186 protein-coding genes and 5 tRNA genes (1 of these 191 running past the window's edge) are annotated in these 230,686 nt (G+C 61.7%); 132 read left to right on the top strand and 59 right to left on the bottom strand.

Annotation, left to right across the window (positions count from 1 at the left end):
- Window positions 1–88: 88 nt before the first annotated feature.
- Together AC1RTP_RS03930 and AC1RTP_RS03935 are read right to left on the bottom strand one after the other, a co-directional pair.
- Window positions 89–1,027, bottom strand: a complete 939-nt coding sequence (locus AC1RTP_RS03930) for a hypothetical protein (RefSeq protein ID WP_498604933.1) — start codon at window positions 1,025–1,027, stop codon at window positions 89–91.
- A gap of 307 nt (window positions 1,028–1,334) precedes the next feature.
- On the bottom strand, window positions 1,335–1,832 hold the full coding sequence (locus AC1RTP_RS03935; protein ID WP_498604934.1) for a putative metalloprotease CJM1_0395 family protein: 498 nt from the start codon (window positions 1,830–1,832) through the stop codon (window positions 1,335–1,337).
- A gap of 93 nt (window positions 1,833–1,925) precedes the next feature.
- Between AC1RTP_RS03935 and AC1RTP_RS03940 the strand changes: the two genes are divergently transcribed.
- Window positions 1,926–2,090, top strand: coding sequence for a hypothetical protein (locus AC1RTP_RS03940; RefSeq protein ID WP_498604936.1), 165 nt, complete (start codon window positions 1,926–1,928; stop codon window positions 2,088–2,090).
- Here AC1RTP_RS03940 and AC1RTP_RS03945 read toward each other — a convergent pair.
- The 3 genes from AC1RTP_RS03945 to AC1RTP_RS03955 form a co-directional block, all read right to left on the bottom strand.
- Window positions 2,079–5,822 (bottom strand): AAA family ATPase, encoded by a 3,744-nt coding sequence (locus AC1RTP_RS03945; RefSeq protein ID WP_498604937.1) that lies wholly within the window; start codon window positions 5,820–5,822, stop codon window positions 2,079–2,081. The two genes, AC1RTP_RS03940 and AC1RTP_RS03945, sit on opposite strands and share 12 nt — an antisense overlap.
- Window positions 5,819–7,132, bottom strand: coding sequence for an exonuclease SbcCD subunit D C-terminal domain-containing protein (locus tag AC1RTP_RS03950; protein ID WP_498604938.1), 1,314 nt, complete (start codon window positions 7,130–7,132; stop codon window positions 5,819–5,821). The genes AC1RTP_RS03945 and AC1RTP_RS03950 overlap by 4 nt, the downstream gene beginning before the upstream one ends.
- A 67-nt stretch (window positions 7,133–7,199) precedes the next feature.
- Window positions 7,200–9,845, bottom strand: coding sequence for a sensor domain-containing diguanylate cyclase (locus AC1RTP_RS03955; RefSeq protein ID WP_498604940.1), 2,646 nt, complete (start codon window positions 9,843–9,845; stop codon window positions 7,200–7,202).
- A 144-nt stretch (window positions 9,846–9,989) separates the two neighbouring features.
- Between AC1RTP_RS03955 and AC1RTP_RS03960 the strand changes: the two genes are divergently transcribed.
- The 8 genes from AC1RTP_RS03960 to AC1RTP_RS03995 all read left to right on the top strand — a co-directional run bounded on the left by AC1RTP_RS03960 (window position 9,990) and on the right by AC1RTP_RS03995 (window position 21,669).
- On the top strand, window positions 9,990–11,222 hold the full coding sequence (locus tag AC1RTP_RS03960; protein WP_498604942.1) for a winged helix-turn-helix domain-containing protein: 1,233 nt from the start codon (window positions 9,990–9,992) through the stop codon (window positions 11,220–11,222).
- The gene (locus tag AC1RTP_RS03965) at window positions 11,219–12,211 is read left to right on the top strand and encodes a DUF2804 domain-containing protein (protein WP_498604943.1); all 993 of its coding nucleotides are present in this window, start codon (window positions 11,219–11,221) and stop codon (window positions 12,209–12,211) included. Before AC1RTP_RS03960 ends, AC1RTP_RS03965 begins: the two co-directional genes overlap by 4 nt.
- A 12-nt stretch (window positions 12,212–12,223) precedes the next feature.
- Window positions 12,224–14,587 (top strand): bifunctional acetate--CoA ligase family protein/GNAT family N-acetyltransferase, encoded by a 2,364-nt coding sequence (locus tag AC1RTP_RS03970; RefSeq protein ID WP_498604944.1) that lies wholly within the window; start codon window positions 12,224–12,226, stop codon window positions 14,585–14,587.
- Between the two features lie 103 nt (window positions 14,588–14,690).
- Complete coding sequence (locus tag AC1RTP_RS03975; RefSeq protein ID WP_498604946.1) at window positions 14,691–15,359, top strand: hemerythrin domain-containing protein; 669 nt, start codon at window positions 14,691–14,693, stop codon at window positions 15,357–15,359.
- Window positions 15,360–15,439: 80 nt separating this feature from the next.
- Complete coding sequence (locus tag AC1RTP_RS03980; RefSeq protein ID WP_498604948.1) at window positions 15,440–17,992, top strand: DUF349 domain-containing protein; 2,553 nt, start codon at window positions 15,440–15,442, stop codon at window positions 17,990–17,992.
- Entirely contained in the window at window positions 17,989–18,441 is a 453-nt protein-coding gene (gene moaE / locus AC1RTP_RS03985) for a molybdopterin synthase catalytic subunit MoaE (protein ID WP_498604950.1), read from the top strand. The genes AC1RTP_RS03980 and moaE overlap by 4 nt, the downstream gene beginning before the upstream one ends.
- A gap of 53 nt (window positions 18,442–18,494) precedes the next feature.
- Window positions 18,495–21,077 (top strand): ATP-dependent chaperone ClpB, encoded by a 2,583-nt coding sequence (gene clpB, locus AC1RTP_RS03990; protein ID WP_498604952.1) that lies wholly within the window; start codon window positions 18,495–18,497, stop codon window positions 21,075–21,077.
- Complete coding sequence (locus tag AC1RTP_RS03995; RefSeq protein ID WP_498604953.1) at window positions 21,058–21,669, top strand: HD domain-containing protein; 612 nt, start codon at window positions 21,058–21,060, stop codon at window positions 21,667–21,669. Before clpB ends, AC1RTP_RS03995 begins: the two co-directional genes overlap by 20 nt.
- Here AC1RTP_RS03995 and AC1RTP_RS04000 read toward each other — a convergent pair.
- Window positions 21,653–22,447, bottom strand: coding sequence for a helix-turn-helix domain-containing protein (locus AC1RTP_RS04000; RefSeq protein ID WP_498604955.1), 795 nt, complete (start codon window positions 22,445–22,447; stop codon window positions 21,653–21,655). The two genes, AC1RTP_RS03995 and AC1RTP_RS04000, sit on opposite strands and share 17 nt — an antisense overlap.
- Before the next feature lie 74 nt (window positions 22,448–22,521).
- Between AC1RTP_RS04000 and AC1RTP_RS04005 the strand changes: the two genes are divergently transcribed.
- A complete protein-coding gene (locus tag AC1RTP_RS04005) occupies window positions 22,522–23,733 on the top strand; it encodes an MFS transporter (protein ID WP_498604957.1) in 1,212 nt (403 codons plus the stop codon).
- Here the strand turns inward: AC1RTP_RS04005 and AC1RTP_RS04010 are convergent.
- On the bottom strand, window positions 23,723–24,151 hold the full coding sequence (locus AC1RTP_RS04010; RefSeq protein ID WP_498604959.1) for a DsrE family protein: 429 nt from the start codon (window positions 24,149–24,151) through the stop codon (window positions 23,723–23,725). The two genes, AC1RTP_RS04005 and AC1RTP_RS04010, sit on opposite strands and share 11 nt — an antisense overlap.
- A 95-nt stretch (window positions 24,152–24,246) precedes the next feature.
- Here AC1RTP_RS04010 and rraA point away from each other — a divergent pair, with 95 nt between their 5' ends.
- From rraA to AC1RTP_RS04030, 4 genes are all read left to right on the top strand, one after another.
- Complete coding sequence (rraA, locus tag AC1RTP_RS04015; RefSeq protein WP_498604961.1) at window positions 24,247–24,747, top strand: ribonuclease E activity regulator RraA; 501 nt, start codon at window positions 24,247–24,249, stop codon at window positions 24,745–24,747.
- A gap of 217 nt (window positions 24,748–24,964) precedes the next feature.
- Window positions 24,965–26,263, top strand: a complete 1,299-nt coding sequence (gene aceA / locus AC1RTP_RS04020; protein WP_498604962.1) for an isocitrate lyase — start codon at window positions 24,965–24,967, stop codon at window positions 26,261–26,263.
- Window positions 26,264–26,312: 49 nt separating this feature from the next.
- The gene (locus AC1RTP_RS04025; protein ID WP_498604963.1) at window positions 26,313–27,233 is read left to right on the top strand and encodes a 23S rRNA (adenine(2030)-N(6))-methyltransferase RlmJ; all 921 of its coding nucleotides are present in this window, start codon (window positions 26,313–26,315) and stop codon (window positions 27,231–27,233) included.
- Between the two features lie 68 nt (window positions 27,234–27,301).
- Window positions 27,302–28,570: an EAL and HDOD domain-containing protein gene (locus AC1RTP_RS04030; protein ID WP_498604965.1), complete on the top strand. Its 1,269-nt coding sequence runs from the start codon at window positions 27,302–27,304 to the stop codon at window positions 28,568–28,570.
- 1 nt (window position 28,571) lies between these two features.
- On the opposite strand, the gene AC1RTP_RS04035 is transcribed toward AC1RTP_RS04030, so the two are convergent.
- Window positions 28,572–29,297, bottom strand: a complete 726-nt coding sequence (locus AC1RTP_RS04035) for an SAM-dependent methyltransferase (RefSeq protein ID WP_498604967.1) — start codon at window positions 29,295–29,297, stop codon at window positions 28,572–28,574.
- Window positions 29,298–29,375: 78 nt separating this feature from the next.
- Window positions 29,376–30,020, bottom strand: a complete 645-nt coding sequence (locus AC1RTP_RS04040) for a Maf-like protein (protein WP_498604969.1) — start codon at window positions 30,018–30,020, stop codon at window positions 29,376–29,378.
- A 117-nt stretch (window positions 30,021–30,137) separates the two neighbouring features.
- Between AC1RTP_RS04040 and AC1RTP_RS04045 the strand changes: the two genes are divergently transcribed.
- From AC1RTP_RS04045 to AC1RTP_RS04190, 30 genes are all read left to right on the top strand, one after another.
- Complete coding sequence (locus AC1RTP_RS04045) at window positions 30,138–30,635, top strand: YceD family protein (RefSeq protein ID WP_498604971.1); 498 nt, start codon at window positions 30,138–30,140, stop codon at window positions 30,633–30,635.
- A 153-nt stretch (window positions 30,636–30,788) separates the two neighbouring features.
- A complete protein-coding gene (rpmF, locus tag AC1RTP_RS04050) occupies window positions 30,789–30,971 on the top strand; it encodes a 50S ribosomal protein L32 (RefSeq protein WP_055936259.1) in 183 nt (60 codons plus the stop codon).
- Between the two features lie 85 nt (window positions 30,972–31,056).
- A complete protein-coding gene (gene plsX, locus AC1RTP_RS04055) occupies window positions 31,057–32,157 on the top strand; it encodes a phosphate acyltransferase PlsX (protein ID WP_498604973.1) in 1,101 nt (366 codons plus the stop codon).
- The gene (locus AC1RTP_RS04060; RefSeq protein WP_498604975.1) at window positions 32,111–33,097 is read left to right on the top strand and encodes a beta-ketoacyl-ACP synthase III; all 987 of its coding nucleotides are present in this window, start codon (window positions 32,111–32,113) and stop codon (window positions 33,095–33,097) included. Before plsX ends, AC1RTP_RS04060 begins: the two co-directional genes overlap by 47 nt.
- Before the next feature lie 44 nt (window positions 33,098–33,141).
- Window positions 33,142–34,083 (top strand): ACP S-malonyltransferase, encoded by a 942-nt coding sequence (fabD, locus tag AC1RTP_RS04065; RefSeq protein WP_498604977.1) that lies wholly within the window; start codon window positions 33,142–33,144, stop codon window positions 34,081–34,083.
- A gap of 13 nt (window positions 34,084–34,096) precedes the next feature.
- Window positions 34,097–34,843: a 3-oxoacyl-ACP reductase FabG gene (gene fabG, locus AC1RTP_RS04070; RefSeq protein WP_498604980.1), complete on the top strand. Its 747-nt coding sequence runs from the start codon at window positions 34,097–34,099 to the stop codon at window positions 34,841–34,843.
- A gap of 143 nt (window positions 34,844–34,986) precedes the next feature.
- On the top strand, window positions 34,987–35,226 hold the full coding sequence (gene acpP / locus AC1RTP_RS04075) for an acyl carrier protein (RefSeq protein ID WP_055936274.1): 240 nt from the start codon (window positions 34,987–34,989) through the stop codon (window positions 35,224–35,226).
- Window positions 35,227–35,265: 39 nt separating this feature from the next.
- Window positions 35,266–36,510 carry a beta-ketoacyl-ACP synthase II gene (gene fabF, locus AC1RTP_RS04080; protein WP_498604983.1) on the top strand — a complete coding sequence of 415 codons (1,245 nt, stop codon included), beginning with the start codon at window positions 35,266–35,268 and terminating at the stop codon, window positions 36,508–36,510.
- Window positions 36,511–36,591: 81 nt separating this feature from the next.
- Window positions 36,592–36,975: a protein YgfX gene (locus AC1RTP_RS04085; protein ID WP_498604985.1), complete on the top strand. Its 384-nt coding sequence runs from the start codon at window positions 36,592–36,594 to the stop codon at window positions 36,973–36,975.
- A 24-nt stretch (window positions 36,976–36,999) separates the two neighbouring features.
- Window positions 37,000–37,578: a sigma-70 family RNA polymerase sigma factor gene (locus AC1RTP_RS04090; RefSeq protein WP_498604986.1), complete on the top strand. Its 579-nt coding sequence runs from the start codon at window positions 37,000–37,002 to the stop codon at window positions 37,576–37,578.
- A 9-nt stretch (window positions 37,579–37,587) separates the two neighbouring features.
- Window positions 37,588–37,830 carry a hypothetical protein gene (locus AC1RTP_RS04095; RefSeq protein WP_498604987.1) on the top strand — a complete coding sequence of 81 codons (243 nt, stop codon included), beginning with the start codon at window positions 37,588–37,590 and terminating at the stop codon, window positions 37,828–37,830.
- Window positions 37,831–37,948: 118 nt separating this feature from the next.
- Window positions 37,949–39,421 carry a Do family serine endopeptidase gene (locus tag AC1RTP_RS04100; RefSeq protein WP_498604988.1) on the top strand — a complete coding sequence of 491 codons (1,473 nt, stop codon included), beginning with the start codon at window positions 37,949–37,951 and terminating at the stop codon, window positions 39,419–39,421.
- 101 nt (window positions 39,422–39,522) lie between these two features.
- Window positions 39,523–39,912 carry a hypothetical protein gene (locus AC1RTP_RS04105; RefSeq protein ID WP_498604990.1) on the top strand — a complete coding sequence of 130 codons (390 nt, stop codon included), beginning with the start codon at window positions 39,523–39,525 and terminating at the stop codon, window positions 39,910–39,912.
- On the top strand, window positions 39,913–40,155 hold the full coding sequence (locus AC1RTP_RS04110; protein WP_498604992.1) for a glutaredoxin family protein: 243 nt from the start codon (window positions 39,913–39,915) through the stop codon (window positions 40,153–40,155).
- A 159-nt stretch (window positions 40,156–40,314) separates the two neighbouring features.
- Window positions 40,315–42,108, top strand: coding sequence for a translation elongation factor 4 (gene lepA / locus AC1RTP_RS04115; protein WP_498604993.1), 1,794 nt, complete (start codon window positions 40,315–40,317; stop codon window positions 42,106–42,108).
- Window positions 42,105–43,031 (top strand): signal peptidase I, encoded by a 927-nt coding sequence (gene lepB, locus AC1RTP_RS04120; RefSeq protein ID WP_498604995.1) that lies wholly within the window; start codon window positions 42,105–42,107, stop codon window positions 43,029–43,031. Before lepA ends, lepB begins: the two co-directional genes overlap by 4 nt.
- A gap of 22 nt (window positions 43,032–43,053) precedes the next feature.
- Complete coding sequence (locus AC1RTP_RS04125) at window positions 43,054–43,434, top strand: DUF4845 domain-containing protein (protein ID WP_498604996.1); 381 nt, start codon at window positions 43,054–43,056, stop codon at window positions 43,432–43,434.
- Between the two features lie 3 nt (window positions 43,435–43,437).
- Window positions 43,438–44,226: a ribonuclease III gene (gene rnc, locus AC1RTP_RS04130; RefSeq protein ID WP_498604997.1), complete on the top strand. Its 789-nt coding sequence runs from the start codon at window positions 43,438–43,440 to the stop codon at window positions 44,224–44,226.
- Between the two features lie 17 nt (window positions 44,227–44,243).
- Window positions 44,244–45,146 (top strand): GTPase Era, encoded by a 903-nt coding sequence (gene era / locus AC1RTP_RS04135; RefSeq protein WP_498604999.1) that lies wholly within the window; start codon window positions 44,244–44,246, stop codon window positions 45,144–45,146.
- A 53-nt stretch (window positions 45,147–45,199) separates the two neighbouring features.
- Window positions 45,200–45,994 carry a DNA repair protein RecO gene (gene recO, locus AC1RTP_RS04140; protein WP_498605825.1) on the top strand — a complete coding sequence of 265 codons (795 nt, stop codon included), beginning with the start codon at window positions 45,200–45,202 and terminating at the stop codon, window positions 45,992–45,994.
- An 8-nt stretch (window positions 45,995–46,002) separates the two neighbouring features.
- Complete coding sequence (pdxJ, locus tag AC1RTP_RS04145) at window positions 46,003–46,761, top strand: pyridoxine 5'-phosphate synthase (RefSeq protein WP_498605001.1); 759 nt, start codon at window positions 46,003–46,005, stop codon at window positions 46,759–46,761.
- Window positions 46,758–47,156 (top strand): holo-ACP synthase, encoded by a 399-nt coding sequence (gene acpS, locus AC1RTP_RS04150; protein WP_498605002.1) that lies wholly within the window; start codon window positions 46,758–46,760, stop codon window positions 47,154–47,156. The genes pdxJ and acpS overlap by 4 nt, the downstream gene beginning before the upstream one ends.
- Entirely contained in the window at window positions 47,149–49,002 is a 1,854-nt protein-coding gene (gene uvrC, locus AC1RTP_RS04155; RefSeq protein WP_498605004.1) for an excinuclease ABC subunit UvrC, read from the top strand. The genes acpS and uvrC overlap by 8 nt, the downstream gene beginning before the upstream one ends.
- Before the next feature lie 141 nt (window positions 49,003–49,143).
- Entirely contained in the window at window positions 49,144–49,728 is a 585-nt protein-coding gene (pgsA, locus tag AC1RTP_RS04160) for a CDP-diacylglycerol--glycerol-3-phosphate 3-phosphatidyltransferase (RefSeq protein WP_498605005.1), read from the top strand.
- Window positions 49,729–49,813: 85 nt separating this feature from the next.
- Window positions 49,814–49,889 (top strand) — tRNA-Gly (locus AC1RTP_RS04165).
- Window positions 49,890–49,977: 88 nt separating this feature from the next.
- A tRNA-Gly gene (locus AC1RTP_RS04170) sits at window positions 49,978–50,053 on the top strand.
- A 47-nt stretch (window positions 50,054–50,100) separates the two neighbouring features.
- Window positions 50,101–50,176 (top strand) — tRNA-Gly (locus tag AC1RTP_RS04175).
- 17 nt (window positions 50,177–50,193) lie between these two features.
- Window positions 50,194–50,269, top strand: a tRNA-Gly gene (locus tag AC1RTP_RS04180).
- Window positions 50,270–50,314: 45 nt separating this feature from the next.
- A tRNA-Cys gene (locus AC1RTP_RS04185) sits at window positions 50,315–50,388 on the top strand.
- Window positions 50,359–50,724, top strand: a complete 366-nt coding sequence (locus tag AC1RTP_RS04190; protein ID WP_498605006.1) for a hypothetical protein — start codon at window positions 50,359–50,361, stop codon at window positions 50,722–50,724. The genes AC1RTP_RS04185 and AC1RTP_RS04190 overlap by 30 nt, the downstream gene beginning before the upstream one ends.
- A gap of 11 nt (window positions 50,725–50,735) precedes the next feature.
- Here the strand turns inward: AC1RTP_RS04190 and AC1RTP_RS04195 are convergent, their stop codons facing one another.
- Window positions 50,736–51,641 carry an alpha/beta fold hydrolase gene (locus AC1RTP_RS04195; RefSeq protein ID WP_498605008.1) on the bottom strand — a complete coding sequence of 302 codons (906 nt, stop codon included), beginning with the start codon at window positions 51,639–51,641 and terminating at the stop codon, window positions 50,736–50,738.
- Between the two features lie 138 nt (window positions 51,642–51,779).
- Between AC1RTP_RS04195 and AC1RTP_RS04200 the strand changes: the two genes are divergently transcribed.
- Genes AC1RTP_RS04200 through AC1RTP_RS04210 form a run of 3 tightly spaced genes read left to right on the top strand, consistent with a single transcriptional unit; the run spans window position 51,780 to window position 56,215 of the window.
- Window positions 51,780–54,716, top strand: coding sequence for a sensor histidine kinase (locus AC1RTP_RS04200; RefSeq protein ID WP_498605010.1), 2,937 nt, complete (start codon window positions 51,780–51,782; stop codon window positions 54,714–54,716).
- Window positions 54,717–54,775: 59 nt separating this feature from the next.
- Window positions 54,776–55,411 (top strand): response regulator, encoded by a 636-nt coding sequence (locus tag AC1RTP_RS04205; RefSeq protein WP_498605012.1) that lies wholly within the window; start codon window positions 54,776–54,778, stop codon window positions 55,409–55,411.
- Between the two features lie 12 nt (window positions 55,412–55,423).
- Complete coding sequence (locus AC1RTP_RS04210) at window positions 55,424–56,215, top strand: SDR family NAD(P)-dependent oxidoreductase (protein WP_498605014.1); 792 nt, start codon at window positions 55,424–55,426, stop codon at window positions 56,213–56,215.
- Window positions 56,216–56,243: 28 nt separating this feature from the next.
- On the opposite strand, the gene AC1RTP_RS04215 is transcribed toward AC1RTP_RS04210, so the two are convergent.
- Window positions 56,244–56,711, bottom strand: coding sequence for an Lrp/AsnC family transcriptional regulator (locus AC1RTP_RS04215; protein WP_498605016.1), 468 nt, complete (start codon window positions 56,709–56,711; stop codon window positions 56,244–56,246).
- A gap of 155 nt (window positions 56,712–56,866) precedes the next feature.
- Between AC1RTP_RS04215 and AC1RTP_RS04220 the strand changes: the two genes are divergently transcribed.
- Window positions 56,867–60,400: an indolepyruvate ferredoxin oxidoreductase family protein gene (locus AC1RTP_RS04220; RefSeq protein ID WP_498605826.1), complete on the top strand. Its 3,534-nt coding sequence runs from the start codon at window positions 56,867–56,869 to the stop codon at window positions 60,398–60,400.
- A 43-nt stretch (window positions 60,401–60,443) separates the two neighbouring features.
- On the opposite strand, the gene AC1RTP_RS04225 is transcribed toward AC1RTP_RS04220, so the two are convergent.
- Window positions 60,444–61,661 (bottom strand): alginate lyase family protein, encoded by a 1,218-nt coding sequence (locus AC1RTP_RS04225; RefSeq protein WP_498605018.1) that lies wholly within the window; start codon window positions 61,659–61,661, stop codon window positions 60,444–60,446.
- Between the two features lie 261 nt (window positions 61,662–61,922).
- Between AC1RTP_RS04225 and AC1RTP_RS04230 the strand changes: the two genes are divergently transcribed.
- On the top strand, window positions 61,923–64,697 hold the full coding sequence (locus AC1RTP_RS04230) for a heparinase II/III domain-containing protein (RefSeq protein ID WP_498605020.1): 2,775 nt from the start codon (window positions 61,923–61,925) through the stop codon (window positions 64,695–64,697).
- Window positions 64,698–64,788: 91 nt separating this feature from the next.
- On the top strand, window positions 64,789–65,838 hold the full coding sequence (locus AC1RTP_RS04235) for a LacI family DNA-binding transcriptional regulator (RefSeq protein WP_498605022.1): 1,050 nt from the start codon (window positions 64,789–64,791) through the stop codon (window positions 65,836–65,838).
- A gap of 4 nt (window positions 65,839–65,842) precedes the next feature.
- On the opposite strand, the gene AC1RTP_RS04240 is transcribed toward AC1RTP_RS04235, so the two are convergent.
- Genes AC1RTP_RS04240 through kduI form a run of 11 tightly spaced genes read right to left on the bottom strand, consistent with a single transcriptional unit; the run spans window position 65,843 to window position 78,404 of the window.
- Window positions 65,843–67,333 (bottom strand): glycosyl hydrolase family 28 protein, encoded by a 1,491-nt coding sequence (locus AC1RTP_RS04240; RefSeq protein WP_498605024.1) that lies wholly within the window; start codon window positions 67,331–67,333, stop codon window positions 65,843–65,845.
- Between the two features lie 34 nt (window positions 67,334–67,367).
- A complete protein-coding gene (locus AC1RTP_RS04245; protein WP_498605026.1) occupies window positions 67,368–68,186 on the bottom strand; it encodes an NHL repeat-containing protein in 819 nt (272 codons plus the stop codon).
- An 11-nt stretch (window positions 68,187–68,197) separates the two neighbouring features.
- Complete coding sequence (locus AC1RTP_RS04250) at window positions 68,198–69,388, bottom strand: glycoside hydrolase family 88 protein (RefSeq protein ID WP_498605027.1); 1,191 nt, start codon at window positions 69,386–69,388, stop codon at window positions 68,198–68,200.
- 22 nt (window positions 69,389–69,410) lie between these two features.
- The gene (locus AC1RTP_RS04255; protein WP_498605029.1) at window positions 69,411–70,688 is read right to left on the bottom strand and encodes an oligosaccharide MFS transporter; all 1,278 of its coding nucleotides are present in this window, start codon (window positions 70,686–70,688) and stop codon (window positions 69,411–69,413) included.
- Between the two features lie 10 nt (window positions 70,689–70,698).
- A complete protein-coding gene (locus AC1RTP_RS04260; protein ID WP_498605030.1) occupies window positions 70,699–72,597 on the bottom strand; it encodes a glycoside hydrolase family 97 protein in 1,899 nt (632 codons plus the stop codon).
- A 15-nt stretch (window positions 72,598–72,612) separates the two neighbouring features.
- The gene (locus AC1RTP_RS04265) at window positions 72,613–73,515 is read right to left on the bottom strand and encodes a carbohydrate kinase family protein (protein ID WP_498605031.1); all 903 of its coding nucleotides are present in this window, start codon (window positions 73,513–73,515) and stop codon (window positions 72,613–72,615) included.
- The gene (locus tag AC1RTP_RS04270; protein ID WP_498605033.1) at window positions 73,512–74,723 is read right to left on the bottom strand and encodes an AGE family epimerase/isomerase; all 1,212 of its coding nucleotides are present in this window, start codon (window positions 74,721–74,723) and stop codon (window positions 73,512–73,514) included. The genes AC1RTP_RS04265 and AC1RTP_RS04270 overlap by 4 nt, the downstream gene beginning before the upstream one ends.
- Before the next feature lie 21 nt (window positions 74,724–74,744).
- Entirely contained in the window at window positions 74,745–75,776 is a 1,032-nt protein-coding gene (locus AC1RTP_RS04275; protein WP_498605034.1) for a hypothetical protein, read from the bottom strand.
- Window positions 75,763–76,794 carry a sugar kinase gene (locus tag AC1RTP_RS04280; protein ID WP_498605036.1) on the bottom strand — a complete coding sequence of 344 codons (1,032 nt, stop codon included), beginning with the start codon at window positions 76,792–76,794 and terminating at the stop codon, window positions 75,763–75,765. Before AC1RTP_RS04280 ends, AC1RTP_RS04275 begins: the two co-directional genes overlap by 14 nt.
- Window positions 76,791–77,546, bottom strand: coding sequence for a 2-dehydro-3-deoxy-D-gluconate 5-dehydrogenase KduD (gene kduD, locus AC1RTP_RS04285; protein ID WP_498605037.1), 756 nt, complete (start codon window positions 77,544–77,546; stop codon window positions 76,791–76,793). Before kduD ends, AC1RTP_RS04280 begins: the two co-directional genes overlap by 4 nt.
- A 9-nt stretch (window positions 77,547–77,555) precedes the next feature.
- Window positions 77,556–78,404 carry a 5-dehydro-4-deoxy-D-glucuronate isomerase gene (gene kduI, locus AC1RTP_RS04290; protein WP_498605039.1) on the bottom strand — a complete coding sequence of 283 codons (849 nt, stop codon included), beginning with the start codon at window positions 78,402–78,404 and terminating at the stop codon, window positions 77,556–77,558.
- 141 nt (window positions 78,405–78,545) lie between these two features.
- Between kduI and AC1RTP_RS04295 the strand changes: the two genes are divergently transcribed.
- Genes AC1RTP_RS04295 through AC1RTP_RS04305 form a run of 3 tightly spaced genes read left to right on the top strand, consistent with a single transcriptional unit; the run spans window position 78,546 to window position 82,506 of the window.
- Window positions 78,546–79,361, top strand: a complete 816-nt coding sequence (locus AC1RTP_RS04295; RefSeq protein WP_498605041.1) for an NAD-dependent epimerase/dehydratase family protein — start codon at window positions 78,546–78,548, stop codon at window positions 79,359–79,361.
- 14 nt (window positions 79,362–79,375) lie between these two features.
- On the top strand, window positions 79,376–81,031 hold the full coding sequence (locus AC1RTP_RS04300) for a glycoside hydrolase family 43 protein (RefSeq protein ID WP_498605042.1): 1,656 nt from the start codon (window positions 79,376–79,378) through the stop codon (window positions 81,029–81,031).
- Window positions 81,032–81,045: 14 nt separating this feature from the next.
- Entirely contained in the window at window positions 81,046–82,506 is a 1,461-nt protein-coding gene (locus AC1RTP_RS04305) for a glycoside hydrolase family protein (protein ID WP_498605044.1), read from the top strand.
- Here the strand turns inward: AC1RTP_RS04305 and AC1RTP_RS04310 are convergent.
- The 5 genes from AC1RTP_RS04310 to AC1RTP_RS04330 all read right to left on the bottom strand — a co-directional run bounded on the left by AC1RTP_RS04310 (window position 82,503) and on the right by AC1RTP_RS04330 (window position 92,758).
- On the bottom strand, window positions 82,503–83,471 hold the full coding sequence (locus AC1RTP_RS04310) for a LysR substrate-binding domain-containing protein (protein WP_498605046.1): 969 nt from the start codon (window positions 83,469–83,471) through the stop codon (window positions 82,503–82,505). The two genes, AC1RTP_RS04305 and AC1RTP_RS04310, sit on opposite strands and share 4 nt — an antisense overlap.
- Before the next feature lie 145 nt (window positions 83,472–83,616).
- Entirely contained in the window at window positions 83,617–83,958 is a 342-nt protein-coding gene (locus AC1RTP_RS04315; RefSeq protein WP_498605048.1) for an energy transducer TonB, read from the bottom strand.
- 140 nt (window positions 83,959–84,098) lie between these two features.
- Window positions 84,099–85,370: an ABC transporter substrate-binding protein gene (locus AC1RTP_RS04320; RefSeq protein ID WP_498605050.1), complete on the bottom strand. Its 1,272-nt coding sequence runs from the start codon at window positions 85,368–85,370 to the stop codon at window positions 84,099–84,101.
- Window positions 85,371–85,490: 120 nt separating this feature from the next.
- On the bottom strand, window positions 85,491–91,490 hold the full coding sequence (locus AC1RTP_RS04325) for an OmpL47-type beta-barrel domain-containing protein (protein WP_498605052.1): 6,000 nt from the start codon (window positions 91,488–91,490) through the stop codon (window positions 85,491–85,493).
- 128 nt (window positions 91,491–91,618) lie between these two features.
- Window positions 91,619–92,758, bottom strand: a complete 1,140-nt coding sequence (locus AC1RTP_RS04330; protein ID WP_498605053.1) for an SLC13 family permease — start codon at window positions 92,756–92,758, stop codon at window positions 91,619–91,621.
- A gap of 180 nt (window positions 92,759–92,938) precedes the next feature.
- On the opposite strand from AC1RTP_RS04330, the gene AC1RTP_RS04335 reads away from it, so the two are divergent.
- The 14 genes from AC1RTP_RS04335 (at window position 92,939) to AC1RTP_RS04400 (ending at window position 108,226) form a co-directional block, all read left to right on the top strand.
- Window positions 92,939–94,306: an alpha-L-fucosidase gene (locus AC1RTP_RS04335; RefSeq protein ID WP_498605055.1), complete on the top strand. Its 1,368-nt coding sequence runs from the start codon at window positions 92,939–92,941 to the stop codon at window positions 94,304–94,306.
- Between the two features lie 109 nt (window positions 94,307–94,415).
- The gene (locus AC1RTP_RS04340; protein ID WP_498605057.1) at window positions 94,416–94,745 is read left to right on the top strand and encodes an L-rhamnose mutarotase; all 330 of its coding nucleotides are present in this window, start codon (window positions 94,416–94,418) and stop codon (window positions 94,743–94,745) included.
- Window positions 94,746–94,757: 12 nt separating this feature from the next.
- Entirely contained in the window at window positions 94,758–95,093 is a 336-nt protein-coding gene (locus AC1RTP_RS04345) for a UxaA family hydrolase (RefSeq protein WP_498605059.1), read from the top strand.
- 2 nt (window positions 95,094–95,095) lie between these two features.
- Window positions 95,096–96,313, top strand: coding sequence for a UxaA family hydrolase (locus AC1RTP_RS04350; RefSeq protein WP_498605061.1), 1,218 nt, complete (start codon window positions 95,096–95,098; stop codon window positions 96,311–96,313).
- 1 nt (window position 96,314) lies between these two features.
- Entirely contained in the window at window positions 96,315–97,331 is a 1,017-nt protein-coding gene (locus AC1RTP_RS04355) for an aldo/keto reductase (RefSeq protein WP_498605062.1), read from the top strand.
- Window positions 97,332–97,371: 40 nt separating this feature from the next.
- A complete protein-coding gene (locus AC1RTP_RS04360; protein WP_498605063.1) occupies window positions 97,372–98,238 on the top strand; it encodes a fumarylacetoacetate hydrolase family protein in 867 nt (288 codons plus the stop codon).
- Between the two features lie 34 nt (window positions 98,239–98,272).
- On the top strand, window positions 98,273–99,574 hold the full coding sequence (gene fucP / locus AC1RTP_RS04365; RefSeq protein ID WP_498605065.1) for an L-fucose:H+ symporter permease: 1,302 nt from the start codon (window positions 98,273–98,275) through the stop codon (window positions 99,572–99,574).
- Window positions 99,567–100,331, top strand: a complete 765-nt coding sequence (locus AC1RTP_RS04370) for an SDR family NAD(P)-dependent oxidoreductase (RefSeq protein ID WP_498605067.1) — start codon at window positions 99,567–99,569, stop codon at window positions 100,329–100,331. The genes fucP and AC1RTP_RS04370 overlap by 8 nt, the downstream gene beginning before the upstream one ends.
- Window positions 100,332–100,339: 8 nt before the next feature.
- The gene (locus AC1RTP_RS04375; RefSeq protein ID WP_498605069.1) at window positions 100,340–102,253 is read left to right on the top strand and encodes a glycoside hydrolase family 97 protein; all 1,914 of its coding nucleotides are present in this window, start codon (window positions 100,340–100,342) and stop codon (window positions 102,251–102,253) included.
- A gap of 10 nt (window positions 102,254–102,263) precedes the next feature.
- The gene (locus AC1RTP_RS04380; protein ID WP_498605070.1) at window positions 102,264–103,274 is read left to right on the top strand and encodes a zinc-binding alcohol dehydrogenase family protein; all 1,011 of its coding nucleotides are present in this window, start codon (window positions 102,264–102,266) and stop codon (window positions 103,272–103,274) included.
- Window positions 103,275–104,396, top strand: coding sequence for a mannitol dehydrogenase family protein (locus AC1RTP_RS04385; protein WP_498605071.1), 1,122 nt, complete (start codon window positions 103,275–103,277; stop codon window positions 104,394–104,396).
- Entirely contained in the window at window positions 104,393–105,247 is an 855-nt protein-coding gene (locus AC1RTP_RS04390) for an amidohydrolase family protein (RefSeq protein ID WP_498605073.1), read from the top strand. Before AC1RTP_RS04385 ends, AC1RTP_RS04390 begins: the two co-directional genes overlap by 4 nt.
- 22 nt (window positions 105,248–105,269) lie before the next feature.
- Complete coding sequence (locus tag AC1RTP_RS04395) at window positions 105,270–105,923, top strand: FadR/GntR family transcriptional regulator (RefSeq protein WP_498605074.1); 654 nt, start codon at window positions 105,270–105,272, stop codon at window positions 105,921–105,923.
- 158 nt (window positions 105,924–106,081) lie between these two features.
- Window positions 106,082–108,226, top strand: a complete 2,145-nt coding sequence (locus AC1RTP_RS04400; protein ID WP_498605076.1) for an exo-alpha-sialidase — start codon at window positions 106,082–106,084, stop codon at window positions 108,224–108,226.
- A gap of 278 nt (window positions 108,227–108,504) precedes the next feature.
- On the opposite strand, the gene AC1RTP_RS04405 is transcribed toward AC1RTP_RS04400, so the two are convergent.
- The 3 genes from AC1RTP_RS04405 to AC1RTP_RS04415 all read right to left on the bottom strand — a co-directional run bounded on the left by AC1RTP_RS04405 (window position 108,505) and on the right by AC1RTP_RS04415 (window position 114,098).
- Window positions 108,505–111,609 carry a TonB-dependent receptor gene (locus tag AC1RTP_RS04405; protein WP_498605077.1) on the bottom strand — a complete coding sequence of 1,035 codons (3,105 nt, stop codon included), beginning with the start codon at window positions 111,607–111,609 and terminating at the stop codon, window positions 108,505–108,507.
- A 40-nt stretch (window positions 111,610–111,649) separates the two neighbouring features.
- Window positions 111,650–112,942, bottom strand: a complete 1,293-nt coding sequence (locus AC1RTP_RS04410; protein WP_498605079.1) for a hypothetical protein — start codon at window positions 112,940–112,942, stop codon at window positions 111,650–111,652.
- A gap of 151 nt (window positions 112,943–113,093) precedes the next feature.
- Window positions 113,094–114,098: a sugar kinase gene (locus AC1RTP_RS04415; RefSeq protein WP_498605081.1), complete on the bottom strand. Its 1,005-nt coding sequence runs from the start codon at window positions 114,096–114,098 to the stop codon at window positions 113,094–113,096.
- A gap of 205 nt (window positions 114,099–114,303) precedes the next feature.
- Between AC1RTP_RS04415 and AC1RTP_RS04420 the strand changes: the two genes are divergently transcribed.
- Window positions 114,304–115,251, top strand: coding sequence for an alpha/beta hydrolase (locus tag AC1RTP_RS04420; protein ID WP_498605082.1), 948 nt, complete (start codon window positions 114,304–114,306; stop codon window positions 115,249–115,251).
- A 95-nt stretch (window positions 115,252–115,346) separates the two neighbouring features.
- Here AC1RTP_RS04420 and AC1RTP_RS04425 read toward each other — a convergent pair whose 3' ends face one another.
- Window positions 115,347–117,482: a beta-galactosidase gene (locus tag AC1RTP_RS04425; protein WP_498605084.1), complete on the bottom strand. Its 2,136-nt coding sequence runs from the start codon at window positions 117,480–117,482 to the stop codon at window positions 115,347–115,349.
- Between the two features lie 100 nt (window positions 117,483–117,582).
- Entirely contained in the window at window positions 117,583–118,077 is a 495-nt protein-coding gene (locus AC1RTP_RS04430) for a hypothetical protein (RefSeq protein ID WP_498605085.1), read from the bottom strand.
- Window positions 118,078–118,253: 176 nt separating this feature from the next.
- Here AC1RTP_RS04430 and AC1RTP_RS04435 point away from each other — a divergent pair, with 176 nt between their 5' ends.
- From AC1RTP_RS04435 to AC1RTP_RS04465, 7 genes are all read left to right on the top strand, one after another.
- The gene (locus tag AC1RTP_RS04435) at window positions 118,254–119,513 is read left to right on the top strand and encodes a GDSL-type esterase/lipase family protein (protein WP_498605087.1); all 1,260 of its coding nucleotides are present in this window, start codon (window positions 118,254–118,256) and stop codon (window positions 119,511–119,513) included.
- A 2-nt stretch (window positions 119,514–119,515) separates the two neighbouring features.
- Window positions 119,516–120,232: a GDSL-type esterase/lipase family protein gene (locus tag AC1RTP_RS04440; RefSeq protein ID WP_498605089.1), complete on the top strand. Its 717-nt coding sequence runs from the start codon at window positions 119,516–119,518 to the stop codon at window positions 120,230–120,232.
- Between the two features lie 100 nt (window positions 120,233–120,332).
- Window positions 120,333–121,457: a glycoside hydrolase family 5 protein gene (locus AC1RTP_RS04445; RefSeq protein ID WP_498605827.1), complete on the top strand. Its 1,125-nt coding sequence runs from the start codon at window positions 120,333–120,335 to the stop codon at window positions 121,455–121,457.
- The gene (locus AC1RTP_RS04450) at window positions 121,454–122,557 is read left to right on the top strand and encodes an acyltransferase family protein (protein ID WP_498605090.1); all 1,104 of its coding nucleotides are present in this window, start codon (window positions 121,454–121,456) and stop codon (window positions 122,555–122,557) included. Before AC1RTP_RS04445 ends, AC1RTP_RS04450 begins: the two co-directional genes overlap by 4 nt.
- A gap of 71 nt (window positions 122,558–122,628) precedes the next feature.
- Complete coding sequence (locus AC1RTP_RS04455; protein WP_498605092.1) at window positions 122,629–124,869, top strand: glycoside hydrolase family 3 C-terminal domain-containing protein; 2,241 nt, start codon at window positions 122,629–122,631, stop codon at window positions 124,867–124,869.
- Window positions 124,870–125,022: 153 nt separating this feature from the next.
- On the top strand, window positions 125,023–126,177 hold the full coding sequence (locus tag AC1RTP_RS04460) for a helix-turn-helix domain-containing protein (RefSeq protein ID WP_498605094.1): 1,155 nt from the start codon (window positions 125,023–125,025) through the stop codon (window positions 126,175–126,177).
- 314 nt (window positions 126,178–126,491) lie between these two features.
- The gene (locus tag AC1RTP_RS04465; protein WP_498605096.1) at window positions 126,492–127,676 is read left to right on the top strand and encodes a XylR family transcriptional regulator; all 1,185 of its coding nucleotides are present in this window, start codon (window positions 126,492–126,494) and stop codon (window positions 127,674–127,676) included.
- Window positions 127,677–127,843: 167 nt separating this feature from the next.
- Here AC1RTP_RS04465 and AC1RTP_RS04470 read toward each other — a convergent pair whose 3' ends face one another.
- Window positions 127,844–129,520, bottom strand: coding sequence for a sodium:solute symporter family transporter (locus AC1RTP_RS04470; protein WP_498605098.1), 1,677 nt, complete (start codon window positions 129,518–129,520; stop codon window positions 127,844–127,846).
- A 240-nt stretch (window positions 129,521–129,760) separates the two neighbouring features.
- Here AC1RTP_RS04470 and AC1RTP_RS04475 point away from each other — a divergent pair, with 240 nt between their 5' ends.
- The gene (locus AC1RTP_RS04475) at window positions 129,761–130,594 is read left to right on the top strand and encodes an aldose epimerase family protein (RefSeq protein WP_498605099.1); all 834 of its coding nucleotides are present in this window, start codon (window positions 129,761–129,763) and stop codon (window positions 130,592–130,594) included.
- Between the two features lie 47 nt (window positions 130,595–130,641).
- On the opposite strand, the gene AC1RTP_RS04480 is transcribed toward AC1RTP_RS04475, so the two are convergent.
- The 4 genes from AC1RTP_RS04480 to AC1RTP_RS04495 all read right to left on the bottom strand — a co-directional run bounded on the left by AC1RTP_RS04480 (window position 130,642) and on the right by AC1RTP_RS04495 (window position 138,321).
- Entirely contained in the window at window positions 130,642–132,267 is a 1,626-nt protein-coding gene (locus AC1RTP_RS04480) for a family 43 glycosylhydrolase (RefSeq protein WP_498605100.1), read from the bottom strand.
- Complete coding sequence (locus AC1RTP_RS04485) at window positions 132,264–134,612, bottom strand: glycoside hydrolase family 31 protein (RefSeq protein WP_498605101.1); 2,349 nt, start codon at window positions 134,610–134,612, stop codon at window positions 132,264–132,266. The genes AC1RTP_RS04480 and AC1RTP_RS04485 overlap by 4 nt, the downstream gene beginning before the upstream one ends.
- Window positions 134,613–134,633: 21 nt before the next feature.
- Entirely contained in the window at window positions 134,634–135,533 is a 900-nt protein-coding gene (locus AC1RTP_RS04490; RefSeq protein ID WP_498605103.1) for an alpha/beta hydrolase, read from the bottom strand.
- Window positions 135,534–135,660: 127 nt separating this feature from the next.
- Window positions 135,661–138,321 carry a polysaccharide deacetylase family protein gene (locus tag AC1RTP_RS04495; RefSeq protein WP_498605104.1) on the bottom strand — a complete coding sequence of 887 codons (2,661 nt, stop codon included), beginning with the start codon at window positions 138,319–138,321 and terminating at the stop codon, window positions 135,661–135,663.
- Window positions 138,322–138,479: 158 nt separating this feature from the next.
- On the opposite strand from AC1RTP_RS04495, the gene AC1RTP_RS04500 reads away from it, so the two are divergent.
- The 8 genes from AC1RTP_RS04500 to AC1RTP_RS04535 all read left to right on the top strand — a co-directional run bounded on the left by AC1RTP_RS04500 (window position 138,480) and on the right by AC1RTP_RS04535 (window position 152,122).
- Window positions 138,480–139,964, top strand: a complete 1,485-nt coding sequence (locus AC1RTP_RS04500) for a tryptophan halogenase family protein (RefSeq protein ID WP_498605106.1) — start codon at window positions 138,480–138,482, stop codon at window positions 139,962–139,964.
- A gap of 26 nt (window positions 139,965–139,990) precedes the next feature.
- On the top strand, window positions 139,991–141,652 hold the full coding sequence (locus AC1RTP_RS04505; protein WP_498605107.1) for an alpha-L-fucosidase: 1,662 nt from the start codon (window positions 139,991–139,993) through the stop codon (window positions 141,650–141,652).
- A 334-nt stretch (window positions 141,653–141,986) separates the two neighbouring features.
- Window positions 141,987–145,043 carry a TonB-dependent receptor gene (locus AC1RTP_RS04510; protein ID WP_498605108.1) on the top strand — a complete coding sequence of 1,019 codons (3,057 nt, stop codon included), beginning with the start codon at window positions 141,987–141,989 and terminating at the stop codon, window positions 145,041–145,043.
- Window positions 145,044–145,097: 54 nt separating this feature from the next.
- Complete coding sequence (locus AC1RTP_RS04515) at window positions 145,098–146,747, top strand: GH35 family beta-galactosidase (RefSeq protein WP_498605110.1); 1,650 nt, start codon at window positions 145,098–145,100, stop codon at window positions 146,745–146,747.
- Between the two features lie 14 nt (window positions 146,748–146,761).
- Window positions 146,762–148,267, top strand: coding sequence for a tryptophan halogenase family protein (locus tag AC1RTP_RS04520; RefSeq protein WP_498605111.1), 1,506 nt, complete (start codon window positions 146,762–146,764; stop codon window positions 148,265–148,267).
- A 102-nt stretch (window positions 148,268–148,369) separates the two neighbouring features.
- A complete protein-coding gene (locus tag AC1RTP_RS04525; protein WP_498605112.1) occupies window positions 148,370–149,536 on the top strand; it encodes a fumarylacetoacetate hydrolase family protein in 1,167 nt (388 codons plus the stop codon).
- A 17-nt stretch (window positions 149,537–149,553) separates the two neighbouring features.
- Window positions 149,554–150,321, top strand: a complete 768-nt coding sequence (gene xylB / locus AC1RTP_RS04530) for a D-xylose 1-dehydrogenase (protein ID WP_498605828.1) — start codon at window positions 149,554–149,556, stop codon at window positions 150,319–150,321.
- A gap of 31 nt (window positions 150,322–150,352) precedes the next feature.
- Window positions 150,353–152,122, top strand: coding sequence for an IlvD/Edd family dehydratase (locus AC1RTP_RS04535; RefSeq protein ID WP_498605114.1), 1,770 nt, complete (start codon window positions 150,353–150,355; stop codon window positions 152,120–152,122).
- Window positions 152,123–152,139: 17 nt separating this feature from the next.
- Here the strand turns inward: AC1RTP_RS04535 and AC1RTP_RS04540 are convergent, their stop codons facing one another.
- Complete coding sequence (locus AC1RTP_RS04540) at window positions 152,140–152,949, bottom strand: pre-peptidase C-terminal domain-containing protein (protein ID WP_498605116.1); 810 nt, start codon at window positions 152,947–152,949, stop codon at window positions 152,140–152,142.
- Window positions 152,950–153,078: 129 nt separating this feature from the next.
- Here AC1RTP_RS04540 and AC1RTP_RS04545 point away from each other — a divergent pair, with 129 nt between their 5' ends.
- The 3 genes from AC1RTP_RS04545 to AC1RTP_RS04555 all read left to right on the top strand — a co-directional run bounded on the left by AC1RTP_RS04545 (window position 153,079) and on the right by AC1RTP_RS04555 (window position 154,450).
- Window positions 153,079–153,189 carry a TetR/AcrR family transcriptional regulator gene (locus tag AC1RTP_RS04545; RefSeq protein WP_498605829.1) on the top strand — a complete coding sequence of 37 codons (111 nt, stop codon included), beginning with the start codon at window positions 153,079–153,081 and terminating at the stop codon, window positions 153,187–153,189.
- Between the two features lie 77 nt (window positions 153,190–153,266).
- Window positions 153,267–154,136 carry an acyl-CoA desaturase gene (locus AC1RTP_RS04550; RefSeq protein ID WP_498605118.1) on the top strand — a complete coding sequence of 290 codons (870 nt, stop codon included), beginning with the start codon at window positions 153,267–153,269 and terminating at the stop codon, window positions 154,134–154,136.
- 89 nt (window positions 154,137–154,225) lie between these two features.
- On the top strand, window positions 154,226–154,450 hold the full coding sequence (locus tag AC1RTP_RS04555; protein ID WP_498605119.1) for a hypothetical protein: 225 nt from the start codon (window positions 154,226–154,228) through the stop codon (window positions 154,448–154,450).
- Window positions 154,451–154,452: 2 nt separating this feature from the next.
- On the opposite strand, the gene AC1RTP_RS04560 is transcribed toward AC1RTP_RS04555, so the two are convergent.
- The 6 genes from AC1RTP_RS04560 to AC1RTP_RS04585 all read right to left on the bottom strand — a co-directional run bounded on the left by AC1RTP_RS04560 (window position 154,453) and on the right by AC1RTP_RS04585 (window position 161,951).
- Entirely contained in the window at window positions 154,453–155,037 is a 585-nt protein-coding gene (locus tag AC1RTP_RS04560; protein WP_498605121.1) for a PqiC family protein, read from the bottom strand.
- On the bottom strand, window positions 155,037–156,689 hold the full coding sequence (locus AC1RTP_RS04565; RefSeq protein WP_498605122.1) for a PqiB family protein: 1,653 nt from the start codon (window positions 156,687–156,689) through the stop codon (window positions 155,037–155,039). Before AC1RTP_RS04565 ends, AC1RTP_RS04560 begins: the two co-directional genes overlap by 1 nt.
- Window positions 156,667–157,911, bottom strand: coding sequence for a paraquat-inducible protein A (locus tag AC1RTP_RS04570; protein ID WP_498605124.1), 1,245 nt, complete (start codon window positions 157,909–157,911; stop codon window positions 156,667–156,669). Before AC1RTP_RS04570 ends, AC1RTP_RS04565 begins: the two co-directional genes overlap by 23 nt.
- Before the next feature lie 58 nt (window positions 157,912–157,969).
- Entirely contained in the window at window positions 157,970–160,432 is a 2,463-nt protein-coding gene (locus AC1RTP_RS04575; protein WP_498605126.1) for a family 20 glycosylhydrolase, read from the bottom strand.
- Window positions 160,433–160,507: 75 nt separating this feature from the next.
- Window positions 160,508–161,008 carry an arsenate reductase ArsC gene (locus AC1RTP_RS04580; RefSeq protein ID WP_498605127.1) on the bottom strand — a complete coding sequence of 167 codons (501 nt, stop codon included), beginning with the start codon at window positions 161,006–161,008 and terminating at the stop codon, window positions 160,508–160,510.
- A gap of 61 nt (window positions 161,009–161,069) precedes the next feature.
- Window positions 161,070–161,951, bottom strand: a complete 882-nt coding sequence (locus tag AC1RTP_RS04585) for a LysR family transcriptional regulator (RefSeq protein WP_498605128.1) — start codon at window positions 161,949–161,951, stop codon at window positions 161,070–161,072.
- A 78-nt stretch (window positions 161,952–162,029) separates the two neighbouring features.
- On the opposite strand from AC1RTP_RS04585, the gene AC1RTP_RS04590 reads away from it, so the two are divergent.
- On the top strand, window positions 162,030–162,419 hold the full coding sequence (locus tag AC1RTP_RS04590; RefSeq protein ID WP_498605130.1) for a DoxX family protein: 390 nt from the start codon (window positions 162,030–162,032) through the stop codon (window positions 162,417–162,419).
- Here the strand turns inward: AC1RTP_RS04590 and AC1RTP_RS04595 are convergent.
- Window positions 162,416–163,249, bottom strand: a complete 834-nt coding sequence (locus AC1RTP_RS04595) for a universal stress protein (protein WP_498605131.1) — start codon at window positions 163,247–163,249, stop codon at window positions 162,416–162,418. The two genes, AC1RTP_RS04590 and AC1RTP_RS04595, sit on opposite strands and share 4 nt — an antisense overlap.
- A gap of 201 nt (window positions 163,250–163,450) precedes the next feature.
- On the opposite strand from AC1RTP_RS04595, the gene AC1RTP_RS04600 reads away from it, so the two are divergent.
- The 17 genes from AC1RTP_RS04600 (at window position 163,451) to AC1RTP_RS04680 (ending at window position 185,278) form a co-directional block, all read left to right on the top strand.
- Window positions 163,451–164,440 carry a LacI family DNA-binding transcriptional regulator gene (locus tag AC1RTP_RS04600; protein ID WP_498605133.1) on the top strand — a complete coding sequence of 330 codons (990 nt, stop codon included), beginning with the start codon at window positions 163,451–163,453 and terminating at the stop codon, window positions 164,438–164,440.
- A 28-nt stretch (window positions 164,441–164,468) separates the two neighbouring features.
- Window positions 164,469–165,683: an AGE family epimerase/isomerase gene (locus AC1RTP_RS04605; RefSeq protein WP_498605135.1), complete on the top strand. Its 1,215-nt coding sequence runs from the start codon at window positions 164,469–164,471 to the stop codon at window positions 165,681–165,683.
- Entirely contained in the window at window positions 165,676–166,599 is a 924-nt protein-coding gene (locus AC1RTP_RS04610; protein ID WP_498605136.1) for a carbohydrate kinase family protein, read from the top strand. Before AC1RTP_RS04605 ends, AC1RTP_RS04610 begins: the two co-directional genes overlap by 8 nt.
- A complete protein-coding gene (locus tag AC1RTP_RS04615) occupies window positions 166,596–169,010 on the top strand; it encodes a GH92 family glycosyl hydrolase (protein WP_498605138.1) in 2,415 nt (804 codons plus the stop codon). Before AC1RTP_RS04610 ends, AC1RTP_RS04615 begins: the two co-directional genes overlap by 4 nt.
- Window positions 169,011–169,028: 18 nt before the next feature.
- On the top strand, window positions 169,029–170,294 hold the full coding sequence (locus AC1RTP_RS04620; protein WP_498605140.1) for a sugar MFS transporter: 1,266 nt from the start codon (window positions 169,029–169,031) through the stop codon (window positions 170,292–170,294).
- Window positions 170,281–172,650 (top strand): glycoside hydrolase family 31 protein, encoded by a 2,370-nt coding sequence (locus AC1RTP_RS04625; protein WP_498605142.1) that lies wholly within the window; start codon window positions 170,281–170,283, stop codon window positions 172,648–172,650. The genes AC1RTP_RS04620 and AC1RTP_RS04625 overlap by 14 nt, the downstream gene beginning before the upstream one ends.
- Window positions 172,651–172,720: 70 nt before the next feature.
- Window positions 172,721–175,114: a polysaccharide lyase 8 family protein gene (locus AC1RTP_RS04630; RefSeq protein ID WP_498605144.1), complete on the top strand. Its 2,394-nt coding sequence runs from the start codon at window positions 172,721–172,723 to the stop codon at window positions 175,112–175,114.
- Between the two features lie 85 nt (window positions 175,115–175,199).
- On the top strand, window positions 175,200–175,874 hold the full coding sequence (locus AC1RTP_RS04635) for a PEP-CTERM sorting domain-containing protein (RefSeq protein ID WP_498605146.1): 675 nt from the start codon (window positions 175,200–175,202) through the stop codon (window positions 175,872–175,874).
- 68 nt (window positions 175,875–175,942) lie between these two features.
- Entirely contained in the window at window positions 175,943–176,998 is a 1,056-nt protein-coding gene (locus AC1RTP_RS04640) for a LacI family DNA-binding transcriptional regulator (RefSeq protein ID WP_498605148.1), read from the top strand.
- A 176-nt stretch (window positions 176,999–177,174) separates the two neighbouring features.
- Entirely contained in the window at window positions 177,175–179,613 is a 2,439-nt protein-coding gene (locus AC1RTP_RS04645) for a TonB-dependent receptor (RefSeq protein WP_498605149.1), read from the top strand.
- An 80-nt stretch (window positions 179,614–179,693) separates the two neighbouring features.
- Window positions 179,694–181,130: a glycoside hydrolase family 88/105 protein gene (locus AC1RTP_RS04650; protein WP_498605151.1), complete on the top strand. Its 1,437-nt coding sequence runs from the start codon at window positions 179,694–179,696 to the stop codon at window positions 181,128–181,130.
- A 90-nt stretch (window positions 181,131–181,220) separates the two neighbouring features.
- Entirely contained in the window at window positions 181,221–182,933 is a 1,713-nt protein-coding gene (locus tag AC1RTP_RS04655) for a M1 family metallopeptidase (protein ID WP_498605153.1), read from the top strand.
- Between the two features lie 109 nt (window positions 182,934–183,042).
- Window positions 183,043–183,537 (top strand): hypothetical protein, encoded by a 495-nt coding sequence (locus AC1RTP_RS04660; RefSeq protein ID WP_498605155.1) that lies wholly within the window; start codon window positions 183,043–183,045, stop codon window positions 183,535–183,537.
- 86 nt (window positions 183,538–183,623) lie between these two features.
- Window positions 183,624–183,986 carry a DUF2750 domain-containing protein gene (locus tag AC1RTP_RS04665; RefSeq protein ID WP_498605156.1) on the top strand — a complete coding sequence of 121 codons (363 nt, stop codon included), beginning with the start codon at window positions 183,624–183,626 and terminating at the stop codon, window positions 183,984–183,986.
- The gene (locus tag AC1RTP_RS04670) at window positions 183,943–184,458 is read left to right on the top strand and encodes a hypothetical protein (RefSeq protein ID WP_498605158.1); all 516 of its coding nucleotides are present in this window, start codon (window positions 183,943–183,945) and stop codon (window positions 184,456–184,458) included. The genes AC1RTP_RS04665 and AC1RTP_RS04670 overlap by 44 nt, the downstream gene beginning before the upstream one ends.
- 61 nt (window positions 184,459–184,519) lie before the next feature.
- A complete protein-coding gene (locus tag AC1RTP_RS04675) occupies window positions 184,520–184,843 on the top strand; it encodes a hypothetical protein (RefSeq protein WP_498605160.1) in 324 nt (107 codons plus the stop codon).
- A gap of 45 nt (window positions 184,844–184,888) precedes the next feature.
- Window positions 184,889–185,278 (top strand): hypothetical protein, encoded by a 390-nt coding sequence (locus tag AC1RTP_RS04680; RefSeq protein WP_498605161.1) that lies wholly within the window; start codon window positions 184,889–184,891, stop codon window positions 185,276–185,278.
- 138 nt (window positions 185,279–185,416) lie between these two features.
- Here the strand turns inward: AC1RTP_RS04680 and AC1RTP_RS04685 are convergent, their stop codons facing one another.
- The 6 genes from AC1RTP_RS04685 to AC1RTP_RS04710 are packed head-to-tail and all read right to left on the bottom strand — an operon-like array spanning window position 185,417 to window position 192,390.
- On the bottom strand, window positions 185,417–187,144 hold the full coding sequence (locus AC1RTP_RS04685; protein WP_498605163.1) for an MFS transporter: 1,728 nt from the start codon (window positions 187,142–187,144) through the stop codon (window positions 185,417–185,419).
- Window positions 187,125–188,255, bottom strand: a complete 1,131-nt coding sequence (locus AC1RTP_RS04690; RefSeq protein ID WP_498605164.1) for an N-acetylglucosamine-6-phosphate deacetylase — start codon at window positions 188,253–188,255, stop codon at window positions 187,125–187,127. Before AC1RTP_RS04690 ends, AC1RTP_RS04685 begins: the two co-directional genes overlap by 20 nt.
- Window positions 188,255–189,028 (bottom strand): transcriptional repressor AgaR, encoded by a 774-nt coding sequence (gene agaR, locus AC1RTP_RS04695; RefSeq protein WP_498605166.1) that lies wholly within the window; start codon window positions 189,026–189,028, stop codon window positions 188,255–188,257. Before agaR ends, AC1RTP_RS04690 begins: the two co-directional genes overlap by 1 nt.
- The gene (locus tag AC1RTP_RS04700) at window positions 189,022–190,317 is read right to left on the bottom strand and encodes a D-tagatose-bisphosphate aldolase, class II, non-catalytic subunit (RefSeq protein ID WP_498605830.1); all 1,296 of its coding nucleotides are present in this window, start codon (window positions 190,315–190,317) and stop codon (window positions 189,022–189,024) included. Before AC1RTP_RS04700 ends, agaR begins: the two co-directional genes overlap by 7 nt.
- Window positions 190,317–191,264 (bottom strand): ROK family protein, encoded by a 948-nt coding sequence (locus tag AC1RTP_RS04705; protein WP_498605167.1) that lies wholly within the window; start codon window positions 191,262–191,264, stop codon window positions 190,317–190,319. The genes AC1RTP_RS04700 and AC1RTP_RS04705 overlap by 1 nt, the downstream gene beginning before the upstream one ends.
- Complete coding sequence (locus AC1RTP_RS04710; protein ID WP_498605168.1) at window positions 191,251–192,390, bottom strand: SIS domain-containing protein; 1,140 nt, start codon at window positions 192,388–192,390, stop codon at window positions 191,251–191,253. Before AC1RTP_RS04710 ends, AC1RTP_RS04705 begins: the two co-directional genes overlap by 14 nt.
- 177 nt (window positions 192,391–192,567) lie before the next feature.
- Here AC1RTP_RS04710 and AC1RTP_RS04715 point away from each other — a divergent pair, with 177 nt between their 5' ends.
- A complete protein-coding gene (locus tag AC1RTP_RS04715; RefSeq protein WP_498605169.1) occupies window positions 192,568–193,032 on the top strand; it encodes a hypothetical protein in 465 nt (154 codons plus the stop codon).
- 52 nt (window positions 193,033–193,084) lie between these two features.
- Window positions 193,085–194,425, top strand: coding sequence for an MFS transporter (locus AC1RTP_RS04720; protein WP_498605171.1), 1,341 nt, complete (start codon window positions 193,085–193,087; stop codon window positions 194,423–194,425).
- Here the strand turns inward: AC1RTP_RS04720 and AC1RTP_RS04725 are convergent.
- Window positions 194,413–195,570 carry a glycoside hydrolase family 88 protein gene (locus tag AC1RTP_RS04725; protein ID WP_498605172.1) on the bottom strand — a complete coding sequence of 386 codons (1,158 nt, stop codon included), beginning with the start codon at window positions 195,568–195,570 and terminating at the stop codon, window positions 194,413–194,415. The genes AC1RTP_RS04720 and AC1RTP_RS04725 overlap by 13 nt on opposite strands.
- 130 nt (window positions 195,571–195,700) lie before the next feature.
- Between AC1RTP_RS04725 and AC1RTP_RS04730 the strand changes: the two genes are divergently transcribed.
- The 3 genes from AC1RTP_RS04730 to AC1RTP_RS04740 are packed head-to-tail and all read left to right on the top strand — an operon-like array spanning window position 195,701 to window position 201,474.
- Window positions 195,701–197,896 carry a glycoside hydrolase family 88 protein gene (locus AC1RTP_RS04730; protein WP_498605174.1) on the top strand — a complete coding sequence of 732 codons (2,196 nt, stop codon included), beginning with the start codon at window positions 195,701–195,703 and terminating at the stop codon, window positions 197,894–197,896.
- Window positions 197,897–197,911: 15 nt separating this feature from the next.
- Entirely contained in the window at window positions 197,912–200,323 is a 2,412-nt protein-coding gene (locus AC1RTP_RS04735; RefSeq protein WP_498605176.1) for a polysaccharide lyase 8 family protein, read from the top strand.
- A complete protein-coding gene (locus AC1RTP_RS04740) occupies window positions 200,320–201,474 on the top strand; it encodes a glycoside hydrolase family 88/105 protein (RefSeq protein ID WP_498605178.1) in 1,155 nt (384 codons plus the stop codon). Before AC1RTP_RS04735 ends, AC1RTP_RS04740 begins: the two co-directional genes overlap by 4 nt.
- A 43-nt stretch (window positions 201,475–201,517) precedes the next feature.
- Here AC1RTP_RS04740 and AC1RTP_RS04745 read toward each other — a convergent pair whose 3' ends face one another.
- Complete coding sequence (locus tag AC1RTP_RS04745) at window positions 201,518–203,050, bottom strand: sulfatase family protein (RefSeq protein ID WP_498605180.1); 1,533 nt, start codon at window positions 203,048–203,050, stop codon at window positions 201,518–201,520.
- Window positions 203,051–203,069: 19 nt separating this feature from the next.
- The gene (locus tag AC1RTP_RS04750; protein ID WP_498605182.1) at window positions 203,070–203,882 is read right to left on the bottom strand and encodes an NAD-dependent epimerase/dehydratase family protein; all 813 of its coding nucleotides are present in this window, start codon (window positions 203,880–203,882) and stop codon (window positions 203,070–203,072) included.
- A gap of 86 nt (window positions 203,883–203,968) precedes the next feature.
- Here AC1RTP_RS04750 and dgoD point away from each other — a divergent pair, with 86 nt between their 5' ends.
- The 12 genes from dgoD to AC1RTP_RS04810 all read left to right on the top strand — a co-directional run bounded on the left by dgoD (window position 203,969) and on the right by AC1RTP_RS04810 (window position 217,530).
- The gene (dgoD, locus tag AC1RTP_RS04755) at window positions 203,969–205,117 is read left to right on the top strand and encodes a galactonate dehydratase (protein ID WP_498605183.1); all 1,149 of its coding nucleotides are present in this window, start codon (window positions 203,969–203,971) and stop codon (window positions 205,115–205,117) included.
- A gap of 5 nt (window positions 205,118–205,122) precedes the next feature.
- A complete protein-coding gene (locus AC1RTP_RS04760) occupies window positions 205,123–206,013 on the top strand; it encodes a 2-dehydro-3-deoxygalactonokinase (protein ID WP_498605185.1) in 891 nt (296 codons plus the stop codon).
- Complete coding sequence (locus AC1RTP_RS04765; RefSeq protein ID WP_498605187.1) at window positions 206,003–206,617, top strand: 2-dehydro-3-deoxy-6-phosphogalactonate aldolase; 615 nt, start codon at window positions 206,003–206,005, stop codon at window positions 206,615–206,617. Before AC1RTP_RS04760 ends, AC1RTP_RS04765 begins: the two co-directional genes overlap by 11 nt.
- Window positions 206,614–207,477 carry an SMP-30/gluconolactonase/LRE family protein gene (locus AC1RTP_RS04770; protein WP_498605189.1) on the top strand — a complete coding sequence of 288 codons (864 nt, stop codon included), beginning with the start codon at window positions 206,614–206,616 and terminating at the stop codon, window positions 207,475–207,477. The genes AC1RTP_RS04765 and AC1RTP_RS04770 overlap by 4 nt, the downstream gene beginning before the upstream one ends.
- A gap of 11 nt (window positions 207,478–207,488) precedes the next feature.
- Window positions 207,489–208,253: an SDR family NAD(P)-dependent oxidoreductase gene (locus AC1RTP_RS04775; protein ID WP_498605190.1), complete on the top strand. Its 765-nt coding sequence runs from the start codon at window positions 207,489–207,491 to the stop codon at window positions 208,251–208,253.
- 39 nt (window positions 208,254–208,292) lie between these two features.
- Window positions 208,293–209,966, top strand: coding sequence for a sodium:solute symporter family transporter (locus tag AC1RTP_RS04780; protein WP_498605191.1), 1,674 nt, complete (start codon window positions 208,293–208,295; stop codon window positions 209,964–209,966).
- Between the two features lie 141 nt (window positions 209,967–210,107).
- Window positions 210,108–210,764, top strand: a complete 657-nt coding sequence (locus AC1RTP_RS04785) for a DUF3108 domain-containing protein (protein ID WP_498605193.1) — start codon at window positions 210,108–210,110, stop codon at window positions 210,762–210,764.
- A gap of 113 nt (window positions 210,765–210,877) precedes the next feature.
- Complete coding sequence (locus AC1RTP_RS04790) at window positions 210,878–211,252, top strand: hypothetical protein (RefSeq protein WP_498605195.1); 375 nt, start codon at window positions 210,878–210,880, stop codon at window positions 211,250–211,252.
- A 77-nt stretch (window positions 211,253–211,329) separates the two neighbouring features.
- Entirely contained in the window at window positions 211,330–212,595 is a 1,266-nt protein-coding gene (locus tag AC1RTP_RS04795) for a TolC family protein (protein WP_498605197.1), read from the top strand.
- A complete protein-coding gene (locus AC1RTP_RS04800) occupies window positions 212,592–214,058 on the top strand; it encodes an efflux RND transporter periplasmic adaptor subunit (protein ID WP_498605198.1) in 1,467 nt (488 codons plus the stop codon). The genes AC1RTP_RS04795 and AC1RTP_RS04800 overlap by 4 nt, the downstream gene beginning before the upstream one ends.
- Window positions 214,055–217,192 (top strand): efflux RND transporter permease subunit, encoded by a 3,138-nt coding sequence (locus AC1RTP_RS04805; protein WP_498605200.1) that lies wholly within the window; start codon window positions 214,055–214,057, stop codon window positions 217,190–217,192. The genes AC1RTP_RS04800 and AC1RTP_RS04805 overlap by 4 nt, the downstream gene beginning before the upstream one ends.
- Complete coding sequence (locus AC1RTP_RS04810) at window positions 217,189–217,530, top strand: copper-binding protein (RefSeq protein WP_498605201.1); 342 nt, start codon at window positions 217,189–217,191, stop codon at window positions 217,528–217,530. Before AC1RTP_RS04805 ends, AC1RTP_RS04810 begins: the two co-directional genes overlap by 4 nt.
- Before the next feature lies 1 nt (window position 217,531).
- On the opposite strand, the gene AC1RTP_RS04815 is transcribed toward AC1RTP_RS04810, so the two are convergent.
- Window positions 217,532–218,050, bottom strand: a complete 519-nt coding sequence (locus AC1RTP_RS04815; protein WP_498605203.1) for an Lrp/AsnC family transcriptional regulator — start codon at window positions 218,048–218,050, stop codon at window positions 217,532–217,534.
- A 122-nt stretch (window positions 218,051–218,172) separates the two neighbouring features.
- Between AC1RTP_RS04815 and hppD the strand changes: the two genes are divergently transcribed.
- Window positions 218,173–219,240, top strand: coding sequence for a 4-hydroxyphenylpyruvate dioxygenase (gene hppD, locus AC1RTP_RS04820; RefSeq protein ID WP_498605204.1), 1,068 nt, complete (start codon window positions 218,173–218,175; stop codon window positions 219,238–219,240).
- Here hppD and AC1RTP_RS04825 read toward each other — a convergent pair.
- Complete coding sequence (locus tag AC1RTP_RS04825; protein ID WP_498605206.1) at window positions 219,237–220,070, bottom strand: universal stress protein; 834 nt, start codon at window positions 220,068–220,070, stop codon at window positions 219,237–219,239. The genes hppD and AC1RTP_RS04825 overlap by 4 nt on opposite strands.
- A 57-nt stretch (window positions 220,071–220,127) precedes the next feature.
- Here AC1RTP_RS04825 and AC1RTP_RS04830 point away from each other — a divergent pair, with 57 nt between their 5' ends.
- Genes AC1RTP_RS04830 through AC1RTP_RS04850 form a run of 5 tightly spaced genes read left to right on the top strand, consistent with a single transcriptional unit; the run spans window position 220,128 to window position 226,830 of the window.
- The gene (locus tag AC1RTP_RS04830) at window positions 220,128–220,898 is read left to right on the top strand and encodes a substrate-binding periplasmic protein (RefSeq protein WP_498605207.1); all 771 of its coding nucleotides are present in this window, start codon (window positions 220,128–220,130) and stop codon (window positions 220,896–220,898) included.
- The gene (locus AC1RTP_RS04835) at window positions 220,895–221,215 is read left to right on the top strand and encodes a hypothetical protein (protein ID WP_498605209.1); all 321 of its coding nucleotides are present in this window, start codon (window positions 220,895–220,897) and stop codon (window positions 221,213–221,215) included. The genes AC1RTP_RS04830 and AC1RTP_RS04835 overlap by 4 nt, the downstream gene beginning before the upstream one ends.
- A gap of 54 nt (window positions 221,216–221,269) precedes the next feature.
- Window positions 221,270–222,496 (top strand): TolC family protein, encoded by a 1,227-nt coding sequence (locus AC1RTP_RS04840; protein ID WP_498605211.1) that lies wholly within the window; start codon window positions 221,270–221,272, stop codon window positions 222,494–222,496.
- Entirely contained in the window at window positions 222,493–223,653 is a 1,161-nt protein-coding gene (locus AC1RTP_RS04845; protein ID WP_498605213.1) for an efflux RND transporter periplasmic adaptor subunit, read from the top strand. The genes AC1RTP_RS04840 and AC1RTP_RS04845 overlap by 4 nt, the downstream gene beginning before the upstream one ends.
- A gap of 9 nt (window positions 223,654–223,662) precedes the next feature.
- Window positions 223,663–226,830, top strand: coding sequence for an efflux RND transporter permease subunit (locus tag AC1RTP_RS04850; protein WP_498605215.1), 3,168 nt, complete (start codon window positions 223,663–223,665; stop codon window positions 226,828–226,830).
- Here the strand turns inward: AC1RTP_RS04850 and AC1RTP_RS04855 are convergent.
- A complete protein-coding gene (locus tag AC1RTP_RS04855) occupies window positions 226,790–227,668 on the bottom strand; it encodes a LysR family transcriptional regulator (protein WP_498605216.1) in 879 nt (292 codons plus the stop codon). The two genes, AC1RTP_RS04850 and AC1RTP_RS04855, sit on opposite strands and share 41 nt — an antisense overlap.
- 105 nt (window positions 227,669–227,773) lie before the next feature.
- On the opposite strand from AC1RTP_RS04855, the gene AC1RTP_RS04860 reads away from it, so the two are divergent.
- The 4 genes from AC1RTP_RS04860 to AC1RTP_RS04875 all read left to right on the top strand — a co-directional run bounded on the left by AC1RTP_RS04860 (window position 227,774) and on the right by AC1RTP_RS04875 (window position 230,432).
- Complete coding sequence (locus AC1RTP_RS04860) at window positions 227,774–228,832, top strand: alkene reductase (protein WP_498605218.1); 1,059 nt, start codon at window positions 227,774–227,776, stop codon at window positions 228,830–228,832.
- 26 nt (window positions 228,833–228,858) lie between these two features.
- Window positions 228,859–229,455, top strand: a complete 597-nt coding sequence (locus AC1RTP_RS04865; protein WP_498605219.1) for a DUF4124 domain-containing protein — start codon at window positions 228,859–228,861, stop codon at window positions 229,453–229,455.
- A gap of 72 nt (window positions 229,456–229,527) precedes the next feature.
- Window positions 229,528–229,875 carry a hypothetical protein gene (locus tag AC1RTP_RS04870; protein ID WP_498605221.1) on the top strand — a complete coding sequence of 116 codons (348 nt, stop codon included), beginning with the start codon at window positions 229,528–229,530 and terminating at the stop codon, window positions 229,873–229,875.
- Between the two features lie 32 nt (window positions 229,876–229,907).
- Window positions 229,908–230,432, top strand: a complete 525-nt coding sequence (locus AC1RTP_RS04875; protein ID WP_498605223.1) for a hypothetical protein — start codon at window positions 229,908–229,910, stop codon at window positions 230,430–230,432.
- Window positions 230,433–230,538: 106 nt separating this feature from the next.
- On the opposite strand, the gene AC1RTP_RS04880 is transcribed toward AC1RTP_RS04875, so the two are convergent.
- Window positions 230,539–230,686, bottom strand: the 3' end of a protein-coding gene (locus AC1RTP_RS04880; protein WP_498605224.1) for a hypothetical protein. The gene runs 182 nt beyond the window's last position; only the last 148 of its 330 coding nucleotides appear in the window; its start codon lies off the right edge, out of view; it ends in the stop codon at window positions 230,539–230,541.

The following is a 230,686-nucleotide window of genomic DNA, read 5'->3' on the forward strand; positions in this document are numbered from 1 at the left end:
GGGTTAGGGTGAACAAGGGGGCCTTTTTTGTCCATTTGCTCGACCTGACCCCGACTTTCAAGTAAGGAGACTGCAATTATACGCGGGCTTATGCTGCCGGCGGGTCGATCGGTGCGGTCTCTGCCTTAGGTGGATCGATTGGCGACTTATCGGCCTCGATCGGTGCGATTTCGGTGGAGGGCGGATCGATCGGGCCGTTGCGGGCGGCGTCGCGGGCGTCTTTGGCGGCGTGCGCGAGGTCGGCGGCTTGGCCAGGCTGGGCCTGCTGCAGGCCGTAGGCTTTCGCTTTTTCGCTGGCGTTTGCCGGCAGGTAGTTGTCCAGCGAAGTGGCGGAGTCGACCAGCTTGAGCAGGCGCATGCTGAGGTTGCCGGCATCGCTTTCCTTGCCCTGATCGTCTTGCTGTTTAACTGTGGCGTTGACGGTTTTGTCCATCAGGCGGAACAGGTCGGCCAGGCTGCCCGGGAAGTCGATATCCGGGAAATCGACTTTCGGCAGCGGCATGGCCGGGTTCTGGTCGGCCAGTTCCTTACGCCGCGACGGCACACTGCTGGCGGCGCCGGCAGAGGCGCTGGCTTCGTACTTGATTTCTACTTCAAAGTTCAGCGTACGGCCGTCGGCAGTGGTGATCGTGCCTTTGCCGAGGAAGTGGGAGTCTTCGCTCAGGCTGAAACCCAGGGCGTCGGTGACGCCATCGCTTCCCTCGGCGTGCAGGGCGCCGGCGGCGAAGCTGGCGTTCGATTCCAGTTCCACCGAGTCGAACGCGATCTTGGCGCCCTTGGCGTTGTCGCCGAGCAAGCTTTTTGCGAAGCTGCCGATCAGGTTCTGTGCCATATCGACAGTCCGGTTGCCCAGTTGTTCGACGCGCTTTTGCAGGTCGACAGCGTTGCTCGACAGCGATACGGCGCTGCCGGAGTTCACGTCATGCACCGCGTTGGCAGGCGTAGACTTGCCATCCTGCTGGGTTGCTGCAGGAGTCAATGCGGTGTTCTGGTAGTGGCGTGGGCCAATGGAGTTCAAGGGGTTCATGATCGGAAACCTTTTAGGGCACTTCCCCCTGCTACGGCAAGTTTCAGGATTTCTTGAGCCAAATCAATGATGATGAGTCCACAAACCGTTCGATTCGAGGTAGGACCTCACCGCTTCCGGGGCGCCAGTGGCATGCAACTTCACTTCGCCGCAGCTGCAGACACCATAGTACGGCGTAATGTGGGAGCATGCAGAAGTTTTCTGCAAAGTAACCTTTACTGCTTTTGCGCATTTTGCGCATTTGAAAGTCAGGTTGCGTGGGGCTTTCAGGAACATGGCCAGGACTCCGGGCAAAAGGACGATTTTATCAGGCAAATATATCGACCGTTACTTGCTTTTCGGAATGCCCATAGGTGGAGGCGAGCTGTTGTTGCTTTGCTGAAATTTCAGCCTGGGCTTTCTGTGCCATTTGCGCGGCGCTGGACGCTACGCTGCGGTCCTGGCCCGAGGGATCGGCCGGGGCCAGGGCGGCTGCCTGGATCTGGCGCGCTTTGTTGATCGTTTCTTCGGGCGTGCGGCCGGGCGAGGTGTCGATATTGACTTCGCCGCCGACGGCATAGTTCACGCCATTCGGACCGCGCTGATAAGTATAAGTGGCGCCGGAAGTGGCGAGTCCACCGGCTACGGCGAGGTGGGCCTGCTCGTGCTGGCGCACCTGGAGGTCGCGTGCCTTGAGCTTGTCGATCTTGGCCTGGTCTTCGGCGGAATATTGCTGCTGGGCTGAGTCGGTACGCGCGGCCTTCCTCGCAGGCGCGCTGGCCTGCTGCGCGGCGGTGCTTGACGAGGATATGGCGTCGATTCCCATTTACACATGATAACAAATTGGGCGACGCGATCCGTCAACTGGCGGTCGCTTCCAGCGTTGAATGTGTGACCGTCACGCCGATGGAGGTTTACGATGGACCAGACCAAGCAGCCCACCAAGGAAGCAGTGCGCAACTGGATGCAATTGCGCCAGGAGGAGCGTCGCCCCTTGCCCGACGCACAGCAAATCCGCCGCGAGCTGGGTTGGGAAATGGTGCGCGATGAGCAGGAGCAGCGCAGCTGGCGTTTAGCTGACTGACACTGCACTGCGGCCGTTGGCGGCGGGTTGTACCACGATCCTGGTGGCGATCCGCTCGGTCATTTCCTGAACGTGGGAGATCACTCCGACTTTCCTTCCCATTGACTGCAAACCGTCCAGCGCGTCCATCGCGACGCGCAGGGTTTCCGCATCCAGGCTGCCAAAGCCTTCGTCGATAAACAGGGATTCCACGCGCACGCGGTTGGAGGACAGTGAGGCCAGGCCGAGCGCCATTGCCAGCGAGACCAGGAAGGATTCGCCGCCTGATAGCGAGTGCACGGAACGTTTTTCATCGCCCATGTGCAGGTCGCGTACCAGCAGGCCCAGCGAAGGCTGGGCGGGATTGTCGATGCGTTCCAGCTGGTAGCGCGGCGCCAGCTGCGCCAGGTGGGCGTTGGCGTAGCCGAGTAAAACGTCCAGTGTGAATTGCTGCGCGTAGTTGCGGAATTTTTTGCCGTCTTGCGAGCCAATCAGGTCGTACATTGTGGCCCAGCGTTGTTCGACTTCCTGCTGGTGGGCGATGTCGGCCAGCATGGCTTCGGCGGCCTTGCGGCGGGCGTCGTCCTGCGCCAATTGCAGCTTGAGGGCCGCGGACTGGTCGTGGGCTTGCTTGCGTTCTTCTTGAAGCGTCGCCAAGGCCTGTTCGAGCTCGGTCGCGCTGGTTTGCTCGCCTTTGGATGCGTTTTCCAGGTGGGCGGTGTGTTGGGCTTCGCGTTCGGCTTGCACGGCTTTGGCGGAGGCGAGTGCGTGGTCGATCGCTTGCAGCGCAGTGCGTTCGTCGCGGATGCTTTGCTGGGAGTGGGCGAGCAGGGTGCGCAATGCTTCCACGCTGTGGATGCCGGCGGCGTGGTTGTCGGTGAGCCAGGCTTGCAGGCGCGTGGCTGCGCCTTCCGCTTCGGCGTCTCGTTCTTTCAGGCGTTGGATAGCCTGGGCGTGGGCTTCGTCGGCGCGGGTGCGCTGTTGCGCGGCTTGCTGGGCGGATTCCTGGCGCGCTTGCAGCTTGGCGCGGGCGCTGTCGATGGCTGCGCGCAGTTCGGCTTCTACTTCGCGGACGGGGCGGCCTTGCCAGAGGGCTTGGCGTTCGGTGCTGGCCTCGGCCAGTGCGGCTTGCGCGGCGTCAGCTAGTGCTTGGGCGGCGCTGGCGTCGGCGCTGCTGCGTTCTTGGGCGGTGCGCAGGCCTTGAAGCTCGACTGCCAGCGCAGCGATTGCGGCGGCTCGTTCGTCGGCCATCTGGCGCTGCGCTTGCCATTGCTTGCTTTCGCGCGTGCGCTGCTCGTGGAAGCGTGCAGGACTTTCTTTCCATTCGTCCTGCCAGCCGACGTGTGACTGCGGGGCGTCCAACTGGTCGAGCAAGGTGGCGATTTGCAGGGCGGTGTCGATGCGTTGCTCGTCGAGCGCTTTTTGCTGGGTCTCGGATTGCACCAATGCTGCCTGCGCGGCGGCCAGGGAATGCTGCTGGCGATTGCATTCGGCGGCGGCTTGCTCGCAGGCGGTTTGCGCGACTTCGCGCGTGCGGCTGGCCTGGCGGTGGGATTGCTCCTGGCTTTCAAGGGAGCGCAATGCGTTTTGAACGCTGGCGCTGTGCGATGCGAGCCAGCCTGGCACTTCGTCTCGTTCAGCCGCCGCCAGGCTTTCGACGTGGCCAGCGAGGGCCGCACTGGCGGACTGCCAGCGGGGCTGGGCTGCTGCCAGTGCGTTGCTGATGTTGTGCGCTTCGGCGTTGAGGGCGGCGAGTTGTTCGACGCTTCCTTGGAGGCGGGCCTGCTGCTCGGCCTCGTGTTTCATATTGCGTTGCAGCTTGTCGCGGCAGTCGCGCACTTCGCCCAGGAGCTGCGCCAGCATGGCGTGCAGCGGGCCGTCTTCGTGGCGGTATGGGTGTTCGTGCGAGCCGCAGACCGGGCAGGCAGTGTCGTCCTGCAGCGTTGCCCGCAGCTTTTCGACGCTTTCTCCGGTGGCCGCTTCCGCCAGTTTCAGCGAGCGTTCGGCCTGGGTGGAGGCGGCAAACAAGGCTGTATTCAATTCGCGTGCGGCGGCGACTTCGGCCTGGGCGTTGTCGCGGGCGGCTAGCAGTGAGGCGCTGCGTGTGCTTGATTCTTGCTGGCGCTGCGTAAGTTGCGCCAGGTGTTGCCAGGCCGCGCTGGCGTCGACCAGCAGCGTGCGGTGCTGGTCGATGTGCTGGCGCTGCTGCGCGAGTTGGTCGGGGTTGAAGCTGGCCAGTGTCTTTACGGCCTGCTCGCGCTGGGCTTCGGCCTGGCGCAGACGTTCGGTGGCGCCTTCGAGGCTGATGCGGGCGTGCGCTTCATCCTGGCGCTGGCGGCTTGCGGCCTGCTGGACCGTCGCCAGGGATTGCGATTGCTGCTCGGCGCGGTCGGCTTGCAACCTGGCTTGCGAGAACAGCACGTCCCAGCGTGCCCAGTCTCGCGCCAGCGCGGCCCAGTGTTCATGTGCTGCCAGCCACTGCTCGCATGTTTGCTGTTCGTTGGCGAGCGACTGTTGTTTGGTTTCGCGAGCCTGCAATGCGGACAGGGCGGCGGCATCGGCCTGCATGGCGGCTTCGCGCGTGCTGGCGGCTTGCGTAAAAGCGGCTTGCAGCGGGGCCAGGCGAGTATCGAGGGCCTTCGCCTGGTCCAGCATTGGCGCGGCGGCTTGTTGCGCGCTTTCGGCGGCGGTGACGGCGGCGCTGGCCTGCTGGGCGTCGCCGGTCAGTACTTCCAACGCGAGGCGTGTGCGTTCGGCTTCCTGTTCGGCGAGCGAGATGGCAGCTTGTGTCGCGGCGCGTTCGGCGGCCAGGCGCACAACGTCGTCATCCAGCGCGCGGGCCGGCTGCACGGCGTCAAGTTGCGCAAGCATGGCGCGGCGGGGGGCTGCCGCTTCGGATTCGTTTTGACGCTGTTGGCAATGTTCGCGCGCGTGCTGCACGGCGCTCGCCAGGTTTTCGGCCTGGTGATGCCAGCGCAGGTCGGCTTCCAGGGCCGTAACGCGCTGCGCGCTGGCTTGCAGTGCTGCTTCGGCGGCTTCGGATTCGGCGAAGATCTCGGCGCGCTTTTCGGGCGCCAGGGGTTGCTGGGTTGCCAAGCCGGCGCTGAGGGTCTTCAGCTTCAGCTCTTCGGCGCGCCAGCGTTCGAAGGCGCGTTTGGATATATCGCTGTAGATGCCGCTTCCGGTCAGCGTTTCGAGCAGGGTGCCGCGCTCGTCGTCCCGGGCTTTAAGGAAGGCGGAGAATTCGTTTTGCGCCAGCAGCACGGCGCGTGTGAACTGTTCGAAGCTCAGGCCAATGCGCTGGACGATTTCGGCCATCACCTCGGTCTTTGTATGGCCAAGAGGCTGGAGTCCCGGCAGCTTTTGCAGCGACATGGCGCTTGGCTGAAGCGCACCGGCTGCCTTGCTGCGGGCGCGCCAGACTTTCCAGCGGGCGCGGTAAGCGGCGCCGTCGTTGCCGACGAAGTCGACTTCGGCCCAGCCTTCGGCGGCGCCTCGGCGCAGAAGGGTGCGCGGGTCTTGCGAGGACACGGGGTCGCCGACGTCGGGCGTTTTGCCTTCTGCTTTGTGCAGGCGGGGCGTGTCGTCGTACAGGGCCAGGCACAGGGCGTCGAGCAGGGTGCTTTTGCCGGCGCCGGTCGGCCCGCTGATGGCAAACAGGCCGGCCTCGGACAAGGGCTGGGACGTGAAGTCGACTGCGAATTCATCGGCCAGGGAGGCAAGGTTCTTGCCGGCGATGCGCAGGACTCTCATGGCTGCACCAGTTCAGCAAAGGCGGCCAGTTGCTCGGGCGGGGCTTCGCTGCCAAAGCGCTGGCGATAAAGGCGCTTGAAAATATCGTCCGGCTGCAGGGTCGCCAATTGGTCGAGCGAGAGCGCTGCTTCTTCGAAAGATGCGCGGGTGGCGCTGGAGGTTTCGATTTTCGCCAGGCGGACCGGTTTGCCTTGCAGCGCTTCTTCGATGGCCGTGCGCAGGCCCGGCTCGGGGGCATTGAGCAGGATGCGCACTTCGAGCAGCGGCTGCTGTTCGAGCGGTGCGTCGGGCAGGTCGAGGGCGGCCAGCGCTGCTTTGACTTCTTCCAGTGGGGCTGGTTTGTCGGGAATGCGCAGCAGCTGTACGGCTCTCGGGATCGGGAGCGCGGTGATCTTGCCTACATTGGCGCCAGCGAGGTCGATGCGCAGGACCTGGTGCTTATAGCCGGTTTCTGCGAACGAGAGCGGGATCGGGCTGCCGCAGTAGCGGATATGTTCGTGCGGTCCGACTTGCTGGGCAAGGTGGAGGTGGCCCAGCGCGGCGTAGGCAATTGGCGGAGGGAAGATGCCGCTTGGGAGCATCTCAGTCCCGCCGATGACAATGCGGCGCTCGGAATCGGCGGACATGGTGCCATTGACCATGTGGCAGTGGCCCATGGCGACGATTGCTTGTCCCTCGCCGGCGCGGGCGGCAGCCAATTCAAGTGCCTGGCGGTACAGCTCCGCGATGCCGGCAAGGTAAGGATCCGGCTGCGGCGCCGCGGGGGCGTCGTCGAGGGCGGCGCCCGCGGCGGCTTGCTCGGGCACCGTCGGCGCTTCGGCTGCATTGGCTGGGGCGGTGGCGTCGGCGGTTGGCGGCCGCGGGACGTCGCCGTGGCGCAGGAAGGGCACCGCCAGGACCCAGGCGGCGATGGCGCCATCTTTGCCGGTCAGCGGCACCAGCATGCGTTCCATGGCGATGTTGCCGTCCGTGTCGCGGTGCGGGTAGCCGATGACGGTGGTGCCGTGCGCCTCCAGCAGCGGGCCGGGCGCCTCAATGCGTCCCGGCGAGTCATGGTTGCCTGCAATGACGACAATATCCAGCTGCGGCGCTCGGGCACGCGCTTGCTGCAGGAAGGTGTACAGCTGCCGCTGCGAGGCCGCCGACGGATTGGCGTTGTCGAAAATATCGCCCGCCACCAGCAGGGCATCGGCCTGTTCGGACACGATGGTATCGAGCAGCCAGTCCAGGAAGCGTTGGTGCTCGTAGTGGCGTTCAAAATTATGCAGCGACTGGCCAAGATGCCAATCGGAGGTGTGCAGCAGGCGCATGAAATGTAAAGCGAGGCGTGGGAAGCGCAAATATAGCGCAAACGACAGCCGGATGTCTTGATCCTTGTCAGGCTGCGTTCGGCGAACGCACTTCCGACAAGGCGCCGCTGCTGCGATAGGTGCTGCGGCCGGCCTGTTTGGCTTCATACAGTAGCGAATCGGCCCGTTTCAGCAATTCGGCCGGGCTGACATCTTCGTCGCGGTAATAAGTGAGGCCGATACTGGTGGAGACGTGGGCCAGGATGCCATCCAGTTCAAAGGTCTGCTGCATGGCATGCACAATCTTGGAGGCGGTGCTGGTCGCATCGTCCGGTTTGGAAATGCGGTCCATGATGATGGTGAATTCGTCGCCGCCCAGCCGCGCCACCGTATCGCTGGCGCGCACAGTATTGGACAAACGTGCCGAGAAAGCCTTCAACAGCGCATCGCCTACTGCATGGCCGTAGGTGTCGTTGACCGGCTTGAAGCGGTCGATATCCAGGTACATCACCGCCATCAAACCGCCGCTTTCGCGGCAAGCGGTCATGGTTTCGCTGAGTTTTTGCAGGAAGCCGGCGCGGTTGGTCAGCCCGGTCAGCGCATCGACTTGGGACAGGCGCAGCAGCCGCTGTTTTTCACGTTTTTGCGCCGTCACGTCCTGCCGCATCACGTGGAAGCCGACCACGGTGATGCCATCCTCGTCCAGCTGGGGAATGTAGACCACGTCGTAAGTGCGCGGGAAATCGCCGCTGTCGTCTTCTTCCTCGAAGGTTAGCGTCTCCCCGCGCAGGGCGCGTGCAATAAACGGCTGCAGCACGCCATAGCGTTTTTCGCCCACGGTTTCGAGGATGGTACGCCCGGTGACGTGCAGTCCGCTCTTGCTGAATTCGCGCTCGTAGGCCAGGTTGTGGAAACGGTAGATTTCCTCGAAATCGATATATGCGATCATGGCCGGCAGGGTATCGGCGATGGTGCGCAGGCGCGATTCGCTCTCGCGCAGGGCCATGACGGATTTGCGTACCAGGGTGATGTCGTCCAGCGTGCCGACATAGCCGGCGATGGCTTTGTCGATCACGATCGGCGCTACTTTGATCGAGGTCCAGACTACTTTGCCGTCCGGGTGCACGCAGCGCAGCGTTTCCTGGAAGGCTTGCTGGGTCTGGGTCAGGTGGCGCAGCGAGGCGCGCAGCATCTCCCGATCGTTTGGATGCACAGCATTGAACCAGCCATCGCCAAGTGCGGTTTCACGCGGCATGCCGGTAATCGCTTCGAAAGTGCGGTTGACATAAGTGCATTTTCCATCCTGGTCGGCACGCACCAGGCCAAGCGGGGAGGCGTCGTTGACTGCCTGGAGCTCCGCCTGGTTCTGCCGCACCGCCAGCTCGGAGCGTTTGCGTTCGGTGATGTTGCGGGCGGTGACGGCCACACCATCTTCAATAGCGACGATCTGATGCCGCAGCCAAAGCGGCTCGCCGAATACAGTCGATTCGATTTCCTCTTCCAGCGGCTCGCCGGTTTGCAGCACGCCCAGGCATTTGTCGAAGAAACCTTCGCTATGCCAGCGCGGCAGCATCTCGCCCATGCGCTTGCCCAGCGCCTGCTCCGGGTCGTGGCCCAGGATGCGGGCGCCGCGCTCATTCACGTCAACCAGGATGAAGTCCATGATCGCGCCGCCTGTGCCGCCGCTGCGGCAAGCCTTCATCAGGAACAGGGTATCGAGGCTGGCATCGACGGCGGCATGCAGCTTTTCGCGGGCCTCGGTCGACTCCCGCATGCTTTCACGCAGGCGCCGCGCCTGCCGCGTGAGCAGGAGGCTGAACACCAGTACCACAATGGAAACCAGGGCGGTGAGTACGAAGTACAGGCGCCGCTGGCTATTGTATTTGGCCAGCGCGTGTTCGGTCGTATCGCCTACGACGGCCGTCAAAGCAAAGCGCGGCATGTCGCGGAAGGCATAGATGCGCTCCGTTTTGTCGACCGGCGTTTTCAGTATCAGTTCTTCCGGCATGCTGATCGGGTCGGCGGGAGCCACGAAATCAATGGTATCCGTGATGAAGAGCTTTTCGTCGACGCGGCCAATGGCCAGGCCGGTGTCGCGGCTGATCAGCATTACCAGGCCGCCTTCGTCCACATGCATGCGGTCATAGTCTTCCACGAAAAATGCCGGGTCGACCATCAGTACGATCACGCCGGCGAACTTGCCGGCCTTGTCGTCCAGCCGGCGGGCGATCTGTATTTGCCACTTTTTGGTGAGAGGTTCCACCATCGGGTTTGTGAACAAAGCCGAATCGTCGCCTGATGTGGACAAGGTCTTGAAGAAGGCCTGGTTGGCCGAATTGGGTGGAAATACGCCATGCATGCTGTCCACCAGCTTGCCGTTGGCATCGATCAGGGCGATCGGCAGTTCGAGCCGCGCCGGCATGACGGAATCCAGCAATCCACCGCGTCTGCTGAATTCGGGCAGGCGCAGGGCGCCGTTGGTTTCCTCGAATTTGAGCTTGAATAACTGGGTGGCATGGTCCGCCTGCCGCAAAATATGGCTGGAGCTTTCGGACAAGGTGCGCGCCAGCGAGTGGCTATGCTGCACAGCGTCGTAGTGGGCGCTTTCGGCGTCAGATCGCAATTGGTAGAAAACGTCGGCCCACAACAGCACCAGCAAAACCAGCGTGAAGGAGGGCAGCAGTATCATGCGATACAGCTTGTGAATGACTTGGCGGACGGTTGATTTTGGCACGGCTATATTCTGCGCCGAAAGCCCGGCAGCGGGGCAAAAAAAGCGGGAGATTGCTGCCTGGCGGCCACCATCCTTCGCAAAATGCCAAGAAATACTGTCAAATCACTATTAGAATAGGCGTTCACCTCTCTTAGGAACTGAGACTTGACCGAACTGAATCTCACCTTGTCCGCAGCGCGTGCCTTGCACCTGGCGGCCCAGGGATTGCTGCAGCCGCGCCGGCGCAAGGCGCAGAAAGCCGATGTACTGGACACCATCCGCAATATGGGGGTGCTGCAGATCGACACTATCCACGTGGTGGCGCGCAGCCCTTACCTGGTGTTGTGGAGCCGTCTGGGCGATTATCCCCAGCCCTGGCTGGAAGAGCATCTTGCCGAAGGCGCGCTGTTCGAGTACTGGGCGCACGAGGCCTGCTTCGTTCCGATCGAGGATTACCGTTTGCTGCGCCATCGCATGGTCGATCCGGCCTCGATGGGATGGAAATATTCAGCTAACTGGATGCGCGAGCGGCGTGCCGACGTCGAGCGCGTGCTGGAGCATATCCGCAGCAACGGGCCGGCGCGTTCGGCCGATTTTGAACGCACCGATGGCAAGGGCGGCGGCTGGTGGGAGTGGAAGCCTGAAAAGCGCTCGCTGGAAGTGCTGTTCACTGCCGGTGAGCTGATGATCGCGCGCCGTCACAACTTCCAACGCGTGTACGACCTGGCCGAGCGCGTGCTGCCCGGTTGGGACGACAGCCAGATGCCGGATATGGATGAAACGCGGCGCGAACTGGCGTTGAAGACCGTGCGTGCCCTGGGCCTGGCCCGCAGCGCCTGGGTGGCCGACTACTACCGCACCAAGCCGCCGCGCATGGACCTGGAAGCGCTGGCCGACGAAGGTTTGCTGCTGCGCGCCCGCGTCGATGGCTGGAAGGACACCGTCTACATCCACCACGAACTGGCCGACCTCGCGCGAGCTGCCGCCGACGGCGCATTGTCGCCGACGCTCACCACCATCCTGTCGCCTTTCGATCCAGTGGTGTGGGACCGCCGCCGCGCAGTCGACCTGTTCGGCTTTGACTACCGTTTGGAATGCTATACGCCGGCGGAAAAGCGCCGTTACGGCTATTTCACGCTGCCCATCCTGCGCCGCGGTGCGCTGGTCGGCCGTATCGACGCCAAGGCGCACCGCCGCGGCGGCACCTTCGAACTGAAAAACCTGGCGTTGGAAGAGGCCGTGCGCGTGACCGACCGCTTCGTGCGCGACGTGGCGGGCGCGGTGCAGCGCCTGGCAAACTGGCACGGTTGCCCGCATGTGCAGGTGCAGGCTAGCGAACCGCCGGTTTTCGCAGCTACGCTCCAGGCGGAACTGGATGCACAAGGAGTCGAACAATGAAGTTGGCCGCAGCCCCTCAACACGTGGTCGGCGCCGACGGCAAGCCGGTTTTGGGCCGTTTCTTCGGTACCGCAGAATCCTTCAACTGGCATTTGCTGGCCGGCGAACATGCACGCAGCAGCCTATGGCGCCGTTTCCACCACAAGAAGTGGCACTACGTTTCGCTGGTTTCTGAGCAGGTGATGGCGGCCGTCGCCATCGTCGACCTGGGCTGGACCAGTACCTGCTTCGCCTACGTTTTCGATCGCAACGACAGCGATATGATGGCCAATTACTCGCAGGATGGCCTGCCGGGCCGCATGTCGGTCAGCGTCGGGGAACACGCGGGCGCCGCCAGCTGGTTCCGCACGCGCGCGACGCAAATCAATATCGAACCGCTGACTGGTGGGCGAGTCCAGCTTACGCTGCGCTGCCCCTATATGGAAATCGACGCCGAATTCGGCCCGCCGGTCGCGCCCTTGCTGCTGGCCGCCGGGCCGGTGCAGGGCGGGGCGCTGCACGGCACGCAGAAGTCGCCCGGCATGCCGCTGAAGGGCGAAGTGCGCACCTTCCGCGACGAATACAAGCTCGATGGCGGCGTCGCCAGCTTCGATTATTCGAACGGCTTGCTGGCGCGCGAAACCTCGTGGCGCTGGGCTTCCGCACACAATCTGGAAATGGGCTTCAACTTGCAATCCGGCTATTTCGGCGGCAATGAGAACGCGCTATGGATCGACGGCGAGGTCGTGCCGCTGGCGCCGGCGCATTTCATCTTCGACCCGCAAGACCCGATGCAGCGCTGGCATATCTTCACCGAAGACGACCAGTTGGAACTGTTCTTCACGCCGGACGGCGCGCGCCGCCAGGACCGCAACCTGATCGTGGCAGCGAGCCGCTACATCCAGCCGGTAGGCCACTTCAGCGGCTGGGTGCGCAGTGAGCCGGAAGGGCCAAAACGCATCGTCACCCAGCTCGCTGGCGTGACGGAGGATCATTACTCGCGCTGGTAAAGGAAAGCCGCCATGAGCATCAGGAATATGGACAGCCTGTTCGAGCCCGGCTCGGTGGCCATCTTCGGCGCCTCGCTGCGGCCGGACCGCATGGGCACCCAGGTGATGAACAATATGGCGGAAAGCGGTTTTGCCGGCGCCATCTGGCCGGTCAACCCAAAATACGAGCAGCTGCTCGGCATTCCGTGCTACCCGCGCCTGTCGGCGCTGCCGCGCGCGCCGGACCTGGCCATCATCTGCACCCCCCCGGACACGGTGCCCGGCCTGATCGCCGACCTGGGCGCACGTGGTACGCGCGGCGCCATCATCCTGACGCCGGTCAGCGACACCATCCGCCAACAGATCATGAAGGCGGCGCGGCCCCACCTGCTGCGCATCCTGGGCCCCGGCGGCATCGGCCTGGTCGCCCCGCTGGCTGGCCTGAATGCCAGTGCTGCCCACGCCGGCGCCAAGCCGGGCAAGATCGCCTTCATCTCGCAATCATCGACTGTGATGACGGCGGTGCTGGATTGGGCTCGGCAGCATGGCATCGGTTTTTCGCGCATTGTGTCGCTGGTGGAAGGCGGCGATATCGACCTTGGCGATATGCTCGACTTCCTGGCTGCGGACGACGACACAGCCGCCATCATCATGCACATCGAATCGGTCACATGCGCACGCAAATTCATCTCGGCGGCCCGGCTGGCGGCGCGCGGCAAGCCCGTGGTGGTGCTGAAGGCCGGCCGCAGCAGCGACGACAAGGTGTACGACGCCGTGATCCGACGCGCCGGCATGTTGCGTGTGTATTCCTCGGCCGACCTGTTCGACGCGGTGGAGACGGTGGCGCGGGCGCGGCCCGGGCGCGGCACTCGCCTGGCCATCATGAGCAACGGCAGCGGCACCGGTCAATTGGCGGCCGATGCGCTGCAATACGTGCACGGTAAGCTGGCCCAGTTTTCAGCGGAAACAGGAAAGCGCCTGAGTAAGGAGCTACCGGCCGGGCTGTCGCTGGCGAATCCGATCGACATCGGCGGTGAAGCAAGCGCCGAACGCCATGCCGCCGTGGCAGGTGCGCTGTTGGCCGACCAGAACGCCGACGCGCTGCTGATGGTGCACGCGCCGTCTTCCGCCACCGCCAGCACCGGCGTGGCGCAAGCCCTGGTGCCGCTCGTGCAGCAAAGCAGCCGCTGCGTGCTGTCCTGCTGGCTGGGAGGGGAATCGGTGGCAGGCGCGCGGCAGGTCTTTGCCGACGCCGGCCTGCCAAGCTACGACACGCCTGAAAAAGCCGTGCGCGCCTTCAGCCAGGTCGTGCAGTACTCGCGTAACCAGGCCTTGCTGATTGAAGTGCCGGGCCAGGTGCCGGCCCATTCGGTGCCGGAGCGCCAAGCGGCGCGCCAACTGGTGGAAGCTGCCCGCGCCGCCGGCAATGCCGAATTGTCGCAGGCCGACCTGGCTGCCGTGCTGGCCGCATACGGCTTGCCGCTGGCGCCAAACGTCGCCTGTGGGGACGCGCAACGACTTCGCATCGGCATGCAGCACGACCCGGTGTTCGGCCCCGCCATCAGCGTTGGCCTGGGCGGCAGCGCCGGCCGCGTGGTGGATGACCGCGCCGTCGGCCTGCCGCCGCTGAACACGGTGCTGGCGCGCGACATGCTGCGCCGCACCGGCGTTGGACGAACCCTGGTGGAAGAGCGCGAAATCCTGTGCCGCGCCCTGGTGCATGTGGCTGAACTGGTGGCCGACATCGGCGAAATCGCCGTATTGGAAATCGATCCCGTTACGGTGCAGGACGGTGTGCTGCACGTGCATGGCGCGCGCGCCACGCTCGGCCTGCGCAGACCTGAAAGCAGTATGGCGATCCGCCCCTACCCGCAGGAGCTGGAGCAGGAAATCGCATGGCAGGGGGCACCTTTGCTGCTGCGCCCGATCCGGCCGGAAGATGCGCCGGCGCATGTGCGCTTCTTCAGCCAGCTTGCTCCCGACGACGTGCGCCTGCGCTTCTTCTCGGCAATGAAAGAATTGCCGCCGACCCAGCTCGCGCGCCTGACCCAGATCGACTACGACCGCGCCATGGCTTTCATCGCGACGCGCACCGGCGTTGACGGCCTGCCGGAAACGCTGGGCGTGGTACGGGCGGTTGCCGATCCGGATAACCAAAAAGCAGAATTTGCCATCATCGTGCGTTCCGATTTGAAAGGTAAAGGCCTGGGAAATATCCTGTTCCAGAAATTGCTTGACTATTTCAGCAGCCGCGGCACGCGAGAAATTACAGGCGAAGCGTTGTCCGAGAATATCGGAATGCAACAACTGATGCGAAGATTTGGCGGAACCGTGACGCCGTCGCAAGAAGCTGGTATGGTTGATCTTCGCCTTGCGCTGCATTTGAAAACCTCCTAAATTAGGAGGGCGCTGTGACGTTACATTGATGAATGTCAAAGCGAATCTGTCGGTCTTATTTACACTTGTACTTCCGTTTCCGTAGCGATATTTGGGAGCAAGAATGTTAACGGCCACATATACATTAGTTGCGCTATCCGTTGAACAGGCTAACGTGCGCCTTAGCCTGCTGTCGTTTCAAAAATACGTGCAATCGACGCTGTTGCGGCAACAGCGTTTGACCCTGTCCCAGCTTGAATATGCTTGCGAAACCCTGGAGCGCCTGTACCAGGCCTGCCATTGGCGCAAGATCGAGCTGTACCTGATTCCGGCGTTGCAGAACGCAACGGAGCAGGCTAACCAATTGCTTGATGAATTGAGCCGCCTGAATAATGCAGCCTTGTCCGTGATCCGGCGCCTGCAGACTGAGCTCGATACAGCAAGCGAGCACACTGAACGCCAGGTGGCGGAGATCTGCGAATCGATCGAGACTTTCTGCACGCTGTTATTACAGCGCCTGGAGAAAGAGGAAAAGGAATTGTTCTCCATTGCGAGGTCCGCGATTGGTGGCGAAGCGTGGTTTGACATCGCGAACAAGTTCCTGGCCCATGACGCTCAAGTGGTGGAAGCGCGCCGCGTGCCGTGTTCCGCCGAAAAAGACAGGAAGGCTTTGACCGAGGCCAAGCAGGTGCGTGCATCCCTGCGGCAAGAAGAGCAAGCCGAGATTCCTGTGCCGAAGCTGCGCTACCACCGGCGCAGCCGTTTGGCCCATCGCGCTGCGGATACGGTCTGAACACGCCGTGCCTGCATTCGCCGCCCTTGCCGGGCGGCGCTGCGCTATGATGGTGGTTTTGATCCATTCATAGCACAACTATGTTTGAGTTCCTATTCAAGCAGCAGGCCAGCCAGGCCAGCGTTGCCGGCCAGTCCAGCGCCGGCGGTCCGCAGGCGCCCCTGGGTTCTCCAGCAGAACGCCGCGCGGCGCAAGCTGAGCTTGCCCGCAATATGGCGGGTGATGAGGCTGCTGCGGTCGAGCTCATCCTTAATAGCGAATTTGCCGACGTGCGGCTGGCTGCGGCCGAGCATGTGATGTCGCAGGCTGCGCTGGAGAAAGTGCAGCACGCGGTGCGCAATTCCGACCGGCGTGTAGCCAAGCTGATGCAGGGGCGGCTCGATGCGATCCGCCACGTGCAGGCAGAGCAGAAACAGGCGCAGGCGTGTATTGCTCTTGCGCAGCGTTTGTTGGCCGATGAAAAGCTCACACCCAATCTGGTCGCCGATCTCGACCGGCAATGGAAAGTTGTCGATGCAGCGCCGGAAACTGCTGCTGAGTTCGCCCATGTGCGCGAGTCGCTGGCCGAGCGCCTGGAAGCCCAGGTATCGCTGCAGCGTTCCATGATCGATGCGCTGGCCGCTGTGCGCAAGCATCCGGATGCCGTCGAGCTTGAACGACTTAGCAGCGAGCATACTGGCCATTTGGCTTCGCCCGAGCGCGCCTCGCTGCCGCGCCACCTCCTGAATGACTTCGACGCCGCGTTGACGGCCGAACGCGGCGCCCGGGCGCCCGCTGCGCCTGTCGCAACCAGCGTAAACGGAGAGGTTACTGCCGGCGCGCACGCGCTCGCCGCGGATGCCCAACCCGACGGCGCAGCCGACGGGGCAAGCGCCGGCCCCGCCGGGAATGGCGAAACGCCGCCGCCGGCATCTGCCGCAGCAGCTCATCCCGCGCGTCCACCAAAGCACAAGGCCACTCCCGCCGAGCAGGAAGCCAACCGCCACTTCATGGACCTGGTGGAAGCGATGGAGGCCGCACTGGCGCAAGGCCAGCTCCACATCGCCGCCGAACACGATAAAACGCTCAAGGACAGCAAGACAGGCCGACTGACCCCGGCGCAGGCCGAGCGCCTGGCCCACGTGCGGGCCGACCTGAAACGCCTGGGCGACTGGGCTCGCTGGGGGGGCAATGTCTCGCGTGAAGAACTGGTGCACGCGGTCGAAAGCCTGCCGGCGGAAGGTCTCGGCATGAGCGAGCTGGCGAAAAAAGTCGGCAGCATGCGCGAGCGCTGGAAGTCGCTCGACGGCGTCTCCGGCGCCGCCCCCAAGTCGCTGTGGGAAAAATTCGACGCCGCCTGCACCGCCGCCTACGCCCCAGCCGCCGCCCATTTCAAGCAGCTTGCCGACGAACGCCACTCCAATGCGGCAAAGGCGCAACAGCTGGTGGACGAAGCAAATGCGCTGATCGCCAAGGATGCTGCCCAGTTGGAAGCTGCCGGCGGCGCCCAGGTCGACCGCGAAGAATCCGCCTCCGGCAACTTGCCGCACACGCACGACTGGCGCGCGCTCGCATCGACCACCCAGCGACTGCGCCAGGCCTGGAGCCGTCTCGGCACCATCGACCGCAAGGACAAAAAACGCCTCGACGCCGCTTTCAGCAAGGCCATGGACGCCTTGATGGAACCCCTCGACTCCCAACGCCGGATCGAAGTCGCCCGCCGCGAGCAGTTGATTGAAGAAGTAGGCAAGCTCAATCCGCTGGATCGCCACACCATTGACACCCTGCGCCGCCTGCAGGAGTCCTGGCAGGGCCACGCCCGCGCCTTGCCGCTCGAACGCAAGACCGAGCAAGCCTTATGGCAGAAATTCCGCGGCGCCTGCGACCAGATTTTCGCCAAGCGCAAAGAGCACGCCCACGCCGCGGACCATGAACGCAAGGCCCACCTGCATGCTCGCGAGGCAATTTGCGCTGGCCTGGAGTCGGCCACTTTCGAAGGCGACGACAAGGCCGTGCTGGGCGCCATCGGCAAAACCCTGAAAGATACTGCGGTCGCCTGGCATGCGTCGGGCGTGGTGCCGCGTTCGAGCGAACAGAAAATCGACCAGCGTTACCGGGCTGCGGTCGGCGCCCTGCAATCGCAGGCCGACGGCATCCGCAAACGGGCCGGCGCCGCGCAGGCAAATGCATTGCGTGAGAAACTACGCCTGGTGCAGGCGCTGGAAAGCGCGCTGGCCGAAGCCGGCGACGTCGATGGCGCGGATTGGAACAGCCGTTGGCAAACCTTGCCAGCGCTGCCGACGGAACAGGAGCGCACCTTGCGCGCCCGCTTCGACGCCGCATTGAAAGCCGCCGGGGAGGGCGCTGCAGCGCGAGCCGCCTACGCCGGCCAACTGGAAAACAACCGTCAACGCCTGCTGTCCGAAGTGCTGCGCCTGGAAATCGTGGCCGGCATCGACAGCGGGGCGGAATTTGCGAAAGACCGATTGAAAATGCAGGTAGAAGTATTGCAGTCCTCCCTCAAATCCGGCCAGAAGCCGGCCAGCCACGCCGCCCAGTTTCTTGCCCTGTGCGCCATGCCCGCCCTGGCGGATGCACGCACGTCCAGCCGCATAGAGCAGCTGTTCCGCAAGATTGGTGCGGAGGGCAAATGAACGACGTTCGCATTCAAACGGAAGACTTCGACCTTTCCCACGAAATGGCGCAACTGCGCGCCGGAAACGCCAAGGTCGGCGCTATAGTCAATTTCGTCGGCACGGTGCGCGACCTGAATGAAGGCGCTTCCGTTGCGGAGATGGAGCTTGAACATTACCCGGGCATGACCGAGCAGTCGATCCAGGCCATCATCGACCAGGCCAAGCAACGTTGGCCGATCTATCATGCGCTGGTGATCCACCGGGTCGGGCCGCTCAAGCCCATGGACCAGATCGTGCTCGTGGCCGTCACGTCACCGCATCGGGGCGAGGCTTTCTCGGCTTGCGAATTTATCATCGATTACCTGAAAACCGAGGCGCCGTTCTGGAAGAAGGAGCAGACGCCGGAAGGAGCACGCTGGGTTGACGCCCGCACAAGCGACGACGATGCGTTAAGAAAGTGGTCTTGAAAATTGTTAACGCATCCTCATGTTGTCCTTGACAATTCATCAGGAGCGTTCAAATGCGCCAAGACAAACTTACAACAAAACTTCAAGAAGCACTCGCCGATGCCCAGAGCCTGGCCGTTGGCAACGACAACCAATACATCGAACCCGCGCACCTGCTGCTCGCCCTGCTGAACCAGGAAGACGGCGGTGCGCGTTCGCTGCTGCAGCGCGCCGGCGTCAATGTCGGCGGGCTGGCACAAGCACTCAAGCACGCCATGGAACGCATGCCCAAGGTATCGGGCGGCGACGTCACGGTCAGCCGTGAGTTCGTCAATATGCTGAACCAGGCCGACCGCGAAACGCAGAAGCGCGGCGACCAGTTCGTCTCCAGCGAGATGGTGCTGCTGGCGATCGCAGAAGATAAGGGCGATGCCGGCAAGCTGGCGCGCGAGAATGGCTTGCAGCGCAAGGCGCTGGAAACCGCCATCGATGCGGTGCGCGGCGGCGCCAAGGTCGATTCGCAGGAAGCGGAAGGCCAGCGCGAGGCCCTGAAAAAATACACCCTCGACCTGACCGAGCGCGCCCGCATGGGCAAGCTGGATCCTGTGATCGGCCGCGACGACGAGATCCGCCGCGCCATCCAGGTGCTGCAGCGCCGTACCAAGAACAATCCGGTGCTGATCGGCGAACCAGGTGTCGGCAAGACCGCCATCGTGGAAGGACTGGCGCAGCGCATCGTCAACAACGAAGTGCCGGATTCCCTGCGCGGCAAGCGCGTGCTGTCGCTCGACATGGCGGCACTGCTGGCGGGCGCCAAATATCGCGGCGAATTCGAAGAACGCCTGAAGTCCGTGCTGAAAGAGCTGGCACAGGACGAAGGCCAGACCATTGTCTTTATCGACGAGCTGCACACCATGGTGGGCGCCGGCAAGGCCGAAGGCGCCATGGACGCCGGCAATATGCTGAAGCCTGCGCTGGCGCGCGGCGAGCTGCATTGCCTTGGCGCGACCACGCTCGACGAATACCGCAAATACATCGAGAAGGATGCCGCTCTGGAGCGCCGCTTCCAGAAAATCCTGGTCGACGAGCCAAGCGTGGAGGCGACCATCGCCATCCTGCGCGGCCTGCAGGATAAGTACGAGCTGCACCACAAGGTGGAAATCACCGACGCTGCGATCATCGCGGCGGCGGAGCTGTCGCATCGCTACATTACCGACCGTTTCCTGCCCGATAAGGCGATCGACCTGATCGACGAAGCCGCGTCCAAGATCAAGATCGAGATCGACTCCAAGCCGGAGGTGATGGATAAACTCGAACGCCGCCTGATCCAGCTCAAGATCGAGAAGGAAGCCGTCAAGCGTGAAAAGGACGAAGCATCGAAAGCGCGCCTGCAACTGCTTGACGACGAAATCGCCAAGCTGCAGCGCGAGTACAACGACTATGAGGAAGTGCTGAAGGCGGAAAAAGCCAATGTACAGGGCACCACCCACATTAAGGAAGAAATCGAACGTATCAAGCAGCAGATGGAAGAGGCAACGCGCGCTTCCAACTGGCAGCGCGTGTCCGAACTCCAGTACGGAAAGCTGCCGGAGCTGGAAGCGCAGCTCAAGCACGCCGAAGCCGCAGGTGCCGCCGAACAGGCAGGCGACAAGCCCAAGCTGCTGCGGACCCAGGTTGGCGCGGAGGAAATCGCCGAAGTGGTGTCGCGCGCGACCGGCATCCCGGTCTCGCGCATGATGCAGGGTGAACGCGACAAGCTGCTGCACATCGAAGAGAAGCTGCACGAACGCGTGGTGGGGCAGGACGAGGCGATCAGCGCTGTGGCCGATGCCATCCGCCGCTCGCGCGCCGGGCTGTCGGACCCGAATCGTCCATACGGTTCCTTCATGTTCCTCGGCCCGACCGGTGTCGGCAAGACGGAGCTGACCAAGGCGCTGGCGAACTTCCTGTTCGACTCGGAGGAATCGCTGATCCGCATCGACATGAGTGAATTCATGGAGAAGCACTCGGTGGCCCGCCTGATCGGCGCACCTCCGGGCTATGTGGGCTACGATGAAGGCGGCTACCTGACGGAAGCCGTGCGCCGTAAACCGTACAGCGTGATCCTGCTCGACGAAATCGAGAAGGCGCACCCGGACGTGTTCAACGTGCTGCTGCAAGTGCTGGACGATGGCCGCATGACGGACGGACAGGGCCGCACCGTGGACTTCAAGAATACGGTGGTGATCATGACGTCGAACCTGGGTTCGCAGAAGATCCAGTCGCTGGATGAATCCGATCCGGCGGTGGTGAAGCTGGCGGTGATGGCCGAGGTGCGCGGTCACTTCCGTCCGGAGTTCATCAACCGGATTGACGAGATCGTGGTGTTCCACGGTCTGGACGACAAGCATATCGGTTCGATCGCCCGCATCCAGTTGCAGATCCTGGAGCAGCGCCTGAAGCGCATGGACATGGGCATGGAAGTGACCGAAGCGGCGTTGCAAAAGATCGCCGAGGCGGGCTACGACCCGGTGTATGGCGCTCGTCCGCTGAAACGCGCGGTGCAGCAGCAGATTGAGAATCCGCTGTCGAAGCTGATCCTGGAAGGCCGCTTTGGCCCGAAAGACACGATCCTCATCGACGCACAGGGCAACGACCTTGTCTTCCGTAAGACTTGACCCAGTCCTGTTGGCCGGCCGCCTCGCGTTTCTGCGCGAGGCGGAGCGGCTGAAAATCGTCCTGCGCAGCGGGTTCACTTCTTCCGGCCGTCCTGAAAGTACCGCCGAACATAGCTGGCGGCTGGCATTGATGGCGCTGGTGTTTGCAGACGAGTTGCCAGGCCTGGACATCGCGCGGGTGCTGAAACTGTGCGTTGTGCACGACCTCGGCGAAGCAATCCATGGCGACGTCCCCGCGATCCATCAGCACGCCCATCCAGACAAATCGGCGCAAGAGCGCGCGGACTTGCATACTTTGACGCGCGACCTGGACCCGCCATTGCGGGCCGAAATCATCGCGTTATGGGACGAGTACGAAGCCGCCGCCACGCCAGAAGCCCAGGCCGTGAAAGCGTTGGATAAACTGGAAACCATCCTCCAGCACAATCAGGGCGCCAATCCGCCCGATTTCGATTACGCCTTCAACCTCGGATACGGCCGCAAGCACACAGCCACTGCGCCACTATTCGTCACCTTGCGGGAAATACTTGACGCAGAGACCAGGCAGCGCGGACGACCTGCTGATGATCGCGACCTCAGTTGCGAGTATTGAAAAACTCGGTGGGCGGGCAGCCGAAGGTTTTGCGGAACATGGCGGTGAATGCCGACTGGCTGGAGTAGCCGAGTGCGTCGGCCACTTGCGACAGGGGCATGCCACTTGTGATCATTGGCGCAGCATGCGCGAGGCGGGCTTGCTGGCGCCATTGGCCGAAGCTCATGCCCAGTTCTTTTTCGAACAGGCGCGCCAAGGTGCGTTCCGATGCGCCGGCTTTGCTCGCCCATTCCTCCAGCGTTTGCGTGGTGCCTGGATCCGACAGCAAAGCATCGCACAGGCTTTTCAGGCGCTTATCGCGCGGCATGGGGACGCGAATCGGGCGCGTAGCCAGGTGCGGCAGTTCGTCCAGGATCAGGCTGCAGATCAAATTCGAGCGGTGGCTTGGCGCTTCCGGATCTTCCTGTTCGAGCGCCATGACCAGTTCGCGCAGCAGCGGCGATACTTCGAGCACCTTGCATGGCTCGCCAGGAAAGGGATCATAAGAAGCGACGAAGTAGACAGGGCGTAAGCGCGCCGTCTCGATCACGCTCAGCGAGTGTTCGACATTGGCCGCCGTCCATATCGCGCGTTGCGGCGGCACGATCCAGCTACTGTCCATGGCGTTTACCCGGACCACGCCTTCCAGGGCCAGGGTCAATTGGGCGCAATCATGCGAATGGGTTTGCAGGGCGCCCTGGCAAACAAGGTCACGCGCGATCATGGTGACCGGTTGGACGTCGGTCGGCTCGCGGCGGCTTTCGTGCGGCCCGGTGTGAGTGACGATCTTGATCGGCATGGGATGGCAGTTTTGCGATAAATGATGTCATCCTAGCTCAAAACGGACGCGCGCTGTGTTACTAAAATGACTGCATGGACAATCAAACTTTACGCAATGACGCGCGCGTCATCGGCCTGGTGGGCCTGGCGCATGGCGTATCCCACTTCTACCACCTGATCCTGGCGGCGCTGTTCCCATGGCTGAAGACAGCCTTCGGCTTGAGCTATTCACAGCTTGCCTTGCTGATGACGGTGTTCTTCGTGGTATCCGGCATCGGGCAGGCGCTGGCTGGCTTCGTGGTGGACCGCGTGGGCGCGCGGCGCGTGCTGTTCTCCGGCATGGCGATGCTCGGTGTATCGGCGCTGGTGCTGTCGAATGCGCAGAACTACCTGGGCCTGGTGGCCGGCGCGCTGCTGGCCGGCATGGGTAACAGCATCTTCCATCCTGCGGACTATACGATCCTCAACCAGCGCGTCTCGCGCGAACGCCTGGCGCATGGCTTCTCGGTGCACGGCATCAGCGGCAGCATCGGCTGGGCCGCCGCTCCGCTGTTCCTGACCGGCGTCGCCAGCGCCACCGACTGGCGCACGGCCTTGCTGTCGGCGGCCGCGCTGCCGGCCACGGTGCTGGTGATCCTGTGGTGGAACCGCGAAGCGCTGCGCCCCGATCCGATCGTGCCGGTTACCGCCAGTGCGCACCAGGAAGGCTCCTTCGGCTTCCTGCGCCTGCCGTCGGTGTGGATGTGCTTCGTTTTCTTCTTCCTGACCGCACTGGCGCTGGGCGGCATCCAGAGCTTTGCCTCGACGGGCCTGATCAAGTTGTATGGCATGTCGCTGGCGATGGCGACCAGCGCGTTCACCGCCTACATGCTGGCCAGTGCGGCTGGCATGATGCTGGGCGGCTTCCTCGGCGCAGGCCGCAAGAACCATGACCGCACGATTGCCGCAGCTTTCGCCATCGCCGCAGTGCTGGCGCTGACTATTGGCCTGGTGATCGTTCCCGCCTGGGGCGCGCTGGCGTTGATGGCGCTGGTGGGATTTTTCTCCGGCATTGCCGGCCCTTCACGCGACCTGATGATCCGCGCCGCAGCGCCGAAGAACGCCACCGGCCGCGTGTACGGCGTGGTGTACTCGGGCCTGGACAGCGGCCTCGCAGTCGGCCCGCTGCTATTCGGTCTGATGATGGATGCGGGCAAACCGCAGATGGTGTTTGCCACGATCGCGTTCTTCCTGATGCTTGCAATTGCAACGGCCACCGGTGTCGGCAGCCGCACCCGCGCTGCGAGCAATGAGGTCAGGGCTTGAGGTAGGCGTAGCCTTCCTGCCATTGCAGGCGACTGACTTCGGCGATGCCGGATGGTACAACGGTGGCCTCCGGCAGTACCTTGTCCTTGCCGATGCCGCGGCCCATCAGCGTGTTATTACAGATGCGGAACTGCACCTTGCGGTCAACCAGCTCCCGCACGATGGCGTCGTAGCGGTTGCCGTCCTTATCTTTTTCGCCTTGCAGCAGAAAGTCGATGCCGCCGCCGAGCGCCACCACCACGATCTGCGCATTGGGGCTGGCGTTCAGGTGGTTACGGATATTGCGCAAGCCGAGCATGATGGTGTTGCTGTCGCTGAAGTGATAAACCACCTTTTCGACACGTGGCGCTTCGGCTTGCGCTGCGCTCGCGCCGCACAGCAGGATCAATGGGAGCAGCAGGGTACGGAAGAATTTCATTTGTCGGCCTCCTTGCCAGATTTTGAGAAGCGCATGGTAGCAGTTCCGGTACCGCGATAGAATCGGTGGCATCTCTTACCACTGAAAGCCATGCCATGAATTTTGCGACGACCGATCTTTGTGATGACAATCCCGCGCTGCTGGAGGACGGCAGCCTGCAGGTGCTGCCGCCTGTGTTCCGTCACTTCGGCAAGAAGACGAAGTTTGCCGGGCCGGCCGCGACGCTGAAGGTGCATGAAGATAATGCGCTGGTGCGTGCGACGCTGGAAACCCCGGGCGAGGGCAGGGTGCTGGTGGTTGATGGCGGCGGCAGTTTGCGCCGTGCGTTGGTCGGTGGCCAGCTTGGCCTGCTGGCGCAGAATAATGGCTGGGCCGGGGTGCTTGTCGATGGCTGCGTGCGTGATAGCGTGGAGCTGGCGGAGTGCGATGTCGGCATCATTGCGTTGGCTACGCATCCCCAGCGCAGCGCGCGTGATGGCATGGGCAAACGTGACGTGAACGTGCAGATCGCGGGTGTCGCCGTGCGTCCTGGCGATTGGATCTATGTCGATGTGGACGGAGTACTGGTGGCTAACCAGGTGCTTTCCGCAATGTGAAATCATCATTTCATGCGATGAAAAGCGCACCATTCTGGCCAATGCTGTTTCTCTCGAAATGAGAAATAGCATTGCGCATCATGGAATTTTGAATTTAACCAATTGATTTTGCTGGAATAAAAAGTGCTCATGTGTCTTATATAAGACAATGTTGCGCTGAACAATTGAGCCTAAGATATCTCTAACAGTTTTCGTTTTTAAGCTTAGGAGATTCATCATGGCTACGCGCGCCGAACAAATCGCAGCACTGCAACACGATTGGGACAACAATCCGCGCTGGGAGGGCGTTACGCGCTCTTACAGTGCGGAGGATGTGGTGCGGTTGCGCGGTTCGCTGGCTATCGAGCACACCATCGCCAAGCGCGGTGCGGAAAAACTGTGGAAGCTGGTGAACGATGAGCCCTTCGTCAATGCGCTCGGTGCGCTGACCGGCAACCAGGCGATGCAGCAGGTGAAGGCTGGCCTGAAGGCGATCTACCTGTCCGGCTGGCAGGTGGCGGGCGACGCCAACCTGGCCGGCGAGATGTATCCGGACCAGTCGCTGTATCCGGCCAATTCGGTGCCGATGGTGGTGCGCCGCATTAACAATACCTTCCAGCGCGCTGACCAGATCCAGTGGTCGGAGGGGAGGGACGATATCGATTTCTTCGCGCCTATCGTGGCCGATGCGGAAGCGGGTTTCGGCGGTGTGCTGAATGCGTTTGAGCTGATGAAGGCCATGATCGAGGCGGGCGCTTCGGGAGTGCACTTTGAGGACCAATTGGCTTCCGTGAAGAAGTGCGGCCATATGGGCGGCAAGGTGCTGGTGCCGACACGCGAGGCGATCGAAAAGCTGACCGCAGCTCGCCTGGCGGCGGACGTGATGGGCACTTCAACCCTGGTAATTGCGCGTACCGATGCAGAGGCAGCGGATCTGTTGACCTCTGATGTGGACGATAACGACAAGCCTTTCTGCACCGGCGAGCGTACGGTGGAGGGTTTCTATAAGGTTCGCAATGGTTTGGAGCAGTCGATCTCACGCGCGCTGGCGTATGCGCCTTATGCAGACCTGGTGTGGTGCGAGACCGGTAAGCCTGATTTGGCGTTTGCCAAGGCTTTCGCCGAGGCCGTGCACGCTCAGTTCCCGGGCAAAATGCTGGCGTATAACTGTTCGCCGTCGTTCAATTGGAAGAAGAACCTGGATGATGCGACCATTGCCAGGTTCCAGAAGGAACTGGGGGCGATGGGGTACAAGTTCCAGTTTATTACGCTGGCGGGCTTCCATTCGCTGAATTACGGCATGTTTAATTTGGCGCATGGATACGCGCGCCGGCAGATGTCGGCGTTTGTGGAATTGCAGGAGGCGGAGTTCGCGGCGGCGGAGCGCGGCTTTACGGCGGTGAAGCACCAGCGCGAGGTGGGTACGGGTTACTTTGATGCGGTGACCCAGGCTATCCAACAGGGGCAGTCTTCGACCACGGCACTGCATGGATCGACCGAGGACGAGCAGTTCTTTGATTCCAAGAAGGTCGCCTGAGCGCTGCGCATGAGATAATGGCAGATTGATTCAATCACCTGCCTTATTCATGTTCAGTTACCGCCACGCATTCCATGCCGGCAATCATGCCGACGTCCTCAAGCACTTTGTTCTGGTCCAGGTCCTCGAATACCTGAACCAGAAGGACGTCGCCTACACCTATATCGATACCCACGCCGGCGCTGGCGTCTATTCTTTGGACAGCGCCCAAGCCACCAAGACCGCCGAATTCGAAACCGGCATCGGTCCGCTGTGGGACCGCGACGACCTGCCGGAACCGCTGGCCGAGTACGTCAAGCTGATTAAAGATATGAACCCGAGCGGCAAGCTGCGCTTCTATCCGGGTTCGCCATATTGCGCCGAAATCGTGGCGCGCGAAGAAGATCGCTTGCGTTTGTTTGAGCTGCATCCCGCCGACGCTAAAATCCTGGCCGACAATTTCCACAAGCTGGAGCAGCACCAGGCCGCCAATGGCCGCCGTCCATCCGGTCGCGGCAAGCGCGTCATCGTCAACAGGGCCGACGGCTTCCTTGGCGTGAAAGCGCTGCTGCCGCCGCCATCGCGCCGCGGCGTCGTGCTGTGCGACCCGCCCTACGAAGACAAGCAGGACTACAAAAAGGTTAGCGACATGCTGGGCGATGCGCTGAAGCGATTTCCGACCGGTACTTACGCCGTCTGGTATCCGGTGTTGCAGCGTATCGAGGCGCGCAATTTCGCTGAGCGCCTGAAACACCTGCCAGCCAAGAGCTGGCTGAACGTGACCTTGTGCATCAGCACGCCGACTCCGGACGGTATTGCGCTGCACACCAGCGGCATGTTCCTGCTGAATCCGCCTTACACACTGGAGCCGATGCTGCGCCGGGTGATGCCTTACCTGGTGCAGGTTTTGGGCCGCGATTCCGGTGCCCAGTTCACGCTCGAGAGTGGCGAGGCGACCACAGCGAAAAAAGGTGGGACACGCACCGCATAAAAAATGTTGCCAAGACAGCACTGAAAGGTATAGTCTTGTAACCATGAGTCTTAGCAATGGGGAAACCCATGACAGCCGTGGTTGAAAGTGAAGTCCAACTCCCTATGCCTTATGCCAATCAATTTTTCTTGGCAAGGCAACCTATCCTTAATCGCAGCCAGCGGCTTGTCGCCTACGAGCTGCTCTATCGAAATGCCGAAGTCCACGAAGCCCGTGTGACCGATGGCACCCATGCCACTGCTTCCGTGATTGCCCATGCTTCCGAGCTGGGCATGGAGCAGGTGGTGGGCGACCAGCTAGCCTTCGTGAACGTCGATACGAAGGGGTTGATGAGCGATTTCATTCATTTCCTGCCGAACGATAAAGTCATCCTCGAGGTTCTGGAATCGGTGGAGCCAACGCCGGATGTGCTTCAGCGCCTGCATGAATTAAAGCAGGCCGGCTACAAGTTTGCGCTGGACGATGTGGCGGGCGAAAGCGAGGCGGTGACTGCGCTGCGGCCGTTGATGGATGTGATCAAGGTCGACATCAAGCAGATTGAGCGTGACCGCTTGCCAGCGCTGGCGCGCAACCTGCGCAATCCTAACCAGAAGCTGCTGGCCGAAAAAGTCGAGACGGTCGAAGAATTCCGCGAGTGCATGGACCTGGGCTTTGAATACTTCCAGGGCTATTATTTTGCACGGCCGGTGATCTTGAGCGGCAAAAAGATTGCGCCGTCACAGATGGCGATCATGCGCTTGCTCGATTTGCTGAACCGCGATGCGGACCAGCGGGAAGTGGAGCGCAGCGTCAAACATGACCCCCTGATTTCGCTGAACCTGCTGCGGCTGGTGAATACGCCTGCGGTGGGGGCGCGCTTCCGTATCAATTCGGTCGGCCACGCGCTGATCGTGCTGGGACGGCGGCAGTTGCAGCGTTGGCTGCAGATCCTGTTGTATGTGAAGGGCTCTGAATTTGATTCTCCGCTGCTGCAGATGGCGACCACGCGCGGCAAGACCATGGAGCTGGTGATGGGCCATGTGCGGCCATCCGAGAAAGTGGCGGCGGATATCGGCTTCACCGTGGGCATCATGTCGCTGATGGATGCGCTGTTCTCGGTCCGCATGGGTGAAATCCTCGATAGCGTGAATGTGCTGGACGAAGTGCGTGATGCGTTGCTGCACCGCGAAGGGGACTATGGCGATGTCTTGCACTTGATCGAACTGATCGAGCGTGCGCAGGAGGGGCCGGAGCTGACCAGCATCCTGCACAAGCTGGATCTGTCGCCGTCGGCGCTGTATGCCTTACAGCGCGAGGCGTTTGAGTGGGTGAATGAGTACGCCCACGGGGTTCAGTAGCTTATTGGGCCAAGAGCAGGAAGACGGTTGGCTTCTTGTGGAAGTCCGGCGCCTTGCCGGAGTCGAGCAGTCCTTTCCATTGCGTGCCCGTTCGGGTGCGAATCGTTTCCGTTGGCAGGCTGATGTCGGTGGCTACGCAAATCAGCGTGGCGCCGTTGCATGCGCTGACCAGGGCTTCCAGCATGGCGGCGTTGCGGTAGGGCGTTTCGATGAACAGCTGCGTTTGCTTTTCCTGGCGCGAGCGGGTTTCCAGTTCCTTCAGGCGCTTGGCGCGCTGGGCGGCGTCGGTCGGCAGGTAGCCGTTGAAGGCGAAGCTTTGGCCGTTCAGGCCGCTGGCCATCACGGACATCAGGATGGAGGAGGGGCCGACCAAGGGGCGCACCGGGATATCGTTGGCGTGCGCGAGGCGGACCAGGTCGGCGCCGGGGTCGGCTACTGCGGGGACGCCGGCTTCCGATAGCAGGCCGACGTCGTGGCCGGCTTTTAAAGGTTCGAGCAGGGCCTGCAGTGCTTGTGCGGGCGTGTTGATGTTCAGCTCGCTGATCGCGATTTCCTGGATGGGCTTGGCGGTGCCGACCTGTTTAAGGAAGGCGCGGGCGGTTTTGGCGTTTTCGGCGACGAAGTGGGTGAGCTGGCTGGTCAGTTGCTGCACGTGCTGGGGGATGACCTGGTCTAGTTGTTCGGTCGGGCCGAGGGTGTTGGGGATGAGGTAGAGGGTGCCGTTCATTTTGGTTTTAAACCGGTAAACCGGTGTCTGACCCGCAGGGTCAGACACCTTCATCTGATCAAAGTTTGCCGGTGCTAATTATGTTGACTGGTGAGTTGAGGGTGTCTGACCCTGCGGGTCAGACACCGGTGTACCGGTTTGGAAAAAGCTGACGCCCGCGGCCCGCAACATCCCGGTCAGGGCGATCAGCGGCAAGCCGGTGAGGGCCGTCGGATCGCTGGAATCAATCCGTTCCAGGATTGCAATCCCCAGTGCCTCATTTTTGGCGCTTCCAGCACAATCATATGGCTGCTCGATGCGCAAATAAGCATCCAGCTCCTCATCCGCCAAATCGCGGAACTTGACCACGGTCTGGATATCGTCAAGCTGGTGCGTATTGTTGCGCCCATCCCACAAGCAGAGCGCGGTGTGAAAAACGACTTCGCGGCCGCGCATTTTCTGCAGCTGGGCCAGCGCATTGGCATGATTGCCAGGTTTGCCAATCTGCTCATCGTCCAGCGTGGCAACTTGGTCGGAGCCAATCACCAGCGCACCCGGGTGGCGGGCAGCAACGGCAGCAGCCTTTTCGCGGGCCAAACGCAAGGCGGTGGCGGAAGGGGTTTCGCCCGGCATCGGGCTTTCATCAATATCCGGCACGTCGACCGAAAACGGCAATTGAAGCCGCGACAATAGTTCCCGGCGATACGCCGAGCTCGAAGCGAGAATAATCTTGGTTGTTTTCATCAGGGAAATGTTATATGCTCTCTGCGCCGTCGAAAAAGAGCGAAAAGTCTCGCAAGTCTTTGACGCGGCGTGGAAAATCCTGTTATTATCGCAGGTTTTCGAGGGAAATTTTAGCCAATGAATGCTTTTGAGATCGACGCTTTTGAATTTTGTCGGACCAACAGCAGCAAGGAAGGGGTAACTCCCGTCGCTGAAATGACCCGGCTTAGCAAGGAATGCGCTAACAATTCCGGTGAGCTTACCTGGAAGGTTGAAGGCGGTTCCAGCAAACAGGGTTACCCGCAGATGCGCCTGACCGTTGCCGGCAAAGTGCAACTGGTGTGCCAGCGCTGCCTGACTCCGTTTGAATACGAAATCGATTCGTCCACTTCCCTGCTGCTCGGCAAAGACGACGCTGATGCGGATGAGATCGAAGAAATCATTGATGATGAAAGCATCGACGTCATCGTCGGTGCGCGTTCCATGAATCTCATGGACCTGGTGGAAGACGAGGCCCTGCTGGCTTTGCCGCAGTCGCCGAAGCACGAGGTGTGTCCTGATGCCTCGCTGGTCGACTCTGCGAAGAGTGAGAAGCCATCGCCGTTTGCGAGCCTCAAGGGGCTCAAGGCAAACTAAGGCAAATTAAACGAATTAAACAATTTGTAGTAGCAAAGAACGTGTCAAAACGCGTGCAGTAATCGAGTTTGGCATGGCAGTAGAAAGCTCGATTCGCATGTTTTTGCGCATCGGATGTGTTAAAATCTTAGAACTTTAGTATTAGGAGTCATCATGGCTGTTCAACAGAACAAGAAATCCCCGTCGAAGCGCGGCATGCACCGTTCGCACGATTTTCTGGTAGCACCGAACCTGGCCGTTGAGCCAGTCACCGGTGAAACCCACCTGCGTCACCACATTTCGCCTAACGGCTTCTATCGTGGTCGCAAAGTGCTGAAGACCAAGAACGACGAGTAATCGACGTTTTTTGCCTTTGGCCACAAGACAAAGCGGTGCTACGCAGGTTCTCTGACGTCGCGCCGCTTTTTCTTTGAGTTATACGATGACAATCAAAATCTCTATCGACTGCATGGGTGGCGATCACGGCCCCTCAGTCACGATTCCCGCTGCACTCTCATTCCTCAAGCACGAACCGAACGCCGAGCTGATCCTTGTTGGCCTGGAAGACGTTTTGCGTGCTGAGCTGAAGAAGCACCACGCCGAGGCCGAGTCGCGCCTGACCATCCTTCACGCTTCCGAGCAGGTCACCATGGATGACCCGCTTGAGGTCGCATTGCGCCGCAAAAAGGATTCGTCGATGCGCGTGGCGATCGAACAAGTCAAGGGTGGCAATGCCTCCGCTTGCGTTTCCGCCGGTAATACCGCCGCCCTGATGGCTGTCTCGCGCTATGTGCTGAAGACCATGCCTGGCGTCGACCGTCCTGCCATCTGCAGCATCTTGCCAAACATGAAGGGCGGCCCCACCTATGTTCTGGATCTGGGCGCCAACGTTGACTGCGAGCCGCACCACCTGCACCAGTTCGCCATCATGGGTTCGGTGCTGTGCCAGGCCTCGGAAGGCATCGAACGCCCGACCATCGGCCTGCTGAACGTCGGTACCGAGGACATCAAGGGCAATGAGGTGGTGAAGGCTACTTCTGAGCTGCTGAAGGCCGACCATGAGCATGGCAAGCTGAACTTCCACGGCAACGTAGAGGGCAACGATATTTTCAAAGGCACCACCGACGTCGTCGTTTGCGACGGCTTTGTCGGCAACGTGACGCTGAAGGCCATTGAAGGCATGGCGCGTTTCGTGAAGATGGTGCTGGAGACCGAATTCAAGCGCAACCCGCTGACCATGCTGGGTGCATTGATCGCACGCGGCGCCCTGAAGATGATCGCGCAGCGCCTGAACCCGGCTCGCTACAATGGCGCCGGCTTGCTTGGCCTGCGCGGCCTGGTGTTCAAGAGCCATGGCGGCGCCAAGGTGGAGGCCTTTGAATGGGCTATCCGCCGCGCATTTGACGCAGCAAAGAACGACGTACAAGAGCATCTGTCGGCATTGATTGCCGAACTCATGCCGAAAGAAGAGCCGACAACCGAACCGAGAGACACGCATGACCCTGTACAGCAAGATCGTAGGCACGGGCAGCTACCTGCCTGAAAAACGCGTCACTAACGAAGAACTGGCTGCCCAGCTGGCAGCCAAGGGCATCGAGACTTCCGACGAGTGGATTGTGTCGCGCAGCGGCATCTCCGCCCGTCACTACGCGGAACCTGAGCAGTCGTCGTCCGACCTGGGCGTGATCGCTGCCAAACGCGCGCTGGAAATGGCCGGCATGCAGCCGGACGATATCGACCTGATCATCGTGGCGAGCTCCACGCCTGACTTCTACGGTAGCTTCCCGAGCACCGCCTGCATCGTGCAGAAGAAGCTGGGCATGACCAATAACTGCGCGGCAGTGGACGTGCAAGCCGTATGTTCCGGCTTCGTCTACGCTGTGTCGACCGCGGACAGCTTCATCAAATCCGGCATGCACAAGAACGTGCTGGTGATTGGTGCGGAAGTGTTCTCGCGCATCCTGAATTTCGAAGACCGCACCACCTGCGTGCTGTTCGGCGACGGCGCTGGCGCCATCGTGATGAGCGCGTCGCAAGAGCCAGGCGTCCTGGCGTGCAAGCTGCATGCGGATGGCCGCCACTCCGATGTGCTGCGCGTGCCGGGTACCGTGAACAACGGCGCGATTGCCGGTAGCGCCTTCCTGTACATGGATGGCCAGGCTGTGTTCAAGCTGGCAGTGTCCGTGTTGGAAAAGGTAGCCTACGAGGCGCTGGACGCTGCAGGCATGACTTCCGACCAGATCGACTGGCTGATCCCGCACCAGGCCAATATCCGCATCATGAACGGCACCGCCAAGAAGCTGGGCATGAACCCGGAGAAGATGGTTGTGACCGTCGACCAGCATGGCAATACTTCCGCTGCTTCGATCCCGCTGGCGCTGGACGTCGCTGTGCGCGATGGCCGCGTGAAGAAGGGCGATGTCGTGATGATGGAAGGTGTAGGCGGTGGCTTCACATGGGGTGCCGTGCTGGCGCGGATGTAATAAAATGCAGTCCTTTTTAGAATAAGAAGTCTAAAGGTTGAAAGATGAATAAATTCGCATTCGTATTCCCTGGCCAGGGTTCCCAGGCCGTGGGCATGATGGAAGGCTTTGCCGGCAACCCAGTGGTCGCGCAGACCCTTGCCGAAGCTTCCGACGCATTGCAGTTCGACCTGGCCAAGCTGATCGCTGAAGGCCCGAAAGAAGAACTCGACCTGACTACCAACACCCAGCCGGTCATGCTGACCGCAGCCGTGGCTGCTTACCGTGCCTGGATCGCCGCTGGCGGCCCGGTGCCGTCCGTGGTTGCCGGCCACTCGCTGGGCGAGTACTCGGCCCTGGTTGCGGCAGGCGTGATTTCCTTCAAGGATGCCGTGCCGCTGGTGCGCTTCCGCGCGCAAGCCATGCAGGAAGCCGTGCCGGTAGGGCAGGGTACCATGGCTGTGATGCTGGGCCTGTCCGATGAAGACGTGCGTGCTGCCTGCGCTGAAGCGGCCGCCGCCGTTCCAGGCGAAGTGGTGGAAGCCGTTAACTACAACGCTCCAGCGCAAGTCGTGGTCGCCGGCCATACCGCAGCCGTTGAAAAAGCCTGCGAAATCGCCAAGGCTAAAGGCGCCAAGCGCGCCATGCGCCTGCCGGTTTCCGCGCCGTTCCACAGCACGCTGCTGAAACCTGCTTCGGATCGCCTGCGTGACTACATGGCATCGATCCATTTCAATGCGCCGCAAATCCCATTGATCAACAACGTCGATGTGGCCGTGCTGAACGACCCTGCATCCATCAAGGACGCCCTGGTGCGCCAGGCTGCATCCCCAGTGCGCTGGGTGGAAACCATGCAGAAGGTTGCTGAAGAAGGCATCACCAATGTGGTGGAATGCGGTCCGGGCAAGGTCCTGATGGGTCTGGCCAAGCGTATCGACGCTCGCCTGGTAGGCGAAGCGGTCTACGACCAGGCGACCCTTGAGCGCATGCTGGAAACCCTGAAATAAAAAAAGGATAACAATGACTCTCGCTAATCAAGTAGCTCTGGTGACCGGCGCCTCGCGCGGTATCGGCAAAGCAATCGCACAAGAACTGGCCCGCCAGGGCGCCAAGGTGATCGGCACCGCCACCACCGAAGCCGGCGCGGAAGCCATTTCGGCCTACCTGGCTGAGATCGGCGCGGAAGCAGGCAAGGGCATGGTGCTGAACGTCACCAACGCCGAGCAATGCGCTGCCATCATCGACGATATCTCGAAAACCTACGGCGCAGTTGGCATCCTGGTCAACAACGCCGGCATCACCCAGGACAACCTGGCCATGCGCATGAAGGATGAGGAATGGGATAGCGTGATCGCTACCAACCTGTCTTCGGTGGGCCGCCTGTCCCGCGCAGTCCTGCGTGGCATGATGAAAGCAAAGACTGGGCGTATCATTAACATCACCTCCGTGGTGGCGTCGTCCGGCAATCCAGGCCAGATGAACTACGCTGCCGCCAAGGCGGGTGTCGAGGGCATGACCCGCGCCCTGGCCCGTGAAATCGGCAGCCGCAACATTACCGTCAACAGCGTCGCACCTGGCTTTATCGATACCGATATGACCAAGGCGCTGGGCGAAGACCAGCATTCCGCCCTGCTGACCCAGATTCCCCTGGGGCGTTTGGGCAAGCCGGAAGATATTGCTGCGGCGGTCGCTTTCCTGGCTTCGTCAGCAGCTGCATATATTACTGGTACCACCCTTCACGTTAATGGTGGTATGTATATGAATTGATACGGTTCTGCGGCATAATGCTGCACGATCGCATCATTTAATAGTGATTTCAACGTAGATCAAATCAAACGTCGAAATTAGTTTATAGGCGCGCAAACCTGCTAAAATGCGCGCTTTCCGTAACAACATATTGGAGCCATAACATGTCGGATATCGAACAACGCGTAAAGAAAATCGTCGCTGAACAACTGGGCGTCGCTGAAGCAGACATCAAGACCGAATCCTCTTTCGTTGATGACCTGGGCGCCGATTCCCTGGACACCGTTGAGCTGGTAATGGCACTGGAAGACGAGTTCGAAATGGAAATCCCAGACGAACAAGCTGAAAAGATCACCACCGTGCAGCAAGCGATCGACTACGCAACTGCACACGTCAAGGCCTAATAAGAGCCCTGACTCTCCGATCCACTCCGGGAGACTCGCTTGAGTTCTAAAAACCGTCGTGTAGTGGTCACCGGCCTTGGTGTCATTTCCCCCGTCGGCAACAGCGTTGCCGACGCGTGGAAAGCAATCACCGAGGGTAAATCCGGGATCGCTAACATTACTAGTTTTGACGCGTCGGCCTTTTCCACCCGTTTCGCGGGTGAAGTGAAGGGCTTCAACGTTGAGGAATACCTCGACGTTAAAGAAGCGCGTCACATGGATAAATTCATCCATTTCGGCATGGCAGCTGGCATCCAGGCTATCCAGGATTCCGGTATTACCGTGACCGAAGAGAATGCCGATCGCATCGGCGTGATCATTGGTTCCGGCATCGGCGGCTTGCCGATGATCGAAGCACAGAAGGAAGACTACGACAAGCGCGGTCCGCGCCGTATCTCCCCGTTCTTCGTGCCGGCCTCGATCATCAATATGATTTCCGGCAACCTGTCGATCAAGTACGGCATGCGCGGTCCAAACCTGTCCATCGTGACGGCTTGCACCACCGGCCTGCACTCGATTGGCGCGGCTGCTCGCCTGATTGAATACGGCGATGCGGATGTCATGGTCGCCGGCGGCGCGGAATCCACCGTGTCGCCACTGGGCCTGGGCGGTTTCGCTTCGGCTCGCGCACTGTCGGCTCGCAACGATGACCCAGCTACCGCGTCCCGTCCATGGGATAAGGATCGCGACGGTTTCGTGCTGGGCGAAGGCGCTGGCGTCATGGTTCTGGAAGAGTACGAACACGCGAAAGCACGCGGCGCGAAGATCTATGCAGAATTGCTGGGCTTTGGCATGAGCGCCGATGCGTATCACATGACCTCGCCTCTGGAAGACGGCGCTGGTGGCAGCAAGTCGGCGCAGAACGCGCTGAAAAATGCTGGCATCAACCCTGACCAGGTGAACTATGTGAACGCGCACGGTACCTCGACCCCGCTGGGCGACGTGGCGGAAGTCCAGGGTGTCAAGCGCACCTTCGGCGACCACGCCAAGAAGCTGGTTGTCAGCTCCACCAAGTCGGCCACCGGCCACCTGTTGGGCGGCGCTGGCGGCCTGGAGTCTGTGTTCACCGTACTGGCGATCCACAACCAGGTGATCCCACCGACCATCAACCTGTTCAACCAGGATCCGGCTTGTGATCTGGACTTCTGCGCCAATACCGCGCGCAATGCCACGATCAACTATGCGCTGAAGAACTCCTTCGGCTTCGGCGGTACCAACGGCAGCCTGCTGTTCGGTAAAGTCTAAACGGAACTTCCAAGCCTCGCCCCGGTCTTAGGACTGGGGCGAGCGCTTCTGCTGTACCCCCCACACAATTCATTTATTTCTATGTCGATCGCGGCATCTGTCGCTGTTCGTCCGTCGCCATGCCTGCGCGTTTTGCGGGCAGGGATTGTTGCGTCTGTGCTGGTCGTGGGCGCCTGGAGCGGGCAGCCCTTGCTGGCGGCCGCCGTGCTGGCTGGCCTGAGGCGTGAAGCCATTTGCAGCCGTATTGATATTTCCGGTGTCGGAGAAATCCGCCTGACGGTATACCAGAAACAGAGCCGGGCTCGCTTACTGGACGGCTGCACCGTCTGGCCGGGCGCCATGCTGCTGCACGCCGAACTGGATGATGGGCAGCGCCTGTGGCTGGCCTTGCTGTCCGACTCGGTCGCGACCGGCCAGTGGCGCTGCCTGCAGGCCGCCATCCGGGCGCAGCTGCAAAAAATGTGAACCAATCTTCGCGGGGCTGATCTGATGAAGGTGGACCCAGATCGTGAGCTGGTGGAGCGGGCCCGGGCTGGGGAGCTGGAGGCGTTCGACCTGCTGGTGGCGCGTTACCAGCGGCGGTTGCTGCGCCTGGTGCTGCGGCTGCTGCGCGACCCGGCCGAGGCCGAGGATGTGGTGCAGGAGACTTTCCTCAAGGCTTACCGCGCCTTGCCGCGCTTTCGGGGGGATGCGGCGTTTTATACCTGGCTGTACCGGATTGCCCTGAACGGCGCGCGCAATGCGATTTTGCGGCGGCGGCAGCGCGGTGCGCCACATGGCGTGGCGCCGTCCCAGCTGCCAGTGCAGCCGCCGGAGATCGGTACGCCGGAGTCGATGCTGCTTAGCAAACAGGTGATGCTGGCGATCGATGCGGCGATGGAGGCTTTGCCGCTGGAATTGCGCACCGCCATCGTGCTCCGGGAAATTGAGGGCTTGAGTTATGAGGAGATTGGGCAAATCATGGAGTGTCCGCTGGGAACCGTGCGCAGCAGGATTTTTCGTGCGCGCGAGGCCATTGCGCGGAGGCTGCGGCCTTTGCTGGATTTGCCTGTTGATAAGCGTTGGTGAGGAGGGGCAATGATTGTGCTGCCGGATGATGATGAATTGCCCGTAGCTGCCCAGGTCAACGGCTTGATCGGGGATGCGCTGCGGCAGAGCGTGGCCGATGCGGAGCTCAGTCCGGGCTTCGCGGCACGACTGGCCACGGCGCTCGCGCAGGCAAGATCGCAGGTGGCACAGGACGGAGCGGGCGCGGCAGTGGGCGAGGGTGTGCCGGGTGCGGCGGGGCAGGGTTCGGAGGCGGCTGAAGCTGCCTCTTGAAACATGGTGGAGGTGTCCGCAACATATCGACACAATATCCGGCTCCCGTTTAACACGAAGCTGATTTATATTGCTCTTACCTCATTGACTTTCATCATTCGCAACCATGAAAAAAACCATGATTTCTGCGCTGGTGCTCAGTGCAGCTTCCCTTGGCCTGCCGGCCGTTGCCGGTTTCGCTCCCGCCTATGCAGCCGCCCCCGCCGTAGCCGGCTTACCGGACTTTGCCGACCTGGTCGAGCGCGTCGGCCCGGCGGTCGTGAATATCCGGACCACCGAACGCATTTCACAGAAGGATGTCGACGCGGCCGGCCAGGCCGATGAAATGCAGGAATTCCTGCGCCGCTTCTTTGGCGGCCAGATGCCGCGAGGCCAGGGCCAGTCGCCGCGCCGCCGCAGCCTGCCGACGCCTGGCCAGGAAATCCAGCGTGGCATCGGTTCTGGTTTCGTGGTGTCCGCTGATGGCTATGTGCTGACCAATGCCCACGTGGTCGATGGCGCCGACGAGGTCTACGTGACTTTGACCGACAAGCGCGAATTCAAGGCCAAGGTGCTGGGCGCCGATTCGCGTGCCGATGTGGCCGTGTTGAAGATCGATGGCAGCAAGCTGCCTTACCTGACCATCGGCGATCCAAACAAGGCGCGCGTAGGCGAGTGGGTGATCGCGATCGGCTCGCCATTCAACCTGGAGAATACTGTGACCTCCGGCATCATCTCGGCCAAGGCGCGCGATACCGGCGACCTGCTGCCGCTGATCCAGAGTGATGTCGCGGTCAACCCGGGCAACTCGGGCGGCCCGCTGATCAACCTGAGGGGCGAGGTAATCGGCATCAATTCGCAGATCGCCACGCTGTCGGGCGGCTATAACGGCATCTCCTTCGCGATCCCGATCGATGAAGCGATGCGTGTGGCCGACCAGCTGAAGAAATCCGGCAAGGTGACCCGTGGCCGCCTGGGCGTGCAGATCGGCGAACTCAATAAGGATGTGGCGGAGTCGCTGGGCCTGAAGAATAACAAGGGCGCGGAAGTGACCCAGGTTGAATCGGGCAGTCCGGCGGACAAAGCCGGTGTGCGCGTGGGCGACATCGTCATCAAGTACAACGGCAAGGATATCGACCGCTTCGCCGACCTGACCCGCATGGTGCTGGGCACGACGCCGGGCACCAAGACTACTCTGACCGTGTGGCGGAAAGGCGCGCCATCGGACCTGCACGTGACCGTGGGGGAGGCCGATGCCGACAACAAGGTAGCTGGCAAGTCCGGCGGCAAGAAGGGCGAGAAGAAGGGCGAAGAGCCTGCTTCGGGCGCCAATGCCCTGGGCTTTGTGGTCAGCGACCTGACTGCGGCGCAAAAGCGTGAGCTGGGCGTAACTGGCGGTGTGATTGTCGAAGACACCGACGGCCCGGCCGAAGCTGCTGGCCTGCGCCAGGGCGACATCCTGCTGATGCTGAACAACCAGGACATTGTGGACGCCAAACAGTTCAATGCTGCCGTCGCCAAGCTCGATGCCAAGAAAGCCGCGGCCGTGCTGGTTCGCCGAGGCAGCCAGGCACAGCACTTCTCGTTGCGTCCGGCGCCAGCCTCCAAGTAATCATCAGCAACCAACGCCGCCGCGCGTTTGTCGCCCCTCAAGGCGGCAAGCCCGCGGCGGCGTTACATTTGGCGTATCCCGTTTTGCGTACAGAGCAAGCCATGCCGCATGAGTTTGACAACTACGATGCGCACGCCGAAGATGAAGCTATTCGCACAAGGGTGACCATTGTGGAGCGGGATTCACAAGCTATTTTGACGCGTCTCGACAGGGAAATGGCGACCAAGGCCGACCTCGAACGGGCGGTTGCGACCATTGTTAAATGGACAGTTGGCGCACTGCTCGGATTTACAACTATGTCGATCATGGTCATGACATTTGTGCTGAACTATGCGCCGCCTCCGCAGGGGCGGTTTGCAAAGCTGGCGCCGGAACAGGTGGCTGCGCCGGCGCCGGCCCAGCCGCCTGCGATCATTATCAACATCCCGCCGGGCGCGCTACAATGGCAGCCCGCGCCCGAGGGGGCGCAGCCTAGTCCACGCAAGCCCTGAATGCACTTCACCCTGTACTCCCGCTCCTACTGCCACCTGTGCGATGACATGCTGGTAGCCCTGAATGCCCTGCAAACCCCGGGAAAGCCCTTCACCGTCGAAGTGATCGACGTCGATGCCGACGAGGCGCTGGTAGCGAAGTTCGATGAGCTGGTGCCGGTGCTGTTCGCCGATCTGAACCAGCCGGAGCTCTGCCATTACTTCCTGGATGAAGCCAAAGTCCGCGCCATGTTGTCAAAATGACTGCCGAATCATTGCCTAATTAGCAGTATTTCACAGCCTCCCCTCTAGAAATCCGGCTTTCCCCTCTGAAATCCGGTAAAATGCCGGGGGTTACCCTTGCAACGAATTCCATAAAAAGGCGCATGAGCGCCTTTTTGTTATAGCTCGCTTCGATTTTTAATGAACAACATTCGCAATTTTTCCATCATCGCCCACATTGACCACGGCAAGTCCACGCTGGCGGATCGCATCATCCAGCTGTGCGGCGGCCTTTCCGACCGCGAGATGGAAGCGCAGGTCCTGGACTCCATGGACCTGGAACGTGAACGCGGCATCACCATCAAAGCCCAGACCGCAGCCCTGCGGTACAAGGCGCGCAACGGCGAAATCTACAACCTGAACCTGATCGACACCCCAGGCCACGTCGACTTCTCCTATGAAGTCAGCCGTTCCCTGTCCGCCTGCGAAGGCGCGCTGCTGGTGGTGGACGCGTCGCAGGGCGTGGAAGCGCAGACCGTGGCCAACTGCTACACCGCGCTCGACCTGGGCGTGGAAGTGGTGCCGGTGCTGAACAAGATCGACTTGCCGAACGCCGACCCGCCAACCGCCATTGCGGAAATCGAAGACGTGATCGGCATTGAGGCCGGCGACGCCGTGCACTGCTCGGCCAAGACCGGCCTGGGCGTGGAAGACGTACTGGAATCGATCATCGCCAAAGTGCCGCCGCCAAAGGGCGACCCGGAAGCGCCGCTGCAAGCCCTGATCATCGACTCCTGGTACGACTCCTACGTGGGCGTGGTGATGCTGGTGCGCGTGGTGAACGGCACCCTGCGTCCAAAAGAAAAGATCCGCCTGATGGCGACCGACTCGGTGCAGCTGGTGGAAGACATCGGTATCTTCTCGCCGCGTTCCGTGTCGCTGCCGCAGCTGAGCGCAGGCCAGGTAGGCTTTGTGATCGCAGGCATCAAGGAACTGAAAGCCGCACGCGTGGGCGATACCATCACCACCGTGACCAAGCCGGCCACCGCGCCTCTGCCGGGCTTCAAGGAAGTGCAGCCGCAGGTGTTCGCCGGCCTGTTCCCGGTCGAGGCCAACCAGTACGATGCGCTGCGCGACTCGCTGGAAAAACTGAAGCTGAACGACGCTGCGCTGATGTATGAGCCGGAAGTGTCGCAAGCGCTGGGCTTCGGCTTCCGCTGCGGCTTCCTCGGCCTGCTGCACATGGAAATCGTGCAGGAACGCCTGGAGCGCGAATTCGACATGGACCTGATCACCACGGCGCCGACCGTAGTGTATGAGGTGGAAATGCGAGACGGTACCGTGCTGCACGTCGACAATCCGTCGCGCATGCCCGACCCGAGCCACATCAACGAAGTGCGCGAGCCGATCGTCACCGTCAACCTGTACATGCCGCAAGAGTATGTCGGTTCCGTGATTACCCTATGTATCGGCAAGCGCGGTATCCAGATGGACATGGCTTACCACGGCCGCCAGGTGAAGCTGGTGTACGAAATGCCGATGGCCGAGATCGTGCTGGACTTCTTCGACAAGCTGAAGTCGACTTCGCGCGGCTATGCCTCGATGGACTACGAGTTCAAGGAAAATCGCGCCGCCGACGTGGTCAAGGTCGACATGCTGATCAACAGCGAGAAGGTCGACGCGCTGGCCATCATCGTGCACCGCGCCAATGCGCCATACCGCGGCCGTGCCGTGGCGGCCAAGATGCGCGAACTGATCCCGCGCCAGATGTTCGACGTGGCGATCCAGGCCGCGATCGGCTCCAACATCATCTCGCGTGAAAACGTGAAAGCGATGCGCAAGAACGTGCTGGCCAAGTGCTATGGCGGCGACATCAGCCGTAAGAAGAAACTGCTGGAGAAGCAGAAAGCTGGTAAGCGACGCATGAAACAAGTGGGCTCCGTGGAGATCCCGCAAGAGGCATTCCTGGCAATCCTTCAAGTGGACGAGAAATGACACTGCAATCCATCCTGGGCAATTTCGCTTTAATCCTGTTCGTCTTGATGGTGGTGACGGGGATCATCTGGGTCCTCGACCTGGTGGTGTTCTCCAAGCAGCGCCGCGCTGCCGCCAATAAGGCCCTGGTCGAATACGACGAACGCATGGCACGCTCCGCCGCCAACGGCATTCGCATGGACGAGCAGGGCAATGCCCGCTCCAAGCTGGAATCGGACATCCTGCGCCAGCCGACCTGGATCGAATACTCGGGCAGCTTCTTCCCGGTGATTGCGCTGGTATTCTTCCTGCGCTCCTTCCTGTGGGAACCGTTCAAGATCCCATCGTCCTCGATGGTGCCGACCCTGCTGATTGGCGACCTGATCCTGGTGAACAAATACACCTACGGCATTCGCCTGCCGATCATCAACAAGAAGGTGGTGCAGCTCAACGACCCCCAGCGTGGCGACGTGATGGTGTTCAAATATCCGAAGGACATGAGCCAGGATTACATCAAGCGGGTGATCGGCGTGCCGGGTGATAAAATTGTTTATCAAAACAAGCGCTTAACGGTGAACGGCCAAGTGGTCAGCTATGCTGGTATGGAAGACTACCTGGAAGAGGGTACCCTTACTTACCAGAAGCAATTTAGTGAGCAACTGGTCAATGTACAGCACCGCATCCTGAACGACGAAACGAAACCGCCTATTAACCTGGGCCAGGTGGAAGATTTTCCGGGTCGTGAGGCGTGTACTTTCAACTACGAAGGTTTCTCGTGTGTAGTGCCTGAAGGAAATTACTTTATGATGGGCGACAATCGGGACAATAGTGCCGATAGCCGTTACTGGGGTTTCGTACCAGACAAGAATATCGTGGGTAAAGCATTCTTCGTCTGGATGAACCTGGGTAATTTCAATATTGACCGGCTTGGCGGCATTCGCTAAGCCCACAGGGAGAGAAGATCAAATGCGCATTCAGCGTGAACGTGGTATCAGCCTGGTAGGCTTGATCATTATTATCGCCATCCTCGGCGGGGTTGGCCTGCTCGCGATGCAGGTCATTCCGACGTACATCGAATATCGCGCCATCATGGGTGCGATCGACCGCGCCAAGCGCGATGGCGGCGAGAACGTCAAGGCGATCCAGGACTCGTTCAACAAGAGCGCGGAAGTGGGCTATATCTCCGCTATCCAGGGCCGCGACCTGCAAATTACCCGCGACGGCGGCGAGTTTGAAATCAGCTTCGCCTACGAGAAGAAGATCCCGCTGGCCGGTCCGGCCAGTCTGCTGATGGAATACGAGGGCACGACGGCCAAGGCCGCGACGAAGAAGAAAGCTGCAGAATAAGTGATGAAATTACAGTTATTGCAAACCAGGTTAGGCTACACGTTCCAGGATGCTGGATTGCTCCAGCAGGCCCTGACGCACCGTAGCCACAGCAGTTTGCATAACGAGCGGCTGGAATTCCTTGGCGACTCCATCCTTAACTGCGTGGTCGCCTCCATCCTGTACGAACGTTTCAATTCCCTCGACGAGGGCGACCTTTCGCGCGTACGTGCGAACCTGGTCAAGCAGCAATCGCTGTTCGAAATCGCCCAGAAGCTGGAGCTGTCGCAGTTCCTGCGCCTGGGCGAGGGCGAACTGAAGTCGGGCGGCTTCCGCCGTCCGTCGATCCTGGCCGATACGCTGGAAGCGCTGCTGGGCGCCATTTTCCTGGACGGCGGTTTCGACCAGGCGGCGGGCGTCATCCGCGCCTTCTACATCCCGATCCTGGATACCGTCGACCCGCAGACCCTCGGCAAGGACGCCAAGACCCTGCTGCAGGAATTCCTGCAATCGAAAAAGATCTCGCTGCCGCTGTACAACGTCGTCGCCACTCACGGCGCCGCGCACAGCCAGGAATTCGAGATCGAGTGCCTGGTGCCCAAATTAGGGATCCAGGTGTTTGGGCGTGGCGGCAGCCGCCGCGCCGGCGAGCAAGCCGCCGCCAAGCTGGCGCTGGAAGTTGCTGAAGAAGCGCTGAAAAAAGCGCCGGCGGCCAGCCGCAAGCCGCGCCAGCGTTCGCCCCAGCTCAAGCTGGCCGGCATCGCAACGGTACAGGGCGACGAAGCTGCCGACAAAAAGCTCGCCAAACAATAATTGAATTGAGTTTGACCATGACTACCGCACCTACTCCCGCCGGCTTCCGCTGCGGTTACATCGCCATTGTCGGCCGCCCGAACGTGGGCAAGTCGACCCTGATGAACACCCTGATCGGCGCCAAGGTCAGCATCACCTCGCGCAAGGCGCAGACCACGCGCCACCGCATCACCGGCATCCAGACCGTCAGCGATGCGCAGTTCATCTACGTCGACACGCCGGGCTTCCAGACCCGCCACTCGAATGCGCTGAACAAGACGCTGAACAAGACCGTCACCAATACGCTGGAATCGTCGGACCTGATCCTTTTCATCGTGGAAGCGGGCACCTTTGGCCAAGCGGACCAGCAAGTGATGGACCTGCTGCCAAAGAACGTGCCGGTGATCCTGGTGATCAACAAGTCCGACCGCGTGAAAGACAAGGCTGTGCTGATGCCGTTCGCGCAGCAGATCGCCGAGAAGTTCCAGTTCACCGCGATTGTCCCGGTCAGCGCCAAGCTGCGCTTCCAGCTGGACGGCCTGCAAAACGAGATCAAGAAGTACCTGCCTGAAAACGAACCGGTCTTCGGCGAAGACGACATCACCGACCGCAGCGAGAAATTCCTGGCGTCGGAAATCGTACGCGAAAAACTGTTCCGCTTTGTCGGCGACGAACTGCCATACACCAGCACCGTACTGATCGAGAAATTCGAGCAGGAAGGCAACCTGCGCCGCATCTTCGCCGCCATCCTGGTGGAGCGCGACGGCCACAAGTCCATGATCATCGGTAACAAAGGCGCCCGCCTGAAAGAAGTCAGCACCCAAGCCCGCCTGGACATGGAAAAACTGTTCGGCGGCCCGGTCTACCTCGAGATCTGGGTGAAAGTGAAATCCGGCTGGGCCGACAACGAAGCCGGCCTGCGCGCATACGGCTACGAATAATGTCCACCTTGGGGTCAGGAACAAAGGTGGACATTTTGACCGTGGCTGAAAAAATGTCCACTTCCGTTCCTGACCCCAAGGCGGACATTTCGGTGCCGGCGCAGAAGCGTCGGGCGCCGGGGCAGCAGCGTACGGTGGGTACGCGCGTCACTGGGCAGCCGGCATTTGTGCTGCATTCCTATCCTTATAAAGAGACATCGCTCATCGTCGAGCTGTTCACGCGCGACTACGGGCGGGTGGCGTTGATCGCGAAGGGCGCCAAGCGTCCACATTCGCAGCTGCGCGGCGTGCTGCAAACCTTTCAGCCGCTGACTACCGGCTGGACCGGTAAGAACGAATTGCGCACGCTGACCGATGCCGATTGGGTCGGCGGCATGCTGCCCCTCGAAAAGACTGCGCTGCTTTGCGGCTTCTACCTGAACGAACTGCTGGTCAAGCTGACTGCGCGCGACGATGCGCATGCCAAGCTGTTCGATCATTACGTCTCCACCCTCAACCAGCTGGCCCATAACGAGCCCGCGCCCATCGTGCTGCGCAAGTTCGAAATGGCGCTGTTGAAGCAGACCGGCGTGGCGGCGGACCTGACCCGCTGCACCGTCACGCGCACAAAAGTCCAGCCCGATGTACATTACGTGGTGGACCCTGAGCGCGGCCCGCGTCCCGAGCGCGCTGACGATAGCGCGCCGCGCGTCGCCGGCAAGACCCTGCTGGACATGGAGCGCGAAGATTACATCGACCCGGCCACGCAGGCGCAAAGCAAGCAGCTGATGCGCTATCTGCTGTCCTGGCACCTTGGCGGCGCGCCATTGAACACGCGCCAGATACTGATCGATTTGCTGCAACTTTAAGAAAAAATATGAGCTTCCTGTCTCCCTCCGGCACTATCATCGACCTCGGCGTGAACATCGACCACGTCGCCACGCTGCGCAATGCGCGCGGAACCGTGTATCCGGACCCGATCCGCGCTGCGTTGCTGGCCGAGCAGGCCGGCGCCGATTGCATCACCCTGCACCTGCGCGAAGACCGCCGCCACATCAAGGATGCCGACGTGATCGCGCTGGCGCCGCAGCTGGTCACCCGCATGAACCTGGAAGCGGCCGTAACCCAGGAAATGATCGACTTCGCCTGCCGCATCAAGCCGGCCGACGTTTGCCTGGTGCCGGAAAAACGCACCGAGATCACTACTGAGGGCGGCCTGGACGTGGTGCGCTTCTACAAGGAAGTGGAAGCGGCCGTAAAGCAGCTGCAAGGGGAGGGTATCCGCGTGTCCCTGTTCATCGACGCCGATGAACAGCAGATCAAGGCCGCAGCCGCCGTTGGCGCGCCAGTCATCGAGCTGCATACCGGCGCCTATGCCGATGCCGAGGGCGAAGCGCAGGCGCGCGAACTGGCCCGCGTCAAGGATGGCGTGCGCTGGGGCGTGCAGAATGGCCTGAAGGTCAATGCCGGCCACGGCCTGCACTACACCAATGTGCAGGCGATTGCCGCCATTCCCGAAATCGCGGAACTGAATATCGGCCACGCCATCGTCGCCCACTCCATCTTCGCCGGCTGGGAAAATGCCGTGCGCGAAATGAAGGCCATCATGGTGTCGACCCGCCTGGGCGCGAAATGATCTACGGGATCGGGACGGACGTCAGCAAAGTACCCCGCATCGCCGCCGCGCTGGAACGCAGCGGTGAGCGTTTTGCACGCAAGATCCTCGGTCCCGACGAATTCCTGGTCTACCAGGAGCGCTGCGCCCGCAGCCCGGTGCGCGGCGTACGCTATGCCGCCACCCGCTTCGCCGCCAAGGAAGCCTTTTCCAAGGCGCTGGGCCTGGGCCTGCGCCCACCGATGACCTGGCACACGGCGCAATTGCTCAATGATGATTTGGGCAAGCCATACATGGCCTGCAGCGGCGCGCTGGGCGATTTCATGTTGCAGAATGGGCTGGTCGCCCATATCTCCGTGAGCGATGAAGAGGATTACGCGGTCGCCTATGCGATCGTCGAGCGATCGAATGACTGAAGAGACTTTAGACCCACGCGAACAGGTGCTGGCCACCGTTGCCAAGCTGCCAAACCTGCCCGGCGTGTACCGCTACTTTGACGCCGAAGACAAGGTGCTTTACGTGGGCAAGGCGCGCGACCTGAAAAAGCGCGTGTCGAGCTACTTCCAGAAGAATTTATCGAGCCCGCGCATTGCGCTGATGGTCGAGCGCATCGCGCGCCTTGAGACCACGGTCACGCGCAGCGAGGCCGAAGCCCTGATCCTGGAAAATAACCTGATCAAGGCCCTTCAGCCGCGCTACAACATCCTGTTCCGCGACGATAAGAGCTATCCCTACCTGAAGATCACGGGCGACGAGATCCCGCGCATGGTGTACTACCGTGGCGCCGTCGACCGCAAACACCAGTATTTCGGCCCGTTCCCGTCGTCGTGGGCGGTGCGCGAGTCGATGCAGATCCTGCAGAAGGTATTCATGCTGCGCACCTGCGAGGACAGCGTGTACATGAACCGCACGCGCCCATGCCTGCTGCATCAGATCGGCCGCTGCAGCGGTCCTTGCGTGGGCCTGATCGCGCCCGAGGCATACCGCGAAGACGTCAACAACGCGGCGCGCTTCCTGCGCGGCCGCCAGTCGGAGGTGATGGAGGAGCTGGAGCAGAAGATGCTCGCCTACGCCACCGAGCTTAAATTCGAGCAGGCGGCGGCGGTGCGCAACCAGATCCAGTCCCTGTCGAAAGTGCTGCACCAGCAGTCGATGGAGACCACCGGCGACCAGGACGTCGATATCCTGGCCGTGGTGGTGCAGGGCGGACGCGCCTGCGTCAACCTGGCGATGGTGCGCGGCGGCCGTCACCTTGGCGACCGCGCCTACTTCCCGACCCATGTGATGGATGCCGAAGTCGTGGCCGAGCGCCCGATCGAGGAGGAGGTGCTGGCCGCCTTCCTGGTACAGCATTACCCGGAAAAATCGATCCCCGGCACCCTGATCCTGAATATTGAATTCGACCAGCCGGAGCTGATCCTGGCGCTGCAGGAGCAGTGCGGGCACCGCATCCACCTGGTGTTCCAGCCGCAAGGCCAGCGCCGCCAATGGCAGGAGCTGGCGCAGAAGGGCGCCGAGATCTCGCTGGCGCGCCTGCTTTCCGAGCAAGGCTCGCAGCAAGCCCGCACCCGCGCCCTGGCCGAAGTGCTGGGGCTGGAGAACGAAGACCTCGACACCCTGCGCGTGGAATGCTTCGATATTTCGCACACGGCGGGCGAAGCGACCCAGGCTTCCTGCGTGGTGTTCCATCACCACCAGATGCAGAACGGCGAATACCGTCGCTACAACATCAACGACATCACTCCGGGCGACGATTACGCCGCCATGCGCCAGGTGCTGACGCGCCGCTACGAGAAAGTGGCGGGCGGCGATGGCGTGATGCCGGACGTGGTGCTGATCGACGGTGGCAAAGGCCAGGTCGAAATGGCGCGCCAGGTCTTCGTTGAACTGGGCCTGGACATCGGCCTGATCGTCGGCGTGGCGAAAGGCGAGGGCAGGCGCGTTGGCCTGGAGACGCTGGTGTTCGTCGATGGCCGCGAACCGCAGGAACTGGGCAAGGAGTCCGCAGCGCTGATGCTGGTGGCCATGATCCGCGACGAGGCGCACCGCTTTGCGATCACCGGCATGCGTGCCAAACGCGCCAAGGCCCGCCAGACTTCGCGGCTGGAAGAGATCGAGGGCATCGGCGCAAAACGCCGCCAAAAGCTGCTCTCGCGCTTCGGCGGGCTGAAAGGCGTGATGAACGCCAGCATCGAGGATTTGAAGTCTGTCGAAGGCATTTCCGATACCCTGGCGGAAGAGATTTACCGGCAGCTCCACTAAAACCGGTACGCGGCCGCCGCAGGCTAGGTGTCTGACCCTGAGGGTCAGACACCGGTTTACCGGTTTTCACAGCGAAATTGGCTTTGAACGCGCCGCCGTTATACACTAGCGGCGCGTCATTACAATTCTTATACACCGCATATGCCTTTCAACATCCCGATCCTGCTGACCTGGTTGCGCGTAGCGCTGATTCCCCTGGTCGTAGGCGTGTTCTACCTCCCCGAAACCTGGCTCACCGTTCACGAACACAATCTCGCCGCGACGCTGATCTTCATCGTGGCCGCGGTAACCGACTGGTTTGACGGCTTCCTGGCCCGCCGCTGGAACCAGACTTCGGCCTTCGGCGCCTTCCTCGACCCGGTAGCGGACAAGCTGATGGTGGCGGCAGCCCTGCTGGTGATCGTCAACCTCCGGCTCGACCCTTGGCACCCGATCCTGGCCCTGATCATCATCGGCCGCGAAATCACGATTTCGGCCCTGCGCGAGTGGATGGCGCAAATCGGCGCCTCCAAATCGGTCGCAGTGCACCAGATCGGCAAGATCAAGACGGCAGCGCAAATGACCGCCATTCCCCTGCTGCTGTACCAGGACGTGCTGTTCGGCGCCATCGATACCCGCGTGGTCGGGCATATGCTGCTGTGGATCGCCAGCGTGCTGACTGTGTGGTCCATGTTCTACTACCTCAAGAAGGCATGGCCGATGATCAAGGAACGCGGGGCAGCTTGAGCTAAATAGCAATATTGCCCCTTGACAGCGCCTATAGATCATCTATAATGCTGGCCTGCTGTTGATGACAGCGCAGTAATGCGAAGCGGGAGTAGCTCAGTTGGTAGAGCGCAACCTTGCCAAGGTTGAGGTCGAGAGTTCGAGACTCTTCTCCCGCTCCAAAAGTCATCGGCGACATAGCGGTAACTAAGCAGTAACAATCGCTGGAAATATGAGAATGTTTCTGCGATAATGCGGTTCCTCTGAAATGCGGGAGTAGCTCAGTTGGTAGAGCGCAACCTTGCCAAGGTTGAGGTCGAGAGTTCGAGACTCTTCTCCCGCTCCAGTTCACTGGAGCAGCAGTAAAGTAGCAAAAGTTGAAATTCACTCCAAGCGGGAGTAGCTCAGTTGGTAGAGCGCAACCTTGCCAAGGTTGAGGTCGAGAGTTCGAGACTCTTCTCCCGCTCCAGGTATTTCAAACCCAATGCGGGAATAGCTCAGTTGGTAGAGCGCAACCTTGCCAAGGTTGAGGTCGAGAGTTCGAGACTCTTTTCCCGCTCCAGAATTCCAGGAGATCGCGATCTGCCGCGGCTCTGAAAACCCCTTCGGCGGGGTAGCAAAATGGTTATGCAGCGGCCTGCAAAGCCGTCTATGCCGGTTCGATTCCGGCCCTCGCCTCCAAAAGATGAAAAATCCTCGCTTCGGCGGGGATTTTTCATTTCCGGCTTCGATTTTTGCGAAATTCGCACCGTTGGTGAAATAGTCATGGAAAAGCCCGTCAAGACTCCCCAGGAAGCGCTCAAATTGCTCATCGCCACCTGGCGCCGTGCCGCTCCCTTTTTCGCGAGCATTGAAGTCTGGCTGATGGTGGCGGTGGCGGCGGCCATTGTCGGCGGCATCTTCCTGGCCGCGTTGGGCGATGCGCGCTGCTTGTTGGCCATTGGCTTCTCAGTCGGCTACCTGGTGCTGCGCCCGGTGCTGCACGCCAAAGGCATTCTTCGTTGGCCATTCCTCTAAGTCCTGCGGGCCTACTTGAGGAACTGTATCAGCCTGGGTAGAACTTCAGGCGTTGCTTCTTCCATCAGCCAGTGCCCGCTGTTCTTGATGACGACGCCCTCAACGTTGTTGTCGACCAGGCGGGCCTGCTGGATCAGGAATTCACCCGATGCTTTCTCACCTGTGAGCACCAGCATGGGCATGGTCAACGGCGTCTTCATGTAATTCGCGAACTCTTCCGCGTCCTTGGCAAAGGCGCGGAAGACTTCGAAACCTGCGCGCATATGGCCCGGCTGCGCATACTCGGCCGCGTAGAATTTGCGGTCCGCTTCGCTTAGCGATTTCGTTTTATCGGCAGCGAAGTCGTTCCAGAAGTGTTCGAAGTAAACGCGTTCGCGTCCTTTGACCAAGGCGAGCGGCGTCTCTCCATAGAAATGGAAGTGCCACAAGTCGCGCAGCAGCCAGACATCTTTCCAATTTCCGACGCCAGGCAGGAAGGCATCCATCAGCGCGATCTTGCTGACTTCCTGTGGATATTGGGCGGCATACGCGTATGCGACCATCAGCCCAATGTCGTGCCCCACAACCTTGGACGACTTGATCCCGAGGCTGACCGCCAGCGCGTGCACGTCCTGCGCCATCACTGATTTGGTGTAAGGCCCCTCGGGCAGGCCGGATTTTCCAAATCCCCGCAGGTCTGGCGCAATCACCAGGTGGTCTTTCGAGAGTTGGCTGATCAGAGGAAGCCACATATGGCTCGACTCGGTGTAGCCGTGCAGCAGGATGACCGGATCGCCTTTGCCTGCGGCCAGGTAATGAATCCGCACGCCATTTACTTCCGCAAAATTACTCCTGGGTGCCTGTGCATTCGCAGGCCCGATGTAGACGCATAGCGCCAGCACGCCCATGGAAAGCATTTTGGTAATAGTCCGCAGCATGATGATCTCCTGTTGTTGAAGCAACAGGATATACAAGCGGTCACAAGCGACATACACACTATCGGGTGGTTTCTTTCTATACAATAAACTGCGTTACGAGCGTTTTAAAGCCACATTCAACAGCCGGTCACGAATCCCATGAAGAGTGCATCGCTTTTTTTCAGAATGACTTCTTTCGTGTTGGCAATGTTCGCTTGCAGCTTGTCCGCTCAGGCTGCCTCGATTGATTTGCACCACACCAGTTGGACAGCGCGCGATGGCGCCCCAACCATGATTTTGTCCATGGCCCAGACCAGGGATGGCTGGCTGTGGTTGGGTGGTCCGACCGGCCTGTACCGATTTGACGGGATGCAGTTTGAGCGCTTCGTACCGTCCAACGAGGCCCTGTTAACGAGGAATGTCAGTGTGGTCAATGCCTTTACCGATGGCGCCTTGTGGGTTGGATTTCGCACCGGTGGCGCTGCCCGGCTCGAGGGTGGACGCATCCGCAACTACGGCGAGCGCGATGGATTGCCCAGCCGTGCGGTATGGGGAGTGGAACAGGACGGCGACGGCCGAACGTGGGCGGCGACGGCACAGGGGATGTACTACCTTGAAAACGACCGCTGGCAAGCCGCTGCAAGCGCGTGGCAGGTGCCTGCCGCCTGGTTCAAGACATTGATGCGTGACCGTGAAGGCGTGCTGTGGGCGCAAGGCGATACCGGAGTTTATTTCCTGCGTCCGGGTTCCACGCAGTTCGCCAAAGCGCCGGTCAGCAGCGGCACCGGGGTTCTCTTTAATCTGCCAGGCGGCGTGGTGAGCTGGGATGCGGCGCGCGCCCGGTTCAATCGGGTGGCAGGCTTCATGCAGGGCGACAATCCGGTCCAGTGGGAGCGGCTCGGCGACCCCACAAGCCTGCTGTTCGACCGCCAAGGCAATCTCTGGGTCGGGCGCAAAGAGGGAATTGAATACCGTACCGCGAATGCGTCCTTCCGTACCGCTCCGCAGCAGGGTTTAAGCGGCCCTTCGGTAGGGGCGATATTCGAGGACAGGGAAGGCAATATCTGGGCCGCCACATCCAATGGGATCGATCGGTTTCGAGGACGGCGTTTGGCCCGGATCGAAGTTCCGGAATCGGCGATAGGCGGGGCCATTATGGCCGACGATAAGGGCGGGGCCTGGATAGGCGGGTTCCACGTGGCTCCCGGCGATGCCGGTGCGGCAAAGATCACGCCGCTATGGCCGGCGGGCCGCGAGGGTTGGGGGAACCTGTTGACCAGTTTTACCAGGACCAGCGATGGCACCATATGGGGTTCTTCCTTTGGCGCACTGCACCGCATCCAGGGGCAGGGCAGCCGCAGGATTGCGCTGCCCGGCAGCATCGGCAACATGATCGTCACAAGTGTGCTGGCGGACAGTAACGACGAGCTGCTGGCGGCGGTTCAACAATTAGGCCTGTACCGCAGGAAATCCAGCGGCGACTGGGAAAAGGACGGGGATGGCGGGGAAGTCAATGTGATGGCGCGCTCGCGGGAGTCGGGCCTGTGGCTAGGTTATTTCCCCGGGCGCGTTGTCCATGCCGAGGGTGGGCAAAAGCGTAGTTATGGCCCGGCTGAGGGCCTCACGATTGGCCTGGTGATGGCGCTGCATCCGCATGGCCGCCATGTCTGGGCTGGCGGCGACAATGGACTTGCCCTGTTTCAGGCGGGCCGCTTCAGGCAGCTCACTGGCGTCGACGGCCAGGCCTTTGATGGCATCTCCGGAATCGTCGAAATGGATAACGGCGACCTTTGGCTGAATGCAACGGCTGGACTATTCCATGTCGAGGGCGAGGAAATTGCACGATTCAAACGGGAGCCGGATTACCGGGTCCAGTACGAAAAACTGGACCAGCTCGATGGGCTGGAGGGCAGTGCGCCGCGCGTTTCACCATCGCCTTCGCTGGTGCTTTCGTCCGACATGCACTTATGGATTGTCAGGTCGACCGGCGTGTTCCGGCTTGATCCGCGCGAGCAACTGCCGCCGGCGCCTGCGCAGCCGGCCATCATTAAAACGATCGGGCCGCCCGGCGAGGGCAAGGCCCTGCAGGACGGCATGCGGCTGGCTCCAGGCGTCACCGCATTACAGGTCGATTTCACCGCTCCTTTGCTGGCGATGCCGGAGCGGGTGCGCTTTCGTTTCCGGCTCGACGGAGCCGATGCGGAATGGCAGGACGCCGGTACCCGCCGCAGTGCGTACTTCAGCGGCCTTCCGCCTGGCGACTATCGCTTTCACGTTGCAGCTTCCGATTACAGCGGCAAATGGAGCGACCTGCAAACCACGGTGGGTTTCACGGTCGTGCCGACCATGACCCAGACCTGGTGGTTCAGGATGTTGTGCGGGGTGTTGCTGTTGTCAGCCGCCTACCTGGCTTACCGCTGGCACATCGGGCGCCTGGCAAGGCGCCTGGCCTATCAGCTGCAGGAGCGCGTTCACGAACGTGAACGCATTGCCAGGGAGTTGCATGACACGCTGCTGCAATCGGTACAGAGCTTGATCCTGCACATCCATGCCGCCGTGTTGAAACTGCCGGCAAGAGATGCCATGCGAATACAGCTCGAATCCGCGTTGCAACAGGCTGACGATGTTGTCGATGAAGGCCGCGGCCGCATCCGGGAGCTACGGGGCGAAGACGATAGCAATCTGAGTTTTCCTGATGCGGTAATGGCCGCGGCGAGCCGTTTGCAGCCTGGCGAGGTTAGCGCTATCCAGTTGACGGTCAAGGGCACGGTACGCCAGCTTGAGCACACGATCCACCGGGAAGCCCTGGCCATCGTGAGCGAGGCGATCGTCAATGCATACAGCCACGCCCAGCCAAGCAGGATAGAGGTGGAGCTTGAGTATGGCAGGCGGGAATTCCGTTGTGTCGTACGCGATGACGGTGTCGGAATACCGCCGGAAATCCTGGACGATGGCGGGCGCCAGAATCATTGGGGACTGCGCGGAATGGCTGAAAGGGCGGCATGGATCAACGCCAGGCTGGCGCTGAGAAGCTGTGCCGAGGCCGGGACCGAATGGCAGCTGACGCTGACAGGTGCCCTGGCTTACACCCGATAGGGTAATCCCGGCATGCCATTGCGGTGATACGCTACAGTGGACGAAAAAGGAGCGCTGTCATGGAAAGCAACAGCAGCGAAACAATCAGCGTGATGATTGTAGACGATCATCCGCTGATGCGTAGCGGGATCGCCGCCGTACTATTGGCTGACCCCAGGTTTTCGGTGGTCGCAGAGGCTGGCGACGGCGACGACGCCATTGAGCAATACAAGCGTTATCGGCCCGATATGACGCTGATGGACTTGCAGATGCCTCGGCGGGACGGCATCGAAGCGACGGTGGCCATCCGCAGCCTGGATCCGCAGGCCCGCATCATTGTCCTGAGCACTTATGCTGGCGACGTGCAAGTGGTGCGCGCTTTGAACGCCGGAGCGAGCGGCTATCTGCTGAAGAACCTGGCGCGTACCGAATTAGGCAACTACATCGTAGCTGTGCATGCGGGACAACGGCAACTGCCGCAGCCAGTTTCCTGCAGCCTAGCCAACAGCTTCCAGCAAGATACGTTGAGCAAGCGGGAACTGGAAGTGCTGCGCTTTGTCGCCGATGGCAATTCCAACCAGAGGGTGGGGGAGCGCCTGGGCTTGAGGGAAGACACCATCAAGGCGCATATGAAAACCATCCTGCAAAAGCTCAACGCGCGCGACCGGACCCACGCCGTGACGATCGCCCTGCGCCGTGGATATTGGGAAAACTAAAGGAGAAGGACCATGGATCTGCAACTGAAAGGCAAGCTTGCATTGGTAAGCGGCAGCACGGCGGGAATCGGTTATGCCATCGCTGCCACGCTGGCGCAGGAAGGCGCGAGCGTCATCGTCAATGGCAGGACCCAGGCCGCGGTCGATGCGGCGGTGGATCGCATGCGCACGGAATCGCGCGGCACGGTGCTGGGGTTTGCCGGCGACCTGAGCCAGCCCGAAGCCGCGCAGGAAGTGGTCCGGCTCCATCCGGGCATCAGCATTCTGGTAAACAACCTTGGCATTTTCGAGGCCAAAGCCTTTGAGGATATTCCCGACGAGGATTGGCGGCGATTCTTCGACGTCAACGTCTTGAGCGGCGTGCGCCTTGCGCGCCTGGTGCTGCCGGAAATGAAGCGGGCAAACTGGGGCCGCATCATTTTCATCTCAAGCGAAAGCGCGGTGCAGATCCCGACCGAGATGATCCACTACGGCATGACGAAAACCGCACAAATTGCAGTGTCGCGTGGGTTGGCGGAATCGGTTGCAGGCACCGGCATCACCGTCAACAGCATATTGCCAGGGCCGACGAAATCGCGTGGTGTTGGCGATTTCGTCGAAGGCATGGCGCGTTCGGCTGAAAAAAGTTTCGAGCAGGTGGAAGCAGAGTTCTTCGACAACGTGCGCCCAACATCCCTGATCAAGCGCTTCGCCACGCCGCAGGAGGTAGCTTCGCTCGTCGCCTACGTTGCAAGCCCACTTTCATCGGCAACGACTGGCGCGGCGCTGCGGGTTGACGGCGGCGTGGTCAAGAGCGCTTTCTGACCCAGCCTAAAGCACTGGTGACGGCCACTCAGACAGGCAGCGCCGTCTCGTATTTGACCTCGCGCAGGGCGACACTGGTGTTGACCTGCGAAACACCGGGCAATTTCAGCAGGACGTTGTGCAGGAAGTCGTGGTAGGTATTCATATCGGCAACGATCAGCTTGACCAGATAGTCCGACGTTCCGGTAACTTCATAGCATTCCATGACTTCCGGCCGGACCCGCATCGCATTCTCAAAGCTTTCAACCACCCCCGTGTCGTGCCGCGCCAGCGAGATGTGGAGCAGGCAAACCTGGCGCAATCCCAGCTTGTCGCGGTCGACGATTGCGGCATAGCGGGTAATGACATTTTTCTCTTCCAGTTCTTTTTGCCGCCGCCAGCAGGGTGTGGCGGACATGCCCACCCGTTCAGCTAACTCATTGGTTGAAATCGCGCTGTTCTTCTGGAGTTCAGCCAGGATTTTGAGAGACGCTGCATCAAAAGTGAAATTTTCCATTAACTGCCCGTTTTGAGAAATACAGTTTCGTTTGGCCCGGTTACCTTTGCAAAGTAGGAATAATTTTCCTGACCCGGAAACCTAACATATTGCCTTGATGGTACAGGCGGATTGCCGCCGATTACAAGTTAAAACAAGGAGATACGATGGGTTCGATGGAAGGCGCCGAGGAGCTGGCAAGCCCGCTGGAAAAAGGTATTGAGGGCGAGACGCCGCTAGTGGACCCGGGCTACCAGCTTGATGACAACTTGCGGCGCGAGAGCGGCCGCGTTTTCATCACCGGCACCCAGGCCTTGCTGCGCATGATGCTGATGCAAAAGCGATTCGACGAAGCGCGCGGCCTGAATACCGCCGGCTTTATCAGCGGCTATCGCGGCTCTCCGCTCGGCGCGGTGGACCAGGAGGTATGGCGCGCATCCAAGATGCTCAAGGCGAACCAGATCGAATTCCTGCCGGCGATTAACGAGGAGCTGGGCGCCACTGCGGTGCTGGGCACGCAGCAAGTGGAAGCCGATCCAACCCGTCAGGTCGAAGGCGTGTTTGCGATGTGGTACGGCAAAGGCCCTGGCGTGGACCGCGCCGGCGACGCGATCAAGCACGGTAATGCTTACGGCTCTTCTCCGCATGGCGGTGTACTGGTGGTGCTGGGCGACGACCATGGCTGCGTGTCATCGTCGATGCCGCACCAGAGCGAACAAGCGTTGATGGCCTGGTCGATGCCGGTCCTGAATCCGGCCAATATCGAGGAATACCTTGAATTCGGCTTGTACGCCTGGGCCTTGTCCCGCTATTCGGGGACTTGGGTGGGCTTCAAGGCCATCTCGGAAACGGTGGAGGGCGGGGCGGTCGTCAATATTCCTGCCATGCCGGAGTTCCGCACGCCAAGCGATTACCTGCCGCCGGCCGATGGCCTGCATTACCGCTGGCCGGACCTGCCGGGCCTGGGCATTGAAGTGCGCGTACATGAAAAACTGAAGGCCGTGCTGGCTTTCGCGCGCGCCAATCCGATTGACAAGCTGGTGGTGCCGGCTCCGGTGGCGACCCTTGGCATCATCAGTGCCGGCAAGGCCTATCTTGACCTGCTGGAGGCATTGCAGCGCCTGGGCCTGAGCTTCGAAAAGTTGGAGCAACTAGGCATCCGCCTGTACAAACCGGGCCTGACCTATCCGCTGGAGCCAAACGGCCTGCTGTCGTTTGTGCAGGGGCTCGAACAGATCCTGGTGGTTGAAGAGAAGGGCGCGGTAATCGAGGAGCAGGTCAAACAGCTGCTCTACAACCAGCCTGCGAACCAGCGGCCCGTCATTCTCGGCAAGACCGACGCAACGGGTGCGCCACTGTTGTCGGCCCTGGGCGAGTTGCGTCCATCGCGTATCGCGCCGGTGCTGGTGCGCTGGCTTGCTGCGCTGCGTCCGCAAGCCGGCCTGGCAAATCAGCTGCCGGATTTCTGCGCATCGAGCGGCCTGTCGCAGGATGCCGTGCGCCGCACGCCATTCTTCTGCTCCGGCTGCCCGCACAATACGTCGACCAAAGTTCCCGAAGGCAGCCGCGCGCTGGCCGGTATTGGCTGCCATTTCATGGCGACCTGGATGGACCGCGATACCGTCAACCTGACCCAGATGGGCGGCGAAGGCGTGCCGTGGGTCGCTGCTTCGCGCTTCGTCTCGGAGCCGCACGTCTTCCAGAATCTGGGCGACGGCACTTATTACCATTCCGGTTATCTCGCGGTGCGCCAAGCGATTGCGGCGGGGACCAACATCACCTACAAGATCCTGTACAACGACGCTGTTGCCATGACCGGCGGGCAGCCGGTGGATGGCGGCTTGAGCGTTCCGCAAATCGCGCAGCAGGTGCTCAGTGAAGGTGCGGCGAAAGTCGTCGTAGTGACCGACGATACCGAGCGCTATAACAGCGTGGTGCTGCCGCAGGGCGTTGCTGTGGAGGACCGCAAGGAGCTGGACGCTATCCAGCGCGAGCTGCGCCAGCTGAAAGGCGTCTCGGTGCTGATTTACGACCAGACCTGCGCCGCCGAGAAGCGCCGGCGCCGCAAGAAGAACAAGCCGGGCAAGGAGGTATTCCCCGATCCGGCCCGCCGCATGGTGATCAATCCTGCGGTCTGCGAGGGCTGCGGCGACTGCGGCGTGCAATCGAACTGCCTGTCCATCATGCCCTTGGAAACTGAGCTCGGGCGCAAGCGCCAGATCGAGCAGGCCTCCTGCAACAAGGACTACTCCTGTGTGGAAGGTTTCTGCCCAAGCTTTGTCTCCGTGATTGGCGGGACGCTGAAAAAGCCGGCGGCGGCGCGCGTCACGCTGGCGCAGCTGGAGCTGGCGCTGCTTGGCTACCCGCAGCAGCAAAAGCACGATTTCAAGCAGCCGTTCGAATTCCTGGTCGCCGGCATCGGCGGCACCGGCGTGGTGACGCTGGGGGCGCTGGTGACGATGGCGGCGCACCTGGAAGGTAAGGGCGCGTCCACGCTGGATTTCATGGGCTTTGCGCAAAAGGGCGGCGCTGTCATGTCGCACATCCGCATCGCCGCATCGCCGGAAGAGCTGAACCAGGTCCGTATCGATTTGCGCCAGGCCGATGCACTGATCGCGTGCGACTTGGTGGTGGGAGCGATGCCGGACGCATTGGGCGTGATCGGCCAAGGCCATACCCAGGTGCTGGCAAACAGCCGCGAGACGCCGACTGCTGAATTCACGCGCAATCCCGATGCGGTGGTGAACAAGGATGCCTTGATTGCGAAGCTGCAGGAAGCAGCCGGCAACGGCCAGGTGGTGAGTCTGGACCCAACCGAGCTGGCGACCCGTGCGCTTGGCGAACCGATCACCGCGAACATCGTGCTGCTTGGCTACGCATGGCAGAAAGGCCTGGTGCCGGTGTCGAATGCGGCCATGATGCGGGCGATCGAACTGAATAATGTGGCCATTGACCTCAACAAGCGCGCCTTCCTCCTGGGCCGTCTCGCCGCCGCGAATCCTGCGGCGCTGGAGCAGGCGATCGGCACACGCCCACAGGTGGTCCAGTTTGTGCCGCCACAGGGCCTTGAGCAACTCCTCGAACACCGTAGCCGCCTTCTGGCGGCCTACCAGGATGAAGCCTATGCGGCACGCTATGTCGCACTGGTGCGCGCGGTGGAACAGAAGGAACGGGCCGTCGAAGGCGCGCACGCAAAACTGGTGCTGGCGCGTGCCGTGGCGCGTAATCTGTATCGAGTCATGGCCTACAAGGACGAATATGAGGTAGCGCGCCTGCATAGCGACGGTGCCCTCGCGGCGCAAGTGGCCGCGCAGTTCGAAGGCGACTATTCGCTGCAATTCCACCTGGCGCCGCCTCTGCTGGCGCGCAAGGGGAGCGACGGGCGCCCGCGCAAGCAGGTCTATGGGGCTTGGATGCAGTCCGGCTTCAGCGCCCTGGCCCGCATGAAGCGGCTGCGTGGAACGCCGCTCGACGTCTTCGGCTATACGTCGGAACGACGCCAGGAGCGTGCATGGCGCGACGAATACACGGCTGCCGTGGAGATGTTCAAGCGGTCGCTCAATGCGGGCAACAAAGATCTCGCCCTGCGTATGGCGCAACTGCCCGAATCGGTGCGCGGCTTCGGTCATGTCAAATTGCCGGCGCTGGCTGCTGGCCGCGAAAGGCTGGCCACTCTGAAGCAGCAGATCGCGGCAGGTTCCGCTGCCTAAGCGGGCTGGTGCAGAAATAGCCCAAGGGCGGTCTGGCTGTCGATCATTTGAGCGTATATGTCAATGTTCCATATCCCAATTGATCGAAGCCACCGCTGTTGGGGCCGTAGTCGCCTCCGCCGCCTTCCGGCGCAACTTTGCGTGCATAAGCCTCGACAGCAGGGGCCGCGTGACCTTTGAGCACAACATAGTGGTTGTAGATGAGTGCCCAGATTGGACGCACCTCACCGCGCGAGTTCGGTGAGATGACGGGTTGCGTGACGTCGCTGTTCGTATATTGCGTATAAGTCACGTCCTTCCCGAGGTTGTACCGGGCGGCATATTCCGCTCCGCGCAGGAACCGGTTGTCGTCATATCCGAAAAGATCGTCTCCCTGACTCCAGGCCATCTGGCAGAACGCTCCGAGCAGCGCGATATCGAGCAGGGTATGGCCTTGGTCGCGCCCGCTTTCTTGCACTTGGCCCAGCCCATCCGGATACAATTTCCAAACCACGTGTTCGATTGAACCATTGCCGGCGCCATGCTTGAAATAGTCGACCGCTTCGGCATAGATGTCGCGACGGTCGGCCAGGACTCCGATTGCCAGCATCGACGCCATGTTGGCGAGATCCCAGTTGGCCCAGTAGTGGTCGATCTTTGCGCCGTTGTGCTGTGTGAGGAAGTCGTGGTTCATGGGGTAGAACACGTTCAGCATCATCGACTGGAAGCGCCGGAAATCTTCCGCGCGCCACGTTGGAGATGAGCGCAGGATTTCGCCTGCGTTCGCCAGTTGGTAACCGTAAATACCGGAAGCCAGGAACTTGTCGGAACTGCCGCCGATCATCGTCAGCGTGTGCGACCACGCATTCAGGATTTCTATGGCGTGTTGTGCATAGGCGGTGTCGCCGGTGATCTTCCACCGAAGCGCAAGAGCGTAGGCCGCGGCGGCATCGTTGAAGAGTGCCGCGTAATTCTCTGCGTGGTCTGGGTTTCGTCCGCGATAGATGGCCGACTGCGCATTCGGCTTCCAGTCAAGTGATGCATGGTGGTTGGCGACCAGGCGCTGCCAACTGTCGGACCACGGCTGCCGCCGCGCGGCGACGTTGTCGCGCATGCGTGTGAAATCGCTCTCCATATGTAGCAGGCCCGGGTGAACAAAAGCTGCACCGGCCGTGGTGTGTGACTGATGCGGCGCCGTCACTTCGGCATGGCGTTGGAGCGGGGTGTTGCACCCGCCAAGCATCGAGATGCAAAGAATGGGGAAGGTGGCTGCTGCTCGCAAGGGTATCCCTCATTTGCTTGAAGTAGTGGAAGTCTAATGCTACCATGTCATTGTTATCGATAACTAAGAGTCGTTGGAGGTGATGCACCTATGCTACAGGCGTCGCCAGAGACTGATAAATAAAACGGAGACCGTTGTATGAACAAGAAAGCACGTACGTCCGCGCAGATTGCCGCGTTGGCCCTCCTGCCGTTTGCATTTGTATTTTGTTAAACGATAGGATCGATGATGTGCGTTGCAAAGATGGCTTTTATCCGCAACATGTTTTTGCCAATGGCGGTCTGGTTTGCGGTGGCGGTTTGCCAGGCGCCGCTCGCCATGGCCGCTGACCAGCATCCCCGCTTGGTGCCAGGTAGCGAGGCAGGGCGTGATGCCTTGCGCGAGCGTATTGGAAAAGACAGTGCATTAGCGGGCAAGCTCGCCGCAATCCAGGAGCGTGTTCGCCCATACGTCGAACGGCACGCCCACGATCCACAGTGGATCGTATCGCGCCTGCAAATGTACTGGCAGTCCAAAGCCACCCAAGTGTATGTCAAGGACAGCCTGTATCACCATGCCAGCGGAAACGCACCGGTGCCGACGGTACGCTTCACCGGGGGGCGTGACACTGCCACCGCCTATGCTTCGCCGAAGCTGGAAGACGTCAAGCCTTACATGGGCGAAAACGACTTGCTGTACTTGCAGAACAAAGCATCGGGACAGTGGGAATGGGTGCACCAGTCGAAGAGCGGCCGTATCGTCGAATCCATCAATTTGCGGATCGTGGAACTGGCGCGCGATGCTTCGTTTGTCTACTGGTACACCGGAGATGAAGCGTATGCGAAATTTTCGGCCGCTGTCTTCGATACCTATATGACGGGCATGGCTTACCGCGAAGCCCCGCTGGATTTGAACGGCGCACATGACGGCACGATCGTCGGCATGCAGTCGTATGAGGTGATCCACGAAGATATCGTTGGCCCGCTGGCTGAAACCTACGATTTCATGCATGGATATCTCCGGGGCAAAGCGCCAACCTACGATGCCGCCTTTAAAAAATGGGCGGATCAGATCCTTGCCAATGGCGTGCCTTGGAATAACTGGAACCTGATCAAAGCGCGCTTCGTGCTCCAGATTGCGGCAGTGCTGGAGCCAGAGGCTGCCCGGCAGTACGTGCGCGCCGTCATCGACGGCAGCGGTTCGCGCCAATGGCCGCTGAAGCGTTTGCTGGAATACGGCTATGACCAGGGTACGGGTATCTGGAACGAGTCCCCAGGCTACTCGATCAATGTGGTTAACGATTACCTGGAATGCCTGGAATTGCTTGAGCGCCTGTTCGGCATCGACTTGATGCCGCAAATGCCGGTGCTGGACAAAGCGGTCCTGGCATTGCCGCAATACCTGCTGCCAAATGGCCGTATGGCAGGCTTCGGCGACACCCGCTACGACCGCCTGCGTACCAATGCGGTGGAAGGGATGCTGGCCTACGCAAGCCGCCACGCCGGACCCGGCGGGGAAAGTGATGCTACGCGGCGATATGCGCGCTTGCTGGCCGCAATTCGCGCGGCGGGAGGGCGCAGCGAAGCCGCGCCAGGGGCAGGCACCGGTGTCAGCGGACTCTTTGCGCAGGCCGCTCCTGTCGTCGCTGGCGTGTCCGGCGCCGACGTGCGCGAGTTCCAATCGCCTGTTTTTTATGCCCCCAATGTCAGCTGGCTGATCCAGCGCAATGGCGCTTTCGGGGCCGGCGCAGCGGATAACGCCATGGTCATTTCCCAGGTCGGTTCGATGGGGAACCATGCCCATGCAAACGGCATTGCCATGGAGCTGTTCGCGCATGGTGTCAGCATCGCGCCGGAAAGTGGCCGCGGTTCCGGCTACCTTCAGAATGACCACCTGCAGTATTACGCGCAATTCCCGGCGCACAATACGGTGGTCGTCGATGGCGCGTCCACGTATCCTTCGATGAAGATCGCCCATCCGCTGAAGATTGATGCGGCGTACCCTGCACCTGGCAAGCCGGCCGGCCAGGTCTTCCCATGGGCCACGTTCTCCGATGCCGCATTTACCGAGCCTGCCACGGATGCGCAGCAGCGTCGCGTGCTGGGCACGGTGCGGCTTGACAGCAAGAATGGATACTTCGTCGATATCTTCCGTTCACGCCGCAGCAATGGCAAGGACAAGTACCACGACTACATCTATCACGGCTTGGGGCAGACGATGGTGTTCACCGACGCGCAAGGCAAACCGTTGACGGAACAACCTTCCCAGCGTCTGTCGTTTGCCGATGGCGATATGTTTGGCTATGACTTCTGGAGCGATAGGCAATCGCTGACATCATTGCAGCCTTTGCGGGCCCGTTTTGACCTGGCATTGCCGGAGCGCTCGGTGTCGGTGCACGCCTGGCTGCAGGGCGGGGCTGGCCGGGAGTTCTTCTCGGTGAAGGCGCCGCCGTCAACGGCGTGGCCGGCCGGCATGCTGCCTGGCGGCATAGACAAACTGCCGTCGCCAACCTTGGTTGTGCGCCAGTCGGGTGAGGCATGGACGCATCCATTCAGCCTGGTAATCGAGGCGGTCCAGGATGAGATGCCGCCGCAGGTTCAGTCGGTGACGGAATCCAATCCGCAGCCGGGCGCGCTGGGTATCAGGGTGATGGCGGCAGGCGGTAAGGTGCAAAGCATCTTGTCGAACGACGGGCCGCAGGGCGTGTACTCGCATGAAGGCAGGCGCTTGAAAGGGCGCTACGGCATCGTGGCCGAGCAGGGCGATAGGCTGGACTACCTTTTCCTCGGCTATGGCAGCGAACTCGCCGGCCAAGGCTATGCGTTGTCAATTAAGAAGGGCGAGGCTTCGGCTGCCCTGTGGCGGCAAGATGGCGGCTGGCGTTACACCAGCGAGGCGCCCTTGCTGTTGCGGGTACCAGTGGCTGGCTGGCCGCGCATCCTGTCGATAAAAGAAGGTTCGAAAGTCCTGCGTGTGGCCGGGCGCATGGTGCGCGAGGCGGGACAGCAATTCCGGATCTTCGAGCTGCCGGCATCGGCTGTTGCCGCTTTGGAGTAAATACCTGTGCCTTTTGTGATCGATATCATTATAATCATGTTGCCGGAGGAATCGCATAAGCCGTGAATTAATTAACCGATAACAAATGAGCATGGTAGAACTGACTAAGAAAACCGACCGCAACCAGAATGGCGCCACGATCTACGATGTGGCTGAGTTGGCGGGAGTGTCAGGAATGACCGTATCCCGCGTGATGAACGGTAACGCGCACGTGTCCGAAACGACGCGGGCCAAAGTCATGGCGGCGGCCTCCAAGCTGAACTATCAGGTCAACGCTGCCGCCCGCGCGGCGCGCGTGGGCACCATGGGCATTGGCCTGCTGTACAGCAATCCGAGCTCGGCATACCTAAGTGCTTTCCTGGTGGGGGCCATGGACCGCTGCAGCCAGACCGGTGGACAACTGATTCTTGAGCACTGCGATGATGCAAAAGGCCAGCGCGCTGCCATTGCCAGGCTCATTGCCAACGGCGCAGATGGCATCCTGGTGCCGCCGCCGCTCTGTGACTCGAAAAGCGCGTTGAAGCAGCTGGACCAGATCGGCATTCCTGCGGTGGCGATAGCGACCGGTCGTCCGTCGTCCACCATGTCCGCTGTGCGCATCGACGACTATGAAGGTGCGCGCGATATGATGCGCTACCTGCTGACCCTTGGCCATAAAGATATCGCCTTTATACAGGGGGACCCTAAACACACGCCGGCGCAATTGCGCTACAGGGCATACGTCGATGTCATGGAAGAGGCCGGTCTGCCGGTCAAGCCCGACCGCGTTGCGGCGGGGCTGTTCACGTATCGCTCCGGCCTGGATGCCGCCCGCCAGTTGCTAGGCAAGAAATCGAAGCCGACAGCGATATTTGCTGCGAATGACGATATGGCCGCTGCCGCAGTGGCGGTGGCGCACGGCCTGCATCTGGATGTACCGCGCGACATCACCATCTGTGGCTTCGACGATACGCCGGTCGCTACGACAGTCTGGCCGGAACTGACCACCATCCACCAGCCGATTGGCGACATGGCCCGCGCGGCGGTCGATTTGATGGTGGAATTGATCCGCAATCGCCGCAACGGCGAAATCGGGGGCATCCAGCATAAGCTGCTGCCCTATACCCTGGTGACGCGCGAGTCGTCCGGCAAGATGACTTGAGGGCCTAACGAATCGAGAAACCCGTCACATAGGGGCCGACGTCGATCTCCGCCGCTTCTTTCGTGATAACCTGTTTTCCGCGCAGGCGCAGGTTTTCGATTTTGATGTCCTTGATTTCGGTACCTGGCGCCAGGCCGCTGATGATCGATTCGCCAGGCATCCCTTCTCCATCAAAGCTGATGTTGCGCAGCACGACTCCCTGAATGCCGCGTCCTGGCTTGGTGTTTGCCGTAGCGCTCGCAATGGTCCGCTTGGTCTGGCCTGCGACGATGTTGAACAGCCTGCCTTCTTCAATCCGGTGGACCCTGATGTCGCTGAAGGTGATATTTTTCATCAGCGTCGCGTTCCCCGAATAGATCGCCATGACGCCGTCCCACTGCGTATCGTCCTCATCGAAATTGACGACGTCGATGTTCTCGAAGGTGACATCGCTGATTGTGCGCGGTGCGTCTGCGTCGCCAAAATGCCCGACAAACATTGAGTGCGCTACATCGTTCCAGATCGTCAGGTTACGGGCCTTGATGTCGAATGTATCCGCCGGTTGCGCCGCACCGGGCGGGCCCACAGGGCGGATAGGGCGGTCTTTGCAGATCGGACAGTCGGTGACTGCATAGACCGCAATTGCATCGTCGGAGGTGCGCAGGTAGCCGCCGTCAATGGTGATATCGCGCGAAGTCGAAATATTGAATCCATCGGACCATTTACCAGCTGTAAATCCGCTGACATCCTTCACCGACACGTTTTCCGAATTGCGAATGTTCATGATGCGTGCGGCATCGGCGCGCTCATCGTTGACGATGATCAGGTCGCGAACCTCGACGTTGCTTGCGCCATCCAGATCGATGGGGCGGCCTGGGTTGTAGAGCAGCCCGCGCCCAAGGATTTTCACGTCATGAACATGGTCCAAGGCAAAGCTGCCCCGTAAAACTGCACCTGGCGCGAGGTAGATGCGATCACCGGATTTGACCGGGAACCGGTCACTCCCATCTGCAGGTGCATGGAAACCCGGGCCGTAGTAGATTGCCCCGGCTGCGGGTGTGTCATTGTGAGACGCGCCAGCGAGAATATGGAGGTTATGCAATCGGTCGTCGTCGAATTGAATCGAGAAGCGTTCCGGCTTGTCCAAAGTCAGGCGAATGATCGAACCGTCGCGAATCAATTGCATTCCAGAGCGTTGCGGCAACACCTCGGCGGTGCTGAACCTTCCGTTGTTCTTTTCGACTTCCAGTTCGACTGTTCCGGCGAAATCAAAATAGACCAGCGACGCATTTTGGCGCGCATCGGCATCCACACGAATATTGTATTCGTACAGGTTCTGCCATTTTCCGCCCGGGCTCCGCACGCGAACCGTGTAGTCATCGTTATGTGCGGCATAAAGCAACTGCCGCGGAACTTCATAGACCTGCAGGGCATTTTGCGTTTCTGCGGCGGCGGACAGAGGCGAACGTCCCAGACTGAAAAGCGTTAAGCCAATGAATATAAGGGGTCGTAGCATTGGATACTTTCTGCCCGCCGGTCGGGCGCGGGAATTACAGAGGCAAGATACCTTGCAGCGATGAGATTTTTTCCGCGTCGGACCAACTGCCAAGCAGCTTGCCGTCGGCGGAGAACTCCAGCAGCTGGCGGCCCTTGTGGCCGTTGTCCGTACCATGCCCCTGCCAGTTCGCCACCAGGATGTTGCCATTGTCCAGTACGACGAAGGTGGCGTAGAAGAATGGCGCAACTTCTTCGAGTACCTGGCCTTGGGCGCCAAAGGTGCCGCTTAGCTTGCCGTCGGCGTCGAAGCGCGCCATGAAACCGCCATAGCCGGCCGAGACTAGTGTGGTGCCGTCGGCGAAACGGTGGGCTTTCCAGGCATGTTCAAAGCCGGGTGCCGCCAGTTTGCGTACTGCTTGCAATGCGAAGTCGGTTTCGAGGATATGGTCGTTGGTGCACAGCAGGTAACCGCTGTCGGTGCAGGTCATGCCGCGCACATAATCGCCTTCGCGGCGCGCTTCGCCGGCGAGGTTCAGGTTCCGGTCGAGCGTCAACACATTGATGCCGTTGCTGCCGCCATCGAGATCCATGCCCGCTACCAGGGTGTTGCCGTTAGCCAGGCGGGTGACGGCGGTGACGCCGCTCCAGCGGTCGCACACGCGCAATACATCGCCGGTGCTGACATCCAGCTCCAGGAAGCCGCGGTCGAAGCCTACCAGTGCGCACTGCGGCCCGACCAGCTGCATGGCGCGGGGCAGGGGGAAATCCGCCATGTCCCGGCTCCATCCCACCGCCGGATCCTGCGTATCGATCAGGTGCATGCGCTGGCGGCCTTCGTCGACCGCCAGCAATCGGTGTTTCAGTTCCATCATTCCGTCTTTCCTTACCAGTATGGCTGCCAGTCGCGCGACAGGCGCACCAGCGCCTCAAAATAAAAGTAGTCGCCCCAGATGCAGCACTCATCGACCCCGATGCGGTTCGGCTTGTGGTATACGCCGTGCTTCAGCAGGCCGCTGCCGGGGGCGCCGTTCGCAATGAAGTAATCCCTGGTCAGCACCTGTACCATGCCGCCGGCGGCTTGCTGGTAGGCCTCGCGCAGGGGATCGTCTTGCGGCAGGTTGCGGGCCAGTTCCAGCAGGCCGCAGGCGGCGATGGCGGCCGCCGAGCTGTCGCGTTCTTCCGTCCCGCTGGTGAAGATCAGGTCCCAGTAGGCGATGCCATCTTCCGGCAGGCGGTTGAGGTAGTAGTTCGCGACGACTTTTGCCACTTCCAGCAGGCGCGCGTCCTTCTTGTAGCGGTATACCAGCGGGAAGCCGGAGATGCCCCAGGCCTGGCCGCGCGCCCAGCATGAGTCGTCGGAAAAGCCCTGGTGTGTCTTGCCGCGGCGCGGCGCACCGGTGGCGGGGTCGAAGAAATAGGTGTGGAATGTCGAGCCGTCCGGGCGCACGATATAGCGTGCCGCCGCTTCAATATGCCTGTCGGCGGCAGCCTTGAAACTCGGGTCCTCGCTTTGCTCGCTGGCCCAGTAGAGCAGGGGCAGGTTCAGGTTGCAGTCGATGATCATGCGGCCGCTCTGCTCAGGGTCGTTCAGATCGCCCCAGGCCTGGATGATGCCGGCACGCTCCAGGTACCGTTCCTGCAGCAGGCTTGCCGCGTACCGTGCGGCGACGTGGCCCTGGACATTGCCGGTCAACTTGTTTGCGGCGACGCACGACAGGCTGTACAGGAAGCCCAGGTCATGGTGATTGGTGTTGATGCGTTCCTGCTCGCGCTGATGGAAGCTGGCGACGTGCACTTCGGCCGCTTCCCGGTAATAGTCGGCGCCAGTCACCTCATAAGCCAGCCAAAGCATGCCGGTCCAGAAGCCATTGGTCCATTCGACGTTGCCGATGGTAGGGTAAACCGAGTTGACGCTCGACGGCGCAGGGAAGTCCGGGCCGAAGTGTTTCAGGTTGCGGTCGATGGCGAGCAGGACGCGCTCGATGGCGTCGTCCAGTTCTTCCTTGTCGGGGGCAGCCGGCCAGGAGCGGGGAGCCAGCGGTTCCAGTGTGGCCGTGGTCAAAGAATCGGTCATTCAATTACTCCTTCAAAGTTGTTCAATGGGCTGGCGCTTTGCGTGCCGCAGTGTGGTTCGTGTCCGGACCGGTATTGCCGTTGCGGGGTATTTCCGCTGGAGTTGCCTCGAGCAGCCAGGCGGATAGCAGCATGAACACCAAGCCGAAGAATGCGAGCGACAGGTAGGTGGAAGGGAATCCGATCAGGTCATAGCTTAGGCCGGCCAATGGCGACAGCATTGCCAGGCCCAGTGAATGCCCGAAGCTCACGCCTACCATGTAAATGGTCGATGCAAGGCGGTTGTCGAAATGGTGGGCGATGTAACGGAAAATCGACACCGCCAGGATCGGCAGTTCCACCGAGTGCAACAGCTTCAGGGCGGAAATGGAGAGTGGACCGACCGCCAGGCCGGACCCGGCAATGCGTACCAGCATGACGGAACCGGCCAGCAGCAGCCCGTTCTTGGCGCCGATGCGCTTGACCAGGAGCGGCGACAGGAACAGGCCGCCCGCTTCGATAAAGATCTGGACGGAATTCAGGTAGGTGAACATCTCAGTGCCGAGCTTACGGTCCGGGAACAGCGACACGAAGTAGGCCTGGAACTGCTGGTCGAACACCAGGTAGATATTCGTCACGCCCAGGATGAAGACCATGAAGCGCCAGAATTTCGGATTGCGCATCAGGCCCAGGGCGTCGGCCAGTTTGACAGCGCCTGGTGCCGCGCCGGCGTTCACAAGACCGCCTTCTTCCGGTTTGGTGCGCCACAGCAGCAACATGGCCAGCATGACCAGGCCGGCGCCGCTGGCGCAGAAGAAGTTGATCGATGGGTCGATATTGAACAGGCGGCCGGAGAAGGCGGCTGCGCATGCAAAGCCCAACGAGCCCCACATGCGCACGCGGCTATATTCAAAGCCATGGCGGCGGCCTACGCGGTCAACAAAGGATTCCAGGGCGTAGCTGCCGGCAATGAAGGTCACGCCCAGGTAAATGCCGCCGACCACGGCGCCCAGCCAGATATTGGTTTTGAGCAGGGGACCGTAGACATACAAGAAGAACAGCCCGCACAGCGCCACCAGCGCGCTGACAGTCCACAGGATATGCTTGCGGAGGCCGATCTTATCGGAGACAAAGCCATAGACCGGCTGGGAGCACATGGCCGCGACGAAGTTCGCGCCCAGCACGATGCCGGTTTCGGCGCCGCTCAATTTGAGCGAGTTGCGCAGCCACAGGGTGAGCAACGAAATGCTCATGGCCTGCGAGAAGAAGTACACAAAGATGAGCGTACTGAGGAAGCGGTAGTTCGATTGCTTGCTGGTCATGGTGTGCCCCTTACTTTGCCGGCGTCAGCCAGATTGCCTGGCCGCCGGACGGCAGCAGGTTCGCTTCAATCGTGGCTCCCGCCTGCACTTCCAGTTTGCGGATGCCGACTTTGGTCTTGGTCGGCGCAGCGCCATCGTCTTCGTAGATGGTGGCGGTATAGCGCTTGCCGGGTTCGAGGAAGTCCAGCTTGATGCTGGCCTTGCGCGCGTCGTTGTTGGTGATGGTGCCGACAAACCAGTCGCTTCCTTTGCGGCGGGCCGTCGTGACGAATTGACCAGGGGCGCCTTGCAGCAATTTGCTGTCGTCCCAGCTGGTAGGAATGCGGTCCCAGAATTCCAGCTCGGGCTCATTTGCAGACATGTCCGGCGTGTCATACCAGTAAAGTGTTTGCAGCGGGCTGAAATAGATCGCAGCCAGGGCCAGCTGGTGCGCGTGCGTGGTCTTGATGCGCGGGTTGTAGTAGCAGACCGTATAGTCGGCGGCGCCGGCCAGGAAGCGCGTGAACGGCAGCACGGTATTGTGGGTCGCATCAGGCATTTCCTCGTTGCCGCGGATGCCTTCGGAAGTGATCAGGTTGGGCCAGGTGCGCTGCTCGCCGGTAGGGCGCCAGTCGTCATGGATATTGACCATCAAGCCGGCGTCCGCAGCCTGGCGCACCGCCTGGTTCAGCCAGGTGGTCCAGCGGTGCGAGCCTACCTGTACGAAGCCGAACTTGACGCCTTTGACGCCCCATTGCTTGTAAGTTCTGAAGAGGGTATCGCCTTGGGCGAGCAGTGCTTGCTGGTTGACGTACAGCCAGACGCCGACGCCTTTGTCTGCGGCATATTTGATAATGCCGGGCAGGTCGAAGTCAGGAATGGCTACCTTGGTGGCATCCGAGGAGAAGGAGAAGGCCGGCCCGTACCACTTCCAGTCGAAGAGGATGTACTGCAGCTTGTGGCGCGCGGCGAAGTCGATATTCGCCTTGGCGCTGGCCGTCGTCTGTACCATCACGCGCATGATCTTGCCGGGCTTGACGAAGGAGGCGTCGGCAATGGCGTTGGGCGCATTCAGGTTCAGGATGAAATAGCTGTTGTCGGCCAGCGCGGCGGCCGATTCTGCAACCATGATGCCGCGCCATGGGGTTGCGAAAGGCGATATCAAATCGGCCGGGTCATGCATGGAGGTGACCAGGGTATTTGGCTTGTCCTTGTGCAGCTTGAACTTGGTGCGCGAGTAGTCCGTCATGCCGCCTTCCAGCAGCGCGACGTGGATGCGACCCAGCAGCTCCAGCGTCAGCGGGCGCTCGGATTCGTCAGGCCAGTTAGCCAGCGGAAGCTGTTGGTACGGTGCCTGGGCCCAGCCATGGAACCAGGCTTTGGTTTCAACAGGGAAGGTGAATTCGGTGTTTTCCGCCGTGATGCGGTAGTAGCTTCCCTTTTCGTTCTCCGGGAAGAAATAGCGGAATGCGACACCTTCGTTGTAGGCACGCACTTCCAGCGCCAGTGGGTAGATCGGGTTGTCGTCCTTGACCATATTGACCGTCATCTGGTTGTAGTGGTCGCGCACAGTGGCCCGCTCGCCCACGACCGGACGCCAGGTGTCGTCATGGCTGGCTTGGGCGATGGCGCCGATCTTCAGGTTGTCGAACCATTTTTCCTGGCGGTCGACTTTCAGCGCCATGGCGCTTTCCGACAGATGGTTGTCCAGCCGCAGGTCCAGCAGGGAGTCCAGGATGACAGCCTTGTTCTTGTAAGTGACGCGGTAATACAGCTCCCGCTTGCCCGCCGTGTTTGTCTTTTGATAGAACACGAAGCGGACGTTGTTGTCGGGCGAAGCTACGCTGGCCAGGCCGGGTTGTTCGTTGACCTGGGCCAGTGCACACATGTGCAAGAGGCAGCCCGCGATCAGCGTCAATATGGATTTCATTGCAAAGTCTCCAAATTATTTGTATAGGTGCAGAACTTGTTCGAGCGCAGGCGGTGACGCGCCGGGCGAAAGGCAGGCGGCGGCTCCGGTGGCGACAGAAAACTGCAGGTGTTCCATTGGCGTTGCGTCCGGATTGCGCATGAAACTATAGAGCAGGCCACCGATGCTGGCATCGCCGGCCCCCACAGTGTCGGCGACCGCGATGCGCGGAGCCGGCGCGTGCCACTCGCCATCGGGGCTATGCAGGCTGGCGCCTTCCGCACCGCGCGTGTACAGGTAAGTGGCTTGAGGATTCAGGGCGCGCAGGGCGTCGAATGCGGGTCCGGGTTCGCCACATCGGAACAGGCCGCACAAATCTTCGTCGGAGACTTTGACGACGTCCGCCAGGGCCGCCATGCGGCGCAAGACTGCGTCATAGCGCTCGCCCATAAGGGCGCGGAAGTTCGGGTCGTATGAAATCCGGACTCCCTGTGCTTTAAGCTGCGCTGCAAGATCGATCAGCTTGTTCGACAAAGGCTGCCTTGCGAGGCTGATGCCGCCAAAGTGGACCCACTTCGCCTGCGCTTGCCATCCCGACGGCAAAAGGGCTGCATCAAAATGCAGGTCGGCGCTGTCGTCGCCGACAAAGAAATACTGGGGCGGCGACAATTCGTGCACGATGGCCAGCAGCGGCGACTTGTCCAGCTGCTGCAGGAAGCGCATGTCGAGGCCTGCTTCGGCATTGGCCGCCGCCAGCGCTTGGCCGAATACGTCGCGGCTGATAGCGCCGGCAAAGGCACTGGTGATGCCCAGCCGCGCAACCACGCGCGCTACGTTCCAGGTCGATCCTCCGACCAGGCTGCGCCAATTGTCCGGTCCCACGCGAAGCATGTCGGTCAGGGCCTCGCCGGCGGCGACAAATTCAGGCAGTGCGTTCATGCGTTCCCCAGTACGTTGAGCACTTCGTAGCATGCTCCCATCGTATGGTAATCAACTTTGCCGGCCGGGCTTTTTTCCGCGCTCAGCTTGCGGTTTTCCGGCGACAGGATACGGTACCAGGCGCCATGCTGGTGATCGATCATATGCTGCCAGCTGTAGCCCCAGATGCGGTCATACCAATCCCAATAGCGTGCGTTGCCGGTGCGCGCGGCGAGAACGGCCGCGGTTGCCAGGCTTTCCGCCTGTACCCAGAAATATTTGTCGCCGTCGCAGATTTCATCCTCCGGCCCGAAGCCGTAGAAGATGCCGCCATGCTTCTGGTCCCACGCCTTGTCGAGCGCCATGTCGAACAGTTCGACCGCGCGCGGGGCCAGCCAGTCGGACGGGCCTTGCAGGCTCTCGGCATGGCGTTCCATGATCAGCAGGAGCTTGGCCCACTCGGTGAAATGGCCCGGCTGGTAGCCCCACGGGCGGAAGATATTGGTCTTGTCGTCGCGGTTGTAGTCCCAGTCCACCGACCAGTCGGCGTGGTAGTGCTCCCAGATCTTGCCGCCGGCCAGGGCGGCCTGGCGCACCGTGATATTGCGCGCGACGAGTTCGGCGCGGTGCAGGTAACGCTGTTCGCCGGAGGCCTCGAAAGCCGCCAACAGCGCTTCGCAGGCATGCATATTGGCGTTTTGGCCGCGATAAGGATCGCGCTTCGACCAGTCGGCGTTGGACTGGTCGGCGTACAGGCCAAACTCAGGCTGCCAAAAGCGGCGCTCCATGAGGGCAAAGGTTTCGTCCAGCCAGCCGCGCGCTTCGCTGATGCCGGCTGCCAGCGCGTGCGCATAAGCCAGCAGCACAAAGGCCAGGCCGTAGCAGTGGTTGTCGCCGTCCAGTACCTGCGCCTTGCCGTTTTCCCAGCGCAGCTGCCAGGCATAGCCGCCGGTGTCCCGGTTGCGGTGGGCATCGCGCAGGAACTCCAGACCATGCAGCAGCGCATCGCGGTATTCCGCCTTGCCGAATTGGCGGTAGGCCATGGCAAAGTTGAAGACAAAGCGCGTGCTGCTCACGAGGTGGCGCGTGCTACGGTCGTAAATGCTGCCGTCGTCCATGAAGAAATGATAGAAGCCGCCGCTAGGGTCGATGCAGCGCGGGTAATAGAACCGCATGGTGTGCTGGATGTGCGACAACAGGGTGTCGCGGGAGCGGAAATCTGGAAGCATGGCAGTAGTCCTCATTGTTATTTACGCGGCCTCGTTCCAGGCCGCGATGCGGTAGCGGGTTTGCCAGGGTTGGTTCGGATCCAGCAGGACGCCGAGGCGGTCCGCCAGCGGATGGTCCAGCGGCGCCTGGGCCACGCGGCCCAGGTCGAACAGGCTATTGACGGGTTCTGCGCCGATCGCCAGGTGGCGGCTCGACCAGGGGAACTTGATGCGGCCGCCGTTGCTGATCCACAGCATCAGGTCGGGCAGTTGTTCCTGGTCCCACCAGAGGCCGACGCTGGCGCCGTAATCGAGGTAATGCAGTGCGAACGGCGGCGCATCGGCCTGGCCCTGCGGGGCGCGCACTTGCAGCAGCTCTTCACTTGGGGCGGACAGCGGCAGGCGAGCCAGGTCGAGCGAGCCATTCATGGCCGGCATTTGCTGTAGCGAAGCCGAGCAGGTGTCGGGCAGCAGGCGCGAGATGCCGTCCTGATCGGCGGTGGGGTAGCTGTGGATGCCATCGTGTGCACCCAGGCGTACCTGCACGCGGCCCGGTATGGGCGGCAGGCGGAATGTCGGGTGCAGGCCAACGGGAACGCGCACGGCGCGGCGCGCATGCACGATCAGCGTGATGTCCAGCGCGGGCGCCTGGGTGTCGGCCGCGATGATGCGTTCGACGCGGGCAATGGGCGAGGCCGCAGGGTAGTCGATCGCCAGGTGTACCTGGTGCGGCGACGCGCTCACGCAAGACCAATGGTGGTTGGAGGCGAAGCCGTGTCCCCATTCATCCTCCGCTTGCCGCGCGGACCAGCCGGGTGGCAAGTTGCGTGGCTGGTCGGTTCGGCCGAATGGGACGCACGGCCATTCGCCGCGCAGCCGGCGCAGGATGCCGGGCAGGTGGTCGGCAGCCGTCATGCCGTGCCACGGGGCGACGTGCATGACGTCGAGCTCGCGGCCGCCCTCCAGCAACAAGGTGACCGGGGCCAGCATGCCGCCCAGCGATTGCACTTCGGCGCTGCCGAAGGCCCATTGCAGGCGCCATGGCTGCCGTGGCCTGTGCTCAGCGGCGGACATCGAAGGCTCCTCTGCGTGCTGCCTGGACTTGTTCGGCACTGGCCAGGTTGAAGTCGCCGGCAATGCTGTGCTTGAGGGCTGCGGCGGCCAGGGCAAATTCCAATACTTCGCCATGTTCCCAGCCTTGCAGAAAACCGTGCAGGACACCGGCGGCATACGCATCGCCGGTGCCGATGCGGTCGACGATGCCTTCCACCTCGACCGATGGCGCCGCGATTTCAGCGTTTCGGGTATGCAGCGTTGCCGACAGCTGGTGCCTGCTGACACTGTGCTGGACGCGCACCGTGGCGGTTAATGCTTCCAGCGCGGGAAATGCGGCAAAGGCGGCGGCAGCTGCCTCGGCGCGGCGGTCGGCTTGTGCCAGCCCGGGGCGGCGCAGGACCAGGGCGATATCGCGCTGGTCGGCGAAGGCGATGTTAGCGCTAGCTAGTAGCTCAAACAGGATGTCGGCGCCGTCCTGGCCTTGTTCGGCCCACATGGAGGCGCGGTAATTGCCGTCGAAGGAAACGCGTATGCCATTGGCCCTGGCATGGCGTGCAGCCGCCAGCGCTGCCTGGGCTGCGCGCGGACCCACGGCCGGCGTCACGCCGGAGAGATGCAGCCAGCTGGCGCTTTGCAGCAGGGTATCCCAGTCGTAGGCTTCCGGTCCGCTGGCGGCAAATACCGAATGGGCGCGGTCGTAAATGATTTCGGATGGACGCGTGACGGCGCCGGGTGTCAGGAAGTACAGGCCCATGCGGCCGGCGCCGGGGCGCAGGGCAATGCCCCGTGTGTCCACGCCCAGGCCGCGCAGCCGGTCGCGTGCGGCCTGCGCCAGCGCGTTGGCGGGCAGGGTGCTGATCATGGCGGCATCGTGGCCGAACTGGGCCAGCGATACGGCTACGTTGGCTTCCGCACCTCCGATGCAGACCTCAAGGCGTGGCGATTGCAGCAGCATTTCGCCTTGCGGGGCCGACAGGCGGGCCAGCACTTCGCCCAAACAGGCGATGCGGGCGCGGCGGCTGATTGCTTGATTCATCGCGCCAGCCATCCGCCGTCAACCGGCAGCACGATGCCGTGGACATAGTCGCTGGCGCGGCTGGCCAGGAAGACTGCTGCACCATCGAGGTCGGCCGGGTTGCCCCAACGCCCGGCAGGAATGCGCGCCAGGATCGATTCCGAGCGCTGGGCGTCTTCACGCAACGCCTGGGTGTTGTTGGTGACGAAGTAGCCTGGGGCGATGGCATTGACGTTGATGCCTTTGGCAGCCCACTCGTTGGCCAGGGCGTGCGTCAAGCCTGCCACGGCGCTCTTGCTGGCAGCGTATGCCGGCACCCGGATGCCGCCCTGGAAGGACAGCAGCGAAGCGATGTTGATAATCTTCCCGCGGCCTTGCCTGGCCATGTGGGCAGCGGCGGCCTGGCTGAGGAAAAACAGCGATTTCAGGTTGGTGTCGATGACCGCGTCCCAGTCTTCCTCCGTCACGTCGAGTGCATCGGCACGGCGGATGATGCCGGCGTTGTTGACCAGGATGTCCAGGCGCCCCTGGAAGTTCAACGCGGCCTGAACGATTTGCTGCACCGGCGCCGCGGAGGAGAGGTCCGCTTCCACGAACAAAAAGCGGCGGCCTGCGCCTTCGACCAGCGCCTTGGTCTCGTCGGCGGCGCTGCGGCCAACCGCCACAATGTCGGCACCGGCTTGCGCAAGCGCCACCGCGATACCCTGGCCCAGGCCGGTGTTGGCCCCGGTGACCAGTGCGGTCTGGCCTTGCAGCGTGAATAAGTCGGTCATGGCGCGTCCTTATTTCAGCTGGCAGATGTCGAGGACGTTCATGTCGGTATAGTCGAGGTTTTCCCCGCCCATGGCCCAGATGAAGGCGTAGTTCGACGTGCCGGAGCCCATGTGGATCGACCATGGCGGCGACACCACCGCTTCCTGGTCGGCGACGATAATGTGGCGGGCTGAATCCGGCTCGCCCATGAAGTGGAATACGCGCTGGTCTTTTTCCAGGCCAAAGTAGAAGTACACTTCGGAGCGGCGCTCGTGCAGGTGCGGCGGCATGGTATTCCACACGCTGCCGGTTTTCAGGATGGTCAGGCCCAGCAGGAGTTGAGCGGACTGGCAAACACCCGGCACCACATACTGGTAGATCGTGCGGGCATTGGAAGTCTCCAGGCTGCCGCGTTCCAGCGGTACTGCATCGGCAATTGAAATCTTGCGACATTCATAGCGGATGTGAGCCGGCGTGGACGCCAGGTAGAAGCGCGCCGGATTGGTGGCATCCAGCGATTCGAACGTGACCTCCCTGCTGCCCATCGGGATGTACAGGCCATCGCGCGGCGCCAGCTCGAAGGCTGCACCATCGACCGTGACACGGCCCGCGCCACTGGCAACATTGATAACGCCCATTTCCCGGCGAATCAGATATGGCTGGCCCACCGCAGATGCCGGCTCGGAATGCAGCGGCAGGCTGACCGCCTGTTGCACCGGGCTGGCGCCGCCGATGACGAACCGTTCGTGGTGGCAGTAATTGAGCTTGATTGTATCCGGCACGAACAAGTCACCAATCAGGTAACGCTCGCGCAGTTGGTCGTTGCTGGCCTGAGCCATCATTTCAGGATGGGTGGCGTGATAAGTCTTTTCGTACATTGCCTTTTCTCCAAGGTGCAGCCGCTATATTGCTTGCTACCTGTTATCGATAACAACTATAATACCCATAACGAGTGCGAATGCCAAGGAATTTGATCGGGTAATTTGTGCGATGTGCAGTCAAACCAAGCGGGAAGACAAATGACACAAACTGGAAAGCCATTCCGGCGCATCCTGATGACCGGTGCCGCCGGCGGACTGGGAAAGGTACTGCGAGAGCGCATCACGCCATGGGCGGAAGTTGTCCGCCTGAGCGATATTGCCGATATGGGAGAGGCGCGGGCAGGCGAGGAGCTGGTGCAATGTGACCTCGCTGACAAAGCTGCGGTGATGCAGCTTATGGAGGGAGTGGATGCGGTACTGCATTTCGGCGGCATTTCCACCGAGGCGCCGTTCGAGGCAATCATGCATGCCAATATCCTCGGCGTGGCCAACCTGTACGAAGCGGCATGCAAGCACGGCGTGAAGCGCCTGATGTTCGCCAGCTCGAACCACACCATCGGTTACTACAAGACCACTGAAATGCTGGATGCGAACATGCCGACCCGCCCGGACAGCATGTACGGCATTTCCAAGGTGTTCGGCGAGCAGATGTCGCGCTACTACTATGACCGCTTCGACATCGAGACCGTGTGCATCCGCATCGGCTCCAGCTTCCCAGAGCCGGCCAACAAGCGAATGATGTCGACCTATTTGTCCTATGACGATTTGACTGAGCTGGTGCGCTGCTCGCTGTTCGCACCGCGCGTCGGCCACACCATCGTATTCGGCATGTCGGACAACGATTCGGTGTGGTGGGACAATCGCTATGCCGCCCACCTGGGCTACCGCGCTAAGGATTCTTCGTCCAGCTTCGCGCACCTGTTCCCGGATACATGCGAGTTCCCGGCTAAAGACGATGTGACCACCATCTACCAGGGCGGAAAGTTCCTGCTGGATGGCCCAATGTTCAAGTGATAAAGGAATAAGAGATGCTTGGCAATCGGATAAAGCGTGCCTTGTGGCCGATGTGCGCGGCGGCCTTGCTGGCGTTGTCGCCTTTGCTGGCAAATGCTGCGGAGCCATGGCAGGCTGACATGGGCGATGGGCGTTACCGCAATCCCATCCTTCATGCCGACTATGCCGATCCAGACGTGATACGTGTGGGCGAAAAATTCTATATGACCTCGTCCAGTTTTAGCAATGCTCCCGGCTTGCCATTGCTGGAATCGACGGACATGGTCAATTGGGAGTTGGTCGGACATGCGTTGCCTGTTTTGCCGCCTGCGGAAGCCTTTGCCGCGCCGCAGCCGGGCAAGGGCGTGTGGGCGCCAGTGCTGCGCCACCACAATGGAAAATTCTGGATCTTCTTCCCCGATCCTGACCGTGGCGTCTATGTGATGACGGCCGCTAAGTTTGCCGGGCCATGGAGCGTGCCGCATATGCTGTTGCCTGGTAAAGGCATCATCGATCCTGCTCCCCTGTGGGATGATGACGGCCAGGCCTGGCTGGTGCACGCCTGGGCCAAGAGCCGCTCCGGCATCAGCAATATTGTGACCCTGCGCAGCATGGCGCCGGACGGCAGCCGCCTGCTGGACGAGAAGGGCATCGATATCATCAACGGCGAACAGATTCCTGGCTACTTCACCATCGAAGGCCCCAAGCTGTATAAAAAAGACGGCTACTACTATGTCTTCGCGCCAGCCGGCGGCGTGGAAATGGGCTGGCAGGCGGTATTCCGCTCGCGCCAGATCCAGGGACCGTACGAGGACCGCATCGTGATGACGCAGGGCATGTCGGCGATCAATGGACCGCATCAAGGCGCCTGGGTGCAGGGTGTCGATGGACGCGACTGGTTCTATCACTTCCAGGACAAAGGCGCTTACGGCCGCGTGGTGCATTTGCAGCCAATGGCGTGGCATGACGGTTGGCCCGTGATCGGCGCCGACCCGGACGGCGACGGAGTGGGCGAGCCGGTCCTGCAGCACGCAAAACCGGCCGGGCGGAACAGGGGCGTCCTGGTGCCGGCCACCACGGATGAATTTTCAGGCAAGCGGCTTGGCTTGCAATGGCAATGGAATGCGAATTTCAAGCAGGATTGGTACTCGCTGGACGCTCGTCGAGGCAATTTGAGGCTGTTTGCGCAGCAGTCGCCTGCAAGCGGCAGTCTGCGTGACGCAGCCGCGGTCCTGACCCAAAAATTCCCGGCAGCGTCGTTCAGCGCCGACACCAAGGTGGCGCTTGGCGGGCCAGGCTTGGGCGATGGCCAGCAAGCCGGCCTGGTGCTGCTGGGGATGCGTTATGCCTGGCTCGGATTGCGGCGCCAGGATGGCGCGACGCACCTGGTTTACGCGACCTGTGGGCAGCCTTTAGCCGCTTGCGTGGAACGCAGCCAGCTGCTGGCGCTGCCCGATGGCGCGGCCAAAAGTATCGCGCAAGGCCTCTACCTGCGTGTACGTGTGGGCGAGGGCGCTTTGGCCCAGTTTTCTTACAGCCTGGATAACGTGAGCTTTACGCCGGCCGGTGCGCCATTCAAGGCAGCACCCGGGCGTTGGGTCGGGGCCCAGGTGGGCTTGTTCAGTACTGCCTCGGCGGCGCCGAAGCGCGCGGCCTACGCTGATTTCGACTATTTCAGAATTGCCCCATAAAAAAGGAGACAGAGATGCTTAAACGATGGTGGGCCCTCGCGGGCCTGGTTCTGGGTTGTACGCTGCCGCCGGCGCAGGCCGCGGAGACGAATGCCCTGCAAGTGTTTCAGTTCCCGGATGCGCTGCGCTACACGCAACATAACGATGACTACACGGTCAAGGTGCGCACGCCGGGCGGCGTTTGGCAGGACCTGTATGAGTACAACGTCAAGGTGGACCTGGATAAGCCGGTCAAGGACGCGTCGATGGTGTATTTCAATTTCGACGGCGCGGCGGAAGTCTGGGTGCAAAAGAATAACGGGAACTTCTCCAAGGTCGCCATTCGCCCGGATGCGCGCGGCATCAAGCACACTGTGAAAGGCAATTCCGTGTACTTTACGCTGCTGCGCCCGGATAACCTGAGTGTTGAATTCGACGGCGACCGCCATCACAACCTGCACCTGTTCACCCACGCCATCCGCAAGGATATGCCGCGTCCCGCCGAGCCGGTGACAGGGATTGCTTCCGGCAAGGGCAAGATGCCCGACCTTACCCAGCCCACCGTCTATTTCGGCCCGGGACTGCACGACGGCGAATTCCGCATCCGGTCGAATACCACCGTCTATATTGATGGCGGCGCCGTACTGAAGCAGCCTTTGATTTTCGATGGCGTGGAGAACGTCAAGGTCTTCAGCGACGGTTTGTTCTTCGGCGCGGCGCAAACGCAGATCCGGCGGTCGCACAATATCGTCATCGACGGTCCGATTTTCATTAACCAGCCCGAAGGCACCATGCGCTGCATTAATTCCCAGGACATCGAGGAGCGCAGCATCCGCACCATCGGCGGCGGCCAATGGTCGGACGGGCTGGGACATTTTGCCTGTGAACGGGTTACCATCGCTGACAGTTTTATCCGCACTTCCGACGACAGCATCACGCTCTACAACCATCGCTGGGATATCTGGGGCAACACCCGGGACATCAGTGTTCGCGATACAACGCTGTGGGCCGATATTGCACATGCGGTGATGATTGGCATTCACGGCAATACGCCGACGCCGCAGCATCCCGATGCTGAAGTGCTGGAGCGTATCCGCTTCACCAATATCGATATCCTCGAACACGATGAGGATGACCCAGAGTACGAGGGTGCGATCGGCATCATGGCCGGCGACGATAACCTGGTGCGCGACGTCTTGTTCGAGAACATCCGCGTTGAGCGTATCGAAGAAGGTATGCTGTTCAACCTGCACATCGCCTATACGCCAAAGTACAACACCAGCCCTGGCCGGGGCATCGAGAACATCACACTGCGTAATGTCAGTTTCTCGGGCGAAGGCTCGCCTGGCGCCTCCGTCATTTACGGTCACGATGCGTCGCGCAAGGTGAAGAACATCGTGCTGGATAACGTCACAGTGGGCGGCCGCAAGCTGCGCGGTCCGGAACCGAATCTGCTGAATATCGGCCCGCATGTGGAAGGCGTGACTTACCGTTAACCGCACCCTGAACATCGGCGGCTATCTGCTTTTCGGATAGCTGCCTCGCGCAGTGTTTCCAACATGATTTCAGCCGAGGGTGAAAGCTGGTGGTTGCGGCGCGTGATGATGCCATAGGCGTCCATGCGCAGGTCCAGGTCCAGTGGCAGCGATGCCAGCAAGCCATTCTCCAGATATGGCGTGACCAGCTCCAGCGGCATTGGCGCGACCATGTCGGTGTTCATGAGAAGCGAAGTGACAACGGGGATCGCCATAGGCGTCTCGATTTCTGCCGGCAGTTCCAGTCCCATCGACACGAAAAGGGCGGTGATGCGGTCTCGGAGAGTGCTGCCGACCGGCGGCACAATCCAGGTGCAGCTCGCCAGTTCGTGCAGGGATAATTCCGGTGCGTCGAGCAGCGGATGCCCTTTGCGCACAATCAGCTTGTGCGGTTCGTCGGTAATAGGCTCGAAGCAAACGTTCGCCGTGCCGGCAGCATCGCCCACTCGCCCCACCACGATATCAAGTTCACCTGAGCGCAGGCGTTCAAGCAGGGTATTGCTGCAATCAACATCCACCGACACGTTCAAATGCGCATTCCTGGCCTGTAAAAGCTTGATGGCACGCGGGATCAAGGTTGTCGATGGCGTCAAAATGGCGCCCAAAGCGACACGGCCTCGTAAGCCTGATTGCAGTTCGAGTACCTCTTGGTGAGCCGTATCCATTTCGGACAGGGCCGCGCCAGCGCGCCGGATCAAAACGTTTCCGTATAAAGTCGGTTCAACGCCGCGTTGCTTGCGTTCAAACAAAGGCACGCCGAGCGAGTGTTCAAGTTCGACCAGCATCCTCGATGCCGCCGGCTGCGTCATATTGATTGACTTGGCTGCATGCAGGATCGAGCCATGTCTGCCCAGCTCCGTCAGAAGCACGAGATGACGGGTCTTGAGATATGAGCGGATAAAGCGTTGGGAGCGAATGTCAGACATGTAGCTGTCTAGTGGAACCAGGCGTTACGATTTGAGCCAGTCTGAAACATTTGCCGGGGTAAGTCAATGAAAATAAGTTATCGATAACAATTGAGGCTGGAAGCACGGCTGCTGGCGAAATGAAGCCGGCAGCCGCTTACCCAATTCACTCGGCAACCCATTCGTATTGCACGGTAGTCCAGCCCGTCGAACCTTTGCTGTTTTTTGGCGTAGCACCGAACTTGCAGGTCGCGCCAGCGCGTAGTGAAGCCTTGTCCAGCTTGGAATAGCCACTCGAACCAACCACTCGGGCGTCCTTTACAGAACCATCCGAGGCTACCAGAACGGCCAGGCGGACAGTACCTTGCAGGCCGTCGTCGACCCAGGCCATCGGGTAGTCAGGAACGCTGCAGTTGGCAGGTTTAGGGGGCTCGCTGGTTTCGGCCGCGTTGGCGTTCAACGCAATGATCGACAGGGTGAATGCGATAGCGTGCAGCTTATTATTCATGATGAACTCCAATTGACAGGTCTAGTTCGAAAACCTCGCTGGGTTGGAGTGAATATACTGCGCCGCAGCATATGTTTAAAATTTATTCTTTGAATCCATGGCATTCACAGGGTGAATAACGTCTGGATCGGCGCGCTCGCTTACTGCTGCTCTTTGCGCAGCTTCTCGATTGAAGTGACAACCTGCTCGGTGTCATGCGGCGGTCTCAGGAATTGACGCAAGCCTTCGAAAGTGGGGCCAATCAACTCCGCCCGCGCTTCCCTGTCGAAGAAAGTTGAAAGTCCGCCGGCATTGGCCAGCACCTGGCGGGCGGCAACGCCGAGCAGGATTGCGGATGATGCGGTATCGGCCTGGGCGGGCAGGGTCTGGTCGGCTTCGGCAATATGGCGAATGGCGCCGCTCTCGGCGAGGAAGGCGAGGAAGCGTTTGCGTGCCTGCGGGTTAGGTGAGCGGGCCGGCAGGACCAGGACATCGAGGGGCGCATCTTCATACTGCGGCATGTCGTGCACCATCCTCGGAAATGCAAAGAATCCCATATCTTCCGCCAGCGGCTGCGGAAATTTCGCCGCGACAAAGCTCCCCATCAGCATCATGCCCACTTGGTTCCTGTAGAGGTAGGGCAGGACGCGCTCATGATCCTGCTCCATCGTTGGCCTGAAGAAGTAGCCTTTGCGCAACAGGCCGCCCCAGGTATCAAAGACATGGCGCACGCGGGGATCGGTAAACGGCACATCCCCGCGCAGTAGCTTGCGATGGAACTCAAGGCCGTTGAGGCGCAGGTTGAAGTAATCGAACCAGCCCGCCGCTGGCCAGTTGTGTGCGGCGCCCAGGCCCAAAGGCGTGACTCCCGCCGCCGACAGGCGTTCGCACACCTGGAGGAATTCGCTCCACGTGGTGGGCAGGGGAATCTCGAGGCGGCTGAACAGGGATTTGCGATAGACGAAGCCCCACGGGTAGTAATACATGGGGAAACCGTAAATCTCGCCATCGATGCGTGTCGATTCAATGGTGGTGGGATAGAACTTCGTCTTCTTCAGCAACGCCAAGGTGTCGGCATCGAGCGGTGCCAGCAACTTGTTGGCGGCGGCATCGCGCAACCGTTCGCCGGCGTACCAGAAGGCCAGGTCAACTTGCCCGCTTTGCAGGCGGGCTGTGAAGTCGCGCTTATATGGCTCCTGGGGATAACCGCGATGGATGACCTGGACGTCCGGATTGGCGGTCGAAAATTCATTGATGACGCGAATCCATGCAGTGCGTTGCGCACTGTGGGAAACGATGTAATTGACCACCAGCTGATCGTTGGCCGCGACCGGGGCTGAGAATAAGGAGTACAGACAAAGAACCCCTGCCGCCATGAACATTCGGCGGCGGCCTTGAATCGGGAACGAGGATCGCTTCTGGTCGGCCAGCATGGATTAAGTGTGGTCGCAACGTCGCTGGCTGTCAACGTGCAACCACTGCAGAGCCGACCACGGAGCGGGTTGCAGAGAGGCTGTAGCGGTGCGGCCGCGGTGGGCCGCACCGATTGCTGCCTATTGGCCGGACTGGTCGTGCGGCACCGTGATGGTTGCGGTCTTCGGCGTCACGTTGCCAGCCTTGTCGGTCGCGGTGTAAGTGACGGTGTAGACGCGGTCCTTCTCGGCGCGCACGCTGAAGGTTTTGGCAGGCGTGCCGAATTCGGCCTGGATATCGCCCATGCCGCTATCCGGCTTGTTGCTGGTGATATTGGTCAGGATCACTGATTCGAGGCCTGAACCCGCATCGGCAGCAGTCAAGACCGCGGTGACCGGAACCATCAGGTGGTTTGGCGGCCAGATTGCTTTCTTGTCCAATACCAGCGACAGGTCCGGCGCAGTCTTGTCGATATTGAACTCGATCGTCTTGACCTGTTCCACATTGCCGGCCTGGTCGCGTGAACGGTAGGCCAGCTTGTAGCTACTCTCGCCAAACGGGATCGGTTCGCCGGTACCGGCCTTCCATGCGCCGCCGTTGACCTGGTATTCGGTGCTCACCGCTCCGCCGTAGGCGCCAGGGTTCACCGCCAGGGTCAGTGAGACGTCGCTCGTGTACCAGCTGTTCTTGCCGTTCGGCGAAGCAGGCGTCATCGCAACAGCGGTAATCGGCACCACCTTGTAGATGTTGCTGACCACGACACTTGTCACGTTCGATACGTTGCCCACGGCATCGCTGCCACGCGCATACACGGTGGTATCGGTGGCCACCATGACGGCGGCGTCGTAGGGCAGCCATTCGCCGTCGCCAACCTTGAACTCCCTGGTCGCCGCATCATCCGGATAGCTGATGGTCACGTAGACACCCTGGTTGGTTGGCGCCGAGGTGTCGAGCACCAGTGCGGCGCCGGCCGGCGGGATGCGGTCGATGTTCGCCACCGCATACTGTGTTACGCCGGATTGGTTGCCCGCCGCATCGGCAGCACGCGCGAACAGCACGCCGTTGCTGGACATCAGGACTGGTGCGCCATAGGCGACCCATTCCCCTTCTTCGCCAAGCCGCACCTCGCGCGTGGCAGCGTCGGCCGGGAACACGACCGTGACCGTCACGTCCTTGTTGGTCGGGTCGGTAATGTCGGCTGCGAACTGCGCATCAACCGGCGCCACGCGGTCGATATTGCTGACGACGTAGCTGGTTACCGGCGATACATTGCCTGCCGTGTCGATGCTGCGCGCATAGACGGTGGCGTTTTCGCCGACCACCAGCGGGCTGGTGTAGGGTTGCCAGGCGCCCGTTTCACCAAGGCGGACCTGGCGCAATGCTACGTTGGCCGGATAGGTAATGGCGAGTGTGACGTTGCCGCGGGTCGGATCCGTGACGTCGGCCGCGAAGCTGGCGCCCATCGGCGGGACCTTGTTGATGTTGCTGATGACCAGGCTGGCGACCGCCGACACATTGCCCACCGCGTCGGTACCGCGGGCGTAGACGGTGGTGTTGGCGGATACGACGACCGGCGCGGTATAAGGGCTCCAGGCTGCGCTGTCGCCCAGCTTGTATTCGGCCAGGGCCGCATCCGCCGGGTAGTAGATGGTGACGGTCACGTTCTGGTTGGTCGGCGTTGTCACGTCGGCATACAGGCCGGCCGGCGCCGGGGCGGTCTTGTCGACCGAGACCGTCACGGTGTGCTTAGGCTCAATATTGCCGGCCCAGTCCACGCTCCAGTATTGCAGCACATGCGCGCCGTCCGCACTGAGGACGATGCTGGGGCCGGTTTGCTGGGCGCCGCCATCGACTGTGTAGTAGGTCGCCTGCACGCCGGAGCCGGCATCGGTCGCGCTCAGGATCACGGTCGTATCCTTGCTCACGGTGCCGCCAGGGGCGTTGTCCGTGGTAACAGGCGGCGTGGTATCGGCGCCGTGCAGGGTGCCGTGCAAGCGCACCTCCGCCAGGTTGCCGAACCAGCCGGTGGCGTTGTAGATGCGGATGTAGCGGTAGGGGACGGCACTGGATACGGCAAACGTCTGCCAGTCCGCGGTTTGTGCGCCAGTGCCGGCAATCGTGGCCCAGTTGGTGTTGTCGTTGGAACCCTGGAACAGGACGCCTTTGGCACGGGCGAGCTGGTCCTGGCGCGCCACCATCTCGACACTGGCCAGGCTGACCTGGTTGCCGGATTTGAAGTCGAACACGATGAAGCTGCCGGTGCCGCCATTGGTGCTGCCGATACGGAAGTCCGAGAAGGTGGCGAGATTGCCGTCGAACAGGGTATCGACGTTGGCCTTGGTGGCTGCCGCAGTGTGATAGGAAGGCTGGGACGAATCGATCAGCGTGGCGATGGTGGAGATATTGCGGATCACGTCCGATTCATCCACCAGGTACAAGGCGCTGCCATCCGTGGTGGCCGTTGCCGGGTAGCCGGCTGTACCGTCCTGCTGCTGGTAGTTGACGGCAAAGCCCACATTGCCGGCCGCCACGCCTTGCGGCAGGGTAGCCGTGGCCGTGAAGTTGATATTGTCCACGGTCGACACGGTGGCCGTCACGCCCTGGATGGTCGTGCTGGCGTTCGTGATCGGTCCTTTGGCGGTGAACTTCAGCGTGACGGTGTTACCCGGAACAACGCGCTTGTTCGAGCTGGCCGCCGGGCTAAGCGATTGCGCCGAAGTGATCGAAACCGACATGATCTGCGCCGTCGATTTGGTCGTGCCGTACAGCCGCAGTTCCGCCATATTCCCGAACCACTGGCCGTTGTTGATGAAACGCAGGTAGCGGTAAGGCATGAGGTTGCCGACGGTGAGCGTTTGCCAGTCCATGGTATTGCCGGCCGCGTTGGTCAGGGTGTCCCAGCTTACGTTGTCGTTCGAGCCTTGCACCACGGTGCCGCTGATGCGGGAAGAATACTGGTCCTGGCGGGCGACCATTTCCACGCGCTCCAGGTTGACCGTGCCGCCGCCGCGAAAATCGAATTCCACCCAGCCGCCGCTTCCGCTGCCATTGAGGCGGTAGTCCGGAACGGTGCCCAGGTTGCTGTCGAACATGGCGTTGGCCATGTTGACCGCATCGGCGCCAGTGCGGCCGCTCGAATCGGTGACGGTGGTGACCGCGGTGACATTGCTGATCAGGTTAGTCTGGTCCGAAATGCTCAGGACCTTGCCGTCCGTGGTGAAGAAGGTCGGTTCGCCCGGAACGCCGGCAGCCGTCTTGTAGTTCAGCAGGAAGGCCACCTTGCCATAAGGCGCCGTGGTGTTGGCGACCCAGCTGGCGGTCCAGTTCAGGTTGTCCGGCGATGTTACCGTCGCTGCTTGGCCCTGGATGGTGACGTTGACATCGGTAATCGGCTCGGTCGACACGAAATTCAGCTTGATCGTATTACCGGGGATGACGCGGTTGCGCAGCGCCTGGTCGGACGTCATGGTCACTGAGGAAAGCACGTTGATCGTTTCGTAGCGGGCGCCGAAGATGTGGAATTCACCCAGCTCCAGCATGCTGCTCGATGGCTCGATCATCTGGATCTTAAGGAAGCGGTAGCGCTGGTTCTGCAGCTCGGGATCGACCGAGAGGGTTTGCATGTCTTCCGTCACCACGGTCAGGCCTGGCGTGAGCCTGGTCCAGTTGGTGTTGTCGTTGGAACCGTAAACCGTGGTACCGCCGATACGCTCCGGGAAACTGGTGCGCACCTGCAGGCCGAAGGCGCTGGCCGCTACCTTGAAGCTGGGGCCGAAGTCCAGGTAGTGGGTCTGGCTTTGCGCCCAGCAGAAGCAGATAAAACTGTCCGGCGTATTGTCCAGCGCATTCATGATGTTGCTGGGGGTGGTCGTGAAGGTGGACGCCACCAGCATACTGCTGTAATTGAGGCTACCGTCGGCAATGGTGGGGCTCAGTTGCTGCAGGCCGGCGACGGCCGCGCGCAGGGTCGCCAGCTTCTGGAAGAACACGGCGTCGGTCGCGCTTGAGATCACGCTTTGAATGTCGTTATAGGCTGCTTTATAGGCGCTCAGGGTTGAATTGATGTACGGGGCGCTTGGGTTGTAGCTGGCGATGACCGCATTGACCGCGGCCTGCCGATCCGCGCCCACCACGATGGTGACGCGCTTGCTGATGATGCTCGTGCCGTCTTTTGCCGAGACAATGAAGCTGTAGGTGCCGGCCTGGTTCGGCTGCCAGCTGAAGGCGCCGGTGCTGGTGTTGAAACTGGCGCCGTAGGGAAGGTTGTCGGCTTGGTAGGTCACCGTTGCGCTGGTGTTCGAATCGGTCGCGGCGAAACTGGCGGAGACGGGCTGGCTGGCGCCGGAGTAAGTGTAGGCGCTCGTATCGCCGCCGTCGCTGAAGCTTGGCCGGTTGAGGGCAATGCCGTTGATGTTGATGTGGTCGATGTCCACCGTGGTGCCGGCGCCCTTGATCGTGAGCGGCAGGAAGTCGCCCAGTACCATGGCGACATTGACGTACATCCACTGGCCGCCAGTATTCGGCAGCTGGACCGTATTGCCAGCGGCGTCCATGGTGGCGTTGCCGTTGGTGCGGACCTTGAAGGCGATATTGCTGCTGCCGCTGCTGCTGTTGCCGTAGCCGTAGACGGCAAGGGAGCTGCCGGCCTCCGTTGCCGTGGTCTCGATGTACGAACCGGTGCTGTCGGTCTTGACGACGGAGTTGCCGTCAAGCGGGGTAAAGCGCACGTCGACTTCTCGGTAAGGATCGATGATCCGCTTCACCAGGTAATTACCAGCTTCGGCAGCTCCTGCGGGTGGGATGAAGATCCAGAAGTCGCCGCCGCCGTCGCCGCCATCCCAGTTATAGTTGGTGCGGTTGGCGAACATGCGCGCGTAGTTTGGTGCGGCCTGCTCCACGTTCATGCCGCGCACGTACTTGTAGTAGTAATACATCTCCCAGGTATTCTGGGTCAGGCGGCCGCGGTAGCTGCCGGCAACCTTGTGATAGACAACGGTCGGGTTGCCATATTCGTCGGTATGCGAGGCGGTCGGAATCCAAGGGATCTCATAGCCCTGCATGAAGGCGCCGAACAGGTCGCCAACCTGCAAGATGCGGTCACCCAGGAATTCATAAGGGCCGACAGCATCCGGCCTGGTGGATGAGGTGCCATCGACCGGATCGACCTTGGTTCCCTGCGCCATCATGAAGCGCGCCAGGATTTGTGCGTTGGTGATGTCGCCGGCGCCGTGGGCCTGGTCGCGCCCCATTTCGACGTGCTGCACGGCGGGCGTGACTTCTTCGCCCGTGTCGTCGTTCCTGGTCACCAGCCGGAACAGGGCCTTGATGGCGCCGTTCTGGCCCTGGTCCTTGGCGGCCTTGTTCACCGTGAACCATTCGACGGTTTCGTCGTATTTGGCGCGGTTGCCGGTGAAGATCCAGCCCGACATGGCGCCGATCGTGGTGTACAGGTGCTGGTTCATGAAGCGATCGTGGCTGCTGTCATCCGTATAGATGGTCGGCAGTACAAAGTTGTTCACGAAGTTATTGGTATCGTCGGCTGTCCACGCCAGCGACGAAGTCTGGTAGCTGGTGTAGCGCAGGATTTCGGCTGCGCCCAACATGCGCTGCAGCGGAATGCCGGTGTGGATGTGGGCGTCGGTGTAGTAGGCGAACTGGCTCGGGTCCATCTGCCCATACAGGCGAATGATGCGCAGTGCGTTGGAGCGGTAGATCTCGTTGCCCGTCACGTAGTACAGGATGGCCTGGGTATAGGCGGTCAGCCCGTCGGCCACGAATGCCGATTCCACGCCCTGGCTATTTAAGCCGGGATAGCGCGGCTTGGTGGGGTCGGATGCATTGACGTTCTTGATGGAAGGCGCGGTGGCTGCTGAGCCTGACAGGAGCATCTGGTTGAAATAGGTGTTCCAGGGTTCTTTCTGCGCCCGCACCTGGGTGCGCATGTTTTCCAGCACGTCCTTGGTCAGGCCGACGCCCGGGTGTTTGAAGCCGCTGGAATCGATCGTTTCATTGATCGTCGGCTGATAACTGGTGGCGATGGTGGTGATGTCCGCCGCTTGCGCAGCGCCTCCCGCCATTCCAAATGCAACAACAATGGACAGGACACGCAATAACGCATCCTGAGGCCGCAACTTCCTCATCGTTCTTCTCCTCATTCCTTTTTTGATATCGATAACACGCTTCTGCGAGCTTCTTCAAGGTAGTCCACTATTCGTGGAGATACCTATGCTTTTTTTCGTGTTTTCAATAACAAATTTCGCGTGAGGGCTTAGAACAGCAAGGCCCAGGCGATCAGCCCTGACAATATAAAGAAGGGGAAGGAGTACAGGTGGAACCGTAGCCACAAGCCGCGCTCGGGAGCCATGCGCAAAGCGATGATGTTGGCCAAAGAACCAATCGCCAGGCCGAAACCGCCGGCGTTGACGCCGTATGCGATCACCTTGTAGGCGGTTGAATACTGGACCAGCAGGATCGTCGCCGGCACATTGCTGATTACCTGGGATCCGAACAGGGCCGACAGGAATAGTTCGAACTGGGAGTAATGAGGGATTGCTTCCACCCAGTGCTGGACGACGTTCAACTGTGTCAGCAAGCGGATGTCGATGAACATCAGAATGAACACCAGGATCAGGGACCAGTCGACTTTTGCGATGATCTGGCGGCAAACCAGCAGCACGGTGATCGCCACGCCCACCAGGCCCCAGCCGGCATAGTCCATTTCGACCACCACCAGGAAAGCGAGATAGAGCAGGGCGCAAGTCCTGAGCAGGCCGACATGGTAGGCCGCTGGATCGTCCTTCAATTCGGCGTGGATGGTCTGCTTGGGGAAGCAGAACCAGGTCGCCAGCAGCAGCAAGGCGAAAACCGCCAGCGCGAGCGGCGCCATTTGCCAGGTGAAATCGGCGAAGTAGAGGTGCGAGCGCTGCCACAGCAGGATGTTCTGTGGATTGCCGATCGGCGTCAGCAAGGAACCCGCATTCACTGCCAGCGCTTCAAATATCACCAGGCGGCCGATTGGCAGGCCGCCGATGCTGGAAAGGCCGACGGTAAGCGGCACGACGATGAAGAGCGCGATGTCGTTGGTCAGCACCGTCGACAGCAGGGTGGACGCGGTCACCAGGAAGATCGCCAGCACGCGTTCCTGTTGCAGGCGGTTGATGATGATGCGGCCCAGGTGCTCCAGGTAGCCGCTCGCCTCGATGCCGGTGGTCAGCAGCAGCATGCCGGCGAGCGTCGCAATGGTCTTCCAGTCCACCCAGCTTCGATATTCGGTGAGCGGATGCGGCGACATTGCGGACAGGACGATGGCCACGGCCAGCAGCAGGTGCATCAGGCGGTCGCGCAGGAAAGGCTGGCAGATTTTTCTGATGAAGGAAGGGGGCGCGGCTGATTCGTTCGTTTCAAGCATGGATTCTTTTTTCGTTGTGAGGCGGCATGCAGGCCATACCCAGACATGATATCAGGCCGGCAGGCAGGCGGCCCTCATGCGAAATATCGTTCCCCCTCTTGGTGACTTTCGCAATTGCCTTGCCCGTGGCGACGCTTGCACAATCGTTGATATTTCTGAAAGACCGCTATGAAATCACCTATGCAGCGTGCGCATGCGATGGCAGCAGGGCTGTTGTTGGCAGCGTCAATCTCGATCCCCGCAATTCCCGCAGTGGCACAAGCCGCAGCGGAAACCCCGTCCGGCCAGTCGGCGCAGGCGTCACGCATCGACTGGTGGCGGCAGGCGCGTTTCGGGATGTTCATTCACTGGGGGCTGTATGCGGTGCCGGGCCGCGGAGAGTGGGTGCAGTGGAATGAGAAGATTCCGGTAGGCGAATATGCAAAGCTGGCCGACCAATTCAAGCCCGCCAATTTCAACCCCGATGACTGGGCGCAGCTCGCAAAAGCGTCCGGCATGAAGTATATGGTGATGACTTCGCGTCACCATGATGGGTTTGCCATGTTCGACGATGGCGATAACCCGTTCACGAGCGTGAATAGCGCTGCACATCGCGATTTTGTCGCTGACTATGTGAAGGCGGTGCGCAAGGCCGGCCTTGGCGTCGGTTTGTACTATTCGCCGCTGGACTGGCGCTACCCGGGATTCTTCTTCCCTGACCTGCAGCGTGAAAGCGCGGAGGCGATGCGCAGCCAGTACCACCGGCAGGTTGAAAAGCTGATGTCCAACTATGGAAAGATCGACGTGCTGTGGTTTGACGGCGGCGAGGCGGACTGGCTGAACTTCGGCGGCGACTGGGATGGCGCGGAATGGGGCGTCGGTTGGAAAAAGCGTCCGGGCGGACAGCATTACAAGGGTGGGTTCAGCTGGCGCTCGGAAGAGGTGTACGCAAAAATGCGAAAGCTGCAGCCTGACGTCCTGGTCAACGGCCGCGCCGACATGGCGGAAGATTTTCATTCGCGTGAAGGCGACGGTGCGCTGGGCGATTACGACGACCGTCACCCATGGGAGCTGTGCACGACTATCGCAGGTGCATGGGGCTACCAGCCGAACATGAAACCGAAACCACTGAAGCATTACATTCAGCTCCTGGCCAATGTCGCGGGGCGTGATGGCAATCTCCTGCTGAATGTGGGGCCGGCGCCGGATGGCCGGATCGATCCGGACCAGGCGCAGCGCTTGCGAGAGATTGGTGGATGGCTTGGCAAGTATGGCCAGAGTATCTACGGCACGCGCGGCGGTCCATTCCTGCCGGGCGAATACGGAAGTTCCACGCGCAGCGGAAATACGATTTATCTCCACGTCATGAACTGGCCCGGCGAAAAGCTGGTGCTGCCAGCAATTCCCGCCAAGATTATGCGGGCAAAGCTGCTTGCCGGTGGGGCGGTGAGCTTCCGCCAGTCAGTAGCCGGAATTGAAGTGACGGTGCCTGCCGGCGCCCGCGACCCGATCGACACAGTGGTTGCCCTGCAAATCGATGCGCCGGCTGCCGGCATTCCGGTGCGGTAATTACGTGTGAAATATCGTTCCATTCCTTGGTGAATTTGAGAATTGCGTGCCTGGTGTCACGCCTTGCACAATCATTGCAAGACGTATCAAGAACACAAGGAGCCGTGTCATGCAACGAATGGGAATGGTAATCGGGGTCGCCGCTGAAAAAATCGCGGAGTACAAGGAGCTTCATGCGGCAGTCTGGCCGCAAGTGCTGGCGACCCTTCAGAAAGCCAATGTGCGCAATTACACGATCTTCCTGCGCGAGCCGGAGAACCTGCTGTTCGGCTATTGGGAATACCACGGCGCCGATTTTGACGCGGATATGCAAATGATCGCGGCCGATCCGGAAACCCAGCGCTGGTGGACTTTCTGCGAGCCTTGCCAGGAGCCTTTGACCAGTCGTGCCGAAGGTGAGCATTGGGCCATGATGCCTTCCGTATTCCACATGGATTGAAAGGAAGCTGCCATGTCCAATACTCCATCACCAAGCGCACCGCGCCTTCTGCTGATGTCGCCCGAAGACAATTGCCTGATCGCCCGCACACAGCTGGCTGCGGGGGAAGTCGTGACGATCGATGGCGCACTGGTTGCGCTGCGCGAAGACATCCCGCTGGGCTACAAAGTGGCCCGCACGGCGCTGCGGCCTGGTGACAAGGTGCTGCGCTACGGCGCCGTGATCGGCAGCGCCACCGCCTCGGTCGCGCCGGGCGCCATGCTTCACACGCATAACCTGGCCAGCGATTACATCCCTACCTACACATTGGGCCCCGATGCCCATGCCTTTATCGGAAGCAGCCACTGATCATGAGCACCACTATGCCTGCACTGTCGGGTTACCCGCGCGCCGATGGCCGCAAGGGCATCCGCAATATTGTCGCTGTTGCCTACACCGTAGAATGCGCTCACCACGTGGCGCGCCTGATCGTCAATGCTTTCCCGGGACAGGAAGTGCACCTGATCGGTTTTCCCGGCTGCTATCCGAACGAATACGCGGATACGATGATGAAGCGCCTGGTGACCCACCCGAACGTGGGCGCCGCGCTGATCGTTTCGCTGGGCTGCGAAAGTTTTAACCGCAGCGGTTTGCAGGAGGAAGCTGCCGCCAGCGGACGCCCGGTCCACACCATTACCATCCAGCAGAACCGTGGCACGCGCACCAGCGTGGCGGACGGCGTGGAGTGGGTGCGCTGGGCATTGGATTCGCTGGCGCCGCAGCAGCGCGTGCCGATGGCGGCTGAAGAACTTGTTGTGGCCACTATTTGCGGCGGCTCGGACAGCACCAGCGGCATCACCGCCAATCCCGCCGTCGGCGTGGCGTTCGACCAGCTGGTTGCTGCCGGCGCAGCCTGCATCTTCGAAGAAACCGGTGAACTGGTAGGCTGCGAATTCCATATGAAACGCCGCGCCGCCACGCCGGAACTTGGCGATGCGATTGTGGCTTGCGTGGACAAGGCAGCCCGCTATTACACGGTGCTGGGTCATGGCAGCTTTGCCCCCGGTAATGCGGACGGCGGCTTGACCACGCAGGAAGAGAAATCGCTGGGTGCTTACGCCAAGAGTGGTGCATCGCCGATCAACGGCATCCTGAAGCCGGGCGACCAGCCCGCGACCGGCGGCCTGTACCTGCTGGACGTGGTGCCGGATGGCGAAGTGCGTTTCGGTTTCCCGAATATTTCGGACAATGCGGAAATCGTCGAACTGATTTCCTGCGGCGCCCATTTGACGCTGTTCACCACAGGGCGCGGCTCCGTGGTCGGTTCTGCGATTGCCCCAGTGATCAAGGTTTGCGCCAACCCGGCCACCTACGAACGCCTGTCCGAAGACATGGACGTGAACGCTGGCCGCATCCTCACCGGCGAGGCTTCGCTCCAGCAGGTAGGCAGCGAAATCGTCGATCTGGTGGCGCGCGTGGCGAACGGCGAGCAAAGCTGCTCGGAAGCGCTGGGCCACCAGGAATTCATCCTGACCTACAAGCACTTCGAGCCGTCCGGCCCGGGATGCTTTCCTTTGAAGCAGGCTTGATATGGGCGTTGCAAGCGATACGCGCAAGCTGCCTCGCTGCGGCATAGAGCTGACCGCGATGGGGCTGGGTTGCGCCCAGCTTGGCGGCCTGTACCAGGCCATGAGCGACGACGAGGCGCAAGCCATCGTCGATACGGCGTGGGAGGCGGGCATCCGATATTTCGATACCGCGCCTTATTACGGCTATACGCTGTCCGAACGCCGCCTGGGTAATGCCTTGTGCGAGCGTGAGCGCGACAGCTTTGTGATCAGCACCAAAGCCGGCCGCCTGATGCATCTGGATGCTGGTGTGCAGCCCGGCGAGAACGGCTGGGCCAAGCCTTTGCCGTTCCGCCCGTATTTCGACTATACCTACGAGGGCATCATGCGCTCGCATGAGGATAGCCTGCGGCGCATGTGCCTGGATCGCATCGACATCCTTTATGTGCACGATATCGGCCAGGCGACGCACGGGGCACTTCATAAACATTTCTGGAAGCAGTTGACGCATGGCGGCGGCTTCCGCGCGCTGACCCGGTTGCGAGACGGTGGCAGCGTGGGCGCCATCGGCCTTGGTGTCAACGAATGGCAGGCGGTGGCCGATGCGATGGAGGCTTGCGATCTCGACTGCGCGCTGCTGGCGGGGCGCTACACCTTGCTGGAGCAGGCGGCACGCGAACCGTTGCTGGACAAATGCGCCGAACGCGGGGTTGGCATCGTGATCGGCGGGCCGTTCAATTCCGGCATCCTGGCTGGCTCCCGGAAATTCAATTACGAAGATGCGCCGGCCGCGGTTATCTCCCGCGTCGAAGCCATCGAGGCCGTCTGCCGGGCGCATGGGGCGCCGATCCAGGCGGCCGCCTTGCAGTTCCCCATGGCCCATCCGGCGGTGGTGTCGTGCGTGGCTGGCGCCCATAATCCCGAGCAGTTGCGGCAAAACGCCGCCTGGTTTGCGCAATCCCTGCCGGAAGAATTGTGGCAGGAGCTGGTCCGCCGCGGCCTTGTGGACCGTCACGCGCCGACATCGCAAACGGCCTGAAACACCGAACTCTTTTTTATCCGACGTACTAAGGAATACCATGAAATTGCTGCGATTCGGCCCCAAGGGCTTTGAGAAACCAGGCCTGCTCGATGCGAAGGGCACCATTCGCGACCTGTCCGGCATGCTGCCCGACCTGACTTCGGAGCATCTTAGCCGCACCTTGCTGGACAAACTGGCCTCGGTCGATCCGGCCAGCATGCCTGCGGTGGAAGGCGCTGTACGCATGGCGCCGATTGTCGCGGACATCGGCAAGATGATTTGCGTTGGTCTGAACTATTCCGACCACGCGGCGGAATCGGGCATGGACGTGCCGTCCGAGCCGGTGCTGTTCTCCAAGGCGACCAACGCCATCATGGGTTGCAACGATGCGGTTGTGCTGCCGCGCGACTCCGTCAAGAGCGACTGGGAAGTGGAGCTGGGGGTGGTGATCGGCACGCGTGCCCGTTACGTGGAAGTCGAAGATGCGCTGGACTATGTGGCCGGTTATTGCGTGGTCAACGACCTGTCCGAGCGCGAGTACCAGCTCGAACGCGGCGGCACCTGGGACAAGGGCAAGGGTTGCGACACCTTCGGCCCGGTCGGCCCATGGCTCGTGACGGCCGATGAAGTGCCCGATCCTCAAAACCTCGACATGTGGCTGGAGGTGAACGGTAAGCGCTACCAGAGCGGCAATACCCGCACGATGGTATTCACCGTTGCGCAGTTGGTGAGCTATATCAGCCGCTTCATGACGCTTAACCCGGGCGATGTGATCAGCACCGGTACTCCGCCCGGCGTTGGCTTGGGCCAGAAGCCGGAGCCGGTCTACCTGCGCGCGGGCGACCGCATCGCGCTGGGCATCGAGGGCCTGGGCCAGCAGAACCAGACGGTGCACGCCTGGGACCCGGCGCTGATCGACGGCTAACGAAAAAGACAAATTCCCCACGGAGACACCAGCCATGAGCGAAGCCGACAAGCGTCAGAGTTACACCTTTGCCTTTGCGATGATTACCTCGCTGTTTTTCATGTGGGGATTCGTCCATAACCTCGATCCAATCCTGATACCGCACCTGCGGCGCTCGTTCAGCCTGACCGTACTGCAATCGGCGCTGGTGGACTCGTCGGTCTTCATTGCCTATTTCCTGATGGCGCTGCCGGCGGGGATGCTGATCCGGCGCGTAGGCTACAAGTGGTCGATGATCTTCGGCTTACTGCTGTTTGCGATCGGCGCACTGATGTTCGTTCCGGCCGCACAGACGCACCGGTATGCCTTCTTCCTGGGGGCCTTGTTTATCATCGCTTGTGGGCTGACCGTGCTCGAAACGGCGGCTAATCCTTACATCTCCATGCTGGGCCGGCCGGACCTCGCCGTGCAGCGCCTGAACCTCGCGCAATCGTTCAACGGACTCGCAGCTACGCTGGCGCCGATTGTCGGCGCCCGGGTGATCCTGGTCCAGGGCGTCTCCGACGCGGAATTGCAGGCGATGCCGGAGAACCTGCGACAGGCTACGCTGGTGGCGGAAGCGGCCAGCGTAAAGGGACCGTACATCGTGATCGCCATGGTCATCATGGTGATTGCCGTGATTTTCTATTTCCTCAAGCTGCCTGCGCGCGATGCTTCGGCCGAACAGGCCGAGGAATCGACGGGCGCCGCGTTGGCGCGGGCAATGCGCAAGCCGGCCATCCGCCGCGCCGCGATTGCACAGTTCTTCTATGTGGGAGCGCAGGTCTGCGTATTCAGCTTCTTCATCCTGTTCGCGTCGCAGGCGGCAGGGGTGTCGCAGATCGCCGCCGCCGATTACCTTGGCTGGGGCTGCGGGCTGGCCTTTGTCAGCGGCCGCTTCGCCGGCACCTACCTGATGAAATATATCGCTTCGGCGCGTCTGCTCCTGGGCTACGCACTGGCGTGCGTGGTGTTGTCCGCCGTCGCCATGTTCTCGCACGGCCTGCTCAGCGTAGGCGCGGTGATTGGCATTGCATTCTTCATGTCCATCATGTTCCCGACCATCTTCGCGCTGGGTATCCATGACGCCGGCGCCGATACCGAGATGGGCAGCAGCTTGATCATCATGAGCATCGTGGGCGGCGCGATCTTGCCGCTGCTGTTCGGCTATATCAGCGATGCGACCCATAATCTTCAATACGGCTATGCCGCTCCCTTGTTGTGCTTCCTGGTGATCGCGTGGTTTGCGCGGGCGGTGGAAAGGGAACAGCGGCAGCAAGTAGCCATTCCCTCCGACGGAGCATTGCAACATGTTTGAACTGAATCAGAAGAAGGCCGTCGTCACCGGCGGCGGCAGCGGCATCGGGCGCGCGATCGCGCTGCTGTTCGCGCGCCAGGGCGCCCAGGTGCATCTGGTCGACGTCAGCGACGAGGCCTGCACCCAGGTGGCCGCTGAAATCCATGCGGCGGGCGGCGAAGCTCTGGTACACACCTGCGACGTAACGCAGCAGGCTGCGGTGAAGGAGGTCTTCGCCGCCATCGGGCCGCTCGACATTCTGGTTAATAACGCCGGCGTGGCGCATATCGGAAAGGCGGACAATACTTGCGAAGCGGACTTCGACCGCATCATCAACGTCAACGTGAAAGGCGTCTATAACTGCCTGCACGCCGCCATTCCGCATATGCGCGAAATGGGCGGCGGCGCAATCGTCAACATGGCGTCGGTGGCGGCGTGGGTGGCGGTTGCAGAGCGGTTTGCCTACTCCACGGCGAAGGGTGCCGTCATGGCGATGACCTTGTCCGTGGCGAAGGATTATATCCAGGACGGTATCCGCTGCAATTCGATTTCGCCAGGCCGCGTTCACACGCCGTTTGTGGACGGTTTCCTGGCCCGCCAATACCCGGGCAGGGAAGCGGAGATGTTCGAACGCCTGTCCAAGACCCAACCGATTGGCCGCATGGCGCAGCCGGAAGAAGTGGCAGCGCTGGCCCTGTACCTGTGTTCCGAAGCGGCATCATTCATTACCGGCAGCGATTACCCGATCGATGGCGGATTTATCACACTGAACTCATGAAACCAAATTTGACCTCCATTTCGGCTGCCGTTGCAGCCGTGCTCCTGCCAGCGGCCTTTGCCACGGCAGCTCCCGCAACCGTCACTTCGCCGGATGGGCGCATTGCGATCCGGATTTCGGAAGACGCGAGCCACTTCACAGTTGCGCGCGGTGGAAAGACCTTGATCGCATCTTCGCCCCTGGGCCTGGAGTTCGATGGCGCAGCAGATTTCGGCGCATTGGCACTGGACTCCCGCCACGACATCAAGGTCGACCGCCGCATCCCTCTGGTCGCGACCAAGGTTGCATCGGCGCGTGACCACTATCGCGGCGCCACCCTGGCGTTCAAGGAGCGCGAGGGTGCCGGCCGGCGCCTGCTGATCGATGTGCGGGCATATGACGATGGCGTGGCGTTCCGCTACCGCATCGATACCGCCGAAGCAGTGCGACTGCGCGGCGAACGTACGGCGTTTGTTCCGGCCGGCGATCAGGAATGCCTGGTGTCGCTTGCGGACGGGGCGCATGAGGTGCCTTTTGAGAACGTGAAAGTGTCCCAATTGCGTGCGGGCCAGGCTTACGATGTGCCGGTAGTCTGCAGCGTGCCAGAAGCGAAGACCACCTATGCGATCACCCAAGCTAATCTCACAAGCTATACCGGCGCTGCGCTGGTGCCGGAAGGCGGCGGGCTGCGTGTGCGCCTCTCCGCGCCGCCTAAGCGCCCGACACCGGCCTTTGTGTCGCAGGCCGGACTGACGACAGCCTGGCGCGCAGTCATGATCGGCAACCGTGCGGGAGACCTGATTGGTTCGAACCTGATCGGCAACTTGAATCCTGCGCCGGAGGGTGACTTCAGCTGGGTGCGTCCCGGAAAGGCGGCGTGGGACTGGTGGTCGGGTCCCCTGGTCGGCATGAAGCCCGACATGGCCAGCTACAAGCGCTTCATCGACTTCGCGGCGGCATCCGGCTTCCCGTATTACCTGATCGACGCTGGCTGGGCATCCGGTCCCGGCGGGTGCTGCGATGCCAATCCGGCCACCGATGTCACACGCGCTGCGGACGGCATCGATATACCGGAACTGGTGCGCTATGCGAAAGGCAAGGGCGTCGAACTGATGCTTTGGGCGCACTGGGAGCACGTCGCGCCGCGCATGGACGAAGTGCTCGACACCTATGCCCGCTGGGGCATCAAGGGCGTAAAGATCGACTTCATGAACCGCGATGACCAGGATGTGGTTGCGTTCTACCAGCGCGTGGCGGAAGCGACGGCCAAGCGCCACCTGCTGCTGGACCTGCACGGCGCCTACGTGCCTGCCGGCTTGCAGCGAACCTATCCCAACTTCATCACCCAGGAAGGCGTGATGGGCGCGGAATGGAACAAGATGAACGACAAGATCACGCCGCACCACAACCTGATGTTGCCATACACGCGCATGCTGGCCGGTCCACTGGATTACACGCCCGGCGGCTTCGACAACGCCACGCCGGCGACCTACAAGGTACGCGAAGTGAATCCGATGACGCAGTCCACCCGCGGCCAGGCCCTGGCGATGTATGTGGTCTATGACAGCCCGCTCCAGATGGTATCCGGCGAGCCGGAGCGGTACCGCGACGCTGCTGGCTTCGACTTTATCCAGCGCGTGCCGACAGCCTGGGATGAAACCCGTTTCCTGTCGGGCGTGCCGGGGCACGATATCGTGCTGGTGCGGCGCCAGGGTAGCAGTTGGTATCTCGGTGCGATGACAGCGGATGAAGGCCGTGTCGAGCAGGTATCACTGCGCTTCCTGCCGCCTGGACGCTACCGCGCCGCGGTGTGGGAAGACGGCGCCACGCCGAACGAACTGAAACGCGCCGTGCGCGAAGTAAAAGCGGGTGATGTGTTGCCGCTGCGGCTTGGCACTGCGGGCGGTGCGGCAGTAATCCTCGAACCGGTAGCAGCAAAGTAAGGGAACTGAAATGAAGACAGTTGTATGCCAGGCGCCAGGTGAGTTGCGCATGAGAGAAGTGCCGGTTCCGGTCCCCGGTCCGGGCGAAGTGCTGGTGCGGGTGCGCCGTATTGGCTTGTGCGGCACGGACATGCATATTTTCCGCGGCACCCAGCCATTCCTGCAGTATCCACGCGTGATGGGACATGAACTGTCGGGTGAAATCGTCAGTGCGCCGGATGGTTCCGGCCTGGCGGCCGGCGACCAGGTCTACGTCATGCCTTACCTGTCGTGTGGAAGCTGCGTTGCCTGCCGCAAGGGTAAGACCAATTGCTGCACGAATATCAAGGTGCTGGGTGTGCACCGCGACGGCGGCATGGCGGAATACCTGGCGCTGCCGGCGCAATTCGTGTTCAAGACCGACGGCATTTCGCTCGACGAGGCGGCAATGCTGGAATTCCTGGCAATTGGCGCGCATGCAGTACGCCGTGGCGCGGTCAAGGAAGGGCAGTGCGTGCTGGTGGTGGGCGCCGGGCCTATCGGCCTGGCCGCCATGCTGTTCGCCCGTTTGAACGGTGCAATCGTGACCGTGCTCGATACCCGCGAGGACCGGCTGGCGTTCAGCCGCGACGTCCTCAAGGCGCCACACACGGTGCTGGTGGGCGAGGGCGACAAGGATGTGTTGTCGGCGCTGACCGAGGGCGAGTTCTACGACGTGGTGTTCGACGCCACCGGTAATGTCAAGGCGATGGAGCGCGGCCTGGAATTTGTCGCGCACGGCGGCACCTATGTGCTGGTATCGATCGTGCTGGACCGGATTTCCTTCGCCGACCCTGAATTCCACAAGCGCGAAACCAATCTGTTGGGCAGCCGCAACGCTACTGCCGACGACTTCCGTGCGGTGCTCGACGCGATGAAGGCTGGCCTGGTGCCGACGGTGCTGATGAACACTCATCGCACCACGCTGGATGGTTTTATCGACGTCCTGCCGCAGTGGATGGACCCGGCCAGCGGCGTGATCAAGGCCATCGTCGAGGTGTAAATGCATCCGATTCTTCAATTCGGTACCAGCCGCTTCCTGCAGGCGCACGTTGACCTGTTCATCGGCGAGGCGCTGGAAAGCGGCAATGCCCTGGGTCAGGTCACGGTGGTGCAGACCACCAGCAGTACCGAGAGTGCGCGCCGGGTGGCCGCTTTCAAGGATGCCGGCGGCTATCCAGTCATCATTCGCGGCTGGCAGGACGGGGCTCCGTACCAGCGCACGCAGCAGGTCACGGCGGTTGGCGATGCACTACAGACCAGCCGTGAATGGCCTCGCGTGGTGGCCGCAGCCGCAGCAGCGCAGGTGATCGTATCGAATACGGGCGACAGAGGCTACGAGTTGAGCGCTGCCGACGACGCGCGCCTGCTGGAAGGTGGCCCGGCGCCGCAAAGCTTCCCTGCCAAGCTGCTGGTGCTGCTGCACGCCCGTTACCAGCTCGGGGCGGCGCCGATTACGCTGATGCCGTGCGAACTGATTGCCAATAACGGCAGTGTGCTGCGAGACGTGGTGCTTGGGCTGGCGCGCAGCTGGAGCATGGACAGCGCTTACCTTGCATGGCTGGAGCATTCCTGCGTCTGGGTCAATTCGCTGGTGGACCGCATCGTGTCGCAGGCACTTGAGCCGGCCGGTGCGGTGGCCGAACCGTATGCCTTGTGGGCCATCGAATCGCAGCCGGGTATGGTCCTGCCATGCACCCACCCGCAGATCGTGGTGACTGACCGGCTGGAGCCTTATGAGCGGCGCAAGCTGCTGATGCTGAACCTGGGCCACACTTTCCTGGCCGAGCAATGGCTGGCGGCAGCACGTCCGGCCGATGAGACTGTGCGCGAGGCCATGGCCGACCCCGCACTGCGCGCTGAACTGGAAGCGCTTTGGGAGGAGGAAGTGCTGCCACTGTTCGCAGCGCTGGGGGAGGGGGACGTGAGCCGTGCCTACCTGGCGCAAGTCAGGGACCGCTTCTGCAATCCTTTCCTCGACCATCGTCTGGCCGATATCGCCCAAAACCACGAGGAAAAGAAGCGCCGCCGCCTGCAGCCCGCACTGGACCTGGCCGCTGAATTGGGGCTTGAACTGCTGCAATTGCGTTTGCGTGCGGCCATGGGGCAAGGCGTAGCTGCATGAAGCGCATCGACTCCCACCAGCATTTCTGGCGCCTGGCTGCACGCGCTGGAGCTTGGCCGCCGCCGCAACTGGAGGCAATCTACCGCGACTTCTATCCGGAAGACCTCGGAGCGCTGCTGCACCAGAACGGCGTGGCCGCTACTGTGCTGGTGCAATCCATGCCGAATGAGAGCGACACGCACTTCATGCTGGACCTGTCCGACCGCTACAGCTTTATTGGCGCTGTTGTCGGTTGGACCGACCTGAAGGCACGCGCCGCGCCGGAGAGGATCGCGGCGTTGGCGCAGCACCCTCGGCTGCGGGGGCTGCGCCCCATGCTGCAAGACCTGGACGATGACCGCTGGATCGCCGACCCGGCCCTTGCGCCGGCAGTGGAGGCCATGCTGGAGCACGGGCTGCGTTTCGACGCGCTGGTCCTGCCGCGCCACCTGCCGGCACTGCTGGAATTTGCGCGCCGCTTCCCGGAACTGCCAATCGTAATCGACCACCTGGCCAAGCCGGTCATGCAGGGCGAGCCGGAGATGCGGTGGCTGCGGGATATGGAGCTCCTGGCGGCTGAGCCGCATGTGCATTGCAAGCTGTCCGGGATGGTGACCGAGGCCGGTCCCGAATGGACCGTTGGGCAATTGCAGCCCTACACCCAATATATCCTGCGGGTCTTCGGCCCGGAGCGTGTGCTGTGGGGCAGCGACTGGCCCGTACTCAGGCTGGCCTCCGACTACGGCGCGTGGGTGGATGCCAGCGAAGCGCTTTTGGCACATCTGAGCGAAGCGCAGCGGCAGGCGGTGTTTGGCCTGAATGCACAGCGCTTCTATGGAATCGGGAAGCCGGGGAATCATGATGCCCAATGATGCAGCCAGGAGCGAGGTCCGAATGTATCGGCTGGTAGCGGAGCGGATCCAGCGGCTGATCGAGGAAGAGGGCCTGGACGCTGGTTCGAGGCTTCCAGCGGAGCGGGACCTGGCCGCCAGGCTGGGTGTCAGCCGCGCGTCGCTGCGGGAAGCTTTTGTCGCGCTGGAGATCAGCGGTGAAATCGAGGTGCGCGGCGGTTCGGGAGTGTATGTCGCCCGGCGGCGCGAACCGGCTGTTATTGACCCTGAAGCTGGGCCCGGACCATTCGAAGTGCTGGCAGCGCGCCGCTTGATTGAGGCGGAAGTAGCGGCAAGGGCTGCCCGCAATGCAACCGATGCCTCCCTGGACGCGATCCTGGCGGCCGTGATCGACATGGAGCGCACCTACGCGGATCCCGCCAGCCATGAGGCGTCGGACCGCAACTTCCATCTGGCCCTGGCCCGTGCGGCCGGCAATTCGGCGCTGGTGGCGGTAGTAGAATACCTGTGGGACCAGCGCGGCGCCATGGCGCATCGCCTCAAGCATCATTACCGCACCGAAGAACTGGGCGAGGCCACGCTGGCCGACCACCGGGCTGTATTCGCGGCCGTTGCGGCGCGCGACGAGGCTGGTGCGCGACAGGCCATGCGTGCGCATCTGGCGCGCGTGCACCGGACCTTGTCCGGCGGCTCCTGATGCCTTCGGGCGCTTTACGAATTCGGCCAACTGCAACAACGATTTAACTCAAGCCGCGCCGCTGTAGCAGTGCGTCGGCTTTGTTTCCTATATGTTTTGAATACCTGCCGCTGATATTGGCGGGCAGGGGTTGTTCAATTCAATTGGGAGACAATAATATGAAGTGGATCAGATCAGCGCTCTGCATGGCTGCGGCCAGCGGAGCGATGGCGATGGCGGTACAGCAGCCCGCTGCCGCCTATAGTTGGGACACCGTCGCCATGGGCGGCGGTGGCTTCGTTTCGGCGATCATTCCAAGCAAGACCGAATCCGGCGTGGTGTATGCGCGCACCGACGTCGGCGGGGCATTCCGCTGGGACAATGCGAACGGTCGTTGGGTGTCGATGCTGGACTGGGTGTCGGATGACCAGACCGGCTACCTTGGTGTGGAAGCGCTGGCCATTGACCCCAAGAGCGCGCGCAACGTCTACATGCTGGCAGGGACCAGCTATTTCAATGGCGGAAAAACCGCCATCCTGCGCTCGAACGATTACGGCGCCACGTTCACCACAATTGATACGACCAGCCAGTTCAAGGCGCACGGCAACGGCATGGGTCGCCAGTCCGGCGAGCGCCTGGTAGTCGATCCTGGTTCCAGCAATGTGCTGTACGTGGGCACGCGCTGGAATGGTCTGTTCAAGAGCACCAATTCCGGTTCCAGCTGGTCGCAGGTGACTTCGCTGAACGTGACCACGACGCCGAACGACAACGGCATCAGTGTCGTGATGGCAGATCCGTCCAGCGTGTCGGGCGGCGTGGCGCAGCGCCTGTTCGTGGGTGTGTCGCGCTACGGTTCGGTGGGCGCAAACTTCTACCGCAGCGATAACGCGGGCGCTTCCTTCTCGGCCGTGTCGGGTGCTCCTTCGGGCTTGATGCCGCAGCGCGCCGCGTTCGACGGCAGCGGCAACCTGATCGTCACCTATGGCAACGGCGCCGGCCCGCATGGCAACCAGTCGGGAACGGAGCCAATGGATACCGGCGCGATCTGGAAGTATACGATCTCGAACGGGGCCTGGACCAATATCACGCCGTCCGGCGTGACGCGCGCGTTCAGCGGCATCAGTGTGGATCCGAACAATTCCCAGCACCTGGTGGCATCGACGGTCAACATGTATGCCGCACAGGGAAGCAATTGGGGCGACCATTTCTATACGTCGAATAACGGCGGCGCCAGCTGGGTTGATGTTGTCTCGCGCGGCTATGCCCTGGATACCGGCGGCATCAGCTGGATCGCCGGCTCCTCGATCCACTGGGCCGGCACCGTGGCTTTTGACCCGTTCAATACGAAAACCGTATGGGTCACTTCGGGTAACGGCATTTTCAGGACCAGCGACATTGACGCTGCGACCACCACCTGGACTTTTGTGACAAAAGGCCTGGAGGAGACGGTGCCGCTGAATATCAACAGCATCGCCGGCGGACCGGTGCTGTCGGCGCTGGGCGACGTTGACGGCTTCCAGCACTACAACACCTTCACATACACCAACCCGATGTATTCACCGCGAATGGGTACCACCACTGGCCTGGCCGTGGCGGACGCCAACACCAGTATGGTGGTGCGTGTCGGTAACAATATGTACACGTCGGCCAATGGCGGGACCAATTGGTCACAGGTGTCGATGAACGGCAGCAAAGGCCAGGTTGCCCTGTCGGCCAGCGGCGCTGCGCTGCTGCATAGCCCGGAAAATTCGACGACGACCTACCGTTCGACCAATATGGGCGGAAACTGGTCGGCGGTAGGTGGCCTGGGCGTCAACAATGCGCGTCCGGTTGCCGATCCTTCCAATGCCAGCAAGTTCTACGTGTACAGCCCGAGCGATGGCAGCTTCATGATCAGCACCGACGGCGGCGCATCGTTCTGGAAGTTCAATACCCTGGCCACCTGGGGTTCGGACGCGATCCGCGCTGCACCGGGCCGGGAAGGCGATATCTGGGTGCCGCTCTATGGCGGTGGCCTGGCACGCACCACCAGCTCGGGATGGCAGTTCAGCAACCTCTCCAATGTGTCGTACTGTGCCGCCGTGGGCTTCGGCAAGGCGGCCACCGGTGCGACTTATCCGACGGTCTTCATCTGGGGAACGGTCGGCGGCGTGCGCGGCGTGTTCCGTTCGACCGATGCCGGCGCCAACTGGACCCGCATCAATGACAATGCTCACCAGTACGGCGGCATTGGCAACGGAAAGTTCATCGTTGGCGACATGAACACCTTTGGCGTGGTGTATATGAGCACCGTGGGCCGTGGTATCGTGGTCGGCCGGCCATAAGAAGTTCCGATCACGGCGAGCCGTGACGTAGGAATGAAAATGAAAGCGGCGGGGAAGCATTCACCCGCCGCTTTTTCTTTATCTGGTACGCTCAACTTCCTGCGGAAAAGTTTTCCCCTGATATTTGCTCGAAGGGCGATGCACAGTGCGCGGGATGCGTACGTCTGTCGAGGCAAAAAAATTCCTCACTGATTGCCGGGGGCCCAGCAAACGGTGAGGAATAAGGAAAACTCCCGTCGCGTCTTCTTTTGGAGCGCGGCGGGAGTCAGTCGGAACGGTTAGAACATGTAGCGCAGCGAGACGCGGTAGCTGCGGCCTGGCTCAAACCAGGCGCGGCCCATATTGCCGATGTGCTGTTGCTGCGTTTGACGGATCACGACGTCGGTCAGGTTGGTGGCCGAGAAGCTGGCCGACCAACGGTCGGTCATCTTGTAGTCGAGACCAAAGTCGAGCTGGCCCATGGCTTCCTGCCAGGTTGGCAGGCCCCAGCCCACATCGTGCATGTTTGGACGGGCTGGATCGGCGCTGGTCGCGTCGGTACCTTGGGTTCCGTTGACAGTCACGCCCTGCAGGAAGCGTCCGCGCCAGCTGTATGCCAGGCGCATCGACAGCGGACCGCGATCGTACAGGAGCGCCACGTTGTAGGCGTTCCTGGACAGGTACATGATCGGCAGGTCGGTGAATGGCAGGCCGTTGGTGTCGCAGCCATACACGTTCAAGGAGCTGTTGTTGAACGAACCCGATGCAGGGCAGTATTTCAGGTCGAACGGATGGTCGAGGGTCTGCTTGCTCTTGATATAGGTGTAGTTGGCCGAAATACCAAAGCCCTTGGCCCACTCCGGCAGCAGGTTCTGCAGGCCCGGCACGTGGTCGAAATATGTCTGGCCGGCGATTTCCGCACCGCTGATCTTGCCGCTGGCGGCGTTGTTCGGCGCGGTGACAAGGAAGCTCTGGTCGTTGCCGGCCAGGTCTTTGTAGCTGCGGGCGAAGGCCGACGGCAGGATGATGTCCTTCACCTTTTTGTGGAACAGGCCGAACGTCAGCGAGGAGCCGTTGCCCGGATACCATTCGAGCGACAGGTCATAGCTGTTGGCGGTAATCGGCTTCAGCTTGACGTTGCCGTCGTCGGTGCCGCTGTAGACGATGTTCGTCACGTTGTGCGTGTTGGGGTCGGTGATGACGTCCTGCTTCAGCTGGATGTACTCGCGCAGGTCACCGAAGCCTGGACGGTACATCGACTTTGCGAAGGCAAGGCGCGCCTGCAGCTTGTCGGTCAGGTCTGCCTTCAGGTTAAGGCTAGGCAGGTAGTTGGTGTATTTGTGTTCGGCATCAATCGGCTCGTCGATGGGACCGAACTGCGGCACTTCCGGGACCGGATTGGTGCCGTAATTCGGCTTGAAGATAGTGTAGCCATGGGCGATGGTTCGGGTGCGGACCGCGCGCAGGCCGGCATTGCCTTCCACCGGGAAGCGCCAGTCGTCGAAGGCGAAGCGGGTCGATACGAAGGCAGCCTGGGTGCGTTCCTTCTGGCGGGCAGTGTTGGCTGGGTCGCCGTCGTACGTCAGCGGCTTCCAGCCGTTACCCTCAGTAGAACAGTCTTTGGTGCCGCCATACAGCTGATTGCCGTCCTGGCATTCCATCTGCAAAATCTGCGTGGATTGCTGGTAAGCGCCCGGGTAATCCTTGGTGAATGCCATGGATGGCATGACCAAGGACGGCGGCAGGGTGGTTTTGCCGTTGAAGAAATTGTTGAAGCTGTACAGGCTGGTCGGTACCAGGGCAGCATAGCGCGGATCGCTCAAGTAGCCGAAGCTGCCGCGGGGCTGCCAGCTCGCCATGTCGGTGGAACTTGGCAGGCGGCCCGGAATACTGGTGGTCTTCACATTCCATGGCTCGGCCACGCTGAACCAGCCGCTGCCACCGGCGTTGATGCGCGTTGCCGAGCGGTCGGTCAGGCGCACGCCGAAGTTCATGTCGCGCATGATCGGATGGTCGAAACGCACCTTGGCATCGAGCTTCCACGCGTACAGGTCGCCGGACGCCTTGCTCAGGCTCGGCATGAAGTGGTCCAGGTAGTAGTTGCCTGAATTTGACAGGAAGTCGCGCGCCGTCTGGTCAAAGCTGATGTCGGGCGGGTTGCCTTTGGTCGAGATGTTCATGCTCGGCACATAGGTGTCAAGCGCCATATTGCTCGAGAAGTTCTTGTTGGTCGAATGCACCCACTGCAGGTCGTTCTGGACCGTCCAGTGATCGTTGACCTTCCACTTGGTATTCCAGGCGATTTCGCGCGTCTGCGAGCGGCGGTCTGCGAAACCGGTGTTGGAATTGAAACTCAGGCCGCCAGCGGCGAAGTTGTTTGCACCTCGGCCGCCGATCGGATAGGTGTAGGTGGCCGATTCCAATACGCCGTTGGCGTCGAATACCGGATTAATGAGCTTTGACTTGTATGCGTCCTCCACGCCGGTGTACAGCGCATACTCCTCGCTCTTCTCCTTGTAGCCGGAATGGAAATAGGTCAGCGCGGTTTCGAGCTTGTCGTTCTTCCATTGCAGTGCACCGTAGACGCCGGCACGGGTAGTTTCGCCGGTGTTGCTGCGCCAAGACGCCGATTTCGGCGTCCAGAAAATCTTGCCTTTTTCGATATCGTCGCGTGGATAAAAGGCGTCCATCTGCACCGTGTCGTTGTGGGTGTTGGTGCGGTTGAATGACAGGTCAATCAGCGCGCCGAACTGGCCGGCGCTAGTATCCCAACGCTTTGAGTACAGCGCGGAGGCGCCTGGCGATTTCTGGCTGCCCAACTGGTTGTAGTTGCCGTTTGCCGAGAAGGCGAACTTCTCGTTCTTGTAGTCGAACGGCAGTGCGGTGCGCAGGTCCACCTGGCCGCTCACGCCACCCTCGATCAGGTTGGCCGGCGGGTTCTTGTGCACGATAACGGCGGACATCAGTTCCGGCGGCACGTCGCCCCAGCTCAGCTCACGGCCAGGCCAGCCGGCCGAGAAGGACTCGCGGCCATTCAGGGTGGAAGAGCCCCAGGTCAGGCCGCGGATCGCAATGCCGGAGCCTTCCACGGAAAAGTGCTCAGGGTCGCCGCGCGAGCGATTGCGGTCGATGGTCACGCCGACGACGCGCTGCAGCACTTCTGTGATCGATTTGTCGGGCAGCTTGCCGGCTTCCTCGGCCACCACGGCGTCGACGATTTCGTCGGCGTATTGTTTGAGTTTGGAAGCCGACTGCATTGCCGCGCGCTGGCCGCTGACGATGATCGTCGGCGTGGCGTTGCCGGTGGCCTGGTCGGCGCTCTGCGCTTGCGCTACACCGCCGACAACCAGGACTGCTTGTGCGACCGCAATAGACAGCGCGGTTCTTTTGATATGTCTCCGCATCACTTCATACTCCCTTTATAAAAATTGCTCGATAGCCCTGTTACTGCACGGTGATAGCGCCGTTCAGGGTGATCTCGGTCGGATAGGTTGGGCTGGCGGCCGTGGAGCTCTGTACCGAGGTGTTGGTTTGGCCTGCGTCGAACGAAATCATCACGATCGGATAAGTAGCCAGTTCGGTGGCTGCATTCAGGGTCATGCCGCAGCTTTCGCCGATCGCGGTGAAGTCGGCCAATTGCAGCTCGTACTTTTGCACGGCGGCGCTCTTTGGCTTAAGGACAGTATTCAGGCTGACGTTGCAGGCCTTGTTGTTTTTCAAGGCGAAGTGGCCCAGGGTCAGCGTGACCTTCACGTCATGGCCGTTGTCGATGCCTGCCCATTCGGCGTTTTGGCCCAGATTGAACTTGAGCGTGGTCTGCTTGTCGACCTGGACGCCGCCAGTCGTGTTGCCCGTGGTACTGATGCTGCCGACGCCTGCAGTCACGATGCTGAAACCGGCATAGCCGCCGATCCAGCCGTCGTTGTTCGGGTGTGCTGGATCCTTGGTCTGGATCAGGTAATGGAAGCTGAAGGTGCTGCCGTCGGCGCTGGCCGTGGCGGCGCACCAGTTGGCGTCGCTGCACCACCAGCCGTCGATATTGCTGCCTGCCCAGGTGGAGATCGTGCCGCCTTCCAGCGTGCCGTTCTTCGAAGCGTAGCCGGACAGCAGGGGCAGTACCGGCGGTGGTGCGTCGCCCACGGTGAACCCGACCATTTGCGGCTTGGCGGCATCATAATTGGTGTCGCCGTCCTGGCTGGCGGTCAGGCCGCACTGGCCCTTGGATACCAGCGTCAGTGTGTTGCCGCTGACGGTGCAGACAGCTGGAGTGGTGGATGCGTAACTGACCTGCAGGCCGGAGTTGGCGGTTGCAGCCAGCGGTGCCGGCTGCGAGTTGATGGCCTGGAAGCCAGGCGATTCGAAGGTGATCAACTGCGCTTTCTTCAGAACTTTGAACAGCTGCTGGGAGCTGGCCGACGCATAGACGGAGTCGCCAGCCTGGCTTGCCGTGATCGAGCATTCGCCCGGTTTGACCGGTACCAGGTTTCCGTCTTTGACTGTGCAGAAGTCCGGGGTATTCGACGTGAAGGAGACAGCCAGACCCGACGACGCGGTTGCGACCAGCGGCGCCGCTGGCGTGGCCAGGAAGCGCGGGCCCGGGTAGCCAAAATCGACCGACTGGAATTTGCTGCCGGTCGCAGTGCTGACGCCTTCACCACCACCGCCTCCACCGCCACCGCCGCAGGCGCTCAGCAACGTGATACAGGCCAGCCCGGCCGTTGAAGCTTGGAATTTCATCGCATGTCTCCTCATGATTCGTCTCTCACAGATTTATTTGAACTGACTTCATACTTCGTAATAGCTAGCTACATGGTGCAATTCTCTGCGTGCACCATCAATTACAAAAAACATCAATACAACAGACAATATTCGTCAGGGGGCTGCCGCATCAGCGGCGCACGTTGAGCGATCCGCTGCGTACGGCGTCAATTTGCGACTCGTTGGCGAGGTTGAAATCGCCGGCGATCGAATGCTTGGCCACCGCAGCGGCAAGCCCGAACTCAAGAGTCTTGTCGTCGCTCCATCCGCGCAGCAGGCCATGCAAGACGCCTGCGGCAAAGGCATCGCCCGTGCCGATGCGGTCGACAATGCCGTGCAGTTCGTATTCGCGCGCCCCTACCGAACCGGTGCGCGTATGCAGTGTTGCCGCCAGGTTGTGGCGATCGTTGGCGAGCTGGGAGCGGCTTGTCGCGGCGACGATGGACAATTGCGGGAAGGCTGCAAACGCGGCCTCCATGGCTTCGGCGCGGCTACGCCGGGCCAGGTCCGGGCGCCGCAGAAGCAGGGCGAAATCGCGCTGGTCGGCAAACACCAGGTCGGCGTACCGCATCACTTCGGCCAGCACGTCGGCGCCGTCGCAGCCGCGCTGGGCCCATAGCGATGCGCGATAGTTGCCGTCAAAGGAAACCTTCACGCCCAGCTCGCGCGCTGCGCGCACGGCAGCCAGGGTCGCTTGCGCACCGCGTTCGCCGGTGGCGGGCGATACGCCGGATACATGCAGCCAGCTTGCGCCTTCGAGCAAGGCTGGCCAGCGATAAATATCAAGTGCCGTCTCGGTGAAGACCGATCCAGCGCGATCGTAAATGATTTCGGATGGGCGCATCACTGCGCCAGGCGTCAGGAAATAGAGCCCGATGCGCCCTGGTGCAAAGTGAATGGCGTGTGTGTCGACGCCGTGCGCCCGCAAACCGTCGCGTACTGACTCGCCTAGGGCGTTGGCGGGCAGGCTGCTGGCCAATGACACGCGGTGACCCAGGCGCGCCAATGAGACGGCGACATTGGCTTCGGCGCCGCCGATGCAGATATCGAGGCACGGCGATTGCAGCATCACCTGGCCGGCCGGCGCGGACATGCGGAGCAGGAGTTCTCCGAAACAGACGACGTTATTTTTCATACACGTATCTTGCAAACCCCATCGGCGCAGCGCAATGCTGAAATTGGCCAATGCCGACAATGAAATCCACCATTTCCATGGTGCCTGCTGAAAATAGTGTGTGTGCTTGGTGAATATTGGAATTGCCGCGCGATTGTGCGGCCCGCAGAATCGGCCGAAAACCCTGCCAAGCGAGTTCTTTTTCACCTTTCCTGGAGTGCGTCCGATGCTAGACAGATTTGCGCCCATCGCCATCGCCAGCGTGTTGGCTGCGGCCCTTGCGCTGCCAGCGCAGGAAAGCCGTGCCGCCGAGAATCCTGAACGGCCGGGCAATGTGCAGCCCAAACCCATCACCCTCGCCCCCGACGACGTGCGCGCCTTCCCGGCACCTCCTGCCGGCTTTGATCATGCGCGGGCCGGCGTCGCGCAGGGAAGCATGGTGGAGTTCAGCTACGACTCGGCGGTCACCGGCACCCGGCGCAAGGCCAGTGTTTACCTGCCGGCGGGGTATTCCGCGCAGCGCCGCTATCCCGTTCTTTACCTGTTGCATGGCATCGCCGGCAACCACGACGAATGGCGCGGCTATGTGCGCGCCGGAGCAGTTCTCGATAACGTGATCGGCGCCGGCAAGGCGGTTCCGATGATTGTCGTCATGCCCAACGGCCGGGCCTTACCGGACGACCGGCCGCCACCTTCCGAACGCATTTTCACACCCGAACATATCGCCGGCTTTGCAAACTTCGAACGCGACCTGCTGGAGTCCTTGATCCCTGCCGTCGAACGCGCCTATGCGGCCTCGCCGGAGCGCGGACAGCGCGCGATCGCCGGCCTGTCGATGGGCGGCGGCCAGGCGCTGAACTATGGACTGGGCCACCTGGAGACATTTGCCTGGGTGGCCGGATTTTCCGCCGCGCCCAATACCCGTGCCGCCGCCAGCCTCTTGCCGGAAACCGGTGAGCGGGGCCGCCCGCGGCTGCTCTACCTTTCCTGCGGAAGTCAAGACGGCTTGATCGGCGTTTCGCAGGACTTCCACCGCAGCCTGCGCGAGCACCATGTGCCCCATGTTTGGAATGTCGATGGATATGGACATGACCGCGAAAGCTGGGTGGAGAACCTGTACCAGTTTTCTCAATTGATTTTCCGCGAGCCGACGGCCAGTATTGATAACCAATGAAGAGTGAGCCGGTGCACCGGCGCTGGGTACCGCTCGCCCACTTGGAAAACGGCCAAGGCTTTGTGCCTTGGCCGTTCTTTTCTACGGCTAAAGATTCACCTGCCGTCTTCTTCGATGATGGCGAGGTCCCATGGACCCAGTGTGAGCTGATCCGCGTTGGCGACGCGTTTTCCGGTCAAAAGATTGGCCCCGGTTTTGCGCGCATAGTTGAAGCTCACTTCTTCGCCTGAATAATTGAAGTAATAGTGGATCGCCCGCTTGAAGCCGTTGGTGCCGCTGCGGGTCTTCACGCTTGGCGGAAGCTGCTGGTCAGGCCCGGTCAGTCCCACCTCCTGCAGTGCCGATTGCAACACGGCTTTCTGCAATTTATCCGACAGATAGGTCCCCTCATAAATGACCTTGCCCGCACCAAAGTTGTTGGCGGTGATGGCCGGCCAGCGGCCGAAGAAGTGATGATCATAATAAGCCAGCGCCTTGGCGGTGTCGAGCTGCAGGAATTCGGCCCAATACTGCACCTTGTTGTCGGAGCCGGCCTGGAACGGGTCGCCTTTCAATGTCAGAGGCTGCGCCAGGTTGGAGAATTCCTGGTAATGGAAACCAAGAGCTTCACGCAACGGCCCGGGCGCCATGGTCGGGCGCACAAAGGTGTTTTCGTCGGTGAAACCGCTCTTGAACGTCATGACGACACGGCCGCCTTTGCTGATGTATTCCGTGATGCGTCGCAGCAGGGCATCATCCGCCACGTAAAGCGAAGGCACGACCAGCATTTTGTAGGACGAGAAGTCCTGCGTATCAGTAAAGACGAAATCGGTGCCGACATTCAGCTCGTACAACTGGCGGTGGATCTGCCGTACCAGCGAGCCGTAGTCGGCACTGCTGCCGCTGCCTCCCCACTGCGACTGCTTCGCGAACGGCATATCGTTGATGGCGTTCAGCGAGTCGCGGCTCCACAGGATGGCGACATCGTTGCGGACCTTCAGGTTGACCAGCTTGCGGCCGATGTCCTTCAGCTCGCGGCCAGTGCGGCTCATTTCGGCATAGGCGCGGTTAGGCTCCATATCGTGCGACAGTACGCCTTTCCAGTAAGTCTCCTGATTGGCATGGATCGACGACCAGTGCCAGTATTCGACCATATTCGCGCCATTCGCGAGATGGGTGTACACATCTTCGCGGAACTGCCCGTCGTAAGGAGGGTACTGGAAGGACGAACTCCAGTCGGTGGATTGCGCATTGGTCTCGGTCACCAGGAAATTGCCGCGCTTGAGCGAGCGTGTGAAGTCGCCTTGCAGCGCCTGGTCGGCGCCGTTGTAGTACTCGCGCTGGCCCCAGTGATAAATATTCACGGCCGGGACGTCGAGCGAACGCGCCACGGCTTCCTCATTGACGTCGTTGTGCAAGGATCCCGCGAAGTCGTGGGTGACGAACTGGCGCGGCGAACCGTTTTCACGGATCAGCTTCGCTTGCCAATCGAGAAACTCGGTCACGCGCATCTGGCTCCAGCGCGACCATTCGAGTTTGTAGCCGGTGCTCTGCGCCCCGTCGGGGCGGGGCAGGTCGGCCCAGCTGTGCAAGTCCTGGCCCCAATAATTCAGCAGCCATGCCTTGCTCAGGTTTTCCGGCGTGCCGAATTTCTTCTCCAGATAGTGCTGGAAGCGTACGAAGACGTCCTCGTTGGCCGCGCCATAGCTGCCGGTTTCGTTATCGACCTGCCAGCCGATCACATTCGGATTGTCCTTGTAGCGTGCGGCGATCTTGCGGATCAGGCGCTCGGCATAGAAACGGTAAGCGGCGGAATCGGTGTTCATGTTCTGCCGCATGCCGTAGGTGTTCTGCTGGCCGTTAAACTTGCGCGCCAGGATTTCGGGGTTCTGTTTGGCCATCCAGGCCGGAATGGAATAGGTCGGCGTGCCCATGATGACCTTGATACCAGCCTTGCCCATGGCATCGATCACGCGGTCCATCCAGGCATATTCGAAGCGGCCATCTTCCGGCTCCCACAAGCTCCAGGTGGATTCGCCGAGGCGCACAACGTTGAAGCCTGCGGCCTTCATCATCTGAACGTCTTTTTCCAGGCGCTCGGACGGCATGTATTCATGGTAATACGCCGCGCCGTACAGGATGGTGGGGAATTCGGGGATGGCGCTGGCTGGTGCCTGCGCGGCTGCCGGCGCCAAGGTTCCCGCAGCCAGCACGCACGACAGCGCGGAAGAAAGGACGGTACGTCTCAACATGATGATTTTCCATGAAATTTTCGCCAGCTTATTCTGCGGACGCGCGGCGCCGAATTGCAATTATAAAAATCATCGAGGCGGCTAATTATTTACGCTGACCTTATTCGAACTGTATCCTCGTAATGTAATAAGGCTTGTAAGCAGCAACGTCGGCCTGCAGTAACAGGCCTTCAATGTTACGGTCTTCCGCTGACAGGTCTTTGAGGGGCACTTCGACGATGGTCCAGGTCTTGGCCTTCGGCTCGATGACATAGCTGCTGTCGAGCATTTTGCCGTCTGCCATCACCTTGATCGTCAGCCGTTGTCCTCCTTCGGCGCCGCCGTTGATATGGAAAGTCAGCTTGCTGAAATTCGATGTCGAGAAGGCGTCATGATGCAAGGACAGGGCGGACCAGGCTTCGCCCTGGACTTTCAGCGGTTTGTCGTTGCCGGCAATGGAGGGTGTTTCCACCTTGGCCCAGCTCCAGTTTTGCCAGCCGCTCTTGAATTCATTGTCATAGACAGGGAATGTTGTGGCTTGCGCGGATGCTGCCAGTGCCGGTATGGCGGCGGCCAGAAAAGTGACTACCCTGGCGCTGTAGTGAGAAATCTGCATGATGTTGACCCTCGCTGGGATGGGAATTTCATTTTGCGAAACGTCGGGCTCAGTCGCAATTGCGAAATCCGCCAATCCATTGAACGAAATTCGGGATTTGCGCCTGTTGAATATCGTTCGCGTGCTTGGCGAATTTTGTAATTGCCCGGCGCCCTGGCTGCCTGCAGAATCGGAGGATGAAAAGATCCATCAGTCTGTTTGCGGCCCTCGTCCTGGCGGCCGTGGGAGCTGGCGCACAGGCAGCCGGCGATACCGAAACTGTTCTCTTTGCCGGCAAGCCGGCGCCGTCATGGAGCGCTACGATCGGCGCGCACGAGGCGCCGCCGTCAGGAGCGGTCGGGATACGGATCGACGAAGTGTCGGGGAAGCAGGGCGCCCTGACAATGCAATGGAAGGACTCCTGGTTCAGCGCGCTGCGCTTTGAAGGCGGCACGCCGCTGGACTTGCGCCCTTACTTGGCGGGCGGTACGCTGGAATTCGATATCAATGTGCTTGACCTGGACAAGGGGGGCATTTATTTCACCATGCGCTGCGGGACGGAGTGCTACCGCAAGCTCTCATATGTAATGCCGGGCAAGGCCCTGCAGGGGAAGGGCTGGCAGCACCTGTCCTTCGCGATGACCTGTTTCGCGCGCCACGATGATGATTTCAGCAAGGTTGCGTTGCCGTTTTCGCTGGAAGCCAACGGCAGCGGCCAGGTGGCGCTGGCCGCCATCAAGTTCGTCAAGGAAGGCAAGCCTAACGCAAGCTGCCCGGATTACCGCACCGAATCGGTGACACCGGATACGCTGAACCATTCCTGGGCCCTGGGCTCGTGGCTGCCTCGTCACGAGAAAAAGCTTGAGGAAAACCGCAAGGTCCTCGCCTCGGGCAAGAACCCGAAGCTGGTGTTTATCGGCGACTCCATAACCGAGGGCTGGGAGAAATCCGGTCAGCCGGTGTGGCAACGCTATTACGCGAAGTACAACGCGGTGGACTTGGGTTTCGGCGGCGACCATACCGAGAATGTGCTGTGGCGCTTGCGGCACGGCGAGGTGGACGGCCTCGCGCCGAAAGTTGCGGTGCTGATGATTGGCACCAACAATACCGGCGACCGCAATGATGATCCGAAGGCGACTGCTGCCGGCGTCAAGGCAATTATCGATGAATTGCACACCCGCCTGCCGAAGACCAAGCTGCTGCTGCTCGCAGTTTTCCCACGCGAAGAGCAGCCGACCGGCTTCCTGCGCCGCCTGAATGAACGCGTGAACGCGATCATCGCGGGCTATGCCGATGGCCGGCATGTCTTCTTCGCCAATATCAATTCCGCGTTGCTTAACGCCGATGGCACGCTGTCGCGCGACATCATGCCGGATCTTTTGCACCCGCAGGAAAAAGGTTACGAAATCTGGGCCCGCAGCATGGATCCGATCCTGCAAAAACTGTTATCGGAGTGAAGATGATCAAAGCTGTACGAACTGGCCTGCTGCTGGCAGCCTTCGTCGCCCCGGCGGCATGGGCCGGCAGCTGCGCCCTCAATGCCGCGCCGCGCGCAGTGGAATACCCATGGATGTCGATCGAGCGCTGGCATCAGATGTATGCCGACCAGGTGGCGCGTGCGGGGCAGGGCGATATCGACGTGATGTTCGTCGGCGACTCGCTCACCGAAATGTGGCCGGCGCCGCTCTGGGACAGCAATTTTGGCCGCCTGAAGCCCGCCAACTTCGGCATAGGCGGCGACCATACCGGCAACGTGCTGTGGCGCCTGCAAAATCCAGCGATCGCCGCTTTGAAGCCGAAACTGGTCGTGCTGATGATCGGCGTGAACAACATCAACCTTTGCCATGAAGGGCCGGAAGAGGTGTTCGCCGGCATCCAGGCCGTGTTAACGACGCTGCGGCAGAACTATCCTGCGGCGCGCATCCTGCTCAATGCCGTGCTACCGGAAGGTGCCCCGGACTCGGAAGAACGGCGCCGTATTATCGCGCTCAACCAACAGGTACGGACGTTGGGCGATGGGAAGACGGTTTTCTTCCATGACTATGGAGTGCGCTTCATGGGTGAGGGCGGTGTGCTGTCGAGGGAGTTGCAGCCCGATCTGCTGCATTTCTCGGAGAAGGGTTATCGCGTCCTGGCGGCGGCGCTTCGCCCCGATATCGAGAACTTGCTGAAATAGCCTGCGAAATTTCATATTTCGCCTTGGCGTTTTTTGCAATTGCAGCATGAAGTCGCAGATCTCACAATGCTTCTCATAACGGACGAATAATATGAGACCAGTGTTGACCAATATCTTGCTAGCCATGGCGCTTTTTGCGGCGCCGCTTGCGCAAGCCCAGAACAGCGGTTCGGGCGGCGGAGCGGTGCACGTTGGCACCATGCGCAACATGACCAGCATGCAGCTCTCTTCGCAGATGGCGCCAGGCTGGAACCTGGGCAATGCACTGGAAGCGACTGGCGCAGAAACTGCCTGGGGCAACCCGAAAGCGTCGCAAGCCTTGTTCAATGCCGTCAAGGCGGCAGGCTTCAAGAGCGTCCGTATTCCAGTGTCCTGGAAGCCGTATGCCGACGCCAACGACAATATCAGCCCACAGTGGATGGAGCGCGTCACCGAGGTGGTGAACTACGCCCACAACGCGGGTCTTGTCGCAATGATCAACGTGCATTGGGACGGCGGCTGGATGCAGCCGACATACGCCCATCAGGCGGCGGCCAATGCCAGGCTGGCCAGGTTCTGGACCCAGATCGCCAACAACTTCAGGAGCCACGACGATACCTTGCTGTTCGCCGGCACCAACGAAGTGATGGTCGACGGGAACTACAATCCGCCGACATCGGAGTTTTGCGAAGTCCAGAAAACTTTCAACCAGACCTTCGTCTCCGCAGTGCGCGCTACGGGCGGCAATAACGCCAAGCGTCACCTGGTGGTGCAGTCTTACAATACCGGCATCGACAATGCCGTCAGCTGCAACGCCACCATGCCAAGCGACCCGGCAGCGGATCGGCTGATGATGGAAGTGCATTATTACGACCCATACGATTTCACGCTGGATGAAAACAGCACCGTGTGGAAATGGGGCCGGGCAGCGAATCCTTCCGGCTCGGCCAATGAATCGTACACGGATGCCCAATTTCAGAAGATGAAGACGGCCTTTATCGACAAGGGCGTTCCGGTGTTGCTGGGCGAATTCGGCGCCGTCGTGCGCAAGGAATACGATGCGGCCGGCACACATCGCAAGTACTGGGACCAGTACGTCGCACATGCCGCCTTTACACGCGGCATAGTGCCCATGTACTGGGATAACGGCTACACCGGCAACCATCAAATGGGCCTGTTCAACCGCGTGACCGGCGTTCAGGCCTATCCGGACGTCATCAGCGCGATTGTCGGTGCGGCAAAATGAAAAGCCATTACCACGTCCTCGATGGCCTGCGCGGCACGGCTGCATTCAGCGTATTCGCTTTTCATTTCCTGGAAATGCTGTTGCCAAGCCTGGAGCAGAATCCATTGCGCCATACGCACTTGGCAGTGGATTTCTTCTTCGCGCTGTCCGGTTTCGTGCTGGGCCATGCCTACGATGGACGCGGCCTGGCTCCGGGGGCGTTCTTTATGCGGCGCCTGGTCCGTCTGCATCCGATGGTCGTGGCTGCGATGGTCGTCGGGATCCTCGGCTACCTGCTTGACCCCAATGTGGGCGATGCGCAGCGCGTCGGCGCAGCCATTTCTCCGGGAATGCTGCTGCTGACGTTCGGCTTGAGCCTATTGCTGTTGCCGACGCCAACCCTGCCCAACTACTTTGGCGAGACGCACCCGGTGAACGGTCCTTCGTGGACGCTGTTCGAGGAATATATCGCCAATGTGCTGTTTGGCCTGTTTGCGCCACGGCTGGGCCGCCGCATGCATATCGCCCTTTGCGTGCTCAGCGCCCTGGTCTTGCTGTGGACTGCGCACAAGTTCGGCAACCTTGGCTATGGGTGGGGCTGGGACCATTACTGGGTTGCTCCGGTGCGCCTGGCCTGCCCGTTCCTGCTGGGGCTCCTGGTGTACCGGATGAAGCTGCGGATTTCGCTGCCGGCGCCGTTTATCGTCCTGTCCCTGGCGCTGCTCGCAGTCTTCGCCGCGCCGATGTTTGGCGCCGCCAACTGGCTGTATGAAGCGGCTTGCGTGATCGTGGTATTCCCGCTGCTGTTGATGGCCGGCGCCGGGTCCGTGCAGCCAGTGGACACGATGGGCGCGGTCACCCAGCTGGTGGGCGAGCTGTCCTATCCGGTTTATATCGTGCATTACCCGTTTATTTATCTGTTCGCCCATTGGAACTGGAGCACCCATCCATCCAGGCCGGTGCTGGCGGCAGCAGTCGTTGCTTTGTATTGTGGCGTGACAATGTTTGCGCTCGCCTTGTCGCGCTGGTACGACCGGCCGGTGCGAGCATGGCTGACCCGTGTTTTACTGGAGCGCCAGGCTGGCCAAGGCCAGCTCAGCGTCCAGCTACCGTTGTTGTAACCCTGTAGTCTCCTCTACCCAATCCGGTAGTTTTCGGGGCGGCTGCGGCCGCCCCTTTTTTCGAGGAACCCATGAAATTGAAGAAAACGATCAGTCTCCTGTCCGCCGCGGTAGCAATATGCTGCGGTACTGCGCTGGCCGCGCCGGAAGGCAAACCGTGGATGAATACCCAGCTGGGCGCCGCGCAGCGCGCCGACCTGGCTGTCAAGGAAATGACGCTGGACGAAAAACTGAAGCTGGTCTTCGGCTATTTCGGCATGGACCAGGAAGCCAAGAAATTCAAGCGCCCAGCGGAATCGTACAACCAGTCGGCGGGCTTCATTTACGGCGTGCCGCGCCTGGGCATTCCAAACCTGTGGGAGACCGATGCCGGCGTCGGCGTAGCAAGCCAGGGCGGCCCGAATGTGCGGGCTGCAACCGCGCTGCCCTCCGGTCTGGCGACTACCGCTACCTGGAATATGCAGACCGCTTACGAGGGTGGGGCCATGATCGGCGCCGAGGCGCGCGGCTACGGCTTCAACGTGCTGCTGGCAGGCGGCGTGAACCTGATGCGCGACCCGCGCAATGGCCGCAATTTCGAGTACGGCGGCGAAGACCCGCTGTTGGCCGGCAAAATGGTCGGCGCCCAGATCAAGGGCATCCAGTCGCAGCACGTGGTCTCCACGCTGAAGCACTATGCGCTGAACGACCAGGAAACCGGCCGCACTACCCTCAACGTGAAGATCGACGATAAGTCCGCACGCATGTCCGACCTGCTGGCTTTGCAGATCGCCAAGGAAGAGGGCAATCCTGGCGCCGTCATGTGTTCATACAACCAGGTCAATGGCGTGTATGCCTGCGAAAACCCTTACCTGCTGACCGAGGTTCTGAAGAAGGACTGGGGCTTCAAGGGCTGGGTGATGTCCGACTGGGGCGCCACCCACAGCACGATTCCGGCCGCGAATGCGGGCCTGGACCAGCAATCCGGCGTGCCGTTCGACCTCTCCGACTATTTCGGCGCGCCGCTGAAGGAAGCCGTGATGAACGGCTGGGTGCCGCAATCGCGGGTCGACGATATGGCGCGCCGCGTGCTGCATGCGATGTTTGAGAATGGCGTGGTGGACCATCCGGTGGCATCGGAGCCGGGCAAGATCGACTTCAAGGCCCATGCGGCCGTGACTCTTAAGGATGCGCAGGAAAGCATCGTGCTGCTGAAGAACAGCGCTTCCATCCTGCCGCTGGACAAATCCGCGAAGCGCATCGCCGTGATCGGCGGCTATGCCGACAAGGGCGTGCTGGCGGGAGGCGGTTCCTCGCTCGTGTACCCGCACGGCGGCAATGCCGTACCGGGCCTGGAGCCAAAGATCTGGCCTGGTCCGATCATGTATTACCCTTCGTCGCCAATGAAGGCAATCCAGCAGCGCCTGCCGTCGTCGCAGGTGTCCTTCAGCGACGGCACGGACATGGCTGCCGCGGCAAAGCTGGCACAGGAAAGCGACGTGGTAGTGGTGTTCGCAACCCAATGGGTCGGCGAGGCGCTGGACGCTGCCAACCTTTCCTTGCCGGGCAAGCAGGATGAGCTGATTGCAGCGGTCGTTGCAGCGAACCCGAAAACCGTGGTGGTGCTGGAAACCGGTGGTCCGGTGACCATGCCCTGGCTGCCGAAGGTTCCGGCGGTGCTGGAAGCGTGGTATCCGGGTACCAGCGGCGGCGAGGCGATTGCCAGCGTGCTGGTGGGCGAAGTCAATCCTTCCGGCCACCTGCCTGCCACGTTCCCGGCCTCGGAATCGCAATTGCCGCGTCCAGCGATGGATGGCTACCCTGAAGTGGCCGACAAACGCTTTGATGTCACCTACCACGAAGGCGCGGCAGTTGGCTACAAGTGGTTCGACCTGAAGGGACTGAAACCGTTGTTCCCGTTCGGCCACGGCTTGTCCTACACCGACTTCACCTTCTCCGGCCTGTCGGCTGGCGTGAAGAATGGCGCGTTGCAGGCGTCGTTCACCGTGAAGAACGTTGGCAAACTGTCCGGCAAAGAAGTGGCCCAGGTTTACGTATCGCCGCTCACTGCCAAGTGGGAAGCGCCAAAACGCCTGGCCGCTTTCCAGAAAGTGGACCTGGCGCCTGGCGCCGATGCCCGCGCAACAGTGACGGTCGATCCGCGCCAGCTGGCCATGTACGATTCGGCCAGCAAGACCTGGAAGGTCGCCAAGGGTGATTACAAAGTCACCCTGGCTGCCGATGCCGCCGGCGGCAAGGCCGTCAGCACCGTGGTGCACCTGGAGGCTGCGACGTATGACGTGAACGGCAAGCCCCTGCGCCATCCGCGTTGAGACGGAGGTGGGGGCGCACGCCCCCATTCACTGGTTGAACTGTTATGATGCAAATGGCTATCCCGACAAAAGGGAACGCCTGGAGACAGTTCAACCAATACGACAATAATGCAAGAGTTCTTTAAGAAGGCGCTGCTGGCGCTGATCGGCCTTGTGATTGCCGACGCATTGCTGGCCTTTTTCCTCATCTACCAGAGTTTCCTTTCGGTCCCGTTGCAGGTGTCGGACAAGGCCGGGGTGGGGTGGCAGTACAAGACTAATTCGGATCTGGAAATGGGCGGTACCTCCACCGTGCGCATTGCCCAGCGGCCGCGCGACCAGTTGCGCTTCGACTTCAAGTTAACCAGCGCCGGGAAATACCCGTTTGTTTCCGCTGGCATGGCGTTGTACGACGCCAAAGGCCGTCCGGCCCTGGTGGACTGGTCGAAGTACAGCGACATCAGCTTCCTGGCCAAGTGCTCGCCAGCCACTTCCATGGTGTTCGGTATCTCCACGTTTGACGAAAAAATCACCAAAGTTGGCGAGTATCTGACGTACCGCTCTCCCGGCACTTATTTTTCTTGCAACCAGCACGGAGTGCCGGTTTCGCTGGACCTGACGCGCCTGACCATCCCCGATTGGTGGTTTTACTCCGTCAAGCTGGACCTGTCGCACCAAGGTTATGATTTGAATAAGGTGGCGAAATTCGTGTTCGGCACCAGCTACCAGACCCGCCTCAACGTCGATTCTTATGTCGAGATCACCGAGCTCACGCTGCATGGCCGCGACTACCGATATATCGCGGCGCTGGTCGTTCTGCTGTTGGCCAGCTGGGCGGGGTTCGCCTGGTGGTTCTTCCGCGCCCATGCCCGCGCGTTGACGGTCAGCCTGAATTCGAGAATGAGGAAAGACTTGCCGCTGGTCGCTTATCGGCAATTAACGCTGGAGCCTTATAAAGACAAGGAAAAGGCGACGGTGTTGAAATTTATTGCGACGAATTATACGAATACTGAACTCGACCTTGAAGGCGTGGTTGCCGCAACGGGAACAAACCGAAATAAAGTCAACGAAGTCCTGAAGTCAGAGTTGGGGATGACTTTTACCAGCTACCTGAACAAATTGCGCCTGTCCGAAGCGGCCCGCTTATTAACTGAAAATAACGCTGCAGCCATTGCGGAAATCGCCTATTCTGTAGGTTATTCAAATATTTCCTATTTCAATAAGTTGTTCAAGGAAGAATACGGCTGCACGCCAAAGTCCTTCCGCTCCCTCGCCATCCAGCCGGTACAGGCCGACGCCATGTGCCCGGCCGGGGCCGAACAAGGCTGATTTTCTTGCACTCCCTGCAGGACTAATCGCAATTTCTGCACATTGATAGTATTACTTCCCGGGGCGTTACTACCCCTGGGCTTCCTCCGCCTATGCTTGGACCGTGGCTTAGCTTCCGCTATCCACGCCCATCTAGCGAAGACCGGAGAGCGCGCAAGCGCCACTCCGGCATCACGGAGACAGCATGAAAAATATATTGATCGCCATTAATGCCGGCGGCTTGGGTATTACCCACTCTGAACTCTGCTGGACCATTAAAGGTCCAGTAGTGGCTTTCTGATTTTTATCTGAAACCTGTTTTCTGAGTGGCGAATATGAATACCTCCAAAGCACACCGTATTGCCCTGCTTTTTAACGCAAATAAAAGTTTCGATCGCGAGATTATTGCCGGAATTGCGGCTTATCTCGGCAGCACCCGAGTGGCATGGGATTTATTCCTGGAAGAGGATTTTCGCCTGCGTTTGGCGGGAATTGAACATTGGCAGGGCGACGGCATTATTGCCGACTTCGACGACCCGGCCGTGGCTGCGGCCCTGTCACGCTGCCGCGTGCCCGTGGTGGCGGTAGGCGGTTCGTATTCCAATGAAGAGGAATACCCGAGTGGCGTACCTTACGTCGCGACGGACAATTTCAAGCTGATCAAGCTCGCCCGCGACCACCTGATCGACGTCGGCCTGCAACGCTTTGCCATGTTCAGCCTGCCCAAGGCCAAGGAAAACCGCTGGGCACAAGAGCGTGAAATCGCTTTCCGCAGCCTGATGGCGGCTGACCAGATGGATGCTGAAATCTTCCGCGGCTGCGAAACCAGCGCTTTGGCGTGGGACGAGTCGGTGGAAGGGCAGATCGCCTGGCTGCGCAGCTTGCCGAAACCGGTCGGCGTTATCGCCGTAACGGACGCCCGTGCGCGGCAGCTGCTGCAAGCCTGCGTTATTGCCGGCATTGCGGTGCCGGAGCAGGTCGCCATCATCGGCATCGACAACGACCCGCTGGTGCGCATGCTGACCAGGATTCCTCTCAGCTCCGTGATCCAGGGCGCCCAGGAGATGGGCCGCACGGCGGCGCACTTGCTGGACCAGATGCTGCATGGGGTGCGCCTGGCGAATACCCGCATCCAGATGCCGCCGGCGGGGATCAACGTGTTTGCTTCAAGCCAGCACCAGCCGGTGCGGCATCCGCATGTGGCGCGCGCCAAGCATTTCATCCGCCAATACGCCTGCCAGGGCATCAAGACGCACCAGGTGGCCGAATACGTGGGTGTATCGCGTTCCTCGCTGGAGGCGTACTTCCGGCAGGAGCTGGGATGCAGCGTGCATGACGTGATCCTGCAATTCAAGCTTGATGCCGCCAAGGCGGGCTTGGAGTGCGGCGAGCGCAGCATCGCCGACGTGGCGCTGGGATGCGGCTTCACTTCGACCCAGTACATGCACCTGGTCTTCAAGAGGGAACTGGGCTGCACGCCGCGCGCCTACCGCGACAAGGCGATGGCGGAAGTCGGATAATTCAGTCAGCCGCGAACAAAAAGCCGCACAGTCAATGTGCGGCTTTTTTATTTGCGCTCCCGCAGTCAGCGGCTTTCGCCGGTTATCAGTTTCGTCCGCGCGATGGTCCAAAAGAAAAGGGGCTGACCCTTTCGGGCCAGCCCCTGGCTTCAGTGCTAACGGATCTCTTACCAGAGCGTGCCGTAAATCGTCGCCAGCGCCACGCCGATGATCGCGGAACCAGCCATAAACGCGCCATCCACGCGGAACAGCGAAGTATCCACATGCAGGTGCTTGACCACGCCATTGCGCTTGGCTTCAGCCAGTTTGCTGATCAGGACCATGCCCGCAACGACGAACCAGAACACGATGAACATGCGGTCCAGGAATGGAATCTCCGCAACACCGGACGCAGCCACCTTGGCAAAGCCGATCGGCACCAGGAAGGACAGATCCATCATGGTCGGCAGGAACTTCAGCACGATCGAGCCAGCCAGGCCGCCAACGGTGGCGAACATAGCGGCGCCGGCAGTGGTTTTCTTCCAGAAGAAGCCCATCAGGAACATGGCCAGGATGCCAGGCGAAACGAAGCCGGTGTATTCCTGGATGTACGCGAAGCCGCCTTTCTTGTCGATGCCCAGCATAGGCGCAATCAGCACGGCCAGCGCCATGGCGACGACCACGGTCACGCGGCCGATCCATACCATGCGCGCCTCGGTGGCCTGCTTGTTGAAGGTCTTGTTGTAGATGTCCAGCGTGAAGATGGTAGCGATGCTGTTTGCCTTGCCGGCCAGCGAAGCCACCACGGCTGCGGTCAGCGCCGCGAAGGCCACGCCTTTCAGGCCGGCTGGCAGCAGGTTAAGCAGGACAGGATAGGCGCGGTCCGGATTCAGCTCGCCGCCCTGGCGCATGGCGTCGCCCAGTGCACCGGATTTGTCCAGCGCATAGGCGGCGATACCGGGCAGCACCACGATCACGGGCATCAGCAGCTTGAGGAAAGCGGCGAACAGCAGGCCTTTGCGGGCGGTCGGGAGGTCGGCGCCGAGGGCGCGCTGGGTAATGTACTGGTTGCAGCCCCAGTAGTTCAGGTTGACGATCCACATGCCGCCCAGCAGGACCGACAGGCCCGGCAGGTCCATGTAATTCGGGTCTTCACGTTTCAGCACCATGTCGAAGTGACCGCGCGCCACGCCGAACAGTTCGGACAGGCCGTCCAGCGCACCGTGTTTACCGGCCAGGCCGGCCACCAGGTCGAGCGCCAGCCAAGTGGTTACCAGGCCGCCGACCACCAGGCAGGCTACCTGCACCACGTCGGTGTAGCCGATCACTTTCATGCCGCCCAGGGTGATAATGGCAGCGAAAATCGCCAGGAACAGCATGCATGGCAGCAGGGCGATGCCGGACAGGCTGGAAATCGCCAGCGCGCCCAGGTAAAGGATGGAGGTCAGGTTGACCACCACGTACAGGCCAAGCCAGAACAGGGCCATGGTGGTCGCCACAGCCTTGCCATAGCGCTGTTCGAGGAACTGCGGCATGGTGTAGATGCGGTTTTTCAGGTAGACCGGCATGAAGAACACGGCCACAATCACCAGGGTGGCTGCCGCCATCAGCTCATACACGGCAATCGCCATGCCGATCTTGTAGCCGGAGCCGCTCATGCCGATGAACTGTTCGGCCGAAATATTGGACGCAATCAGGGAGGCGCCGATGGCCCACCAGGTCAGCGAGCCTTCCGCCAGGAAGTAGTCGTGCGAAGCCTGGCCGGAGCTGTTCTGCTTGCGCCGGTAAATCCAGATGCCGTAACTGGCGACGGCGATGAAGTAAATCAGGAAGACAATCAAGTCTAGGGATGAAAAGGTACTCATGCGGTGCTCACGTTTGGGGGTTGTCTCGGGGCTGGCAAGCGATTGCTGAAGCCGGTGCCCTGTTATATTGAAGCTGTCTGCGCTCGCATTATTGCCCAATACCGGGCGTAGAAAAGCCCTTTGCGTAGCAGTTCGCCAGAATCGTTCCAAGCGTTGGTGATTTTAGTAATTGAATCGCCGTGCCACGGATAGCAGAATGGCATGGTGCCAATACCGTGTGCACAGGAAGCTGATCTTTTAATGATGACAAAACCCTTTTCCGGCACCGCATCCGAGGCGGACGAACACCGCATGTTCACTCTCAGGAACGCCAGCGACATGATGGTGACGATCAGCGAGAGCGGCGCCGCCTTGTGTTCCTGGCGGGCGCCGGACCGATATGGCCGTATGGCGGACGTGCTGCTGGTACCCTCGCGCCCCGCTCGCCCGGCACTTTGGCAAGGACGCTACGATGGCAGCGAGGTGACCCTGCTGCAAATGGGAGACGGCGGCTCAGTCGCGCAGCAGGCTCGCTACCGCCTGGACGACGAAGGCTGCCTGACCGTGGACCATGAAGTGATGGCGATGGCGCCGACGCCCCTAGACGTGACCCTGAATCCCTGTTTCAACCTGAATGGCGGCATCGCCGAGGTGGGCGACCACATGGTGCAGATCGATGCCGACTACTACGTCGAAGTGGACGCTGAAGGTGCGCCGGTCGGCATCGCGGCGGTAGGCGGTACGGCTTTCGACTTCCGCCAGCCGGCGCCCATCGGCGCGCGCCTGCGCTGGCCCGATAGCCAGGTGCATATGACGGGCGGCTTCGATCACTGCTTCTTCGTCCGCAATCATTTTTCAGGCGGGCAGGGGGCATTGCGGGAGGTGGCGCGTGTGTATGAACCTGCCTCGGGGCGATCCCTGCAGATCCACACTACCGAGAGCGGCGTACAATTCCGAGCCGGCCATAAGGGAGGCTTCTGGCTGGAAGCCAAGGCGCATCCCGCGCTGACCAATGCAGCCTGGCCGCAGATCATCGTCCTGCCTGGGCAGGTGTACCGGCAAACCACCGTTTATCGGCTCTCCCTGCTGATGTAGCAGGGGGAGGGCCTGACGCGGCGGGTCAGGCCCCCGTCGTTGCTGGATTAGGCTGGCTTCAAGCCGCGGTAGGCAAACTGCCGCGCCCTGACCTGGCCGTTGCCGGCGCTGTAGATGCCGACTTTCAGGCTCAGGAAGCCGCCAAACACATTGTGGTGGAAGCCGGACACCTCCATCTGCCACGGATGCTTGATCCACTTTACGCCATCGAAGGAGTAGTGGAAGGTGACGATGTTGCCCCGGTTGGCCAGCTTGATATGGACAGTGCTCGCCTGTACTTTCTGCCGCATCCAGCTTTGCTCTTCGCTGCAGTGGTAGGTGAACATCTGCGTCGGGCTGAAGCCGATGCCGCAGTAGCCGCGCTGGCTGTAATACAGCAACAGGCCGCCTTGCGCGCCTTCCGAGATATCGAGCACCACCGAGGCTTCGTAATCGCGGTCGCCCACGATGCAGGTCAACGGGGAGCAGTCTGATGGCGAGTTGCCTTTGCCTTTGATAAGCAACGCCTTGTCTTCGTAGCGGGCGCGCGACATTTCGCCGGGCGCCGGGTCGAAGAAGCTCCACTGGATGCCGAACCTGTTCGAGGAAAAGTCGTCGGACAGGGGCTGGCCGGACGGCGAAGCAACGCCGCCTTTGGGTTTGGGCAGGGCTTTCGATAAGGTGCCGCCGCGCGCGCGGAACCAGCCGTCGCTGGTCCACTCGATCGGTTCGAGCAGGGCCTGGCGGCCGAGCGTACGGAAGCTGTTTTCGTAGGCGTGGTACACCATCCACCAGTCGCCGCCTGGCCCCTCGATGACGGTGGCGTGGCCGCGCGACCACCACGGTTCGTCCGCACTGCGGGTGCGGATGATGGGGTTGGCGGGGCAGTCCTGCCATGGCCCGTGGATAGAGCGCGAACGCGCCACGGTCACCATATGGCTGGTTGGCGGGCCGGAGGTGCCGCCAACGGCAGTCACCAGGTAGAACCATTCGCCGCGCCGGAACAGCTTGGGGCCTTCGGGGGCGAACATCTCCACCACCCATTCTTCCGGGTAGCGCCATGGATTGTAGACGTGCTCCAGCTGGCCAACGGTGGACAAGCCGTCGTCGGACAGTCCGATGCGGCGCACGCCATTGAAGAACAGGTAGCGCTTGCCATCCTCGCCGACAGCGTGGCCGGGATCGATGCAGCCTTTCAGCTTGAGGTCGACCGGGTCGCTCCACGGTCCGCGAATATTGTCGGCATGGATGACGAAGATGTCATCGCCGGCCGGGATGTAGATGAAGTAGCGCCCGTTGTGCTTGACCAGGTCCATCGCCCACACGGAGCCGATCGGCTTGGTCAGTGCTGCGCAGATAGGCGCCCAGTTGACCAGGTCGCGCGAATGCCAGATCACCGCGCCCGGATAGGACAGGAAGGACGAAAACGTCATGTAGTAATCGTCGCCGTCCTTCAGGATGGTCGGATCGGGGTGGTCGCCGGGGACGATTGGATTCAGGTAGGTACCGTTGCCCAGGTCCGCCTTGCGCTGGCCTTCGACGCCGTGAGCTGGACGGGGCGCATGCGGGGTGCAAGCAGTAGCCGGCGCGGCGCCGGCCACCAGCGGCGCAGCTACGGCGCCCGCACCGGCCAGGGCCAGTTTGAGCAAGCCGCGCCGCTGGGCTGGATCGATTTCTGGTGCAGCCTTCTTCATTTGCCTGCCACTTTGACGATCGAAGGAGCCTTGCGCGACAGCTCGCTGTCGCCGTTCACGGTCAGCTTGCCTGCGGCATCATTCCATTGCAGCTTGACTTGGGTGCCCTTGCTCTTTTCGTAGTCGTACGACACGCCGTCGTCGTCGTACAGCGCGAACTCGCCATCCTTGCCCGGATAGACCTTGATTTCGGCGATGGCCTGTTTGGTCGCGGTGGACTGGATGTCGGCGCCCAGCGGCACGATGGAGCCGGCACGCACGAAGACCGGGATCTGGTCGATCGGCGCCGCGACACGCACCCAGCGGCCGCCGGACTGCTTCTCATTGGTCCAGAAGTTGTACCAGTCGCTGCCAGCCGGCAGGTAGACATCCTTTTCGGTCTGCCCCTGTTCGGTCACGGGTGCGACCAGGAAGGCCGGGCCGAACATGTACTGGGTGCCGATATTGGCCACCTTTGGATCGTTCGGGAAGTCCATCCACAGTGGGCGCATGAACGGCGCTCCGCTGTCATACGTGGACTTGGCCTGGCTGTAGATGTAAGGGATCAGCTGGTAGCGCAGGCGGTCATAGCGCGCCATGATGTTTTCCGCTTGCTGCCCGAATTCCCAGATTTCCGCATGTTTGCGGTCGCCGTGCAGGCGCAGCGTCGGCAAGAAGGTGCCGTACTGGAACCAGCGGGTGAGCAGTTCAGGATAGTCGCGGTTCTGGCCGATGGTCGCCTCGGCGCCGCTCGGGTCCACCAGCGGCGCCTTGGTGGCGTTGGTGGATTGAGGCAGCCATTGCCAGCCGCCGATATCGTTGCCCCAGTAAGCGATGCCGGAAGTGGTCATGTTCAGGCCCGTCGGGATTTGGCGCGCCAGCGCTTCCCACGATGGATTGATGTCCGAGGACCAGAACAAGGCGCCGGTGCGCTGCGAACCGAGGTAGGCGGCGCGCGACAGGATCAGGGCGCGCTTGTTCGGCTTCCAGGCGCGCATGCCTTGCTGTACGCCTTCCACATGCACAAGCGGGAATACGTTGTGATAGCGGTCGCCGGAACCGATCGAGTAGAAGTAGCCATCCGGTACCAGGTCCGGTTCAGTTTCGTCCAGCCACGGATAGTCGAAGCCCTGCGACAGGATGTTGTCGCGCATGTGCTCCCAGAACCATTGGCGCGCTGCCGGGTTGGTGGAATCGATCAGGGCGCCGGCGCGGTCGGAGCGGGACGGCAGGCCGTCGACGGTCTTGCCGTCCTTGTCTTTCAGGAAGAAGCCCTTGGTTTCCAGTTCATTGAAGTAGCGGCCGGAGGTTTCAAAGCGCGGCCAGACCGAGATGATCGACTGCATGCCCAGGTCGTGCAGCTCCTTGTTCATGGCGGCAGGCGCGGGGAATTGCGCCGGGTCGATGTCGAGCTGGCCCATGCGGGTCCAGTAGAACCAGTCGACCACCATTACATCCAGCGGATACTTCTTCTGGCGGTAGGTGTTTGCCACGCGCAGGATTTCCTGCTGGCTCTCGTAGCGCGCCTTGGATTGGATCAGGCCAAAAGCAGCCTTGGGCGGGATCGGCGTCTTGCCGGTGACGCGGGCGTAGCCGGAGTAGATCTCCTCCGGGGTGTTGCCGGTAATGACGAAGAAGCTGACGCGCTCACCGACGGTGGACGAGAAGGCGGTGCGGCCGTTGATCGCGCCGGTGAAGCGGGTGGCGGAAGGATTGTCCCATACGATGCCATAGCCCTTGGACGACACCATGAACGGCACGCAGACAGTTTCGCCGCCAGGCGCGTCGTACCAGTGCTTGCAGTCGAGGATACGGCCGCGCAGGTCCAGCGGGCCGGTCGATTCCTGGTTCTGGCCCATGCCGTAGTAATGCTCGTCGGCCGGCGCGCTGAAGCTGGCGCTGGCCTGGTAGGTCTTTTCACCGGCGACGGTCTGGGGCGCCAGGTCCCAGCCTGTCATGTCGAGTACCAGTTCGCCCTTGGCATTGCGCACCTGCAGTGCGACCGGCGCCAATTGCGGCGCGAAGTATTTTTCCATCTGAGTCGGCACCCGCGGCACCGGTGCGGGGGCGACGCGCAGATTCATGGCCGACGATGCGAAGGTGTCGCCGTCTTTGCCGCTATTGTGGCGGAAGGCCGTGTTGTCCGCGTTCTTCGGCAGGATGCCGAAGCCAGGGCCCTTCAGCGCCTCGGCCTTTTCGGCGGCGATCGTAATATGGACCACGTTCGGGCCGTAGGCTTCGACCGAAACCCAGGCGCCGTTGCGGTCAAGGGTGGTGATCGGTGCGGCCAGCGCCGATGCCGAGGCACCCAGCGCCAACATGGAAATCGCGGTGGCCAATGCCTTGCGCTTGCAATGCAACTTCATGACATCTCCTGCTTGTGTTGGTTATTGTGGAATGAGTTTGTGTTCGCGCAACCAGTCTTCGGCGCGGCGCGGCCAGTTCGATGCGTTGCCGTTGCCGGCGCGCATAGCCATGCCGTGGCCTCCGTGCTCGAAGACGATCATTTCGGCTGGTACGTGGGCGCGGGTCAGGGCCTGGAAATACTGGATGCTGTTGTCGGGCGGGACATAACCGTCGTCCTGTGAGTGGATCAGCAGGGTGGGCGGGGTGATGGCGGTCACCTGTTTTTCGAGGGACATCAGCTGCACCAGCGATGCCGATGGCGTGGCGCCAAGCAGCGCCTTGCGCGAACCCTCATGCGTAGCCGGGCCGTCCATGGTGATCACGGGGTACATCAGGATGGCGAAGTCGGGGCGTGCGCTGACGGTATCCAGTGCGTTGCCGGTGCGGCCGGCTGCGTTGTCGAACAGGGTGGAGGCGCTGGCTGCCAGGTGGCCGCCCGCCGAACTGCCCATGACGCCGATGCGGTCCGGGGCGACGCCGTACTTCGCGGCCTGTGAACGCACCAGACGCACGGCGCGCAGCACGTCCTGCAGTGGCGCCGGATGGCCATAGTCGGACAGGCGGGATTTCAGCACGAAGGCGGTGATACCGATACTGGACAGCCACTGTGCGTACTGCTGTCCTTCGCGCGTGAAGGAAAGGTATTCGTATCCGCCGCCGGGGCAGATGATGACAGCGGTATGGGCCGGGCGGTCGAAAGAAGCAGGATAAACGGTCAGTGAAGGCTGGCTGATATTGCTGATGCGCTCCCCGTCAACGCGTTCCGGGCCGGCGTGCGCCTTGGCATTCGGCACGCCTTCCGGCCACAGGGCGACCTCGGTGTTTTGGGCTTGCGCGCCGCTGGCGGCCAGGAACAGCAGGGCCAGGATCCATGCTCGCATAGGGGTGTCATCCTCAATATTGTTTTATGAACCGAGCCATCTTTGCAGACTGCGCGGGGCGCTGCAATTATGAAAATCACCGATCCGCTCAATGATTTACCGCATCGCATGGCATGGCTGGCCGGAGTCAGTCTTCCCAGCGTAAGTGCACGACCTTATAGCCCTTGTCCTTGATGGCCTTGAGCAGTTCGGGCAGGGCTTCGACGGTAGGCTGGTTGGCGTCGTGCATGAGGATGATGCCGCCGCCGGTCTGCTCCAGCCGCGCGACCAGGCGTTCGACCAGGGCGGTGGTGCGCATGTCGTTGGGGAGGTAGTCGTCAATGCCCAGGTCCACCGAGGCCACCGTGATCTTCTTTTCCCTGAGCGCCGCGAGAACCGGCGGGGTCTCCTCAAGGTAGGGGAAGCGGTACGCCGCCGGCTCGGCGCCAAACACTTTCGCGAAAGCCTGCATCCCTTTCTCCAGGTCGGCCAGCTGTTCGTTGGGCGGCATCGCCCTCAAAGATGGATGGGCGAAACTGTGCAGGGCCGGTGTGTGGCCGGCTTGCGCGACACGCTGCCCCAGCTCGGGGTGAGCCGCGAGGTTGGCGCCGGTCATGAAGAAGGTCGCCTTCACGCACTGCTCCGACAATGTTTGCAGCACGCGATCGATCAAGCCGGGCAGGGGGCCGTCGTCGAAGGTCAGCACCACTTCGCCCTTTTGCAAGGGAAGCGATCCATGCTGTGCCTTGCCATATGCAGCGAATTCGCGCTTGAGTGTCAGGGTGCGCGACGTGCCCAGGGCGGTCGCTGGGCATGCTGTCGCCGTCAGTGGCGCGGCCAGGCTTGCGCTGATTGCATCGGCGGCGGGGCCTGCGCTGGCTTCGATCCGGTTGCGGCCTTCTTTCAGGTGCACCTGCCAACTGGCGACGTGATCGACCACGGGCTGTTCGCCCAGATCGGCATCGTTAAGCCGCAGCCTGGCGCTGGGCTGGTTGCTGTACACCTTGATTTGCGTGTCCGCCGCTGTGCGTTGCGTGGCGCGGCGCGAGGTAATGTGGACCATCGGCTTCCTGCTCCAATTGGCCTGGTACCAGAAATAGGCGTCTTTCTTCACCTGGCGGTCAAAGCTCACCAGCCCTTTGTCGTTAAAGCCGGGTGCATCGCCTTCATTTCGTCCCGCTGATGGAAAATCGAAGCCGGCCCATATGAAGGTCGCCCACAGCCACGGACGCGCGGACAATTGGCGCCACGCTGCTTCGTGGTACAGGGCCTGGTATTGCTCGGGGTGCCAGCGTCCACCGGGCTGCGGGCGGCGCGGCGGGTCTTCCTGCTGTACGGCGCTGGCGCCTGCGCCATATTCGCTGACCGACTGCGGCGTGCGAGGGCGTCGCGCGTGGTTGCCATCCAGGAAAGGCCCAAGGTCGCCAAACTCTCCGTCATACCAGCCGAAATAGACGTTCGAGCCGACAGAGTCGGTGTGCGAGGCCTGCTGGCCATCGATCGGACCGCAGCAATTGGCGTAGGCGGTTGGCCGTGACGGATCTTCCTGGTGCGCCAGTTGCTGCAGCGACGACAGGACATGTGCGCTGGCGGCATCGCTCTGGTAAATTTCATTCCCAAGTCCCCACACCATCACCGACGGGTGGTTGCTGTTCTGGCGGACCAGTTCGCGCAGCTGCTGCGCGCTAGTCGCCAGGAATGCGTCGGAGCCATTGACTGCCGCCGTCAGCGGCACTTCGGTCCACACCAGCCATCCCAAGCGGTCGGCCAGCTCGTAGGCACGTTGCGGATGCTGGTAGTGCGCATATCGCAGCCCTGTCACACCGAGCTCGGACAGTATGCGGTAGTCGGTATCGATATCCTCGTCGGTGGCGGCAATGCCTTTGCCGGGAAGTGACGTCTGGTGCACGTTGACGCCATGCACACGGTAGCTCGCCCCATTCAGCAGCAAGCCTCGCTCCGGATCGAGCCTGATATCGCGAATGCCCGACTGGAAGGAAAGCTGGTCGGCAGCCGCTGGTTTACCGCCGTCCAGCGCGATTTCGGCCTCGGTGGTGTACAGGTAAGGATCGCTTACGCCTTGCCACAAATGGGGCGCGACCAAGCTGCCGGCAAGCGATACTTCCGCATTGCTGTGCGCGGCGACAGTCACGATCTTGTTTGCCGTGGCGACGATACGCTGACCGGCATCGCGCAAGCGCGCGGTGACGACCGCACGTACCTTGCGAGCGCGGTCATTGCGGACACGGGCAGTCCACGCCAGCGACGCGCGCTGCGGCGAAATGTCGGAAGCGCGGAAATACACGCCCGGTCCCCCATCGTCGAGCATATCGAAATGGACATCGTTGGTTTTGATTAACCGAACATGGCGATACAGGCCACCGTACATCGTGTAGTCGCCCGCGAGCGGCGCCACAGCGGCATCCTTTCCATTGTCGACACGGACCACGATCTCATTATCACCGGCCGCCAGCAAGTCCGTGATATCGAATCGGAAGCGCGCGAAACCTCCCGTATGGCGACCCGCATGTCGGCCGTTGATCCAGGCTTCCGCGACCAGTGCGGCGCCGTCGAATTCCAGGAATTGGCGCTGTCCGTCGTGTTTTTGCGACAGTTGCAGCGTACGTCGATACCACGACGGGCCGCGGTATCCATCGAAACTATGGGGCAGGGTAACCGGCTGCCAGCCATGGTCGCCGGTCTTGTGAAAATGCCATCCTTGATCAAGCGGGAGGGCCTGGCGCCCCTGAGCCGTTGCGGCGAATGGCGCCAGAAGCGCAAGACAAATCGTAAAGGTGATCAGTTTCATAAGTGGGGCATTCTCCACGCCTGTGCAGCATGGATCAATTGCCCTGCAAGATTTCATTGAGCCCCTTGGTATTTTTCACAATTGCGCCGGAATTGCCTCCCTTGCAAAATCCAATGACATAAAGAGCCGATCCACGCAGATCGCACATGGAGACGAGGATGAATACTGCATACAAGCGTATCGTGGTGGTAGGTGGCGGGTCAGCCGGCTGGATGGCCGCGACCGCGCTGGCGACGGCGCTGCCTGCGAGTTCGGTGGAGCTGGTCGAATCCGAGGAAATCGGCATTATCGGCGTCGGTGAAGCCACCTTTCCGTCCATCCGCACTTTCCACAGGCTCCTCGGTATCGACGAAGCGCAATTCCTGCGCGCGACCAACGGAACCTACAAGCTGGGCATTGAATTCCGCGACTGGCGGGCGATCGGCGAAAACTACTTCCATACCTTCGGCGACTTTGGCGGTTTGAGCGGGCCGCGCTCGCTGTGGGGCCAGTACCGCCGCGTCGGTGACGCCGGCCTTGGCACCCTGGGCGAGCAATGCCTGCCCAGCGTGATGGCGAGGGCCGGGCGCTTCCAGCTCGCAGCTTCGGAGGAGGAGCAGCAATTCAGTTACGCCTACCATTTTGACGCCACGTTATACGCCGGTTTCCTGCGCACCCTCGCGCTGCAGCGCGGCGTGCGCCGCACCGAGGGGCGCATCCAGCATGCGGAACGCCGCATCGACGGCGGCATTTCCCAGCTCAAGCTGGCCGACGGGCGTGTGGTGGAGGGCGACCTGTTCGTCGACTGCTCCGGCTTCGCTTCCCTGCTGCTTGACCGCACGCTGGAAGAGCGCTTCGTGGATTTTGGCCGCTGGCTGCCAGTGGACCGCGCCTGGGCCTGTCCTTGCGAGCGCAGCGGGCCGGAACTGGTTCCCTATACGCGCGCTACCGCGCTGGAAGGCGGCTGGGCTTGGCGCATCCCCCTCAGCAACCGCACCGGCCATGGCCATGTATTCTCCAGCCGCTACATCGACGAGGAACGGGCGCGCGAACAACTGATGCAGCAGCTCGATGGGGCGCCGGTTGCGGAGCCGCGCCTGCTGCGCTTTAGCACCGGCCACCGCCAGCGCTTCTGGGTGCAGAACGTGGTCGCGCTGGGCCTCTCTTCGGGCTTCCTGGAACCGCTGGAATCGACCAGCATCTTCCTTGTGCAAAGCGGGCTGGGACGCCTGATCGAGATGCTGCTGCCCGGCGCCCGCCCAGCGCCGTCCGAAGTGGCTGCCTATAACACCGGCATGGTGCGCCAGTTCGAACGCGTGCGCGACTTCATCATCCTGCATTACTGCCTGACGGCGCGCCGCGACAGCCAGTTGTGGCGCGACATGGCGGGCATGGAGCTGCCGGAAACGCTGGCCTTTAAGATCCACGCATGGCGCCAGTCCGGCGCGCTGCACCAGTACGACGAAGAAGGCTTCGATGCCACCAGCTGGCTGGCGATCCACGCTGGCATGGACCACTGGCCCGAACGAGCCGATCCCTCGCTGCGCGACATTTCGCACGAAGACGCCCTGCGCGCCTTGCGCTACCGCCGTGACACTATCGCCGCCGCCGTTGCCGCCATGCCCACCCACCAAGATTACCTGCAAAGCGTGCTGGCACGCTGATTGATGCATCACCCATAGGAAGACTGATGAAACGACGCGATTTATTGAAGCAGCTTGGAGCGGTGGTGCCTGCCGCCGCATTGTCCGGTGTGGCGCGTGCCGCCGCCGACACCCTCGCGCCCGGCGCAACGACGCCGATCGCATCAGGCCCATTCAAGCCGCAATGGGATTCGCTGGACAAGTACCAGGTACCGGACTGGTTCCGCAACGCCAAGTTCGGCATCTGGGCGCACTGGGGGCCGCAATGCGAACCTGAATTGGGCGACTGGTACGGTCGTGCGATGTACGAGGAGGGCAGCGATGCCTACCTCAATCACCTGAAGAAATACGGTCACCCATCGCAATTCGGATTCAAGGACGTCATCCATCAATGGAAGGCCGAGAACTGGGATCCGGACAGCCTGGTAGCTCTGTACAAGAAGGCCGGCGCGAAGTATTTCGTAGCCCTGGCCAATCACCATGACAACTTCGATACCTACAATAGCCGCTACCAGCCGGAATGGAACTCGACGAAAATCGGTCCGGGCAAAGACCTGATTGCCGGCTGGAGCAAGGCGGCGCGCGCCAACGGCCTGCATTTTGGCGTCAGCGTGCACGCCGCCCACGCGTGGACCTGGTTTGAGCTGGCGCAGCGTGCAGACAAGAGCGGACCTTATGCCGGCGTACCGTACGACGGCAACCTGACACGCCTCGATGGCCTCGGCAAATGGTGGGAAGGCATCGACCCGCAAGGCCTGTACGCGCAGCGCCACCCCCTGAGTAAAACCGGAGGCGAAGGAGGCATATGGGACGAACAATGGCACTGGGGCGGCGGCGCCGCGGTTCCGGACAAGGCCTACTGCGACAAATTCTTCGCCCGCACCCGTGACCTGATTGATACCTACGATCCGGACCTCGTGTATTACGACGACACGGTACTCCCGCTGTACCCGATCAGCGACGTCGGCATGCGCCTGGCGGCGCATATGTACAACCGAAGCATCGCCACCAAGGGCAAGCTGGAAGCGGTCGTCAACGGCAAGATCCTCAATGAACAGCAGCGCCGCAGCATGGTGTGGGACATCGAGCGCGGCCAGAGCAACAAGATTGAAGAACTACCATGGCAGACCTGCACCTGCATCGGCAGCTGGCACTATGACCGCCGCATCTATGACAACCGCGCCTACAAAAGTGCGCAGTCCGTGGTGCATACCCTGATCGACGTGGTGAGCAAGAACGGCAACCTGCTGCTTAGCGTTCCCGTGCGCGGCGACGGTACCATCGACTCGCAGGAAACCGCGATTGTCGAGGAAATCGGTCGCTGGATGGCGCGCAACAGCGACGCCATTTACGATACCCGCCCGTGGCACGTGTTCGGCGAGGGGCCGGTGATGGAAGAAGCGGCCGCACCCATGTCCGGCGCCGGATTCAACGAGGGCAAAGGCAAACCGTTTTCGGCTGCCGATCTTCGCTTTACCACCAAAGGCAACGCGGTATATGCCTTTGTGATGGGCTGGCCGCAGGACGGCAAGGTGCTGATCAAGGCGCTGCGCAGCGCGACGCCGCACCTGAAGAAGCGCATTGCGCGCGTTGAACTGGTCAGCAGCGGCCATCCGCTGGCCTTCCGCCAGACCGCCGACGGCTTGCAGGTGACGATGCCGGCCAACAAACCCGCAATTGCTTACGCCAATGTGCTGAAGATCACCTGAAAGCACGGCATTACAGTTTTTCGTTTGTTGTATTGGTGATTTTCGTAATTGCTGGCGAATATGTCCAGGCGCAGAATGCATTCATCGCAAAGCATTATAAAAAATACCAGAAGGAGACTTTCCATGACGATCCGCATTCTTGCCGCGTACAGCGGCAAAATCGCAAGCCTTGGTTAAGGCGGCGCGGAGATTGGGCGCAATCCGCCCGGCGCTCCACAGTATGCGCAGAAACGTTCCCGACACGGCGGCGTGCCCGGCGCAATCAATATCAGCTGGATAAATTGGCGGCGACTTGCCGTCGCCAAACCTATAAGTGAGAACGAGAGGACACCGAGTGAAACAGTTGAAGAAAACAGCGATTGCCACGGCCGCAGCGCACATTGCACTGCTGGCAAGTGGCGTCGCACTGGCGCAAACGGCGCCTGCCGGCAAAGGGGATCCGAACACCGTGGTGGTGGTGGGCCAACGCGCGGCGCTGGAATCGGCCCAGAAGATCAAACAGAATTCCGACGAAATCGTCGATTCAATCGTGGCCGACGACATCGGCAAACTGCCGGATCGTTCCGTCACCGAAGTGCTGCAGCGCATTCCGGGCGTGAGCATCGACCGCACGATGAACCGCGCGGATCCGATGCAAGGCCTGGGCGACGGTATCCAGCACTTCGCCGCCGAAGGCACCGGCGTGTCGGTGCGCGGCTTGAGCTATGTGCGCTCCGAATTGAACGGGCGCGATTCGTTCTCCGCCAACGGTGGCCGTGCGCTGAGCTTCGAGGACGTGCCGCCCGAGCTGATGGCCGGCGTGGACGTGTACAAGAATCCGTCCGCCGAGCAGATCGAAGGCGCGGTGGGCGGCCTGGTCAACCTGCGCACCGCCATGCCATTCGACTTCAAGGGCTTCAAGGCTGCGCTCTCGGTGGAAGGTTCGCGCGCCAGCCGCAGCGGCAAGACCAAGCCGGCGGTGTCGGGCCTGGTGTCGAACCGCTGGGATACCCCGATCGGCCAGGTGGGCGCGCTGCTCGACCTGTCGCATTCGCAGATTTCCACCGCCAGCGACGCCCTCGGCGTCAGCAACTACCTGCCGCGCGCCGACATCACGCCCGGCCAGCTGCGCTGGATCAGCCCCGGCGCCAGCTGGAATTCGAACACCTTCGACCGCACCCGCGACGGCCTGTATGGCGCCCTGCAATGGAAGAAAGACAATCTCTCCTCCGGGCTGACCTACTTCAAATCGAAGTACAAGATTTACACGGAAGAGAGCGGGTTCTTCATGACCACGACCGCCTCGACGCTTACTGTCGATCCGGGGGCGACTTACGACGACCAAGGGGCGCTGTTGACTGGCGTATTGCGCAACCCGACCGATGGCGGTTTCGGCCTGAGCAACGGCATCGGCTTCGGCACCGACGCGCGCACCACCAGCCGCAAGGCAGACACCTCCGACCTGTCCTGGAACGCCCAGTGGCGCGCTTCCGACCAGTGGGTATTCAAGGCGGACCTGCAGCATACCCGTGCCACTACCAAGGGCTACGACAATACTGTCGGCCTGGGCGGCTTCATGCCCAAGGAAACGATGGACCTGCGCACCTCGCCTCCGACCTACACCTTCGACGACAGCGACCGTGCCTGGCTGGCCGATCCGTCGCATTACTATTGGAGCTTCGCCCAGGAGCACCGCGACAAGGCGGTGGCCAAACAGAATGCGGCACGCCTCGACGCCAAGTTCATTTTCGACTCGCCTGTGCTGCAGGACCTGCGTTTCGGCGTGCGCGCGACCAAGCGCGACTCGGTCACCAACCGCACCCACGGCGGCAATGGCGGCAACGAATGGCAAAACATCACGCAGTCCTGGTCGGTCGGCAACAGCTGGCAGCCGTACAGCAAATTCGCCGTCTTGACCGATCCGCGCCTGGGCCAGAACTACACCGCGCACGCCTTCCCCAGCTTCTTCAACGGCACCGTGCCAGCGCCGCCGGCGATCATCGTGCCGACCCCGGCGACGGTGGCCGGCTCCTTCGATGCAACGCCGGCGATGTTCCAGGAGTTGCACGGCTACGCCAACAATTTCTGCGCCAACCCCGGTCCGACCGGTGATTGCACCAATTGGAAGCCGTCGCCGTTCGGCGGCCCGAGCGACACCAACGAGCAGCACGAGCGCACCAAGGCGGCGTACGCCCAGCTGCGCTTCGCCTTTGACAGCTTGCCCTATCCGATCGATGGCAATATCGGCACGCGGGTCGTGCGAACGGAAGCGCAGGCAGTCGGCATGTTCCTCTTCAGCCCTCCAACGGGGACCCAGCCGCCGGGCGTGCCTGTCATTGCGGAGTTGAACGACCAGCGCACGGTTGAACATAATTACACCAATGTCTTGCCGAGCCTGAACTTGCGCATGAAAGCCGGCAACCAGCTGCAGTTCCGCTTCGCCGCGTCGAAAGGCATGACGCGTCCGGACTTCTACCTGATGCAGCAGTACACCACATTGGAACAGAAGGTGAACACGCATACCGACGCGACGACCAATCAGTCGGTACTCGATTCGATCGATTACAAGGGTAATGCCAACGGCAACCCCATGCTCAAGCCGACCACGTCGACCAACCTTGACCTGACGGCCGAATGGTATGGCAGCCATGGCAGTTCGCTGACGCTGTCCGTGTTCAACAAGAACCTCAAAGACATCATCATCAACCGCACGTTCGTCTATACGCTGACGGACAGCGCGGGCACGGCGCATGATTTCCTGACGACGGGACCAGTGAACGGCGCCGACGGCCGTGCACGCGGCGCCGAACTCGGATTCCAGCACTATTTCGACAAGCTGCCGGGCTGGCTTTCGGGCTTTGGCCTGTCGGGTAACTACACCTATATCGACAGCAAGCTGGATATGCACGCGCCGGCCGGCCTGTGGTGTACGCCGAAAGGCACGCTGGAGGCCAATACGCTGCGCGACCTTGCGGGTTGCGATACCGATGGCCGTGTGATCGGCAACATGCCGCTGACGGGCATGTCGAAGAATGCCTACAACCTGGCCTTGCTGTACGACCGGGGTCCATGGTCGGCGCGCCTGGCCTACAGCTGGCGTTCGACCTACCTGCAAGTGATTAATGCTTACGGCAGCAATGGCACCGATGGTCTCGACCAGAACCCCGATAGCCCGAACAAGGGGCAACTGAACTCGGTGAACTATGCACTGCCGGTATGGGGCGGCGCGTATGGCCAGCTGGACCTGGGGCTGCAGTACAAGGTGACGGACAACATGACCGTGGCCTTCAACGTCGGCAACCTGAACAACGCCATGTACAAGCAATACGTGCAGCAGCATATCGGCATGAAGGAGCACTTTGCCAACTTCACCGGCCGTAGCTACTACCTGCAAGCCCGTTACTCGTTCTAAGACGGCCTGGCAGCACGCCCGAGCGGCGTGCTGCCTTTTTGATATGGATGACGCATGAAGAGGAATCACAGCCGCCTGATGGCGGCATTTTGCTTGATGGCCGTGCTGGCTGCGAACGCCGGCGCCGCCCAGGCGCCGATACCGCAGCTGGCACATAAGGACGGGCGCTATGCGCTGCTGGTCGATGGCCGGCCTTTCACCTTGCTGGGCGTGCAGGCGCATAACTCCAGCAACTATCCGGCCGCGCTGGACAAGGTCTGGGCTGCCGCCAAAGACACGCATGCCAACACGGTCGAAATTCCGGTAGCCTGGGAGCAGCTGGAACCGGCCGAGGGAAAGTTTGATTTCAGCTACGTCGACACCCTCGTTGCGCAGGCGCGCCAGAACAAGATGCGCCTGGTCCTGCTGTGGTTCGGCATCTGGAAGAACACTGGCCCGCAGTACACGCCGGAGTGGGTGAAGTTCGACAACCAGCGCTTCCCGCGCATGGTCGACAAGGAAGGGAAGGTGATCTACTGCCTGTCGCCGTTCGGCGAGCAGACCTTGCAGGCCGATAAGAAAGCCTTTGTCGCCCTGATGGCGCACCTGATGAAGATCGATGCCGCGCAACGCACCGTGATCATGGTGCAGGTCGAAAATGAAGTTGGCACCTATGGCACCGTGCGCGACTTCGGCGCGAAAGCGGAGGCGGCCTTCCGCCAGCCGGTGCCGCCGGCCGTCCTGGCGAGAAAAAAGGCGCCGGTGCCAGGCGCCGCCAGCGGCACCTGGGCCGAGGTGTACGGTGCATACGCCGACGAGTATTTCCATGCCTACGCGGTGGCCAGCTATATCGAGACGCTGGCCAAAGCCGGGCGTGCGGTGTACGACCTGCCGATGTACGTCAACAATGCGCTGCGCGATCCTGTCGAGCCAGTGGCGCCGTGGAAGGGCAATTTCGCCAGCGGCGGCCCGACTTTCGACGTGATCGATATTTACAAAGCGGCTGCCCCGCATATCGACATCGCCGCGCCGGACATCTATTCGCCTGAATCGAACAAGGTGGCCGCAACGCTGTCGCTGTTCCAGCGCCCGGACAATGCGCTGTTCGTGCCGGAGATGGGCAATGCAGCGGGGTATGCGCGGTATGTTTACCAGATCCTGGGCCGCGGCGCGCTCGGGATTTCGCCTTTCGGCATCGACTATGCGGACTACAGCAATTACCCGCTCGGATCGAAGTTGAAGGATAAGGCCATGGCCGAGCCGTTTGGTAAGATCTACGCTGCTTTCCGTCCGATGCAAGGGCAGTGGGCGCAATGGGCGCTGGACGGGCGCACTTTCGGCTTTGCCGAGGGCGAGGATCGCAAGCCGCAATCGATCAGCGCCAATGGCTGGAAAGTCACGGCATCTTTCCGCGAATGGCAGTTCGGGAATGCCAACAATAGCGACGACCGTCCGGCCGGCACCGAATCGCCCAACGGCGGCGCCGCCCTGGCGCAGGTGGGCGACAACGAGTTCGTGGTGATCGGCCAGAACATGCGGCTGGCCTTTGAAGGCGCCGGCCCGAATGCCGGCAAGCCGTCGATGTATGCCCGCGTGGAAGAGGGGCATTTCGACAACGCAGGCAAGTGGATCATGGAACGCAACTGGAATGGCGACCAGACCGACTGGGGAATCAATTTGACCGCCAACCCTACGGTACTGAAGATCCGTCTGGGCACTTATTAAAGGGGGAAGGAGTTATGCCAGGTAAGCCGATCCGGAAAATCGTCATTGTCGGTGGCGGCACAGCCGGCTGGATGAGCGCCGCGCCGCTGGCGCTCAAGCTCGGCAAGTCCTGCGAGATCGTACTGGTGGAATCGCCGGAAATCGGCACGGTGGGTGTCGGCGAGGCGACGCTGCCCACCATCCGCTATTTCAACCAGGCGCTCGGTCTGGATGACGCCGATTTCGTGCGGAAGACGCAGGCCACTTTCAAGCTTGGCATCGAGTTCAAGGACTGGGGGCATATCGGCAACCGCTTCTTCCACGGCTTTGGCGATTTCGGCCCAGCCATCGAGAACCGCTCGCCGGTGACGTACTGGCTGCGGCTGTCCCGTGAATTCAAGGACATGCCGTCCTACGAGGAGTGGTCGACGGCGACGGCCATGGCGCGTAATAACCGCTTCATGGAGCCTTACGGCGACCAGCCTGCGGTCACCAATGCCTTCTCCTACGCCTACCATTTCGACGCCAGCCTGTATGCCGCCTACCTGCGCGACTACGCAAGGGAACTGGGTGTGCAGCGCGTCGAGGGCATGATCAACGAAGTCGAGCAGCATCCGGAGACCGGCTTCATCACGGCCCTCAAGCTGAAGGACGGGCGCCGCGTAGAGGGTGACCTGTTCATCGACTGTTCCGGCTTCCGCGGCCTGCTGATCGAAGGTGTCTACCAGGCGGGCTACGACGACTGGAGCGCCATGCTGCCTTGTAACAGCGCGCAAGCCGTGCCGTGCGAGAAGGTGGATCCGCTCACGCCTTACACTACGTCGACCGCACGCAGCGCCGGCTGGACCTGGCGCATCCCCCTGCAGCACCGTACCGGCAACGGCCATGTGTACTGCAACGGCTTCACCAGCGATGAAGAAGCAGGGCGCGTGCTGCTGGAGGGGCTCGACGGCAAGGCGCTGGACAGCCCGCGCCAGCTGCGCTTTACCACCGGCCGGCGCCGCAAGTCCTGGATCAAGAACTGCGTGGCGATTGGCCTGTCGAGCGGTTTCCTGGAACCGCTGGAATCGACCAGTATCAACATCATCGAAAACTCGGTTGGCTGGCTGCTGCAGTACTTCCCAGATATGGACTTCCGTCCGGAGCTGGCCGATGAATTCAACCGGCTGGTGTCGCAGCGCTATGAGTACGTGCGCGACTTCATCATCCTGCACTACAAAGCCACCCAGCGCAGTGACTCCGAATTCTGGCGCTACTGCGCCAATATGGCGATTCCGGATACGCTGCGGCACCAGATCGACTTGTTCCGCGCGACAGGGCACGTCACGATCTACGATTCGCAGGGTTTCGGCGTGGCCTCGCACGTATCGATACTGATGGGCCTTGGCATTGTGCCGCAATCCTACGACCCGTTGGTAGACCTGATGGACCTGGCGCGGATGCGTGAACACTTCTCCCGGGTGCACGATTCCATTAGCCGTGCAGTCGCGGCAATGCCAGGCCATGGCCAATACATTGCGCGGCTGACAAACGCGAAATGAACTGGCGCCGTGCGCTTAAACATGATCGCCCTTGGTGAGTTTCATAATTGCGGATGGCTAAGACAAAGGGCAACATTCACTCGTCAAACATCTAACGCAGACATGGAGAAGATTCAAGTGACGAATGCAATGTTGCCCAAGGACCTGGAAAGGGCACTGCTGGTAGGGCGGGTATGGCGCGAAGGCGTGGGCCCGTCCGTCGTGGTGGTGCGCCACGGCGAAGTTTTCGATATTACGCGTAGCGCGCCTACGGTGTCCGCATTGCTGGAACGCGCCGACCTGCTGCAGCTGGCGGCGCAGGCCTCTGGTGAATCGCTCGGTCCGGTGGGCGAGCTGCTGGACAATCCGGCGGGCCGCGGCGTGCGCCTGCTGGCGCCATGCGACCTGCAGGCCATTAAAGCTTGCGGCGTTACTTTTGCGGTCAGCCTGCTCGAACGCGTGATCGAAGAGCGCGCCAAAGGCGACCCGGCACGTGCCGCGGACCTGCGGCGTGAGATCCAGTCGCGCATCGGCGCCGACTTGTCCGAAATCCGCCCCGGCTCCGACGAAGCGCTGCGCCTGAAGGAAGACCTGGTGGCGCAGGGCCTGTGGTCGCAATACATGGAAGTGGGCATCGGCCCGGACGCCGAAGTATTTACCAAGTCGCAGCCGATGTCGGCGGTTGGCCATGGCGACGCCGTGGGCCTTCATCCGTCCTCTAAATGGAATAATCCTGAGCCGGAGATCGTGCTGGCCGTAAACAGCGCCGGCGTGGCGCTGGGCGCCGCCCTGGGCAACGACGTCAACTTGCGCGACGTCGAAGGCCGCAGCGCACTGTTGCTGGGCAAGGCCAAGGACAATAACGCTTCTTGCTCCATCGGCCCCTTTATCCGCCTGTTCGATGAGCACTTTACCGTGGACGCCGTGCGCAACGCCGAAGTGAGCCTGCTGATCGAAGGCGATGATGGCTTTGAACTGGCCGGCACCAGCCGCATGCGCGAAATCAGCCGTGACCCGCTCGACCTGGTTTCCCAGACCTGCGGCAAGCATCACCAGTATCCCGACGGCTTCATGCTCTTCCTCGGGACCATGTTCTCGCCGACCAAGGACCGCGACGCGGCTGGCGGCGGCTTCACCCACCACCTGGGCGACCGCGTCAGCATCAGCAGCCCTGCGCTGGGCACCCTGGTGAACCAAGTGCAGCGCAGCGACCAGCTGCCGCCGTGGACCTTCGGTGTGCGCGCGCTGTACAGCAACCTGGCGCAGCGCGGCATCGCGTTCGGGGAGTAAGCATGGCGCAACAAGCAATGGAATACGCACGCTACCCCGACCTTGAGGGCAAGCTGGTGGTGATCACCGGCGGCGGCACCGGCATCGGCGCTGCCATCGTTGAAGCATTCGCAGGGCAGGGCGCGCAGGTGGCGTTCCTCGACGTGCAGGACGGAGCATCGCAGGAGCTGGCCGCGAAGCTGGCCGGATACGGGCGTCCGCCGCGCTACTACCGCTGCGACCTGACGGACCTGGATCAGCTTGCGGGAGTCTTTGCCGGGATTGAGCGCGAGTACGGCGCGGCCGACATCCTGGTCAACAACGCCGCCAACGACAAGCGCCACCAGTTGCAGGACGTCACCGCGCAGTACTGGGACGACAGCCTGGCGGTCAACCTGCGCCACCAGTTCTTCTGTGCCCAGGCCGTGGCGCCTGGCATGAAGGCCAAGGGCGGCGGCGCGATCCTGAATTTCGGCTCCATCTCGTGGCACCTGGCGCTGCCTGACCTGCCTTTATACATGGCCGCCAAAGCCGCCATCGAAGGGCTGACACGCGGCCTGGCGCGCGAACTCGGTCCGCAAGGCATCCGCGTCAACTGCATCGTGCCGGGCGCTGTGAACACGCCGCGCCAGATGGCGCTGTGGCAGACCCCCGAGAGCGAAGCGGCCATCCTGTCAGCGCAATGCCTGCCGCAGCGCGTGCAGCCGGAGGACGTGGCGGCGCTCACGCTGTTCCTGGCATCGTCCAACGCCGGCCGCTGCAGCGGTCGCGAATATTTTGTGGACGCCGGCTGGTACGGCGGCTGATAGCACTTCCTCTTTTTGAAAGCAAAGCATCATGACTCAACGTCGCTTCCGCTCGCAGGACTGGTTTGACAATCCGGAGCGCATCGACATGACGGCGCTGTATCTTGAGCGTTTCATGAATTACGGGATCACCGCCGAAGAACTGCGTTCTGGACGCCCAATTATCGGTATCGCGCAGAGCGGCAGCGACATCAATCCCTGCAACCGCATCCACCTGGAGCTGGCCAAGCGCGTGCGCGAAGGCATCCGCGACGCGGGCGGCATTCCGATGGAATTCCCGGTGCATCCGACCTTCGAGAACTGCCGCCGCCCGACCGCCGCCATCGACCGCAACCTGGCCTATTTGGGCCTGGTCGAGATCCTGCACGGCTACCCGATCGACGCGGTCGTGCTGATGACCGGCTGCGACAAGAGCACGCCTTCGCAGCTGATGGCTGCGGCGACCATGGACCTGCCGGCCATCGTGCTTTCCGGCGGCCCGATGCTGGACGGCTGGTTTGACGGTGAACTGGTCGGTTCCGGCGCTGCGATTTGGAAGGGGCGCCGCATGCTGGCGGCCGGCCAGATCAACGAGGAAAAGTTCCTGCAAATCGCCACCGCGTCAGCGCCATCGTCCGGCCATTGCAACACCATGGGCACTGCATCGACCATGAATGCCATTGCCGAAGCATTGGGCATGTCGCTGACCGGCTGCTCCGCGATCCCCGCGCCATACCGTGAACGCGGCCAGGTCGCCTATGAAACCGGCCGCCGCATCGTGGCGCTGGCTCACGACGACTTGCGTCCATCGCAGATCATGACCCGCGACGCCTTCCTGGACGCCATTGTCGTCAACGCCGCCATCGGCGGCTCGACCAATGCCCAGCCGCACATCATGGCGATGGCGCGCCACGCCGGCGTCGAGATCACGCCGGAAGACTGGATGCGCTACGGTTATGACGTGCCTTTGCTGCTGAATATGCAGCCGGCCGGCGCCTACCTCGGTGAACGCTTCCACCGCGCAGGCGGCGTGCCTGCCGTAATGTGGGAGTTGCAGAAGGCAGGGCGCTTGCGCGCCGACCGTCCGACGGTGACGGGCTGCAGCATGGCAGCCAACCTGGCGGGCCGCTCCACCAGCGACCGCGAGATGATCCGCACGTTCGAGCAGCCTTTGAAGGAAAAGGCTGGCTTCCTTGTCCTCAAAGGAAACCTGTTCGACTTCGCAATCATGAAGACCAGCGTGATCTCTGAGGCTTTCCGCCAGCGCTACCTGTCCACGCCGGGCCAGGAAAATATCTTCGAATGCCGCGCCGTGGTGTTTGACGGCTCGGACGATTACCACGCCCGCATCAACGACCCTGCGCTGGAAATCGACGCCCACACCATGCTGGTGATTCGCGGCGCGGGTCCGATCGGCTGGCCGGGTTCGGCGGAAGTGGTGAATATGCAGCCGCCGGATGCGCTGATCAAGCAAGGCATCACGGCCTTGCCGACGCTAGGCGACGGCCGCCAGTCCGGCACCTCGGACAGCCCTTCGATCCTGAACGCGTCGCCGGAAAGCGCCGCCGGCGGCAACCTGGCTTGGCTGCGCACCGGCGACATGGTTCGCGTCGACTTGAATACCGGACGCTGCGATGTGCTGATCGACGATGAGGCATTCGCCGAGCGTAAAAAACAGGCGCCGGCGCCGGTTCCGCCTAGTCAAACCCCATGGCAGGAACTGTACCGCGCCACCGTCGGGCAATTGCAGTCGGGCGCTTGCATGGAACTGGCAGTGCCTTACCGCGGGGTGGGACAGGACATGCCACGGCATAACCATTAATCGTGGTGTCTGAAATCCTACTGGGCTGCCGTCGCGTTCAATGACACGCCGCTGAAGGTGTTGTACGACTTGAGGCCGATATACCAGGTGCCGGCCTGTGGATTGGTCAAGGCGCAGGATTCGGCATTGCCCGTCTTGTACGGGCGGCATGCGTAGTCGTTTGCAGTCGGCTGGGCGCCAAACCTCACATACAGGTCACCGTCGCCGCTGCCACCGCTCATGTTCACGTTCAGCGTGTTGGCGCATTCCGGCACGTTGATGGTGAAGTACAGCCAGTTGCCGGCCGTCGCGGTCAGGTTCGACTGGTTCAGCGTCACGCTGGCGCAGGGCAGCGTCAGTGTGCTTGGCATCGAATGCAGCAACGTCGTAGTAACGCTTCCATCAGCCGCGAATGAGAGTTGGTACAGGCGGTCAAACTCGGTTTCCGCGATGGCGCTGCCTGGGTCGCCGCCCAACTGCCGGATCAGTTCCGGCGTGGTGTCGGAATGGCCTACCACCAGGGCGTTGTCAGGCAGGGCGCGCAGTTGCTGGGCGAAGGTTGGCAGCTGCGTGCCATCGTAAGTGTTCACCGGCAGGGTCAGGTAGCTGGCCAGTGGCTGCGCGGTTTGCTGCGTGCGCTGGTAGGCGGTCGAATAAATATGCTTGATCTTCGCGTCTTTCAGCGTGGCGGCAATATTCGTCGCGCGTGCTTGGCCTTCTGCCGTCAGCATGGGGTCGGTGCCGGTGGCGGCTTTTTCGGCGTGGCGAGTCAGGTAAATCGTGGTGGGGTCGGCCGACGCCTGGCTTGCAAAGAGGGCTAGCGCCAAGGTGCAAATTACCGACTTCATTGAGTGTCTCCCGAAATGAATAGTTTAATAATGTTAATATTGTGTCAATATTGCGATGGGGAGAATACGGCAAATTTGGTTTCCTTGTCCTGAAGCTGTTGTTTCGTGCCAACCTTGACAGTCTGAAAGATTACCGAAGCGGTTGGCATCACCCGCGGCAATTTCCACCATCACTTCAAATCGAAAGATGAGATCCTCGACGCTGGATCCGTTTGTTGCGGAAGGTCGTCATCCGGATAAGGTACTCATAGCGGAATTTGTTGCGGGAGGGGAAGATTGGTAATAGCATCCTGTTGCTAAAATAACTCGGGCACTGAATGAAGGATCCTTTTATCTCCCAAGACGCGAAAGAAAACTGGAGCAACAGGGTTCTGAACATCGCCTCCATTTTTTTGCCGTGGATTTTGATGGCTGCCATTGCGGCCAGCGGGGCGCGGCAACTGATGCCGACAGCTGCAACCTTGTGGGTCTTTGCTGTTTTCTTTGGCCTGACCGTGATGGGCGTTGCCATCGGCATGCATCGTTATTTCACGCACCACGCGTTCAAGACCAGCCGTGCAGTCACCATCTGTCTCGGCGTGCTGGGAACCTGGGCGATGCAGGGCGATATCACGCGCTGGGTGGCCGACCACCGCCGGCACCATCGCTTCGCTGACAAGCAATTTGATCCGCATTCGCCGTGGTATTCCGACAGCGGTGCTATTTCCAACCGCTTCCTCGGCTGGTTCCATTCGCACACGGGATGGATGCTTTATGGCCGTGTATCCAAGCCGGAGCGTTATGCGCCGGATTGCCTGGCTGACCGCAGGATCGCCTTCCTCTCAAGGTATTACTGGCCGATCGTCGCGACCGGGCTTGTTTTACCGGGTGTAGTCGGCTATTTGCTTGGTGGCGAAGGAGAGATGTTCCGCTGCATTTTCTGGGCGGGCGCAGCGCGCGTCGCCTTGCTTCACCAGTTCACCTGGTCGGTCAATTCGTTCGGCCATATTTTCGGGATGAAGGTGGCCGGCAGCGATAACGAGGCGCGCGACAATATTTTCTTTGCATTGTTATTGCTTGGCGAAGGTTTGCACAGCCATCACCACGCGCGTCCCACCTCGGCCATGAATGAGCCGAAGCATCTGGATCCCGGCGGATGGATTATTCGGGGATGTGAAAAGCTTGGCCTGGTCTGGCAGCTGAGATAAGCACTAAAACAGCTTGCGGAAAATTCGTTTTCGACTACGCTGAAAGCGTTGAGGTGCTAACGTTATCACATTGGATCCCGGGGGCGAAAATGAAACTCTCCACTTTGAATTTTCCGATCCGGCTAGCGCCGGGGTTTGGGGTGCTGGTTTTGCTGGCGGCGTCGGTTTGTTGCTTGGGCTGGAATGCAATGACGAGTATCAAGGGGCGTGCCGCAATCGTGGAAATGCATGAACATGGGCGCCTGTTGGGCGAGATCATTTCCTTGGTCCGGCAGAATGGCGACGGGGCACGCCGTTATCGCGTGGCGCGCTAGCATTAAGGACAGTTTCCTTTGCCTGCAACCTGGCTGCGCACGGCTTGGGAGATGTCGGCCGCAACCCGGGCTAACGCGCGGCGGTGGCCGATCACCAGCGCATCATAGCCTGCGGCGACGTCTTCGCGGGCTGTGGTGCGGCAGGTCAGGACCTGCGCGCTGCCGGCCACGCGTACGCTCCAGACGGCGTCCAACAGGGCGTATTGGCCTGGCGCTGATTCGAAGCGCAGCACGCCGGTGCTGATGCGGTAGACCGTGGCTTTTTCCGGCGGCTGGGTGCGGAATACGTCGATGGCGCCAAGTTCGCCGGAGATTGCCAGCGACAGCGCCTGCCCGATTTCCGATGCCGGCGGCGAAGACCAGCGTTCCTGTTCCAGCACGTCGATCCGGCCTTCACCCGATGTCACGACCAGCTGGCTGCGCGCGACTTGCTGCGGCACGCTCACGTTCTGGACTTCGATGTAATAGCCGGGATTCGGCACGCTGGCGGCGGGCGCCATGCCGTTGCTAAGGCTGTAGAAGCGCTCCGGCGGTGCGCTGGCGCATCCGGCCAAGGACAAGGCGAGAACCAGGGGATACCAGCGCATTATTTGTTCTCCTTCATCGGCAGGGGTTTGGCGCGGATCAGCGCTTCCGGATGACGTTCGAGGTAATCGGACAGTTCGCTGAGCGATTGCAGGGTTTGCGTCAGCTGCTGCAAGGCAGTGCGCAGGTCGGATTGCACCGGCGAATCCTGCTGCAGCACCTGCTGCGCTTCGCCGAAGGTCTTGCGTGCCTCGCCCAAAGTCGCCTGCAAGTCGGGCACCAGTTGGCCATCGACCTTCTTGAACAGGTTGTCGGCGCTCTTCAGCGAGTCGCGCAGGTTGATGCCGATCTGGTCGAACGGCACCTTATCCAGCTTGCGCGCGATGCTGGCGATTTGCGCCTGCAGTTCGTCCAGCGCATTCGGCACGGTCGGCACTTCGATCGGGTAAGCGTTCATATCCAGCTTGGCTTGCGAGGCATTCGGGAAGAAGTCCAGCGCGATGTACAGCTGGCCGGTCAGCAGGTTGCCGGTGCGGAGCTGGCCGCGCAAGCCGTGGCTGACCATGCGCTCCAGCACCAGCGGGCCGGCGTTGCGGTCTTTTTCATCCGTTACAGTCTCCTGGAAGCGGCGTCCCAGGCGGCTTGGGTACATGTCCACCGTGACCGGCATGCGGAAGTCTTTTTTGACCGGGTCGAATTCCACACCCACCGAACGCACTTCGCCGAGGACGATGCCGCGGAAGTCCACCGGTGCGCCAGGCGACAGTCCGCGCAGGGACTGGTTGAAGTAGAAGACCGTTGTTACCGGGGCGCCATCCTGTTCGCGCATGGCGCGCGCCTGGTCGGCGGCGAGCGGGAATTCGGTGCCGGCTGCCGCAAGGGTGTCCGGCTTGCGGCCGCTCACGGATTCAAAGCCGATGCCGCCGACCAGCAGGGCCGCCACGGATTGCGTATTCAGCTTGAAGCCGCCCGAGTCGAGCTGCAAGTCAACGCCGCTGGCGTGCCACCAGCGCGTATTCTTGCCCACGTACTGGTCATAGGGCGCATTGACGAAGACTTTGATCGCCACGCCCTGGCCATTGTTTTCCAGGTCGTAGCCCATAACCTGGCCGACCGGGATGCGGCGGTAAAAGACTGGCGATCCGGCGTCGATCGAGCCAAGCGACTCACCGTGCAGGGTGAATTGCTTGCCTTTCTGGTCGCCGGTCACTTGCGGGACTTTTTCCAGGCCGGTGAAAACGTGGCTCGTTTCCTGCGATTTGCCCGCGTCGACGCCGATGTACGCCCCGGACAGCAGGGTGCCGAGGCCGGAAACGCCGCTGACGCCGATGCGGGGCTTGATCACCCAGAAGCGCGTATCTGCTGCGGTGAAGCGGCGCGCATCCTTGTTCATGTCGATGGTGACCAGCACTTTGCTCAGGTCCGGCGACAGGGAGATTGCGCGCACCTGGCCGACATCCACGTCCTTGTATTTCACCTTTGTCTTGCCAGCTTCGAGACCCTCGCCGCTGCGGAAGCTGACCACCACCGTCGGACCTTCGTCGAAGTAAGACTTCGCCACGATCCCAATGCCGATCAGCGCCGCCAGCAGCGGCACCAGCCAGACCAGGGACGGCAGCCAATGGCTGGCCTTGTCGACCTGGGGCTGGGGCAGGGGAGCGCCGGCGGTGTTTCCTCGGGTGCCGTCGTGTTCAGGCATGTTCTTGTTCTCCATTCGAAGGGACCGGGTCCCAGATCAGGCGCGGGTCGAATTGCATCGAAGCGATCATGGTCAGCACCACTACGGCGCAGAAAGCCAGGGCTCCCGGCCCTGCGGTAATTGTGGCGAGCGACTGGAAACGGACCAGCGCCACGGTCAGTGTAATGACGAAAATATCGAGCATGGACCAGCGTCCCACGAATTCCACCAGGCGGTAAAGCACGGTGCGCTGCATCGGGCGCCAGCGCGAGCGGCGTTGCGCGGTCCAGGTCAGCAACGCGAGCACGGCCAGTTTCAGCATGGGCACGACGATGCTGGCCACGAAAATGATCACAGCCAATCCCGGCGAACCGCTGTCCCAGAAAAACAGCACGCCGCTGATGATGGTGTCGTCCTCCAATCCAAAAAGGGAATGCGTGTACATCACTGGCAGCAGGTTGGCTGGGATGTAAAGGATTGAGGCAGCGATCAGATAGGCCCAGGTGCGGCCCACGCTATCGGGATGGCGATGATGCAGGCGCGAGTGGCAGCGCGGACAGTCCTGGTGCTCTGCGTGGATATCCGCCGATACCAGGCCGCAGACGTGGCAGGACAAGGCTTCATGCGGCACGGGCACGTCCGGCGCTTGAGGCGGCGAAAGTGCGTCGCCAAGGTTCCAGAGCGTTTTCGGATTGAACGAAACTACAATGGCCAGCATCAGCGTCAGCACGGCAAAGGCGAACAGGCCGGGTTGCAGCACCACCGTGGCCAGGCTGGTCATTTTGACGATGGTGATGAGGATGCCGATCATCAGCACCTCGGTCATGCCCCAACGCCGCGCAAGGTAGACGGCGCGAAGCAGGACATTGAATAGTATGGGCTTGTGGCCGAGCGCCAGGGCCAGGGTCACGTGCAGCAGCGACAAGAGTTCGATCGCCGGCAGCAGGATTGTAAACAGGAACACTGCGCCGGCTACCAGTTGCATATGTTCTTGCCACAAGACCGTGATGGCGCCCAGCAGGGTGGCCCGCGTCATGTTGCCGTTCACGTCCAGTTCGACGATGGGGAAGCACTGCGCGATCACGAACATGATCAGCGCAGCCAGGGTCATGGCGGCCATGCGGCTGGCATCGGAATGAATGCCGCGATACAGCACCGAGCGGCAGCGCACGCAGCGCGCCTTCTCGCGCGGCAGCACGGGGCGCCGGCGGTGCAGCACGCCGCAGTCATGGCAACTGATTAAATCGTATCGATGCACTCGTCTGGCCTGGTCCTTACAATGCCAGCATCATACGACATTTGCGAGACGCGCCGGTTCAGTTGTTTTCTATGCTCGATACCCGGCCGGACCTGCCGTTGCGGTCGAATGCTGCGACCTTGATCAAGCCCTTGTCGGTAATCGGGCCTTGTACTCGCGGGCTGCCGGAATCCGGTTCGCTGCCATTGCTGGTGTATCGCAGCGCCAGTCCGGGCAGGGGATGGTTGGCGTAGACATTGCCGTCTTCGACCTTCAGGCCGGGCGGCGCGATGCGGTACGCGGCCGGGCCAATTGGGCCGCGCTCCATGTCGAGCGCCGGCAGGACGCGCTGGCCCAGCACATTGACGAAGTTCGACCATGCGGCGCGGTGCAATGTCTCTGCCTTGACGGCGTCCGTTTCCGTCGCCCACATTGGATCGGCGGCCCAGGCGCGTTCGGCAATGGCTGGCAAGCGAGGCATCAGCAGGTAGTCCATCAAGGACACGTCGCGCACCGTTTCGGTCCACAGAGCCGCCTCGAGTCCAATAATATGGCGCTTGCCTTCATCGCTCAGGCGCTGCTGGCCGGCCAGAGGCGGAACGCTGCTGCGCTTTGAGTGGTCGAACGGGACGTAATCATAGGCGCTGTCGATGTCGGTCATGCCGGCCCACGTGGCGCCCGGCTCGGCGGGATTCCGGTTATGGGTCATGTCCAGGTAGAAGCGGGTGGCTGGGGCCAGGATGGTGTCGTAGCCGGCGTTTGCCAGGCGGTAGCCAAGGTCGGCGGAGTCTTGCGTGTTGTTCCAGACGTAGACCTTAAATCCGCGCTTAGCGAAATATGGGTTGGGGACTTGCTTGCGCTTACCATCAGTCGTTTGCGCGTGCGTTCCCAGCTCCTCCCAGCCGGCGGTTGCAAGGCCTTGCTTGCGCAGCATGGCGTCGACGCGGTTGTAGAAGTAGTTCCACAGTCCGGCAGTGTCTTGCAACTGGCGGCGGGCCATCATCTCTTTGCTGCGCGGCGACTTTTCCCAGGCGCCGAGCGGCAGTTCGTCGCCGCCGACGTGCAGGGTGCACAAGGGCACGCCGGCAGCGCGGTGCAGGGCTACGACCTGTTTCACTACGTGCTCGATGAAGGTATAGCTGGATTCCAGGCCCGGGTTGATGACATTGTCGTTGTATTCCTGCGCCGAGCGGTATTCCGAGCGGTCGGCCAGGTCATTCAGCAGGAATTTGTCGGCGCCAGGCTTGCCGTCTTCCTTCAGGCGGTGGTAGCGTGCCTCCATCGCCTGCACTGCGGCGCGGGCATGGCCCGGCATTTCGATTTCCGGGATCACTTCGATGTGTCGGGCCGCCGCGTAGCGCAGGATCTCGATATAGTCGGCGCGGGTGTAGTAGCCGCTGCCGTGCGGGTCGCTGGGGCTGGGACCGGAACCATAGGCGGGCTGCAGGCTCAGGCCCGGTATGGCGCTGTGGCCGCGCATTGCACCGATACTGGTCAGCTCGGGCAGGCCGGCGATCTCAAGACGCCAGCCTTCGTCGTCGGTCAGGTGGAAGTGGAAGGTGTTCAGCTTGAAGCGCGCCATCAGGTCCAATAGGCGGAAGATGGTTCGCTTGTCCTGGAAGTTGCGGCTCACGTCCAGCATCAGGCCGCGATAGCCGAAGCGTGGGGCGTCGACGACTGCGAGCATCGGGAGGTCGACAGTGCCTTTGGCCTTGCCCTCCGCGCGCAATGGCAGCAGCTCGCGCAGGGATTGCAGGCCGTGGGCCACGCCGGCGGCGCTATTGCCGATGATGGAGATGCCTTGCGCGTTCACGTCAAGCGTGTAGGCTTCCGGCGAGGACTGGCCTGCAACCGTGCCGATTGAAAGGCGCAGTTTTGCCGGCGCATGGCGCGGGGCGGTTTTCGGCCAGTACTGCCGCAGCAGGCTGGCGGCGACGCCGGCCTCGGTTTTCAGGCCTGGACCGGCGACCAGCATTGGTGCGGTTTCCAAGTGCAGGGTGCCTTGGCCCTGATCGAGCTTGAGCGGGGTAGGGAAAATTGGCGGCAGCGCGGAAGCCGGCAGGACGTCGGCTTGCGCGTAATGCGCGTAAAGCTCCTGTGGCGACAGCACATCCGGCTGCGGCAGCTTCTGGTCGTCTGCAATCGCTTGCGCTTTTTCCGGCGCATCGTCGTAGACCAGGTACCAGCCCGCCGGGGCCTTATAGATCTTGGTGACGGCTGCCGGCGCGTGGGAGCTGAAAGCCAGTGCCTTGCCCTGTGCCAGGCCGCCAAAGCCAGGCTCGGGGCGCAGGCGGTACAGGCTGCCGGCAACGTGGTCGATCGCCACCTTGTCCGGGGCAGGACCCGCAGCGCATTCCATGCAATTGAAGTAGATCGACCATCCCTGCGCCGGCAGGGGCGCGTCGCCCAGGTTAGTCAGGGTCAGGCGAGTCGATTGCTGCTCCCAGCGTATTTGCAAATGCTTGCCATCGACGGATTGCGGTGCGGCGTGCGCGGTGGATAGCCATAGAAGCGCCAGGCCGATGGTGCTCTTCAAAATCATGGGCGAACCGGTCAGGTTAGACAAAATGTGCTAACCGTAACACAAGTTTTGGCTGGAAAGCCGTGTTTAGTTTGTTTAGTTCATCACGCCGGCGATTCTCGCGATTTTGCGCTGCAGCGCCAATTCATCGAGCGCGTCAGGCGGGAGGTTCCGGAAGATTTCAACACGTGCGCGGATCTCGCGGCAGATCGCTGAAAACTCGCTACGGATTTCGCGTTCCGATCCCTGCATGGCGACCGGGTCGCGGAAGTTCCAGTTTGCCGTGACAGGTTGGCCGGGCCAGCGCGGAGAAGCTTCGCCGCCGTCGGTATTGTTCACCGTGATGACAAAGTCCATCTCCGGCGCCCCGGGCTCGGAGAATTCGCCCCAGGATTTGCTGCGTAATTCGCCCGGCGCATAGCCGATTAACCTGATTTGCTCCAGTGCGAAAGGATTGACTTCGCCAGCTGGCTGGCTGCCGGCACTAAACGCGCGGAAGCGGCCGGCGCCGGCGGTATTTAATAAAGCTTCTGCGATCTGGCTGCGTGCCGAGTTCCCTGTGCAAAGGAACAGTACATTGTAAGTTCTTGGATTCATGACCGGCGGAGTCTATAGAACTTTTATGACGGCTTGATTACAAGTGTTCGGACGGACGGGATCACGTAAGCTTGATTGTGTCCGCCAAGTATCCATACACCGCCGAAATGCGACTCAGGTGCCGTGATTCGGCATGGGTCAGCAGCCACAGGTCGGTAGTGCTCTCGTCCAGTTCCTCGGTCAGCTGGCGCAGGCCGGGGCGCCGCTGCGCGAGGAAGAGGGGCAGGATGCCGACGCCCAGGTTCAATTCGACCAGCTCGGCCACGCTCAGGATGCTGCTTGCCTTGAAGGCTGGCGTGACGGCAGGGAAGTGCTTGCGCCGCCAGAGCACGGAAGGGTGTTCGGGCAAGGCATCGTCAGGTGCGACCCAGGCGCATTTGCTGGCAGCGACGTCGTCCCAGCTTGGCCCACGGCGCGCCGCACCAAACAGGGCGACGCGGATCGGGCCCAGGCATTTTCCGATCAGGTGCGGTGGCGGCTTCTTCGTCGCACGGACCGCGATGTCAGCATCGCGCCGGCTCAGGTTCGCCAGTTCGTTGCCGGTGTAAAGCTCAAAGCCAAGCAAAGGATGTTTCGCATGGAGGCCGCGCAGCGCAGGCGCCACCAGGCCATGCAGGACCGTGTCGGTGGTTGTGATGCGCACGCTGCCCGCCACCTGCCCCGGCTCAGCCTGTACCGAGGAGCGCGCCAATTCCAGCACGGACTCCAGCTTCTCGGCGTGTTCGGCCAGGACCAGCGCCAGCTCGTTCGGCCGGTAACCGGTGCGCGAACGTTCGAAAAGCGGGGCGCCCAGGCCGCGCTCAATCTTCTGCAAGGCGCGGAAGACGGTCGAGGAGTCCTGGCCAAGGCGCTCGCCAGCTTCGGCAAGCTTGCCGCCGCGCGCCAGGGCCAGTATCAGCTGGAGGTCGCCCGGGCTTAGATGGTATTGCGTTTTTGCACTCATTGGTTTCGAAGTCGCCTATTTCATATGCGTTTTTGCAAGTGTACATTAACTCCTGTTCATCAAAAAAGGGAGGAAAAAATGGGGCCAACGATATTGCGGATTGCGCTCGGCAGCATGTGGATTTCGCATGCGCTGCTCAAGTTGTGGGTGTTCACCTTGCCGGGAACGGCGCACTTTTTCGAGGGCGTCGGCTTGCCGGGCTGGATGGCCTATCCGGTCTTTGCCGCAGAACTGACGGGTGGCGTGGCGATGGTGTTCGGGCTTTATGCGCGGCAGGTTGCCCTCGGCTTGCTGCCCATCCTGCTGGTGGCGACCTTTGTGCACGTGCCGAACGGGTGGGTGTTTACCAACCAGGGCGGGGGCTGGGAGTATCCGGCATTCCTGTGCATTGCCTCGATCGTGCAGTGGCTGCTGGGTGACGGCAAGGCGGTACTGGCAAGCAGCGACCGCCTCGCGCCACAAGCTTAATGCATCATCAGCACGGGTAGCGTGGCCTGGGCCAGCACGGTACGCGTAGCGCCGCCCATAATCAGTTCGCGGAAACGGCTGTGGCCATAAGCGCCCATCACGAGCAGGTCGGCATTGAAGTCGGCGGCCATCGACATGATGGCTTCACCAGCGTCGCCCGTCAGTGGGCGGCGCAGCACTTCCACTTTGAGGTCATGCCGCGCGAGGAACAGGGCCATATCGGCCCCGGGCTCCGCGCCGTGATCATCCTTTTCAGCGCCAAATACGGCCAGCGTGACCTGGGCCACGCCACGCAGAAGGGGGAGGGCGGCGGTGATCGCCCGTGCGGCCTGCATGCTGCCGTTCCAGGCTACCAGCGCGCGCCGGTATGGCACGTCGAAGCTGCCGCTGCGCGGCACCAGCAGCACCGGGCGGCCGCCGTGCAGCACCACTTGTTCCGGCAGGTCCTGAAGCAAACCTCCCTGGTCGCGGTCCGTGGGATCGGCCTGGCCCAGCACCACCAGGTCCGCATAGCGCGCCTGCAGGCAAAGGCCGGCATATTCGTCAACATTGTCACGGCGATGTTCGAACGAGCAGGCGGCGCGATTGGCCAACTCGTCGAATTTGGCCAGCGCCTGGTCGGCCTGTTCATTCGCTTGCCGCAGGTATTCGGCGAGCATCACCCCACTGCCATCGTACGGACTGCCGGCCAGCAGATATTGCGGAACGCCGGTCATTGCCGCGCCAACGAGGTGGGCGCCTTCCCTCAGCGCGAGTTGCGCGGCCAGGTTGATACGGGCGCCGGCACTGGGCGCGCGGTCCACGTGGACCAGGATGGTGCGGTATGACATGGTGCTCTCCTTGGACAGGTTAGACCTCGATACGCAGCACTTAATAATAGCAGGCCGACAAGGCGCGGCTGCTGTACACCGTGTTTACTAAAACGTGCTAAAAACGCCCGGTTTTTAGTGCTTTTTTGACGTTCTCCCAAATGACGAATATATACTGGCCCGGCACTTCGACTGTTTATTAAACTTTCCGTGGAGTTCCGTATGAGCCAGGTCACGATTCGCGACATCGCCGAGGCGACCAGCCTGTCGATTGGCACCGTTTCGCGCGCCCTGAAGAACCAGGCCGGCATGACGGAGCTCACGCGTGACAAGGTGCGCGAGGCAGCGCACCGCCTCGGCTACGACTTGTCCCAGCTGAAAAAGGGGCGTATCCGCCGCATCGCCTTCCTCCTGCATAGCCAGCACAACACCCTGGCCAGCAGCCAGTTCTTCTCGCCGGTGCTGCATGGCGCGGAGGCGGCCTGCCGCCGTGAAGGCATTGCCCTGTCCTTTATTGCAGTGGGCCCGGCGGAACCGGTCATGGCGCAAATCCGGCTGCACCAGCCGGACGCCATCTTGTGCGCCGGCTTCTTCGAGCCGGAAGCCCTGGCCGCACTGCAGCAGGTGGGCAAGCCGCTGGTGCTGGTCGACATGCACCGGCGCGGCTTTACCTCCGTGAACCCTGATAATGTGCGTGGCGGCTACCTGGCCACCCAGCACCTTTTGCGCTGCGGCCGCAAACGCATCGCCATGCTGCACGGCTCCCTGGCCCACTATAGTATCCAGCAGCGCAATCGCGGCTTCCGCCAGGCCCTGTTCGACGCCAAGGTACATGCCGATCCGGAGCTGGAAGTCAGCATTCCTTCGATGGGCGAGGGCGACGAGGCGGTGGCGGAAGCCATGCAAAGCCTGCTCAACCTGCCCAAGCGTCCCGATGCTGTGTTCTGCTACAACGACAGCACCGCGCTGATCGCTATGAAGCATTGCCTGGCCCAAGGCTTGAAAATCCCGCATGACATTGCCGTCGTAGGCTTCGACGGCATCAGCAGTGCCGCCGCCGCCATCCCTCCGCTCACCACCATCGAGGTGGATAAGGAAGCGCTGGGCCGCGCCGGCATCGAACAATTACTCCACAAATCAGAAGAAAACAACCCAAACGAAAGCACCCTGCCGGTCAACCTTATCGTGCGCGAAAGCAGTTACGACGACTAGTGCGCCATCAACCCTGGAACCCCCGTCCATGCCTAATTTCCCAAATTTCCGCAGCAAGCTGGTACTGCTCGAACATGCGCAGCACAGTATGCATTTCTACCATCCTCGCGCCATCGACCCGAGCGGCGGCCTGTATCACTTCTTCAAGGATGACGGCACGGTCTACGACACGCGCCACCGGCACCTGGTCAGCAGCACGCGTTTCGTGTTCACCTATGCGATGGCCTATCGCCAGTTCAACGAACCGGGCTATCTGGATGGCTTGAAGCACGCGCTGTCTTTCCTGCGCCTGTCTCACCGCGCCCCGGACGGCAGCGGCTATGCATGGATGCTGGACGGCGACAAGGTGGAAGACGGCACCCAGCATTGCTATGGCCTGGCCTTCGTGCTGCTGGCCTATGCGCACGCCACCATGGCGGGCCAGGAGCAGGCGCGCGCCTGGATCGGCGAGACCTTCGACCTGATGGAAAAGCGCTTCTGGGATGCGGAAGCGGGCCTGTATGCGGACGAGGCAAGCCGCGACTGGAGCGTGCTGTCCTTCTACCGCGGCCAGAACGCGAACATGCACGCCTGCGAGGCGCTGCAAGCGGCTTACCAGGCGACCGGTGAAAAGCGCTACCTGGAGCGCGCCTTCACCATCGCCTACAACATCACGCAACGCCAGGCGCAGCGCTGCGGCGGCCTGATTTGGGAACACTACGATACCAACTGGCAGCCGGACTGGAAATTCAATATCGACGATCCCGAAAACCTGTTCCGTCCCTGGGGCTACCAGCCTGGCCACTTCACCGAGTGGGCCAAGCTGCTGCTGCAACTGGAGGCGCGCGGCGCCGTGCTGCAGAAGGACCTGGGCTGGCTGGTGCCGACAGCGGAGCGCCTGTTCCAGGTGGCCGTGAACAAGGGCTGGGATGCCGAACATGGCGGCCTGTGCTACTCGCTGGCACCGGACCTGAGCATCTGCGACTTCCACAAGTACTTCTGGGTGCAGGCGGAAAGCGCGGCCGCTGCCGCCATGCTGGCGCAGCGCACCGGCGACCAATCCTACTGGGACTGGTACCAGCGCATCTGGGAATACAGCTGGACCCATATGGTCGACCACAAATATGGCGCATGGTTCCGCATCCTGGACCGTGAAAACCGCAAGCTGAGCGACGAGAAGAGCCCGGCCGGCAAGGTCGATTACCACACCATGGGCGCTTGCTACGACATCGTAGCCGTCCTGGGATCGGCCGGCCATGAATGACGCGCCGCTGATGTTGTGCGCCGGCGAGGCGCTCACCGACATGATCCACCAGGGTAACGAGCAATGGGTAAGCCGCGTCGGCGGCTCCGTGTGGAATGTGGCGCGCGCACTGGCAACGCTGGGCGAACGCACCGCATTCGCCGGCGCCATCAGCCGCGACAGGTTCGGCGCCAGCCTGTGGTCCGCCAGCGAAGCAGTGGGCCTGGACATGCGGCTGCTGCAGCGCGTCGAGCGCTCGCCGCTGCTGGCCGTGGTGGAGCAAGGTGAACCGCCACGCTACTTCTTCATCGGCGACGATAGCGCCGACCTGCATTTCGACCCGTCCGCACTGCCGGAAGGCTGGTCGCGATCCCTGCGCTGGGCCCACTTTGGCGGCATCAGCCTGGCGCGCGAGCCGCTCGCATCGCGCCTGGTGGAACTGGCGGAGAAACTGAAAGCACAGGGCGTGGCGATCAGCTACGACCCGAACTACCGCAATGTGATGGGGCCGGAATATGCGCCGATCCTGAAGCGCATGTCGGCACTGGCCGATGTGATCAAGGTGTCGGACGACGACCTGCGCGGCCTGTTCCCAGGTGTTGCGCTGGACGCGGCGTTGGAGCAACTGCGCGCCGCCAACCCGAACGCCTACTTCCTGTTTACGCGCGGCGGCCAGGGTGCAAGCCTGCTGCATGGTGCGCGGCAAGCCGACGCACGCGCTCCGGTGGTGGAAGTCGTCGATACGGTCGGCGCGGGCGATGCCAGCGTGGCGGGCCTGCTGGTAAGCCTTGCGCGCCATCCGGAGCGCGCGCTGCAAGCACACCTGCACGCGGCCCTGGCCGCCGGTTCCGCAGCCTGCCTGCAATCCGGCGCCACCCCGCCGCAGCCTGCAGCCATGCGCCTACTATTCGAAAAACTCCAAGGAGACGCATCGTGATCAGTGGACCTCGTACCCTGCTGGTGGCGCTGATGGTAGCGTTGCCGCTGGCGGCGACATACGCCGCAGCTCCTGTCGCCGCAGGCAGCATGCCCGTCAATACCTTCATCGGCACGCAAGATGAAGGCAACACTTTCCCCGGTGCGTCAGCGCCGTTCGGCATGATCCAGGTCAGCCCGACCGGCGAACATTACGCCGGCTGGCACTACAGCGATGCGCGCATCCGCGGCTTCGGCCACTCCTTCCTCTCCGGCGCGGGTTGCTGGGAGCAGGGCGGCCAGCTGTCCGTGCTGCCGGTCACCGGCCGCATCGGTCCAGGCGGCGATTTCGACACCGCCAAGCCTGACAGCTTCAACGCCAAGAAATACGCCGCCGAATACCGCCATGACGGCGAAGTAGGCCAGGCCGGCTACTACAAAGTGCAGCTGACCAGCTACGGCGGCATCTCCGCCGAAGCCACCGCCTTGACCCGCGCCGCGGCCGAACGCTACACCTTCGCCGACGCCGCCGCCAGCGGCAACGTGCTGCTGAACCTGGGCCAGGCCAACGAGCGCCATTCCGTCGTCGGCAGCGAAGTGCGCGTGCTGGACGACCGCAGCGTCGAAGGCAAGATCGTCACACGCAGCTTCTGCGGCGGCGCACAGTACACCACCTGGTTCCGTATGCAGTTCGACCAGCCATTCACCGCCCACGGCATCTGGGATGACCGCGGCGGCTGGCCGGGTGTAAAAGGTACCAGCCAGCAGGGCGACAGCCGCCCGCACGGCGTCTGGCTCACCTTTGACCTCAAGAATGGCAAGGCAGTGACGGCAGTCAGCGCAATTTCCCACGTCGATGCCGAAGGCGCACGCATCAACCTTAGCGCCGAAGGCATGGCCGGCGGCAAGCCGATGACCTTCGACGCCATGCGCGAGAAGGCGCAAGCGGCCTGGCAAAAGGAATTGAGCAGTGTACGCATTGAAGGCGGCAGCAACGACGACCGCACCGTGTTCTACACCGCGCTGTACCACGCACTGCTCCAGCCGCTGACCGGCAGCGATGCCGATGGCCGCTACCGTGGCTACGACGATGCGCTGCACACCGCCAAGGACTGGACTTATTACGAGTTCTTCTCGCTGTGGGATACCTACCGCGCGCAGAATCAGCTGCTGGCGCTTCTGCGTCCGGAGCGTTCGCGCGACATCGCCAATTCGGTGCTGAAAATCCGCGAGCAAGGGAAGTGGCTGCCGCGCTGGGGCTACGCCAACTTCGACAGCAATGTGATGACCGGCGATCCCGTCACGCCTTTCCTGGTTGACCTGTGGCGCTTTGGTGCGCTGAAAGGCCGTGAACGCGAAGCCTATGCAGCGCTGCGTGAGAACGCATTCGGCGTACCTCCGGCGCAAATCCGCGCCGAAGGCCGTGCGGGCAACCCGAGCTACCTGAGCCAGGGCTTCGTGCAGTACGACCGTGGTTTCGTCTCGAAGGGCATGGACATCGACCCGCACCACGGCGCTTCGGCGACCCTGGAATATGCGCTGGCCGACAGCTCGCTGGCGGTGATGGCCAAGGCCCTGGGCCAGGCCAAGGATGCGCAACTGTTGTCGCAGCGCGCCCTGAACTGGCGCAAGGTATGGGATAAGGACGTGGTGGATGCACCGACCGGCCAGCGTGGCTTCCCGCGCCCTCGCGTGCTCGATGGCAGCTGGTTCACCGACGTGAACGGCAGCTACGATCCGCGCGCCGAGCGCGGCTTCCACGAAGGCACGGCATGGCAGTACCAATGGCTGGTGCCGCAGGATGTTCCTGGCCTGGCAGCGGCAATGGGCGGGCAAGCCAAGGCCCTGCAGCGTCTCGACATGTTCTTCGATTACGACGCGCTGGTGGCCGATCCGGCAGCGGTGCGCAAGTCATGGGTGGTCGGGGCTTACAGCTACTACAGCCAGTTCCGCTACAACCCGAACAACGAGCCAGACCTGCACACGCCATGGATGTACACCCTGATGGGCCAACCGTGGAAAACCACCACCGTGGTGCGTGCAGCGGAGACCCTGTTCGGCAATGGCCCGAGCGGCGTAACCGGCAACGACGACCTGGGCACCATGTCGGCCTGGTACCTGTTCAGCGCCCTGGGCCTGTACCCGGATGTACCGGGCAGCGGCCGGTTCCTGCTGCATGCGCCGCGCTTCCCGCGCGCCGAAATCGACCTGGGGCAGGGCCGCACGCTGCGCATCGAAGCGCCGGAAGCGAAACCCGGCGAGCGTAAATATGTGCAATCTGTACAATGGGCCGGCCGCCCGCTGTCCCACGTGTGGCTGGATTGGGAGCAGCTGCAGACAGCAGGAAAGCTGGAGTACAAACTGGCGCCCCAGCCTGATACGGCAGGCTGGGGAACGCAAGGCCGCGACCTGCCGCACGCACCGGCATTCTAATAAAATCGAGGAGACAAAATGGCAAACATGGCACACAACTCCGCGTCAGCCTCGCCGCCACAGGCGGCAGGCGGCGCACAGAACGGGACCAATAACAGCGCGATGGCGATCGTCACCACGTTGTTCTTCATGTGGGGTTTGATTACTTCGCTGAACGACGTCCTCATCCCGCACCTGAAGGCGATCTACACCCTTTCTTACTTCCAGGCGATGCTGGTGCAGTTCTGCTTCTTCGGCGCTTACTTCATTATCTCGATGCCTGCGGGCGCCTTGATCCGCCGCATCGGCTACCAGAAGGGCGCCGTGACCGGCCTGTTGATCGCTGCCGGCGGATGCGTGCTGTTCTACCCGGCCTCGTTCGGCGGCTACGGCCTGTTCCTGCTGGCCTTCTTTGTGCTGGCGTCGGGCATCACCGTTCTGCAGGTTGCGGCCAATCCGTATGTCACGGTGCTCGGCCCTGCGCGGACGGCATCCAGCCGCCTGAACCTGACCCAGGCCTTCAACTCCCTCGGCACCACCATTGGCCCTGCCATCGGCGGCTTGCTTATCCTTTCCACGGTCGGCGCGGCGGCAGGAGCCGCTGCGGATGCTTCCACCGTGCGCGGCCCGTACCTGGCGCTGGCCGGCGCGCTGGCGCTACTGGCAGTGATGTTCTATGTCGCCAAGCTGCCGCAGATCGCTGACAGCGATGACGTGGCGATGGTAGGCGAGGGCCACGGCTCGGCTTGGGCGCATCGCCACCTGGTGCTTGGCGCAATCGGCATTTTCCTGTACGTGGGCGCGGAAGTGAGCATTGGCAGCTTCCTGATCAACTTCATCGGCGAGTCCTATGTCGCCAACCTGCCGCACTCCGAGGCATACCACTACGTCAGCATTTACTGGGGCGGTGCGATGGTGGGCCGCTTTATCGGCGCTGCCGTGCTGCGCTTTGCCAGCCCTGGCAAGGTACTGGCCTTCAATTCGCTGCTGGCGATTGTGCTTGTGCTGGCCGCCGTATTCGGCAAGGGCAGCGTAGCGATGTGGGCGATCCTGGCTGTGGGCCTGTGCAACTCGATCATGTTCCCAACCATCTTCAGCATGGCGCTGAATGGCCTGGGCAAGTACTCGGGCCAGGGCTCGGGCATCCTGTGCATGGCGATTGTCGGCGGCGCAGTGGTGCCGGCCGTTCAGGGCCAACTGGCGGACGTCGTTGGCTTGCAGGCTTCCTTCCTGCTGCCTGCCGCTTGCTACGCCTTCATCCTCTACTTCGGAGCCAAGTACGCGAAGATGTATGTTGAGCAGTAAGGCTGTCTTTGCGCTCCTCGCGCTGTGCGCTGCGGGGGCGCAGGCGGAAACGCTTGACCGCCTGGTGCTGTCGAAAGGCGGCGTAGTACTCGAAGTGTCGGCGCCGGCCAGCGGCATCGTGCGCCTGCGCATGGGGCGCGGGCGCCTGCCGGAAGACGCTTCATGGGCTGTGCCAGCTGGCGTACGCTCCGCCCACCTTCCGCTGCAGGTCACCCGCGGCGCAGGCATGGTACAGTTGGCCGCGACTGGAATCACCGTGCGCATCGATCCGCGCACGCTGCGTTCCGAGGTGCTGGACGGTAGCGGCAAGTCCTTGCTGGCCGACCTGGCCGGTGGGGCGGCATTGGCCGCGGCGTCGACCGGCGGTTTCCGCCTGCGCGGCCGAATGTCCGGGAGCGACCATGTCTTCGGGCTGGGCGACAAAACGGGCACCTTTGACCGCAAGGGTGGTGCCTACACCATGTGGAATTCGGATACCTACAAGTTCACGCAGGGTACCGATCCTCTGTACAAGACGATTCCATTCTTTATGTCGGTGGGCGACCGTGGTCAAGCTTTCGGCATGTTCCTCGATAACACCTGGCGTAGCACCTTTGACTTTGGCAAGACCGAGCGCGATGTGCTGTCCATCAGTGCCGAGGGCGGGCCGGTCGATTATTACGTGATGGCCGGGCCGGCGCCGAAGGACGTTCTGCAGCAATACGCGCGGCTGACGGGTGCGGCGCCGCTGATGCCTCAGTGGGCGCTGGGCTTCCAGCAGTCCAAGTGGAGCTACAAGACCGACGCCGAAGTGCGTTCGATAGCCCAGCGCCTGCGCAGTGAACGCTTGCCGGCCGACGTGGTCTACATGGACATCGATTACCAGGACCGTTCACGCCCATTCACCGTCAACAGTAAGGCATTCCCGGATTTGCCGAAACTGGCGCAGGACTTGCGCAGCCAGGGCATCCGCCTGGTGCTGATCACTGATCCGCACATCGCCAACGCGCCCGGGCAAGGTTATGCCGCTTATGACAGCGGTGCGGCGCAGGACATCTTCCTGAAGCTGCCGAACGGCCAGCTTTATTCAGGCGATGTATGGCCCGGCGCAGCGGTATTCCCCGACTTCAGCCGCAAGCAGGCGCGCGACTGGTGGGGTGGGCTTTACGCAGGTTTCGTGAAGGACGGCGTGGCCGGCTTCTGGAACGACATGAACGAGCCGTCGATCTTTAGCGTGCCGAGCAAGACCATGCCGCTCGACGTGGTGCACCGCATCGACAGCGACGATTTCGCGCCGCGCCGTACCTCGCACCTGGAAATGCACAATGTCTACGGCCAGCTCAATTCGCGCGCAACGTATGAAGGCCTGTTGCGGCTGCAGCCGGATTTGCGGCCTTTCGTGCTGACCCGCGCGACGTATTCCGGCGGGCAGCGCTATGCCGCCACCTGGACCGGAGACAATGCCTCTAGCTGGCAGCACCTCAAGATGGGCGTGCAGCAGCTGGTCAACCTGGGGCTGAGCGGATTTTCGTACGCCGGCAATGACGTGGGCGGCTATGCGGGCGAGCGCCCCTTACCGGAGCTGCTGACGCGCTGGTTCCAGCTGGGTTCTTTCATGCCGCTGTTCCGCGCCCATGCGGAAATCTATCGGCCCGACCAGGAGCCGTGGGTGGGCGATGCGGCGCATGTGGATATCCGCCGCCGCTTCATCTCGGAGCGTTACCGGTTGATGCCCTACCTGTATGCGGCGGCGGAAGAGAACAGCCGCACCGGCATCCCCATGCTGCGGCCTGTGTTCCTGAATTTCCCGTCCGTGCTTGCGAAGGGCGACCGTCTCGGCGGCTCGGAAGACCAGTTCATGCTGGGCGGCGATCTGCTGGTGGCGCCATCGCCGACGCTGGAGTCGCCGGGCGATTACCAGGTGGAGCTGCCAGGGAAGGGCTGGTATGACTACTGGAGCGGGCGGCGCCTGGAGGGCAGCACCTTTACCATTACACCGGATATCGCGACAGTGCCGGTGTACGTGCGTCCCGGAGCGATCATCGCAAAACAGCCGCTGGTGCAAAGTACTGCAATCACGCCGGAAGGCCGGCTCGAATTGCATGTCTATCCAGGGCCGGATTGTCGCGGCGAGATATATGCCGACGATGGCGCCACTCTGGCCTACCAGCGCGGTGAATTCCTGCGCCAGCAAGTACGCTGCGAGGAGACGCCGGAAGGCTTGCGTCTCGTGTTCGAACAACGCCAGGGCAGCTGGAAGCCCTGGTGGAGTGGCCTGTCGCTCCATGTGCACGGACGGGGTGATACGGCGGCGCCGGACGCCAACGCCGTCCTGGCACCGGATATGGCCAGCGGCACGGTCGAGATCCGTCGTTAGAGCATACCTCCCGTTTGAAGCAATTGCCTGAAACGTGATATCGTTACCTCAAATTCAAACGAGGACCTCGATGAAACATGCTTTGATGGCGCTGGCCGTGGCGGCAAGCTTGCTTCCTGGTGCGGCGATGGCCGGCGACAAATTCGACGCCATGCGCGCGCGCTGGCAAGTGAAATTGGTCGGCACGGCGGAACAGGACCGCAGCGCGCCCGACGTGGCGGCCCAGCTGCAGTCGCATTCCGTTGCTGCGCAACGTGCGCTGGCTGCCATGGCTCGTGAACCGGATGCCAAGGCCCTGTGGGACGATGTCGCAGGCTTCAGCGACCCGTATCCAACCAAGGCATCCGCCGCCGTCACTGGTACCGCCTCGCGCCTGTTGCAGATGGCGCAGGCCTACGCCTCTCCCGGCACGCCTTCCTATCGCGACGAACGCCTTGGCGCTGGCGTTGCGAAAGGCCTGGATTGGCTTGAACGCCACTATTACACCGCTGGCCGCCACGAATTCGGAAACTGGTGGGACTGGCAAATCGGCACGCCGCTGCACCTGCTGAATGCACTGAGCCTGGCCGACGATGCCGTGCCGGCCGAACTGCGCCAGCGCACGCTCAATGCGGTCAACTGGCACGTACCGGATGGCCGCTTCAAGACGCGCAAGGATGGCACGGTTGACAAGAAATGGCCGGAGGAAGGCGCCAACCTGCTCGATAAGGGCCTGGTGATGGTCCTGAGCGGCATGCTGGGCAAGGATGGCGAGCGCATTGCCGGCGGGCGCGATGCGCTGGCGCTAACGCTGGATTTTGCCACCGAAGGCAATGGCTTCTACCGCGATGGCTCCTACATCCAGCACGGTTATATCGCCTATAACGGCGGCTACGGCGCGGTATCGATTGCAGATTATGCGCGCCTGCTGTACATCTTGTCCGGTACCGATTGGGCGCTGAAAGACCCGCGCGCACCGCGCATCTTCCAGTGGGCGCGCGACGGATTCGCGGCCGCGCTGGTCGACGGGGCGATGCCGGATGCCTTGCGCGGCCGCGGCGTTTCGCGGCGCGCCCAGACCGACCACACGGTGGGACGCGGCATGATCGCCTCGCTCGCGGTGATCGCCGAACAAGCGCCGCCAACTGAACGCGCTGAACTGCGCGCCGCCATCAAAGGCTGGATGCAGCGCGACCGCACTTTCGGCGCCAGCTATTTTGCCAAGTCGAACGGCGAGGGCGTCGCGAATATCGCGTTGTATGAGCGCGGTGTGCTGGAACGTATAGCGGCTGATCCGGCCATCGCGGCGGCGCCGGAAGAGCAGGGCGCGCGCGTCTACGCGTCGATGGACCGCGCCATCTTGCGCGGCCAGGGTTTCGCGGCGGTGCTGAGCATGAGTTCTCCGCGCATCTCGTCCTTTGAAACCGGCAACCGCGAAAACCTGAAACCCTGGTGGCAGGGCATGGGCGTGCTGCACCTGTACGATGCGGACCAGGGCCAGTTCGGCGGCAATTACTGGGCCACCATCGACCCGCAACGCCTGCCAGGCATCACCACCGACCATTCCGGCAAAGTTGGCCAGGCCGAATGGAAGAAATTTCCCAATACCGAAACCTGGGTCGGCGGCACAGCGCTCGGCAAGTACGCCGCGCTCGGCATGGCATTCTCGATGCGCGAAGTGACCGGCTCCGGCCTGCATGGCCGAAAGAGCTGGTTCCAGCTCGGCGACCGCGTGCTGGCAATGGGTTCAGGTATCGCCGGCGGCCAGGGAGCCGTGGAGACCGTCGTTGAGAATCGCCGTCTGGGCGATGCCGCAGGCGCGCGCATTCTGGTGGACGGTCAGCCGTTGCCAAATGGCAGCAAGCCCAATGCCAAATGGGCCCACCTGCAGGACCAACGCTCCGGAACCCGCATTGGTTACGTATTCCCGCAAGGTGCGCCGCTAAACACCGAGCGCTCCGAGCGCCGTGGCAACTGGCGCGACGTCAACGGCTTGACCGGCGCGCCGGAGGAGGTGCGCGACAGTTACCAGATACTGGCCATCCCGCAAAGCAGCCCGCAATACGCCTACCTTTTGCTGCCGAATGCCAGTTCCGACGAAACGCGCGCGGCGGCCCGAGATCCCGGCTTGCGGATCGAAGCAAATGACGACCAGGCAGCAGCGGTCTCGCTGTCGAAGCAGGGCGTGTATGCCGCCAACCTGTGGCAAGCGGGCAGCGCGCCGCGCGGCGGCAACGCCTTCGTCTGGAGTTCGGCGCCGGTCGCGATAGTGGCCAGAATAGGTGACGGCAAGCTGCAATTGGCAATCGCCGAGCCAACCCAGGCCGCGGCAGCACTGGAGCTCCGCTTCAACCAGGCGGTGAAGGGCGTCGTCAGCCTGGCGCCCGGCGTGACGGTGATCGAACAGGCGCCGCAACTTCGCCTGCGTATCGACACCAAAGGCGCGGCCGGCTCCAGCTTAGAGGCGGAATTTACGCTTGAATAATTCGCGCTTGCGTCGAAATCAAAAAACATGCTAACGTTAACATTATGCCCGTACGCGGCTGTGACAAACGTTGAAAAGGCTTGAAATGAAATCGACCTGGATGGGATGTATTGCAGCTGTTTCCCTGGCGTTCAGCGCGGCAGCATCGGCTGGCGTGATGACTTATACCGGCACGGTGTTGAGTGCACCAGCAGGCACTTTGGGAATGGTCGCTCCGCGCCTGTTCGATGAATCGGGGTTGTCCAAAACTTATGTCAACGGCGTGACGGACTTTACCCAGTATGCGGCTTCCGGCGTGACTCACATTGGTTCGTCCACCTCCAATGGCACGGGCTTCTTTGCCGCGGCAGGCGCCACGGTCGATATCGACCTTGGCAAGTCGCTGCTGGTGAGTAGCCTGGCGCTGTGGAATGATAACGATGCCCAGGGCGTGAAGAATTTCAGCCTGTCGATTGCCGATAACGCAGCTTTTAGCGATGCCCTTTCGCTGGGCAGCTTTGTGGCGAAATATGGCAATAACAATACCTTCCTCTCCTACAGCAAGGGCACAGCGGCCCAGGTGTTTGACCTGAACGATGCCGTCGGCCGCTATGTGCGCATCAAGTTCGAGACGGCTAACAGTGGCGGTAATATTAATGTTGGCGAAATGGTATTCGGAGCGCAAACGCCCCGTAAAATTCCCGAGCCCGATTCGCTTGCGCTGACGGGCCTTGGCCTGCTGGCGTTGGCCTGCCGCCGCCGCGAAGACATTGTGAAGTGATTGCCACCATTTCCGCCTTTCCCGTTACAATATAAATATCGTTAACGGGAAAAGTAGCAGGAAATAACATGAAGAAAGCTGGCGTAACACTTGTCGATGTGGCCAAACTGGCTGGCGTATCGGTGATGACCGCCTCGCGCGCGCTGAGCGGCGAAGGCTATGCTTCTGAGGAAACCAAGACCAAAGTGCAGGCTGCGGCCAAGCAGCTGGGCTATACGCCCAATGCGCTCGCGCGCATGATGAAGGGCGGTAAAACCAACGTCATCGGCGTGGTAGTGAATGACCTGAGTTCCTCCGTTATCAACTGCTTTGTCACCGCGCTGAGCGAAGAGGTGCGCAAGGTTGATATGGACATGTTCATCTATAACTCGCTGGGCGACCTGGGCGACGGCAAAGGCAAGCGCGTCAGCCAGATGCTGCACGGCCTGTGGGATGGCCTGGTCTATGTACTGCCGCGCATGACCGACGATTACCTGGAAACGCTGGAGAAGAACACCAGCCCGGTCGTCCTGATTAACTATTTCCGCCACGAGACCAGCCTGCCAGTCGTGCGCGGCGATAATGTCAACGGCGCTCATGACGCCGTGTCGCACCTCGTTGAGCTAGGCCACAAGCGCATCGGCTTCATTCGCGGTAATGCCTATACCGGCCAGAGCGACCTGCGTGAGCAAGGCTATGTGTCGGCGCTGAAGGACGCTGGCATCGAGCTCGATCCTGCCCTGGTTTACCAAGGTAACTTCAGCGAGCAATCCGGCATGGATGGCGGCCAGCAACTGCTGTCGCTGGCTGAGCCGCCGACCGCGATCTTCGCCGCCAGCGACGCCATGGCGCAGGGCGCAATGACTGCCATCCGGGAAAAGGGCCTGCGCATTCCTGAAGATATCTCCGTGATCGGCTTTGACGATATTCCGTCGGCAGCCATGACCCGCCCTCCGCTGACCACCTTGCGTCATCCGTTCGAAGCGATGGCACATGCCACCGTACAGGAACTGGTGCGCCGCATCCGTGGCGAACCTGGCCGCCGCCACCGCATTGAATTCCCGAGTGAGTTCATCGTGCGCGAATCGACCGGCCCGGCGCCTGCAGGCAACTCGTCCAAGCGCAGCCGTCTGCGCCGCGCGTAGTTTTTTTGCACACCCCCCAAAAAACGCTTGAGCTTTCGACTTATTGGGTGATATCGTTATCACATGGCGCGCAGCTTTTATGCTGCGTTTTTCCAACATAAAAATGATAACGTTAACCTGTTCATGCTACCGGGACGGGACGTGCTAGATTTCAATGAGGAGGAGTAGCTGTGGACATGAATCAAACTCAGGGCGCTAAACTGATCGTACGGCCAGTAGTGGCTGCCGTAGCCTTGGCGGTAGCAAGCATTTCTTACGCCCAGGAGGCGCAGGAAGCCAAGAAGGACGAGTCGGTACAACTGGAAAAGGTCGTGGTGACCGCCAACAAGCGCGCCCAGAACCTGCAAGACGTACCTGCTGCGATTACGGTGCTGAACGACGCCGTCCTGCAACGCAACAACGTCAAGGACTTCGACAGCCTGCCAGCGCTGTCGCCAGCACTGACCCTGACCACCAGCACCCAGCCGGGCAACTTCAGCATCAATATGCGCGGTATCGGCACGTTCTCGCTGGGTGTTGGCGTTGAGGCGGACGTGTCGGTGATCGTCGACGACGTTCCGTTCGCAATGCAGGCCAATGCATTCAAGGACCTGGCCGACGTGAACCGTATCGAAGTCCTGAAAGGCCCGCAAAGCACCGTGATGGGCAAGGCCTCGATCGCCGGCGCGGTGAACATTAGCACCAAACCTATCGACAGCATCTGGAAAAGCAAGGTATCGACTTACCTGACCAACGACCATGAATGGCGTATCAGCGGCAGCACTTCCGGTGCGCTGACCGACACCCTGCGCATGCGCCTGGCCGCTGGCAAATCCTACTTCCCTGGCGTGGTGAAGAACCTGGCAGACGGCAATAACCTGAATGGTTCTAATGACACCAGCTTCTCCGGTAAGTTTGAATGGACTCCGAACGACCAGTTCTCCGCAACATTCTCGCCGCGTGCCGCACGCTTCAACAAGAACTGCTGCGTGAGCCCGTTCCGCATGATGACCAACACCAATGGTCTCTACAACATCAACAACGGCTTCACCTACGCCTCGAATAACGACCGTATTCCAGTTTCCAAGGTACTGGCTGGCATCGCCCCGGGCCCGGACAACGTCTCCGTGCGTAATGACTTCCCGGCCGGCGGCAAGGCTAAAGACGTCGGCGCTGGCCTGAAGCTGAATTACTCCTTCGGCGAAGACGGCCTGCTGGCGAACCACACCCTGACCTCGGTCACATCGTGGTCGCACTACCAGATGGACGACTACCAGGATGGCGATGCCACCGACAGCGATGTGCTGAACAAGACCCTGGTCGGCGGCAAGCCAACCAACCTGCATGGCGGCCTGTTCCAGCAAGGTCATTTCGACGTGCGCTCCCAGACCCAGGAAATTCGTCTGACTTCTCCTGATAAGGGCCGTCTGCGCTATGTGACTGGCCTGTTCTACGGTAAGAATGAACTGGGTCGCCATCTGGGCCGTTTCCCAGCCGGCACCTACGTCACCGACTACACGGCATTTGCTTCGAACACCAACTACGCGCTCTTCGCCAATGGTTCCTTCGACCTGACGCCTAGCACCAGCATCGTGGGTGGCCTGCGTTACAACAAGGAAGACGTTGCGTACACCTTCGACAGCCCGCTGCTGGCGCCGACCGTACCATCTCGCACCAAGAACCATTACGAAGATTCGGACAGCGAGAAGAAAGTCACCGGCAAGATCGGCCTGGAACATCGCCTGAACCCGGACACCATGGCTTACGTGACCTATTCGACTGGTCACAAGGGCAAGGGCATCGACCTGACCAGCTCCTTCAACGACAACAACTTCAAGAACGGCTTTATCGCGGGTGAAGATGCGAAGAATATCGAAGCCGGCCTGAAACTGAGCCTGCTTGACAACCGCATGGCGCTGGACCTGGCTGCCTTCCGCACCACCTTCACCGGTTTCCAGCAATCGGCTGGCGTGACCGATGCCGACGGCATCTACCGCACCCAGTTGCATAGCGTTGGCACCGTGCGTACCAGCGGCTTTGAAGCGGACCTGAACTGGCGCGCTACCCGCAACCTGTCGCTGAATGGCTCGTTTGCCTACACCAAGGCGGAAGTGGTTGAGTTCCCGAATGGCCCTTGCTACAGCCAGCTGAATGCAGCCGGTACCGGCGGCACTTCGGTTGGCGCCGGCAATTGCATCATCGCCAACCCAGCCTTCGGCAAGACTAACACTGCGGACCTGGCTGGCATGCCAATGCCGAATGCACCGAAGTACAAGCTGAATCTGGGCGGCCAGTATGACATTCTGACCACGATGACCTTCGACGCCTTCGTCACCGCAAACTACCGCTACCAGAGCAAGGTTAACTTCCGTATTGACCAGGATCCGACCTCGGTGCAGCCAGGCTACGGCATCTTCAACCTTGGTGGCGGCATCAAGGACAAGAAGGGCAACTGGAAGCTGTCGTTCAACGTGAACAACGTGTTCAACAAGTCGTACGCCGCGGGCATGGGCAACGTTGGCTGGGGCAGCACGATGTGGGGCAGCACGGCTGCAGCACCGGTGCATATCCAGCAATGGACTCCGGCGCGTGACTACCAGCGCTATTTCTCGGTGCGTGCTGACTTCACGTTCTAATTTGATATAACGGCTCTCTCTTGGCGTACAAGGCTCCATCCTTGTGCGCCTTTTTTTGCTTAACACTGGAAATAATAAAAATGTCCGTTCAGAGAAAAAAACATCTTCCGCTGGCGCTGCTGTGCACCAGCCTGTTTTTCACTGGCAGCGCCTTCGTGGCGACCCTTCCTGCCCATGCCGCGACCCCGGCCGCATCGAGCACGCAAGCACTGCAGCCGCACGTGGTCCTCGAAACCATGGAGAAGGTGGCGGACTGGCAGCTGGCCAATCCGACTGGCTATCCGTTGGACGACTGGACTGAAGGCGTAGGCGACGCGGGCTTCATGGCCTTGTCCGGTATTTCGCCTGACCCGAAATACCGCGAAGCGATGCGTGCGGCCGGCGAGAAGCTGCAATGGCGCCTGGGCCCTAGCAAGTTCCACGCAGACGACCACGTGGTTGGCCAGATGTATTCCGAGCTTTATTTGCAATTGCGCGATCCACGGATGATCGCGAAAATGCGCGCGCAGTTCGACGAAATGCTGGCCGAGCCTCGCCCAGGTTCGCTGAACTGGCTGGTGCCGGATGTGCTGCACCGCTGGGCGTGGTGCGATTCGCTGTTCATGGGCCCCGGCGCGTGGGCACGCCTGACCGCCGTTACCGGCGACCAGCGCTACCTTGATTACGCCTTGAAGAACTGGTGGATCACTTCGGACTACCTGTACGACAAGGAAGAACACCTGTACTTCCGCGACAGCCGCTACTTCACCAAGAAGGAAGACAACGGCAAGAAGGTCTTCTGGGGCCGTGGCAACGGCTGGGTGCTGGCCGGCCTGGCGCGCATGCTGCAGTACATCCCGGACAATCGCCCGGAGCGCGAACGCTTTGTGCAGCAGTATCGTGAGATGTCCGAACGCATCGTCAGCTTGCAGCAAGCCGATGGCCTGTGGCGTGCCAGCCTACTGGACCCGAACAGCTACCAAAGCGCCGAGACCAGCGGCACCGGCCTGTACACCTATGCGCTGGCCTGGGGCGTGAACCAGGGCATCCTGCCTCGCGACAAATTCGCACCGGCAGTGAAGCGCGCCTGGCAGTCATTGAACGCCAGCGTGCAGGCGAACGGCAAGCTGATTAACGTGCAGCCTATCGGCGCCGATCCAAAACAGTTTGACCCGCAATCGAGCGATGTGTTTGCGATTGGCTCTTTCCTGATGGCTGGCGCGGAGATCTACCGCATGGGTCTTGAAGAGGCGGGCTTACTGCGCGTAGTGACGGTGCAGAACGAGGGTAGTGCGCCGCGTCTGGACTATCCGGTGGACGTGGCGGATGTCGGTGACGTGGCGGTGATGGATGCCTTGACCACACGCCTGCTGCAGACCGTAGTTGTCGGCAAGAGCCTGCAGTTCCGCACCGACGCGGCGCCGGGCGAAACGCGCCGCTATTTGCTGGTTCCTCGTAGCCGCCTGGCGGCAGCAACGGGCAAGGGCGCCATTACGCCAGCCGGCGGCGGCACGCTGAAAGTGAGCGTTTCGCGCTAAACGAAGGCGAATGTATCAAATTGTCCAGACCCGGCCTTGAGCCGGGTATTCGATGCTATATTGCACGACTACTTTGTTTCTGGACAATTTATGACTCGCTGGAATCTTCCGTTTGCTGCCGCAGGTGCGGCCTTGCTGGCCGGCTGCGCCACGCCGCCGATCACCGATTTCACCGCCAATTCGGGTTCGCCGCGCGCCGCGGAGCAATTGGCGTCGACACTCGAAACGGTTGACCTCTCGCTGCGTGTCGATCCTTCCTCACAAAGCATTACCGGCGACGCGTTGCTCACCTTCGCCGTGACAGCGCCGCTGACCCGCATCGCCGTGGAGTTGGACCGCAACCTGCCAGTAGATTCGGTCACGGTCGACGGCGTAGCACTCGCGCCAACGGCTATCAGCAACCCGGAAGGCCGCTTGTTCCTGACATTGCCAACGCCGCTGGCGGCCGGCGCTCGCACCGCAGTTCGCATCCGCTACCACGGCACCCCGCACGTCGCCAAACGCGCCCCGTGGGACGGCGCTTTCATGTGGAGCAAAACGGAAGACGGGCAGCCATGGGTTTCGACAACCGTGGAAGGCGAGGGCTGCGACCTGTTCTGGCCATGCGTCGATCACCCGCAAGGCAAGCCGAAACAGATGGATACCCACATCACCGTGCCGGCCCCGCTGGTCGCTGCGGGCAATGGCGTGTCCATGGGCATGGACGAAAAAGACGGCTGGCGCACCTGGCACTGGCGCGCAAAGAACCCAAGCACTTACGGCATCGCTCTGAATATCGGACCGTATGAAATGCTGTCCGGCGAATACGACAGCCAGTACGGCAACAAGATTCCGCTGCGCTTCTGGTACCTGAAAGGTCACGACAAGAAAGCCAACGGCCTGTTCACCGAATTCAAACCGATGCTCAAGTTCTTCGAGAGCCGCGTCGGCCCATATCCATTCAGCGACGAGAAAATGGGCGTGGTCGAAACCCCGCACCTGGGCATGGAACACCAGACCATCAACGCCTACGGCAATGGCTACAAGAAGGCGCCAAGCGGTTACGACTGGCTGCTGCACCATGAGCTGTCGCACGAATGGTTCGGCAATCAGATGACTAATGCAGACTGGGACGATATGTGGCTGCATGAAGGTTTCGGCAGCTATATGCAGCCGCTGTACCTGGAATACCTGCGCGGCGACCAGGCTTATTACGCTGAGTTGTTCAAGCAGCGCCAGGGGATCAAGAACAAGGTACCTGTGGTGAGCGGCAAGTCCAAGCGCATCGAAGATGTGTATGAAGACGAACGTGGCGGCCCTGGCAACGATATCTACGCCAAGGGTTCCCTGATCCTGCACACCTTGCGTGGCTTGATCGGCGACGACGCCTTCTTCCGCGCCACACGCCGCCTGGTGTATGGCACCGAGACGCCGAAGCCAGGCAACTTCCAGCCGCGCTACAGCAGCACCAAAGAATTCGGCGGCATCGTCAAAGAGGTGAGTGGCCGTGACCTGGGCTGGTTCTTCGACGCCTACCTGTACCACGCCGCGCTGCCGGAACTGGTGGAAGAGCGCAGCGGCGACAAGCTGAAACTGCAGTGGAAGCTGAAAGATGGCGGCGCTTTCCCGATGCCGATCGAGGTGCGCGTGGGCGACCGCATCGAGCGCCTGGCGATGGTTGATGGCAAAGGCGAGGTCACGGTGCCGGACGGTGTGCTGTACACCATCGATCCCCATTCCCGGGTGCTGCGTCAGGAGCTGCACATCGACGAATGGCAGGCCGCAGAAGAAGCGCGCAAAAAGAAACAGGCCAAGGGTCCATAAGGCCGAACTAGCCTTCACTCCATTGCGGCCCACATGCTAAAATTTATCAAAAAGCTAATCTGGCTTTTATATCAATTTAGCTCTGGACACCGCAAAGGAAGTGGTACACATGAAATGCACGAATAAGTTCGCTGTTCTGGTTTTTGCTTTCAGCGTAAGCGCGCTCGCAACTGGCAAAGAAATCTCGGTTTCGTCGAAGGCCGGTTTTCAAGATGCAGGGGTGATTCCTGAAAAAATCAGGTCCGAGTGCACTGAATTGGGAATGAATTTTTCCCAATCCACGAAGAAGTACCTGGACGATTCAGGTTGGCAGACGTCCATGGCTGAAAATGTAGAAACTGTGGAAACCGGCGCATCGATCAAACTCGAGATCAATAACGCCATGAGCGCGGGCAATGCATTTATTGGCCACCACAAATCGGTCGCCATTTCCGCATACCTGTACCGAGACGGCAAACTGGTTGACACTTTCCGCCACACTCGTAATTCCGCAGGCGGATTCGGGGCTGGTTTCAAAGGATCTTGCGACGTGTTGTATCGCACCGTGAATACCCTCGGCAACGATGTCGCGAAATGGGTCAACACCAAAGAATCTCGCAATTGATCAGCCGTTCAAGTGAACCGGCGGACGCTTAGCGGCGCCGCTGGCTGTGACGTTATAAGTTTCTATGCTAACCATCGGGAGGCTTTATGTCGTTGCATTTAACCGCCGACCTTCAAGCAAACAAAGACCGCTTCGTTCGACGCGTTCTCGAAACTGGAATCGTTTGGGGATTGCGTTCTGCCGATGGATGGGCCAACTGTCCGTCCAACCACAACGATGATGCGGACGTCTTGTTGTTTTGGTCCGATGAGCCATACGCGAAGCGACTTGCAGTTGAGGAATGGTCAGCGTACGTACCGACTCAGATCACCTTAGACTCTTTTATTGACGATTGGCTCCGTGGTATGCATCAGGACATGGTGCTCGCAGGAGTTAACTTCAATTCGGATCTGGCAGGCTTGGAACTTGAACCATTGGGACTGGCAACTGACCTTATTCAAGAATCCTAACATCGCGGCTATGAAAGCAGGAATTGCCCTCCGCCTCCTGGCACTGGCGCTCGCAGTTGAGCTTTTGGCCGGTTGGCAGGGATTTGTAAAGTTCGGGTACTTTAAAAAGGACCGAGCAATCGCAATCGCTCGCGTGCAAGACTTTCGCAATCTTCAAGAGGCGCAAAACTTCGAAGGCCTATATGAATTGGGCTCTCCCTTTATGAAGAACTCCGTCTCGCGAGAGACGTTCGTCGCCGCTGCAAAAGCTTCCTTCGCTCAGTTCGGGAAATTCAAGAGCACTCAGTTGGTCGGCGCATCTTGCTTCCCTAACGAAGTACGTTTGATATATCACACCAGTTACGAGAAGGGCCAGGCGACCGAATTTTTCACTTGGGCTCTTCCTCAAGAATCGGCGCAGTTAGCCATGTTCAAAATTTCTCCGGGATACCTCGAGGTAAAGCGGGAGTCTCAAGTTGGATGTCCAATCTAACTTGGGCGATCGGGGACTTCTATTTCAAAGCCCAAACTTCAATGAATGATTTTTAGCCGATATGTCAAACAATTCCAAACCAACACTTTCGCAACTGCCCGCGAAAAAGAGGCTCTTGATTACCACACCATTGAGCTTGATCGGCGCCGTTATGTGGTCAGCGAACGTCCCTGGCGGAATGACTTTATGCATCTTGTTGGGTGCATACTCGCTGGTCGCAGGCATTGAACTTCTGGGCGGAACTACGCTTGCCGTTGCAGCCAAAAGCTGGGGTGCTCTTCCTGGTTGGAAGAGGGCGCTGCTTTCTGCGCTTGTAATTGGCGCAGCGATTGTCGCTATGGTGCTGACCATCGCCATTTACGCTAGTTTCATGGAATCTGCGTAACACCGTCGACACGTGCCGAACTTAAAATAGGACTTAGGAGAAGAATTGGGACTCCTCAAGAAGATCTTCGGAAGAATTAATCGCAGTCCTGAGCTGTCGGATGCCCAGCTGAACGAGGGGGCAACTGCGCGGCCGGCGCTTAGGTTTGAAAATAATCGTGGCGCTCCAAATTACGTCACGTTCGATGCCGTCAATTTTGCTGAAAGTGGAAAAGCGACACTGACGCTGGATTTCCAGGGCACGGTTACGACACCGGAAGGCGAGTCGAGATTGTTGTCCGCAATCGACGCGCTTGAGCAGAATGGCGAGTTCCTTTGCGAGATAATTTTGTCGAGCGCAGACTTCGAGGAATATAAGCGGTTACTGGGCCCGTTACAAAGGACGCACTTTTCAGCTTTGTCGCGAGTGCAGTTGTTGGTGGCCGCAGATGCTTAATTTTCGATTGATTTTCGCAATTGGTCTTTTGTCCGCGACATCGCCGACTCTTCTGTCCTGAGAGGCGCTGAGGTCTCAGTTTTTCTGGCGAATTGGACCGGGACCCGAATAGAGGGCACCGGTCCTGTGCTTCCGTAGTTACTTAGCTGCGCCCGCGAAGTGGCGGCCGATTTCTTCCAGAGTTTTGCCTCGCGTTTCCGGCAGCAGGAAGGTGGCTGCGAGGAAGTACACGACGGTGCAGCCGGCCCAGGCGAAGAACATCGGGGCGTAGCCGTGCTGGCCGACTGTCGGCAGGAAGATCGCGGCGATCACGGTCGATACGAACTGGTTGAGCAGCAGGGCGATGCTCATGCCGTTGGAGCGAATCTGCGTCGGCATCAGTTCGGACAACGCGAGCCAGACGCATACGCCAGGGCCTACCGCGAAGCTGGCGACAAAGCCCAGCAGGCACGCCAGCACCATCCAGCCATGCGAGGCCTGCGGCGGTTGGCCGATTCGGGCGCGTTCAATTACCAGCGGTGCGCCGAGGGCTTTCCGCATATCGGGGAATGGATTCAGGTGCACGGCGCGGAAGGCGGCGCCGATCACGCTGTCGCCGTCGATCGTTTGCGGCGGGGCGACGCGCAGGTCCTGGCCGGGGCGCACTGTGCGCACCTGGGTCAGCGGACCGTAGCTGTAGGCCACTTCCAGCACGTAGTCGTCGCGGCCAGCCATCTGGCGCACGTCGGCGCCTTCCAGCGCCAGGGCGTTGCTGACCACGCGGTGGTTGAGCAGCGGGGCGGCGTCTTCCTGCGCGCGTTCAGCGGACAGGAACAGCAGGCCGGCGGCCGTCAGGCTGACAATAATGCCGCCGGTGCCCAGCATCAGCAGGAACTTGCGGCCTTTGCGGTCGACCAGCACCACGGCCAGAATCGTCATCAGTGCGTTCACCAGCTTGAGGGCGAAGTCGCCGACGTTGGCGGTGGAGCCATTCAGGCCGCCCGCGTCGAAGATGTTGACCGCGTAGGCCAACACGGAATTCATGCCGGTGGCCTGGTTGCAGGCCAGGATCAGGCAGGCCAGCAGGAAGGGCAGCACGTAGCGACGCTGCAGCAGGCTGCCCGTTTCGGCAGATGCAGCATCGCCATGGTCGGCGCTGATTTCTTCCAGCTCGATTCGCGCTGCGACGGGATTGCGGGTGCGCGCCAGGGCTTGCAGCGCCTGTTCCCGCTCGCCGCGTTTGAGCAGCCAGCGTGGCGATTCAGTCAGCAGCAGCACGCCTGCGGTGAACAGCAGTCCGGGAGGAAGGCTAAGCCAGAAGATGCGGCGCCATGCGCCGTCCTGCACCGCTTGCAGAGTGGACGGTGCGCTGCTCGCCACAACCTCCACCTCGCGCGCGACCAGCAGGCCGATGGCTGCGGCCAGCACCAGACCGATCGTCAGCAGCAGCTGGAAGATGCCGGTGCCGCGTCCGCGCACGGCAGCGGGCAGCGATTCTGCGAGGTAAAGCGGCACCACCACGCCAATCAGGCCGCCGCTGACACCTTGCAGCAGGCGCCCGAGCAGTAGCGGCACGTAGCCGTCGGCCAATGCGATGATAGGGATGCTCAGGCTGAAAAGCAGGCCGGAGACGAACATCAGGCGCTTACGGCCGATGAAGTCGGCCAGCGAGCCGGCGGCGAGCGAGGACAGCACAGAGCCTAGCAGCACGGCGGCCACTACGTAACTGAGCTGCTGCGTCGACAGTTTCCAGATCTGTGCGGCGCTGGCTTCGAGATAGGGAAGGGCGCCGGCGATGATGCCGACATCAATCCCGTACAGCAGGCCGCCCATGCCGGCGACAAATAGCAGGTAGCGGGTCTGGGCTTCAGGCGTGGACAACTTCATGGCTTGCTCCTTCGGTTTGAGTCAGCTGGCGTCCGGCCAGCACCACGCTGCGGATGTGCAGCGACGGATCCAATACGACGACATCGGCGCGCAGGCCGCGCGAGAGCGTGCCGCGGTCGCGCAGGCCTAGGTATTCGGCAGGGAAGCGCGATACCCGGTCGGAGGCGGCGGCCGGCGTCAAACCCAGGCTGACCAGGTTGCGCAAGGCCTGGTCCATGGTCAGCGCACTGCCGGCCAGCGAGTCGCCAAGCACAAGGCGCACGCAGGACTGGCATTTCATCACGCGCTGGCTGCCCAGCATGTATTCGCCGTCCGGCATGCCGGTGGCGGGCGTTGCGTCGGTCACTGCGTACAGGCGCGGAATGGCGCGCATGGCGGCGCGTATGGCGCCTGGCGCAACGTGTTGCAGGTCGGGGATGATTTCGGCGAACTCGCCATGCGCGAGGGCGGCGGCCAGCATGCCGGGCGTGTACTGGTTCAGGCCCGACATGCCGTTGTACAGGTGGGTGAACCCGGCCAGGCCGGCCTTGATGGCGGCCACGCCGTCGTCGTAGCTGCCGGCGCTGTGCCCCGCTTGGGCACGGATGCCCATGGCTACAAGTTGCGGGATCAGTTCCAAGTGGCCTGGCAATTCCGGCGCCAGCGTCAGTACCTTGATCGGGGCGACGTCGTGCCAGCGTTGCACCTGCTCGATATTGCCGGTGCGGGCCAGCGGTGGCTGGGCGCCGAGTTTGCTGCTGTTCAGGAAAGGGCCTTCCAGATGCACGCCCAGGATGTCTGCGGCGTCTGGCGCGGCGGCGGCCATTGAGAAGCGTACGCCTTGCAGGGCCTTTTCGATTTGCTCCGGCGGCGCAGTCATGGTGGTGGCCAGCAGGCTGGTGGTACCGTGTCGAGCGTGCAGGCGGGCCATGCGCAGCGCGGCGTCGCCGCCTTCCATGACGTCGACACCGCCGGCGCCGTGCACGTGCAGGTCGATGAAGCCGGGCAGGACCAGTACGTCTTCCGGCGCCGAGGGATCGGCTTCGATGGCGGCGATGCGCTCATCGTGGCGCAGGCGGCCGCGCACCCAGCCAGAAGGGGTCAGGATCTGACCGCGGATTTCGTTGCTCATCAATGCTCCTCCGCGATGATCACTTCAATGCCGCTGGCTTCGAGGGCGGTGCGGATGGCTGGCGGCATGCTGGAATCGCTGACCACAATGTGCACGCGGTCCATGGCGCAGATGCGATGCAGGCAAAGCTGGCCGAATTTAGAGCCGTCTGCGAGCACGATCACCTGGCGCGCGTGTTCGACCATGCAAGCGTTCAAGCGCGCGTCGTCGACATCGTGGGTGGAGAGTCCGAAGGCCGGGTCGCAGCCGTCGGCGCCGAGGAACAGTTTGTCGAAGAAGAATGAGCCGAGGGCGGCTTCGGACTGCGGGCCTTGCAGCGACTGCGAGGCTTGGCGCAGTGCGCCGCCGGAGACGATCAGGCTTAGCCCCGGCACTTGTCCCAGTTCATTGGCAATGGGCAGGCTATTGGTGAACACGGTTAACGGGGAGCGGGCCGAGAGGCGCTGGGACAGCATCAGCGTCGTACTGCCGGCGTCGAGAATCAGCTTGTCGCCAGGCGCCACAAGTTCAGCTGCCCGGTTGGCGATGCGCAGCTTGCGTTCGCGGTTGCGAATACGCTTTTCCGACAGCGGCGCCTCCGGCACCGCCTGGGAAGCCAGGCGCGCGCCGCCATGCTGGCGCGCCAGCAAGCCGTCCGCGGTCATGATGCGCAGGTCGGTGCGAATGGTTACCGTGGATACACCGAACAGCTGCGCAAGGCGTGAAACGCGCACCCGGTGCTGGTCTTGTACGGTTTGCAATATTTGTTCGCGACGTGCGCTGGTACTCAACATAGGGCCTCCGCTTTGTTGTCATGGCAGGCACGCATGTAGCGCGCCAGGACAAGGCTTACTTTGTGACGCGCCAGTTCGGCAGCGCGTGGCGCCAGCTGGCCAAGCTGCACCGGCTCCACTTGCTCCGGCAGGTACTGGCTAAGCAGCGGCAATGGGATGCCGGTTTCGTCCAGGTTGGCGTACAGCGTTTCGAGCGCCTGCTGCACGGCCGGTTCGCCCCAGTAATAGCGGCTGCGGTCGGACAGGGCATAACGGCGCAGTACGCGCAGCTCGGCCGGGGTGCCGCTGTAATGCTTCTTCCAGTGATGAGGTGCGATCTGCATGCACTGGTCCAGTACTTCGACCAGACGGGAGCGACGCTCGACCGGCAGTAGTTCGTCTTCAATGGCGGCCAGCGCAAAGCTGGCTTCGCGCAGCGCATAAGTGGCGGCCGGGCCAACCTTGAGGATGGCGAAGTGGTCGCGTACCAGGGAATGCAGGGCGTCTTCTGTCTGGTAGTCGGTGGAATGCGCCTCGAACACCAGGCCGGTGTGCTTCGTAATGAAGGAGGACAGTTCGACCGCTGCCAGCGGCGCGTATTGCTGCACGCTGCTATGGTCGAAGTCGACGCCAGGCTGTACCACGAGGGCGATCACGCGCTCCCAGGCGCTGTTCAGGCCAAGCGCCATGAAGGCTTTGCGGTGTGCTTCCAGCGTGGCCTCGGCAGCTTGCGGTCTGGTGACCTGAACGCCGCCGCCTAGCGATGCTTCGCCGCCAGGAATCGGCACTTCGGTGCCAACGATATAGACTGGCGGCGGCAGGCTGGCATGCAGCGCGGCCCGTTCGGCCACCAGGGCAAGGTCGGCGGAGCGCGCGGCAACCACTTCATCGGGCAGTGGCTTTGGATCGCCGGCGCAGGACATGCTGCAATCGAGGTGAATCTTGTGGAAGCCGGCGCTGACGTAGTCGGCGATCAGCACGCGCGCCTTCTCGCGTGCTTCATCCGGGGGCAGGTTCTGCCATGTGTTCGGGCCCAGGTGGTCGCCGCCCAGGATAAGGCGCTCAAGCGGGAAGCCGATCTTGTTTGCCAGGTCGCGCACGTAGGCGACGAATTCGGCCGGCTTCATGCCGGTGTAGCCCCCGAACTGATCGACCTGATTGGAGGTTGCCTCCACCAGCAGCGGGGCATTGTGCGCCAGCGCGGTTTCCATCGCGGCCAGCAGCACTTGCGGGTTGCTGCAGCAGACGCTCGGGATGCCGATAGCGCGGCCTTCGTGGTGTTCGCGGATCAGGGTTTGTAGTGGAGACATCATGCTTCCTTGTTTTGGGATTGGGCCGCCTGCGCGGCTAGCAGGGCTGCGCCGCGCGCACCGCCGGCGTCGCCAAAGGCGGGCGGCAGGATGGGCGGGACGGACATGCCTGGGATCAGGTGGGCGGCAGTGGCCGCGGGCAGGCCGCGGTACAGGTGCGGCAGTTGCGACAGGCCGCCGCCGAGCACCACTACATGCGGGTCGTAAGCCAGCACGATTTGCGCAAGGGCGGAGCCAAGCAGGTCGAGATGCATGTCGAACACGCGCGCGGCTATCGGGGCGCCTTCCTGGTAGGCTTGCGCCAGCAGGTCGGCGTTGATACCGGCCGTGCCGCTGACAAGAGAGTGAAGCTTTCGTAGCCCAGTGCCGGATACATAGCGTTCCAGGCAGGCCTGGCGTCCGCAGGCACACGGCAGCACCGGCAGGCCGTAGAGTTCCAGCAGCGAAGGCGAAATCGGCAAGTGGCCCCACTCGCCGGCCACGCCATTGCGCCCGCGCACCAAGTGGCCATTGACCACATAGCCGGCGCCAGCGCCGGTGCCGATGATCAGGCCGAACATGCTGGGCGCTCCGTTAGCGGCGCCGCCGTGCGCTTCGGACAATGCGAAGCACTGGCAGTCGTTGCCAAGGACAACGGTGCGGTCCAGGCGCTGGCGCAACACGGGCAGCAGCAGGCGACCGGTCAGGCAAGGCACGTTGGCGCTCAGGTGCTTGCCGCTGGTCGAGTCGATGATGCCCGGCACGCCAAGGCCGACCGGCGCGCGCACGCCCAAAGTGGCATCTGCTTGCAGCACCAGGCTTGCCAACGCGTCGATGAAGCTGTCGTAATCGTCGGTCGGCGTAGACACGCGCTGGCGATGGTGCACCTGCAGGTTTGCATCACAGGCCACCAGCTCCATCTTGGTGCCGCCGATGTCGATGCCGTAGTACATCTTAGGCGCGCGCATATGGGTGGATGATCACGCCCTGCACGACGCGGTTCACCGTGCCGTCCGGGAAAGGATTATCGGGAGTCAGGCCCAGTCGCACCGAGTGGTGCAGGGCCAGGACCTGGGCAAACACCACGTAGGCGGCGGCCAGCCAGGCGTCAGGCAGTTCGGCGGGGGCGCCCAGTTCGCGGCCATCGATGGACAGCAGGGAGCCGGCGATCTTGTCGCGCTGCAGTTCGTTCAGCAAGTCCTGGTCGTAGCGGCGCACATGCTCGTCCTGGCTGCGGAACACCACCACCATGGTTTGCGAATCGACTACCGATTTCGGGCCGTGGCGGAAGCCGAGGGGGGAGTTGGACAGCGCCAGGATCCGGCCGCCACTCAGCTCCAGCAGTTTCAGCGCCGCTTCACGCGCCAGCGCTTCCAGCGGGCCGCCGCCCAGGTAGACGACGCGGTTGATCTTGGACTGGCCGTGGTAATGCCAGACGTCGGCCTGGTCGGCGATCCAGCCCTCGGCCAGTGCCGCCAGTTGCTCGATGCGCGCGGCCGAGGCGGAGAGCGGCTCTGGGCTGAGCAGTGCGAGGCAGGTGAGCAGCATGCTGGTGAAGCTGCTGGTCATGGCGAAGCCCTGGTCGCAGCTGGCGGCTGGCAGCACCACGTTGATGGTGTCTTCACGGCCTTTGCCGGAGCGTGCCAGCAAGCCTTCGGCGTTGCAGGTGATGTTCAGGAACACGGTGCCCGGCGCGAGCTTGCGCACCAGGTCGACGATGGCCTGGCTTTCCGGGCTGTTGCCGGAGCGTGCGAACGATACCACAAGCAGCGGAGTTTTTTCCGGCACATACAGTGCCGGGTGGCTCAGCAGGGTAGTGGTTGCAACGGCGCGCACCTGGGCTGCGCAAGTGGCATTCAGGGTGTCGGCCGCCAGCTCTCCGGCAAAGGCCGAGGTGCCGGCGCCGGTCAGGATCACGCTGGCCTGCGGAATGGCGAGGATGGCTGCGATGCGCTGGCTGTCTTCATAGGATACGCCTTCCCAGCATTGCGGCAGTTCGCGCCAGACGGCTGGCTGTTGGGCGATTTCACGGGCGGTGTGGCCGCCGCCGAGGGTATCCCAGTGTTGCTGGGGACGATGGTGCAGTTGGGTCATGGCTTTCCTTTCGTTCGATTTTTGAATGGTAACGTTACCCCATCGTTTTTTCCAGCCCGCTTTCGCTTTTTTCTTTCGTTGTGGTTTCTGAAAGACAAACTGCCCTGGGAAGGCATTTCTTCCTTGCTAATTTGCAGTTCGGGTGATAACGTTATCTCATAAAAGCGGGAGACGATCATGACAGCAGTCGGCAATTCAGCGTTCGCCGAAGCGGCAGCCCTGGTGCGCCGCGACGGTTCGATCAGGCAGAGCGGCCAGCCTGGCAACCGCAGCGGGCATCCTCGTACGTCCGAGGAATGGCAGGTGCAGGAGGCAGATACTTGCTCGTCGCGCGACCAGGCCAGGGCGATTTACGATTTTGCCTGCAACCACCGCAGGATGCCGGACCTGGGCTTGCTCGAGACAGCGCGTGAAATGGCGGACTACCTGCTGTCGCGCATGCCGACGGATGGCTTACTTCACTGCGATTTGGCGCTGGACTGGCGCAGCGGCCAGGAACGCGACCGCTCGGCCACTTCCATTGCAGTCCGCGGCTTATTGGAACTGGCCGGTCAACTTGGCGACAGCGGGGCACGCTATCGCGATGCGGCACTGGACATGCGGAAGAGCCTGGCGAGCACCTGCGCCGATGCGCTAACATAAGCGCGTCCATCATTGTCGTGAGCGAGGAGGGGATTTGGGTCAGCAAAGCGTAATGCGCCGGAATCGCACCGAAGCCCGGGGCACGTCGGCATTTGCTGCCGTTGCCATCTCCGTTGGCTTACCTGCCTTATTTTTCTTCCTCCTACTGGGAGATTTGGCCTGGTCGCTCAAGGAACGCGCCTTGCCTGACCTGTTCAAGTTCCAGTTGCGCGAATTCAGCCAGGACACGGTATTGTTGAACGTGCTGTTCGGCGCCTTGCCGTCGGCAATTGCCATGTTCATTGGGCCGGTGGTCGGCGCCTGGAGCGATCGCACCCGCACCAGTTTCGGGCGCCGTATTCCCTTCTTATTGGTCTGTGCCCCGCTGGTATCGGCCAGCATGGTGGGCCTGGCGTTCAGCGTGCCCCTGGGCGAAGCGCTGTGGCATTGGAGCGGCGGCGCATCCGGCCTGCGCGAGCGCTATATCGTCGCCTGCATGTGTGTTTTCTGGACGCTGTGCGAGATTTTCACTGTGCTCGCCAACGCTTTGTTTGTCGCTTTGATCAACGATACGGTGCCGCAGCGCATACTCGGGCGCTTCTTCGGCATGTTCCGCATCATCAGCCTTGGCGTTGGCGTGGCATTTTTCTATTTTGTGTTCGGCAATGAGCTGCCTGCCATGGCGCGGCCGGTGATGCTGGCCATCGCGGCGGCTTACCTGCTTGGCTTCTTGGTGCTGTGTAAAGGCGTGAACGAGCCGCACTACCCGCCGCCCACGCCTGCACAGAAGGCCAGCTTGCAGGTACTGCGAGGCGACGACGGCACGTCGCCATGGTTTTACGTGCTGCTGTTCGTCACGCTGGCCGTGGCTACGATCTGTGTGCTGCCGGTGAACATCAACAGCTACAACGCCATCGGTCAGTTCGGCGTGGACCGCACCGATTACGGGCGCGCGGTGGCGGCAGCCTACAGCATCTCCATCGTCCTTGCGATGCCGATTGGCTGGCTGGCGGATCGGTTCCACCCTCTTCGTGTGGGTTTCGTAACGCTTGGCCTGTATGCGCTATGCATGCTGGGCGCCTGGGAATTCGTGGAGGGACGTCTTTCCTTCCTGGTCTGGTTCGTGGTGCACGCCGTGCTGGCGGGGACGTTCCTGACCGGGACTGCGGCGCTGCTTCCGGTAATGCTGCCGCGTGCGCGCTTTTCATCGCTGGCGGCGCTGTCGGCCTCGATCACAGGTTTGCTGACGGTGTTCTTCACGCTCGGAATGGGAGCGCTGCTGGATGCCAATGGGCGTGATTTCCACGTGATGTTCCTGGTCGCCGGCATGCTTGCAGCGACAGGCTCGATATGCTGGTTTGTGCTGCTGCAACTGCACCGGAGGCGTCCGGTGCAGTTCGATCAACGGTCGTAGGTGATCCAGCCGTGGTGCAGGCGGGCCAGCGCTTCGAGGTAGTAGTAGTCGCCCCACAGCGTGCATTCTTCCACGCCCAGGTTCGCCAGTCGGTGATATGTACCATGCGTTAGCAGGCCGCCGGCCGTTGGCAGCTCGCCGGCGCAATGGGTGGTCAGGGCTTCGAGCACGCGCTTGCCTGCGTCGGCATAGTGCTTTTGCTGCGCGCCGGGCGGCAGCTGGCTAGCCAATTCGAGCAGGCCGCAGGCAGCGATGGCGTTGGCTGAGCTGTCGCGCGGCTCGCCGCTATCATGCGCCAGGCCGAGGTCCCACAGCGCCACCTGGTCGGGTGGCAGGTGGTCGAGGAAATAGTCCGCAACCCGCATTGCGGGTTCGAGCAGGTTCAGTTCCGGCAGGTGGCGATGGTTCAGCGCAAAGCCATACAAGGCCCAGGCCTGCCCACGGGACCAGCAAGAGGAGTCGGCCAGGCCCTGGTGCGTCACTTCACGCAGCGGCGCGCCGGTGTCGGCGTCGAAGAAAAAGGTGTGGCAGGTCGAACCATCCGGGCGCACCAGGTGCGGGATGGTCTTCACCATGTGGCTGCGGGCGGCTTCCCGGTATTTGGAGTCACCGGTGACGGCGCTGGCCCAATGCAGCAGCGGCAGGTTCATGACGCAATCGACAATGACGCGGCCGCGCTCTTTCGGATCATCGAGCTTGCCCCAGGCCTGGATCACGCCGGCTCCCGGCAGGAAGCGCGCCAGCAAATGGTCGGCAGCGGCCAGCGCGGTTTCGCGCGCGCCGGGCAAGGCTGCATTGCGGTCGGCAGCAACATTGCTAAGTAAATAAAGGAAGCCGAGATCGTGATGGTCCAGGTCGGCCTTTTCTTTCATGCGGCGGCCGAAATCTGCGGCCTGCGCAGTGGCGGCGTTACGGAAATGCTGCCAGCCGGTTAATTCGTATCCAAGCCACAGCATGCCGGTCCAGAAGCCGGTGGTCCAGCCGACATTGGCGCCGGGCGCATGCTCGCCATGCCTGCGCAACTGATAGTGGAGGTGTTGGCTTGTGTCGTCCGGATACTGGTTGCCGAGGGTATGTAACAAGCCGTCGAGCTGGTCGAGGGCAAGAAGCAGGGCTGGCGGACAGGGTTGGGGTCTCGCATTCATGGGGTAACGATACCACGCAATACTACCATTCTCAAGTAAAAGCAGGATTTTTGAAAAATCTGTGGTATCGTTAACCTATGGGCCGCTATCTTGTCGGCTTATTGCCAATAAAATAAGGATGGAGCACGCAATGTCTAAACACGCTTTTACCCGTCATTCGCTGGCCTGCCTGGTTGCCGGTGTGTGTATTGTGCCGGCTGCGCAAGCGGCGGGCGTTCAGGCGCAGGCGCTGGCGCCAGCAACCGTGCTGGCAACTCTGGAAAAGGTGGCGGACTGGCAGCTTGCCAATCCAACCAACTATCCGCTGGATGACTGGACCGAAGCGGTCGGTGACGCCGGCTTCATGGCATTGGCCGGCATTTCCGGCAGTGACAAATATCGCGAAGCGATGCGCGCCGCCGGCGAGAAGAACCAATGGAAGCTAGGCCCAAGCATGTTCCACGCCGACGACTACGCCGTGGGCCAGATGTATGCCGAGCTCTATATGCACACCCGCCAGCCCTACATGATCGCGCCCTTGCGCGCCCAGTTCGATTACATGCTGGCCAATCCGCGCCCGGGTTCCCTGGACTGGAAGACCCCCGGCGTGCAGCATCGCTGGTCCTGGTGCGATGCGCTGTTCATGGGCCCATCGGCCTGGGCGCGACTGACTGCCGCAACCGGCGACCAGCGCTACCTGGAATATGCGATCAGTGAATGGTGGAAGACCTCCGACTACCTGTACGACAAGGAAGAGCACCTGTACTTCCGCGACAGCCGTTTCTTCGACAAGCGCGAAGCCAATGGCAAGAAGGTGTTCTGGGGCCGCGGCAACGGCTGGGTGATGGGCGGCCTGGTACGCATGCTGCAGTACATCCCCGAAAACCACCCGCAGCGCGGCCGCTTCATCCAGCAATTCCAGGAAATGTCGGAGCGCCTGCTTGGCCTGCAGCAGCCCGATGGCCTGTGGCGTTCCAGCCTGCTCGACCCGGTCAGCTACAACAAGCCCGAGACCAGCGGCACCGCGCTCTACACCTATGCACTGGCCTGGGGCTTGAACCAGGGCCTTCTGCCGCGCGACAAATTCGAGCCGGCAGTCAAGCGTGCCTGGCAAACCCTGACTACCCACGTCCAGGAAAACGGCAAGCTGGAACACGTTCAGCCGATCGGCGAAGACCCGCGCTTCTTCGATCCGCATTCGAGCGACGTGTTCGCGGTGGGCGGTTTCCTGATGGCCGGCAGCGAGATGTACCGCATGGCCTTGCAGGAAGGCGGTGCCATGCGCGTGGTCACAGTCAACAACGCCACCAACCTGTTCCGCGCCGAGGAGTCGGTGGAAGTGGCCGATGTGGGCGACGGTGTGGCCGTGATGGATGCGCTGACTTCGCGCATCCTGCCAAGCCAGTCGCTGGGCAAAGGCGTGTTGTTCCAGGCCGATCTGGCGCCGAATGAAACGCGCCGTTACTTCCTGGTGCCGCGCAAGCGCCTGCCGGCGGTGCCGCCGGTCGTGTCGCGCGCCCACGCCCGATTCGTGCCGGAGCGCTTGGACGATTTCGCGTGGGAGAACGACCGTGTGGCACACCGCATGTACGGTCCGGCCATCATCAAGGACCCGAAAGAGCTGCTGATTTCGAGCGGCGTAGATGTGTGGTCCAAGTCCGCGCACAAGCTGGTGCAGGATGGCTGGTACAAGGCTGGCCACTACCACATGGATTCGGGCGAAGGCCTGGACTTCTACCACGTTGGCAAGACCCGCGGTTGCGGCGGCCTTGGTATTTACGACGGCAAGGAGCTGCGCACCTCCAGCAACTACGCCACCTGGAAGATCCTGGCCGACGGCCCGATCCGCACCGTGTTTGAGCTGAAGTTCGACGCCTGGGATGCAGGCGGCCGCCAGGTCGCCGAAACCCGCCGCATCAGCCTTGATGCTGGCAGTAATTTCAGCCGCGTTGAGAGTACCTTCAGCAGCCCGTCCGCAGCACCGCTGACCGTTGGTGTCGGCATCGTCCAGCGCCAGGGCCAGGGCCGCTACCAGCAGGGGCAGGGCACCATGAGCTATTGGGAGCCTGCGATGGGCGATAACGGCGGCAACGGCAGCAATGCTTGCGCCGTAATCGTGCCAGGCGCCACCGACTACCTGAACGTGCCAATGGCGGCGCCGAAAGCACAGGAAGCCGGCCACTACCTGGCCCTGGCGCCAGCCAAGCCGAAGCAAACCTTCGTGTACTACCTGGGCGCCGGCTGGAGCAAGAGCGGCGACTTCGCCGATCCAGCGGCATGGGAAACGAAAGTCGCCAGCACTGCGGCGCGCGTGGCGTCGCCGGTTAAAGTCAGCGTGTCGCGTTAAGACAGGGTGGCCAGCATGCGCAAGAACCACTTGATCGTGCTGGCCCTGCTGGCCAGCGTTTTCCCAACTTTGGCGCAGGCCGGCGACCAGTACGACGCCATGCTGGCGCGCTGGCAAGCCAAACTGACCGGTCCCGCGACCTTGGATCGCAGCGCGCCCGATGTGCAGGCTCAGCTGCGCGCACAGGCAGACGTTGCGCAAAAGGCCCTTGCGGGAATGCGCCGCGAGGCCGGCGCCAAGGCGCTGTGGGACGACCTGGCCGACTTCAATAACCCGAACGGCACCCTCGCCTCCGCAGCGGTTGTGGGCAATGCTGCGCGCCTGATGGCGATGGCGCAAGCTTACGGCACTCCAGGCGGCCCCATGTTTCATGACGCTGCGCTGGGCCAGGGCATTGCGTTCGGCCTCGATTGGCTGGTGCGAGAGCATTACCACCACGGCTTGAAACAGTACGGCAACTGGTGGTCGTGGCAGATCGGTACGCCCCAGCATGTGCTGAACGTACTTAGCCTGGCCGCCGACGCAATCCCGGCCGAACTGCGCCAGCGCACTTTGGCGGCCGTCGACTGGTTCGTGCCCGACGCACGCTACAAGACTCGTCCTGACGGCACGCTTGACCGCAACAACCAGGAAGTCGCCGCCAACCTGCTGGACAAGGCGCAAGTGACGATCCTGAGCGCCATGCTGGCTAAGGACGGCGCACGCATTGCATCCGGCCGCGATGCGATTGGCCCGTCGTTGACCTATGTGACCATTGGCGACGGCTTTTACCGCGACGGATCCTTCATCCAGCATAACTACACGCCTTATGCGGGCAATTACGGCGCGGTTGCGCTGCAAGTGTATGGGCGCCTGCTTTACCTGCTGAACGGCTCTGAATGGCCCATCACTGATCCCAACGTCAAAAACGTCTTCCGTTGGGCGCGCATCAGCTTTGCCGACTTGCTGGTGGATGGCGCCATGCCCGACGCCATGCGCGGCCGCAAAATCTCCAAGCCTGACCAGACTGACCATCGCGTTGGCCGTGGCGTAGTGGCTGCACTGGCCGCCATCGCCGACATGGCGCCGCCGTCCGACAAAGCTGTATTGCAGGCTGCCGTCAAGGGCGCCATGCAGCGCGACCGCACATTTGGCAGTGCTTACCTCGCCGCCCCGGGTGGCGCAGGTACGTCCGGCATTGCCTTGTTCGAGCTTGGGCTGTTGAAGTCCATCGCCGCCGATCCTGCTATCGCGGCCGCTCCCGAGCCACGGGGAGCCAGCCTGTATCCATCGATGGACCGGGCCATCCTGCGCGGCAACGGCTTTGCCGGCGTGTTGAGCCTGACTTCGCCGCGCACCTCGTCGTTCGAGACCGGTAACGGCGATAACACCCAGGGCTGGTGGACCGGCATGGGCATGCTGGCCCTGTACGACGCCCACCAGGACCAATTCGACAAGGACTACTGGGCCACGGTAGACATCCGCCGCCTGCCCGGCACCACTACCGACGGCAGCGGGAGCGGCGCTGCTGTCGCGTGGAAGCAGCACGCCAATCCCGAGGCCTGGGTCGGCGGCACAAGACTGGGCGGCTATGCCGCCATCGGCATGGCCTTCAGCATGCGCGACGTGACAGGTTCCAGCCTGAGCGGCCGCAAGTCCTGGTTCCAACTGGGCGACCGCATCCTGGCATTGGGGTCGGGTATTGGCGGCGGTGAACGCCAGGCAGAAACCATCGTGGAAAACCGTCGCCTGGCCGATCCGGCCGGCGCACGGTTTGTGGTTGACGGCAAGGTGCTGGCGAACGGCAAAGCGGAGCATGCACGCTGGGCGCACCTGCAGGACGATAAAGCCGGCAGCCATATAGGCTACGTCTTTCCGCTTGGTGCGCCGTTGCTGGCCGAGCGCAGCGAAAGGCGCGGCAGCTATCGCATGATCGACGACAATGGCTCGCCCCAGCTTGTCAGCAACAGCTTCCAGATGCTCTCCATCCCGCAATCAGGGCCCGACTTTGCCTACCTGCTGTTACCGAATGCGAGCGAGGAGCACACTCGCGCCGCAGCCAAGAGCCCGGGGGTGCGCATTGAATCGAATAACGATGAATCGGCTGCCGTCTCGGTTGCCGGACAAGGCATCTACGCTGTGAATTTGTGGCGCGCAGGCAGCGCGCCGCGCGATGGCAAAGCTTTTGTCTGGTCCTCCGGCGCGGCAGCTATGGTGATGGCGATCGATGGCAAACGCCTGCAATTGTCTGTCGCCGATCCGACCCAGCTTGCGGCAACGCTGGAAGTGGCGATCAGGCAGCCGGCCGGGGATGTGGTGAAGCTGGGGCAGGGTGTGACGGTCCTGGAAAAGGCGCCGGTGCTGCGCTTGCGCATCGAAACCGCTGCAGCGGCGGGAGCCAGCTTCAACGCTGATTTCCTGCTTGCGCCCGAACAGGAGAAGAAATGAAACTGCGTTTTCCCGTAATCGCATTGCTGTTCGCCCTGAGTGCGTGCGGCGGAGGTGGTGGCAGCGAAGGCGGGACTCCACCAGTCCCGCAGCTGGATGCAAAAGCCAGTACACTGGCCATCGTCAGCAAGGTGAACGATTATTGGCAGAGGGGACACCCTCCGCAAGCCACAGCCTTCTGGCATGAAGCGGTATACCACACCGGCAATATGGAAGCCTTGCGGGTTACCGGCAACCAGGCATACCAGCAGTATTCGCTGGACTGGGCCACGGCCAACAACTGGCAGGGCGCCACCTCCACCGACAAGACGCGCTGGAAATACACCTCCGGGACGTCGCAGGACTACGTGCTGTTCGGCGACTGGCAAATCTGCTTCCAGACATACGCTGACTTGTACATGCTGCAAAAGGATCCGCAGCGCATCGCCCGCGCGCGTGAGGTGTTGGAATACGAGATGAGTACATCGCGCAGCGATTACTGGTGGTGGGTCGATGGGCTGTACATGGTGATGCCGGTCATGTCCCGGCTCTACAACATTACCGGCGACAGGCGCTACCTGGACAAGCTGCATGAATACTTCGAGTACACCAACAGCATCCTGTGGGATGCCGAAGACAAGCTGTATTACCGCGACCTGAAGTATGTGTACCCGGCTTACAAAAGCGTGAACGGTAAGAAGGAATTCTGGGCGCGCGGGAACGGTTGGGCTTTTGCGGCGCTGGCGCGCACGCTGAACGACCTGCCGCAGGATGCTCCATGGCGCGAAAGCTATATCGAAAAATTCCGTGACATGGCAGCTGCGCTGAAAAAGGTGCAGCAGGACGAGGGATACTGGAGCCGCAGCCTGCTCGATGCGCCGGAAGCGCCTGGCCGCGAGAGCAGCGGCACCGCGCTCATGACATATGGCTTCCTGTGGGGCGTCAATCACGGTGTCCTCGATCGCGCCGCCTACGCTCCTGTCGCACAAAAGGGCTGGCAATTCCTTTCGCAGATTGCGTTACAGGCCGACGGCAAAGTGGGCTATGTGCAGCCGGTCGGTGAAGTAGCCGTGCCAGGGCAGGTGGTGGATCAGAATTCCACCGCCAATTTCGGCGCCGGTGCCTACCTGCTGGCCGCTGCCGAAATGGTGCGCTTCCTCGACTCGCGCTAGGCGCTGCCCCCGGTCCGGCCGGGGGATCCGGTCGTCGCGCGGTTCAGCTCTGTTTTACCTTGGGCATGAAGGGCCTGTTGCCGCCGGGGCCGGCGCTGTCGAATGGCGCCGGGCGCCATGGATCGCAGGTCTTTTCCAGCCACGGCTGCAATTCCTTTTCGACCAGGTGCGCGATCAGGGATTCGTTGGAATCCGCAATATTGGACAGCTGCCACGGATCGCGCAAATTGTCATGCAAGGTGTAGCGCAAGGCTTGCTTGTCGCGTCGCTCGATCATCAAGGTGTGCTGCTCGGTGCGTACCCCGCGCTTGCCGAATGACTGGCCACCGTAAGGCACCTGGAGGTAAAGCTGCGAGCTGGCGGTATTGCCTTTGCCCGTCCTGACACGCTGCGACAGGTTGCTGCCTTCAACGGTGGCCGGGATGTGCTGGTCCAGGCCCAGAAGTCCAAGCATGGTAGGGAACAGGTCGGCCAGCGACATCAGTGCATCATCGCTGTGCACTGCGATCGCTCCGGGAAGGCGGAACATCATGGGAATGCGCATCGCTTCATCGTAATGAACATTCTTGGTGACTTCGCCATGCGCGCCGAGGCAACAGCCGTGGTCGGAGAAGAAAACCACCAGGGTGTTGTCGCGCTGGCCGCTTTCGTCCAGTGCATCGAGGATGCGGCCGAATTGCTGGTCGACGCCGCTGACCGATGCGAAGTAGGACTTGGCGTGCGTAGGTCCCAGGTCGTCGGGATATTTCTTGTCCCAGTCGACGTTCTTGCGTTGGTTAAGCTCTTTGCTGGACACGCCGGCGTAAAGGTCCAGGTAGCGCTGCGGCACCTGGTCGTAAGGTGTGTGCGGCGGGTTCATTGAAACTACCAGCGCGAACGGCTTGCTGTTGTCGCGCAGTTTGCCGCCTTCGTTCTTCAGGTAGCGGATCGCCATGTCGGCCTCGTGCTCAGGGCCCCACTGGTCGATGTGCAGCGGCTTGTCGCGCGGGCTCTCGTTGCTCCAGTACATAGGCGTCAGATGGCGGTCGAAGGTACCGTAGGAGTACCAGTAATCGAAGCCATGGCGCCGCTCGGGAGGCGTCCATTCGTTCCACTTCACGCCGTGCACGGGATTGTTGTAGCTCTCCACGTAAGGCGCATGTGGCGCGTCAAGGTGCCATTTACCGATATAGCCGGTCGCATAGCCTTGTGCCTTAAGGATGTCGGACCAGCAGATCGCGTATTTGGACAGGTCTATGCCGACCAGGGCGCCGTAGTCGTGGCAGTTGCCGGTCATGCCGCTGCGGATCGGATACTGGCCTGTCATCAGCATGCCGCGCGAGGGTGTGCACAAGGGATAGTTCGCTACCGCCTGCCGCATCACGGCGGATTCTTTCGCGAATTTGTCGATGCGCGGTGTTAGCACTGGATCGTCCTTCATGAAGCCCTGCGCCTGGGCGCGCATTTCGTCGGGGAATACAAGCAGAAGGTTCAGCGGCTTTGCCGGTCCGGCTGAAGCGGCGCCTGCGGACGGCGCGGCGGCGGCGACCGCACCGCCTGCGGCCAGTTTGAGGAAGGAACGGCGATCGGTGCTCATGGGCGCTGGCTCCTTGGGATTACTCGTACATTGGTCCCTGGATGACGAACGGGCCACCCTGGTATTTGCTTGGCTCGTCGTCTTCGGAAGGGTAGCCAGCGAACGGGAACAGGTGCCCGTATTCGCTCGAGCTGTGTATCGGGCGGTAGCCCAGGTGGCCGGCTTTGCGATTGTCCCACCAGTTCACGTCGTTGTCCGACATGCCGTACACGATGGTGTGGCCGACGCGCGGGGTCACCAGGGAGCAGCGCAGCAGTTCAACCAGGTCGTCCGGGTGCAGATAGGTACGCATGATGCGGTGGGTCTTGGGTACTTCCATCACGGAGCCGATGCGGATGCAAACGGTCTCAATACCGAAACGGTCCCAGTAATAGCGCGCCATCTGTTCACCGAAGACTTTGGAAAGGCCGTAGTAGCCGTCCGGGCGGGTAGGGCTGTCCGCGTCGAGGTGCTCCGTCGTCGGGTGAAAACCGATGGCGTGGTTGGAGCTGGCGAATACGATGCGTTTGACGCCGTTCTTGTGCGCGGCTTCGTACAGGTTTTTCAGGCCGATGATATTGGCTTGCAGGATCGGGTCCCAGCGGTCCTCCACCGAAATGCCGCCGAAGTGTAGTACGGCGTCCACACCTTCCAGCAAATTGATCATGCCGTCGCGGTCGGCTAGGTCGCAGTGGACGACTTCTTCGCCGGGGCGCGCTTCGCCCAGGTTGGCGCGGTCCGACAGGCGCACCACGTCAGCCCATACGCCAATGCGCTCGCGCAGTTGTTTGCCAAGTCCGCCGGCAGCGCCAGTCAGCAGGATGCGGCGAAATGGTTTTTTGGTCGGTTCCATCTTTTTCTCCAGAAATTGCACTAGCGTGCCGTTACGAACTATGATAACGTTAACCTACGTTTTGCACCAGACCCTTTCGAGGCATTATGAAAATTACCAAACTCACCACCTACCGCGTGGCTCCGCGCTGGATGTTCCTGAAGGTCGAAACCGATGAAGGCATTACCGGCTGGGGCGAGCCGGTCATCGAAGGCCGTGCGCGCAGCGTGGAAGCGGCCGTCCACGAACTATCCTACCTGCTGGTGGGGCAGGACCCGCGCCGCATCAACGACTTGTGGCAAGCCATGTACCGCGGCGGTTTCTATCGCGGCGGCGCGATCCTGATGAGCGCCATCGCCGGCATCGACCAGGCGCTGTGGGACATCAAGGGCAAGGCGCTGGGCCAGCCGGTGTATGAACTGCTGGGCGGGAAAGTGCGCGACCGCATGAAGATGTACAGCTGGGTGGGCGGCGACCGTCCGGGCGAGATCGTGGCCGGCATGCGCAAGCTGCGCGAAATCGGTATCAACACCTTCAAAATGAACGGCACCGAAGAGTTGGGATTCATTGATAGCGCTATCATGGTGGATGCGGCCGTGGCGCGCATCGCTGAAATCCGCGAGGCCTTCGGTAAAGACGTGGAGTTCGGCATTGACTTCCATGGTCGCGTCGCGCTGCCGATGGCCAAGCCGTTGATCCGCGAGCTGGAACAATACCGCCCGCTGTTCATTGAAGAACCGGTGCTGGCGGAGCAGTGGGAATCCTACCGCCGCCTGGCCGATTCGACCTCGATCCCGCTAGCAGCCGGTGAGCGCATGTATTCGCGCTTCGAATTCAAGCATGTGCTGGCAGCAGGCGGCCTGGCCATCCTGCAGCCTGACCTGTCGCACGCCGGCGGCATCACCGAATGCGTGAAGATCGCGGCCATGGCCGAAGCCTACGACGTTGGCCTGGCGCCGCATTGCCCGCTTGGCCCGGTGGCGCTGGCGTCCTGCCTGCATGTGGACTTCGTGTCGTACAACGCCGTGCTGCAGGAGCAGAGCATGGGCATCCACTACAACCAGGGCGCCGAGCTGCTGGACTATGTGCGCAATCCGGAAGACTTCCAGATCGTGGACGGCTACCTGCCGCCACCACGCCTGCCTGGCCTCGGCGTGGACGTGAACGAAGAAAAAGTCATCGCCGCCAGCAAGAACGCGCCGGATTGGCATAACCCGCTGTGGCGCCTGGCCGACGGCACCGTCGCTGAATGGTGATCGGGATGAGCGCACGATTTGTCGGCGTCGACTGGGGCACCAGCAATCGCCGCGCCTATGTCTACGGCGCCGACGGCGCTGTCCTGCGCCAGGCGGAAGACGGGCAAGGCATGCTGGCCTCGCGCGGGCGATTCGCCGCGTCGCTGGATGAAATGCTGCTGCAGTTGGAAGTCCCTGTCGAAATTCCTGTGCTGATGTCCGGCATGGTGGGCAGCGCCCATGGCTGGCAGGAAGCGCCATACCTCGACCCGCAAGTGCCGCTGCTGGACATGCCGGCCCACCTGGTGCAACTCGATGGCGCGCGCTTCATCATTCCCGGCTATCGCCAGCGCGAGGGCCTGGCCGACGTAATGCGCGGCGAAGAAACGCAGCTGCTTGGCATGGTGGTCAACGGCATGCGCGATGGCTGGGTAGTCCTCCCGGGCACCCATTGCAAATGGGTCTACCTGAAAAACGGCTGCATCCAGCGCTGGTCCACCTATATGACGGGCGAGGTGTTCGCCATGCTCTCGCGCGACGGCACGCTGGCGCCGCTGCTGGAAGGCGGCGCCGATGTGGCGGAAGCATTCGAAGCCGGCCTGGCGCTGGCACGACGTGGCCTGCCGCTGACCAACACGCTGTTCTCGGTGCGTGCCGGCGTTGTCGGCGGCACGCTGCCTGCTGCACACGCACGCTCCCTCGTCAGCGGCCTGCTGATCGGCAGCGAGTTCGTGGCAATGGCGGCCAGCCGCCATGCGGACGACGAGATCACGCTGATCGCATCTCTTTCGTTGTGCGTCCCTTACCAACGGGCTGCACGTTCTTTCGGCATTACCGCAAAGGTCGCCGATTCGCATGCGCTGTACGGCAGCGCCATGCGCCACTTGTACCAAGAAGGGAAGAATCATGTTGCCTGACCTGCCACTCGTTGCCATCCTGCGCGGCCTGGCGCCGCAAGACGCCGAGGGCGTCGGCCTCGCTTTGCTGGAAGCGGGCTTCCGCATGCTGGAAGTGCCGCTCAACCGCCCCTGCGCGCTCGACTCCATCCGCATCCTGGCAAATCTCGCGCCGCGCGACGCGCTGATCGGCGGCGGCACCATGCTGACCTTTGGCGACGTCGCCTCGGTCGCTGCGGCAGGAGGAAAGCTGTTCGTCTCGCCGAATACCGACCCGCAGGTGATCCGCGCCGCGCGTTCGGAAGGCATGTGGTGCGCCCCGGGTTTTGCCACCATGACGGAAGCCTTTGTGGCGCTGGACGCTGGCGCGCAGTCGCTTAAGCTGTTCCCTGCCGAATCGCCGGGCGTGCTGAAGTCCATGCGCGCCGTGCTGCCGTCCGGCCTGCACGTGTGGCCCGTGGGCGGTATTGACCACGACAATATGGCGCCTTGGCTGGCCGCCGGCGCTACCGGCTTTGGCATCGGCTCTTCGTTGTACAAGCCGGGCATGTCGCTTGTCGAATTGAGCAACAAGGCCAACGCCATGGTCAAGGGCTGGAAGCTGGCGCAAGGGGCGGCAAAATGAAGACGCTGCGCGCCATCGTCGCCTACGAGGCCGGCGCATTGCTGGGCGAAGGTCCGGTATGGGATGCCGATCTTGGGTTGCTGCATTTTGTCGACATCAAGGGCAAGGCGGTGCATGCCTTCCACCCATCCAGCGGCGCCGTGCGCCACTACAGTTTCGATGATTACATCTGCTGGCTGGTGCCTCATCGCGACGGCGGCTACCTGGCTGGCACAAGGCGCGGTATCGCACGCGCTTGGTTTGGCCAGTCGCCCAGCGCGCAGGAGCTGGATATCCCTATCGAGCTGCCGCCGGGCGTGCGCCTGAACGACGCCAAGGCGCACCCGGATGGCAGCGTGTGGTTCGGTACCATGCATGACACCGAGCCACAGCGCGCGGACGGCGAACTGTTCCGCCTCGGCCCCGACTTGAGCCTGAGCGTGCAAGACCAGGGAATCCATATCTGCAACGGCCCGGCTTTCAGCCCCGACGGCCGCCTGATGCTGCACAACGACAGCCTGCGCGGACAGACCTACTGCTACGACGTGCGCGATGGCAAAGCAGGCGAGGGTTTGTTATGGCGCAGCTTCAGCGAAGATGAAGGCGCGCCGGACGGCATGTGCTTCGACAGCGAAGGCGGCTTGTGGGTCGCTTGCTGGGGCTCGGGCCGCGTGCTTCGCCTGCTGCCCGACGGCAGCTGCGAGCAGGCGATCGAACTGCCGGTTTCGCAGCCTAGTTCGGTGGCATTCGGCGGATCTGACCTGCGCACCCTTTTCATCACCACCGCATCGGAAGGCCTGCAAGGGCGCGAACCGTTGGCGGGCGCGCTGTTTGCGGCGCGCGTTGAAATTCCCGGAATGCTGCCAGCAGCTTTCGGTTAAGGAAAAACTCTATGAAGAACCCGATTTATCCAGACCTCGCCGGGAAGGTGGCCTTCGTCTCCGGCGGAGCATCCGGCATTGGCGCTTCCATCGTGCGACGCTTGCACGCTCAAGGCTGCCGCGTGGCCTTTGTCGATATCGACGATACCGCAGCTCGCGCATTGTGCGAGGAGCTGGCGTCCATTCATGGCGTGGCGCCTTTCTACCAGCGCTGCGACCTGACCCAATTGGATCAGCTGCGCGAAGCGATTAGCGGCGTGCTGACACGCTGGGGCCTGATCGATGTCCTGGTCAATAACGCCGCATACGACGGCCGCCATAGCATCGCGTCCGTCACGCCGGAAGACTGGGATATGCGCATGTCGATCAACCTGCGCCACTATTTCTTCGCGATCCAGGCTGTGTTGCCGGGCATGGAGCAGCAGGGCGGCGGTTCGGTGATCAATTTCAGCTCCACCAGCTGGAAGATCAAGAACGGCAACTATCCGCTGTACGCCACCGCGAAGGCGGCCTGTCACGGCATGACCCGCGCCATGGCGCGCGATGTCGGCGCCATGGGCGTGCGCATCAACACCGTCACGCCGGGCTGGGTGATGACCGAAAAGCAGATCACCCAGCACCTCGACGCGGAAGGCGAACGCGATATCGCACGCAACCAATGCCTGCCGGGCAAGGTGATGCCGGACGACCTGGCCGAAATGGTGCTGTTCCTTGCCTCCGACGCCAGCAAGATGTGCACCGCACAGGAATTCGTCGTCGACGGCGGATGGACCTGATCAGCAGCTCCCCCATATTCATAACGAGAGACACGCATCATGAGTACCTTCAGCACCCTGGACAGCCTGGTCTTCCTATTTTATTTCATCGTCGTCAGCGGATACGGCCTGTACGTTTACCGCCGGAAGCGCGCGCGGCAGGCAAGCGCCTCCCACGATTACTTCCTGGCAGAAGGCTCGCTGACCTGGTGGGCGATCGGTGCTTCGATCATCGCCTCCAATATCTCGGCCGAGCAGTTCATCGGCATGAGCGGCGCGGGTTTCAGCATGGGCCTCGCAATCGCCAGCTATGAGTGGATCGGCGCCGCCTCGCTGCTGATCGTGGGCGCCTTTTTCATGCCTGTCTATTTGAAGAACCGCATCTACACCATGCCGCAATTCCTGCACACGCGCTATAACAGCACGGTAGCCATGGTGATGGCGGTGTTCTGGCTGATGCTGTACGTGGTGGTGAACCTGACCTCCATCCTTTACCTCGGTGCGCTGGCGATCAGCAGCATGGGAGGCCTCCCGCTTCTGCCTTGCATGATTGCACTGGCGGTGTTCGCGGTCTTCATTACGCTGGGCGGCATGCGCGTGATCGGCTACACGGACGTGATCCAGGTCGTGTGCCTGGTGCTGGGCGGCCTGGTGACAACCTGGCTGGCGCTGGACCTGGTGGCTGCACTCGATGGCGGCAGTGGCGTGATGCACGGGCTAAAGGTGCTGGGCGCGAAGGCGCCTGACCACTTCGACATGATCTTCAAGCGCGACAATCCATTCTTCATGGATTTGCCAGGCCTGTCGATTCTGCTGGGCGGCATGTGGATCGTGAACCTGAATTACTGGGGCTGCAACCAGTACATCACCCAGCGCGCCCTGGGCGCCGATTTGCCGACCGCGCGTGCCGGTTTGCTGTGCGCCGCAGCCCTCAAGCTGCTGATGCCGTTGATTGTGGTGCTGCCTGGTATCGCTGCCTATGTGCTGCACCAGCATGACGGTGCCTTTGCCACGTCGATGCTGCAGGGTGGTGAAATCAATCCTGACCGCGCCTATCCGACTTTGCTAAACCTGCTGCCAAGCGGCCTGAAAGGCGTCGCGTTTGCTGCGCTGACGGCGGCGGTGGTCGCTTCGCTGGCCGGCAAGGCAAACAGCATTGCCACCATTTTCACGCTGGACGTCTTCCAGAAAGCCTCCAAACGCGAGATCAGCGAAACCCGCCTGGTGTGGATCGGCCGCGTGACCGTGGTGGTGGCCATGGTGCTGGCGGTGCTGATCGCACCGACGCTGGGCATCGACAAGAAGGGCGGTTTCCAGTACATCCAGGAATACACCGGCTTCGTCTCACCGGGCGTGTTCGCGATGTTCGTCTTCGGCTTGTTCTGGAAACGCACCACGTCGGCGGCGGCCATGTTCGCGGCGGTCGGCGGTTTCATTGGCTCGCTGTTGCTCAAATTCCTGCCTGGCTGGTGCGACTTGTCGAGCCTTGCAGGCATGGGCCTCGCCAAGGCCAATGCGGCCGGCGTGTACGAGATCCCGTTCATCGACCGCATGGGCATTGTCTTTGCTTTCTGCGCCATGGTCATGGTGGCAATCAGCCTGGCCGCGCCGCACAAACCGGGGCAGGGCGAGCTGGAAGTCGAGGCATCCATGTTCCGCATGGACCGCCGCTTCCTGGTTGGCTCCCTGCTGGTGATTGGCGTGCTGGTGTCCCTGTACGCGGCATGGTGGTAAGAGTTGTTAACGGTTTCTGTGGAAAACTCTGTTAACAAGCGGCGGGCGGCTTACTTAAGTAGCTGATTTGACGGCATAAAATTTGGCTGCGCAAATTTGTGGCAATCGGGCATAATTGCTAAAAATTTAAGGAGCCCGCTTATGCCACGCACTTTGCTGTTTCTGTTAGCGCTTTGCTGCGCAGCCGCCGGCGCCGCCGAAGTCAAGGTCGGCGCGCCGCTTCCTCGCATGTCCATGGTCAAGGAGGGCGCCCACCACTGGCTGCGCTACGTGCGCAACGGTGAAGTGAATACGCCGATCGATATCTGGACGCGCGAAGTGCGCTTCACGCCGGAGGGCATGCAGATCCGCCAGCGCTGGGACGGCGCCAACACCTTGGTTTTGCTCGACTCCTGGTTCGACAAGGACACCTTCAAGCCGCGCACCCACCATCGGGTTCGCGAGAAGGATGGCAAGCGCACCGAGGAGAATTTTGACTTCAGCGCCTACGAGCCGACCTTTAACTTCGAGACCGACATCGAATTCCTGCAGGCCTTGCCGCTGGCAGCGGGCTACGAAGCCAGCATCAAGTTCTACCACCCGGGAGGCCCGGCGCCGGCAAGCTACACGTGGAAAGTGGTTGGCAGCGAAACCATCCAGGGCCCGCAAGGCCCCGTGGATTGCTGGCTGCTGACCACCGACTACAACCGCCCCGGCACCGTCGCCAAATTCTGGATGGCCAAGGCCACGCAACTGCTGGTGCGCCAGGAAGCTGCAGGCCCGGACGGCAAAGTGATGGTCAAATCGCTGCTGGATTGATTCGAGCCTGCACGCTTTGGCGAAGGCTGGAGCTGCTTTACTGAGCCCGGTGCTAAGCCATCTTTAAGGAAGGCGCGCTTGTCTCGAAGTTTGAATAGGGCTATTATCGCCGCATGAAATTCCGCCGGACTTCCAGGATCGTGGCCGCAATGGTGGCGCTATTCAGCATGCTGTTCATGCAGCTTGCCGTGGCGTCCTACGCCTGCCCATCGGCTGGAAAACCGGTAGCCAACGGCTCCCCTTGCGCTGGTATGGACCCGACCCAGCCCAGCCTGTGTAAGGCGAAAGCAGCCAACCTGGCGGCCAAGCAGGCGCTGGACAAACCCGATTTGCCGCCGATCCTGCCATTCGTGGCCGCCGACCTGGCGGGCACCATCGTTGTCGATGCCTGGGCGCCGGAATCAACCCGTCCGGCCACCGAACCGCCTGGCTTGGCGCGAAGTCTGTCTCCGCCGCACTCCATAGAGCATTGTTGTTTCCTGAATTGACCTTCCAGTTTGCCTGATGCCGTATCGCGTCCGCCTGCGTGGCGCACGCCTGGTTTTCCATGCATCCTGGAGGTTTCATGTTTTCCCCTTACATCTGGCGCCGCCTCGCAACCGGCTGCGCCCTCGCTTGCGTTGCCGCCGCAAGCGCTGCCGCGCCCTCGCTGACGCTGGCGCAAGCGCAGCAGCGCGCTCTTGATCATTCGAAGCAGCTGGCGGCGCAAGGCTTTGCGGCCGATGCTGCACGTGATATGGCCGTGGCAGCGGGCCAATTGCCCGATCCGGTACTGAAGGCTGGTGTCGACAACCTGCCGGTGAGCGGGGTTGACCGTTACCGGATAGGCGCCGATTCCATGACCATGCGCCGCATCGGCGTCGCACAGGAATTGACCAGCAGCGAAAAGCGCCGCTGGCGCACTGCGCGCTACGAGAGCGAGGCGGGCCGCAGCCTCGCCGCGAGCGAAGCGTTGACCGCCGCTATCCAGCGCGATACGGCCATCGCCTGGCTCGACCGCTATCACCTGGAACGCATGGATGCGGAACTGGCGCGCCAGATCGCCTTGTCGCGCGACGAAATTGCCGCGGCGGAGGCGGCGTATCGCGGTGGCCGGGGCAGCCAGGCCGGCCTGCTCGATGCGCGGGCTGCCCTGCTTGCGCTGGAGGACCGCGCTACTGAATTTCGCCTGCAGGCGCGCAACGCGGCCATCATGCTGGCCCGCTGGACTGGCGAAGCGCAAGACGCGGTGCTGGCTGGCGAAGCCGACACCAGCAAAGTCGCCATCGACCCCGCAGCGCTGGAGACGACGCTGGAACACCACCCGAAAGTGGCAATGCTGACGCGACAGGCCGAAATGGCGCAGGCGGAAGCGGGGCTGGCGCGCGCCAACCGCACGCCCGACTGGAGCGTGGAAGTGGCCTTTCAACAGCGCGGGCCCGGATATCCGAACATGGTTTCAATTGGCGTGTCCGTGCCGCTGCAATGGGACCGCGCGAAGCGCCAGGACCGCGAGTTTTCCGCCCGCCTCGCCGCTGTCAGCCAGGCGCAGGCCGAACGCGATGAAACGCTGCGCGAACATGTGGCGGAAGTACGTAGCCAGTTCGCCGACTGGCAGGCGGGCCGCGAGCGGATTGCGCGATTCGAGAAGGACATACTGCCGCTGGCCAGCGACCGCACCGAGGCGGTGCTGGCGGCCTACCGTGGCGGCAAGGCCAGCCTGGCCGAAGTGCTGGCGGCGCGCCGCGCCGAGAGCGAGCAGCGGCTGCTGCTGCTGCAAATCCAGCGCGGCAATTCACGCGCCTGGGCGCAACTGACTTATATCCAGCCGCTGAAGGGTCAGCACCAATGAAGAAGAATGCAATGATCGCCGCCCTCCTGGCGGCCGGCGCGCTTGGCGCCATTGGCGTATTTGGCGGCTACCAGCTTGGCAAGCGCGATGCCGCTTCCGTTCAGGCGTCCGCTGCGGAGGGGCGCAAGCCTCTGTACTGGCACGATCCGATGGTGCCGGGGCAGAAGTTCGACAAGCCGGGCAAGTCGCCGTACATGGATATGCAGCTGGTCCCCGTGTACGCCGGTGAAGGCGAAGACGCTGGCACCGTCGCCATCAGCCCCCGCTTGGAGCAGAACCTTGGCGTGCGCACCGCGCCGGTGAGCAGCGGTGCGCTGCCGCTGGCGGTATCGGCGGTAGGCAGCGTTGCTTTCGATGAGCGCGCCGTGGCCGAGGTGCAGGCGCGTGCCAATGGTTTCGTGGAGCGCGTGCTGGTGCGTTCGCCGCTGGAACCGGTACGGCGAGGCCAGCCGCTGGTGGAAGTGACCATGCCCGACTGGGTGGCGGCGCAGGAAGAATTTCTCGCCGTTCGCCGCATGCAGGCTGGTGCTTCGCCTGCGCTGCTGGATGCGGCGCGGCAGCGCATGCGCCTGGCCGGCATGAGCGAGCAGCAGGTACGATTACTGGAATCGGGGGGGCGCGTGCAGGCACGCCAGATGCTGCTTGCGCCGCGCAGCGGCGTAGTGACCGAACTGGCTGCGCGCGAGGGGATGAGTGTGGCCACCGGGACGCCGCTGTATCGCATCAATGGCCTCGATACCGTGTGGGTCAACGCCGAATTGCCGGAAACCGTTCTGGCGCAAGTTTCTGTCGGTACGGAGGTCACTGCGCGAGCGGCAGCCTTGCAAGATACCGACTTGCGCGGCAAGGTCGCTGCGATACTGCCGCAGGTCGATTCCACCACGCGTACCATCCGCGCGCGTATCGCTTTGGATAATCCGGCTGCGCGCCTTGCGCCGGGGATGTTCGTCACGCTATCGTTCGCGCCGCGCCAGGCGCATCCCGCGCTGCTCGTGCCCTCGGATGCGGTGATCCGCACCGGCACGCGTAACGTGGTGATGCTGGAACAGGGCGCGGGCAAGTTTGCGCCAGTCCAGGTGGAATTGGGAGCCGAGGCCGGCGGGCAAGTGGAGGTTCGCTCCGGGCTGCGGGAGGGCCAGAAAGTAGCGGTCTCCGGCCAGTTCCTGCTCGACTCCGAGGCTAGCCTGAAAGGCAGCGAGCAAAGGATGGGTGGCGCCGCGCCTGCCACCCATCGCGGCGAGGCCACCGTGGAAGCGGTCGGGCAGGACGAGATCACGCTGTCCCATGGCCCGATTGCGACCATGAAATGGCCGGCCATGACGATGGGCTTCAAACTGCCGCGCGGCGCCTTGCCTATACGCGTGGCGCCGGGCGACCGCGTGAGCTTTGAATTTACGCAGCTGGCGGACGGCAGCTTCCAGATAACTGCCATGTCGCCCCACCAGCACGGGGACCGCAAATGATCGCGAAGCTGATTCTATGGTCGATCCGCAACCGCTTCCTGGTCTTGCTGGCTTCTGCCATGCTGGCCGGCTGGGGCGCGTGGGCTTTGCAGCGTACGCCATTGGACGCGATCCCGGACCTGTCGGATGTGCAGGTGATCATCCGCACCGCCTTCCCCGGCCAGGCCCCGCAGATCGTGGAGAATCAGGTTACCTATCCGCTGACGACCCAGATGCTGTCGGTGCCTGGCGCGCGTACGGTGCGCGGCTACTCCTTTTTCGGCGACTCCTTCGTCTACGTGCTCTTTGAAGACGGGACCGACCCATACTGGGCGCGCTCCCGCGTGCTGGAATACCTGAACCAGGTGCAGTCACGCCTGCCGCCGCAAGCCCGCGCCTCGCTTGGCCCAGACGCAACCGGCGTTGGCTGGGTCTTCGAATATGCACTGGTGGACCGCAGCGGCAAGCATGACCTGGCGCAGTTGCGCGCCTTGCAGGACTGGTTCCTGAAGTACGAACTGAAGGCCGTGCCGAACGTGGCGGAAGTGGCCAGCCTTGGCGGCATGGTGAAGCAATACCAGATAGTGCTTGATCCCGCGCGGCTGCGCGCTTACAACATCACGCACAGCAAGGCGATCGATGCTGTCCGCCGCGCAAACCAGGAGGTCGGGGGCTCCGTGCTGGAAATGGCGGAAGCGGAATATATGGTGCGCGCTTCGGGCTACCTGCGCTCGCTGGACGACTTCCGCCAGATCCCGCTGACGGCAAGCGCCGGCGGAGTTGCGGTGCGCCTGGGCGATGTGGCGACCATCCAGCTTGGGCCGGAAATGCGGCGCGGGATCGCCGAACTGAATGGCGAAGGCGAGGTTGCAGGCGGCGTGATCGTCATGCGCTCCGGGAAGAATGCACTGCAAACCATCGATGCGGTCAAAGCGAAAATGGCGGACCTGAAGGCCAGCTTACCGCCGGGCGTGGAGATTGTGCCGGTGTATGACCGTTCCAACCTGATCCGCCGCGCAGTTGCGAACCTTGAAAGCAAGCTGCTTGAAGAATTTGTCGTGGTGGCGCTGGTATGTGCGCTATTCCTCTTCCATCTGCGTTCCGCACTGGTGGCGATTGTGTCGCTGCCGCTCGGCGTACTTGCGGCCTACCTTGTCATGCACTACCAGGGCGTCAACGCCAACATCATGTCATTGGGCGGCATTGCAATTGCCATCGGCGCCATGGTCGATGCGGCTGTGGTGATGATCGAAAACGCGCACAAGCATATCGAGGCATGGCGGCGAGCCAACCCGGGCCGCTCCCTGGACGGTGAAGAGCATTGGCAAGTCATCGGCGCAGCAGCGGCCGAAGTGGGTCCGGCGCTGTTCTTCTCTCTGCTGGTGATCGTGCTCTCCTTCATCCCCGTGTTCACGCTGGAGGCGCAGGAAGGCCGCTTGTTCGCACCCCTGGCCTTTACCAAAACTTACGCCATGGCTGCGGCGGCCGCACTGGCAGTCACTCTGATCCCGGTCCTCATGGGCTACCTGATTCGCGGCCGCATCCCGGACGAACACGCCAATCCGCTAAACCGCTGGCTGATCGCCGCCTACCGGCCCTTACTCGAACGCGTGCTGCGCTGGCCGAAAACCACGCTGGCGGCGGCGATGGCCGTGGCGCTGCTGTCGTTCTTGCCGCTGGGGCGCATGGGAGGCGAATTCATGCCGCCACTGGATGAAGGCGACTTGCTCTACATGCCTTCCGCCTTGCCAGGCCTGGGCGCAGGCAAAGTGCAGCAACTGTTGCAGCAGACCGACCGCCTGATCAAGACCGTGCCGGAGGTGCAGAGCGTCTTCGGCAAGGCGGGCCGCGCGGAATCCGCCACAGACCCGGCGCCGCTGGAAATGTTCGAGACCACGATCCAGTTCAAGCCCCGCGATCAATGGCGGCCCGGCATGACGCCGGACAAGCTGGTGGCGGAACTGGACCGCGTGGTCAAGGTGCCGGGCCTGGCCAACGTCTGGGTGCCGCCGATCCGCAACCGGATCGACATGCTGGCGACCGGCATCAAGAGCCCAGTGGGGATCAAGGTCTCCGGCCCCGGCTTGCAGGAAATCGACCGGGTCGCCAGCGAAATCGAACGTGCGATACGGCCGGTGGCCGGCGTGTCGTCGGCTTTGGCGGAGCGCCTGAACGGCGGCCGCTACATTGACGTCGCCATCGACCGCGCGGCTGCGGGGCGCTACGGCCTGAATATTGACGAAGTGCAGGGCATTATCGCCAGCGCCGTGGGCGGCGACAATGTCGGTGAAACGGTGGAAGGCCTGCAGCGCTTCCCGATCAATGTTCGCTACCCGCGCGAGTTGCGCGATTCGCTGGAGGGTTTGCGGAACCTGCCTCTGCTGGCAGAACGCGGCGCCCAACTGCGCCTGGCCGACGTGGCGACGGTGGGCATCAGCGATGGCCCGCCGATGCTGCGCAGTGAAAACGCACGCCTGTCGGGCTGGGTCTATGTCGACATCCACGGGCGCGATTTGCGCTCGGCGGTGCAGGAGATGCAGCGCACTGTCGCCGCCAGCGTCAAATTGCCGCCGGGGTATTCGGTATCATGGTCGGGCCAATTCGAATACCTGGAGCGAGCAACGGCGCGCCTGAAGGTTGTGGTGCCGGCTACGCTGCTGATTATTTTCGTGCTGCTCTACCTGACCTTCCGCCGCGCCGACGAAGCGGCGCTGATCATGGCAACGCTGCCGTTTGCGCTGGCGGGCGGGGTGTGGCTGCTGTGGGCGCTGGGGCATAACCTGTCCGTGGCGACCGGCGTCGGCTTCATTGCGCTGGCCGGCGTAGCGGCCGAATTTGGTGTCATCATGCTGCTCTACCTGAAACACGCCTGGGAGGGCCGTATTGCGTCCGGGCGTTGCAGCGAAGCGGATTTGCTGGACGCGATCCGCGAAGGCGCCGTGCTTCGCGTGCGGCCGAAAGCGATGACGGTCACTGTGATCGTCGCGGGTCTGGTGCCGATCATGTTCGGTTCGGGCACCGGATCTGAAATCATGCAGCGCATCGCTGCGCCGATGGTTGGGGGGATGCTGTCCGCACCCTTGCTGTCGTTGTTTGTAGTACCGGCAGCGTTTATGCTGCTCAGGCGGCGAGAAATTCAAGGAGAAATCAAATGAAAGCACTCAGCATCACCCTGCGGGCCGGCATGTTGGCGGCAGTTTGCCTGGCGGGCGCGCCGGCATTGGCGCAACACGCCGACCATGCGCAGCACGGCGCCGCCGCCGCTACAGCAGACACCACCGACGGTGAAGTGAAGAAGGTCGATAAGGCTTCCGGCAAAATGACCATCAAGCACGGCGAGCTGAAAAACCTGGGCATGGGCGCCATGACAATGGTATTCCGCGCCAAGGACGCCGCCATGCTGGACAAGGTGAAGGCCGGCGACAAAATCCACTTCACCGTGGAGAGCGTGAACGGCGCGCTGACTGTGACCTCACTCGAGGTAGTGCAGTAAATCAGGTGCGGGCGAACTCGATGCGCTGTTTGCGCGGGTTCGGCCGCACGATGTGCTCCAGCGGCAGCACGGTCGATTGCTTGATTTTTTTCAGCGCGATATTCGACTTCACGTTGACCACGCCGGGCAGCAGCAGGATTTCCTTCATCATCAGGTCGGCAAACGAGGCCAGGTCGTGCGACACCACGCGCGCCACATAGTCTGCCTCGCCGGTCACCGAAAAGCATTCCATCACCTCCGGCACGTCGCGGATCGCCTGTTCGAAGGCGTCGCCGCGCTTCTCGCCGTGGCGGTCCAGCGTGATATGGACGAAGGCCATCACGTCCAGGCCCACCGTGGCCGGCTCCAGAACGGCCGCATAGTGGTCGATGATGCCCGCCTCGCGCAGGCGCTGCACACGCCGGCCCACTTGCGACACCGATAAATGCAGCACCTCCGCCAGGGCGGCGTTGGTGGCTTCCCCGTTGCGTTGGAGTTCATTCAGCAGCGATAAGTCGTGGCGGTCAACAGTGATCATCATGAATCCCTAAGTTTGTGCGTAAAACACGCATATTTAGCGCTTGGTGGCGTGCATTATGCGCAAAAAATCCAGTATCGGTGCGTAGTATATCCAATATCCAAACACCTTTCCGGAGACAGCAAATGACCGACTCACTGTGGGACAACCCGATGGGCACCGACGGCTTCGAATTCATCGAATACGCGGCGCCGGACCCGGTCGCAATGGGCAAGACTTTCGAGGCAATGGGCTTTACCGCCGTGGCGCGCCACCGTAGCAAGGATGTCACCCTGTACCGCCAGGGCGACGTCAATTTCCTGTTGAATGCCGAAAGGGATTCGTTCGCACAGCGCTTCGCCGAAATGCACGGTCCATCGATATGCGCAATCGGCTTCCGCGTAAAAGACGCGGCCTACGCCTACAAGCGCGCGCTGAAACTGGGCGCCTGGGGCTTCGAAAGCAAGGCCGGCCCGATGGAACTGAACCTGCCGGCAATCAAAGGCATCGGCGACTCGCTGATCTACCTGGTTGACCGTTGGCCAGGCAACGGCAATATCAGCATTTACGATGTGGACTTCGAACCGATTCCGGGCGTTGACCAGAACCCGAAAGGCCATGGCCTGACTTACATCGACCACCTGACCCACAATGTGCACCGTGGCCGCATGGGTGAGTGGGCTGAATTCTACGAGCGCCTGTTCAACTTCCGCGAAGTGCGCTACTTCGACATCGAAGGCCAGGTTACCGGCGTCAAGTCGAAAGCCATGACCAGCCCTTGCGGCAAGCTGCGCATCCCGATCAACGAAGAAGGCACCGACCGTCCCGGCCAGATCCAGGAATACCTGGACGCCTATCGCGGCGAAGGCATCCAGCACATCGCCATGGGTAGCGACAACCTGTTCGAGTCCGTCGACAGGCTGCGCGCCTCCGGCGTAAAGCTGCTCGATACCATCGACACCTACTACGAACTGGTCGACCGCCGTATTCCTGGCCACGGCGAGCAACTGCAAGCCCTGCGCGACCGCAAGATCCTGATCGACGGTAAGCCGGGCGACCTGCTGCTGCAGATCTTCTCGGAAAACCAGCTGGGCCCAGTGTTCTTCGAATTCATCCAGCGCAAGGGCAACCAGGGCTTTGGCGAAGGTAACTTCAAAGCCCTGTTCGAGTCGATTGAGCTGGACCAGATGCGCCGCGGCGTTTTGACTGTTTAATGCGCCATCAGTACTGGCAGCGTTGCCGTTGCCAGTACCGTGCGTGTGGCGCCGCCCATCATCAATTCGCGGAAACGGCTATGGCCGTAGCCGCCCATCACCAGCAGGTCGGCGTTAAAGTCGGCCGCCAGTGACAGCAGGGCCTTGCCGGGATCCGTCGGCTCGGGCCTGCGCAGCACTTCTACGTTCACGCCGTGGCGCGCCAGGTAAAGTGCGATGTCGGCGCCGGGCGATTCGCCCAGCAGGTCGCCATTTCCCAGCACGGCAAGGGTCACCTGTTCCGCACCGCGCAGCAGGGGCAGGGCTGCGGTGACTGCCTTCGCGGCCTCTGGGCTGCCGTTCCACGCCACCAGGACCCGCTTGCCGATCGTCGGAAAACGTCCGCTTCGCGGTACAAGCAGCACTGGCCGGCCGCAATTCAGCAGCACGTAATCGGGCAGGTCGGGTAGCAGGTTTGCTTCATTGCTCTCCGCTGCGGCGGCCTGGCCAAGCACCACCAGGTCGGCATAGCGCGCCTGCAGGCAAAGGCCGGCGTATTCATCGTCATTGCTGCCGCGTGCCTCGTGGGAGGGAACACCGAGCTTTTCGACAATATTGTTGAACTGTTCCAGTGCCTGCTGCACGCGCTCTTCGGCGCGGCGCAGGTAATCGGCCAGATAGACGCCGCTGCCCTCATAGCTGCGGCCAGCGAGCATCGAGCGCGGCATGCCGGTCATTGCCGCGCCGACCAGATGGGCGTCCTCGCGCAGGGCCAGAGAGGCGGCCAGCGCAATACGCGCTTCGGTATTGGAGGCGCGGTCGGCATGAACGACGATGGTGCGGTAAGACATGGTGTCCTCCTGTGTTGTTGATGTCTCCAGTTTGCGTCAATTTGCAGTGCCCGATCCATGACCTGGGTCAAGCCGCTCTGCTATCATCGACGCATGGCTCCTATCCGGCTTGCATGCTTATGTTTGTTGCTGGCGCTGAGCCCAGCCGCGATGGCTGGGCCGGGGGAGCTGGTGTTCGTCGCTGCGACCAATCACAACATGCCCTTGTCCCGATTTCATGATGGAGAGTTGGTCGATGGTATTGTGAAAGACTTGGGCGATAGCATTGCACATCGCATGGGGTTGCGCGTCCGCTATGTCAGTGCACCGGCCAAACGGGTTGCCGAATTCCTTGTGGGCGGCAGGGCGGACGGGGTCTGTTTCGTGCTCCCGCGCTGGCTCCCGGGAGCATTCAACTGGAGCCAGCCGCTGATTCCCGATTCGGGTGTGCTGGTGTCGCGCGTCGAAGCGCCGCCGGTGCGTGTCCTGTCGGACTTGGCTAATAAACCAGTGGGCACCGTGCTTGGCTACTCGTATTCGATGATCGAGTCGGAGCTCGGGCGCGCTTTCGTTCGGGAAGATGCACCTTCGATGGAGCTGAATATTTCGAAGATCCAGCATGGGCGGATGCAGTACGCGATCATGGGGCGCATGAACGCGGAATACCTGATGCAGATCGACCCCTTGCATAAACTACGCATCGATTTCGAGTTTGACCCTTTCATGGCCCAATGCGCGTTTTCGCTGAAGTCCGCCATTCCTTTCAGCGACATCCAGCACGCGATCGGCACCCTGATATCCGATGGCAGTGTAGAGCGCTTGTTGAAGCGCTATAATGGCGCACCATGAGTATCCGGCGCGTCCTTGTCATCCTGCTGCTGTTCCTGCTCCCGCTCCAGGCGACCCTGGCTGCGGCGGACAGCTGCTGCCTGGTCGCTAAGGTCTTGCAGGCTGGCGAGCACACCGCTTCCGCGCAGGATTTGCCGGATTCGGACGGCGGCTGCTGCACGCAGTGCGATTTTTGCCATCACTTCCACGCGCCGTTTATCGCTGCTCCCGCCAGCGACACCCAGTACACTGAATCTATCGCTCCGGTGCAGCCGCCGGAGCCGCCTATTCATTCCTTTATTCCGGATATTCCTCCGCGTCCCGACAGGCTCCGCTGATTGATCCGGCTGCGTCTTGCAGCCGTTCCCCATCAATCATCAAGGAGCAAAATTGTGAAGAGCATTTGCGTGCCCTTGCTGGCGGCCATTTTCATGGCGCCGGCGTGGGCGCAACCATCATTGACGCTTGCCGATGCGCTGGAACGTGCGCGGCAAAGCAATCCCGAGCTGCGGGCGCTGGCGCTGGAAGCAGCGGCTGTCGACGCGGCCGGACGACAGGCGGCGCTTCCGCCAAATCCTGCAATGGAATATCTGCGTGAAGGGAAGTCTAGCCAGGGCGGGTCTTCCACCATCCAGCTATCGATTCCGCTTGAACTGGGCGGAAAACGTTCGGCTCGGATGGCTGTGGCGCGCGCCGGCAGCCGCGCCGCGGCGCTGGAATTGGCCGTCGGCCAGGCGCGGGTCGAGGCCGAAGTCGCAGCGGCCTATCATCAGACCTGGCTCGCGCAGCAGCATGTGGCGCTGGCTGCGCAGGTCAGCGAAACCGGGCGGCGTTCGAGCGATGCGGCTGCGCGCCGTGTCCTGGCGGGAAAGATCTCGCCTGTCGAGGAGGCGCGGGCGCGGGTGGCGGAAGCTAACTGGCGCATGGAGGGCGTAACGGCCCAGCGCGAGCTTGACGAGGCGCGCATCCGCCTCGCCAGCTTGCTGGGCAGCTCGGCTGGCGAGATTGGGACGCTGACGGCGCCGGCATCGCCGGAGGATGCAGTGATGCCGGCCGCTCGCGTTGATCAGTTGCTCTCGTCTGCGCCGGCAATTGAACGTGCGCTGGCGGAAGTCGAAGCCGGCGACGCTTCCGTGCAATTGGAGCGCGCGCAGCGCATGCCCGACGTTTCGCTGATCCTGGGCGCCAAGCGTGAGGGGCCGGAACGTGAGCGCGTTCGGCAGAACATCATTGGGCTGTCGGTGCCGCTCCCGCTTTTCAATCGCAACCAGGGCGCGATCGCGGCGGCCGAACACCGCGCGGACAAGGCGCGTGCGGAGCTTGAGGCCACCCGACTGCGAGTGCGCGCCGAGGTTTTGCAGGCGCATGCGCGCATGCAGGCGGCGCTGCAGCAGGCACGCCTGGTGCGCCAGGACGTCTTGCCCGGCGCGCAGTACGCGGCCGACGCGGCGATGAAGGGCTTCGAAGCGGGCAAATTCAACTACGTCGAGGTGCTGGACGCACAGCGTACCTGGGTGCAGGCACAGGGCCAGCATCTGAGGGCCATCTCCGACTTCTATCGCGCCAAAGCCGACCTGGCAAAGCTGGTCGGCGCCGCGGACATCAAGGATTTGAAATGAACAAGCATCAGAAAATCACCATTACGGCCATGGTGGCCGTTGCAGTCCTGCTGGCGGGCGGCGTGTTGGGCTGGGAGCGCGCACCGGCTGCTGCGGAAGCACCGCACGCCGTGGAAGCGCCGCATTCGGTAGCGATTCCCTTTACGGACGCGCAAGTCGCAGCTGCCGACATCCAGATGCGCATTGCCGCAGCAGCGCGGCTGGAAACCTTCGTCCGCCTGCCGGGTGAGGTCAAACTGAACGAAGACCGCACTGCCCACGTTACGCCGCGTGTGGACGGCATTGTGCAGGAAGTCCAGGCTAACCTTGGCCAGCAGGTCCGCAAGGGCCAGTTGCTGGCCGTCGTCGCCAGCGCCGAAGTCTCCGAGCAACGCAGCACCCTGGCCGCCGCCGAAAAGCGCGCCGCCCTGGCGTACGCCGTCTACCAGTCCGAGAAAAAACTGTGGGAAGAAAAGGTCTCCGCCCGCCAGGACTACTTGAAAGCGGAGCAGGAGTGGCATGAAACCAGCATCGCCGTGCAGAACGCACGCCAAAAGCTGGTGGCAATCGGCGCAGGCGGCTCGGGCAAGGGCGCGTTCAACCGCCTGGAAATCCGGGCGCCGTTCGATGGCCTGGTGGTCGACAAGCATATCGCTGTCGGCGAGGCAATCGGCGCGGAGACCAAGGTCTTCACCGTATCCGACCTGCGCCAAGTGTGGGCGGAAGTGGTGGTGCCGGCGAAGGATCTCGAAATCGTCAAAGTCGGCACGGAAGCAGTGTTGCATTCCGCCGCCTCCGACGCCGCAGTAAAGGGAAAGGTGAGCTTCGTCAGCGCCATGATCGGCGAGCAGACCCGCGCCGCCCGTGCCCGCGTGGTGCTGGACAACCCCAAGCTGGCCTGGCGCCCTGGCCTGTTCGTCGACGTCGACGTAGTCACCGGCGCGGCCGAAGTGCCGGTCGCCGTAGAAAAGGAAGCCTTGCAAACGCTGAACGGCGCCCAGGTCGTGTTCCAGCGCGACGGGCAGGCATTCAAACCTGTGCCGGTCACGGTCGGCCGTTCGGACGGCAAGCTGGTGGAAATCACCTCCGGCCTTCGCCCGCAAGCCCAATACGCCGCAGCCCACAGCTTCACCATCAAGGCGGAGCAGGGCAAGGGCGCTGCCGGCCATGAAGATTAAGGAGCCGCCATGTTAAGCAGAATTATCCAGGCCTGCATCAGCCACCGCTGGCTGGCCATGTTCGCTGTCCTGGCGATGGCCGTGCTGGGGGTAGTCAGTTACCAGAAGCTGCCTATTGACGCGGTGCCGGACATTACCAATGTCCAGGTACAGATCAATACCGCAGCAGCCGGCTTCTCGCCGCTGGAAGTCGAACAGCGCATCACGTTTCCGATCGAGTCGTTGATGGCAGGCCTGCCGCGCCTTGAACAGACACGTTCACTGTCGCGCTACGGCCTGTCGCAGGTGACTGTCGTCTTCAAGGACGGTACCGACATCCACTTCGCGCGCCAGCTGGTGAGCCAGCGCATCCAGGAAGCGCGCGGTCAGCTGCCGGTCGGCCTTACGCCCACCATGAGCCCCATTGCCACCGGCCTGTCCGAGATTTATTTGTGGACGGTGGATGCAGCGCCTGATGCGCGCAAGCCTGACGGCACGCCTTACACGCCGACTGACCTGCGCGAAATCCAGGACTGGATCATCAAGCCGCAGTTGCGCAACGTCCCCGGCGTCACCGAGATCAACTCGATCGGCGGCTACGACAAGGAATACCTGGTCGCGCCAACGCCCGCCAAGCTGGCATCTTATGGCCTGAGCCTGTCGGATGTCGTCACCGCGCTGGAGCGCAACAACGGCAACGTCGGCGCAGGCTATATCGAGAAGGAGGGCGAGCAATACCTGCTGCGCGCACCGGGCCAGCTCAAATCGGTGGACGACATCGGTAACATCGTGGTCGTCACAATCGATGGCGTGGCGGTGCGCGTTGCCGACGTGGCGACGGTCGGCATCGGCGCGGAATTGCGCACCGGCGCCGCTACCCGCAACGGCCGCGAGGTGGTTCTCGGCACTGTGTTCATGCTGATCGGCGAGAACAGCCGCGCGGTAGCACTGGCGGTGGACAAGAAGATGGTCGATATCAATCGCAGCCTGCCTGCCGGCGTTTCGGCCACGCCGGTCTACAACCGCACCGTGCTGGTGGAAAAAGCCATCGCCACCGTCAAGCGCAACCTGCTCGAAGGAGCGGTGCTGGTGATCGCTGTGCTGTTCCTCTTCCTCGGCAACCTGCGCGCGGCGCTGATCACAGCCCTGGTCATCCCGCTGTCGATGCTGTTCACCTTCACCGGCATGGTGGCGAACAACGTCAGCGCCAACCTGCTTAGCCTTGGCGCGCTCGATTTCGGTATCATCGTCGACGGCGCCGTGGTAATCGTGGAAAACTGCGTGCGGCGCCTCGCGCATGCGCAGAACAAGGCGGGACGCACGCTGACGCGCGAAGAGCGCTTTGCGGAAGTCTTCGCCGCCGCGCACGAAGCCCGCAGGCCGCTGATGTTTGGGCAGTTGATTATTATGATCGTCTACCTGCCGATCTTCGTGTTGTCCGGGATCGAGGGCAAGATGTTCCATCCGATGGCGTTCACCGTGGTGACCGCCTTGCTGGGCGCGATGCTGCTGTCGATTACCTTTGTGCCGGCCGCCGTGGCGCTGTTCATGAATAAGCCGGTGCGCGAGGAAGAGGGGCGCTTGATGTTGGCGGCGCGGCGCGGCTACGGTCGCTGCCTGGACTATGTGATGGCCAATCGCCCGGTGGTATTCACTGCTGCCGGACTGTTGCTGGCGCTGTCGGCCTTGCTGGCGACACGGCTTGGAACGGAATTCGTCCCCAACCTGGACGAAGGCGACTTTGCCGTGCTGACGGTGCGTATTCCTGGCACCGGCCTGGCGCAATCGGTGCAGATGCAGCAGCAAATCGAAAAGACCCTGGTAGCGAAATTCCCGGAAATCGCCAATGTCTTCGCCCGCACCGGCACGGCGGAAATCGCCTCCGACCCGATGCCGCCAAGTATTTCGGACGGCTACATCATGCTCAAGCCGGAAAGCCAATGGCCCAAGCCGAAACGCAGCCGCGCGGACCTGCTGGCAGCGATCAAAACCGCGCTGGAGCAACTGCCCGGCAACAGTTATGAGTTCAGCCAGCCTATCCAGCTGCGCGTGAACGAGCTGATATCCGGCGTGCGCAGCGACGTCGCTGTGAAGGTATTCGGCGACGACCTCGATGTGCTGAACGCCAAGGCCGCCGCCATCGGCGAGATCCTCGAAAAGATCCCCGGCGCGACTGGAGTCAAGGTCGAGCAGACCACCGGCCTGCCGATGCTGCAAGTCCAGGTTGACCGCGAGCGCGCGGCCCGCCTTGGTCTGAACATCGCTGAAGTGCAGGAGTTGATCGCGACCGCCACTGCGGGGCGCGAAGCCGGCGCCATGTTCGAAGGCGACCGCCGTTTCGACATCGTGGTGCGGCTGCCGGAAGCACTGCGGTCGGACATCGAACTTCTCAAGCGGCTACCGGTGCCTTTGCCGAAGCGGGAAGGTGCGCGTCCCGCCTATGTCACGCTCGCGGAAATCGCCAACTTCGATACTGCGCCGGGACCCAACCAGCTAAGCCGCGAGCAGGGCAAGCGCCGCGTGGTGGTGACGGTCAACATGCAGGACCGCGACATCGGCTCCTTCGTCGAAGAAGCGCAGCAGGCAGTGTTGAAAGGAGTGAACCTGCCGGCTGGCTACTGGCTGGCGTGGGGCGGCCAGTTCGAGAACCTGCAGAATGCAGCGCAACGCCTCAAACTCGTGGTGCCGGCATCGCTGGCACTGGTGTTCGCCTTGCTGTTCCTGATGTTTAACAATGCCCGCGATGGCGCGCTGGTATTCACCGGCATTCCATTTGCGCTGACCGGCGGCATCTTCGCTCTCTGGATGCGTGGAATACCGCTGTCGATCTCGGCGGCGGTTGGCTTTATCGCCTTATCAGGCGTGGCGGTGTTGAACGGGCTGGTAATGATCGCTTTCATACGCAGCCTGCGCGAACAAGGACAGCCGCTGGCCGAAGCGGTGCACAATGGCGCGCTGGTGCGGCTCCGGCCCGTACTGATGACGGCCCTGGTGGCGTCGCTTGGCTTCGTGCCAATGGCGATCGCCACAGGTACCGGCGCCGAAGTCCAGCGCCCATTGGCGACCGTCGTCATTGGAGGCGTGCTGTCGTCCACGGCGCTCACGTTGCTGCTGTTGCCGCTGCTGTACAGGCTGGCGTATGAGCGTGCACGCGAGCCTAACCCACTTGGGCTAAACGCTCCCGCAGGAACTCAATAAATCGCTGGGTCTTGGCTGGGACCAGTCGAGTCTCGGTCAGGGCATAAACAGGCGTTGGTTTGCCATGCCATTGCGGCAGGATGCGTCGCAAGCGTCCTGCCGCAACATCGTCGGCGACGATCAATTCCGGCAGCAGCAGGATGCCCATGTCGAAGGTCGCCATGCGGCGTATCAGTCCCACACTGTTGATCGCAAAGCGGCCGCTGGTGCTCACCGATACGCTTTGTTCGCCATTGAGCAGCGTCCAAGTGGATGCCTTCGTCAGGCCAAGGCAAGCGTGTTTCTCAAGGTCGGCCGGCGCAAGCGGTTCGCCATGCTGCGCGAGGTAGCTTGGAGAGGCATACAACTGCGGCGTGAGCTGTGCAAGCTGGCGCGCAATCAGCTGTGAATCCGCTAATTCCCCCATGCGTATCGCCACGTCATATGGTTCGCTGACCAAGTCCACGCGGCGCGAGGTCAGGTCAAGCTCGAAGGTGAGGCCGGGATAGCGCTGCGCGAATTCCGCGATCAGGGGCGCCAGGTAAGTCTGGGCAAAGTCCACCGGCAGTGAAGCGCGCAGCACGCCGGTCGGCTGCGCCAGCATGCCGCCCAATTGCTCGTGGGCCAGGCGCGCTTCGTCGACGATGCGTTTGCAGCGCTCGAAGTAAACCTGGCCTGCCTCGGTCAACTCGATCTTGCGGGTGGTCCGGTGCAGAAGGCGTAGGCCGATGAGTTTTTCCAGCGCGGCGATGCGGCGCGAAACGGTCGAATTCGGGATGCCCAGCACCTCGCCGGCGCCGCGAAATCCCTTGGCCTTCACCACTTCGACAAACAAGGCCATGTCATTCAGGTATTCCAATGATTGCTCCGCCTATGGATCAATGTTCTGCAATTTACCATATTTATCTCATTTCGAAGGTGGTGGATGATGGCGCATCTTCCATCACTAAGTAGGAAAACCGAAATGAGCAAACTGTTTGAATCCGTCCGCGTCGGACGCTATACGCTGGCCAACCGCCTCGCCATGGGCCCGATGACGCGCAGCCGCGCACAGTACGACGGCACGCCGGGCGAGCTGGCGGCCGAGTACTATGCGCAGCGCGCCAGCACGGGCCTGATCGTGACCGAGGGTACGCAGCCTTCGGAAGACGGCCAGGGTTATATGGCGACGCCGGGCATCCATACCGATGCCCACGTCGCAGGATGGAAGAGGGTGGCCGACGCGGTGCATGCGAAGGGCGGCCACCTTTTCATCCAGTTGATGCATGCGGGCCGCATGTCGCATCCGGACAATACGCCGCACCACCGCCAGGGCGTGGCGCCATCGGCGATAGCGCCGGGCACTCCGATGTTCACGCCGGCCGGCATGCAGGACATCCCGGTCCCGCGCGCGTTAAGCACCGAAGAAGTTCGCCAGACCGTCGACGATTTCCGGATCGCCGCTCGCCGCGCCATCGAGGCCGGAGCCGATGGCGTGGAAATCCACGGCGCCAACGCCTATCTGGTGCAGCAGTTCTTCGCACCAAGCGCCAACACGCGCGGCGACCAATACGGCGGCTCCATTGAGAACCGCGCCCGTTTTGCCATTGAAGTAGCCAAAGCCATCGCCGACGAAATCGGCGCCGACCGCACCGCCATCCGCCTGTCGCCGGGCACCACGCTGTGGGGCATCGACGAAGGCGCAGAAGGCCCTGCGATGTACCGTCACCTGGTCGCGGAACTGGATAAGCTTGGCCTGGCTTACCTGCATATCATGCACCAGGGCGACGAAGCGCTGCTGGCCGATATGCGCAAGCTGTGGCGCGGCACCCTGGTGCTGAACCGCCCCGGTCGTCCACGCGAAGAAATCGGCGCCGACGTCGCATCGGGCCTTGCCGAAATGGAAGCCTATGGCCAGATGGTCCTGGCCAACCCCGACTTCGTTGCGCGCCTCAAAACCAACGCCCCGATCAACGCCGCAGACCGTAACACCTTCTTCGGCGGCGGCGCATCCGGTTACGTCGACTATCCTGCCTTGGCATAGAAAGATATTTGCGGCAAAATCCGCGAATGAAAACTTTACACAAAGCTAAGTGTTGGATCGCGCCGGTATTGCTGATCGCAGCAATACCGGCATATGCCCAGGTCTTCCGCTGCAAACAGCAAGACGGGAGCGTTGCCTACCAGGACACGCCTTGCGCGACGGGCGAGCAGAGGAAAGTAGCCAGTCCGGCGAGTGGGGCGGCGCCGTCCGCAGACGCGCCGCCGCCGATCGACTACAAGCAGAAACTCAATGAGCTGGACCGCCGGCGCAATATCCGGGAAGCGATCGCCGCCGGCACGCCGATGGTGTCGATGACAAGGGCTGAGCTGGACTCCGCGATGGGGCGCCCGGAAAGCGTGAATACCGGCCAATACGAAGACGCCGCGCAAGACCAGCTGATTTACAGGCGAGGCGGCCGCATATTCTATGTGTACGTAAAAGATGGCGTTGTGACTTCCGTCCAGAATAGGCAGGGCGCTCAGACAGCGCAGCGCAAGGCATGTCCAACGGAATTAGACATCAAGCGTATCGAGCTCGATATGAGTAAGCTCCAGAATCGCGACAACCATCGGCTCCAACTGGAGTTGCGTAAGCAGCTGGCCGAAGCGAAAGCCTGCCAATAAAATATTTAACTAGTGAAATTCTGAGAGTTTCTGAAGGGCCTTTGGCGGTTACCATACCGCCTTATGCGCCAAGTGTTTGTTACAGATAGTGATCGTGAATACAAGGATGCGTGGGACCGGCTTTCCCGCGCAGGCATCCCTGTATTCGAACCTTCCAAGCCCTCGAAAGAGGGAAGGGTTCTTTGCATCTGGCTCTCGCACCAGTATGACGACGCGCTGCAACTGATGCGCAATCCGCTGCACATCGTCGCCTCCGCCGTAACGAAGGAAGAATTCCTGCGCATCCAGGCGGCTGCCGATGCGCGCATGGACCGCACCCGCGACCATGCGTGGGAACGATCGTTGAATCGCGTGGTCGCCTGCGCATCGGTGCTGCTGATCAGCGGCTTGGTCTATATCGCTTTGCCGAATATGCTGTGAGTCCGGTTACCGAGCTTTTTACGGTCATCCGCATGGCCTATACCGCTACGTTTGCCGATGCTGTCGCTTCGGCGGCGGACGCGCATGCTGAAACGGCGCTGCGAAACGTGGACGGCGGGCTGGCTCTCGATGGTATGCTCGGTCTTCCAATGCGCATCGATCTCGTTCCGCGGCGCGGCGCCCAGGCCGGGCACCTGCTTTCGGTCGATTCCGAGCGGCGCATGCAGTTCAGCGTGCACACCGTCTCGATGACTCCAGCCATGATTTATGTCTCTCCGTTCGCCTGGGACGATGTGTCGCTGCGGGTCGCTGGCCTGATGGCGGAGCAGGTAGGCGCCGTGCTTGCACCATGGTTCATTGATTGGTTCGACCCTGAGGATGCCAATAGCCTGAACGAAGAGGGACTGTTCGGCGTGGTGCACTTTGCTTCCGATCCGCGCGATGACGACGGCATGGTCGCGATGGAGCTGGACCTGGGCTCGGCGCCCGTGCAGGCGCTGGAGGATTTGCTGTCGCGGCTTGCCGCAGCCGGCGCGCACGACATCAGGCTCGCCTGACTGTGGAGTTGTTAACGGTTTCTGTGGAAAACTCTGTTAACAAGAAAGCCCTCAACTCGGCAAGCGACTGATTCTAAACAGAATAAACTGATTGCACAATTTTCGATCAGCTCAGCCGTCCAAAGGTCAGGAAGATCCAGGCGGCGGCGATCACCACCATCCCCGCAATGGTCACGCAAGACCATGTGAAGAAATAGGCGGAAAGCACGGTGGCCTGCAGGGCGCGTTCGAGCAGCCAGCCCAGGCCAAAGTCG

This window comes from Pseudoduganella sp. GW821-FHT11H04 (assembly GCF_058807935.1).

Coding starts and splice junctions, on each gene's coding strand:
- AC1RTP_RS03930 (WP_498604933.1), bottom strand. CDS start 1,027: ATGAACCCCTTGAACTCCATTGGCCCACGCCACTACCAGAACACCGCA.
- AC1RTP_RS03935 (WP_498604934.1), bottom strand. CDS start 1,832: ATGGGAATCGACGCCATATCCTCGTCAAGCACCGCCGCGCAGCAGGCC.
- AC1RTP_RS03940 (WP_498604936.1), top strand. CDS start 1,926: ATGGACCAGACCAAGCAGCCCACCAAGGAAGCAGTGCGCAACTGGATG.
- AC1RTP_RS03945 (WP_498604937.1), bottom strand. CDS start 5,822: ATGAGAGTCCTGCGCATCGCCGGCAAGAACCTTGCCTCCCTGGCCGAT.
- AC1RTP_RS03950 (WP_498604938.1), bottom strand. CDS start 7,132: ATGCGCCTGCTGCACACCTCCGATTGGCATCTTGGCCAGTCGCTGCAT.
- AC1RTP_RS03965 (WP_498604943.1), top strand. CDS start 11,219: ATGAAGTTGGCCGCAGCCCCTCAACACGTGGTCGGCGCCGACGGCAAG.
- AC1RTP_RS03970 (WP_498604944.1), top strand. CDS start 12,224: ATGAGCATCAGGAATATGGACAGCCTGTTCGAGCCCGGCTCGGTGGCC.
- AC1RTP_RS03975 (WP_498604946.1), top strand. CDS start 14,691: ATGTTAACGGCCACATATACATTAGTTGCGCTATCCGTTGAACAGGCT.
- AC1RTP_RS03980 (WP_498604948.1), top strand. CDS start 15,440: ATGTTTGAGTTCCTATTCAAGCAGCAGGCCAGCCAGGCCAGCGTTGCC.
- moaE (WP_498604950.1), top strand. CDS start 17,989: ATGAACGACGTTCGCATTCAAACGGAAGACTTCGACCTTTCCCACGAA.
- clpB (WP_498604952.1), top strand. CDS start 18,495: ATGCGCCAAGACAAACTTACAACAAAACTTCAAGAAGCACTCGCCGAT.
- AC1RTP_RS04000 (WP_498604955.1), bottom strand. CDS start 22,447: ATGCCGATCAAGATCGTCACTCACACCGGGCCGCACGAAAGCCGCCGC.
- AC1RTP_RS04005 (WP_498604957.1), top strand. CDS start 22,522: ATGGACAATCAAACTTTACGCAATGACGCGCGCGTCATCGGCCTGGTG.
- AC1RTP_RS04010 (WP_498604959.1), bottom strand. CDS start 24,151: ATGAAATTCTTCCGTACCCTGCTGCTCCCATTGATCCTGCTGTGCGGC.
- rraA (WP_498604961.1), top strand. CDS start 24,247: ATGAATTTTGCGACGACCGATCTTTGTGATGACAATCCCGCGCTGCTG.
- aceA (WP_498604962.1), top strand. CDS start 24,965: ATGGCTACGCGCGCCGAACAAATCGCAGCACTGCAACACGATTGGGAC.
- AC1RTP_RS04025 (WP_498604963.1), top strand. CDS start 26,313: ATGTTCAGTTACCGCCACGCATTCCATGCCGGCAATCATGCCGACGTC.
- AC1RTP_RS04030 (WP_498604965.1), top strand. CDS start 27,302: ATGACAGCCGTGGTTGAAAGTGAAGTCCAACTCCCTATGCCTTATGCC.
- AC1RTP_RS04035 (WP_498604967.1), bottom strand. CDS start 29,297: ATGAACGGCACCCTCTACCTCATCCCCAACACCCTCGGCCCGACCGAA.
- AC1RTP_RS04040 (WP_498604969.1), bottom strand. CDS start 30,020: ATGAAAACAACCAAGATTATTCTCGCTTCGAGCTCGGCGTATCGCCGG.
- AC1RTP_RS04045 (WP_498604971.1), top strand. CDS start 30,138: ATGAATGCTTTTGAGATCGACGCTTTTGAATTTTGTCGGACCAACAGC.
- rpmF (WP_055936259.1), top strand. CDS start 30,789: ATGGCTGTTCAACAGAACAAGAAATCCCCGTCGAAGCGCGGCATGCAC.
- plsX (WP_498604973.1), top strand. CDS start 31,057: ATGACAATCAAAATCTCTATCGACTGCATGGGTGGCGATCACGGCCCC.
- AC1RTP_RS04060 (WP_498604975.1), top strand. CDS start 32,111: ATGACCCTGTACAGCAAGATCGTAGGCACGGGCAGCTACCTGCCTGAA.
- fabD (WP_498604977.1), top strand. CDS start 33,142: ATGAATAAATTCGCATTCGTATTCCCTGGCCAGGGTTCCCAGGCCGTG.
- fabG (WP_498604980.1), top strand. CDS start 34,097: ATGACTCTCGCTAATCAAGTAGCTCTGGTGACCGGCGCCTCGCGCGGT.
- acpP (WP_055936274.1), top strand. CDS start 34,987: ATGTCGGATATCGAACAACGCGTAAAGAAAATCGTCGCTGAACAACTG.
- AC1RTP_RS04085 (WP_498604985.1), top strand. CDS start 36,592: ATGTCGATCGCGGCATCTGTCGCTGTTCGTCCGTCGCCATGCCTGCGC.
- AC1RTP_RS04090 (WP_498604986.1), top strand. CDS start 37,000: ATGAAGGTGGACCCAGATCGTGAGCTGGTGGAGCGGGCCCGGGCTGGG.
- AC1RTP_RS04095 (WP_498604987.1), top strand. CDS start 37,588: ATGATTGTGCTGCCGGATGATGATGAATTGCCCGTAGCTGCCCAGGTC.
- AC1RTP_RS04100 (WP_498604988.1), top strand. CDS start 37,949: ATGATTTCTGCGCTGGTGCTCAGTGCAGCTTCCCTTGGCCTGCCGGCC.
- AC1RTP_RS04105 (WP_498604990.1), top strand. CDS start 39,523: ATGCCGCATGAGTTTGACAACTACGATGCGCACGCCGAAGATGAAGCT.
- AC1RTP_RS04110 (WP_498604992.1), top strand. CDS start 39,913: ATGCACTTCACCCTGTACTCCCGCTCCTACTGCCACCTGTGCGATGAC.
- lepA (WP_498604993.1), top strand. CDS start 40,315: ATGAACAACATTCGCAATTTTTCCATCATCGCCCACATTGACCACGGC.
- lepB (WP_498604995.1), top strand. CDS start 42,105: ATGACACTGCAATCCATCCTGGGCAATTTCGCTTTAATCCTGTTCGTC.
- AC1RTP_RS04125 (WP_498604996.1), top strand. CDS start 43,054: ATGCGCATTCAGCGTGAACGTGGTATCAGCCTGGTAGGCTTGATCATT.
- rnc (WP_498604997.1), top strand. CDS start 43,438: ATGAAATTACAGTTATTGCAAACCAGGTTAGGCTACACGTTCCAGGAT.
- era (WP_498604999.1), top strand. CDS start 44,244: ATGACTACCGCACCTACTCCCGCCGGCTTCCGCTGCGGTTACATCGCC.
- recO (WP_498605825.1), top strand. CDS start 45,200: ATGTCCACTTCCGTTCCTGACCCCAAGGCGGACATTTCGGTGCCGGCG.
- pdxJ (WP_498605001.1), top strand. CDS start 46,003: ATGAGCTTCCTGTCTCCCTCCGGCACTATCATCGACCTCGGCGTGAAC.
- acpS (WP_498605002.1), top strand. CDS start 46,758: ATGATCTACGGGATCGGGACGGACGTCAGCAAAGTACCCCGCATCGCC.
- uvrC (WP_498605004.1), top strand. CDS start 47,149: ATGACTGAAGAGACTTTAGACCCACGCGAACAGGTGCTGGCCACCGTT.
- pgsA (WP_498605005.1), top strand. CDS start 49,144: ATGCCTTTCAACATCCCGATCCTGCTGACCTGGTTGCGCGTAGCGCTG.
- AC1RTP_RS04190 (WP_498605006.1), top strand. CDS start 50,359: ATGCCGGTTCGATTCCGGCCCTCGCCTCCAAAAGATGAAAAATCCTCG.
- AC1RTP_RS04195 (WP_498605008.1), bottom strand. CDS start 51,641: ATGCTGCGGACTATTACCAAAATGCTTTCCATGGGCGTGCTGGCGCTA.
- AC1RTP_RS04200 (WP_498605010.1), top strand. CDS start 51,780: ATGAAGAGTGCATCGCTTTTTTTCAGAATGACTTCTTTCGTGTTGGCA.
- AC1RTP_RS04205 (WP_498605012.1), top strand. CDS start 54,776: ATGGAAAGCAACAGCAGCGAAACAATCAGCGTGATGATTGTAGACGAT.
- AC1RTP_RS04210 (WP_498605014.1), top strand. CDS start 55,424: ATGGATCTGCAACTGAAAGGCAAGCTTGCATTGGTAAGCGGCAGCACG.
- AC1RTP_RS04215 (WP_498605016.1), bottom strand. CDS start 56,711: ATGGAAAATTTCACTTTTGATGCAGCGTCTCTCAAAATCCTGGCTGAA.
- AC1RTP_RS04220 (WP_498605826.1), top strand. CDS start 56,867: ATGGAAGGCGCCGAGGAGCTGGCAAGCCCGCTGGAAAAAGGTATTGAG.
- AC1RTP_RS04230 (WP_498605020.1), top strand. CDS start 61,923: ATGTTTTTGCCAATGGCGGTCTGGTTTGCGGTGGCGGTTTGCCAGGCG.
- AC1RTP_RS04235 (WP_498605022.1), top strand. CDS start 64,789: ATGGTAGAACTGACTAAGAAAACCGACCGCAACCAGAATGGCGCCACG.
- AC1RTP_RS04240 (WP_498605024.1), bottom strand. CDS start 67,333: ATGCTACGACCCCTTATATTCATTGGCTTAACGCTTTTCAGTCTGGGA.
- AC1RTP_RS04245 (WP_498605026.1), bottom strand. CDS start 68,186: ATGATGGAACTGAAACACCGATTGCTGGCGGTCGACGAAGGCCGCCAG.
- AC1RTP_RS04250 (WP_498605027.1), bottom strand. CDS start 69,388: ATGACCGATTCTTTGACCACGGCCACACTGGAACCGCTGGCTCCCCGC.
- AC1RTP_RS04255 (WP_498605029.1), bottom strand. CDS start 70,688: ATGACCAGCAAGCAATCGAACTACCGCTTCCTCAGTACGCTCATCTTT.
- AC1RTP_RS04260 (WP_498605030.1), bottom strand. CDS start 72,597: ATGAAATCCATATTGACGCTGATCGCGGGCTGCCTCTTGCACATGTGT.
- AC1RTP_RS04265 (WP_498605031.1), bottom strand. CDS start 73,515: ATGAACGCACTGCCTGAATTTGTCGCCGCCGGCGAGGCCCTGACCGAC.
- AC1RTP_RS04270 (WP_498605033.1), bottom strand. CDS start 74,723: ATGCTTCCAGATTTCCGCTCCCGCGACACCCTGTTGTCGCACATCCAG.
- AC1RTP_RS04275 (WP_498605034.1), bottom strand. CDS start 75,776: ATGTCCGCCGCTGAGCACAGGCCACGGCAGCCATGGCGCCTGCAATGG.
- AC1RTP_RS04280 (WP_498605036.1), bottom strand. CDS start 76,794: ATGAATCAAGCAATCAGCCGCCGCGCCCGCATCGCCTGTTTGGGCGAA.
- kduD (WP_498605037.1), bottom strand. CDS start 77,546: ATGACCGACTTATTCACGCTGCAAGGCCAGACCGCACTGGTCACCGGG.
- kduI (WP_498605039.1), bottom strand. CDS start 78,404: ATGTACGAAAAGACTTATCACGCCACCCATCCTGAAATGATGGCTCAG.
- AC1RTP_RS04295 (WP_498605041.1), top strand. CDS start 78,546: ATGACACAAACTGGAAAGCCATTCCGGCGCATCCTGATGACCGGTGCC.
- AC1RTP_RS04300 (WP_498605042.1), top strand. CDS start 79,376: ATGCTTGGCAATCGGATAAAGCGTGCCTTGTGGCCGATGTGCGCGGCG.
- AC1RTP_RS04305 (WP_498605044.1), top strand. CDS start 81,046: ATGCTTAAACGATGGTGGGCCCTCGCGGGCCTGGTTCTGGGTTGTACG.
- AC1RTP_RS04310 (WP_498605046.1), bottom strand. CDS start 83,471: ATGTCTGACATTCGCTCCCAACGCTTTATCCGCTCATATCTCAAGACC.
- AC1RTP_RS04315 (WP_498605048.1), bottom strand. CDS start 83,958: ATGAATAATAAGCTGCACGCTATCGCATTCACCCTGTCGATCATTGCG.
- AC1RTP_RS04320 (WP_498605050.1), bottom strand. CDS start 85,370: ATGCTGGCCGACCAGAAGCGATCCTCGTTCCCGATTCAAGGCCGCCGC.
- AC1RTP_RS04325 (WP_498605052.1), bottom strand. CDS start 91,490: ATGAGGAAGTTGCGGCCTCAGGATGCGTTATTGCGTGTCCTGTCCATT.
- AC1RTP_RS04330 (WP_498605053.1), bottom strand. CDS start 92,758: ATGCTTGAAACGAACGAATCAGCCGCGCCCCCTTCCTTCATCAGAAAA.
- AC1RTP_RS04335 (WP_498605055.1), top strand. CDS start 92,939: ATGCAGCGTGCGCATGCGATGGCAGCAGGGCTGTTGTTGGCAGCGTCA.
- AC1RTP_RS04340 (WP_498605057.1), top strand. CDS start 94,416: ATGCAACGAATGGGAATGGTAATCGGGGTCGCCGCTGAAAAAATCGCG.
- AC1RTP_RS04345 (WP_498605059.1), top strand. CDS start 94,758: ATGTCCAATACTCCATCACCAAGCGCACCGCGCCTTCTGCTGATGTCG.
- AC1RTP_RS04350 (WP_498605061.1), top strand. CDS start 95,096: ATGAGCACCACTATGCCTGCACTGTCGGGTTACCCGCGCGCCGATGGC.
- AC1RTP_RS04355 (WP_498605062.1), top strand. CDS start 96,315: ATGGGCGTTGCAAGCGATACGCGCAAGCTGCCTCGCTGCGGCATAGAG.
- AC1RTP_RS04360 (WP_498605063.1), top strand. CDS start 97,372: ATGAAATTGCTGCGATTCGGCCCCAAGGGCTTTGAGAAACCAGGCCTG.
- fucP (WP_498605065.1), top strand. CDS start 98,273: ATGAGCGAAGCCGACAAGCGTCAGAGTTACACCTTTGCCTTTGCGATG.
- AC1RTP_RS04370 (WP_498605067.1), top strand. CDS start 99,567: ATGTTTGAACTGAATCAGAAGAAGGCCGTCGTCACCGGCGGCGGCAGC.
- AC1RTP_RS04380 (WP_498605070.1), top strand. CDS start 102,264: ATGAAGACAGTTGTATGCCAGGCGCCAGGTGAGTTGCGCATGAGAGAA.
- AC1RTP_RS04385 (WP_498605071.1), top strand. CDS start 103,275: ATGCATCCGATTCTTCAATTCGGTACCAGCCGCTTCCTGCAGGCGCAC.
- AC1RTP_RS04390 (WP_498605073.1), top strand. CDS start 104,393: ATGAAGCGCATCGACTCCCACCAGCATTTCTGGCGCCTGGCTGCACGC.
- AC1RTP_RS04395 (WP_498605074.1), top strand. CDS start 105,270: ATGTATCGGCTGGTAGCGGAGCGGATCCAGCGGCTGATCGAGGAAGAG.
- AC1RTP_RS04400 (WP_498605076.1), top strand. CDS start 106,082: ATGAAGTGGATCAGATCAGCGCTCTGCATGGCTGCGGCCAGCGGAGCG.
- AC1RTP_RS04405 (WP_498605077.1), bottom strand. CDS start 111,609: ATGCGGAGACATATCAAAAGAACCGCGCTGTCTATTGCGGTCGCACAA.
- AC1RTP_RS04410 (WP_498605079.1), bottom strand. CDS start 112,942: ATGAAATTCCAAGCTTCAACGGCCGGGCTGGCCTGTATCACGTTGCTG.
- AC1RTP_RS04415 (WP_498605081.1), bottom strand. CDS start 114,098: ATGAAAAATAACGTCGTCTGTTTCGGAGAACTCCTGCTCCGCATGTCC.
- AC1RTP_RS04420 (WP_498605082.1), top strand. CDS start 114,304: ATGCTAGACAGATTTGCGCCCATCGCCATCGCCAGCGTGTTGGCTGCG.
- AC1RTP_RS04425 (WP_498605084.1), bottom strand. CDS start 117,482: ATGTTGAGACGTACCGTCCTTTCTTCCGCGCTGTCGTGCGTGCTGGCT.
- AC1RTP_RS04430 (WP_498605085.1), bottom strand. CDS start 118,077: ATGCAGATTTCTCACTACAGCGCCAGGGTAGTCACTTTTCTGGCCGCC.
- AC1RTP_RS04435 (WP_498605087.1), top strand. CDS start 118,254: ATGAAAAGATCCATCAGTCTGTTTGCGGCCCTCGTCCTGGCGGCCGTG.
- AC1RTP_RS04440 (WP_498605089.1), top strand. CDS start 119,516: ATGATCAAAGCTGTACGAACTGGCCTGCTGCTGGCAGCCTTCGTCGCC.
- AC1RTP_RS04450 (WP_498605090.1), top strand. CDS start 121,454: ATGAAAAGCCATTACCACGTCCTCGATGGCCTGCGCGGCACGGCTGCA.
- AC1RTP_RS04455 (WP_498605092.1), top strand. CDS start 122,629: ATGAAATTGAAGAAAACGATCAGTCTCCTGTCCGCCGCGGTAGCAATA.
- AC1RTP_RS04465 (WP_498605096.1), top strand. CDS start 126,492: ATGAATACCTCCAAAGCACACCGTATTGCCCTGCTTTTTAACGCAAAT.
- AC1RTP_RS04470 (WP_498605098.1), bottom strand. CDS start 129,520: ATGAGTACCTTTTCATCCCTAGACTTGATTGTCTTCCTGATTTACTTC.
- AC1RTP_RS04475 (WP_498605099.1), top strand. CDS start 129,761: ATGATGACAAAACCCTTTTCCGGCACCGCATCCGAGGCGGACGAACAC.
- AC1RTP_RS04480 (WP_498605100.1), bottom strand. CDS start 132,267: ATGAAGAAGGCTGCACCAGAAATCGATCCAGCCCAGCGGCGCGGCTTG.
- AC1RTP_RS04485 (WP_498605101.1), bottom strand. CDS start 134,612: ATGAAGTTGCATTGCAAGCGCAAGGCATTGGCCACCGCGATTTCCATG.
- AC1RTP_RS04490 (WP_498605103.1), bottom strand. CDS start 135,533: ATGCGAGCATGGATCCTGGCCCTGCTGTTCCTGGCCGCCAGCGGCGCG.
- AC1RTP_RS04495 (WP_498605104.1), bottom strand. CDS start 138,321: ATGAAACTGATCACCTTTACGATTTGTCTTGCGCTTCTGGCGCCATTC.
- AC1RTP_RS04500 (WP_498605106.1), top strand. CDS start 138,480: ATGAATACTGCATACAAGCGTATCGTGGTGGTAGGTGGCGGGTCAGCC.
- AC1RTP_RS04505 (WP_498605107.1), top strand. CDS start 139,991: ATGAAACGACGCGATTTATTGAAGCAGCTTGGAGCGGTGGTGCCTGCC.
- AC1RTP_RS04515 (WP_498605110.1), top strand. CDS start 145,098: ATGAAGAGGAATCACAGCCGCCTGATGGCGGCATTTTGCTTGATGGCC.
- AC1RTP_RS04520 (WP_498605111.1), top strand. CDS start 146,762: ATGCCAGGTAAGCCGATCCGGAAAATCGTCATTGTCGGTGGCGGCACA.
- AC1RTP_RS04525 (WP_498605112.1), top strand. CDS start 148,370: ATGGAGAAGATTCAAGTGACGAATGCAATGTTGCCCAAGGACCTGGAA.
- xylB (WP_498605828.1), top strand. CDS start 149,554: ATGGAATACGCACGCTACCCCGACCTTGAGGGCAAGCTGGTGGTGATC.
- AC1RTP_RS04535 (WP_498605114.1), top strand. CDS start 150,353: ATGACTCAACGTCGCTTCCGCTCGCAGGACTGGTTTGACAATCCGGAG.
- AC1RTP_RS04540 (WP_498605116.1), bottom strand. CDS start 152,949: ATGAAGTCGGTAATTTGCACCTTGGCGCTAGCCCTCTTTGCAAGCCAG.
- AC1RTP_RS04550 (WP_498605118.1), top strand. CDS start 153,267: ATGAAGGATCCTTTTATCTCCCAAGACGCGAAAGAAAACTGGAGCAAC.
- AC1RTP_RS04555 (WP_498605119.1), top strand. CDS start 154,226: ATGAAACTCTCCACTTTGAATTTTCCGATCCGGCTAGCGCCGGGGTTT.
- AC1RTP_RS04560 (WP_498605121.1), bottom strand. CDS start 155,037: ATGCGCTGGTATCCCCTGGTTCTCGCCTTGTCCTTGGCCGGATGCGCC.
- AC1RTP_RS04565 (WP_498605122.1), bottom strand. CDS start 156,689: ATGGAGAACAAGAACATGCCTGAACACGACGGCACCCGAGGAAACACC.
- AC1RTP_RS04575 (WP_498605126.1), bottom strand. CDS start 160,432: ATGATTTTGAAGAGCACCATCGGCCTGGCGCTTCTATGGCTATCCACC.
- AC1RTP_RS04580 (WP_498605127.1), bottom strand. CDS start 161,008: ATGAATCCAAGAACTTACAATGTACTGTTCCTTTGCACAGGGAACTCG.
- AC1RTP_RS04585 (WP_498605128.1), bottom strand. CDS start 161,951: ATGAGTGCAAAAACGCAATACCATCTAAGCCCGGGCGACCTCCAGCTG.
- AC1RTP_RS04590 (WP_498605130.1), top strand. CDS start 162,030: ATGGGGCCAACGATATTGCGGATTGCGCTCGGCAGCATGTGGATTTCG.
- AC1RTP_RS04595 (WP_498605131.1), bottom strand. CDS start 163,249: ATGTCATACCGCACCATCCTGGTCCACGTGGACCGCGCGCCCAGTGCC.
- AC1RTP_RS04600 (WP_498605133.1), top strand. CDS start 163,451: ATGAGCCAGGTCACGATTCGCGACATCGCCGAGGCGACCAGCCTGTCG.
- AC1RTP_RS04605 (WP_498605135.1), top strand. CDS start 164,469: ATGCCTAATTTCCCAAATTTCCGCAGCAAGCTGGTACTGCTCGAACAT.
- AC1RTP_RS04610 (WP_498605136.1), top strand. CDS start 165,676: ATGAATGACGCGCCGCTGATGTTGTGCGCCGGCGAGGCGCTCACCGAC.
- AC1RTP_RS04620 (WP_498605140.1), top strand. CDS start 169,029: ATGGCAAACATGGCACACAACTCCGCGTCAGCCTCGCCGCCACAGGCG.
- AC1RTP_RS04625 (WP_498605142.1), top strand. CDS start 170,281: ATGTTGAGCAGTAAGGCTGTCTTTGCGCTCCTCGCGCTGTGCGCTGCG.
- AC1RTP_RS04630 (WP_498605144.1), top strand. CDS start 172,721: ATGAAACATGCTTTGATGGCGCTGGCCGTGGCGGCAAGCTTGCTTCCT.
- AC1RTP_RS04635 (WP_498605146.1), top strand. CDS start 175,200: ATGAAATCGACCTGGATGGGATGTATTGCAGCTGTTTCCCTGGCGTTC.
- AC1RTP_RS04640 (WP_498605148.1), top strand. CDS start 175,943: ATGAAGAAAGCTGGCGTAACACTTGTCGATGTGGCCAAACTGGCTGGC.
- AC1RTP_RS04645 (WP_498605149.1), top strand. CDS start 177,175: ATGAATCAAACTCAGGGCGCTAAACTGATCGTACGGCCAGTAGTGGCT.
- AC1RTP_RS04650 (WP_498605151.1), top strand. CDS start 179,694: ATGTCCGTTCAGAGAAAAAAACATCTTCCGCTGGCGCTGCTGTGCACC.
- AC1RTP_RS04655 (WP_498605153.1), top strand. CDS start 181,221: ATGACTCGCTGGAATCTTCCGTTTGCTGCCGCAGGTGCGGCCTTGCTG.
- AC1RTP_RS04660 (WP_498605155.1), top strand. CDS start 183,043: ATGAAATGCACGAATAAGTTCGCTGTTCTGGTTTTTGCTTTCAGCGTA.
- AC1RTP_RS04665 (WP_498605156.1), top strand. CDS start 183,624: ATGTCGTTGCATTTAACCGCCGACCTTCAAGCAAACAAAGACCGCTTC.
- AC1RTP_RS04675 (WP_498605160.1), top strand. CDS start 184,520: ATGTCAAACAATTCCAAACCAACACTTTCGCAACTGCCCGCGAAAAAG.
- AC1RTP_RS04685 (WP_498605163.1), bottom strand. CDS start 187,144: ATGAAGTTGTCCACGCCTGAAGCCCAGACCCGCTACCTGCTATTTGTC.
- AC1RTP_RS04690 (WP_498605164.1), bottom strand. CDS start 188,255: ATGAGCAACGAAATCCGCGGTCAGATCCTGACCCCTTCTGGCTGGGTG.
- agaR (WP_498605166.1), bottom strand. CDS start 189,028: ATGTTGAGTACCAGCGCACGTCGCGAACAAATATTGCAAACCGTACAA.
- AC1RTP_RS04700 (WP_498605830.1), bottom strand. CDS start 190,317: ATGTCTCCACTACAAACCCTGATCCGCGAACACCACGAAGGCCGCGCT.
- AC1RTP_RS04705 (WP_498605167.1), bottom strand. CDS start 191,264: ATGCGCGCGCCTAAGATGTACTACGGCATCGACATCGGCGGCACCAAG.
- AC1RTP_RS04710 (WP_498605168.1), bottom strand. CDS start 192,390: ATGACCCAACTGCACCATCGTCCCCAGCAACACTGGGATACCCTCGGC.
- AC1RTP_RS04715 (WP_498605169.1), top strand. CDS start 192,568: ATGACAGCAGTCGGCAATTCAGCGTTCGCCGAAGCGGCAGCCCTGGTG.
- AC1RTP_RS04720 (WP_498605171.1), top strand. CDS start 193,085: ATGCGCCGGAATCGCACCGAAGCCCGGGGCACGTCGGCATTTGCTGCC.
- AC1RTP_RS04725 (WP_498605172.1), bottom strand. CDS start 195,570: ATGAATGCGAGACCCCAACCCTGTCCGCCAGCCCTGCTTCTTGCCCTC.
- AC1RTP_RS04730 (WP_498605174.1), top strand. CDS start 195,701: ATGTCTAAACACGCTTTTACCCGTCATTCGCTGGCCTGCCTGGTTGCC.
- AC1RTP_RS04735 (WP_498605176.1), top strand. CDS start 197,912: ATGCGCAAGAACCACTTGATCGTGCTGGCCCTGCTGGCCAGCGTTTTC.
- AC1RTP_RS04740 (WP_498605178.1), top strand. CDS start 200,320: ATGAAACTGCGTTTTCCCGTAATCGCATTGCTGTTCGCCCTGAGTGCG.
- AC1RTP_RS04745 (WP_498605180.1), bottom strand. CDS start 203,050: ATGAGCACCGATCGCCGTTCCTTCCTCAAACTGGCCGCAGGCGGTGCG.
- AC1RTP_RS04750 (WP_498605182.1), bottom strand. CDS start 203,882: ATGGAACCGACCAAAAAACCATTTCGCCGCATCCTGCTGACTGGCGCT.
- dgoD (WP_498605183.1), top strand. CDS start 203,969: ATGAAAATTACCAAACTCACCACCTACCGCGTGGCTCCGCGCTGGATG.
- AC1RTP_RS04760 (WP_498605185.1), top strand. CDS start 205,123: ATGAGCGCACGATTTGTCGGCGTCGACTGGGGCACCAGCAATCGCCGC.
- AC1RTP_RS04765 (WP_498605187.1), top strand. CDS start 206,003: ATGTTGCCTGACCTGCCACTCGTTGCCATCCTGCGCGGCCTGGCGCCG.
- AC1RTP_RS04770 (WP_498605189.1), top strand. CDS start 206,614: ATGAAGACGCTGCGCGCCATCGTCGCCTACGAGGCCGGCGCATTGCTG.
- AC1RTP_RS04775 (WP_498605190.1), top strand. CDS start 207,489: ATGAAGAACCCGATTTATCCAGACCTCGCCGGGAAGGTGGCCTTCGTC.
- AC1RTP_RS04780 (WP_498605191.1), top strand. CDS start 208,293: ATGAGTACCTTCAGCACCCTGGACAGCCTGGTCTTCCTATTTTATTTC.
- AC1RTP_RS04785 (WP_498605193.1), top strand. CDS start 210,108: ATGCCACGCACTTTGCTGTTTCTGTTAGCGCTTTGCTGCGCAGCCGCC.
- AC1RTP_RS04790 (WP_498605195.1), top strand. CDS start 210,878: ATGAAATTCCGCCGGACTTCCAGGATCGTGGCCGCAATGGTGGCGCTA.
- AC1RTP_RS04795 (WP_498605197.1), top strand. CDS start 211,330: ATGTTTTCCCCTTACATCTGGCGCCGCCTCGCAACCGGCTGCGCCCTC.
- AC1RTP_RS04800 (WP_498605198.1), top strand. CDS start 212,592: ATGAAGAAGAATGCAATGATCGCCGCCCTCCTGGCGGCCGGCGCGCTT.
- AC1RTP_RS04805 (WP_498605200.1), top strand. CDS start 214,055: ATGATCGCGAAGCTGATTCTATGGTCGATCCGCAACCGCTTCCTGGTC.
- AC1RTP_RS04810 (WP_498605201.1), top strand. CDS start 217,189: ATGAAAGCACTCAGCATCACCCTGCGGGCCGGCATGTTGGCGGCAGTT.
- AC1RTP_RS04815 (WP_498605203.1), bottom strand. CDS start 218,050: ATGATGATCACTGTTGACCGCCACGACTTATCGCTGCTGAATGAACTC.
- hppD (WP_498605204.1), top strand. CDS start 218,173: ATGACCGACTCACTGTGGGACAACCCGATGGGCACCGACGGCTTCGAA.
- AC1RTP_RS04825 (WP_498605206.1), bottom strand. CDS start 220,070: ATGTCTTACCGCACCATCGTCGTTCATGCCGACCGCGCCTCCAATACC.
- AC1RTP_RS04830 (WP_498605207.1), top strand. CDS start 220,128: ATGACCTGGGTCAAGCCGCTCTGCTATCATCGACGCATGGCTCCTATC.
- AC1RTP_RS04835 (WP_498605209.1), top strand. CDS start 220,895: ATGAGTATCCGGCGCGTCCTTGTCATCCTGCTGCTGTTCCTGCTCCCG.
- AC1RTP_RS04845 (WP_498605213.1), top strand. CDS start 222,493: ATGAACAAGCATCAGAAAATCACCATTACGGCCATGGTGGCCGTTGCA.
- AC1RTP_RS04850 (WP_498605215.1), top strand. CDS start 223,663: ATGTTAAGCAGAATTATCCAGGCCTGCATCAGCCACCGCTGGCTGGCC.
- AC1RTP_RS04860 (WP_498605218.1), top strand. CDS start 227,774: ATGAGCAAACTGTTTGAATCCGTCCGCGTCGGACGCTATACGCTGGCC.
- AC1RTP_RS04865 (WP_498605219.1), top strand. CDS start 228,859: ATGAAAACTTTACACAAAGCTAAGTGTTGGATCGCGCCGGTATTGCTG.
- AC1RTP_RS04875 (WP_498605223.1), top strand. CDS start 229,908: ATGGCCTATACCGCTACGTTTGCCGATGCTGTCGCTTCGGCGGCGGAC.